Origin of the sequence: Granulosicoccus antarcticus IMCC3135 (assembly GCF_002215215.1) — a bacterium.
In the GTDB taxonomy this organism is placed as follows: domain Bacteria; phylum Pseudomonadota; class Gammaproteobacteria; order Granulosicoccales; family Granulosicoccaceae; genus Granulosicoccus; species Granulosicoccus antarcticus.
Genome location: NZ_CP018632.1, coordinates 5,111,582 through 5,342,267 on the forward strand (window position 1 = coordinate 5,111,582; position 230,686 = coordinate 5,342,267).

General features: G+C 51.7%; 185 protein-coding genes, 4 pseudogenes and 1 riboswitch (2 of these 190 cut by a window edge). Of the genes and pseudogenes, 68 read left to right on the forward strand and 121 right to left on the reverse strand.

Annotated features, from left to right (window positions below):
* On the reverse strand, window positions 1–1,986 hold the 5' portion of the coding sequence (locus tag IMCC3135_RS22185) for a glycoside hydrolase family 16 protein (RefSeq protein WP_088919585.1). The gene continues 429 nt to the left of window position 1, outside the view; the window shows 1,986 of its 2,415 coding nt (coding positions 1–1,986); it begins with the start codon at window positions 1,984–1,986; its stop codon lies off the left edge, out of view.
* Window positions 1,987–2,381: 395 nt separating this feature from the next.
* Here IMCC3135_RS22185 and IMCC3135_RS22190 point away from each other — a divergent pair, with 395 nt between their 5' ends.
* The gene (locus tag IMCC3135_RS22190; protein WP_088919586.1) at window positions 2,382–3,587 is read left to right on the forward strand and encodes a nucleotidyltransferase family protein; all 1,206 of its coding nucleotides are present in this window, start codon (window positions 2,382–2,384) and stop codon (window positions 3,585–3,587) included.
* A gap of 525 nt (window positions 3,588–4,112) precedes the next feature.
* On the opposite strand, the gene IMCC3135_RS22195 is transcribed toward IMCC3135_RS22190, so the two are convergent.
* From IMCC3135_RS22195 to IMCC3135_RS22245, 11 genes are all read right to left on the reverse strand, one after another.
* Window positions 4,113–5,264, reverse strand: coding sequence for a PqqD family peptide modification chaperone (locus tag IMCC3135_RS22195; RefSeq protein WP_088919587.1), 1,152 nt, complete (start codon window positions 5,262–5,264; stop codon window positions 4,113–4,115).
* Window positions 5,265–5,611: 347 nt separating this feature from the next.
* Window positions 5,612–6,868, reverse strand: a complete 1,257-nt coding sequence (locus tag IMCC3135_RS22200; RefSeq protein ID WP_088919588.1) for an oligosaccharide flippase family protein — start codon at window positions 6,866–6,868, stop codon at window positions 5,612–5,614.
* Window positions 6,869–7,328: 460 nt separating this feature from the next.
* Complete coding sequence (locus tag IMCC3135_RS22205) at window positions 7,329–8,675, reverse strand: O-antigen ligase family protein (protein WP_088919589.1); 1,347 nt, start codon at window positions 8,673–8,675, stop codon at window positions 7,329–7,331.
* 124 nt (window positions 8,676–8,799) lie between these two features.
* Entirely contained in the window at window positions 8,800–9,990 is a 1,191-nt protein-coding gene (locus IMCC3135_RS22210; RefSeq protein WP_088919590.1) for a glycosyltransferase family 4 protein, read from the reverse strand.
* Between the two features lie 7 nt (window positions 9,991–9,997).
* Window positions 9,998–11,074, reverse strand: coding sequence for a non-hydrolyzing UDP-N-acetylglucosamine 2-epimerase (wecB, locus tag IMCC3135_RS22215; RefSeq protein WP_236994635.1), 1,077 nt, complete (start codon window positions 11,072–11,074; stop codon window positions 9,998–10,000).
* Window positions 11,075–11,114: 40 nt separating this feature from the next.
* Complete coding sequence (locus IMCC3135_RS22220) at window positions 11,115–12,125, reverse strand: polysaccharide biosynthesis protein (RefSeq protein ID WP_088919592.1); 1,011 nt, start codon at window positions 12,123–12,125, stop codon at window positions 11,115–11,117.
* Window positions 12,126–12,163: 38 nt separating this feature from the next.
* Window positions 12,164–13,033, reverse strand: a complete 870-nt coding sequence (locus IMCC3135_RS22225) for a dTDP-4-dehydrorhamnose reductase family protein (protein ID WP_236994636.1) — start codon at window positions 13,031–13,033, stop codon at window positions 12,164–12,166.
* A gap of 29 nt (window positions 13,034–13,062) precedes the next feature.
* On the reverse strand, window positions 13,063–14,127 hold the full coding sequence (locus IMCC3135_RS22230; protein ID WP_088919593.1) for a glycosyltransferase: 1,065 nt from the start codon (window positions 14,125–14,127) through the stop codon (window positions 13,063–13,065).
* A gap of 97 nt (window positions 14,128–14,224) precedes the next feature.
* A complete protein-coding gene (locus IMCC3135_RS22235; RefSeq protein WP_088919594.1) occupies window positions 14,225–15,316 on the reverse strand; it encodes a hypothetical protein in 1,092 nt (363 codons plus the stop codon).
* A gap of 119 nt (window positions 15,317–15,435) precedes the next feature.
* Window positions 15,436–15,693 (reverse strand): hypothetical protein, encoded by a 258-nt coding sequence (locus tag IMCC3135_RS22240; protein WP_088919595.1) that lies wholly within the window; start codon window positions 15,691–15,693, stop codon window positions 15,436–15,438.
* Window positions 15,694–15,784: 91 nt separating this feature from the next.
* Window positions 15,785–17,758, reverse strand: a complete 1,974-nt coding sequence (locus tag IMCC3135_RS22245; protein WP_157736192.1) for a polysaccharide biosynthesis protein — start codon at window positions 17,756–17,758, stop codon at window positions 15,785–15,787.
* A gap of 824 nt (window positions 17,759–18,582) precedes the next feature.
* Between IMCC3135_RS22245 and IMCC3135_RS22250 the strand changes: the two genes are divergently transcribed.
* Window positions 18,583–20,034: an IS1634 family transposase gene (locus IMCC3135_RS22250; protein WP_088919597.1), complete on the forward strand. Its 1,452-nt coding sequence runs from the start codon at window positions 18,583–18,585 to the stop codon at window positions 20,032–20,034.
* A gap of 41 nt (window positions 20,035–20,075) precedes the next feature.
* On the opposite strand, the gene IMCC3135_RS22255 is transcribed toward IMCC3135_RS22250, so the two are convergent.
* Both IMCC3135_RS22255 and tnpC (IMCC3135_RS22260) read right to left on the reverse strand, forming a co-directional pair.
* Window positions 20,076–21,113: an IS110 family RNA-guided transposase gene (locus tag IMCC3135_RS22255; protein ID WP_088921977.1), complete on the reverse strand. Its 1,038-nt coding sequence runs from the start codon at window positions 21,111–21,113 to the stop codon at window positions 20,076–20,078.
* 83 nt (window positions 21,114–21,196) lie between these two features.
* Entirely contained in the window at window positions 21,197–22,165 is a 969-nt protein-coding gene (gene tnpC / locus IMCC3135_RS22260) for an IS66 family transposase (RefSeq protein ID WP_088919598.1), read from the reverse strand.
* A 73-nt stretch (window positions 22,166–22,238) separates the two neighbouring features.
* On the opposite strand from tnpC (IMCC3135_RS22260), the gene tnpA (IMCC3135_RS22265) reads away from it, so the two are divergent.
* From tnpA (IMCC3135_RS22265) to IMCC3135_RS22295, 7 genes are all read left to right on the forward strand, one after another.
* Window positions 22,239–22,559 (forward strand): IS66 family insertion sequence element accessory protein TnpA, encoded by a 321-nt coding sequence (tnpA, locus tag IMCC3135_RS22265; RefSeq protein WP_088919599.1) that lies wholly within the window; start codon window positions 22,239–22,241, stop codon window positions 22,557–22,559.
* 2 nt (window positions 22,560–22,561) lie between these two features.
* Complete coding sequence (tnpB, locus tag IMCC3135_RS22270; RefSeq protein ID WP_088919600.1) at window positions 22,562–22,921, forward strand: IS66 family insertion sequence element accessory protein TnpB; 360 nt, start codon at window positions 22,562–22,564, stop codon at window positions 22,919–22,921.
* Between the two features lie 117 nt (window positions 22,922–23,038).
* A complete protein-coding gene (tnpC, locus tag IMCC3135_RS22275; protein WP_088919601.1) occupies window positions 23,039–24,595 on the forward strand; it encodes an IS66 family transposase in 1,557 nt (518 codons plus the stop codon).
* A gap of 83 nt (window positions 24,596–24,678) precedes the next feature.
* Window positions 24,679–25,119, forward strand: a complete 441-nt coding sequence (locus IMCC3135_RS22280) for a hypothetical protein (protein WP_088915919.1) — start codon at window positions 24,679–24,681, stop codon at window positions 25,117–25,119.
* Window positions 25,119–25,556: an IS66 family insertion sequence element accessory protein TnpB gene (gene tnpB, locus IMCC3135_RS22285; RefSeq protein ID WP_088915918.1), complete on the forward strand. Its 438-nt coding sequence runs from the start codon at window positions 25,119–25,121 to the stop codon at window positions 25,554–25,556. Before IMCC3135_RS22280 ends, tnpB (IMCC3135_RS22285) begins: the two co-directional genes overlap by 1 nt.
* On the forward strand, window positions 25,553–27,268 hold the full coding sequence (tnpC, locus tag IMCC3135_RS22290; RefSeq protein WP_088915917.1) for an IS66 family transposase: 1,716 nt from the start codon (window positions 25,553–25,555) through the stop codon (window positions 27,266–27,268). Before tnpB (IMCC3135_RS22285) ends, tnpC (IMCC3135_RS22290) begins: the two co-directional genes overlap by 4 nt.
* Window positions 27,269–27,582: 314 nt before the next feature.
* Window positions 27,583–28,074, forward strand: coding sequence for an IS66 family transposase (locus tag IMCC3135_RS22295; RefSeq protein WP_157736193.1), 492 nt, complete (start codon window positions 27,583–27,585; stop codon window positions 28,072–28,074).
* A gap of 463 nt (window positions 28,075–28,537) precedes the next feature.
* On the opposite strand, the gene IMCC3135_RS22300 is transcribed toward IMCC3135_RS22295, so the two are convergent.
* From IMCC3135_RS22300 to IMCC3135_RS22330, 7 genes are all read right to left on the reverse strand, one after another.
* The gene (locus IMCC3135_RS22300) at window positions 28,538–29,173 is read right to left on the reverse strand and encodes an acetyltransferase (RefSeq protein WP_088919603.1); all 636 of its coding nucleotides are present in this window, start codon (window positions 29,171–29,173) and stop codon (window positions 28,538–28,540) included.
* 177 nt (window positions 29,174–29,350) lie between these two features.
* Entirely contained in the window at window positions 29,351–30,631 is a 1,281-nt protein-coding gene (tviB, locus tag IMCC3135_RS22305; protein WP_088919604.1) for a Vi polysaccharide biosynthesis UDP-N-acetylglucosamine C-6 dehydrogenase TviB, read from the reverse strand.
* A gap of 460 nt (window positions 30,632–31,091) precedes the next feature.
* Window positions 31,092–31,466 (reverse strand): hypothetical protein, encoded by a 375-nt coding sequence (locus IMCC3135_RS22310; protein ID WP_157736194.1) that lies wholly within the window; start codon window positions 31,464–31,466, stop codon window positions 31,092–31,094.
* Window positions 31,467–31,490: 24 nt separating this feature from the next.
* Window positions 31,491–32,438 (reverse strand): hypothetical protein, encoded by a 948-nt coding sequence (locus IMCC3135_RS22315; RefSeq protein ID WP_088919606.1) that lies wholly within the window; start codon window positions 32,436–32,438, stop codon window positions 31,491–31,493.
* A gap of 70 nt (window positions 32,439–32,508) precedes the next feature.
* Window positions 32,509–34,173, reverse strand: coding sequence for a recombinase family protein (locus tag IMCC3135_RS22320; protein ID WP_088919607.1), 1,665 nt, complete (start codon window positions 34,171–34,173; stop codon window positions 32,509–32,511).
* Window positions 34,170–34,376 carry a hypothetical protein gene (locus IMCC3135_RS22325; protein ID WP_088919608.1) on the reverse strand — a complete coding sequence of 69 codons (207 nt, stop codon included), beginning with the start codon at window positions 34,374–34,376 and terminating at the stop codon, window positions 34,170–34,172. Before IMCC3135_RS22325 ends, IMCC3135_RS22320 begins: the two co-directional genes overlap by 4 nt.
* A gap of 40 nt (window positions 34,377–34,416) precedes the next feature.
* Window positions 34,417–35,202: a reverse transcriptase domain-containing protein gene (locus tag IMCC3135_RS22330; RefSeq protein ID WP_088919609.1), complete on the reverse strand. Its 786-nt coding sequence runs from the start codon at window positions 35,200–35,202 to the stop codon at window positions 34,417–34,419.
* A gap of 746 nt (window positions 35,203–35,948) precedes the next feature.
* Here IMCC3135_RS22330 and IMCC3135_RS22345 point away from each other — a divergent pair.
* Window positions 35,949–37,181 (forward strand): ISAzo13 family transposase, encoded by a 1,233-nt coding sequence (locus IMCC3135_RS22345; RefSeq protein ID WP_169727509.1) that lies wholly within the window; start codon window positions 35,949–35,951, stop codon window positions 37,179–37,181.
* A gap of 453 nt (window positions 37,182–37,634) precedes the next feature.
* Here IMCC3135_RS22345 and IMCC3135_RS22350 read toward each other — a convergent pair whose 3' ends face one another.
* Complete coding sequence (locus IMCC3135_RS22350) at window positions 37,635–37,982, reverse strand: hypothetical protein (RefSeq protein WP_157736195.1); 348 nt, start codon at window positions 37,980–37,982, stop codon at window positions 37,635–37,637.
* Between the two features lie 303 nt (window positions 37,983–38,285).
* Entirely contained in the window at window positions 38,286–39,647 is a 1,362-nt protein-coding gene (locus IMCC3135_RS22355) for a transposase (protein WP_088919612.1), read from the reverse strand.
* Between the two features lie 232 nt (window positions 39,648–39,879).
* Between IMCC3135_RS22355 and IMCC3135_RS22360 the strand changes: the two are divergent.
* Together IMCC3135_RS22360 and IMCC3135_RS22365 are read left to right on the forward strand one after the other, a co-directional pair.
* Window positions 39,880–40,143 (forward strand): annotated as a pseudogene (locus IMCC3135_RS22360) (transposase domain-containing protein); the annotation flags it as partial.
* A gap of 249 nt (window positions 40,144–40,392) precedes the next feature.
* Window positions 40,393–40,749: pseudogene (locus IMCC3135_RS22365) on the forward strand (integrase core domain-containing protein); the annotation flags it as partial.
* Between the two features lie 189 nt (window positions 40,750–40,938).
* Here IMCC3135_RS22365 and IMCC3135_RS22370 read toward each other — a convergent pair.
* From IMCC3135_RS22370 to IMCC3135_RS22440, 14 genes are all read right to left on the reverse strand, one after another.
* Window positions 40,939–41,874, reverse strand: coding sequence for an NAD-dependent epimerase/dehydratase family protein (locus tag IMCC3135_RS22370; protein WP_157736196.1), 936 nt, complete (start codon window positions 41,872–41,874; stop codon window positions 40,939–40,941).
* Between the two features lie 319 nt (window positions 41,875–42,193).
* Window positions 42,194–42,898 carry an acylneuraminate cytidylyltransferase family protein gene (locus IMCC3135_RS22375; protein ID WP_088919614.1) on the reverse strand — a complete coding sequence of 235 codons (705 nt, stop codon included), beginning with the start codon at window positions 42,896–42,898 and terminating at the stop codon, window positions 42,194–42,196.
* Between the two features lie 877 nt (window positions 42,899–43,775).
* Window positions 43,776–44,393, reverse strand: a complete 618-nt coding sequence (locus tag IMCC3135_RS22380; protein WP_157736197.1) for a phytanoyl-CoA dioxygenase family protein — start codon at window positions 44,391–44,393, stop codon at window positions 43,776–43,778.
* Window positions 44,394–44,429: 36 nt separating this feature from the next.
* On the reverse strand, window positions 44,430–45,665 hold the full coding sequence (locus IMCC3135_RS22385) for a hypothetical protein (protein WP_169727510.1): 1,236 nt from the start codon (window positions 45,663–45,665) through the stop codon (window positions 44,430–44,432).
* A gap of 1,702 nt (window positions 45,666–47,367) precedes the next feature.
* Window positions 47,368–48,471 carry an N-acetylneuraminate synthase gene (gene neuB, locus IMCC3135_RS22395; RefSeq protein WP_236994637.1) on the reverse strand — a complete coding sequence of 368 codons (1,104 nt, stop codon included), beginning with the start codon at window positions 48,469–48,471 and terminating at the stop codon, window positions 47,368–47,370.
* A gap of 117 nt (window positions 48,472–48,588) precedes the next feature.
* A complete protein-coding gene (gene neuC / locus IMCC3135_RS22400; protein WP_157736199.1) occupies window positions 48,589–49,737 on the reverse strand; it encodes a UDP-N-acetylglucosamine 2-epimerase in 1,149 nt (382 codons plus the stop codon).
* 11 nt (window positions 49,738–49,748) lie between these two features.
* Window positions 49,749–50,393 (reverse strand): sugar transferase, encoded by a 645-nt coding sequence (locus IMCC3135_RS22405; protein ID WP_236994638.1) that lies wholly within the window; start codon window positions 50,391–50,393, stop codon window positions 49,749–49,751.
* 11 nt (window positions 50,394–50,404) lie between these two features.
* Window positions 50,405–51,538: a hypothetical protein gene (locus IMCC3135_RS22410; RefSeq protein ID WP_088919619.1), complete on the reverse strand. Its 1,134-nt coding sequence runs from the start codon at window positions 51,536–51,538 to the stop codon at window positions 50,405–50,407.
* Between the two features lie 92 nt (window positions 51,539–51,630).
* On the reverse strand, window positions 51,631–52,809 hold the full coding sequence (locus IMCC3135_RS22415) for a DegT/DnrJ/EryC1/StrS family aminotransferase (RefSeq protein WP_088919620.1): 1,179 nt from the start codon (window positions 52,807–52,809) through the stop codon (window positions 51,631–51,633).
* A gap of 524 nt (window positions 52,810–53,333) precedes the next feature.
* A complete protein-coding gene (locus IMCC3135_RS22420; RefSeq protein WP_088919621.1) occupies window positions 53,334–54,611 on the reverse strand; it encodes a glycosyltransferase in 1,278 nt (425 codons plus the stop codon).
* The gene (locus IMCC3135_RS22425) at window positions 54,608–55,924 is read right to left on the reverse strand and encodes a hypothetical protein (RefSeq protein WP_088919622.1); all 1,317 of its coding nucleotides are present in this window, start codon (window positions 55,922–55,924) and stop codon (window positions 54,608–54,610) included. The genes IMCC3135_RS22420 and IMCC3135_RS22425 overlap by 4 nt, the downstream gene beginning before the upstream one ends.
* A gap of 1,853 nt (window positions 55,925–57,777) precedes the next feature.
* The gene (locus IMCC3135_RS22430; protein WP_088919623.1) at window positions 57,778–59,769 is read right to left on the reverse strand and encodes a polysaccharide biosynthesis protein; all 1,992 of its coding nucleotides are present in this window, start codon (window positions 59,767–59,769) and stop codon (window positions 57,778–57,780) included.
* A gap of 449 nt (window positions 59,770–60,218) precedes the next feature.
* Window positions 60,219–60,893, reverse strand: coding sequence for an IS630 family transposase (locus IMCC3135_RS22435; RefSeq protein WP_088916798.1), 675 nt, complete (start codon window positions 60,891–60,893; stop codon window positions 60,219–60,221).
* Complete coding sequence (locus IMCC3135_RS22440; protein WP_088916797.1) at window positions 60,874–61,356, reverse strand: helix-turn-helix domain-containing protein; 483 nt, start codon at window positions 61,354–61,356, stop codon at window positions 60,874–60,876. The genes IMCC3135_RS22435 and IMCC3135_RS22440 overlap by 20 nt, the downstream gene beginning before the upstream one ends.
* Before the next feature lie 341 nt (window positions 61,357–61,697).
* Between IMCC3135_RS22440 and IMCC3135_RS22445 the strand changes: the two genes are divergently transcribed.
* Complete coding sequence (locus IMCC3135_RS22445; protein WP_157736200.1) at window positions 61,698–62,255, forward strand: J domain-containing protein; 558 nt, start codon at window positions 61,698–61,700, stop codon at window positions 62,253–62,255.
* A 177-nt stretch (window positions 62,256–62,432) separates the two neighbouring features.
* Window positions 62,433–63,767, forward strand: a complete 1,335-nt coding sequence (locus tag IMCC3135_RS22450) for an IS4 family transposase (RefSeq protein ID WP_088919625.1) — start codon at window positions 62,433–62,435, stop codon at window positions 63,765–63,767.
* A gap of 359 nt (window positions 63,768–64,126) precedes the next feature.
* Here the strand turns inward: IMCC3135_RS22450 and IMCC3135_RS22455 are convergent.
* Window positions 64,127–64,887, reverse strand: a protein-coding gene (locus IMCC3135_RS22455) for an IS5 family transposase (RefSeq protein ID WP_418251404.1) whose coding sequence is annotated in 2 segments (ribosomal slippage) — window positions 64,127–64,560 and window positions 64,560–64,887 — 762 coding nt in all. Because the reading frame shifts where the segments join, the coding sequence is not laid out codon by codon here.
* Between the two features lie 902 nt (window positions 64,888–65,789).
* Here IMCC3135_RS22455 and tnpA (IMCC3135_RS22460) point away from each other — a divergent pair.
* The 4 genes from tnpA (IMCC3135_RS22460) to IMCC3135_RS22475 all read left to right on the forward strand — a co-directional run bounded on the left by tnpA (IMCC3135_RS22460) (window position 65,790) and on the right by IMCC3135_RS22475 (window position 68,922).
* Window positions 65,790–66,110: an IS66 family insertion sequence element accessory protein TnpA gene (gene tnpA, locus IMCC3135_RS22460; RefSeq protein WP_088919599.1), complete on the forward strand. Its 321-nt coding sequence runs from the start codon at window positions 65,790–65,792 to the stop codon at window positions 66,108–66,110.
* Window positions 66,111–66,112: 2 nt separating this feature from the next.
* A complete protein-coding gene (gene tnpB / locus IMCC3135_RS22465; protein WP_088919600.1) occupies window positions 66,113–66,472 on the forward strand; it encodes an IS66 family insertion sequence element accessory protein TnpB in 360 nt (119 codons plus the stop codon).
* A gap of 117 nt (window positions 66,473–66,589) precedes the next feature.
* Window positions 66,590–68,173 carry an IS66 family transposase gene (gene tnpC, locus IMCC3135_RS22470; protein WP_088919626.1) on the forward strand — a complete coding sequence of 528 codons (1,584 nt, stop codon included), beginning with the start codon at window positions 66,590–66,592 and terminating at the stop codon, window positions 68,171–68,173.
* 449 nt (window positions 68,174–68,622) lie between these two features.
* Entirely contained in the window at window positions 68,623–68,922 is a 300-nt protein-coding gene (locus IMCC3135_RS22475; protein WP_157736201.1) for a hypothetical protein, read from the forward strand.
* A gap of 158 nt (window positions 68,923–69,080) precedes the next feature.
* Here the strand turns inward: IMCC3135_RS22475 and IMCC3135_RS22480 are convergent, their stop codons facing one another.
* Entirely contained in the window at window positions 69,081–69,467 is a 387-nt protein-coding gene (locus tag IMCC3135_RS22480; RefSeq protein ID WP_088919628.1) for an H-NS histone family protein, read from the reverse strand.
* A 259-nt stretch (window positions 69,468–69,726) separates the two neighbouring features.
* On the opposite strand from IMCC3135_RS22480, the gene IMCC3135_RS22485 reads away from it, so the two are divergent.
* Window positions 69,727–70,008: a hypothetical protein gene (locus IMCC3135_RS22485; protein ID WP_088919629.1), complete on the forward strand. Its 282-nt coding sequence runs from the start codon at window positions 69,727–69,729 to the stop codon at window positions 70,006–70,008.
* Window positions 70,009–70,087: 79 nt separating this feature from the next.
* On the opposite strand, the gene rimO is transcribed toward IMCC3135_RS22485, so the two are convergent.
* The 4 genes from rimO to IMCC3135_RS22505 form a co-directional block, all read right to left on the reverse strand.
* The gene (rimO, locus tag IMCC3135_RS22490; RefSeq protein ID WP_088919630.1) at window positions 70,088–71,416 is read right to left on the reverse strand and encodes a 30S ribosomal protein S12 methylthiotransferase RimO; all 1,329 of its coding nucleotides are present in this window, start codon (window positions 71,414–71,416) and stop codon (window positions 70,088–70,090) included.
* An 87-nt stretch (window positions 71,417–71,503) separates the two neighbouring features.
* Window positions 71,504–72,358, reverse strand: coding sequence for a methylenetetrahydrofolate reductase (locus IMCC3135_RS22495; protein WP_157736202.1), 855 nt, complete (start codon window positions 72,356–72,358; stop codon window positions 71,504–71,506).
* A gap of 183 nt (window positions 72,359–72,541) precedes the next feature.
* Window positions 72,542–76,456: a right-handed parallel beta-helix repeat-containing protein gene (locus IMCC3135_RS22500; protein WP_169727511.1), complete on the reverse strand. Its 3,915-nt coding sequence runs from the start codon at window positions 76,454–76,456 to the stop codon at window positions 72,542–72,544.
* Window positions 76,457–77,026: 570 nt separating this feature from the next.
* Window positions 77,027–78,067 carry an IS110 family RNA-guided transposase gene (locus tag IMCC3135_RS22505; protein WP_088919633.1) on the reverse strand — a complete coding sequence of 347 codons (1,041 nt, stop codon included), beginning with the start codon at window positions 78,065–78,067 and terminating at the stop codon, window positions 77,027–77,029.
* 378 nt (window positions 78,068–78,445) lie between these two features.
* On the opposite strand from IMCC3135_RS22505, the gene tnpB (IMCC3135_RS22510) reads away from it, so the two are divergent.
* The 5 genes from tnpB (IMCC3135_RS22510) (at window position 78,446) to IMCC3135_RS22525 (ending at window position 82,345) form a co-directional block, all read left to right on the forward strand.
* A complete protein-coding gene (gene tnpB, locus IMCC3135_RS22510; protein WP_088919634.1) occupies window positions 78,446–78,775 on the forward strand; it encodes an IS66 family insertion sequence element accessory protein TnpB in 330 nt (109 codons plus the stop codon).
* Window positions 78,776–78,934: 159 nt separating this feature from the next.
* Window positions 78,935–79,372 (forward strand): hypothetical protein, encoded by a 438-nt coding sequence (locus tag IMCC3135_RS34280; RefSeq protein WP_157736203.1) that lies wholly within the window; start codon window positions 78,935–78,937, stop codon window positions 79,370–79,372.
* Entirely contained in the window at window positions 79,333–80,691 is a 1,359-nt protein-coding gene (gene tnpC / locus IMCC3135_RS22515) for an IS66 family transposase (protein ID WP_236994640.1), read from the forward strand. Before IMCC3135_RS34280 ends, tnpC (IMCC3135_RS22515) begins: the two co-directional genes overlap by 40 nt.
* Window positions 80,692–80,983: 292 nt before the next feature.
* Complete coding sequence (locus IMCC3135_RS22520) at window positions 80,984–81,946, forward strand: transposase family protein (protein WP_088919635.1); 963 nt, start codon at window positions 80,984–80,986, stop codon at window positions 81,944–81,946.
* Between the two features lie 30 nt (window positions 81,947–81,976).
* Complete coding sequence (locus IMCC3135_RS22525; RefSeq protein ID WP_088919636.1) at window positions 81,977–82,345, forward strand: hypothetical protein; 369 nt, start codon at window positions 81,977–81,979, stop codon at window positions 82,343–82,345.
* 231 nt (window positions 82,346–82,576) lie between these two features.
* Here IMCC3135_RS22525 and IMCC3135_RS22530 read toward each other — a convergent pair whose 3' ends face one another.
* From IMCC3135_RS22530 to IMCC3135_RS22570, 9 genes and pseudogenes are all read right to left on the reverse strand, one after another.
* Window positions 82,577–85,744: a thrombospondin type 3 repeat-containing protein gene (locus IMCC3135_RS22530; protein ID WP_157736205.1), complete on the reverse strand. Its 3,168-nt coding sequence runs from the start codon at window positions 85,742–85,744 to the stop codon at window positions 82,577–82,579.
* Window positions 85,745–86,252: 508 nt separating this feature from the next.
* A pseudogene (gene tnpA / locus IMCC3135_RS22535) lies at window positions 86,253–86,639 on the reverse strand (IS200/IS605 family transposase); the annotation flags it as partial.
* 22 nt (window positions 86,640–86,661) lie between these two features.
* Window positions 86,662–86,913 carry a group II intron maturase-specific domain-containing protein gene (locus tag IMCC3135_RS35640; protein WP_088919638.1) on the reverse strand — a complete coding sequence of 84 codons (252 nt, stop codon included), beginning with the start codon at window positions 86,911–86,913 and terminating at the stop codon, window positions 86,662–86,664.
* Window positions 86,910–87,578 (reverse strand): hypothetical protein, encoded by a 669-nt coding sequence (locus tag IMCC3135_RS22545; RefSeq protein ID WP_088919639.1) that lies wholly within the window; start codon window positions 87,576–87,578, stop codon window positions 86,910–86,912. The genes IMCC3135_RS35640 and IMCC3135_RS22545 overlap by 4 nt, the downstream gene beginning before the upstream one ends.
* Before the next feature lie 4 nt (window positions 87,579–87,582).
* Window positions 87,583–87,930, reverse strand: coding sequence for a transposase (locus tag IMCC3135_RS22550; RefSeq protein ID WP_088919640.1), 348 nt, complete (start codon window positions 87,928–87,930; stop codon window positions 87,583–87,585).
* A 189-nt stretch (window positions 87,931–88,119) separates the two neighbouring features.
* Window positions 88,120–89,586, reverse strand: coding sequence for an IS66 family transposase (gene tnpC, locus IMCC3135_RS22555; protein WP_205737671.1), 1,467 nt, complete (start codon window positions 89,584–89,586; stop codon window positions 88,120–88,122).
* 251 nt (window positions 89,587–89,837) lie between these two features.
* A complete protein-coding gene (gene tnpB / locus IMCC3135_RS22560) occupies window positions 89,838–90,206 on the reverse strand; it encodes an IS66 family insertion sequence element accessory protein TnpB (protein ID WP_088919642.1) in 369 nt (122 codons plus the stop codon).
* Window positions 90,203–90,457 (reverse strand): IS66 family insertion sequence element accessory protein TnpA, encoded by a 255-nt coding sequence (gene tnpA, locus IMCC3135_RS22565; RefSeq protein WP_088919643.1) that lies wholly within the window; start codon window positions 90,455–90,457, stop codon window positions 90,203–90,205. The genes tnpB (IMCC3135_RS22560) and tnpA (IMCC3135_RS22565) overlap by 4 nt, the downstream gene beginning before the upstream one ends.
* A gap of 170 nt (window positions 90,458–90,627) precedes the next feature.
* A complete protein-coding gene (locus IMCC3135_RS22570) occupies window positions 90,628–90,969 on the reverse strand; it encodes a hypothetical protein (RefSeq protein ID WP_169727513.1) in 342 nt (113 codons plus the stop codon).
* Between the two features lie 179 nt (window positions 90,970–91,148).
* Here IMCC3135_RS22570 and IMCC3135_RS22575 point away from each other — a divergent pair, with 179 nt between their 5' ends.
* Window positions 91,149–91,472, forward strand: coding sequence for a DUF6788 family protein (locus IMCC3135_RS22575; RefSeq protein WP_088919645.1), 324 nt, complete (start codon window positions 91,149–91,151; stop codon window positions 91,470–91,472).
* A 396-nt stretch (window positions 91,473–91,868) separates the two neighbouring features.
* Here IMCC3135_RS22575 and IMCC3135_RS22580 read toward each other — a convergent pair whose 3' ends face one another.
* The 15 genes from IMCC3135_RS22580 to IMCC3135_RS22650 form a co-directional block, all read right to left on the reverse strand.
* Window positions 91,869–92,795 carry a TadE/TadG family type IV pilus assembly protein gene (locus IMCC3135_RS22580; RefSeq protein ID WP_088919646.1) on the reverse strand — a complete coding sequence of 309 codons (927 nt, stop codon included), beginning with the start codon at window positions 92,793–92,795 and terminating at the stop codon, window positions 91,869–91,871.
* 66 nt (window positions 92,796–92,861) lie between these two features.
* Complete coding sequence (locus IMCC3135_RS22585; RefSeq protein WP_157736208.1) at window positions 92,862–93,314, reverse strand: tetratricopeptide repeat protein; 453 nt, start codon at window positions 93,312–93,314, stop codon at window positions 92,862–92,864.
* Window positions 93,315–93,376: 62 nt separating this feature from the next.
* Window positions 93,377–93,772 carry a DUF192 domain-containing protein gene (locus tag IMCC3135_RS22590; protein ID WP_088919648.1) on the reverse strand — a complete coding sequence of 132 codons (396 nt, stop codon included), beginning with the start codon at window positions 93,770–93,772 and terminating at the stop codon, window positions 93,377–93,379.
* A complete protein-coding gene (locus tag IMCC3135_RS22595) occupies window positions 93,769–94,395 on the reverse strand; it encodes a hypothetical protein (RefSeq protein WP_088919649.1) in 627 nt (208 codons plus the stop codon). Before IMCC3135_RS22595 ends, IMCC3135_RS22590 begins: the two co-directional genes overlap by 4 nt.
* A 74-nt stretch (window positions 94,396–94,469) precedes the next feature.
* Window positions 94,470–95,381: a type II secretion system F family protein gene (locus IMCC3135_RS22600; protein WP_088919650.1), complete on the reverse strand. Its 912-nt coding sequence runs from the start codon at window positions 95,379–95,381 to the stop codon at window positions 94,470–94,472.
* Window positions 95,378–96,226: a type II secretion system F family protein gene (locus IMCC3135_RS22605; RefSeq protein WP_088919651.1), complete on the reverse strand. Its 849-nt coding sequence runs from the start codon at window positions 96,224–96,226 to the stop codon at window positions 95,378–95,380. Before IMCC3135_RS22605 ends, IMCC3135_RS22600 begins: the two co-directional genes overlap by 4 nt.
* Entirely contained in the window at window positions 96,223–98,091 is a 1,869-nt protein-coding gene (locus IMCC3135_RS22610; RefSeq protein ID WP_088919652.1) for an ATPase, T2SS/T4P/T4SS family, read from the reverse strand. Before IMCC3135_RS22610 ends, IMCC3135_RS22605 begins: the two co-directional genes overlap by 4 nt.
* 51 nt (window positions 98,092–98,142) lie before the next feature.
* Window positions 98,143–99,585, reverse strand: coding sequence for a type II and III secretion system protein family protein (locus IMCC3135_RS22615; protein ID WP_088919653.1), 1,443 nt, complete (start codon window positions 99,583–99,585; stop codon window positions 98,143–98,145).
* Window positions 99,585–100,439 carry a Flp pilus assembly protein CpaB gene (gene cpaB / locus IMCC3135_RS22620; RefSeq protein WP_088919654.1) on the reverse strand — a complete coding sequence of 285 codons (855 nt, stop codon included), beginning with the start codon at window positions 100,437–100,439 and terminating at the stop codon, window positions 99,585–99,587. The genes IMCC3135_RS22615 and cpaB overlap by 1 nt, the downstream gene beginning before the upstream one ends.
* A 33-nt stretch (window positions 100,440–100,472) precedes the next feature.
* On the reverse strand, window positions 100,473–100,664 hold the full coding sequence (locus tag IMCC3135_RS22625) for a hypothetical protein (protein WP_157736209.1): 192 nt from the start codon (window positions 100,662–100,664) through the stop codon (window positions 100,473–100,475).
* The gene (locus IMCC3135_RS22630) at window positions 100,657–101,415 is read right to left on the reverse strand and encodes a hypothetical protein (protein ID WP_088919656.1); all 759 of its coding nucleotides are present in this window, start codon (window positions 101,413–101,415) and stop codon (window positions 100,657–100,659) included. Before IMCC3135_RS22630 ends, IMCC3135_RS22625 begins: the two co-directional genes overlap by 8 nt.
* On the reverse strand, window positions 101,412–102,224 hold the full coding sequence (locus tag IMCC3135_RS22635) for a TadE/TadG family type IV pilus assembly protein (protein ID WP_088919657.1): 813 nt from the start codon (window positions 102,222–102,224) through the stop codon (window positions 101,412–101,414). The genes IMCC3135_RS22630 and IMCC3135_RS22635 overlap by 4 nt, the downstream gene beginning before the upstream one ends.
* Window positions 102,217–104,451: a Tad domain-containing protein gene (locus tag IMCC3135_RS22640; RefSeq protein WP_088919658.1), complete on the reverse strand. Its 2,235-nt coding sequence runs from the start codon at window positions 104,449–104,451 to the stop codon at window positions 102,217–102,219. The genes IMCC3135_RS22635 and IMCC3135_RS22640 overlap by 8 nt, the downstream gene beginning before the upstream one ends.
* A gap of 89 nt (window positions 104,452–104,540) precedes the next feature.
* Window positions 104,541–104,828: a Flp family type IVb pilin gene (locus tag IMCC3135_RS22645; RefSeq protein WP_088919659.1), complete on the reverse strand. Its 288-nt coding sequence runs from the start codon at window positions 104,826–104,828 to the stop codon at window positions 104,541–104,543.
* Window positions 104,829–104,950: 122 nt separating this feature from the next.
* The gene (locus IMCC3135_RS22650) at window positions 104,951–105,712 is read right to left on the reverse strand and encodes a hypothetical protein (protein WP_088919660.1); all 762 of its coding nucleotides are present in this window, start codon (window positions 105,710–105,712) and stop codon (window positions 104,951–104,953) included.
* Between the two features lie 364 nt (window positions 105,713–106,076).
* Here IMCC3135_RS22650 and IMCC3135_RS22655 point away from each other — a divergent pair, with 364 nt between their 5' ends.
* The 5 genes from IMCC3135_RS22655 (at window position 106,077) to ribH (ending at window position 111,389) form a co-directional block, all read left to right on the forward strand.
* Window positions 106,077–107,288, forward strand: coding sequence for a hypothetical protein (locus IMCC3135_RS22655; RefSeq protein WP_157736210.1), 1,212 nt, complete (start codon window positions 106,077–106,079; stop codon window positions 107,286–107,288).
* Window positions 107,289–107,366: 78 nt separating this feature from the next.
* Window positions 107,367–107,538, forward strand: a riboswitch (FMN riboswitch).
* A gap of 136 nt (window positions 107,539–107,674) precedes the next feature.
* The gene (gene ribD / locus IMCC3135_RS22660; RefSeq protein ID WP_205737672.1) at window positions 107,675–108,925 is read left to right on the forward strand and encodes a bifunctional diaminohydroxyphosphoribosylaminopyrimidine deaminase/5-amino-6-(5-phosphoribosylamino)uracil reductase RibD; all 1,251 of its coding nucleotides are present in this window, start codon (window positions 107,675–107,677) and stop codon (window positions 108,923–108,925) included.
* A gap of 5 nt (window positions 108,926–108,930) precedes the next feature.
* Window positions 108,931–109,593, forward strand: a complete 663-nt coding sequence (gene ribE / locus IMCC3135_RS22665; protein ID WP_088919662.1) for a riboflavin synthase — start codon at window positions 108,931–108,933, stop codon at window positions 109,591–109,593.
* Window positions 109,586–110,857, forward strand: coding sequence for a GTP cyclohydrolase II (gene ribA / locus IMCC3135_RS35715; protein WP_088919663.1), 1,272 nt, complete (start codon window positions 109,586–109,588; stop codon window positions 110,855–110,857). The genes ribE and ribA overlap by 8 nt, the downstream gene beginning before the upstream one ends.
* 67 nt (window positions 110,858–110,924) lie before the next feature.
* A complete protein-coding gene (ribH, locus tag IMCC3135_RS22675; protein ID WP_088919664.1) occupies window positions 110,925–111,389 on the forward strand; it encodes a 6,7-dimethyl-8-ribityllumazine synthase in 465 nt (154 codons plus the stop codon).
* Between the two features lie 90 nt (window positions 111,390–111,479).
* Here the strand turns inward: ribH and IMCC3135_RS22680 are convergent, their stop codons facing one another.
* Window positions 111,480–111,884 carry a type II toxin-antitoxin system VapC family toxin gene (locus IMCC3135_RS22680; RefSeq protein ID WP_088919665.1) on the reverse strand — a complete coding sequence of 135 codons (405 nt, stop codon included), beginning with the start codon at window positions 111,882–111,884 and terminating at the stop codon, window positions 111,480–111,482.
* A gap of 3 nt (window positions 111,885–111,887) precedes the next feature.
* Window positions 111,888–112,127, reverse strand: coding sequence for an antitoxin (locus tag IMCC3135_RS22685; protein WP_088919666.1), 240 nt, complete (start codon window positions 112,125–112,127; stop codon window positions 111,888–111,890).
* A 101-nt stretch (window positions 112,128–112,228) separates the two neighbouring features.
* On the opposite strand from IMCC3135_RS22685, the gene IMCC3135_RS22690 reads away from it, so the two are divergent.
* A complete protein-coding gene (locus tag IMCC3135_RS22690) occupies window positions 112,229–112,330 on the forward strand; it encodes a 6,7-dimethyl-8-ribityllumazine synthase (protein WP_472343593.1) in 102 nt (33 codons plus the stop codon).
* 206 nt (window positions 112,331–112,536) lie between these two features.
* Window positions 112,537–113,580 (forward strand): hypothetical protein, encoded by a 1,044-nt coding sequence (locus tag IMCC3135_RS35035; RefSeq protein ID WP_236994862.1) that lies wholly within the window; start codon window positions 112,537–112,539, stop codon window positions 113,578–113,580.
* 245 nt (window positions 113,581–113,825) lie between these two features.
* Here IMCC3135_RS35035 and IMCC3135_RS35040 read toward each other — a convergent pair.
* The 4 genes and pseudogenes from IMCC3135_RS35040 to IMCC3135_RS22710 all read right to left on the reverse strand — a co-directional run.
* A pseudogene (locus IMCC3135_RS35040) lies at window positions 113,826–113,993 on the reverse strand (nucleotidyltransferase family protein); the annotation flags it as partial.
* A 118-nt stretch (window positions 113,994–114,111) separates the two neighbouring features.
* Window positions 114,112–115,023: a homocysteine S-methyltransferase family protein gene (locus IMCC3135_RS22700; protein WP_088919668.1), complete on the reverse strand. Its 912-nt coding sequence runs from the start codon at window positions 115,021–115,023 to the stop codon at window positions 114,112–114,114.
* 25 nt (window positions 115,024–115,048) lie between these two features.
* A complete protein-coding gene (locus IMCC3135_RS22705) occupies window positions 115,049–116,389 on the reverse strand; it encodes an IS4 family transposase (RefSeq protein ID WP_088919669.1) in 1,341 nt (446 codons plus the stop codon).
* A gap of 235 nt (window positions 116,390–116,624) precedes the next feature.
* Window positions 116,625–117,236 carry a peroxidase-related enzyme gene (locus tag IMCC3135_RS22710; protein ID WP_088919670.1) on the reverse strand — a complete coding sequence of 204 codons (612 nt, stop codon included), beginning with the start codon at window positions 117,234–117,236 and terminating at the stop codon, window positions 116,625–116,627.
* Between the two features lie 151 nt (window positions 117,237–117,387).
* Between IMCC3135_RS22710 and lexA the strand changes: the two genes are divergently transcribed.
* The 4 genes from lexA (at window position 117,388) to IMCC3135_RS22730 (ending at window position 122,351) form a co-directional block, all read left to right on the forward strand.
* Window positions 117,388–117,993 carry a transcriptional repressor LexA gene (gene lexA, locus IMCC3135_RS22715; protein ID WP_088919671.1) on the forward strand — a complete coding sequence of 202 codons (606 nt, stop codon included), beginning with the start codon at window positions 117,388–117,390 and terminating at the stop codon, window positions 117,991–117,993.
* Window positions 117,994–118,002: 9 nt separating this feature from the next.
* Window positions 118,003–118,686 carry a translesion DNA synthesis-associated protein ImuA gene (imuA, locus tag IMCC3135_RS22720; RefSeq protein ID WP_088919672.1) on the forward strand — a complete coding sequence of 228 codons (684 nt, stop codon included), beginning with the start codon at window positions 118,003–118,005 and terminating at the stop codon, window positions 118,684–118,686.
* Between the two features lie 3 nt (window positions 118,687–118,689).
* Window positions 118,690–120,108 (forward strand): Y-family DNA polymerase, encoded by a 1,419-nt coding sequence (locus IMCC3135_RS22725; protein ID WP_088919673.1) that lies wholly within the window; start codon window positions 118,690–118,692, stop codon window positions 120,106–120,108.
* A gap of 197 nt (window positions 120,109–120,305) precedes the next feature.
* Window positions 120,306–122,351: a putative bifunctional diguanylate cyclase/phosphodiesterase gene (locus tag IMCC3135_RS22730; RefSeq protein WP_088919674.1), complete on the forward strand. Its 2,046-nt coding sequence runs from the start codon at window positions 120,306–120,308 to the stop codon at window positions 122,349–122,351.
* Between the two features lie 42 nt (window positions 122,352–122,393).
* On the opposite strand, the gene IMCC3135_RS22735 is transcribed toward IMCC3135_RS22730, so the two are convergent.
* From IMCC3135_RS22735 to IMCC3135_RS22750, 4 genes are all read right to left on the reverse strand, one after another.
* Entirely contained in the window at window positions 122,394–122,915 is a 522-nt protein-coding gene (locus IMCC3135_RS22735) for an FKBP-type peptidyl-prolyl cis-trans isomerase (RefSeq protein ID WP_088919675.1), read from the reverse strand.
* Window positions 122,916–122,932: 17 nt separating this feature from the next.
* Entirely contained in the window at window positions 122,933–125,590 is a 2,658-nt protein-coding gene (locus tag IMCC3135_RS22740) for a TRAP transporter permease (RefSeq protein WP_088919676.1), read from the reverse strand.
* 175 nt (window positions 125,591–125,765) lie between these two features.
* Window positions 125,766–126,731 carry a TAXI family TRAP transporter solute-binding subunit gene (locus IMCC3135_RS22745; RefSeq protein ID WP_088919677.1) on the reverse strand — a complete coding sequence of 322 codons (966 nt, stop codon included), beginning with the start codon at window positions 126,729–126,731 and terminating at the stop codon, window positions 125,766–125,768.
* Between the two features lie 131 nt (window positions 126,732–126,862).
* The gene (locus IMCC3135_RS22750) at window positions 126,863–127,399 is read right to left on the reverse strand and encodes a YehS family protein (protein WP_088919678.1); all 537 of its coding nucleotides are present in this window, start codon (window positions 127,397–127,399) and stop codon (window positions 126,863–126,865) included.
* Window positions 127,400–127,666: 267 nt separating this feature from the next.
* Here IMCC3135_RS22750 and IMCC3135_RS22755 point away from each other — a divergent pair, with 267 nt between their 5' ends.
* The 6 genes from IMCC3135_RS22755 to IMCC3135_RS22780 all read left to right on the forward strand — a co-directional run bounded on the left by IMCC3135_RS22755 (window position 127,667) and on the right by IMCC3135_RS22780 (window position 134,320).
* Window positions 127,667–128,287, forward strand: coding sequence for a hypothetical protein (locus IMCC3135_RS22755; protein ID WP_157736212.1), 621 nt, complete (start codon window positions 127,667–127,669; stop codon window positions 128,285–128,287).
* Window positions 128,288–128,451: 164 nt separating this feature from the next.
* Complete coding sequence (locus IMCC3135_RS22760) at window positions 128,452–129,159, forward strand: OmpA family protein (RefSeq protein WP_088919680.1); 708 nt, start codon at window positions 128,452–128,454, stop codon at window positions 129,157–129,159.
* A 42-nt stretch (window positions 129,160–129,201) separates the two neighbouring features.
* A complete protein-coding gene (locus tag IMCC3135_RS22765) occupies window positions 129,202–130,680 on the forward strand; it encodes a hypothetical protein (RefSeq protein ID WP_157736213.1) in 1,479 nt (492 codons plus the stop codon).
* Window positions 130,681–130,791: 111 nt separating this feature from the next.
* The gene (locus tag IMCC3135_RS22770; protein WP_157736214.1) at window positions 130,792–132,342 is read left to right on the forward strand and encodes an alpha/beta hydrolase; all 1,551 of its coding nucleotides are present in this window, start codon (window positions 130,792–130,794) and stop codon (window positions 132,340–132,342) included.
* The gene (locus tag IMCC3135_RS22775) at window positions 132,339–133,157 is read left to right on the forward strand and encodes an ABC transporter ATP-binding protein (protein WP_088919683.1); all 819 of its coding nucleotides are present in this window, start codon (window positions 132,339–132,341) and stop codon (window positions 133,155–133,157) included. The genes IMCC3135_RS22770 and IMCC3135_RS22775 overlap by 4 nt, the downstream gene beginning before the upstream one ends.
* Entirely contained in the window at window positions 133,154–134,320 is a 1,167-nt protein-coding gene (locus tag IMCC3135_RS22780; protein ID WP_088919684.1) for an ABC transporter permease, read from the forward strand. The genes IMCC3135_RS22775 and IMCC3135_RS22780 overlap by 4 nt, the downstream gene beginning before the upstream one ends.
* Window positions 134,321–134,400: 80 nt before the next feature.
* Here the strand turns inward: IMCC3135_RS22780 and IMCC3135_RS22785 are convergent, their stop codons facing one another.
* From IMCC3135_RS22785 to IMCC3135_RS22805, 5 genes are all read right to left on the reverse strand, one after another.
* The gene (locus IMCC3135_RS22785) at window positions 134,401–135,996 is read right to left on the reverse strand and encodes an AMP-binding protein (protein ID WP_088919685.1); all 1,596 of its coding nucleotides are present in this window, start codon (window positions 135,994–135,996) and stop codon (window positions 134,401–134,403) included.
* A 57-nt stretch (window positions 135,997–136,053) separates the two neighbouring features.
* Window positions 136,054–137,490: an acylating sulfoacetaldehyde dehydrogenase gene (sauS, locus tag IMCC3135_RS22790; protein WP_088919686.1), complete on the reverse strand. Its 1,437-nt coding sequence runs from the start codon at window positions 137,488–137,490 to the stop codon at window positions 136,054–136,056.
* Between the two features lie 14 nt (window positions 137,491–137,504).
* Complete coding sequence (locus IMCC3135_RS22795) at window positions 137,505–138,479, reverse strand: Bug family tripartite tricarboxylate transporter substrate binding protein (protein ID WP_088919687.1); 975 nt, start codon at window positions 138,477–138,479, stop codon at window positions 137,505–137,507.
* A gap of 64 nt (window positions 138,480–138,543) precedes the next feature.
* Window positions 138,544–139,056 (reverse strand): tripartite tricarboxylate transporter TctB family protein, encoded by a 513-nt coding sequence (locus tag IMCC3135_RS22800; RefSeq protein WP_205737673.1) that lies wholly within the window; start codon window positions 139,054–139,056, stop codon window positions 138,544–138,546.
* The gene (locus IMCC3135_RS22805; RefSeq protein WP_088919688.1) at window positions 139,053–140,600 is read right to left on the reverse strand and encodes a tripartite tricarboxylate transporter permease; all 1,548 of its coding nucleotides are present in this window, start codon (window positions 140,598–140,600) and stop codon (window positions 139,053–139,055) included. The genes IMCC3135_RS22800 and IMCC3135_RS22805 overlap by 4 nt, the downstream gene beginning before the upstream one ends.
* A gap of 124 nt (window positions 140,601–140,724) precedes the next feature.
* Here IMCC3135_RS22805 and IMCC3135_RS22810 point away from each other — a divergent pair, with 124 nt between their 5' ends.
* Window positions 140,725–141,786, forward strand: a complete 1,062-nt coding sequence (locus IMCC3135_RS22810) for a LacI family DNA-binding transcriptional regulator (protein ID WP_088919689.1) — start codon at window positions 140,725–140,727, stop codon at window positions 141,784–141,786.
* Between the two features lie 98 nt (window positions 141,787–141,884).
* Here IMCC3135_RS22810 and IMCC3135_RS22815 read toward each other — a convergent pair whose 3' ends face one another.
* Window positions 141,885–142,601 (reverse strand): hypothetical protein, encoded by a 717-nt coding sequence (locus IMCC3135_RS22815; RefSeq protein WP_157736216.1) that lies wholly within the window; start codon window positions 142,599–142,601, stop codon window positions 141,885–141,887.
* Window positions 142,602–142,654: 53 nt separating this feature from the next.
* On the opposite strand from IMCC3135_RS22815, the gene IMCC3135_RS22820 reads away from it, so the two are divergent.
* Window positions 142,655–145,003: a DNA polymerase II gene (locus IMCC3135_RS22820; protein ID WP_205737674.1), complete on the forward strand. Its 2,349-nt coding sequence runs from the start codon at window positions 142,655–142,657 to the stop codon at window positions 145,001–145,003.
* A gap of 40 nt (window positions 145,004–145,043) precedes the next feature.
* On the opposite strand, the gene IMCC3135_RS22825 is transcribed toward IMCC3135_RS22820, so the two are convergent.
* Complete coding sequence (locus IMCC3135_RS22825) at window positions 145,044–145,562, reverse strand: cytochrome P460 family protein (RefSeq protein WP_157736217.1); 519 nt, start codon at window positions 145,560–145,562, stop codon at window positions 145,044–145,046.
* A gap of 190 nt (window positions 145,563–145,752) precedes the next feature.
* The gene (locus tag IMCC3135_RS22830; protein WP_088919693.1) at window positions 145,753–147,930 is read right to left on the reverse strand and encodes a malate synthase G; all 2,178 of its coding nucleotides are present in this window, start codon (window positions 147,928–147,930) and stop codon (window positions 145,753–145,755) included.
* A gap of 198 nt (window positions 147,931–148,128) precedes the next feature.
* Between IMCC3135_RS22830 and IMCC3135_RS22835 the strand changes: the two genes are divergently transcribed.
* Entirely contained in the window at window positions 148,129–149,751 is a 1,623-nt protein-coding gene (locus IMCC3135_RS22835) for a glycoside hydrolase family 16 protein (protein ID WP_088919694.1), read from the forward strand.
* A 177-nt stretch (window positions 149,752–149,928) separates the two neighbouring features.
* Here IMCC3135_RS22835 and IMCC3135_RS22840 read toward each other — a convergent pair whose 3' ends face one another.
* From IMCC3135_RS22840 to IMCC3135_RS22850, 3 genes are all read right to left on the reverse strand, one after another.
* The gene (locus IMCC3135_RS22840; protein WP_236994641.1) at window positions 149,929–150,717 is read right to left on the reverse strand and encodes a VWA domain-containing protein; all 789 of its coding nucleotides are present in this window, start codon (window positions 150,715–150,717) and stop codon (window positions 149,929–149,931) included.
* Between the two features lie 95 nt (window positions 150,718–150,812).
* Window positions 150,813–151,256: a peptidoglycan-binding protein LysM gene (lysM, locus tag IMCC3135_RS22845; protein WP_088919695.1), complete on the reverse strand. Its 444-nt coding sequence runs from the start codon at window positions 151,254–151,256 to the stop codon at window positions 150,813–150,815.
* Window positions 151,257–151,355: 99 nt separating this feature from the next.
* Entirely contained in the window at window positions 151,356–151,907 is a 552-nt protein-coding gene (locus IMCC3135_RS22850; RefSeq protein WP_205737675.1) for an NUDIX domain-containing protein, read from the reverse strand.
* A gap of 294 nt (window positions 151,908–152,201) precedes the next feature.
* Here IMCC3135_RS22850 and IMCC3135_RS22855 point away from each other — a divergent pair, with 294 nt between their 5' ends.
* The 6 genes from IMCC3135_RS22855 (at window position 152,202) to IMCC3135_RS22880 (ending at window position 161,497) form a co-directional block, all read left to right on the forward strand.
* Window positions 152,202–152,630, forward strand: a complete 429-nt coding sequence (locus IMCC3135_RS22855; protein ID WP_088919696.1) for a PACE efflux transporter — start codon at window positions 152,202–152,204, stop codon at window positions 152,628–152,630.
* A gap of 220 nt (window positions 152,631–152,850) precedes the next feature.
* Window positions 152,851–153,735, forward strand: a complete 885-nt coding sequence (locus tag IMCC3135_RS22860; protein ID WP_088919697.1) for an alpha/beta fold hydrolase — start codon at window positions 152,851–152,853, stop codon at window positions 153,733–153,735.
* A 96-nt stretch (window positions 153,736–153,831) separates the two neighbouring features.
* Entirely contained in the window at window positions 153,832–156,465 is a 2,634-nt protein-coding gene (gene mprF, locus IMCC3135_RS22865; RefSeq protein ID WP_088919698.1) for a bifunctional lysylphosphatidylglycerol flippase/synthetase MprF, read from the forward strand.
* A gap of 138 nt (window positions 156,466–156,603) precedes the next feature.
* On the forward strand, window positions 156,604–157,995 hold the full coding sequence (dbpA, locus tag IMCC3135_RS22870; protein ID WP_088919699.1) for an ATP-dependent RNA helicase DbpA: 1,392 nt from the start codon (window positions 156,604–156,606) through the stop codon (window positions 157,993–157,995).
* A gap of 190 nt (window positions 157,996–158,185) precedes the next feature.
* Window positions 158,186–159,796, forward strand: a complete 1,611-nt coding sequence (locus IMCC3135_RS22875) for an ABC-F family ATPase (RefSeq protein WP_088919700.1) — start codon at window positions 158,186–158,188, stop codon at window positions 159,794–159,796.
* A gap of 678 nt (window positions 159,797–160,474) precedes the next feature.
* Window positions 160,475–161,497, forward strand: coding sequence for a fatty acid desaturase (locus IMCC3135_RS22880; RefSeq protein WP_236994642.1), 1,023 nt, complete (start codon window positions 160,475–160,477; stop codon window positions 161,495–161,497).
* A 135-nt stretch (window positions 161,498–161,632) separates the two neighbouring features.
* Here the strand turns inward: IMCC3135_RS22880 and IMCC3135_RS22885 are convergent, their stop codons facing one another.
* From IMCC3135_RS22885 to IMCC3135_RS22905, 5 genes are all read right to left on the reverse strand, one after another.
* A complete protein-coding gene (locus IMCC3135_RS22885) occupies window positions 161,633–162,385 on the reverse strand; it encodes an SDR family NAD(P)-dependent oxidoreductase (RefSeq protein WP_088919702.1) in 753 nt (250 codons plus the stop codon).
* A 165-nt stretch (window positions 162,386–162,550) separates the two neighbouring features.
* Window positions 162,551–165,334, reverse strand: coding sequence for an EAL domain-containing protein (locus IMCC3135_RS22890; protein ID WP_088919703.1), 2,784 nt, complete (start codon window positions 165,332–165,334; stop codon window positions 162,551–162,553).
* A gap of 256 nt (window positions 165,335–165,590) precedes the next feature.
* Entirely contained in the window at window positions 165,591–167,162 is a 1,572-nt protein-coding gene (locus tag IMCC3135_RS22895) for a DHA2 family efflux MFS transporter permease subunit (RefSeq protein WP_088919704.1), read from the reverse strand.
* Window positions 167,163–167,225: 63 nt separating this feature from the next.
* Window positions 167,226–168,503: an HlyD/EmrA/EmrK family protein gene (locus IMCC3135_RS22900; protein WP_088919705.1), complete on the reverse strand. Its 1,278-nt coding sequence runs from the start codon at window positions 168,501–168,503 to the stop codon at window positions 167,226–167,228.
* 130 nt (window positions 168,504–168,633) lie between these two features.
* Window positions 168,634–169,137: a MarR family winged helix-turn-helix transcriptional regulator gene (locus IMCC3135_RS22905; RefSeq protein WP_088919706.1), complete on the reverse strand. Its 504-nt coding sequence runs from the start codon at window positions 169,135–169,137 to the stop codon at window positions 168,634–168,636.
* Window positions 169,138–169,641: 504 nt separating this feature from the next.
* Between IMCC3135_RS22905 and IMCC3135_RS22910 the strand changes: the two genes are divergently transcribed.
* Together IMCC3135_RS22910 and IMCC3135_RS22915 are read left to right on the forward strand one after the other, a co-directional pair.
* Window positions 169,642–171,084: a hypothetical protein gene (locus tag IMCC3135_RS22910; protein ID WP_157736218.1), complete on the forward strand. Its 1,443-nt coding sequence runs from the start codon at window positions 169,642–169,644 to the stop codon at window positions 171,082–171,084.
* 119 nt (window positions 171,085–171,203) lie between these two features.
* A complete protein-coding gene (locus IMCC3135_RS22915; protein WP_088919708.1) occupies window positions 171,204–171,830 on the forward strand; it encodes a hypothetical protein in 627 nt (208 codons plus the stop codon).
* 101 nt (window positions 171,831–171,931) lie between these two features.
* On the opposite strand, the gene IMCC3135_RS22920 is transcribed toward IMCC3135_RS22915, so the two are convergent.
* The 7 genes from IMCC3135_RS22920 to glyA form a co-directional block, all read right to left on the reverse strand.
* Window positions 171,932–173,617 carry a PhnE/PtxC family ABC transporter permease gene (locus IMCC3135_RS22920; RefSeq protein ID WP_088919709.1) on the reverse strand — a complete coding sequence of 562 codons (1,686 nt, stop codon included), beginning with the start codon at window positions 173,615–173,617 and terminating at the stop codon, window positions 171,932–171,934.
* On the reverse strand, window positions 173,595–174,359 hold the full coding sequence (locus IMCC3135_RS22925) for a phosphonate ABC transporter ATP-binding protein (RefSeq protein ID WP_088919710.1): 765 nt from the start codon (window positions 174,357–174,359) through the stop codon (window positions 173,595–173,597). Before IMCC3135_RS22925 ends, IMCC3135_RS22920 begins: the two co-directional genes overlap by 23 nt.
* Window positions 174,360–174,362: 3 nt before the next feature.
* A complete protein-coding gene (locus IMCC3135_RS22930) occupies window positions 174,363–175,298 on the reverse strand; it encodes a putative selenate ABC transporter substrate-binding protein (protein WP_088919711.1) in 936 nt (311 codons plus the stop codon).
* 161 nt (window positions 175,299–175,459) lie between these two features.
* Window positions 175,460–175,858, reverse strand: coding sequence for an MAPEG family protein (locus tag IMCC3135_RS22935; protein WP_088919712.1), 399 nt, complete (start codon window positions 175,856–175,858; stop codon window positions 175,460–175,462).
* A gap of 18 nt (window positions 175,859–175,876) precedes the next feature.
* Window positions 175,877–176,371: a GNAT family N-acetyltransferase gene (locus IMCC3135_RS22940; RefSeq protein ID WP_088919713.1), complete on the reverse strand. Its 495-nt coding sequence runs from the start codon at window positions 176,369–176,371 to the stop codon at window positions 175,877–175,879.
* 312 nt (window positions 176,372–176,683) lie between these two features.
* Entirely contained in the window at window positions 176,684–178,225 is a 1,542-nt protein-coding gene (gene nhaC / locus IMCC3135_RS22945; protein WP_088919714.1) for a Na+/H+ antiporter NhaC, read from the reverse strand.
* 16 nt (window positions 178,226–178,241) lie between these two features.
* Window positions 178,242–179,510, reverse strand: coding sequence for a serine hydroxymethyltransferase (gene glyA, locus IMCC3135_RS22950; RefSeq protein WP_088919715.1), 1,269 nt, complete (start codon window positions 179,508–179,510; stop codon window positions 178,242–178,244).
* A gap of 233 nt (window positions 179,511–179,743) precedes the next feature.
* On the opposite strand from glyA, the gene IMCC3135_RS22955 reads away from it, so the two are divergent.
* A complete protein-coding gene (locus IMCC3135_RS22955; RefSeq protein ID WP_088919716.1) occupies window positions 179,744–180,703 on the forward strand; it encodes a LysR family transcriptional regulator in 960 nt (319 codons plus the stop codon).
* 2 nt (window positions 180,704–180,705) lie between these two features.
* On the opposite strand, the gene IMCC3135_RS22960 is transcribed toward IMCC3135_RS22955, so the two are convergent.
* Entirely contained in the window at window positions 180,706–181,590 is an 885-nt protein-coding gene (locus tag IMCC3135_RS22960) for an adenylate/guanylate cyclase domain-containing protein (RefSeq protein WP_088919717.1), read from the reverse strand.
* A gap of 321 nt (window positions 181,591–181,911) precedes the next feature.
* Window positions 181,912–182,838 (reverse strand): LysR family transcriptional regulator, encoded by a 927-nt coding sequence (locus tag IMCC3135_RS22965; RefSeq protein WP_088919718.1) that lies wholly within the window; start codon window positions 182,836–182,838, stop codon window positions 181,912–181,914.
* Window positions 182,839–182,977: 139 nt separating this feature from the next.
* Here IMCC3135_RS22965 and speB point away from each other — a divergent pair, with 139 nt between their 5' ends.
* Both speB and IMCC3135_RS22975 read left to right on the forward strand, forming a co-directional pair.
* On the forward strand, window positions 182,978–183,949 hold the full coding sequence (speB, locus tag IMCC3135_RS22970) for an agmatinase (RefSeq protein ID WP_088919719.1): 972 nt from the start codon (window positions 182,978–182,980) through the stop codon (window positions 183,947–183,949).
* Window positions 183,950–184,028: 79 nt separating this feature from the next.
* Window positions 184,029–185,426 (forward strand): sodium:solute symporter family transporter, encoded by a 1,398-nt coding sequence (locus tag IMCC3135_RS22975; RefSeq protein WP_088919720.1) that lies wholly within the window; start codon window positions 184,029–184,031, stop codon window positions 185,424–185,426.
* Between the two features lie 165 nt (window positions 185,427–185,591).
* Here IMCC3135_RS22975 and IMCC3135_RS22980 read toward each other — a convergent pair whose 3' ends face one another.
* Window positions 185,592–186,212 (reverse strand): HAD family hydrolase, encoded by a 621-nt coding sequence (locus tag IMCC3135_RS22980; RefSeq protein ID WP_157736219.1) that lies wholly within the window; start codon window positions 186,210–186,212, stop codon window positions 185,592–185,594.
* 151 nt (window positions 186,213–186,363) lie between these two features.
* On the opposite strand from IMCC3135_RS22980, the gene IMCC3135_RS22985 reads away from it, so the two are divergent.
* The 3 genes from IMCC3135_RS22985 (at window position 186,364) to IMCC3135_RS22995 (ending at window position 192,303) form a co-directional block, all read left to right on the forward strand.
* Window positions 186,364–189,675, forward strand: coding sequence for an error-prone DNA polymerase (locus IMCC3135_RS22985; protein WP_088919722.1), 3,312 nt, complete (start codon window positions 186,364–186,366; stop codon window positions 189,673–189,675).
* A gap of 167 nt (window positions 189,676–189,842) precedes the next feature.
* On the forward strand, window positions 189,843–191,165 hold the full coding sequence (locus IMCC3135_RS22990) for a DUF2157 domain-containing protein (RefSeq protein ID WP_088919723.1): 1,323 nt from the start codon (window positions 189,843–189,845) through the stop codon (window positions 191,163–191,165).
* Entirely contained in the window at window positions 191,158–192,303 is a 1,146-nt protein-coding gene (locus tag IMCC3135_RS22995; RefSeq protein ID WP_088919724.1) for a GDYXXLXY domain-containing protein, read from the forward strand. Before IMCC3135_RS22990 ends, IMCC3135_RS22995 begins: the two co-directional genes overlap by 8 nt.
* A 76-nt stretch (window positions 192,304–192,379) precedes the next feature.
* Here IMCC3135_RS22995 and IMCC3135_RS23000 read toward each other — a convergent pair whose 3' ends face one another.
* Window positions 192,380–193,375, reverse strand: a complete 996-nt coding sequence (locus IMCC3135_RS23000) for an aldo/keto reductase (protein WP_088919725.1) — start codon at window positions 193,373–193,375, stop codon at window positions 192,380–192,382.
* 121 nt (window positions 193,376–193,496) lie between these two features.
* Here IMCC3135_RS23000 and IMCC3135_RS34785 point away from each other — a divergent pair, with 121 nt between their 5' ends.
* Together IMCC3135_RS34785 and IMCC3135_RS34790 are read left to right on the forward strand one after the other, a co-directional pair.
* On the forward strand, window positions 193,497–193,844 hold the full coding sequence (locus IMCC3135_RS34785) for a hypothetical protein (RefSeq protein WP_205737676.1): 348 nt from the start codon (window positions 193,497–193,499) through the stop codon (window positions 193,842–193,844).
* Window positions 193,792–194,016 (forward strand): zinc ribbon domain-containing protein, encoded by a 225-nt coding sequence (locus IMCC3135_RS34790; protein ID WP_205737677.1) that lies wholly within the window; start codon window positions 193,792–193,794, stop codon window positions 194,014–194,016. The genes IMCC3135_RS34785 and IMCC3135_RS34790 overlap by 53 nt, the downstream gene beginning before the upstream one ends.
* Before the next feature lie 33 nt (window positions 194,017–194,049).
* Here IMCC3135_RS34790 and IMCC3135_RS23010 read toward each other — a convergent pair whose 3' ends face one another.
* The 6 genes from IMCC3135_RS23010 to IMCC3135_RS23035 form a co-directional block, all read right to left on the reverse strand.
* Complete coding sequence (locus tag IMCC3135_RS23010) at window positions 194,050–195,066, reverse strand: succinylglutamate desuccinylase/aspartoacylase family protein (RefSeq protein WP_236994836.1); 1,017 nt, start codon at window positions 195,064–195,066, stop codon at window positions 194,050–194,052.
* Window positions 195,067–195,224: 158 nt separating this feature from the next.
* Window positions 195,225–196,133 (reverse strand): 30S ribosomal protein S6--L-glutamate ligase, encoded by a 909-nt coding sequence (gene rimK, locus IMCC3135_RS23015; protein WP_088919726.1) that lies wholly within the window; start codon window positions 196,131–196,133, stop codon window positions 195,225–195,227.
* A 4-nt stretch (window positions 196,134–196,137) separates the two neighbouring features.
* Window positions 196,138–196,659 carry an ATP-dependent zinc protease family protein gene (locus tag IMCC3135_RS23020; protein ID WP_088919727.1) on the reverse strand — a complete coding sequence of 174 codons (522 nt, stop codon included), beginning with the start codon at window positions 196,657–196,659 and terminating at the stop codon, window positions 196,138–196,140.
* 24 nt (window positions 196,660–196,683) lie between these two features.
* Window positions 196,684–197,352, reverse strand: a complete 669-nt coding sequence (locus tag IMCC3135_RS23025) for a nucleoside triphosphate hydrolase (protein WP_088919728.1) — start codon at window positions 197,350–197,352, stop codon at window positions 196,684–196,686.
* 173 nt (window positions 197,353–197,525) lie between these two features.
* Complete coding sequence (locus IMCC3135_RS23030; RefSeq protein WP_088919729.1) at window positions 197,526–198,713, reverse strand: glycosyltransferase; 1,188 nt, start codon at window positions 198,711–198,713, stop codon at window positions 197,526–197,528.
* On the reverse strand, window positions 198,713–199,960 hold the full coding sequence (locus tag IMCC3135_RS23035) for a glycosyltransferase family 4 protein (RefSeq protein WP_157736220.1): 1,248 nt from the start codon (window positions 199,958–199,960) through the stop codon (window positions 198,713–198,715). The genes IMCC3135_RS23030 and IMCC3135_RS23035 overlap by 1 nt, the downstream gene beginning before the upstream one ends.
* A gap of 293 nt (window positions 199,961–200,253) precedes the next feature.
* On the opposite strand from IMCC3135_RS23035, the gene eboE reads away from it, so the two are divergent.
* Window positions 200,254–201,549: a metabolite traffic protein EboE gene (gene eboE, locus IMCC3135_RS23040; protein WP_088919731.1), complete on the forward strand. Its 1,296-nt coding sequence runs from the start codon at window positions 200,254–200,256 to the stop codon at window positions 201,547–201,549.
* 104 nt (window positions 201,550–201,653) lie between these two features.
* Complete coding sequence (locus IMCC3135_RS23045; RefSeq protein WP_088919732.1) at window positions 201,654–203,711, forward strand: cation:proton antiporter; 2,058 nt, start codon at window positions 201,654–201,656, stop codon at window positions 203,709–203,711.
* Between the two features lie 292 nt (window positions 203,712–204,003).
* On the opposite strand, the gene IMCC3135_RS23050 is transcribed toward IMCC3135_RS23045, so the two are convergent.
* The 8 genes from IMCC3135_RS23050 to IMCC3135_RS23085 all read right to left on the reverse strand — a co-directional run bounded on the left by IMCC3135_RS23050 (window position 204,004) and on the right by IMCC3135_RS23085 (window position 217,984).
* On the reverse strand, window positions 204,004–204,444 hold the full coding sequence (locus IMCC3135_RS23050; protein ID WP_088919733.1) for a hypothetical protein: 441 nt from the start codon (window positions 204,442–204,444) through the stop codon (window positions 204,004–204,006).
* Window positions 204,445–204,548: 104 nt separating this feature from the next.
* Window positions 204,549–208,472, reverse strand: coding sequence for a hypothetical protein (locus IMCC3135_RS34795; RefSeq protein ID WP_157736221.1), 3,924 nt, complete (start codon window positions 208,470–208,472; stop codon window positions 204,549–204,551).
* Window positions 208,469–210,484 (reverse strand): BatA domain-containing protein, encoded by a 2,016-nt coding sequence (locus IMCC3135_RS23060; RefSeq protein WP_088919734.1) that lies wholly within the window; start codon window positions 210,482–210,484, stop codon window positions 208,469–208,471. Before IMCC3135_RS23060 ends, IMCC3135_RS34795 begins: the two co-directional genes overlap by 4 nt.
* Window positions 210,481–211,380, reverse strand: a complete 900-nt coding sequence (locus tag IMCC3135_RS23065) for a DUF58 domain-containing protein (protein WP_157736222.1) — start codon at window positions 211,378–211,380, stop codon at window positions 210,481–210,483. Before IMCC3135_RS23065 ends, IMCC3135_RS23060 begins: the two co-directional genes overlap by 4 nt.
* A 66-nt stretch (window positions 211,381–211,446) precedes the next feature.
* Window positions 211,447–212,454 (reverse strand): AAA family ATPase, encoded by a 1,008-nt coding sequence (locus IMCC3135_RS23070; protein ID WP_205737678.1) that lies wholly within the window; start codon window positions 212,452–212,454, stop codon window positions 211,447–211,449.
* 1 nt (window position 212,455) lies between these two features.
* Entirely contained in the window at window positions 212,456–214,735 is a 2,280-nt protein-coding gene (locus tag IMCC3135_RS23075) for a peptidase MA family metallohydrolase (RefSeq protein WP_169727514.1), read from the reverse strand.
* Window positions 214,722–215,663: a C13 family peptidase gene (locus IMCC3135_RS23080; protein WP_088919738.1), complete on the reverse strand. Its 942-nt coding sequence runs from the start codon at window positions 215,661–215,663 to the stop codon at window positions 214,722–214,724. Before IMCC3135_RS23080 ends, IMCC3135_RS23075 begins: the two co-directional genes overlap by 14 nt.
* A complete protein-coding gene (locus tag IMCC3135_RS23085; RefSeq protein WP_088919739.1) occupies window positions 215,663–217,984 on the reverse strand; it encodes a hypothetical protein in 2,322 nt (773 codons plus the stop codon). The genes IMCC3135_RS23080 and IMCC3135_RS23085 overlap by 1 nt, the downstream gene beginning before the upstream one ends.
* A gap of 606 nt (window positions 217,985–218,590) precedes the next feature.
* Here IMCC3135_RS23085 and IMCC3135_RS23090 point away from each other — a divergent pair.
* The 3 genes from IMCC3135_RS23090 to IMCC3135_RS23100 all read left to right on the forward strand — a co-directional run bounded on the left by IMCC3135_RS23090 (window position 218,591) and on the right by IMCC3135_RS23100 (window position 222,814).
* Window positions 218,591–220,027, forward strand: a complete 1,437-nt coding sequence (locus IMCC3135_RS23090) for an OmpP1/FadL family transporter (protein WP_088919740.1) — start codon at window positions 218,591–218,593, stop codon at window positions 220,025–220,027.
* 12 nt (window positions 220,028–220,039) lie between these two features.
* Window positions 220,040–222,139 carry an Ig-like domain-containing protein gene (locus IMCC3135_RS23095; protein ID WP_157736223.1) on the forward strand — a complete coding sequence of 700 codons (2,100 nt, stop codon included), beginning with the start codon at window positions 220,040–220,042 and terminating at the stop codon, window positions 222,137–222,139.
* A 75-nt stretch (window positions 222,140–222,214) separates the two neighbouring features.
* Window positions 222,215–222,814, forward strand: a complete 600-nt coding sequence (locus IMCC3135_RS23100) for a chalcone isomerase family protein (RefSeq protein ID WP_088919742.1) — start codon at window positions 222,215–222,217, stop codon at window positions 222,812–222,814.
* Between the two features lie 185 nt (window positions 222,815–222,999).
* On the opposite strand, the gene IMCC3135_RS23105 is transcribed toward IMCC3135_RS23100, so the two are convergent.
* Complete coding sequence (locus IMCC3135_RS23105) at window positions 223,000–225,420, reverse strand: acyl-CoA dehydrogenase (protein ID WP_088919743.1); 2,421 nt, start codon at window positions 225,418–225,420, stop codon at window positions 223,000–223,002.
* Between the two features lie 305 nt (window positions 225,421–225,725).
* On the opposite strand from IMCC3135_RS23105, the gene folE reads away from it, so the two are divergent.
* A complete protein-coding gene (folE, locus tag IMCC3135_RS23110) occupies window positions 225,726–226,277 on the forward strand; it encodes a GTP cyclohydrolase I FolE (protein WP_236994643.1) in 552 nt (183 codons plus the stop codon).
* Here the strand turns inward: folE and IMCC3135_RS23115 are convergent, their stop codons facing one another.
* Both IMCC3135_RS23115 and dusA read right to left on the reverse strand, forming a co-directional pair.
* Entirely contained in the window at window positions 226,278–228,110 is a 1,833-nt protein-coding gene (locus IMCC3135_RS23115) for an ABCB family ABC transporter ATP-binding protein/permease (protein WP_335589278.1), read from the reverse strand.
* On the reverse strand, window positions 228,107–229,129 hold the full coding sequence (gene dusA / locus IMCC3135_RS23120) for a tRNA dihydrouridine(20/20a) synthase DusA (RefSeq protein WP_088919744.1): 1,023 nt from the start codon (window positions 229,127–229,129) through the stop codon (window positions 228,107–228,109). Before dusA ends, IMCC3135_RS23115 begins: the two co-directional genes overlap by 4 nt.
* Before the next feature lie 311 nt (window positions 229,130–229,440).
* Between dusA and atpD the strand changes: the two genes are divergently transcribed.
* Window positions 229,441–230,686: the 5' portion of a F0F1 ATP synthase subunit beta gene (gene atpD / locus IMCC3135_RS23125; protein ID WP_088919745.1), read on the forward strand. Its footprint extends 218 nt past the window's final position; 1,246 of the gene's 1,464 nt are visible here — the first part of the coding sequence; the start codon lies at window positions 229,441–229,443; its stop codon lies beyond the right edge, outside the window.

Genomic DNA, 230,686 nt, shown 5'->3' on the forward strand with positions numbered 1-230,686 from the left:
AACTGGTATCTGTGCCTTGATTTCAGCGTAGCCGTGCGTAAATTTGAACGAATCCCATGAGGTGATGATTCCAGATGTGTATTGCTTCTGGAAGTACCCTTCCTGAAAATAACTTGCAGGTTTGTTCGCCCAATAAGGGTCATTTCTGGGATATGCCGGTGGAGCTGTGTTGAGCGGAGTCTCTTCTCCTGCAATAGCACCACGTATCGTCAGATTACCGTTGGCCACTGTAAAGGGCGAATAGCCAGAGTTTGCATCTATCCCTAGAGCGTCTACGTAGTACTGCTCTTCCTTGTTAATCGTCAGGAAAGGCCCCCAGATAAAACGTGTGTTCCACTTGGAAGCATCCAGACTTGCACCATTAAACTCATCGGAAAAAACCAATTCGTACTCATCCAGATCCAAAGGTACAGACATGTCTTTGGAATAAGCTCGAATGTAATCAATCTCGAATACTGCAGGAAATACCGTTGAACTATCCGGAGCCTGCGGCCATGAGCCACCCACGGCCAAATTAGCAATCAGGTACATTGCCTGATTGGCAATCTTGTATTCACTTCGATCGATGCGCCGGGTTTCCAATCCGTCTACATACCAGATTATCTGTGCCGGATCCCACGACATGGAATACACATGAAAATCACGAGAAAAATCTGGACCTATAGTCTGGAAACTGGGAGTTCTGATTGCCTTCCAACCCGCCGGCACATCAAAGTAGTGGTAGGTATGATAAACCTCGTTGACATTCTGACCCAGAAATTCCATCACATCGATTTCGGGGACGTCTTCCACGTAGTGAGATGGCAATAACCAGAATGCAGGCCACAGACCTTTACCCGCAGGTACTTTCGCTCGTGTCTCTACATAACCGTGCGTGAATTTAAATGACTCATAGGAATTCAACAAACCCGACAAATAGTTGACATTGCTTTCAACGTATGGAGGATCACCTGCTTGGGGTGCACGGTATTCCAGATGCCGATCCCACACAGGGTCATCAGGATCAGGCATTGCTGGGGCAGCCCCTACTTCACTGGTCGCCGACGCCGTTATTTTCAATGTCCCTTCAGGTGTGAAGGAAAAGGGGTCATAGTTACTTCCAGCATGCATCCCCAAGGAGTCTATATAAACCTGTTCTTCCTGGTTGATAATCAGATACGGCCCCCATAGAAGACCCGTATTCCATTTATTGCTATCCAGCACCGGTCCATCAAATTCATCACTGAATTCCAGCCGATACTGGGAAAGGTCTGGAATCTGACTTGGCGGCATCATCACTGGAACTTCCAATCGTGCGCCAATACCTTCAGCTCCCGGCAAAACAGCCACCCAAAATCCGGTCCAGGGCTGCGTCGTCATTCCTTCTGTTACAGTGTCGTAGCTGCCGGTTTCGTCAGTGTAGCTATATATACTGCTGAACATGATGTCGGCTGCATAGGCCTCAGTCAATGTGCATCCTGCATTGCAAGCACCAGAGTCCGAAATCACTCTTAAACCTGAGATGTCCAACTCTGTTTCTCGAGGAAAACCGATCATGTTCCAAGCAACAGGGAGCCCTGCGATGGGCTTGAGTCCAACGACACTACAGCCAACAATAGAACTGCACCCCCGAACCTGGCGCGAGACCGGCGAATCCAGAGTTGCAGGCAACGTCAAGTTGACTGGAGAGCCTGTTGCCTGTATGAACCAATAGCCCTTTCCAGGCTCGAGTATCGTCTGGCGAGTCAACTCTACGTAGCCAAAGTCTCCCGTAGCCGGCAGTATCTCCCATCCAAACAACACCCAGGTCTTTGAGTAATCGTCTATGGAAAGATCATCGCCGAACAGGGATGCAATCGAACCCTCACTACCAGGATCTAACGGCAAACTGATCAAAGTCCAGCTGTCATCCTCGACAGTGTAAGCCGGGCTAGCGCTAGCCAGGTTCGAATAGCTGGATACTATGAAAATTACTGATAAAAACAACCAGGCTGACAACTTTCTCATGATAAACAATACGTCTTTATAGAAGTAACTGCGGCATAGACCTCACCGCTATTTGATTTGTAACAAGTTGCAACTAATGACCAAGAAATACTCATCTATGAATGCTCTAAAGATGGGTTTGAAGCAGCTAGTGAAGCGCTCATCATCTGCAAAAGTATCAGCGATACCCGACAAATTGTACTTGTTCTGTGAAACTAAAATTCAGGCAATTTTACAGAAACAGCTGCATCTAACTAAAAATACAGGCGCCTGTCACAGGACAAAAATGCGATCCAACACGTGATGCCCTCAAAGAGGCTCGCAATGTGACTTGCAACACACAATTCCGGTCTGCAGAAATTATTGAACAAGCTTAATTGCCGTTGAAAAGCAACAATCACCTTTGAGTTGAAACAGTGCCTCAAGCAAGCAACCATTCCAACATCCTACTGAGCGAGATTCTCAGAACATCTGAGAAGCATCGACTTCAGCCGACGCTGTGCGACTCGCGCATTGATTGGTCAAGCTTCCTGCAGGCTTCCGGCGATCGCCTGTTAACGCCCATCATAGCTAGAAAGATATGCACCCCGGAACTATCGTCATTCATTCCTGATGACGTAGTCGGTGCCTTGCAAATGATCCGCGACTACAACCTGACGAGGAATCAACGCCTGATTGAAACATTCGTGCGGATAGCCAGCGTCTTGAATCAGGGAAATATCCGTCCACTACCCTTGAAAGGCACCAGCCTTCTACTGTACGGAATATACCCCGATCAGGCGGACCGCATAGTTAGCGATATCGATATCCTGATCCAGCCCAGCGAAGTGAAAAAAGCCTTACAGATACTTAAACAACATGATTTCGTTCAACGAAGCAATCCGTTTTTAGGCGATAAGGGACACTGGGACGATCGATTTGAAACAATCGACATAGATGATTTTCGGCACAAACCAAGCGAGCAAAACTATCACTTGCCGCCAATAAAGGAACATCAGGATGCTGAATTTTATATAGAAATCCACACCCGTCCTTGCAAGGGACACGGTTCAATGGAAATGGAACTGACTAGATTGGCCGCTAATTCGACTGCGCTGGATTCAAAAAACGGCAGCTTGTTTCGCCGACCCGGATTAAGTTTCACACTGATGCACACAGCCCATCATATGTTGATACAAGACCGCCTGATGTACCTGGGGCTGACAGATCACCGACATTTACTGGATATCCATCACCTGATGGGACACATTGTGGATAGCGGGGAAACCGCGGAACTCCAGGAGATGGCAGAATCAACGCATTTCAATGATTTATCCACTTTCGCGTTGTGGCAATGCCAACAAACACTGGATGTTGCTTATCAGTTTGACTTTAAAACCTCCCAAACAGGGAAGCAATGGATAGTCAACTTTACCGCAATTACAAAAAACAATGCCCTGCAACGGTTCAGGCGCGCGTGGTCAGCCATTAACACTACAATCACAAAATTTTTTAGCATAAAAGCGCTGCGGCACGCCTTCGGAGACATGCCAGTGACCAAGTCATTGCCACTTTACACGCGCTATCAATGTCAACGAGCTGTACATGCTGTAACGCTAGCCGTCAAAAGAAAACGCGGCTGAACAACTACCGCGACTTCGGAACCATCACCTGGCTACTAAAGAGTGAGCCTTCGTAGAAAGATTGAAATGTGACAGTCTAACTAGGGATTACAACCCTTTGGAGGACATGGTGGAGAGAATGCAAGCGACTTGTCACTGAACAAGATACCTGCGATGACTGGTGAAGCGTAAGCCAGCTTCGTAATTGCCTTTCGACGACTTTTTGACACTTCTGGCAAGCTAACACCAGACGGCTCGTCTTGATTGCCTTTCTTACCTTCTGCACTATCCATTTGTCAGAACTCCAACACTTAACACGGGGAATAAAAAGATAGGGAGATACTACCACCGAACAAACAGATGTCAATCATCTCACAGCCTGAAAATGCTCAAGAAATTGCGTTTTGGATAACTACATCAAGTACCGATTGACGGACCACTATTCTGGGCAATTCGTATTAGAGATCTACCACTAGACTCAAACAAAAAAACACCTCTCAAGCACCCTATCAAGCCAACTACAGCACTAAATTGAGTAGCCGTATTTTACCCACACCACTCCCAGGAAGAGACGGACTGAAGCAACAAATCATCAATCACTGCTTCAACTTGTGACAATGAGGAATATGTCAACTTGTAGCAAGGCACCATATTTACCCAGGACACCAGCGACTCCAGAATCTCAGGCTGCACAGGTTGCTCAACTGAACAACCACTTTTGATAATCCCTTCGAACACACTGACTTTTGATAAGCATTCAACCGCAACCGTTTTCTGTGCTTCACAGTACTCAGGGACAATCAAGAGCCTGCAGGAAACAGGACTTTTTTGAACCTGCCCATCTCTTGGCGACAAATACCGGAACTGTCTTTCCTCGTTACCATAACGAGTCAAATGGCTTAGCTGCGGAAAATAATTCGCCAAAACAGGCCATGATCCAGCTTTTACTGACAAACTGACCGGCACTGGCAGCAACTCCGCGGTTTTAGCCAGCATAGGCACTGCATCGTCATTCAAAAATGCATAGCCACGATGCATCAGGTAAGCAGCCAATGTTGTTTTACCGCTGCCCCCATGAGCAGGCATCAATATAGCGTCATTACCTCGTGCAACGGCCGAAGCGTGGAACATGATTGTTCCTGCATGACTGCGGGCCACTAAACCACTTATTTCCCGCAAGCATTTTATTGCCGTATCTGCAACTGTATACCCTGTATCCAAGGTCTCACCCTCACCCACGATAGGGAAATTACGACCAGAAGAGTAAACATCAAGTTTTACAGTCCGCACACATGAACCTTCTGAGGATTCCAGGGTGAACATCTCATTCAGCAAATCACATAAACCGCAAAGCTCTGAGGCCACCTCAATTCGAACTCCCGGCAAATACAGACAAGTTCGCTCCTGAGCATCAATCTCTCTGGATACTGTAAAGCCAACATCTGGCAAATAGGACTCCGTGGCCTTCACAATCAAGCTGTCTGCGGAAGGTAGCGCTGCCAAAAATTGCACACTGTCTATCATCGCCGTCTCAATATCAACGTCGAATTGATCAACGATCGAGCACGCGATCAGCTCAGCGCCAGCTCCGTCCAGCGCCAAGGACAGCATACTGGCAGCCACTTGATTCAAGACCCTGACCTGCCCCGTATCTTCGTCCAGACACACATAGTGATCTGCAAGTGAGAATTTTTTCACCGGCTATACCCGCACTGATTTCATATAAATATGCCACTACCAAAAATATAATAAAACAGCCAATAAATCCTGCAATGCATGGCTACATTTTTTAAAATATAACAATATTACCAACAAGTATGGCAGGAGCAATTCTATGAAAAAAATAGCCTGCGCACACTACCTTCGTACAAAAAAACATGAAAGATCAGTACAAAATATAAAAGTGTAATTATCCCACTTTGAAAACCTGTGTTCCATTACTGACAATTCATTGAAATGATAACGGGTCGGAAAACATCTTCCTGCTGTCTGCCCGGTTGCAAACGACTTTATTGATCAATCGATTGCCCTCCTTATCATGAAGATCAAGACATCGTCCAGCCATCCGCCTTTAGCCTACGATAGGCATGATAAACCACAACACACGACAACAACTCGCTCAAAAAGATCGACATCGCAGCTCCCGTCGACGATAGCCAATAAATCAATGGAATCCCAACAACAACTGACACCACAAAAGCAGCAAGTGCAGCATTTACCTGAGAACTATAATCACCAACACTTATCAAAGGTATAAGCATGGAATTTTTCAATGCAAATACAGGGATTATCAAGATAAGTAGATTAAGAACGTGTATCTCACCAGCATAAGCAGCGCCCAGAAAAGTAACCGTGAAATAGCCCCCGGATAACAACAGTATCACCGAGGACAAGGTCGCCATTAGCGCCACAGACCAAACGAGCACCCCGTGAATTACCTCGAACGATTGTTTATCTGTCTTATCATATTTCGACATCATTGGGAAAACAACCATAGGAATAAAATGCAACAAACCACAAAGTGATACAACTGGCCTGAAAAAAGCGTTGAAAATACCTGCATCATAGGACCCGTAGATCGAAACCAAGGCGATCGAAGGGACCAAAAGGTACCCCATTCCGAATATTCCTGAAAGAAGAAACTTGATTGATGAGCGATACACCAGCAAGGCCTGGTTGGTACTGCATGTCATTCTGAGCAGCGGCAACAACCTTCCTTTCAAGATAATAAAAAGCACAAACGAATTCAGAAGGTAAGCAACCACGATAGCAATTGCAGCACGGAGCACATCACTTGAATCAGAAACGAATAAAAAAGATGAAAATACAACAGCAATTAACAGAAAATTCCCGACAGCTATATAGGCATAGCGCTGCAGCCCTCTGAACACCCACTCCGTGGTAAGCGACATCGCCAAAATATAAAAACTGAAGATCATGAACACATGTTTATATTCGTCAGAGAACGTTCCGAAAAACATGAGTGTATTAATAGAAAAAAAGAGCAACAAACCTACGAAAAATCTTACCGTTATTATTGGATTTACAATATCTGATAACTGTTCACTCGTTGCACGCGACACCTCCCGAGTTCCATGCACCGACGAACCGACCTCCAGCAACAAGGCAATATATACGGTTAAGGAGAAGGCGACTGAAAACACACCATAAGATGCCGGAAGCAAAGTTTTCGCAAAATATATATTAGCAAATAAAACACTCGCCTTGCCCAAAGCCTCCGCTAGAAAGGCCCAGACAAAATTCGAAGCAAACAATCGATACACAGCAATATTATATTTCATTTTCCATTACAGCTATTCAAACACTCTTTCCAGATACCATAATCAAGGTCTATCTCCCCATACCGAGTGCCTTACTACACCTTGAATACCAGTCGAAGATACATATTTTTAGATATTCACAGCGCACGAATATATAGAATTCAACTTTAATAATACGTCTTATTCTACAACAATATCAATGATTTCACTTCGACACTGCTGCATAGCTTTCAGGATGTAGATCAACAGTAAAACTTGCCAGGCCATACTAAGCAATTGGAACAACACACCAACGAGAGTATTTACGAAATAAAAAATCATATTTTTGTTCAGTGCAAACATTTCCAATCAACAAAAAAGCCGCCAACTGCCATGTGAACCTGGTAGTTAAAGATGCAACTCAAGATGGGAAATTCAGAAAACAAGGGTGCTCATGCACTGGCAATTTATCAATTAATAAAATACTCACAGATATCCATTCCTATCTGTTTCTTATCCGCGGATCACTTCTCAAATATAGAAACACTATCAAGATCCACGCAAAGCCGCCAAAGCCATTTATCGAGAACATGAATGCTTCGCCCATACCTAGAATAAAAATTGTCAAAATAAGCGATAACGCCCCCAGAGAACCATGCCTTGCAACTCTTGATATAATAAACCAGGCTAACAACATAAACGCAGTAACCCCAGCAATTCCAGACTCCTCCAGCAGACCAATATAGATATTAGTCTTTTCAACTGGAGCGCTAATCGGAATATTGAAATACGGATCATGGTAAACATCCATAAATGCAGGAATACTAGCCAGGCCAAAACCAATCCCGCCAACGGGGTGATTAAAAAAGTTGTTCAAGGAAATTCTCAATGCATCCGAACGAGTCTCAACAGAATCTACAATTTGCATCGCACCTTCCCGCCCACCTTTGATCATGAAGTCGAACACGGCGGAACCGAGATCAACCCCGTATACGAGAGTAACTACTGATAGAAACACGATTAATCCCAACATGACTATGGGTATTTTCTTGAAAACGCCCAATCTTGTACTTGCCTGGGTAAAAAATTTGTAGAAAACTGCAAAGAAAAACCCCAGAGCACAGGCCATGACACCTGTTCTTGACTCTGATAAAAACAAAGTGATGATCGCGGCAAGCAACATGAAAACGAGGAAGGCGGATATTCGCTTTTTTTCGATCAACTCACCGAACATGAAGGCTCCATAAACCGCTACGAACAAACCATACAACTGAGGCTGATTCAAGATTCCTTGAAACCCCCTTCCGTTCAAATAATATCCGACGTACAGCAAAGTCAACGGCAAACTGGATACGATAATAACCACGAAAACGGCGTTGAACCAAGCCCACCAATACTCATACCGATAGAACGAATCGACAAAACACATTATGATAGCCAGCACTCCCAGTAGAAATGTAAATATTTTAAACATTGATACATCCAGGGCGTAGCTATTGAACAAGGAGGTCACTATCAAGCTCGACACAAAAAGAAGCAACGACCCTATTAACAATTTTATGCATCTACTGTACTTCCTGAATGCAAAAGTACGAATACCGGAGATCAAGGCTCCCATCACAATCAACCATTTCAAGAAAACGAATGAGCCTGCTCCTGCGTAGAGTCCTGTGTTCAATGAAGAAACAACAGATACCAATACTAGAGACTCTATCGCCATTTTGGTCCCACATAAAGACCAAACAAACAGTGACAAGTACACAACTGCAAAACCAGGACTTCCTGCCAATGGTAGTGTTAAGGCAACAATAATTTTCGGATAAATAGTCAGATAAATATTTTTTCTCACCGATGATTCAAACCTAAAAATTCAGCTACGGAAAATCCCAAGATGTATAACGCATCGATATTTTCTTGCGTCATTACAACCTTCATTTCTTCAAGTGACGAGTACTCTATATATTATTTATATATTATTTTTTAAATGAATCGACTATCTGACGCGCAGCCACACCAGGTGTAAACAATTTCATGAAAAGTGCACGACAACGCATTTGCGTTTCATTAGTTCCATCACTGCGACCTGCTAAATCGGTAGCCAAACACACCAGATTTTCAACAGAACCGTCCTCACTAACAAGGCCAACTTCCTCATGCCGAATCAACTCTGCAAGATCGTTTCCCGCGTTGATACTGGCCAACACCGGCAGACCACTCTGCAAATAGGTTAAAAATTTTCCGGGAATATTGTGGGACTTATGCCTGGGATCAAGTACGACCAATCCAAAATGACATTGCGCATATAGACCAGGTATCTCACTCGGGTGAATTTCGTCACGAAAAATAACGTTGTGCAATCCTCGCTCATGGGCATCAAGCTTCAACCGGCAGACTTCGCTACCTCGGCCGACAAATAGAAAACCTATATCCACACGTGATTTCAGACGCTCAGCCACATCCAGCAGTATATCCATACCTTGTGCAACTCCCATATTGCCGGTATAGACAAACACTCTGCGTCCCGCTATTGGCGTCTCTTCCAGTGATATTGAACATTTCTTGACGGGCCCGTCGGCTAGCCAATTCTGCAACACCTCCAATTTTCGCCCCTGCCTCCCAGCCCATTTGTGGAAATACCGAAGATTACCTTCTGACTGGACTCCTATCGAATCTGCAACGCTGTACTGATATCGTGCGACGGCATCAAAAAAATAAAATGGTGGGTTTCGTCCCATTAACTCCAAATCTACCGCCCAGTTGGGGAAAATATCTCGAATAATCAGATAGCTTTTGCACCCACTTGCTCGTTTAAGCCTACTTACTAATGGCCCATGAAATATGGAAGGCGAATACCACACTATTCCATCCCACTGCTGATGAGCAATGGGCGATTTACGCAAGTTCATCCACATGGAGAAAGGCATAAAAAATTCGTTGATTGAACGCTTCAAATAGCTGATATCCTTGGTCTTGGGCGCGTGTAATCGTACGACCTGTATACCCTCGTCGCATTCCACCTGCCAAGGGCTGCTTAAATCTGCAGATGGCAAGATAATCGTTAACGAATGCCCTTGCTTTACGATCTCTCGAGAGAGATCGTAAAGCTGTACGGCTCCCGACGTCCGTAATGGAGGAAAGGTATCGGCGATCAGCAATAGGCGCATGAACAGCTCACTTTGACCAAACTGTACGATTTACATAGTCAACATAACTCATGACTATTCGGACAATTTTCATGGATACTTGCCCAGCATCATAGTCTGGGACTGTTCTAGCAATACGGTTGGCTTTGTTGTGCTGCGCAATTGTGACGCGTACAGCCTCCAGTACCTGTTCTTTCTTCAGGCCGCTCATAATAAGAGTACCAACATCCATCCCCTCCGGTCGTTCATGTGCATTGCGCAGTGTGACTGCCGGTAAATTGAGCAATGAAGCCTCTTCTGTAATTGTTCCGCTATCAGATATCACGCACAACGCTTCTTGTTGTAGCCGCACATAATCACAGAATCCAAATGGCTTCAGGAATTGAATATTCGGATCTTGTAGTTCGAGTTTGAGATCCTCCAACCGGGCTTTCGTACGTGGATGCGTCGATATGATGACAGGACATTGGTAGGTCGATGAAAGTGCACCAATGGTTTCCACAAGATCTGTAAGGTTGCTGCGCGAGTCAACATTTTCCTCACGATGTGCACTGACAATAAAGAACTTACCCGATTCGAGCTGCATCCGTTGCAACACACTTGACTCCCGGATTTTGGGCATATAGTGATCCAGCACCTCTGGCATGTGAGAACCTGTCTTGATAATGGTCTCTGGCCTGATACCTTCTGCGATGAGATAACGACGGGCATGCTCCGTCAACACCAGATTTATATCACTCAGATGATCCAGAACCTTGCGGTTCAATTCCTCTGGGACGCGCTGGTCGAAACAGCGATTTCCGGCTTCCATGTGAAATACCGGTACTTTTCGTCGTTTGGCGGATATCACAGCCAGGCAGGAATTTGTATCACCGTAGAGCAATACCGCATCAGGCTGCTCACCACTTATAACTCCATCTGACTTCTCGATGACCCTGGCAATCGTCTGCGCGGCATTGCCACCTTGGGCTTCCAGAAAATAATCAGGCTTTCTGATACCCAAATCATCGAAGAAGACCTGATTCAGCTCATAGTCATAGTTCTGTCCGGTATGCACCAACACATGTTGGGTGTATTCATCCAGAGCTGCTATGACACGGCTCATTTTGATGAGCTCTGGTCGTGTCCCGACGATGGTCATTACCTTAAGCATGTAGCCGATCCTTGATGTAATCCAGGCTCAACAAAAGCTGTTTGGTTTTTTCGACATCTAATCGCACCGTGTTTTGTGATGTGTAATCCTCAGCTGTCGTTATTGTCTCCTCCCCATCACTGAAATACTTTGCGTAATTCAGATCACGATTATCAGCCGGTATCCGGTAATACTTGCCCAGATCAATGGCACGCGCCATCTCCTCTCGTGAGATAAGTGATTCGTGGAGTTTCTCACCATGTCGTGTGCCGATGATTTGTAGCGGATTTTCATGTCCAAACAATTCATTCAGCGCCTGTGCCAAGTCTGCGACAGTTGATGCTGGTGACTTTTGTACAAAAATGTCCCCCTGCAAGCCATGCTGGTAGGCGTACATGACCAGATCCACTGAATCTTCGAGTGACATCAGGAAGCGAGTCATATTCAAATCCGTGACGGTAATCGCCTTGCCTGATTCAATTTGCGAAACAAACAGGGGTATCACAGAACCGCGGGAAGCCATCACATTCCCGTAGCGAGTTGCACAAAAGATTGTCTCCCCATCTTGCTGCATTCGTGACTTGGCAATGACGAGCCGCTCAGCCATCGCCTTCGATATACCCATGGCGTTAATAGGATACACAGCCTTGTCAGTGCTCAATACCACGACCTTCTGGACTCCGTTGGCCGCTGCCGCAAGCATGACGTTTTCCGTCCCCATGATGTTGGTCTGTACGGCCTCCATCGGATAGAACTCGCACGATGGCACTTGCTTCAAAGCTGCCGCATGAAACACATAGTCAACTCCCTTCATTGCTTGATCAAGGCTATCTCGACTTCGAACATCACCGATATAGAACCGTATCTTGGGATTGTTCAATAGAATCCGCATCTCTTCTTGCTTCTTCTCGTCACGACTGAAAACTCGAATTTCTCGCACATCCGTTGACAAAAAGTGGCTCAGGACTGCATGGCCGAACGAGCCAGTCCCACCGGTAATCATCAAACACTTGTCTTCAAACACAATGCACCTCAAATAGCACAATTCATCAGGAATAATTGTCAACCGAACTGCTGCATGCTGCTCACAAGTTCCGGCCAAGATGATGGCGTATACCCCACCGACTTTCTGAACAAGGACGAGTCTAATGATCTATTGATCACTAACGTGTTGTCGGGGACGATATTTATTTCTTTCTGGTAGACGCGTGCCAATAACATCAACAAATCGAACTTGTTGATGGGCTCTGCTGATACGTGATAGAGACCCTGTAGTTGCGGATTAGGGATGACATAATCCCGAATAACACGTCCAACCTCCAGCGTTGGAAGACCGGAGAATATTGCACTTTGATAACCCTTGACCTCACCGTTTTGCGCCAGGAACCATGAGACAAGGCTTCGCGCCTCCTGAAGCTCTTGCCCAATAATAGAGGTTCTTAACGTAACCGCATGCGGGTAGTCGACCTCACCCAAAAACTTGGTCCGGCCGTACATATCTGTCGCATCGGGAAAATCGCCCTCAGTGTACATGCCTCGAGTACCCGAGAAAACGCAATCAGTGCTTATATGAATCAAACGCGCACCAGCTACTGCACACAGCCTGGCTAATCGGTGCGGCAGTATCGAATTGATTGGAAGTGCCAGTAGTGGGTCTGCAGCCTCTGCTTTTTGTTTCACGAGGCCGATACAATTGATCACTATTTGCGGATTAGTCTGACTGAACAAACCAGCCAGACTGTCGAAGTTCTCAACATCAATACAAGCAACGAGGCGCCTCTTGACTGATTGCGGTAGCAAGCCAGCAGCAGAGTGGGAGCGTACACTACCAAACACCAGGTAGCCCGAGCTTTGTTCGAACAATCGTAGCACCGCATTGCCCAACATGCCGCTCGCTCCGAGAACCAGAACCCTTATCCTTGTATCAATCACAATCCGTTTCTTCTGTATGAAAAATCAATTCATATCTTGGGCCTATTGTCAATAAGCAACATTTCCCAAAAATTTCCAGCCGTCCGCATCTGCGACACGGGCCTCATTATGCCAAGAAAACGCTCAACGGCACGCGCAATTGACATCGCAGAGGCAGGATCAAAGGTTTCTGCAGGAGTGCATACATCCCGGACATAATCCAATTCCGACGCGACAATCGGAAGACCAAGATTCGTAGCTTCAACGAGTGGCAGGCCCAAAGATTCGGACAATGAGGGATAGATCAATGCTCGGGCATCATTGTATAGGCTTATCAAATCAGATGGCTGTACGTAGCCAAGATCACGAACGTTGAGCCCTTCTTTTCGAGCTAGAGCTTCAATTTCACAACGCAGCGACTGGTCGCGATCGGAAAGGGTGAGCGCCAGAGTTGGCCTGACTCCAGAATCCGCCAGTATTTTCCAGGCACTCAGAAGCTTTCGATGGTTCTTGTGCGCTTCGCCATCAGCAACGTAGATGAAATCCCAGGCTGGACTCCGACTACTTATCGCAGAGGTGCTTTCCTGGTAACCAATGAACGGAAACACCACTACATCAGGAAGCTTCTGAGCTCCCCCATTACGTGAATACCATTTTTCTACCGCCCTTGACATGGAAGGGGTTTGTACGATAAACCTCTCAACCCTTGACTTCAACTTGTCCAGGATCAGTCGCTCCAAGGTCAGCCTGCAGCGAGTCCATGTTTTAAACTCTTTCAATCGCGACTGATCTATGTAGAGTCTGTTCTGTAGAAAAACATAGCTTTTGGCACTGTTGGGTAGTAATGGTGGTAATCCGTGAAAGCAAAATACAATCTTTGTATATTTTGCAACTTTGCGTAATTTGTACTCTGCATAAATGCGCGATACAGGGCTCGTTTTGACCCAGTGGACTGTGCAATTGGCGGGCATTGTCAATTCATTTCTTGCCCTGCAATCCAGAAATGCTGCGAAGCACCCATCTTCAGGAAAACTACCAATCAAGGCATTCAGCAAAACCAAGCCACCGCCTGAATGCACGTTTGGAGCAAATAACACAACATCAAACGTACTCATAACCAACTATTCCTGAACCATTACTAGTGCTGCACTTGTTTGAGCTGCATAATTTCACTGATAAAACTACCCACAAACTTTACAAGTCAATATGAACTTATTTCGCGAACGGCAACAACAACCCTGCTTGTGTGCTGTTCACCCCCTCCAGCGCCCCTACCCAAAAACCCTGCCAAGGGCTGAAACTGTCACCAACGCTTACTTCATCGTATAACTGAGTCTGAGAATTGTAGTTATAGAATACATCAAAAATCAACGACTTATCATAAGCCTCAGTCAATGAGCATCCAGAGTCATCTGCACAGATTCCACCCTCAGATTGTGCCCGCAACTCATCAAACTGGAGCTCCTCGCCATAGCTGAACGGGTTTCCCACCATATTCCAGGTGATTTCGGCATCAGCATTGCCGGAAAGCTCAATCTCATAACAGCCGTGTGAGTCAGCGCAAGCCGTGCTTGTCACCGGATGTAAATCATTGATTGAACGCGGCAGATCCAAAGTGACAACATTTCCAGAAATTTGCGTGATCCAGAAACCCTGTCCCGGCTCAAGTCGTCCGGATGCAGTTATATCGGTATAAGCATTGGGTACAAGAGGATCATGGGTGTATACGATCCAGCTGGCGCCGTATTCGCCGGGTATGTCGTCGCCAAAAACATCATCCACCGTAAGATCCGGGGGCATTGGACACGGCAGGCTCAACATCTCCCACACATTGTCTGCCAGAACGAACTCTGTCGGGGTGCTCATATAGTCAGGGATTGAGTCACGAGCATGCACGAACACATCCAATTGACTATTTGTGTCGTTAGCTACCAGGGAAGCACTGCCACTGGTAAAAACAATCTCGCCTCCGTCATCAGAGATATCTTCAACCCCCGTCCTCATGACTCTCCCTTCAGATTCGGTCCGCCCGAAGTCTAGCTGCCTGGTCTCGCCAGTCAGACGATCATGAACATACCCCATACTGCCAAACACCACAAAACGACCATCGCCACTGACTTCTGGGTCATTACCCGGGAAAGTCTGTCCATCACAGGTAGATGTATTAACAGGAGAACTCGACTGACCTAGTTCGGTCACAGTGCGTAACTCCTCACCTGCATAACTGCCTGTAAACGCAATGACGGAACCATTGGCACTAATATTAAAAGGATAACCACTCGCAGCACCAGCGCCTCCGCTCACGGGCTGTCCGTCTGTACCGACACTTGCAATTTGCGCCGTCAGCGTTGCAATATCATAGACAAATACATCGTAACCAGCAGCCCCTCCCTGCCCGCTGATGTTGTTGAAACCCGAATAAGCTATCTTGCGCTCCCATCACCACTGATTGTCGGCCAACGTGGATTGGTTCCACCACCGCCTAATGCAACCAATACCGGATTGGTGCTTATGGCCACAAGCTCACCAGAAGAGACAACAAACAGATACACAATTCCTGAGGACATAAAAACAATCTGATTGCCATCGTCTGACACATCAGGTGCATCACCAGACAGCTGACCTGAAGGCAAATCACCAGCAACCAATACTGACCCGTATTGTTTCGTCAGCCATGCCATGGCTGGCAAACATGGAGCCGCTCAGGATTAATCCGCCAATCAAGGTCTTTGGAAATGAATTCAATGATCTGGTTCTCGGTTTTTACCCAGATCAGGAATGCACCGCCGACAGTTGCTGCACCTCGGAGCCTTCAACCGATGATGATTCGTCAGTTGCCTTCAGTTGCTGATCAGTGTGATACACGATATCGAACAAACGCTCCCGTACAAGTTCTGGCTTTGCCCCTACCAGAACACTACGCAGTCGCACCAACTGCGGTTCCAGCTTGTCCCATGAAAGATGCTGCTCGTCGGCACTCATGACTTTTTCTACTGAGGTTCGCTGACACGAATCGTCAATGAATAGCTCTTCGTACATCTTTTCGCCCGGCCGCAAACCCGTAATTTTTATCGTGATATCGGGGCGCATGCCCCCTGCTTGCTCGACCCGCTGACAGTGCAGTTTGATCATGGTTTCTGCCAGTTGCGCGATCTTGATAGGCTCGCCCATATCAAGAACAAAGACATCGCCACCCTTTGAGATAGCACTGGCCTGTATCACCAGTTGTGATGCTTCGGGTATCGTCATGAAGTACCGTGTTATATCGGGGTGCGTCAGCGTGATGGGGCCTCCTGCAGCGATTTGCCGACGAAACTTGGGGACAACCGAGCCATTAGATGCCAGCACATTGCCGAATCGAACCATGGAAATGATGGTGCTTCCAGAATTTCGCGCCTTGGCTTGCAGCACCATCTCTGCTACACGCTTGGTGGCTCCCATGGCATTGGTTGGCCGTACGGCCTTATCTGTGGATATCAGAACAAACCGACCGACGCCTGCAGAAATGGCTGCATCGAGTACATTGAGCGTGCCAAACACATTGACTTCAGCGCCCTGCTCGGGGAAGCGTTCGATAATGGGCACGTGTTTGTAGGCTGCCGCATGATAGACAGTATCGAAATGCGTTTCGGTGAAGATTTGCTTGATGCGGGCACGATCAGCCACCGAGCACAGAATGGTATCGAATTCTATGGCTGCCAAGTCACTAGTGTTGGCAAGAAGCTGCAGCATTTCTTCACCAATGTGGTAAAGGTTCGCCTCGCTATTGTCCAGTACAACCAGGCGTCGAGGCATCTGCATGATGATCTGGCGGCAGATCTCAGAGCCGATTGAACCGCCCCCTCCTGTGACCAGTATTGATTTTCCAGCAATGGCTGATTGCAACAAGCGGGGATCTGGTAGCGCCTCATTTCGCCCAAGAATGTCAGTAACAGAGACCTCACGAATCTCACTGATGGCGGACCGACCGGACAGCAACTCCACAGAACTGGGAGATGTCTTGAAAGGAATACCCACGGCGTCCAGCCGATCGTAGATATTCGAATAGTGCTCTGAGTCCAGACTGGGAATGGCGATGATGACCTGACTGACCTCCAGCCTCAAGAGCTGGGACTGCAGATTCTTGACCCGTCCATTCAAAACCCGGCGGCCCATGATGGTTGAACCAACTACTGCGTTATCGTCGTCAATGAAACAAACGGGGCGATACTCCTCACCGTTTTTGAGAATACTGGCAAGCTTGATACCCGCAGCACCTGCACCGAAGATCGCCACCGTGGCTCCTTTGCGATGCGAGCTGAAAAAAGCCTTCCAAAGCATTCTATAGCCACAACACAGCATGCCCAGAACCAAGCCATATATGATGAAGATTGAGCGGGGATGGCTGCTTTCTGGTGGAATAAGGTAGAGGAGAAGCAACAGAATAAACGCAGAACAGACCGCGCCTTTCACCACTTGATAAAACAGACCCAATGTCGATGAGCGAACAATCCAGCGGTATATGCCAAGACCCATAAACACAAGCACTGTCAGCGGTAGTAGCAGTAAAAACTGATAGGAAAAGTGAACTACATTCAGCTCTCCAACACGCAAAGCATAAGCAGCCGACAAAGAGACTATGACCATGCACGCGTCAATAGACATGCCGATGATCTGCTTACGCCCTCTTCCGGTAGCCGACAGGTTTTTTGCCATACCCTTGACAAAGGACGGCACAAGGCTGAACTGACCAGACTGTTGCTGCATACCAAATTCTCTGTTTGCGTCCCGCACTACCAAGTGCGTTGAAAACTGAATACCATCGCCACAAGATCAGGAGCGACGAATACCATCTGCATTCAATGATAACGTTCATCAAGAACTATATGCGCTGCACCGGTCGACAATAAAGGTAAAAGTGCCACTTCTGCTCACAGAGAATGCCGCGAAAGCTTAACTGAAAAAAACGTGAAAACAAAAAGCCTACGCCTAAGTATAGGCTGCAAGCGGCTCTGCCATTGCTACTTGCCATTTCATTTTCTATTACAGAGGTAGCCCGCTGCAGCGAGCTTCGCTCAATCAATGCTGTTTGGTACAGGCAAACAGCAACAAATATTAATGAGCAAATGGCACGAATTACTACCGAATTTTTGTGAATACCCCTCCTCGTGCGAAAGATTACCAAATCTCCAACCTTGACAAGACACGGAATAGCCCAGCTCCTTAAATGAAGATAGTCTGACTACATCCACTTCATCAATCCGCTTCCTCGCTATTACTGCCTATCCAAATTCTCTAGCGGCAGATCGATTGGCGTGTCCTCATGAGTACGGATAGCACCAGTGATAGCTCCTCATTAATTGTTTCGACAAGAGCCATCCTTTGTGAATAAATTGTTTAACAGACTGTAAATCCACAAACCAAGTTAACTGAATTAATTGCACAAAACCGTATAACCGACATTCCGAAGCCATTTTCGACACTTTTTCGAGTTATTTCGTCGAAGTTAGCGACAAATTGGCTCGCTGCAAGTGATTTTTCAAAAAGTTTGACTAAACTTATGACTGTGCATCATATGTCGAGTGAGCCTCATGTCCATTGCCGAACCCTGCGTCCACAGTGACACTTCAATTCAAAGTGAAAACATTGACCACTTGGGGATAGTTGCCGCTGTTGCTCGGGATCTCAATATCGCCGGTCGTATTAACGATGCGCTAAAACCCGCCGACTCTCAGCGTGCGATCGATGCAGGTACTTGCGTGGTGGCTATGATTATTAATGGGCTCGGATTTACCCAAAGGCAACTTTATCTGACGCCTCAATATTTTGAAAACAAACCGGTGGGCAAACTACTGGGTAAAGGCGTGAAAGCCTCAATGTTGACCGATCATGCACTGGGACGTGCATTGGATGATATTGCCGAGTACGGTGCAACGGAGTTATTTGCCAAGGTGTCGTTTCAAATCGCCATGGAACATAATCTAATGGGACAGCTAAACCATCTGGATAGTACTTCACTGAGCGTCCACGGTCGCTTTGAGGAGGCAGAGGATGATGTACCGTTGCTAACCTACGGTTATTCAAAAGATCACCGTCCTGATCTGAAGCAAGTTGTCATGTCATTGATCGTGAATGGTCCTGCCCAAATGCCGCTGTGGATGGAAGCGCTGGATGGCAATAGTTCTGACAAAACCAGTTTTCATGAAACGATTGCGACAGTCAACGAATTTACCGCCCAATTAGAACTGGGAATACCTTGCAAATGGGTGGCGGATTCGGCTTTGTACAATAAGGATAATCTACTCGGTAGCGATTATTTGTGGCTAACGCGCGTACCGGAAACGATCAAGGAGGCCAAAGTGTTAGTCAGCGCAGAGGATCAAACAGTTGACTGGAAAACACAGGATAATGGCTATAAAACGTGCAGTTATCGATCCAGCTATGGTGATTGTGAACAACGGTGGATGTTGGTTTATTCCCCAAAAGCACATCATCGGGAATCGGCAACATTTGAAAGAAAATTAGCCAAGCAAGCAGGGGAATTGGATAAAGAATTACGACGCCTTCAAAAAAGGCGATTCAATTGCCAGGACGATGCCCAGAAGGCTCTGAGCGAGATCAGCAAACCACTACTTCGATATTTCACGGTTGATGTCACAATAGAGCCAATAAGACGCTATGTGTCCAAGGGACGACCTGGCGCAAACTCAGAAACCAAGCTGGTTGGGTATCAGGTCCAGGGGCATGCAAAGAGAAATGAGGCTGCCATTGAGAAGGCGCTCAATTCCAAGGGGCGATTTATTCTCGGCACCAATGATCTTGACGAAAAGGCCTATCCTGATGAACAATTGTTAAGAGGTAACTTATGTGGACTCCCCCTGTGTCAACAACAAAATTGCATAAATGAAGAAATAGATGCGTACTTATGTACGAGCTCTCGATTGAGTAGCGAACTCAGGCTCTGTGATATTTACGCGGGACGTGTTTTCAATTCTACTCAACGAGCTCAAGGCTCTTCGTTACTAACTGAGTTAACACGCTGATTTTTATCTTCGTTTTTGCATCTTCATCGTTGGAACGCTTTTTAGACGGCGACAGGATCCGCCTTATATTCGGTACCTTGTGTGAGCATGGCAAATGCCGTCCTCACGTTTTTGTTGGCCAGAGCAACCGCCGCGATTTTCTTGCCTCGTCGCGCGACCAGCTGCTGTATCCACACCTCTTTACTGGTGACCGCTGTTCTTTTGCACACCTGTGCAACGACTGCCATCGCTCCGGTAATAAGCTGGCTCCGCAACAAGCTGTTTTTCACATACCTGCCGATTGAGCCGAGCTTTACCTTGCCTCCCGATGTGTGCTGTATCGGAGTCAATCCGATGCATGCCGAGGCATCCTTACCTTTGCAAAACGAACCCAGGTCCGCGCAGCCCAGTGCTATATACAGGTTCACGGCATTGATTACTCCCACCCCTTCCAGCTTGAGCAGCCGCTTGCAATCTTCATGCTGCTCAACTAATTCCTCCAGGCACCCATCGTATATAGCTATGGATTTGATGATGCTCAGGTGGTGTTGCCAGGCGGTATGCAACGCCTCTCTAAAAGCTGCCGAGAATTCATTCTCCGCATCTTCAAGCACAGATTCTATTACCCCTCCCAATCCACCATTTCTCGCGCTAACACGAATATTAAACTCTAATAATAGTGCTTTTAGCTGATTGCCAGAAGCGGTCTTTTGTTTCACAGATAACTCCCTTAAGCGCAAAATGGTTTGCAACTGCTGTTGCTCAATAGTCTTTCCCTTGATGAAACTTATGTCCGGCAACATGGATGCCTGGACAATCGCCAATGCATCATTCTTATCTGTTTTCTGGTTCTGTCTGATCTTGGATACCAGATCTGCTGATATCAAATGTGCAGCATGGCCAGCCTCCGTGGCCTTCTGTTTCCAGTAATTTGATGTGCCGCAAGCTTCAAATACTACCGTCGTGCTGGAGCTCGTAAATAGCCATTCAAGAAATTCGTGGTGTGTCATTTCGGTGTTCGATTGCACTTTCTTGCTCGCGTAAACACACACTTGAATAACATCTTTTGCCAAATCAACACCAACAATAGTATTCTTCATGCTGGACTCCATTAATGTGAATTGTGTCGGAACGATTACATTAACCCACTTCCTAGAGGAGGTGGGGGAGTCCAATTATCTACTCAGCCCACTGATGCGATAGCTGGATTGAAGGCCTGACCTTGGAAGCTTTCACGCAGGGAATCAAGTACATTGCGGCCCTGTTTTTTCGCTGTAGAAATATAGCCACGAATCCGGCAAAAGATGTCAGCGCCTTGCTCGGAGCGAAAGCAGCCCGATCTCTTTAGTTTGGCCTTGATCATCCTCACATCACGCTCGGCCAAATTATTATCAAATGGCAGCGTCAGATCATAGAGAAACGCCAGCGTTTCAGCCTTGTATCTGAATAGTCGATCATGCAGGTTCTTCACCTTATGTTGTTTGGCTCGCCCCCGCTTCTTTGTCGTTGATATTGGCACCACCGGCAGTTCGGCGCGCCCCTCGCGCAGTATCCGACTGTAGCGTCGATCGTAGTGGTTGATGCGAGACTCATCGAGCATTAAGACTCCCTTGGCCCGGGCCTCATCGGCCTCTTTCTTGGCATCCAGCAGGCAGGTGATCAACTTCTCGGCCCAGCTCTGTTGATGCTGCTCATGAGCATGGATCAGCTCACGCAGAAAGTGGGCGCCACACAGCACATGAAGGATGGCGAAGCGGAAATAGCTGGCCCAGCAGTCATGTACCGCGTATCCCTTGAATCCGTCAAGTATGCCCATCTCCATCATCGCCTCATGCCCACGTTTGACGTGCCGACGGTAATAGGTTGCGTGCTCGGTGGCGGCCACATGCAGCCACTGCAGCTGCTTGCCCACGCGCAGACCGCTTTCGTCAAAGTGGGCCACCCTGCTGTCAATGACCATGTCTTTGACCCAGGAATCGAATTGCGCCAGATGATGGTAGGCACGGGTCAGAATATTATTCACAGTCCCTTCGCTAAGATGAATCTGGAACAGGTCCGCCATCGCCTCTTTGAGTCGTGCATAGGGCAGCATCTGATACTGACTCAGATAGATCACTACACCCTGAACCTCGGTGCCGTAGTAACCGGTCATCTAGAGGCGTCCTTCCGCACGGAGCATTGCCTCGCTACTCTGACAGCCTCACCAACACCAAGAGGCAATCGAGATGGCAACACGGCGCAACCAGGCTCAATGGCAGAAACTGATAGAGCAACAAGCTCGTAGTGGGCTAAGTGCGGCAGCCTTTTGTCGCCATGAGGATATCGGCTACCCCAGTTTTATGGCGTGGCGTAATCGACTTCGGGTGCCTGAGCGCGAGACGATTCCACAGCCTGTACCGGAGAGGTTTATTGAACTGACGCCGGCCTTGCACGAAAGCAATGAGAAGTTTCCAGGCATGCCTGCCAATGCCACGCCGACTAGCTCAACTTTCTGCGTCGAGCTATCACTCGGTGATGGTATCAATCTGCGTATCAGCCGGAGCTAACAATGCTCAACCCTCATGGCAATGTGCGCGTCTGGTTGTGCACCACTGCCACCGATATGCGAAAGTCCTACAATGGACTCTCTGCCATGGTCAAACGCGACCTGGGTGCCAACCCTTTGTCAGGCGAGATGTTCGTGTTCGTGAATCGCAAGAAAACGCAGATGAAAATCCTGTACTTCGATGGTGATGGTTACGCCGTGTGGTGCAAGCGGCTTGAACAAGGCACGTTTGTTACTCCCGATGCGACATCGATCAAGAAGCCTATGAGCTACGGCGAATTGCAGTGTCTGCTGTACGGTATTGATTGGCAGAATGCCAAACGCTTCAAGCGCTTTTCCCTGTCCGACTCAAAGGTTGCTTGAATATGTCAGAGGCCAGGCACTCAGTGGTATCAGTGAAGCTGTCAATACACTACTATACAAGGCATAAATGCATTCACGGAGATTCTCGCACTGCAACTGTAGGGTATAATCAATATCATGGTTGATACCAACACATCACAGACTCATTCCGATCCTTACCAGGATCAGTCTCGCGAAGAATTGTTGGTGACGGTCAACAAGCTTGCACAGGAGCTCAATCAATCCAATCATCAGCTGAACTGGTTCAAACGACAGCTGTTTGGCGAGAAGAGCGAAAAGCGCTTTATCGACAGCCCGAATCAGTTGAGCTTTGGTATCGGTATTTTGGGTGCATTGCCAGACGAGGATACTCGCCCCGAACAGACGATCAATTACACACGCAAGAAAGGTCCGAAGCAACGTCCGGAAGACTGTGTCACCGACAGCGGCCTTCGTTTCGATGCCTCAGTGCCGCTCAAGACCATCCGGCTCACACCGCATGAGATCGAAGGCCTGGATGAAGACCAGTACGAGATCATCGACATTGATAAAACCTACCGCCTGGCGCAACGTCCAGCCAGTAGCGTTGTGCTGTGTTATGAACGACCGGTGGTCAAGCTCAAACAGAACGGTTCATTGTGCCGGGCTCTGGTACCGGTCGGTGTTATCGAGCGCAGTGTAGTTGATGTCTCCTTTATTGGCGGCATGCTGGTGGACAAGTTCGAATACCATATTCCGCTGTACCGTCAGCACCAGAGGCTGGGCCATGCCGGTATCACACTGTCGCGCACAACATTAACCAATGTGGCCAAGAAATCTATCGAGCTGTTGCGTCCCATCGTGGCTGCGCAGCTTGTATCTGTACTGGAGAGTCAAACGTTGGCCATGGACGAGACGCCCGTTAAGGCGGGGCCCAGCAAGAAACGCCCGGGAAAGATGCAGCAAGGCTACTTCTGGCCAATGTACGGCGACAAGGACGAGCTATGTTTTCCCTTTGCCGCCAGCCGGGGCATGAAAGTCATCGAAGAGCTGCTCGGTGTGCATTTCTCGGGCACTCTGATTGCCGACGGTTACGCAGCCTACGCTGCCTGGGTGAAGGGCAATTCGCAGGTCACGTTGGCACAGTGCTGGACGCATTCAAGACGCCAGTTCGTTGAGGCGCGTGATGGAGAAGAACAGCCGGTGGATCAGGCACTAGAGATCATAGGCAGGCTTTATCGGATCGAGGCAGATGCTCGTGAGGCGGCATTGCAGGATGAGGCATTACGCACCCATCGTCTGACGCATGCCAAGCCGGTAGTCGACGAACTGTATGCGTGGCGTCGGTGGCAATGCACACGGCAGGATCTTCTGCCAAGCGATCCGTTCACCTTGGCGTTGAAATACATTGGTGAGCGTGAGCCCGCCTTGCGCGTATTCCTGGCAGATCCGCAAGTTCCACTGGATACGAATCACGTAGAGCGTGGTCTGCGATGTATTCCCATGGGAAAGAAAAATTGGCTCTTCTGTTGGACAGAGCTAGGGGCAGAACACGTTGGATTGATCCAGAGCCTGATTGCAACCTGTCGTCTACAAGGCATCAACCCGTACACCTATCTGGTAGACGTGCTGCAGCGAGTCAGTATTCATCCGGCAAGTCGGGTGGAAGAGCTCACGCCACGATTGTGGAAGGAGCACTTTGCAGATAATCCGTGAGCTTCCGGCAGCCCAGTAAAATTTCACCCTGATTGTCTGGTTCACTGTGTCTCCACCAGCAACCGATTCTTTGGAGACAGTCGATGAACGCAGCCGTAGTTGATTTCAAACCTTCACTGAGAAGCGCTCAGCACGCTTTCGAACAATGGCGCAGCAGCCGGACACGACGTGGACCGACACCGATGGCATTGCGCCACTGTGCGGTGGCGTTGCTTGAGCAACACTGTGCCTTCCATGTTTGTCGGGCATTGCGCATTAACGCCAATGCACTCAAACAATGGTCTGGTACGCAGCCTGCACCCCATAGTACTTCCCCGGAGTGTCCTGTTGATGCCGAGCATCCAGCTGGCTTCGTTCGGTTACCCCACGTTGAAAAGGCTTTGGTTGAGCCGGCTCCGCCAATCACTGAAAGTCTGATCATCGAGCTACCTAACAAGGCCGTGATTCATATCCATCGTGCATTCACGCTCGACGAGGTGTTCCAGGCGGCCGCCCGGGTTGGCGGCAACACGAGGGCCTGCTGATGATTCTGCTTACCCATCAAAGCCCGATACTGCTTGGGGTGGCTCCTTCGGATTTCAGGCGCGGAATTGACGGCTTCGTTGCTCAGTGCCGGAACACGCTGGAACAAGATCCAAGTGATGGAACGATTTTCGTGTTTATCAATCGCGCAAGGACCATGATTAGAGCCTTGAGTTATGACGGTACTGGCTATTGGCTGATGACGAAAAGACTCTCGCGTGGCAAGTTCACCGGCTGGCCTACTGGCCATGAAGCCCTGTCACCGGCCAGTGCCCGGCAACTGCGCTTGTTGCTCAGCGGCGAGTGGTTCTCAGCGGGTCAACCCACGTCAGAACCCGGTGATTGTCATGCAACGCCCCTTGCGTCTTCACAGGTATCCGCTATGCTTTGTCCCACTCCCGCAACAACACCCCGTGCTCCCCAATCCCCTCGACCATGAGCGTGCAAGCCCCCAAGTCCCCAGCCAAGGGTGAGAAAACCACCGGTTTCATCGACCTGAGCGAGGCCCAGCTCGATGAGCTGATGGCACGCATTACCGAGGCGCGCGAGCATGGCATGGCGCTTAGTGCCGATGACTATGACCTGCTTAGCAGTGCCATGTTGACACTGGCCAGCTTGCAAGAGCGCATCAGTCACAACGATCTCACCATTGTGAAGTTGCGAAAGCTGCTGGGCATGATTAATCCGTCCGAGCAGTTGAAAAACCATCCCGGTAAGAAGAAAAGCAACGGTGCCGATGGCAACACGAAAGCCGATGCTGACGGACAGCCCGACACAGCACGCCCGCGTACCGGCACCGACAAGAAGGACAGGCGCAAGAAGAAGGACAAGAAGCCTGCCATCAAACCCACGGTCCATCATCATGGCATCGAGGGCTTGAACAAGGGTGATGGTTGCCCCAGTTGTCAGGCTGGCAAGGTGTACAAGTACCATCCAGCCCAGTTGCTGCGCATTGTCGGGCACTCGCCCTTCAGTGCCGAGCAGCATGTGAGCGACCAATTAAGATGCTCGGCCTGTCATGAAATTTTTACTGCCGAACTGCCACCTGAGGTGCGTGCCGATGGACGGCCCGATCAGATGTATGGCTACTCGGCCTGCGCCCTGATGGCGATCTACCGGTACTTTGCCGCTACCCCGTTCTACCGCCAGGAGACACTGCAAGGGTTGCTCGGCTCACACCTGAGCGCCTCCACGATCTTCGATCAGTGCCAGAAGCTGGCCGATCACTTGACGCCGGTGTTTGTGGCCATGATATCGATGGCAGCCAACGCTGAGTTGTTCTATCTGGATGACACGACGCACCGAATTCTGATTAAACAGGCAGCACCCAAGGGGCGCGAACACCGCTCAGGGGTTTACAGCTCGGCCTGTCTGGCTATTTTGCCAAAAGAGGGAAATAGTGCAACCACGGATCCTCCGACACTAATGCCGGCACAACGATTGGTGCTGTATCAAACCAGCGTGGGTCACGCTGGCGAATGGTTCGATGAGATTCTGGGTAAACGAGAATCCGGATTGCCGGTGCCCATTCTGATGAGCGATGCCTTGAGCTCCAATCACGTGACTGACAAGGACTTTGTGGTCTCACTTTGTAACTCGCATGGTCGAAGGGGCTTTGCCGAGCTGGCCTTGCAATGCCCCGAGGAGAGCCTGTTTGCACTGGAGCTTTACGCCGGAATATGGGTCAACGACGATCATTGCAAAGAACAGGTGTTCGATCCCCAGCAGCGCCAGGCCTATCATCACGCGCATTCACTTCCATTGATGGCTCAGATCAGACAGTGGTGCCAGGCACAGACCGTAGAGGGTGGTCCGGTGGAGCCAAACAGCAATCTGGGCCGTGCCATGGCGTACTTTGATCGACACTACGACGGATTGTGTGCTTTCTGCCATACCCCCGGGGCGGCATTGGATAACAACGAGTGCGAAAGAATCATCAAGTTGATGGTCAGAGGCCGCAAGAATTCTCAATTCTTTAAGACAGAGAACGGCGCGCAAGTCTCAGACACCATCACCTCGATACTGGCCACCTGTATGGAGTCAAATGTCGATGCCTTAGCCTACTTGATAGCGGTACAGAGAAATCAGCTAGCCGTGCGTGCCGCCCCGCAGAACTGGATGCCCTGGAACTACCCCAGCCAGCAAAAGTGATTCTGACGTAGCACAGTTGAGCCTCGAATTTTACTGGGCTGCCGGAAGCTCACGATAATCCGCTGAGATCGGACATCTACGACTCCGGCTGAACCCCGCAGAAAGTCAAAAGCTACCCGCAATCGAATCCATGATGCTTATCCGGCAGAGTCGTCGTGCGCTGAATGATCGTATCTGGCGAGGCTCAATTGCGCTTGCCGTACCAGAATACTCGCAAGAAGGCTATACGCCCTCAAATGACCGCTTACCTTGGATGCACTCATGCCGTGGAATATGAAATAAGGGAAGGTTAAAACGCCCGATACCCTGGTTCTTTGGCGCTTACGATCAATACGCTGTACAGGCTCGAGCGCCAGATGAAGGAACAGGCGCTCAACGACGAACAGCGTAAAGTCTTTCGACAGCTGCATGCCGTGCCACAACTGGACGCCTTGCATGAGTGGTTGCAGGACAATGTCTCGACGGTGCCCCGCAAATCTCTGACCGGCAAGGCTATCCGCTACACGCTCAACCAGTGGGACAAGCTGATCGTCTACTGCGAGCATGGGCAACTGCACATCAGCAATGTGCTGGCAGAGAATGCCATACGACCCTACGTGATTGGGCGCAAGGCCTTCCTGTTCTGTAACACACCTGGAGGGGCAAATGCATGTGCCACCTTTTATACCCTGGTGGAGAGTGCCAAGGCCAACAGCTTGGACCCTTACGGCTACGTGCTGCATTTGTGCAGACACATTGCCACAGCGCAGACGGTCGAAGACATCGAAGCCTTGCTGCCCTGGAACGTCAAAGCGCAACTGCCGTAGCCAGCAGGTAGTCAGCAAGGCTTGTTGAGTCTGCTGCCGCAGTGCCTGCAACCGTCACACGCTATGAATCCCTTTTACCTGGTTGGCGCTGGAGGGCAATGAAATCGATAGTGAGCATCGGGTTCTGGCTCTTTCTGATAGTACGCACAGGGTCGCGCGCGCGAGACCGCTAGTCAATAACGCTGATTTAAGGACGCTTACGATAATTCCATGGCATCCATTTCTCGTGAGCTTCCGGCAGTAGCGCTCAAAATTTTGACATTTATCTGATTAACTTGTTCTCTAGGTCATGGCCAACCGCACCGGAGAAATTCATGGGTCATTCCCACCGTAACCGCTCGAAGTAAAACTATTGCTCCAGTATCCAGAGGGCGTGGCAAAGCGGTCTCAATGACTGAAATCGTTGGTCTCGATCAAGGAAATGCGCTATCGGAGCTACTTGCCAAGATAATTAACGTTCGGCCTACAAATTTTTAATAATCTGGGTGGGCGTTCCGACGGCAAGTACATTCTTTGGAATATTGCGAATAACTGTTGCTCCGGCACCGATCACGGTATTTTTTCCTATATGTATATTATTTATGACAGAAGACCCGACACCAATCCAGCAGCCATCTCCAACAGTAACTGTGCCTGCTAGTGTCGTCCCCGGGCTGAGGTGCACCGCATTGCCTAAAAGACAGTCATGATCTACGCTAGTGCAGGTGTTGATGATGCATGCGTTGCCAATATTGGTGCCCGAGTTTATGACTACTCCTGCCATTACAACCGTCCCCACTCCGATATGGGTGTGTTGGCTTATAGTGGCTGAAGGATGGATAACCTTGGTAATTTTCCAGCCAGCTTCGCTGAATCGTTCTTGTAAGGTATATCTACGCTGGTTACTTCCAATAGCAATTATGACTTGGCTGGTGTTCTCGGGTTTTTGTTCCAGTAAGTTGTGGATAGTTCCTGTAATGGACCAGGTTCCGCTCGTTTTCAGTTCTGGCCATGCGTCATCATATAGATTGATTAAGTCCCATTCTCCAGATTCTGTGGCCGAGTCGGCTATAACTCTTGCGTGGCCCCCTGCGCCAATAATCAACAAAGTTTTTTGCATCTAACTTGTAGCTCGGGTAAGAATATCGGGGATTTGTGTTGGTTAAAGTCTTTTTTCTGCTTTTTTAAAAGCACTGATTTGTGGGGAATAAATTCACTCCAAAAATGAGTGAGTTTATTGAATATTCATAAGTAGACATAATACGGTAGTGTTTTTATTGGTAATGCAAGGCTGTTCTTATAGTCGAGCGTCAACGGACTCTTTGGGAAGAATACTTTTTATGTCATAGAGTACATTTTCGGGCTTGCCAAGTTTACGAATTTCTTTGCTTCCTAGAGTGATGAATTGATGGTGTGCAACGGCTAGAATAATTGCGTCGTAGCTTGCTTTTGCGGGTGACTCTATCGGCGTGATGCCATACTCGCGTTGTGCTTCACTGGCATCCACCCATGGGTCATAAACATCAACATTTGCATGATAATGCTCAAGTTCTTCGACGATGTCAACGACTCGAGTATTGCGCAGGTCAGGGCAGTTTTCCTTAAACGCCAGTCCCAGAATCAGAATGTTGGCTCCAACTACGTGGATGCGTCGACGTGTTAGCATTTTCACAACACGTTCGGCTACGTATGCGCCCATGCCGTCGTTGATCTGCCTCCCAGAGAGGATAACCTGAGGGTGGTAGCCTATCTCCTGTGCCTTATGCGTTAGGTAATAAGGATCGACGCTAATGCAATGACCGCCTACGAGGCCTGGGCGAAAATTCAGAAAATTCCATTTGGTACCAGCAGCTTCAAGGACTTCTAGTGTATCTATGTCTAGGCGGTCGAAAATCAGGGCCAGTTCGTTAATAAGGGCAATATTGAGATCGCGCTGTGTATTTTCGATTACCTTGGCTGCTTCTGCGACCTTGATAGAGCCTGCCTTGTGTGTTCCTGCGGTAATGATGCGACGGTACAGGCCATCTACGGCATCGGCGACTTCAGGCGTTGAGCCAGAGGTGACTTTCATGATCGTGCTGACACGATGTTCTTTATCACCAGGGTTGATTCTCTCCGGGCTATAACCTGCAAAAAAATCGGTATTAAAAGTCATGCCAGATACGCGCTCCAGAATGGGAACACAAACTTCTTCCGTAGCGCCTGGGTAGACGGTGGATTCGTAAACAACCACGCTTCCCTTCTGCATGACTTTGCCAATGGATTCGCTGGCACGTATAAGCGGTGTGAGGTCAGGTTGCTTGTGCTTGTTGATAGGGGTCGGTACAGTGACGATAAAAACTTTACATTTGGCTAGATCGTCAAGAGAGCTGGTGTAAGAGAGTAGAGGAGAGCCCTGCATTTCTTCTGCAGAGACCTCTAAAGTGCGGTCATGCCCGTTCTGCAATTCTTCAATACGTGCAGTGTGTATGTCGAAGCCGATAGTTTTAGTGTTTTTACCAAACTCTACAGCCAGAGGAAGCCCTACATACCCCAAGCCAATTACTGCAATCGTATCTTTGTCACTGATTTGAAACATTTAGCGTTCCTGATTTGCTGCAGCTAATGCTGCTCGCAGTGGGTTTTAAAGCGCATTATACTGACTTGCGCGTTGAAGGTTTACAATCCGACAAGTAGATCACTGATGTGGTCAAGTAAAATTGGACACTTTTCTACATTGCACCGACATTCCGAAGCCATTTTCGACACTTTTTCGAGTTATTTCTCCGACGTTAGCGACAAATTGGCTCGCTGCAAGTGATTTTTCAAAAAGTTTGACTAAACTTATGACTGTGCATCATATGTCGAGTGAGCCTCATGTCCATTGCCGAACAGCAATTCCCGGTCTAACCCTCAATTCGTATAGGTATGGCTGACTCTTTGTTTACAGGCGCGCGGATCCTTTCCGCTGAATTGTCGGAATTAACTGTGCGCTTATGAGGTTGCTTTCTGAATGTCCAAGTTGAGTGTGCCGATGGTTTGGGGTGAATAGGATATATTCAACCAGACGTGGGGTCAGGCAGATCCATACGAAAGGCACTCGGATTAGCCAACGCTCTCATCAGCGATTCCCAGTTTTTAATATCGAATGTGAAAAACAGGGCTCGCAGCTTTTCCCATAGAACAATTCTCGCATGGTAGGTCCCACGGGCCGCCTGGAACAGGCGACAAGCCAACTCCTGAATCTCATCAATCAGAAAGGCCAGCAGCATCAATCCACCCAGTGTACTGCACAGATACTGCTTTCCATGACCGTAGGAATGTTCCAGGTTGTAGCCCTTGTTCTTTATGACGTTGAATAGCTCGTTTTCCACCTTCCAACGCGTACGTCCTGCGCGCGCAATCTCATAAGCGTTGTCGGCGCTGAGCGGCAAGTTCGTCACCCAGGCAAAGATGGTTTACTTGCCCTTCTTGTCAAACTCCCAATACTCGATGAAATTAACTCGTAAATCTGGGTGAGTACCATTCAACCCGATATCGTTGGTGAATCGAAATCCACAACTTAAACCTTTCTCATTCAGATCATCCGGTGCTGACTCTATGCACTCGGAGCGGTTGAGCCGCTCGGCTACCTCCTCGAACAACGCCGCACTGCTGCCCGGCTTCGCGCCGATGATAAAATCCATCTTGTGGCGTAGCAGTTCCTGGATATGCGGCCCATTGGCAGCCAGCGCGTCTTCGAGTACAACGAACTTGCGATCCGGGTATTGTTGCTTGATGCTATTCAGCAGACGTTTACCCGCGTTGCGTTCACAATCGTTCTTTGTGTTGCCGTCACGCAGCGTAATGGGTTCGAAGTCCAGTGGCAGTGCACGCTTGAGTTGCGGATGCACGATGGCGGCAGCCAGGAGCTGGTGATAGAACTCGTCGCCACTTTTGCGCTTTTTCACGCAGCAGTGTTTGCAGCGGATTTTGCTGGAAGCAAACAGGCCAGTGCCATCCATCGAGAGCAAAATTTTGTCATCGTTCCAGGCAAATTTCTTGAGCACATTGCCGCGCTGCAGGGCGCTATGCAAAGCGCGGAAAGCGGGTCGCAGTGCAGACGGATCGACTGGATCCAGAATGTCACGCATCTGACTATCACTCGGCGCCTGAGCGACGCCGAAGAGCGTTCTCAGATTGTGTTGCACGGTTCCTGCATCGGCTCGCACCTCGGTATCAAATTGCAATAGCGAGCTGTACTTGAGGCTGAACACGGCCAAGGCAGAGCTTAAGGTGTCACTCATGGTGAATTTCACACTCCCCGCTTGGCGAATGTCGGGAACGTTGTCGAAAGCCCCACGGACTTTGCTCAGCAGGCCCTCCATCGACAAATCCTTGCGTGGTTGTGGAGCGGGAGCAGCCATTGGGAGATTCCGGTAAGAAGCGATTGACCGGATAAGAATAGGCTACGAGGAGCTAAACACCAGTTGTGCGCTATCTTATTGATTCTATTGGAGTCTCAAATCGACCGGGAATTGCTGGGCCACTGCTGACACTGTGTGATGGTGTTGGATCAATACGGAATATCACCACCACTTCCTCCTTGTAGATCTCAACTCGTTTGACTAGTGCTCGGATGGTATCGCGTTTGGTGATGAAGTCCGTAGTCGATAGATTCACGTTGATGGTTTTAGCAAATTCCTCCAAGTGGTTGATAACCAGAAACAGCTCACGCTGTGCGGATTGGGACTGATCCCCTTGCTCGATTTGCTCTTCGATTTCCGTGATACGTGCCTTTATCTGTTTGATCTTGGGCTCAAAATCCTGTTGATCTATGACATCACTGGCATAGCTGTCAATCAGGCGTGACGCACCCTTTTTCAATTGTGCTTTCTGCTGTTTCAGCGCCGTGATGTCGTGCCTCTCATGCTCCTTTTTCTCCAGAACATTCAAGCGCCGTTCGTACTCTTTTTTCAGCCTCTCAGGGTTCTCCAGTGCATTGATCACCTCGGCCCACACCAACTCATCCAGCGTCTGAGTTCGCACCTGAGAATTGTCACAAATTCTTTGACCACCAAAGCGATAGGCATCCGTTCCGATACAACGATAGTAGGCATATTGAAACTTTCCTTTAGCGGTTGATGGGCTGACTCTTTTGCCGTAGTAGGCGTAGTGACAATGCCCACATACCGTCAATCCTTGCAATAAATGTTTAGCCCCACGCTCTCCAACTCGTGCTCGCTTTCGGTTCTCGTCCAGTTGAGCTTGTACCGCCTCGTACAACGGCTGACTTACGATCGGCGGAACAGGAATCTCGATCCAATCCTTACGTTGCACTCGGTGCGTTGAGTGCGGCTTCTTGGGTGTCTCGGCACTGTGCTTCTGGGGTCGTACCCTCGGCATTAATGCACCGGCCTTGGTCTTTCCAAAAGCGGCTTTGCCCATGTACGCCGGATTCTGCAGCATGCTCCAGACAACACTACGATCCCAGTGGCTTTTTCCTGTTTTTGTAGGGATATTCGCTTCACCAAGACGCCGGCATACCGCTCCAATACTGAGTCTGTCGACCCCTATCCAGTTGAATATCTGACGTACTGTTTTCGCCTGCTCAAGATCAATCACATACTGGGCAGGTTTACCGTCGAGTTGCTTGCGTGTATAGCGATAACCGTAGGGTGCTCCAGAGAGTACGTTAACGCTGCCCACACGAGCGCGGTGAAGCTTCCCTCGACGATGACGCTCGATGATCTTAGCTCTCTCGTACTCGGCAAACATCCCTTGCATCTGCAATAACATTTCCTCTTCGGGTGAGGTGCCAACCTTGTGGTTTAGAAAGTTGACGACAACCCCTGCGCTGGCAAACTCCTCCATGAGCAAAGCCTGGTGGGCATACTTGCGCGAGAGTCGATCCGGGGAATGAATATACAGGTGATCAACGGCTCCGATAGAAATCGCATCACGCAACCTCTCCAATTCCGGACGGATCAGCGTAGCGCCACTCACTCCCGCATCACTGAAAACCATGTCATCGATAAGCTGCCCGCCGTCGCTGACAATCCTCTCTTTCAGCGCCTGGATCTGGCTATCGATGGTGCAATCCTTGGCCTGCTTTGGCGATGAGACTCGTGCGTAGAGTGCGCAGATGTTTTGATGGCTCATTGCGGGCTCCTGGAAGGTCTCAGAATGTCAGGATCGGCTTGTTGGTCCGGCTCGGCCTCATCCGTGTTGAGTGGTGTAGAGAGGCTCACAGCCACTGTGGGGCTGAATCTCTGGTAGGCCTGCTGCAAACAATCGTGGGAGAAGCGGTTGGGTTCGAACTCGACCCTGACAGTCAGCACCTGGCGTCGTTTGCGCTTGGTCATGACGTTGCCCCTGTAGTCCTGGAGATCGACGGATCAATGGCTACAAACAGCTCAATGTGCGCTTCTGTATTGCCTTTGAAATGACCGCTGAGACACGCTCTGCCAATGCGGATACCCCAGTGTACGCCGGTTTTTGCTCTTTTGTTGGTAGCGTAAGGACGCCTCCCTGCGCGACTCCTTCGCTGGCCGCACAGAAAAGTCCGGCGTCTACGTGCCCCGCTTTGATGAACCTCCACAACAGGGACATGAAACGAGTGTCCCGAATACGTTTGCGGACAGATTTCATCAAGAGCCTATGATGCACTGTATCAAAGTAACTGGCGAGGTCTCCCTCTATAACCCACCGGCCACTTGTGTCAGCATTGTCCGTTAGCTGCAATTTCACAGTACGGATAGCATGGTGAACACTTCGTTCCGGTCGGAACCCGTATGAGAGACTGTGAAAATCATTCTCCCAGATAGGATCCATGGCCATTAGCATCGCCCGTTGCACAATCCGATCGCGCAACGTCGCGATGCCCAGTGGTCGTCGTTTGCCATTAGCCTTCGGGATATAGATCCTTCGTGCTGGGGCAGGTAGGTACTTCTCTGAGAGCAGATCCTCACGGATGTGCTCCAGAAAGTCAGGAAGTACATCTGGCCCCAGATGCTGCTTGGTCATGCCGTCCACGCCAGGCGTTTTAGAGCCAGATGATGACAGCGTGATTCTAGCCGCTTCTGTAAGCCAGTCGTGCTCTGCAATCAGGCGCAACAACCGATCAACTCGTCGAGTCGAATCCGTTGCTGTCCATGTAGCGAGTTTGCGTTGTAGGTCACCGATTATCAAAGGTCTTCACCTCACTGGGTCGATTAATGTAAAACACAAACATGCTTGAACTGCTTCCCTTTGCCATGTAGTGGGCTTTCCCCACCTCGGACTACTACGGAAGCTCCGCCACTCGGCAGGGCATCAGGGTCGTGCCCCCTTGGCATCCCATACCGAGCTTCCCTGGTTTGCTTGACTGGACTCAACATGTAGGGTCGGCTGTCCATCGCACTCTTTGTCCTTGCTTTCCGCAAGTCGGCAGGAAGCTGTGCTGCAATGTGTGTAGCAGACACAACACCGTGAGCGGCCAAATAACTTGGCCCCGTCATTCGCCTGAACTGAGGCTGGCTGTAGCAGTTCAGAATTCCTGCACGGCGTAACAGATCATTTTCACCGTGGCGACGTTTCAACCCGCAGAGACGAATTAATGGATTCATGTTCTTCAACCTTTCTACACTTAGTCTCGAAAGTCATCTTGGCGTCATGATCTTTGCCTCAACCCCCTTTGTCAGCGGACTACATCACCCGATGGGCACACCACCGGTCACTGCCGCTCAGACTCATCCTCGTTACACTCGAAGAGGCTGACATCGAGGGCTATCCTAGTTTTCAATGCCAACATTCCAGTCAAACTCGTGATCCTGTTTGAGCATCCTGCTCGCCTCGGATTCCAGGCGTACGCCAGCTGACATCCCAACACCAGCACTGGTTAGGGTCTGTGCAAATATTAATATTCAAATTATAAGAATATCTGCTACGCTCAGCACATGAGCAGAGAAGAATTGTCGCGCAAGCGTCTCGTAGATAAAATTGGTTTGAAATATTCGCAAATCCTTCTCTCACTCGACGAACGAGGCCGGCGCGAATGGGCTGCCACCGAGGCGATGGCATTGGGTCACGGCGGCATCACGATCGTTCACGAAGCAAGCGCCCTATCGATGCCTACTATACGTAGCGGCATCGCCGAGCTGATGGAGCGCAACGGCGGCGCGATTGAGTCTCCGCGTCGAGTTCGTCGTCCGGGTGCCGGACGCCCCTCGAAACTTGCCGAAGACCCCGAACTGCTCGGTGCTCTGGAGTCGCTTGTGGAGCCGGGCACACGCGGCGATCCACAGTCGCCGCTGCGTTGGACGACCAAGAGCGTGCGGGTGCTCGCAAACGAGCTTGGCGCGGCAGGGCATTCAGTGAGTTTCCGGAGCGTGTCGACGCTGCTCAAACAGTTGGGCTACTCTTTGCAAGGCAACGCAAAAACGATCGAAGGAGCTCAGCATCCAGACCGCAACGCGCAATTTCTATATATCGCCAAACAGAGCAAGCGACACATAAAGGCTGCACAGCCTGCGCTGTCGGTAGACACGAAAAAGAAGGAGCTTGTCGGAGCCTTCAAGAACGGCGGCCAAGAATATCGCCCCAAAGGTGAGCCGGAGAAGGTCAAGACCCACGATTTCAAGGGTGAGCTTGGCAGGGTGGCTCCGTACGGCGTTTACGACATCGCGGACAACGACGCCTGGGTGAACGTCGGGATCAGTGCGGACACGGCCGAGTTTGCGGTGCAAAGCATCCGCCGCTGGTGGCAGACATCCGGCAAGGCACGTTACGGATCGGCGCGCGAGATTTTTATCACCGCCGACTGCGGGGGCAGTAACGGTTACCGCAGCCGGCTCTGGAAGCTTGAACTTCAGGGGCTCAGTGACGAGCTGGGTCGATCAATCAGCGTCAGCCACTTTCCGCCGGGCACGAGCAAATGGAATCGAATCGAGCACCGACTCTTCAGCTTTATCACCATGAACTGGCGCGGCAAGCCGTTGTACGATTATCGCACGGTAATCGAGCTGATCGGAGCGACGAAGACAGAACAAGGACTAGAAGTACGCTGTGAGCTTGACACAAACACCTACGAGAAAGGGCGCAAGGTAACGGACGAAGAAATGGAGTCAATCAACCTGCACCCCCACAAATTCCATGGCGAGTGGAACTACACGATAAAACCACGGGAATAATGCAACTCTGTGTAATTGAATAGTTATTTATGCACAGGCCCTTAGGCCCGGTCGTACGATATTCCTCCGGCTTGGATCTCTTCTGACGAGGCTTTGCACGCCCGCGATCATGCTGACGGTTTGCATGACGCAGAAAGCGATAGAAGCTTGATTCACTGCCATAATACAACCCTTGATCTGCCAGTGTTGGTACGATCTGACTCGGTGGCAAACTCTGGAACTGGGGCAGGTCGCACGTCAGATAGATCCTTTCACGTTCGAACTCGCTGAACTTGTTGCTTGGCACGGGCCGCTCGGCCATTGCTCGGCGATCGCAAATCACTTGCCCATCGTGCTGCCATCGCCGGTAGGTGGCTGGGTGGATCTCCACTGTCTGACAAGACTCGTTCAAGCGAGCACCAGCGGCACGAGCCTCATCAATCAGGGTGATAGTCTTCTGACGTTGCTCGAGACTCACTTCCCGTCCTCGGGCTCCTCGAACAACGCATTGAACTTTTTTCGCAAAATCAGCAATGCCGCTGCCTCCGCCAGGGCTTTTTCCTTTCGGACAAGCTCCTTCTCTAGTTCTGCTACCTTCTTGCGATCCGCCTTAGTCGCGCTCTTGAGCTCCTTTTCACTGGCTTGACTCCAATCATTAGCCTGCTCACAAGCGGCGCGCCACTGCGTCAATTGCTCAACAAAGATGCCCTTCTCACGGCAGTAGCCAGCGATCTCAGCCTGGTTCATTGCAGCGGTTTCCATCACCACTGCAAACTTATCCCGCGATGTCCAACCGTTCGGTGTGTTATCCGAATCAGGCATCAGCCTTCCCTGTGCTCTGGCTTCCTTACGCCAGTTGTACAGTGTCGGCTCTGATATGCCTTCTTGCTTTGACAATGCTGTAATCGACATGTTGTCAGGTGGCAACATCTTCTTCAACACTGACTCTTTACCAGCAATTCCCGGCGAACAAGTACCGTAGTTGTATTGTAATGTAAAACTGGTTACCAATTTATTGCAGGCACCGATGGGCCTACCGCGAATTGGCATGAGTGATCAGATGTGGAGGAACGTGCGGTAGGCCTAAAGTTGGTGTGTGGAGTGTGGGCAGTAAGATGAGCCGACCTATGTTGGCCGATCAGAAGGTATCTCGAAGGCAAAGTCGCCTGGCTTATGCCAAAAACGCATGAACCCCTCCCATTCGGAGGCTTTGACGGTGGTAAAGGCGGCGCGCAGGCGTTCCCACAGGTTCCGGCGTGATTTGTGATGTATGCGGATTTCGCCGAAAACCCGGCAGAAGCTCTCCTGGACCTGATCGATCAGAAAAGCCAGGAACATCAATCCACCGAGCACACTGGAGAGGTACTGCTTTCCGTGGCCGTAGGAATGCCCCATGTGATAGCCCTGGTTCTTGGCTGCGTTGAATGTCTCATTCTCGATCTTCCATCGCGCGCGTCCGGCGCGCATGATCTGCTCGGCGTTCTCAGGGGTGATCTGCAGGCTGCTGATCCACTGCCAGTTATGCTCCTTGCCCTGTCGATCAATCTCGTAGTACTCCAGACAATTGACCAGCAGCTCAGTGTGAGTGTTGTTCAAGGGAACTTGCTCGCAGATGCGATAACCACGAAGCAGGCCCGTCTTCTCATCCACTGTTTCCCACGCCTGCAACTCCCCTTGCTTCATGCGCTGATCCAGCGTCTCGAAAAGTGCGGCGTTAGAGCCGGGTTTGGCAACGATGATAAAGTCCATCCGGTGTTCGATCAATGTCTTTAAGTGCGGCCCGTTAGCAGCCAGTGCATCTTCGATCACAATGAAACCACGCTTGGGGTACTGAGCGGCAAGACTGGCAATCAGGCGCTTACCCGCATTGCGTTCGCAGTCATTCTTGTTCGAGCCATCGGCACGAGTGATAGGCTCGAAATCCAGTGGCAGCACCGTGCTGCGTTCGGGATGAACGATCACGGCACCGAGCATCTGATGGTAGAACTCTGATCCTTCATCAGACTTCTGGTTGCGTTTGGGCTTTTTCACGCAGCAGTGCTTGCAGCTGATGCGAGTGGATGAGAAAGTGCCTGTGCCGTCTATCGAGAGCAACAATTTGCCGTTGAACAACTGGAAGTCCTTGAGCGAGTTGCTGCGCTGCAGGCCACTGTGAATGGCACGAAAGGCGCCTCGCAACTCGCTCGGATTGACCGGATCGAGAATCGCGCGCATCTGAGAATCACAGGGGACTTGGCTCAACCCGAACAAGGTGCGCAGATTGTGGTTCGAGACAGGCTCGCTGGAACGGGCATGCTGATCGAACATCAATAAGGAGGGGTACTTGAGTGAAAAGATCGCCAGTCCAGCCATCAGCGAATCGGACATCGAATACTGGACACTGGCCTGCCTGCGCTTATCATTGACTTTGTCAAAGGCGGTGCGAACAGTGGTCAACAAACCGGGCATTGAAACGTCCGGGCGGAAACGAGCAAACGGGGCTGCCATGGGCTACAACTCAACATCATCAACAAACAGATGTGAAAAGCGTAGTCGGCAGATTACGAAAAGCTAGTAGCCAAGGTCCGCTACAACGTTGATCTGGCGAGGTTTGTCAACTCGCCGGGAACTGCTGACTCTTTACGTTCTTGGGAGTATCCCATCATTGACCTCTGTCTCGCCCTCTCTATAGTATAAGAATTCTCTCAGTGAGAGGCTGCAACAATCCTGACAGAGGGGGGAGCGTGGTCTGCGATGTATTCCCATGGGAAAGAAAAATTGGCTCTTCTGTTGGACAGAGCTAGGGGCAGAACACGTTGGATTGATCCAGAGCCTGATTGCAACCTGTCGTCTACAAGGCATCAACCCGTACACCTATCTGGTAGACGTGCTGCAGCGAGTCAGTATTCATCCGGCAAGTCGGGTGGAAGAGCTCACGCCACGATTGTGGAAGGAGCACTTTGCAGATAATCCGCTGAGATCGGACATCTACGACTCCGGCTGAACCCCGCAGAAAGTCAAAAGCTACCCGCAATCGAATCCATGATGCTTATCCGGCAGAGTCGTCGTGCGCTGAATGATCGTATCTGGCGAGGCTCAATTGCGCTTGCCGTACCAGAATACTCGCAAGAAGGCTATACGCCCTCAAATGACCGCTTACGAATGATCGTATCTGGCGAGGCTCAATTGCGCTTGCCGTACCAGAATACTCGCAAGAAGGCTATACGCCCTCAAATGACCGCTTACCTACAGTCGGCCACGTGTAAGCAACGACAATGCTCTCTCCGAAGCGTTATTCAAGACCACGAAGTACCGTCCGGATTTTCCTTTTGATGGATTTGGAAGTCTGGAAGACGCACGGGAATGGTGTGCTCAATTCGTTCTTTGGTATAACGAGGAACACAAGCACAGCGCCATCAAGTTCGTCACGCCTGCCCAGCGACATCGTGGTGAAGATATCAAAATACTGGCAGAGCGTGATGAAGTCTATCGCCGAGCCAAGGCAGCGAATCCATCACGCTGGAGTGGTGACACAAGGAACTGGGAGAGACCGGAAACCATGGTTCTCAACCCGGATAAACCAGAGGATAAAATGAAAGAAGCAGCGTAGATAAATGCTGCAACTATCTTGACAAACTCCGCTAGGCATAGAGCGATCAAAGCTGTCCATAAAGCTTGAACGGGAACGGCAGAAGAGCGCGTCATGAGACGGTTGAATCACTCTGATTTCTGGCGGCTGTCTGGAACGGGAAACAGTGCTCAAACTTTCCACTCTTGAGAGACTATGTTTGGGCGCAAATTAAATTGTATTTGCTACTTCCACTATTTTTTTGTAAGTTTCTGTTGATGCGGTCCAGGAAAAATCTGCTTCTGCTTTCTTAACTGACATAATTAGCGAATCATCCAGTTTTTTCATAACGTCTGAGACACGAGAAAATGGTCCTCCGATGAAAAGTAATTTCTTGGAAATATTGAATATTTTCAAGGGACGTCCAACTCCTTTTGCAATACCTTCGCATGTACGTACGAGAGATAAAGTATCAGCGGACGCTACGTTGTAAATACCACTAGGCCCGACAGATTCTTGAAAGATACTTAAAAGTAAATTGTTTAAGTCATCTACATGCAAAAAAGTGCGCAGGCCATCTAAACCGGCAAATGGTAGAGGGAGGCCAAGCTTCACCAGTTTTACCAATCTCGGAAAATTTCCAGGGCAGTTGGTACCAAATATCATTGCCGGCCTAAGTATTACAATCTCCATAGACCCTGAATCCGCAAGTGTTGAGAGGGCGATTTCAGCCTTTCGCTTTGAAGCGCCATAGAAACCACTAGGACTTACTTCGGTTTCTTCATCAACAAGTCCGTGTCCGTTATTTGCACCATAGACACTAGCAGAGCTTAGGAAAATAAATTTACGAATACCTGATTTAGACGCGGCATGCGCCATTTTCATAGTCGTTTCGAAATTCACTTGATTGTAGAAATTTTCAGCGTCGCCAGATGCTACGTTTTGAGAATGAACCGCACCAGCCGCGTGAACGATTACATCAACATTTCGGAGCAAATGACCCCAATCTTGTATATCTACTAAATCACCAGTTTCAACATATAAAGGCGACATGGTAGTATCTTTTTGTTTCCTAACTGATCCTCTTGCTTCGTAACCAGCCTCAATAGCAGCCCTGAGAATACTCCCTCCAACAAACCCATCCGCGCCTGTAATTAGAATTCGCAATCGTTTAGCCTTTATTATTCCTAAATAATTTGATTTTGATAGCAGATATTTTTGCCGAATACCAGAACCTTCTGAAAAATATTACCGCAAGCTTTTCAAACAGGCATTGTAGTAACTACATTTCCCTGTCCCAAATCTAAGCATTCAGAATACAACACTCTTCTGATTTCAACGTTTTACTACATCTCGAGATCGAGAGCCCCTTCTTTTGAGTCAAGATTGTTGATTTCCGCACTTAGGAATATGAATTAAATTAAGACATTATAAGCCACACTCAAAATAGTTGAGAATCGATATAAATACTCTTCCATTTATTAGATCAGCAAATCTTACTCAACAAATCCTCTGCGTGTTTGAAATCGTCAAAAGTATCAATATCAACCGAATCGGATTTCAGCATTGGATACGCGAGAGTATTAGGGCCAAAAAATGATTCACGCTCACGCAATACAGATATTTTAGAAACGTATATAGCGCCATTAAGACTATATTCATTGTTCCGACCATCCTGATCACAACCATAAGATACTATTTCTGAAAATCGACCTGCATTCTTGAGCTCTACAAACCAGTGTGATCCAGGGTCACTCCTACATACAGAAACAATACTGTCTTTATTCGAATTTTTCAACATAGTGATAGCTTCATCAATATGCTCTGCACGCCTAAGTGGTGAGGTAGGCTGCAAAAGGCAACAATAGTCAAAATTGACACCAGATGAAGAAAGCTCGTCCAAGACACTCAGCACTACGCTCACACTAGAAGCACTATCTGTAGCTAAAGAAGTATCACGATTAATGAAAGGCATATTTCTATAATCGCAAATAGTTTTTACTTTTTCATCGTCAGATGAAATAATAGTCATACTCAAATATTTAGATTTCTGACTTTCATCAAAGGACCACTCAACCAGGGACTTTCCAAGTAGTTGCATCGTATTTTTCCCAGGCAGTCTTTTACTTCCTCCTCTAGCAGGAATGATTGCCAAAATTCTTATATTTCCAGAAAGTAACACATCAGACATTATATACAGAAGCCTTAATATTTTTTTCAAATATATTCAAATAATTGGCAAAAAAAATCAATTATCAACGAACATATAAAAATTCGGTTTGTAAAAATTAAAATGCAAATGACCACCAGTCAAAACCACTGGATTCCGGCTTTGGCCAAACGCCGCATTAATATGCCGTTCTGCAGATTTTAATTTACTATAAATAACAAAGCAATCGTTATTCGACCTGGCGGCACTAATGATTTTTCATGTATTCCATTTACAATTTAATTCCTACATTTCCACAACCCATTACGCTAAATCATTAGAATTCATAGGTACAGGCTCTGAACAACGCTTCTTCAAGCACTGAAAATTCACAAGCAACCTATGCGACGAATTTTTTCCCTTTAAAATATCGCCGCCCGTGATACTAAACGAGATCAGCGATATGGATCAGCGGTATAGAAATCACCATACAGTTATGACCACGACTAGCTGAACCCGCTTGTTACGGCTATACTTTACTAGCAATATTTATCGCAGAAGTTGCGAGCCTCGGAAAACAATACCACCTCCCTAGACCCAAGTATCTGGACCTCATCACCCATGTCAAATAGTATTTTAGCCCCCCCCCCCCGACTACACTACCTCCAAGGTTGAGTCTTTCTATATTCTAAACCAGCATCCTGATGATACGCCGCTTAAAAGCATGGCATTAGTCCCTCATTGGGGACTGCTCAACATTATTTCTATGATCAGCATATGACATTGGTGAATTCTATTACTTTCCATGCATATATCTTAACTACAAACCGTTGAATATGACATATCAATCAATCTGCATATACGCTAATCTAAAATACAACTACCACAATTCAATATATATCATGACATGCATTTAAGATTATAAATCAGCAAATTTCTGTTTGCATTTAACTAATCGCCTAGAATCCAAATTGAAGGCATACAGAGTTGCAGCGTACCTTACCCCTTCCAATATAGGCCTACCTCGATGAATAACAGTAGTATCCATGGAAAACCCCTGACCAGCTTTCAACAGCACAGGAACACCCTCAATATTAGCTCCCGCCGCAACCCTCAGACTTCTACGATATTTCAAAATATCACAGCCCTTTCTAAGCAAAGAATTAGATCCAGGTATGTATTCTAGCGGACCATTACTCTCTCCAACATCAGACAAAAAAGCAAAAACCTTACATTGATTAAACCAAGAGTCTCTATGCCACCCACCTCCAGAACCCAACCCACCTTGCTTTGGAACAACTCTATTTACTAACAAAAATGAATAGTCTGGTTCTGACCCAAAACTCTCAACGTATTCCGCCTTCAAGCTTTCATACAGTTTTTGAAATACGGGGATTTTTTTTTCTGCATGAAAAACTCTAACATCAGACTCCGACGTGTCGGTCCATATTTTGATATTACCAGAGCCTACATGGACGTCGAATTGTTCACGCAGACCTGCACACTCAATAGCAGATAAAAACTGCTTTTTATTCATAATTAATTCACTCGCCAAAACGTCTAATATAACGACCTAACGGATTGCATTCAATTTTTCCAAATGTCGAAAGTAAAAAGAAAATACAACAAACCGTAACAAAACAGCAACAAAGACTGAAATCACAATAGATAATATTTGAGTCGATAAATAATAACAGGATACCACTGGTACAACAACAACCAAACCGTCAATTACAACAAGATGCTCTCTTCTAATTCTCCAAAAAGCTAACTCTTTCGGCACAAATGAAATTGCATGAATATAATACAACATAACAAGCATAAAAACCACCTCATAATCAAATGTCACTATGCTCAATGAGAATAAATTCAATACCAAATAACCAAACAATACTAAAATAGATAATAACAACGGGATAATCAAATTACGGGCTGAATACTGTGCCCTATACACATCCACCTCAAGTACGATCAACTTTGGTTTCATGAAAGAGACGTAGCCCATATTATGAAATGTAGCAATGATATTTGCCAAATTGACTATCAACAGGTATTCTGCATACTTATCCGGCCAGGCATTACTCACCAAAAAACGGTCCACGTACATCACATTCGCAGTAATTACGATCCAAACCTGGGCCATAAAATACTCTTTCTGATATTTTTGCCAGTAACGCAAAATTGATAACCAAATACCACTTTTTCTAAAACAAACTATGCAAACCGTAAAAACGCGAACATATTGACGACGAAAAATGCCAATATAAACCAACAAGAACACCACGGAGACAATTGGATATATGTATACAGAATCAATATCAAACGTAACTATAAATATTATGAACAAAAGTGTCGGAAGGATTACTCTCGCTGAAAAATTGGCTATCCATTCATAATATTTTTTTTTATAAACAAGAATCCTTTGATCTTCGTCAAAGTATTTCTCAGTAATCATCAGGACCATTGAAGAAAGGAACAAATCCAACCTCTCCGTCCAAAAAAACAGAAATATACCGGCAACAGGTAAAAACACAACAATATGTATTATTGTTCCTTCAATATATTCCTGTAATAAATACCGCCCCCCTAACCCCCTACCACCCTTCGATCTATTTGAAACTATGAAATACTGATATATTTCCCTAAAATTTTGGTTATTCAGAATAACAAAACTTGAAGCAACAGATGTCACAATCAGAGCAAAATCAGTTGCAAGATCTTTATGATTGTACCTAAGAAGTAGGTAGATAATTACCGGCCTTATTAACAATCCCAAAATCTTACTAAACGCGAATAACACTCTTTCCATCTTGACGAATTTAACACGAGGAAAATTAAACACTATCACCCACTATTTATTAATAACCATTAAGTCGCTTGATCACAGACTTCATTACTAAAAACTAACAAGCGGTTGTAAAATGTGATCTCTATACTTACAAAAATCAAATTAGAAAAACGCTACGCGGAAGCACAGAGGCTTGAGTCAGAGTAGCTTGATTATGCCTAATCTTCTTAATCGTTCAATTAACCAACACTTCAGCATATGAACGAACACCGGCTAAAGCCTGTGGCTTCCTGTTAGGGTTGAAAGATGGGTTGATTCGCCCCTCAGCGGATGGTAGTTCTCTCCAGACAACATTGACATCGTCGTCCGACTCAGGGGGCTTCTGGCTCTAATGTACTCCATCCACATCTCGTCTATTTCATTTCCGATGCTGACGCCCCCTCCCCCCGAGCCCAAAGGTGCTGGCCCCCAACGCTTCTTCAAGTACCGGAACTCCGTGAGCAGCCTATGCTAACTCTTTCTCCTCAATAATTGCGCCATCTTTGAAACTGACACATTCGGTGGTATCGAGATCAACGTATGGACATTGTCACGATTAATTGGACCCCGCATGTATCTCCATACTCTAGTTTATAGCAATCTCTCATAGAAGCTCCCGGCATCGGACCTCAACGTCACCTCCCAAGACGAACTGATATCTCTGTCTCCATCATCCATACCAAGTTGTATTTCAGATCTCAAGCCGTAAGGTTTCCACGCTTACAGTTACCCATACTCAAAGGCTATTCTAACTCGCCAACCTGACAAACCGTCGCCTAAAAGGCGAGAGGGGGGGGGGGTAACGGATCACCCATTGGGAGCTTTAAACTAAATGTCTAAACCTTGACGAGCTATGCGCTACCCTACATTGTCGACGCATTAATTCTGATACCAAACAAATGCCAAAATCTTATAAAATTTCTAACCCACTTTGTGAACCCAGCAACCTTTCTCCAGATATCGCTTTCTCCGTGCGCCTTGAAACGTTAAAGCTCTCTTAATTGACGTACGGAAGCCCACCGCTATTCCAATACAGAAAGCTTCGGGCAGAATCGCCATCTAATTTGCGTGCTCATGCTTGATATGAGCTATCAACTTCAGTACTTCACACCTACTTCTCAAAAACACACTGGTAAATATGTATCTTGCACGCAAAATCGATAACAAACGAATATCTCGTCTGCCATTCCCTAGCTTAGCACCAGCCTCACCACATATATCTATTTCACACATCAATACAGGTTATAGCTATCATGCAGCGCACATAGGTTTTAAATATTTACGTATCATCAAATACTGTTATTTCATCACTATGAACAACTCATAACGAACGAACAATCCAACAAGTTACACAGAATATTTCGTATATGAGATATTACCAAAATATTATATATCGAACTATAAGCATATTCAATAATAATACTTTATACGTATAAAAACATGATACCTTAAAAATAACATTAGTTTATATTAGCTCTTTCAGAAAACAAACTCATCACCAAATATCAACATTACTTTATTTATTTATTATAAATAACGCACACACATTTAAAAATATAGTCACATATCACACAATATTATCCTTACTTTATTGAACACCAGAAAAACATTCAGCCATCTTCATGAGGTCAATTTATAATACTAATAGTTATATCGTGCGATGTTGTCATTTTTCATTCTTTCATTAATCACTTGGTAAAATCAAATCACCATCGGTGTATTCTTTATTCGAATTTTTACCTACAACATTCCAATATTCAAACGGACTTATACCATTCCCAGGACGCTTCAGCGCTATATTACCTCTAGAGTATTTTTCACCTAATTGTATTATTCCATTTGCAACAATACTTCTTCGAGCAGCCGTAATATTACCAATCTCGCTCTTGGTCGGACCTTTTATTGAATTCCCCAATGCTAATTCTATCATTCTTAAGGATTTTACAAATTGTTTCAGCTGTATCGCATCCAGCGATGCAGCATGATCTGGGCCTTCCATATTTCTATCTAAAGTAAAGTGTTTTTCTATTACTTTTGCCCCTCTTGCAATAGCGCCGATAGAAGCAATATCATCTTCAGTGTGATCTGAGAAACCGACCTGCAAATCAAATGCATCTTGCATGGTGTTCATAGCTCGCAAGTTCACTTCGTTAATCGGCGAAGGGTATTCTGTTGTGCAATGCAGCAAACAGACCTTATCTCTCAGATACGCCTGCCCTTCATCCGACCAATACGCCTCATAGAAGGCAGATTGCGAAGGCACCGTATTTTTGCCGGCAACAAACCCGAATGCTATAACACCCAAAGCTCTTTCGACATCAGCGAGAGTAGCCATACCAGTTGAGACATACATTTTTTCAATGGAATATTCCTCACACAGCAAAGCATGCTGAAGTAAAAGAGGTGCATTCGTTAAGTCTCCCGATGGTATTTTAAGGAATCTAACACCCAACTCCTTTACTAAAAACATCAGGTTATCTTCATCAAAGGCCGTAGATAAATAATCTATCCCAACCTCATCACAATAAGTTCTTAGCCTGCTATGCGACGCGGACGATAATTCTAGCTTTTTAAGCATTTCATATTGGCTAGGTTCTTCCGACCCTAAAGAGTTCTGATAGCGTGCTTTTGGAGCGCTGTACGTTACCAATTTAGTGGAAGAGAACAGCTGAAATTTGATTACATCCACATCGCACTGTTTTGCTGTATCAATCAACTCCATGGCTACGGATTCATCACCATTGTGATTAACACCAGCTTCACCAATAATTTTGACTTTATATTCCAATTTTCCAACCCTATGACGTTCAAATATATTTATTGCGGATCATCAAATATGATGATAAATATCAATGTTGTACAGTGTGCTTTATAGATACAATTAACAGCCATCCGCTACATGTCTTTAATATGTCAAGCTTTTATTTAACATCCAACTCGGCAAATCATGATTCATCAATATTTCACAAATTCGCTCATCTGCAAAACCATCCCCATATACATTAACGAAAGGTGGTTTTAAACACAATGCCTGATCGATAACAACAGAGAGCGTCTCGATATCGCACCCTTCATATGAAATAGTATTCTCACTGATATCGCGCAATTTTTGCCTTATACCTATATTTACAACGGGTGTACCCAAGGTCGCTGCTTCGATTATGCCTGAGGATGAATTGCCAATCAATAAATCACTATTGTAAAGAACTTCAAGATACTGCTCACGCTCTAAATGTCGAATAATGTATAGATTTTCTATATCAGAAACACTATTCAAGTATTCATCCATTAAGGCACCACCAGAATCTGAATTGGGCCTCAGTATTATTACATTAATATTTTTACTCGACAATGTAGTTAAAGTGACCTGCAACTCTAAAAGACTTTTTTCTGGAACCTGAAGAACAGGATGAAATACAAGAAGGGCGACGAGTCCAGTTTTACCTTCAAAGTATTGATCAGACAATATCGATCTACATTTAATATTATTTTTCACCAAATTAACCAAACCCGGCGCTCCTGCTACGAACACAGCTTCTTCCAACTCCCCCATTTTAATCAACCTCAATCGTGCCGCATCGTTTGAAGCTAAATGAATGTGACTCAGTTTCGATATTGCATGTCTTACACTTTCGTCAACAGTTCCAGAGCGCTCCCCTCCGTGAATATGACAAACGTGCAAATTCAAATGAACCGCAGCTATAGCTGCAGCAAGCATTTCACCTCGGTCCCCTAGCAAAACTACTACTTCAGGTCGATTTTTCTGCCAATACTCTGTCAAGCCCCTTATTTCAGTACCAATTGCTGAGGCCATCTCGGCTCCGCCGGATGAACCCGATAACCCGACATCAATAATGCACCCTACCTCAAGACCACTATCATATACTTCACTTAAAGTATTTCCGTATTCTGCACTAGTATGCTGACCCGTAACCAGCACACTTATCGATACACCAGATTTACTGTTTAGCAAAAGGAGAGTGCTTCTCATTAAACCAAAATCTGCCCGGCTCCCAGTTACGTAGTGTATTTTCCTATTCTTGACATTTGTCACGCCCTCTCCAATCAATGGCTTACGTTCTCCATAGCAACTGTTTTACGTATTGTAGCCAATATAATTTTAACATCGTTTAGCATTGATGCCGATTTTTGATAGTCACTATCTAATTCAACTTTAGCCTCGTCTGATAATGTATCTCTACCAGATATTTGCGCTAAGCCAGTCAAACCGGGAATCAGATGACTTACATTTTTATCGTCTCTGAGCTCTATAAGAGATATCTGATTATGCAAAGCAGGACGAGGTCCGACAAAACTCATATCGCCTTTTAGTATCGAATATAATTGAGGCAGTTCATCGATACTATATTTTCTCAAATAATGCCCACACCAAGTAACGTGAGCACTAGCGTCTTTTAATATATCAGTCGCAACCTCCGGAGTGCCGACATGCATTGTGCGAAACTTTGGCATGTAAAAAAACTTACCATTTTCACCAACGCGCTTCGACCAGTACAGCACGCTCCCTCGACTGGTTGCCTTAATTGCAACAGCAACAATTAACATCGGAAACAATAGGAACACCAGCACCAAAAATGCCACTACAAGATCAAAAAGTCTTTTAAATATTCTATACATTTCAATATTTAATGAATAATAAATAATAAATAATACAAATATATTATTAATACATTTGTTACGAATTAACAATTATATGTAAATTAAATCATTTCTGATAATTTACATGTATTTTTCATCGATTTACTAAAAATATAATTTCGATCTTTCAGAGATTCAAATAGCAATGGATTTGAAACATCATCGACAATTACTTCCCTACCAAGCAGCCATGCCTGCAACAACACTGTAGAGTACTGAGCTACGATATATTGATAATCGCCAAATACTTCCAAAATATCTCGTGACACAGGCACGACACTATACTGATTCACAAAATAAGAGTCAGTCTTGCGCCTTGGGTGCTCTTTTAGAAATATTGAATGCCCATTTTTTTTCATAGAATCTAAGACTATGCAAAGTTCTTCCAACTCTTCTTCCGATTCACCTCCTTTCAAGAAGTAACACACTGACATTTTAGTAAAATCACATCCTAAATCCAAACCTTCCCAGGGGTTTAGGACACTAATATTAGATTTACAATATAATTTCGACACTACATCAGCGTGATGATCTGTCCACACATAGTAATCATCAAATGAACAAAATGAATCTCGCGCTGTTAATACTTTTTCTCCATGCATAAAATTGACTATCTTTAGCCCTTCATTTTCTCCATATTTTTTTAGAATACCGCATGCTGCACTATACTCCATCGACACCCACAATTCTGATACGCCATACCTTGCCATGGCATACCTAGCCTGAGCGATTCTAAACGTAGCAATAGCAATCAAACTAAAATCCAGTCTAACCATTACCAAACAACGCATCAAAAACACAATATCGCGTAAATATAATGTGCCTTTGTCTAATTGCACATCCACCTTGCTCTTATTAGGCTCATAATCTTTATGGTATATTTCTTTAGAATAATAATAAGCAACATCATAATCCTTCAACTTCCTACCTGATGATATTGATAAGTACTTGGCAATTAGAAAAAATGTTGCCAAAAATGAAGTAAACCACAGAGCTATTTTCAACAACAAACTAGAGTTAAGCATCTGGGCCTTTTGTTGAAAAAAACTATCATAGACAGGATCAAGTGGATAGCGCGCCCTTAACATTGATAATTTTTCCAAACTATCAGACTCCTCCTTCCAACTTTTATTCCAATTAATTGAAACTAACTTATCTTTGATCTTCTTGTGGAGTTTCTGAATCGTCATACCCATATTATTTCTACGTCTCTATCTCAGCCTTGATAAAACTTACACATAACATTAAATATATGTGCATTTACATTAACTTGCTCTCCGCAGCGATATCATTCAAATATTATTTTGTCTATTTCTTTTATTGCATCACATGTAATGGCTACCTGCTTTTCAGTCAAGGTAGGGTGAACGAGAAACATTAGACTGGTTTTACCTAACTTATCGGCATTTACTAAAGGTGCTTTAGGAACTGACTGAGTATTTTCAAACAGTTTTTCTTTGTATATCTCCGGACATCCCCCACTGGAAACAGGGACTCGTCGCTTTACAAATTCATCAATTATTTGACTGCGATTCCATTCACTCGGCAACGCTTCAAAGTCGATAAAAGCATATGCTTTGTATGCCGCATGCTCAGCGTAATTTGGGACTTTAGGTATTTCTAACCAACGAGTTTCGGAACATGCACTCCATATTGCATTTGCATTATCTAATCTTTTTTTATGCCAACTCTGCATTCGACCTAATTGTATTATACCTATTGCGGCTTGCATCTCACTCATTCGATAGTTACTGCCAACAGATTCATGCAGCCAACGAAATTCATTTTCCTTTTTCCTAGGCTCCATTACTGCATCCAAGCTTTTTCCATGGTCTTTGTAAGCCCACATAGATTTCCAATATTGTTCGTTATCTGTAGTAACCATCCCACCTTCGCCGCCCGTAGTAATTATTTTATCTTGGCAGAATGACCAGGCGGCAATATCACCCGATTTCCCTACAGGTTTACCCTTATATTGAGCTCCGTGAGCTTGAGCACAATCTTCTATTATTCTAATATTATTTTTCTTAGCTAAAGTTACAATTTCATCCATCTCTGCAGGGTGACCCGCAAGATGCACTACGATTATAGCTTTTGTTTTATTTGATATTTTTTCGGCAATTGTGTCAGCAGATATGTTTTGGGAATTTAGATCAATATCTGCAAATATAGGGCTTGCGCCTACAGTGAATACTGGCGTCACCGACGCAACGTAAGAGCGGGGTGTCACTATCACCTCGTCACCTTCTCCAATATCGAGTGCACGCAATGCCAATTCGATGGCTACCGTGCCATTCGATAACGAAATCGCGTATTTGGATTGTGCGAACTCAGCATATTGCTCTTCGAACCGACGACATTTCTCACCAGTCCAGTAGTTCACGCGATTCGATTTGAGCACACTAACTACAGAATCACACTCCTCTTGTGTATACAGCGGCCAATCAGCAAAATCAGTGTTTAACATATTTCTCTATATTCCCTAACTTTTAATTTAAATTAGATTTCAATATTATTAATATTGCATCTTATGGATAGACACAGCCACCAATTAAGATATATTTATTTCGCTTGCCACATCCCTCCAAAAAATAATAAATATTTTGATAATCATAATAAATATAATTTTAATTTAAAAGTATAGAGGTATCGCTGTAGAATCGCTTAATAAACACCACGAACATTGTCACATCAATTTGCATCATTCAATTAGGAAGTTGTCGACAAAATTAGCTTCAATAAACGTGATTCTCAACTAGTATTTTTAATTGTAAATACTCTAAATACAACTTATAAACTTATAAACTTATAAACTTATAAACTTATAAACTTATAAACTTATAAACTTATAAACTTATAAACTTATAAACTTATAAACTTATAAACTTATAAACTTATAAACTTATAAACTTATAAACTTATAGCACAATGTCCGAACACACCATTAGCTTTTACAATTAAGTACCACTAACCGTATAAATTAGTAATAATTTACTTCGTAGATGTCATATCTTTATGCTTGATTAATAGATTGTCAATTGCTTTTAACATAATTCGTTCTTGAGTATCTGCATCGAAATTATTAACAAATATGGTTGCTGCTTTCTCTTTCATACTTATTAGCTTCGTTTTATCTTTTGAAAGCTGATGTAATTGAACAGCCAAAGATTTGGCATCGCTGTATACGATTCCGCCTCCATTATCAATTATAATATTTTTTACTTTCCCCCCCTGCAAGCTTGTCGCGACTATAATCCCACCACACAAATATTCAACTGGTTTATTTGGCATATTGTCAACATAATTAGATGCTTGAACATAAGGCGCCAATCCTACATCCGACCTCTCCATTCCAGCCTGCAACTCTTTAGCATTTAACCATCCCGTGTAATCGCAACTCTCAAGCCTCTTACACTCACTCACAACATAATCTGATTGCGTCCCAGTACCACAAAATACAAATTTTACGTCTGAGCCCCATGACTCCAATAATGATGCAGCTTCAAAGATGGTTTCAAAATTAAAACTGTCGGAAAGCGTACCAATAAAGATGCAATTCAAAGAAGTGGGTGTTAACAATGATTTATTCGCCCAGTATTCAGTAGCTTCCATTTTTTCAACTTCTTGGAATTTTCGGTATCTATACGCCATCGGAAGCGCCACATCAAAGCTTGTTTTCTGCCGACAAGCTATTTCAATTCCCCAGTCCACGAAATTCTCTGTGATCCCCCAAATGGCGCTACAACCTCTTAAGGCGCCTTTAACTTTTAGACGCATTGGAAGTGTTAATAATGGCATAAATGGCCGAGCAAACTTAGGCACAAGCCATGTGAATACATCTGGATGCTGGTCCCTTACGTCGATAACAACCGGAATACCTCTCTCTTTACCAAACTTTACCGATTCAAGCGCTAGATCAGCTGATGGCATAGAAGCAATAATTAAATCAGGCATGTCGCTATATGATTCAGCTAACCTACGGAAGCGTGCTCCCACATTCCTATCGTAACGAAGTCGAGTCAATGAAAACGATTTGGTGTAACCAGTCACATCAAGGTATTGAATAGAATAATTATCATTAACAATGATATTTTCATCTCCAAACTTTCTTTGATTTTGACCATAATGGTCATAATCGCCAGTCCACCAAATTATATTGTGGCCGCTTCGAGACAAAGATTCCGCCATCTGACCAGTCCGCATGTACCGCCGACTAGAACCCTCATCATGCGGTGTTGATTCTGCTCTTTGGGTTAGCCAAATATTCATTTATGTGCGTTTTTTCTATCGATGTTTCGTAAATTAGATGCTCTTTGTTGCATCACCAAATTACTAGTGTTACTAAATCGACGCATTATATAATTACCACCAAGTATAAGAAATAATATCCTCATAAAACCTACACTCAATGGGTTCAATGCATCCAACGAAGAGTCAACCGCTGCTGTCATTACTAAAATTGCTAGTATTGTGAACAACCAGGAATTTTGAAGCTCTCCCATAATACGCCAGAAAAGATAAATAATGAAGCGTATAAAATAGGTGTAATAGACAATTGCTATTCCAGCACCTGGGAAATAGAATATTGAACCTAACATTGATGGAGAAGTACCTATTCGGTCTACATAGAAGCCTGAAAATTGCATAAAATTCATCCTAGCAATAGTTCCAAGCTCAGGCCTTTCAACAGACATACCGACTAAGGACCCAAACCTAAATAGTAAGACAGAGAAAACCTCTCGAATCGCCTCAAAGGATAGTGTGAAATTGAACATATTTTCAGTGACATGAGTCGAGACGCTATAAAAATGATAACCAAGGCGAGTTACAAAATTTTCAGCTAATAAGTCAATATCCGTGACTATATACATAGTCTCTTCGAATCCAATTTTGTTTGACTTTCCTGCAATGAATACTGCTAACACGAGTATTGGAGCCAGAATTAAACTAGCCTTTTTGACTAATCTTCGACTGACAGGTAGTTTTCTTCGGAATGAATGAGTACAAGCAACGAAAGCACCGGCTGCGAGAATCACATCTATCGCTGCTTGTGTATTTACTGAGAAAGATAAAGCTATAAGTGCGAGTGCTAGCGAGCGGGGAAAAACTTCCGATCTCTCAATTACACATCTATAGTTGACTAAAATAGCGACACCACCATACATTTTACCTATAACAAGCAAATACCCTAATAGGCCGACTTCTGATAGAGCCTGTCCAACCTGCCTGAAGCTCGAACCAAGATATATTGCAGACCAACATGAGATCGCAAAAAATGCTCCTGCAAAAATTAGAGAACCATGTACACCAAAGAGTATACTTTTAGCCTTTTTATATTTGACCTTTAATTCTACCCTAGATATATTTCGGGTAATATAGAAAATCAATCCACAGAACAATACATAAGCGATTCCAGCCATATATGATGGTCTCGACCCAAAATACCTTTCTAGCGGGTTCCCCATCATTGAAAAAATGAGAAATGGCATAAAGTAAAATATTGTGCAATATCCGAAGAACAACTTCATCTCAAATATTTTTTGAGCTTGCTGAACTGAAGTATGTTTTATAATTAATTTCATTGTTTTAATTTTATCAACATGGTCGGACAAATTCGATTAGTCAGTTTTGACTATGTTTATACAACTGCCAACTGTTTTTCACTGTAAATTGTGACTGACAGTCCCTGGCCATCCATGTCAAATAAAATCGACCACACCATGCCAAAGTTTAACGTTCCCGCAAACAATAGCAATGCGAAAATTGCAATTAAAAATCTAAATTCACTCTGTCGTGCGACATAAGTGAAAATGCTAGTAGATAAAAAAAATGTCATAGATATTTTTAATAAATACCTATGTAATCTCACATTGGAAGAGCGCATAGAAAATCGATAAATACACAAACCACTAAATACATGAGCAGAGTGACTTGGCAGTGTGGTAAATAGACGCTGTGTGGATCGAAAGCATTTCAAAGACACTTAATCGCACAATTTATATGCCAACCATATCTAGGCGAGAACCATACTCATATCCACTTATGCAAACTGTCTGATTACGAACACCGCTGATGTTCGACATGTTCTAAACACAACATGTGTAAAGATTTGGAAAAAGAACGATTGGTTCATATGTTATTTTATCTTGATTTTCATGTGCTATACAATTGCCTTCAATCGTAAACACAGCACTAGCCCTCACTTAAATTGTTTGCAGCTTTTTCATTGAACCAAACTGCCAAGTGCGTGCATTATACGACCCGGACAGAATCAATTGATGAAACCAGACTAAATTTGACAATGCGAAAAACCTGTTGTTTACTACAGACCTCTGGGAGAGGTAAGTTCCTGGCACACTAATTGCTTCCCGTAGTCGTATTGCGAACATAGCTATCAAAATCTTGAGCTTCTTTCTTTTATGCTAGATAAGCACAACTCATATTCTTGCCAGGCCCGTCTAATTTATAGCTCCATGCGATAACACAACAAAGAACATGACCTCGTGTGCATATCACATAAGTAGGTATGAGAATCAGTCAAAAAAACTCCTAACTCTTGCTTAGATAATGATCTCTATATTTTGCGCAACTCAAAAAGTGCTTGAGCATTTTCTCCACTATCCTAGCGAGGAGCTCTAGGAAATTAGGATATCAGAATTGATTAGTGATAGACGAAGAGGGGACTAACTAAAACATCTCTCACACATCACATTAGACCTCGCTCTCAGAATACGAGAACTCCCAATCCTTCCACCATCTTTGCCTAGTGACTTGGTGCAGTTAGTATTACTTAACTGGCCACTCAGCGATTACCTCATCGGCCGTTCTCGTCCACTTGGAAGACATGGCAGCGTCTCTGCTGTTAGGCGTCTTGATTACCTTTCTTAATTAAATATTTAGTCAGTTACACTGATGCAAATGCTTCCACGCTGATTTAAGAATCGTTGTGCCCACAGTTAAGTGACACGGCGCTCCTGCTTAAGTTGAGGACCGGCTCCTATTATATACAAAGCCATCAAAAAATCCGGTTGCTCGTTACGCAACTGCGGCTAAATCTGGTGCCGAACCACACCTACCATAAATTTTACCCGACTACTACCGGGCCTGCACTCTCAGACGTCAAGTCTCGTCTGTTCGACCCCCTCCAGCCGGTTGGCTGTTCACTACTTAATACTGTCTCTGACTCATGCTTCCTCACGCCTATAAATTTCCAAAGGATTATAAATTGTTCCAGCGTCTATACTGGAACGACATCGTCTGTTAAATGTCAGTTACACCTTCAGCCCCCGCCCTCCGAACTCGGGCGGAAGAAGTGTCATAAATCTCTATCATTCGATTTATGTATGCCCCCCTTTTTTCCATTCTTTCATTAATCTACAACCACCTGACTCACCTTGCTGATCTTCTAGGTAAATACGAATTAGATTTCTTTAAGTTATACTGAGGTAGAGAATGAATTTTCAAAATCAGACTCTACAGACGTCTCGACAGGGATAGCAGAATAAGCGTCATCTAGAAATGCCAGAGACATGATCAAACTCTTGATTATCTTTGCATCTTGCTTAAGAGTTACGGCTGCCAACTCATCCAATACCGGCTTGAGCTTGTCCCAACTCAACCAGTCTTCATTAGCTGTGGATATTTTGGCTACCTCAGTTTCGCTGCAGCTGTCCGTAAGAAACAGCTCCTCATACATCTTCTCACCAGGCCTTAAGCCTTCAACTACAATTTCAATATCGGCTGGATCACCTGTATCTCGCTGCAACTTTCTGCCGTACAGGCGAACCATGGTAGTCGCCAACGCTTCAATTCGCACAGGCTCTCCCATATCCAGAACAAAAACATCGCCACCTTGAGCAATCGCACTGGCTTGCAATACTAATTGCGCAGCCTCAGGTATCGTCATGAAGTAGCGAGTGATATCGGTGTGTGTCAAGGTAATTGGTCCACCACCTTTTATCTGCTTCTTGAATTTAGGTACAACCGATCCAGATGAACCCAGAACATTGCCAAAACGCACCATGGAGATATTCGTACTACTCTGTAAGCGAGCCTTTGCTTGAAGTATAAGCTCTGCCACTCGCTTGGTGCCCCCCATGGCATTGGTGGGTCGCACTGCTTTATCTGTCGAGATTAGTACAAAACTTCCAGCACCCGATTCAATGGCGGCATTGAGCACCGTCAATGTGCCAAATACATTTACATCAACACCTTGATCTGGCTGGGCTTCTACAATAGGTACATGTTTATAGGCAGCCGCATGGTAAACAGTATCTATCTTAAATTTGGCAAACAGACGCTTGACGCGCTCGGCATCAGTTACCGATCCAATCAAAGGTACAAATGACACCACTTCGCCTGGCTCCGCCTTGGCTATTAATGCGTTGAACTCTTCAGTGATGTGGTAAAGGTTCGCCTCACAATTATCTAGAATCAAAAGTTGGGCCGGTGCTAATTTCATTATCTGGCGACACAACTCAGAGCCTATTGACCCACCCCCACCGGTCACTAATACAGTTTTGCCGGCTACCTTTCTTCCCATTAAACTAATATTAGGTGCAACCTCCAGCCGTCCGAGAATGTCGGTGATAGAGACATCACGTATCTCATCAGCCCGAATCTTGCCACTAATTAGCTCCCCTACACTAGGCATGGTTAATACACGAAATCCCAACTCATCTATCTGTGCCACCTTTTGCTGATAGCCCGAGCTTGAGATACTGGGCATCGCTAGAACAACGCTTTCAGTATCCAACCTTTTCAGAGCCGCTCGGAGCTGCGAATCATCTCCGGCGATAACAGGTAATCCAGACAATGTAGACCTTATGAAGTTAGGATTATCGTCAATGAACGCCACCGGTCGAAATTCCCCACCTTCTCGTAGCAATCCAGCCAACTGCCTACCGCCAGCACCTGCTCCATAGATCGCTACTGGCTCACCCTGATTGCCACTGTCAAAAATGCTTTTCCATAGCATACGCATGCCAATGGTTCCGCCAATGAGCAACAACGCATAAATGACGAACAAGGAACGTGGATTGGCTCTGTCGGGCGGAACCAGTGAAAATACGACAAGCAACGACAGCGCTGAAACGATACTTCCCTTAACCAACTGCTTGTATAAACGCTGGTTGGAAGAACGGATGACCCAACGATAAATGCCCAAACCGCTAAAGACCACGGCAGTCAAGATCGGCAACGCGACAAACAGATACCATGTGGATCTAAAGTCACTGAACGCCATTCCGTGCCTCAGCGTGTAAGCCAACCACAAACAGATGGCAGCCATCCCCATGTCCGCAGTGATACTAACTGCCTGTTTTCGTCCACGGCCCGTATCAGCCATATTCCTGATCAAGTTATCCAGAGACGTAGAAAACGAGTTATTACGCGTATTTTTCTTGTTGATATGGTGTCTTTCTGTCATGAAATACTCATCTGGTCTGAACGCATTGCGAAACTTCTTGGCACCGAAAGGTACATGCTCCGTGAAGAAGCAACATTATACGATCCTGAGTGGGCCAATAGTTTTAACTGGTTATCATTGTTTCCGAACTTACGGGTAGTAGTTGACCGCCTTTTCACAGTACAACTGTGATTTTCTGCACTTCGGTATACATCGGGCTATGTCAAGCTAGACTAGTGATTGGATAGGCACCATGGCGATCGGTTTCAATGAACTCCTACGTGATTGAAGAATCTTACACGCCCTTCTTCGCAGGAATAGAATGGCAATTGTGAACTTACTTTACTTCACTCTACCGACTCATCACATATACTGCCCCACCGGCCGATAAACACTGTTGTGTGGCAAATGCAAATTGAGACGTTGGCGACAAGCAGCTCACTACATCTGTGTAAAAAAGTACTAGTAGGTTAACTGCATGATACTTTCGGGTAAAGCCTTTTGAGTTTGATACGAGCATCGTCGGTTGTAAAGCGCCAGTCGGCAGGCTTGGCGTTCTCGTTGCGATGGGTCTGCCATGCGGCTATCTCCTTGGTCAGCGTAGGCACGTCGGCAATGCGTCGATCCAAACATTGCCTGGCCAGAACGCTGAACTCACATTCAGCCATATTCAACCAACTGCCATGCTTGGGTGTAAAGACAAACTCAAGCTTCTGCATAAGCGCATGTGCCACGGCGGGTTCGAACGTTCTGTATAGGGAGGCTCCGCTATGAGTGCTCAGGTTGTCCATAACCAGCGTGATCTTTTTCGCGTGGGGGTATTGATTCTCCACCAGGTCACGGACGCCTTCGGCCCATTCGCCCGACGCATGATTGTCGGCAATACGCACCGTGCGTCGACTCTCCAATGGCGTATAGAACACCATCAGGTGGGCAACTCCATTGCGCTCGTACTCTCCGTCGTAGCGCTCACTTTGGCCAGGCGATGCCGGGATCGGTTTTTGTACCTCACGCGTGCATTGTTTGGTTGTCTCGTCCATACAAACCACAGGATACTCTGCATCAAAAGGTCTTTTATACACATCCAGTACAGCCTCCATCTGGCAGACAAACCCCGCGTCCTCTTTAGGCGCTATGCACCACATGCGTTTCTGCCAAGGTTTTATGATGTTTTTTTAAAACTTGACGCACCGTTTCATAAGCCACGCTTTCGACAATTTCCAGCTCAATCAGACGCTCGCTCAACAGCTTCAACGTCCAACGCACCTGGCCTTCTGGCGCATCACTGCAAGCCAGGCTTACTAGCCTGGCCTCCGCATCGCCATCCAATCTTGCCGTTCGCTCTCGACTGCGTCTCTTACGCTGCAGCGCCAGTTCCAATCCTTCTTCCACACATCGCTGGCGTGTCTTTGCGATGCAACGGGTGGTCAGTTCCATTCGCTCAGCAACCTCGGCATCGGTCATCGAAGGACCATGCTCTCCTTGATCAACCAGTAACAAAATCTGTGCATGTCGTCGCTTCTGCGCCGCTATGCGTCCCGTTTTACAGATCTGCTCCAGAGCATGGCGCTCTTCTTCGGACAACTTAACCACATGACGCTTAGGCATTCTCAATCACTTCAACAGGTTGCAAAGTACTATTATGAAGTTAGACTATAACTGGAATTTATCAAGCGGTTACACCACTAGAAGCTGTGTCACTGGTTAACAAAGACAGGAGTGCTACTCTTGACTCTCCCCCATCCAGAGCAAATAACGAAGTGACCCCACTGTTCTTCATAGCCCTACTAACAGTAGGCTGGTTGCTATACCACCTATACCTAAAGAACCTCCTTCAACAAGGACAACCCGGCAAGATAAAGCTTGCGTTGATCGTTTTGGGCGTCATCTTTCTCTTCATGGCTGCGACAGGGCGGGCTCCCGCACTTTTTGCCATCCTTGGAGCCGCCATGACGCAAATTTTCAGGATTGCACCACTGCTCATCCGCTTCGCACCCTCTTTACGCCGCATTCTGGGCTCAGCAATGCCCGGCGCTGCGGCCTCTGGGCAGCAAGCAGGCGTATCCAGAGTTTCTACCGCAACAATAGACATGACTCTGGATCAAAGCTCAGGTGAAATAGACGGTCTCGTTAAAATGGGACCGTATGTGGGAAAGCAGCTCAGCCAGCTGAACTTGTCAGAATTGAAGTCGGTCTATACCTACTGCCAGCAGAATGACATGGAGGCACTCCGACTTATTCAGACCTACGCATCACGTGCGCGACCTGACGAATGGAGTGAACCTGACAACTCTGACAGCGGAAGCTCCAGACAGCCCACGTCCGATACGGTCATGACGGTTGACGAAGCTCGGCAAATCCTGGGATTAGAGACATCTGCCCGTAAACAAGACATTGTCCAGGCACACCGCTCTTTGATGAGTCGCCTGCACCCGGACAAGGGCGGCAGCAACTATCTGGCGGCTAAGATCAATGCAGCCAAACAATGCTTACTTGATGCGCTGTAGGCGGGATCGGATTGAAACTATCGCCGCAACGCGTATCCTATTTTCTTTGCTGAAAAGCACAAGGCCAGTGTCAAGGCTATAGCCCACCTCCTTATACATAAGTCCGCGCTAAGGATTGGCAACAGCTCGCATTTCTTCTATGTTTAATACCATCAAGGGCGATGTTGATGTGAGGATATGGGCTGGGCAAGCGAGGAATTGGGAGGCATCGACCTGGGAGATGCCCGGCTGAACAAGCGGGCTGCTTTATTGGCCGAGCGACTGGCTGAATCACCTGCAGATAGCATTCCCCACGCCTGTCAGGGTTGGGCTGAGATACAAGCTGCCTATCGACTGTTCAATCATGAGTGCGTGGATTTCTGGTCGATCATGAACCCACACATACAGTGCACGATGCAACGCATGTCCGCGAACCCCGTCGTGTTGTGTTTGCAGGACACCACAACACTGGATTTCCAGGGTCAGGATATAGATGGACTGGGCCCGCTTCAGTTCGAGTCGCAGAAAGGGATGTTGCTGCATCCGACCTATGTCGTGACCCCGGGGCGTGAACCACTAGGGCTGATTGATAGCTGGAACTGGGCGCGCGAACCCAAGCAGAAAAATGGAAAGCGTCCAGAGACGATCAACGAAAGCGAGCGTTGGGTAGAAGGATACGAGAGAATCTGCGAGAGCGCAGCTCAATTGCCGGATACGAGATGCATCTATGTGGGCGATCGTGAGTCTGACATGTTGGCACTGATGCGTCGCGCTGTGGCGCTTGATCATCCAGCGGATTGGTTGGTACGAGCTCGGCATGATAGAGCCTTACCCGATGGCAGAAAACTGTTTGCATCAGTCGCAGAGCAGAAGCCGTCCGGGACTGTGAATTTCCGTTTTCGCCCTCGCCGAGGCGTGAAAGAGCGTGATGTCGTGCAGCATGTCTATGTTCAGCGAGTCACGATATCCGACAAAAATGGCGATGCGGTAGAAGCAAGCTGTGTCATCGCCAGAGAGCAGAATCCGCCGGAGGGAATGAAGCCCGTTGAGTGGCGTTTGCTAAGCAATCGTGCCGTTGAGGATTTGGATCAAGCCGCAGAGTTAATCAATTGGTACCGTGCGCGCTGGGAGATCGAAATGTATTTCGACATTCTGAAAAATGGCTGCAAGGTTGAGTCATTGCAATTGAAAAGACTGGCCTCGCTGGAAGTTGCTTTGGCCATATTCATGATCGTGGCTTGGCGGATCAATCGACTGATGCGATTGGGTCGTCAGTGTCCAGGCATGGAGGCGTCACTGGTATTCGAAGCCGACGAAATCCGAGCAGCCTATGCCATGAATCGAAAAAAAGTGCCAAAAGACACAGTGCCGACGATAAACGAAGTCGTTCGGTTAGTTGCCATGGCGGGAGGCTTTATCGGGCGCAAGAGCGACGGAGAGCCTGGTGCAAAAACGTTGTGGCGTGGCCTCGAGAAAATAATGAGCTTCGCTGACGGGCTACGTTATGCACGTGCCAACCCTGAGACGGGATGACTTATGTATAACGAGGTGGCTATAGCCCCACCAACTGCAACGGCAGAGTGCAGCTCCGCAGAGCCAATTTCAAGCAAGAATATCGTACATACACCACCAATAAACACTGCCAATGCCATAAGGCGGCCATATCGCCACTGGGAACGATTCAATTGCAATTTTGGCTTCGCAAATGGGTTCATGCTTTCAGAAAAAAAAACGAAAGCCAGATAAGTCAAGATAACTAGCGTGACTATAGACAACATCCGATCAGTAACTCCAATATCGTGAACAATATCACACAATACTCTCTGCCGATGCTGCCTGTCAGGCACTCCTATCAAAGTAACTACTTCGCAAGGTTGTTCTAGGGCCTGTCATCAATTAAGCCATTCAATGGCGGCAACCAAGTGAATCGCTCCCTGAAAATTGCATGCTCGCTTGTCGTAGCGCGTCGCAATCGCACGGTACTGCTTGATTTTAGCGAAGAAATTTTCGATCAGATGTCGAGCTTTGTACAAATCACGGTCATGTTCGATCTTTACAAGGCGAGACTTCTTACTGGGAATAACGGCCTCAGTGTTCGCCTCTCGCAATCGCTTACGCACGCGTTCCTCGACATCATAAGCTCGATCGGCCAGCAGCGCACCGGCCGTGAGTCCTGGCAGCAGTGCGTCAGCGCCCTCTAGATCCGATGCTTGTCCGGGTGTGAGCTTGAAGCTGATCGGATTTCCCAATGCATCGCACAGTGCATGAATTTTGGTACTTATTCCCCCTCGCGACAACCCGAGGCACTCTATTTTTTTTCGCTCCCAGCCGCCCCAGCGCTGTGCTGATGTGCTCTTACAATCGTACTGTCAAGCATCACGTATTCATTGTCTACGTCTTCGCTTAATACCTTGAAAACAAGCTCCCATATCCCTTTTTTCGACCACCGACAATGGCGAGTATGGATGACACGAAAGTCACCAAAACGAGCTGGCAGATCCCGCCAGGGAATACCGGCACGGTAGCGATAAAGTACGGCATCGACAAATAGTCGGTTGTCCTTGGCAGTGACACCGACCGTGTCAGCACGACCAGGTAACAACGGGCCAAGTTGCTGCCATTGTCTGTCGGAAAGCCCGTATCGTCCAACCATGGTTTGGAGCCCCATCGACGCCTGTTCTCTGTAGGCGTCAACTATAACGGGTCGACAAGTCAAAATATCTATCTTTTAATTGATGACAAACCCTAGGAGACCTGCCTTTTACCTCTTGGCTAACCCACCGGCTTCGACGTTTGACCCACAGACATAGAGGTCGTCCCGCAAGCATCTGTGACGCGATTCAAATGATAGGTTCGGCGCATTTCAAGCGGATGAAATCTCGCCCTTGCATCTGTACTTGCCCGAATAAATGGCGAGCTGTTATTCCACGCAAGCATGGATAAAAGGTAAGTTTTAAACATGCGTCGCTGCATATTCACGCCTCACAGGCGGCTCGACGAATTCTGAGGTCTACCGACCCTGGGTGACGCAGCATCTAAACAGGCCGTCAGAATCAGAGCATCTCTACTGTTGATGACCCATTCTTGCAGTGACCTGTAGATGGACATTATTCGGAGAGAAGGTTGGGCGTTAATTGCACTACAGAGGCGGAGCAGTGCCTGTACGATGCTGGGCACTCTGAGAGCTCCTCAGCACGCCTGTTTCAATGTGCTCGATGCTACGCTCAGACTATGATTTGCAGATGCTGTGATAGAGGCAACAGGTACTGCTCGAATTGCACTATACCTGCACATAAAGAAGCCAGGCAACGTGCCGCAAACCGCTACCAACAAAGCCTGCAAGGACGCTCGAAGCATGCAGATCGGCAACGCCGATATAGAGCAAGACAAAGAGTGTTAGCGGTAAAAGTGACGCACCAGGGTAGCTCTGAAACGATTGACGTGGTAGCCGTGGCGAAGAAGCCTCTAGCGTAACCGGTCATCTAGAGGCGTCCTTCCGCATGGAGCATTGCCTCGCTACTCTGACAGCCTCACCAACACCAAGAGGCAATCGAGATGGCAACACGGCGCAACCAGGCTCAATGGCAGAAACTGATAGAGCAACAAGCTCGTAGTGGGCTAAGTGCGGCAGCCTTTTGTCGCCATGAGGATATCGGCTACCCCAGTTTTATGGCGTGGCGTAATCGACTTCGGGTGCCTGAGCGCGAGACGATTCCACAGCCTGTACCGGAGAGGTTTATTGAACTGACGCCGGCCTTGCACGAAAGCAATGAGAAGTTTCCAGGCATGCCTGCCAATGCCACGCCGACTAGCTCAACTTTCTGCGTCGAGCTATCACTCGGTGATGGTATCAATCTGCGTATCAGCCGGAGCTAACAATGCTCAACCCTCATGGCAATGTGCGCGTCTGGTTGTGCACCACTGCCACCGATATGCGAAAGTCCTACAATGGACTCTCTGCCATGGTCAAACGCGACCTGGGTGCCAACCCTTTGTCAGGCGAGATGTTCGTGTTCGTGAATCGCAAGAAAACGCAGATGAAAATCCTGTACTTCGATGGTGATGGTTACGCCGTGTGGTGCAAGCGGCTTGAACAAGGCACGTTTGTTACTCCCGATGCGACATCGATCAAGAAGCCTATGAGCTACGGCGAATTGCAGTGTCTGCTGTACGGTATTGATTGGCAGAATGCCAAACGCTTCAAGCGCTTTTCCCTGTCCGACTCAAAGGTTGCTTGAATATGTCAGAGGCCAGGCACTCAGTGGTATCAGTGAAGCTGTCAATACACTACTATACAAGGCATAAATGCATTCACGGAGATTCTCGCACTGCAACTGTAGGGTATAATCAATATCATGGTTGATACCAACACATCACAGACTCATTCCGATCCTTACCAGGATCAGTCTCGCGAAGAATTGTTGGTGACGGTCAACAAGCTTGCACAGGAGCTCAATCAATCCAATCATCAGCTGAACTGGTTCAAACGACAGCTGTTTGGCGAGAAGAGCGAAAAGCGCTTTATCGACAGCCCGAATCAGTTGAGCTTTGGTATCGGTATTTTGGGTGCATTGCCAGACGAGGATACTCGCCCCGAACAGACGATCAATTACACACGCAAGAAAGGTCCGAAGCAACGTCCGGAAGACTGTGTCACCGACAGCGGCCTTCGTTTCGATGCCTCAGTGCCGCTCAAGACCATCCGGCTCACACCGCATGAGATCGAAGGCCTGGATGAAGACCAGTACGAGATCATCGACATTGATAAAACCTACCGCCTGGCGCAACGTCCAGCCAGTAGCGTTGTGCTGTGTTATGAACGACCGGTGGTCAAGCTCAAACAGAACGGTTCATTGTGCCGGGCTCTGGTACCGGTCGGTGTTATCGAGCGCAGTGTAGTTGATGTCTCCTTTATTGGCGGCATGCTGGTGGACAAGTTCGAATACCATATTCCGCTGTACCGTCAGCACCAGAGGCTGGGCCATGCCGGTATCACACTGTCGCGCACAACATTAACCAATGTGGCCAAGAAATCTATCGAGCTGTTGCGTCCCATCGTGGCTGCGCAGCTTGTATCTGTACTGGAGAGTCAAACGTTGGCCATGGACGAGACGCCCGTTAAGGCGGGGCCCAGCAAGAAACGCCCGGGAAAGATGCAGCAAGGCTACTTCTGGCCAATGTACGGCGACAAGGACGAGCTATGTTTTCCCTTTGCCGCCAGCCGGGGCATGAAAGTCATCGAAGAGCTGCTCGGTGTGCATTTCTCGGGCACTCTGATTGCCGACGGTTACGCAGCCTACGCTGCCTGGGTGAAGGGCAATTCGCAGGTCACGTTGGCACAGTGCTGGACGCATTCAAGACGCCAGTTCGTTGAGGCGCGTGATGGAGAAGAACAGCCGGTGGATCAGGCACTAGAGATCATAGGCAGGCTTTATCGGATCGAGGCAGATGCTCGTGAGGCGGCATTGCAGGATGAGGCATTACGCACCCATCGTCTGACGCATGCCAAGCCGGTAGTCGACGAACTGTATGCGTGGCGTCGGTGGCAATGCACACGGCAGGATCTTCTGCCAAGCGATCCGTTCACCTTGGCGTTGAAATACATTGGTGAGCGTGAGCCCGCCTTGCGCGTATTCCTGGCAGATCCGCAAGTTCCACTGGATACGAATCACGTAGAGCGTGGTCTGCGATGTATTCCCATGGGAAAGAAAAATTGGCTCTTCTGTTGGACAGAGCTAGGGGCAGAACACGTTGGATTGATCCAGAGCCTGATTGCAACCTGTCGTCTACAAGGCATCAACCCGTACACCTATCTGGTAGACGTGCTGCAGCGAGTCAGTATTCATCCGGCAAGTCGGGTGGAAGAGCTCACGCCACGATTGTGGAAGGAGCACTTTGCAGATAATCCGCTGAGATCGGACATCTACGACTCCGGCTGAACCCCGCAGAAAGTCAAAAGCTACCCGCAATCGAATCCATGATGCTTATCCGGCAGAGTCGTCGTGCGCTGAATGATCGTATCTGGCGAGGCTCAATTGCGCTTGCCGTACCAGAATACTCGCAAGAAGGCTATACGCCCTCAAATGACCGCTTACCCTCTAGCGACTCCATTGCGCCAGAAAAGAACAGAGCACTACAGCAATTTCACCATCGTTTGCGACTACTGCGAAGGGATATGCTTGCAATTCTTGCGTAGTGATTTTCTTTCATTGACTGACCGTTCACGTCAACACTGAAACTTGAAACGCCAGAAACAATCTGTGCCCAGAAAGTGTGTTTCGAGCAATAAAGAGAATGATTCATTCAGCCCAGGCATGGGTCACCCTCAACTCCGCGGCAATTACCCGCGCTTTTACACCGGCACTAACACGCGGTGATGGTGCACCCAGTGAAGACGGTACTCCCCATCGCTTATGAACCGATTACCAAAAAAGACGGAGATAACAAGAACGATTGTGAACGTAATGCGGGCAAACGGCTGCTGGTGTACTTGGCCGACGCGTTCTCACAGCGCAACTTTCTCGTAATCGAAGATGCCCTGGCATCAAACGGACCGCATATCGAACTACTCAACGAGCTGGGAATGGCCTTCATACTAGGCGTAAAGCCTGAGGGTAACAAGAACTGTTCGAACAGGTATCCCGGCGCCAGTGCGACGGGACGCTCTTGGAGTGGCAGAGCCCGGTAGCCGCCGATGGCAGCTGTCATGGCTATCGTTTCGCTAACGATCTTTCACTAAACGATTCGCATCCCGATCTGATCGGTCAACTATATCGAGTACTGGCAGGTGGACAAATTGGAATAACTGTCGCTCTGCCAGACCACTAACAGAGCGACAAGTCAGTACTAGATAGTGATGGATTCCAATGTTCCACCAGCGGCCAGATAGTCCCTGACCCAGATCGGTTGCTTTCCCCGCCCAGTCCAGGTCATGTCTGAATCTTCAGGGTTGCGATATTTAGGAGCTACCTTGCCGCGCTTGGCAGCTACTTTTTTCTTCTTGCGGGCAGCAGGAGCGGCTTTTTCTGCAGGAGCAGAAATTGCTTTTTTGACAGCTCTCGTTGTATTTCCGACAAGCTCAGCCAGATCAAAGCCTGACTCTTTGGCAATTGCCACAACCTTGGCCATTGCTGCTTTCTTTTCTTTCGCCTCCATGGCTGTAATGGCCTTTTCGATCTTGGCCTTTTCTCGCTTCAGTTTATCGAGACTCATTGTTGAGTAATTTTCTGACATAATTTTTAAGGGTAAATCCAGGTTGAAACAATTCAAATAGGCTAGTGCGCAAAACTTGGACTAGCACGTTTTACATTATAGATAAAACGGCTGAATTTCAATACGTTTTAACTAATTTGCAATCATATTATTCAATAATAATGCGACTTGCAACGCAGCTAGAAAAATCGCATGGGCGTTTCACAGCTGTATATTTATCGAGTCAAAAATACTGCAGCCTCTATAACTCGCAGAACTTAACAAAAGCCCCCACCCGCTCATGCGTCTGATTCTATCGGTACCTTTATTCTTGTACATCGTTTTAGCTGCAAATCTGATCATGTGGTCTGGCACCGATGAGTCTTCCCTGCTCAACGTCATACTGATGGAGTTAACGCTACCATCTACCCGTACATTGATCCTGACGGTAAGCGATCTGCTTATTCTGACAAGCTTTTTAGCCTTGTATATAGAGACTTTCAAGGCAACCCGGACATCCAACCACGTCATTATCGATCACGCACTATCCTTGTGCGTTTTCATTATCAGTTTTGGTAACTAATTAAAAGCATCGACTGACTGAACAACCCGGTGCAATCTATCAGGTTACATTACGCACCGGGTTGTTCTGGACTGACTGTTTATTCGCCGACAATTTTTCCGAACAGATCATGCTCATCCGCACTGACAATATCCACTTCTATAAAGTCACCGGCTTCAATTTCATAATCGTCAACGGCAATATGCACAACACCATCTATCTCGGGAGCATCACTGTAACTACGAGCAATGGCCTGCTGTTCGCCCACTGAGTCCAACAGAACGATCTGTCGAGTGCCGACCTTGGACTGTAAACGCTGCGCACTGATAGCGGCCTGTTTTTCCATAAAACGCTGCAGGCGCTCCTGTTTCAATTCTTCAGGCACCTGGTTTTCCAGCTGATTGGCCTTGGCGCCATCCACGGGAGAATAAGCAAAGCAACCCACCCGGTCGAGTTGAGCTTCATCAAGAAAATCAAGCAACTGCTCGAAATCATCATCAGTCTCACCGGGGAAGCCTGCAATAAAGGTGCTTCTGATGGTGAGCTCTGGGCAGATTTCTCGCCACGCTTTAATACGTGTCAGATTGTTTTCAGACGCCGCCGGGCGCTTCATGCTTTTCAGTATTTTAGGGCTGGCATGCTGGAAGGGTATATCCAGGTAAGGCAGAATTTTGCCTTCCGCCATCAGGGGAATGATGTTATCGACATGCGGGTAAGGATAAACATAATGCAATCGTACCCAGATCCCCAACTCACCCAAAGCTTCGCACAGCTCCTTCATGCGTGTCTTGATGGGACGACCATTCCAGAATGCCGTGCGATACCGGATATCCACACCATAAGCACTGGTGTCCTGCGAGATAATCAGCAGCTCTCGGACGCCTGCTGCTTTCAAACGCTCGGCCTCGGCCATCACATCACCGATATCACGACTGACCAGATCCCCTCGCATGGACGGGATAATGCAGAAACTACAGCGATGGTTGCAGCCTTCGGATATCTTCAAATAAGCGTAATGCCGGGGCGTAAGCTTGATGCCTTGGGGTGGCACCAGATCGATAAATGGATCGTGCGTGTAGCTGTGCGGAAGATGCTGGTGAACAGCCCCAACCACTTCCTCGTAAGCCTGAGGTCCGGTCACTGCGAGCACTTTGGGGTATTTAGCCTGAATATCTTCAGCTTTGACACCCAAACAACCGGTGACGATAACGCGCCCATTTTCATCCAGAGCCTCGCCGATGGCTTCCATGGACTCAGCCACGGCACTATCAATAAAACCACAGGTATTAACAACAACAAGATCAGCCGACTGATAGTCAGGCACGACATCGTAGCCATCGGTGCGCAGTTGGGTAAGAATGCGTTCGGAGTCAACCAGTGCCTTGGGGCAACCTAGACTGACGAAGCCGACCTTCGGATTTGTGGACATAGCAAGGGAACAGCTGAAGGGAAGCAGCGCATTATACGGTGCTTACCAAATTTTGGAGTGCAATACCACTTGTTTTTTCCGATTTACTTACGCAGCGACAATCGACTCTACCGATTTACCCATCAACTCGGTGCTGACAGCACTCGATAATGTTGATTGATTCAAAGTATATAGGTGAAATTCATTCACACCTTCTTGACGTAATCGCTGGCAAAGGTTCACACATTGCTCCACAGCAGCGCTATAGCGTGATTCTTCTGTCGTTGCGCGTCCAAATCGTTCAATCAGATGATCAGGGACTGTTGCACCACAACGACTGCTGAAATCGGCCACTTTCTGAATATCATGAATCGGAAGAATGCCCGGCACCAGTGTTTGGGTAATGCCCGTGGCTACCGCTTTATCGCGAAAACGCAAAAAAGTATCAGCTTCAAAGAAAAACTGGGTAATCGCCCGCTTGGCACCCGCATCCAGCTTATGTTTCAGCCACTTCATATCCGACTCTGCAGACGCGGATTCAGGATGAACTTCCGGGTAGGCCGCCACACTGATGTCACGCCTCGGGTCTTGAGCCAGCAAAGAGACTAGATGTGAGGCATGCGACAGAGTCGCATCATGTCCACTGGCCTCAGCCGGCACATCACCGCGAAGTGCAAGAAAGCGCGTAATACCCAAGGCTTCCAGCTTCTCGATCATGGGTTTCATCTGCGCTTCTGTCTGTCCAGAGCAGCTGAGATGGGCAGTGACAGGTACTGTTGCATCCTTGACCAGGTGCTCCAGAATCTCAAGACTTGCCGCTGAGGTTGACCCTAAAGCTCCCCATGTCATTGATATATAAGCAGGATTCAGCGTCTGCAGGCAACCCAGCGTACACCAGAAACGGCGCTGCTGAGCCTCACTGCGAGGCGGGAAGAATTCGTAAGACAGAGAGAGCTGAGACATAGATTTCGACATATAAGCATATGTTTATATATCGGAATATTGCATCAAAAACCTGAGCAGCACAAGCAGTAATGAGTTTTTTCTTGCGCAAAGGTCTGCCAAGAGCCAGCGGGATGAAGATTCACGGCCCTGTTAATCACTAATGCGATGGAACCTGACTACCGGCAAGGCCTCAACTCCTAATCAGTTTCCAAGGGGAAGCAACAAGTCCATGTTGCCGGCATTAGCGGCAGGCAATGTGTTGAACCATACCCCCTGCCATGGCGACACTGAATCAGTTGGTGCCAAATCGGTATAGTCTGCGTTTTCAGAGACGTACGCCCATACAAACCCCGTGGTCAACTGATCGTTGACAGCATCAGCCACGGTGCAACCATCTATACAAACACTGCCATCGATATCTGACACGATGCGAAAGTCGGAAAACGGTACGTTGTAACGAGAAGGCGACCCTACCATTGCCCAGGTAACTATCTGATCGCTGGTTGGCAGACGCTTGTCTATGCACCCCACGCTACTGGCACACGCTACATTTCCATCCGGGAGAGCTGCAGGCACAAACGAGGGTAATTCAATCTCTACCGTATCAGCCACTATCTGAATAATCCACATACCCTCCCCTGTCGAAGGTATGTAGTCCAGATCAGGCGTTCGGTAGTCTTGCACATCGTTGTCAAAGGTATAAACGGTCCATGTGCTGTCGAACGTATCCATCGGTAGGGCATCTTCAAAAAGGTCTTGGATGCTGTAAGCGCCGGTTTCTCCAGGTACCACGATGAGTTCCCACACGTTATCTCTAAGCGTGAGCGGAATAATCGGATCACAAATAACAGCGGCATCGCCAACATCACGCCCATTGCCATAGGCCCCAATCTCTCCACCCTTGCTACCAGCGGTTTTCGACGGTGATCCACAGGCTATACGTCGATTACCTGTTGATAGATCCACATATACCGGATCGCTTGACAGATGGCTTTCGGGGATCGTGCCTGGACTTTGATAGTCCTCTGCGTTTCTCCACACGTTGTTATAACCGCTCGACACTTTGGCTCCGAAGTACCAACCTGTCAGTGCATTTCGGCTGATGATATTGTTCTCAACAATCGTTGAATCACTCAAACCTCCGTTAAAACGCAAACCATAGCCACCGTTGGCATCGATGGTATTGTAGGTGATAGAGGCGCCTGTCGCATCCAGTTGGATACCGGTACCCGGGTTATCCACGATACGATTGTTGGCTATCTCCGGCGCCCCGCCACCAATATAGACCCCGTAGTCAATACAGCCATTGAGCAGACTATCCTGGATTACCTGCTTGCCGCCACTAATGGCTATGCACGTATTCGCACCACTAAAGACGGCGTGACTGATGAAACTACCACCGCTTGAGCTGCCAAATTGCAAGCCGCTCCAGAGAGCTCCGCCCGCACCTTCGAAAACAATCGGTGAGTCTGCACTGCCTACGCTGCTCAAGCGACTATTGACAAGCAACGATTCATTGGCTGGCACCTGCACCACGGTACCGGGCGCTATCTCCAGCTGCCAGGGCCAGTCCACGCTGACACTTCCCGTCAACGTCACCGTACCGGACCAATGCTCATTTCTCGTCAACGCACCCGAAGTGGTGGCCTCGTTTGTAAACTCTGGCCTGTAATCTGACGATGTGCCACCGTCACCGTAAGCGCCAATCTCGCCACCTTCACTGCTGGCTGTTTTAGATGCAGAATCAGCTTGCAGACGTCGATTACCTGTTGATAAATCCAGATACAGCGGATCGCTGGACAGATGGCTTTCGGGGATCGTGCCTGGACTTTGATAGTCCTCTGTGTTTCCCCACACGTTGTTATAACCGCTCGACACTTTGGCTCCGAAGTACCAACCTGTCAGTGCATTTCGGCTGATGATATTGTTCTCAACAATCGTTGAATCACTCAAACCTCCGTTAAAACGCAAACCATAGCCACCGTTGGTATCGATGGTATTGTAGGTGATAGAGGCGCCTGTCGCATCCAGTTGGATACCGGTACCCGGGTTATCCACGATGCGATTGTTGGCTATCTCCGGCGCCCCGCCACCAATATTGATCCCGTAGTCAATACAGCCATTGAGCAGACTATCCTGGATTACCTGCACACCGCCACTAATGGCTATGCAAGTGCTCGCACCACTAAAGACGGCGTGACTGATGAAACTACTACCGCTCGAGCTGCCAAATTGCAAGCCGCTCCAGAGACCACCACCCGCGCCTTCGAAAACAATCGGTGAATCTGCACTGCCTATACTGTTCAAGCGGGCATTGATAAGCAACGATTCACTGGCTGGCACTTGTACCACCGTGCCGGGCGCGATCTCCAGCTGCCAGGGCCAGTCCACGCTGACACTTCCCGTCAACGTCACCGTACCGGACCAATGCTCATTTCTCGTCAACGCACCCGAAGTGGTGGCCTCGTTTGTAAACTCTGGCCTGTAATCTGGCGATGTGCCACCGTCACCGTAAGCGCCAATCTCGCCACCTTCACTGCTGGCTGTTTTAGATGCAGAATCAGCTTGCAGACGTCGATTACCTGTTGACAAATCCAGATACAGCGGATCGCTGGACAGATGGCTTTCGGGGATCGTGCCTGGACTTTGATAGTCCTCTGTGTTTCCCCACACGTTGTTATAACCGCTCGACACTTTGGCTCCGAAGTACCAACCTGTCAGTGCATTTCGGCTGATGATATTGTTCTCAACAATCGTTGAATCACTCAAACCTCCGTTAAAACGCAAACCATAGCCACCGTTGGCATCGATGGTATTGTAGGTGATAGAGGCGCCTGTCGCATCCAGTTGGATACCGGTACCCGGGTTATCCACGATGCGATTGTTGGCTATCTCCGGCGCCCCGCCACCAATATAGATCCCGTAGTCAATACAGCCATTGAGCAGACTATCCTGGATTACCTGCACACCGCCACTAATGGCTATGCAAGTGCTCGCACCACTAAAGACGGCGTGACTGATGAAACTACTACTGCTAGAGCTGCCAAATTGCAAGCCGCTCCAGAGACCACCACCCGCGCCTTCGAAAACAATCGGTGAATCTGCACTGCCTATACTGTTCAAGCGGGCATTGATAAGCAACGATTCACTGGCTGGCACTTGTACCACCGTGCCGGGCGCGATCTCCAGCTGCCAGGGCCAGTCCACGCTGACACTTCCCGTCAACGTCACCGTACCGGACCAACGCTCATTTCTCGTCAACGCACCCGAAGTGGTGGCCTCGTTTGTAAACTCTGGCCTGTAATCTGGCGATGTGCCACCGTCACCGTAAGCGCCAATCTCGCCACCTTCACTGCTGGCTGTTTTAGATGCAGAATCAGCTTGCAGACGTCGATTACCTGTTGATAAATCCAGATACAGCGGATCGCTTGACAGATGGCTTTCGGGGATCGTGCCTGGACTTTGATAGTCCTCTGTGTTTCCCCACACGTTGTTATAACCGCTCGACACTTTGGCTCCGAAGTACCAACCTGTCAGTGCATTTCGGCTGATGATATTGTTCTCAATAATCGTTGAATCACTCAAACCTCCGTTAAAACGCAAACCATAGCCACCGTTGGCATCGATGGTATTGTAGGTGATAGAGGCGCCTGTCGCATCCAGTTGGATACCGGTACCCGGGTTATCCACGATGCGATTGTTGGCTATCTCCGGCGCCCCGCCACCAATATAGATCCCGTAGTCAATACAGCCATTGAGCAGACTATCCTGGATTACCTGCACACCGCCACTAATGGCTATGCAAGTGCTCGCACCACTAAAGACGGCGTGACTGATGAAACTACTACTGCTAGAGCTGCCAAATTGCAAGCCGCTCCATGGGGCATTTCCTGAACCTTCAAATACAATCGGCAAATCTTCACTACCGATGATATTTGCCTGACTGTTGATGCTTAACGATTCATTTGGTGGCACTTGCACAATCGTGCCAGGGGCGATATCCAGCTGCCACGGCGGATCCACGGAAACGCTTCCTGTCAACACCACCGTGCCGGACCATTGTTCATCACTGGTAAGTGCCCCTGAAGTGGTGATCGTATTTTCGCTTTGGGCCACTGCAGTGTTTAGGGTCAGCAAGACACTAGCTACCACGAGTAATTTCAAAAAGATCGACACTGCGCGAATAATCAGCATAGCAATCACCTGTTTTCTCTGAATATAATTTTGGCAAGTACAGTCACAGCCCGATTATCAATGCCACAGGCTACAGAATGTTCTTTGAATGAATACCGATATTATTATCACTTATATTATTGTTAGGCAACTTAACAATTTCAATTAGCACCTATTCAAAAGTCTAGCATTTGAATATTCAGGCGATACTTCATCGAATCAGCAGTGAACGTATATGGACTCCTCCTCTTTTGCAAGCATCTCGCTTTTCGGCGTCAAAGTACGACTGCCTACGTATATCCGGTCTCATTGTTGATGCCGTTCTCGTAGGCATCGGACCCTGATGGGCTATTCGCGCGTCGGCTTCCAAACGCTTACACGAGCTTTTAAGCTCTTCGTTCACGAGGATTTCACCAACACCGGTTCGACCTGTACGCCATCAAGCGCTTTGCTTTGCAATCGTTGTGATAGGGTTTTCTTCTTTATATGCTTTGAACTACTAGTGTGGCTTTTTTAGCCTGCTGCCAGTGCAGGGTCATACTCAGTACCACCGTGGACGATAGCCCAGGCCATGCGTGCCGTCTTGTTTGCAAGCGCAACCGTTGCAACGTTTACGTGTTTACGCGCTGTCAAGTCATTGACCCAGCGACTCAAGCTATCGTCACGATTCTTAGCAAATCTAATCACTGCGCGTGCGCCGTGCACAAGTAGCTTCCTCAGGTACGAATCACCTCGTTTACTGATTCCCAGTAGTCGATCCTTGCCTCCCGTACTGTGTTGGCGCGGTGTTAATCCCAACGATGCTGCAAAATCGCGCCCCTTGCTGAACGCGCCCCCATCGCCAAGCGCACCAGCCAAGGCTGTGGCGGTCAGTGGCCCAACACCTCGAAGCTTGAGTAATCGTTTGGCAACAGGATTTTCTTTTGCCTGCTGCGCAATGCGTTTATCCAAGACGTCGACACGCTCGTCCTCGTCCAGTCGAACAAGATCCTCATGAAGCTCAGCAAGTTCAATTCGGAACTGGAAACTCAGTGCGTTCTCTGCGTCTTCGAGCCAACACGGTAGCGCTCGACGAAGCTGGGCAATTCCTACAGGTGCAATCACGCCATATTCGCCGACCAGACCACGAATCTGGTTTGCTAACGCAGTTCGTTGTTTGACCAATTCGGAGCGGATACGGTGGGTCGCCTGAGCATCTTGTTGTTTGATTGATTTTACGGCGACAAATCGCATGGAGGGTCGAACGGCCGCCTCGCAAATAGCTTCCGCGTCCACCCGGTCATTTTTATTACTCTTCACATAAGGTTTGACGAACTGAGCCGCGATGAGCTGAACATGATAGCCACGTCGTTGTAATTCACGCCCCCAATGGTGAGCCGATGCTGCGCAAGCTTCCATCACCACGGTTGTGCCCTCTGGCACCTGCTCACACAACTCATCCACCCATTCACGGCGTTTAAGTTTCTTCTGCCACTGGCACTGACCATGCCGGTCAACCGCATGGAGGTGAAAAACGGATTTAGCAATATCAACGCCGGTCAGAGTAATCTTCATAGGGATCTCCTCGTGTAGTTAACGAATAGCGGACCTGAGCTTGCTATTCTGCCGCCTCAGCGCCGAAATGTTAAGGCGAGGAGGAGTCCATCCCATTGGTTACCAGCAATGCAGAATTTTTCAGGTTGCTAAACTACCTGAGGACCCTGGAAGCAGGCGTTCTTGCCATATCGCCGACGGGATGCTTATGCGAAAACCTCAGCACTTCCCGGCCAGTACAACAATGCTAAATATATCAAGAGGTTGAAATAGTCTGACAACAGTGAGTGACCTGGTCGTTGACTTGCCCGATGGGACACGCCTTGTTGCCAGAGGTCGTGCTTGCGCCGAACAGCTCCTGACACACTTGTCGCTTGGTGCTGTGCCAGGAGCCGTCCGATGATTCGCCTGACTCACGAGTCCCGTATCCTTCTGGCTATTGCTCCTGCCGATTTTCGCTCTGGCATCGATGGCCTGAGCGCCCGTTGCCGGCAGGTGCTGGAGCACGATCCGAGTAGTGGAGCGATTGTCGTATTCATCAACCGGGCACACACCATGATTCGTGCTTTGAGCTATGACGGTAACGGATATTGGTTAATGACGAAGCGGTTGAGCCGCGGCACTTTTCAACATTGGCCACGTAGCGCTGGGGCATTGTCATGCGTCAGTGCACGCCAGTTGACTCAACATTATCCAATGTGGAGCTTCGCAACACGACAACAAGGCTGACGAGGTGGCGCAGACCATGCACATGACGCCCGCGACGAGCTCGTTCAAGGCGCAGCCGGTATCCGTTCAAAAACCGCTTGCATCGGCTCAGCGGGAAACATACGATTAATGCACACCTCAGCCAGTATTCCAGCCTCCTTTGATAATCATGACTGCCCAGTGAGTAGGACCCGCGCCAAAGCCTGTGATGGACGTCGATTCATCGATATTAGCGAGGCTGAACTGGGCGCACTGATCCAGCGCATCGAGGATGCCATCACGTTCAATCTGGCGCTCAATCCGGATGACTACCGCTTGCTGATCAGCGCCTTGGGGACACTGGCCACGATGCAAGATCAGCTTAGCCGTGATGATCTGACACTGCGCAAGCTGCGAAAGCTTCTGGGCCTGATCAATGCCTCTGAGAAGCTGAAGAACTTGAAAGGTGGCAATGCCAAGGACAAGGACAAGCCAGGCGCCGATGACAAGGGTGCAGCCGAAGAGGACAACGGTACTCCAAGTCCGCCCCGGCCCGGCCCAAGCCAAAACGCCCTCCTAAACCCCCACCAGCCCCACCGGTGGAACCAGAAAATGTACGTCACTCATTCGACTCGATGAGCAAGGGCGATCAATGCCCGGACTGCCCACGAGGCAAGGTCTATAAGTATGAGCCAGCGGTGATGGTACGTGTCACCGGCCAGGCCCCCTACAGCGCCAAACGTCACATCCGTGACAGGTTGAGATGTAGTGCCTGTGGAGCGGTATTCAGCGCCGATCTGCCTGCTGAGGTGTTGGCTGATGGAGAGCCGGGGCAGCTCTACGGCAACTCGGCCCGCTCGGTCATGGCCATTAGCAAGTGCCTGGCTGGAGAGCCCTACTATCGTCAACAAAGCGTGCAGAGTCTCTATGGCATCAAGCTCAGCGCCTCCACCATCTTTGATCAATGTGAATATGCGGCCAACGATCTACAGCCGGTATGGCGCGAGGTGTTGAAACTGGCTGCCAACGCGCAAGTGTTCTACATCGACGACACCACCAACCGCATCAGCGATCAGAATGGAATGTACAAGCCCAAGCGTGGCACAGACAAACTACAGTGGCGTACCGGGGTATATAGCTCGGCGATGCTGGCCGTGTATGATGATGTTGATGAGACAGGGATGGGCTGTAAACGACGCTTGGTGTTGTATCAAACCAGTATCGGTCATGCCGGCGAATGGGCCGATGAGGTGCTTGGCCCACGCGATAGCTCATTGCCGCCACCGACCGTTATTAGCGATGCACTGAGCAGCAACCGGGTCAGCGTTGTGGAGGTGCTGGACGCCAAATGCAATGTTCACTCAAGAAGGAATTTTGTAGAGGTCCGCTCGCACTTCCCCAGTGGCATGGACGCCATACTGGAGCTGTATCGCCAGATATGGGTCAATGACGCGCATTGTCGCAACGAACAGCACAGTGACGAGCAGCGTCAGCAATACCATCACACCCATTCTCTGCCGGTGATGCAAACACTGCAGGGCTGGTTTGAGTATGCCTTGAGTGAAAAGACCCAAGACGCCGTCTTGCCACCACTGGATAGCACCGTGCCTGAGAGTCTGCACCATATAGAACCCAACAGCAGTCTGGGAGCGGCAATGAGCTACTTGCTCAATCACTACGATAAATTGACCCAGTACTGCCATTATCCTGGAATTCCGATCGACAATAATGAGATCGAGCGCCTGATCAAATTGGTGGTGCGTAACCGGAAGAATGCCGGGTACTTCAGAACACAGGCCGGTGCCTGGGTGGGCGACATGCTGACGTCGATGATCGCCATCTGCCAGGAAAATGGAGTCAATGCCTTCGAATACCTCACCGCTATTCAATGCAACCGAGTAGCGGTAAGAGCGAATCCGGGGGCCTGGTTGCCGTGGAACTACACCCAAAGCGTTTGAGTCACGTCTCAGGAAAATAGTCACCAGTGTGGCTGAAGCTGCCTGCCTGATGACTTCCCACTATCGCTGATTGTCAGTGAAGCATCTTTGCACCGTCCTGTCACGCAGGCTGGCCGTAAACTCACTTTAGATCAGAGTCTTGGATCTAACCGAGTGCCATTGGCGTATGGGCAGCAGTTCCCGGCCAGTACAAGAAGTCGCCTAGAATCAGTAAGTTGATGTTGTGCAGCAAAGTAGCTCTTCGTACGCTACCTTTAACAGGCAAGCCCACCGACTTTTGTACCTGTTACTCATGGCTGCTCCCGCCGCACGATTTCGACAGACGCTCTCCGCTCCGGGTTTGATCCAGAAGCTGCGCGACACCTTCTCGCAGGTACAGGACAAACGCCGCGCAAAGAGTGTGCGTCATTCAATGCCTGACGCTCTGATGGCAGCTTTCGCCATGTTCAATCTGAAGTATCCTTCGATGCTGCGTTTTGATACCGAAGCCCATGCTGATCCGCGGCTGATACATAATCTGAAGAGCCTGTTCGGACTCGACGAGGTACCCGGCGATACACAGATGCGCGAAATTCTCGACCGGGTGAAACCCGAGGCTCTGCGTCCGTGTTTCGAAGCCCTACATCACGAGCTTCAGCGTGGCAAGGTGCTTGAGGATTTCATTGTGTTGGGTAAATATTATTTACTGGCTATTGACGGTACCGGACAATTTGCCTCTAACAAGGTCTCCTGCCCACACTGTTGCGTGAAGAACCGCTCGAACGGCACCAAGGAGTTCTACCATCAGGTTCTGGCTGCGGTGATGGTGCATCCCGAACTGAAGACAGTGCTGCCACTGGCAGTCGAGCCAATCACCAAACGCGACGGAGATAACAAGAACGACTGTGAGCGTAATGCTTCGAAAAGACTGTTGGCGTACCTGGACAGCGCATTCCCACACAGAAAGTTTCTCGTCGTCGAGGATGCTCTGGCATCAAACGGGCCACATGTCGAGCTGTTAGGAAAGCTCGGAATGGACTTCATACTCGGTGTAAAACCAGATGGCAACCAGAAACTGTTTGAGCAAGTGCTACGACGACAGTGCGATAAGACACTGGGGGAGTGGAACAGCGAAGTTGCTGCTAACGGCAGCTGTCACGGTTATCGATTTACTAACCGGCTGTCTTTAAATGACTCTCACCCCGATCTGATGGTCAATTACGTCGAGTATTGGGAGGTGGACAAGAGGGATAAGGAGGGCAACGATGGCAAGTAGCATATATTCTCATGGGCAACCAGCCTTGAGGTGAGCATCGAGAATGTTCAGGCTATCGGACGAGCGGGCCGGACTCGATGGCGTGTGGAGAATGAGACTTTTAATGTGCTCAAGAATCAGGGCTACGAGTTCGAACACAATTACGGACACGGCAAACAGAATCTATCCAGCACACTGGCTGTATTGATGATGCTAGCGTTCCTAGTTGATCAGATTCAGGAACACTCGTGTCGTGTATTCCAGCAAGCAAGAAAGAGTCGCGGAACCAAGAAGACACTATGGATGCAAATGCGGGTCATGATGACCACATTCCGAATACCGGACTGGCAAACCTATATGGCGCTGCTGATTGATCCGGATTCTGTGTCAATGCAGACCGGACAGGTTGATAGCGGATAATCAGCAAACGATGACGACGCAACCCTCGGCCCACTCTGCAGGAAACCCTTGAGCACTATTAAAAACCGAATTGGCTAAAGCGCACTAAACTGGCGAGGCTGTGCCATGGCCGCAGAATTTGTGAGAACTGCGGCGGTCAGATTGCCCAACTCAGCGGGAATTGCTGGCGTATGGGAGACTTTCACCCCACTGAAAAGAGGCGCCTATGCACGGCGCACTGATTCATTCAGGTTAGAACCTTGCACCAACATTTGTAACAGATGGATTAACTGTTGGCTTAAATCCCACCCAACCACCGACCCAAGGTGGCAAAGACTCGCCCGTACCATACTGACGATAATCACTAATTGATTCATCATAAGAAAAAACGACCTCTGACGTTAGTCCGTCTGTGCCACCATCCACCAACGATCGCTCTTGCCACTGCCCTTCCAATTCATACACGAAATCGATGTTATCCACTTTGATAAAATCAATGAAAGGATTTCCGATCATGGCCCACTGTGTTCCACTTGTTGGTTTGGAAGTGAACAAATTGTCTGTTAAAACACAATCATTCTGGTCGCCGCAAGCTGCACTTTCAATGACTTCTGGAACGCTCAAGGAAGGTGGCAGTTGCAGCTCGACATCTGAGCCTGTCAATTGAGTAAACCAGTAGCCCTTACCTTCAGAAAGAACACTACCGAGAGGTACAATAGTATATTTTTCAGCTTCAGTAAGGTAATCGAACAATACCCATGTGTTGTTGTATGTTGAGGTATCCAAAACAGAGCCAAATACTTCAGCAACTGTCGAGCCATACACATCAGCTGGCAGCGAAATCTGAACCCAACTATTAGATGGAACAATTAGGGAGGGTGCCAACGGTGCCGGATCGCAAACATCATTCAAACCATCCAGATCTAGATCAGCTTGTGCAGAGTCAGAAAAAGCTGCACAACTGTCGCAAGCGTCACCGAATCCATCACCATCACTATCCAGCTGCTCAGGGTTTGAATCAATGGCACAATTGTCCAGCTCGTATATGACACCATCGCCATCAACATCAGAACCCGCTATGGTCGAAAGTAACTCGTTGTGCTCTAACCCTCTTTCGAGAACATATTTGTTGCTGCTGTCGACATCTTGTGCCAATCTGTTTTTTATGAAACTCCAATCGTCATGATCCTTAAGAGTATCTTTACGCAAAATGTTTGATGGAGCGCATAAAGCACCTATCCAATAATTGTAATCCATTGGATACCCATCACGTGAAATTCCGTCACCATCCCAATCAACACCAAAATCTGGAGAATAATTTCTTTCTCCCATGAGGAAAGTACCCGCAATTTCAGAATATTTCAAGGGAATCACAGGAAAGCCACCGAAGCTAAAACCCATTGACTCAATAACATTTGATTCATCGAATACAGGGGCTAAACCGTTAGAATATCGAAGCGGTCGATCACCTGATAAGTAGGCTGTTTGGTACAGGTAGTTCATCACACTCGGGTAATTCGGCTTGCAATGAATACTATTGCTGCCTCCGTGCAGCAAACCTAATGTATGTCCTAACTCATGCATCAACGTACCTGCATCTGACGATACCAGTTGCCGTGCACTTAGCTGCGATCGTCGCAGTCTACTTATCGACCGTGGTCCTGTTATCAGGTTGAAAGCGAGGAAGGGCCCTCCAATTAAAGCTGCTCCAGTACGCCCGTTATCATCTATATTCTCGGCAAATAGTGCCAGTTTGTATACTTCGCCCTTGGCTCCCAGAAAAGCTTCGCAGTCAGCTCTAGCACGTTCAACAGCAGAACCGAAAGTACCTAAACAGTTGCCATTACCGTTATCTATATCCGAGTTATTCGCGAAACCAAAGAAAAGATTTGCAAATACCTGGCCAGCATCGGTGTCTACCGCGGCGTCATAACCGGACATACCTGATTCGATGATCTCCGCTGGAATCTCATCTGCTGCATCCCAATCTACAATAAGTTGTATGCCATTCTTTAAATATGCCAGTTTGACTGCCAGCAACATATCCCTTGGAAAATCCCGTGGAAAAACAACTGTGTTATCCCTAAGGCCTCTTTCCTCAAGAGCGCTCAGGCGATCTTCTAACTCGAGAAGTTTGATATCTTGCTGGAAATTATACTCAAGGAATACGGTTGGTATCGTAAGGCTGGCGCCTTCTGCTGCGGGCTCAAAGTCGTAAATACCGTCACTATTCCCATCTACACCTCGACCCGGCGACTCCATTTCATTAGTTAGCCCATCTAAATCACAATCGTCATTAGTTGCTTGTGAGTTCGAGCCCGTTGGACAGGTTGCACTGAAGTGCCCTCGGTGAAGCCAAAATTCATTACCGATTTCAATTCCCACCGTGAATATCCCTCCTGCAATTGGGTAGTTAGCCTGAACAACAGAGAGCTCCTGAGGCCCGACCCCTGAAATCGCGTAGTCGCTCGCCACATTTGTATTAAGAAATCGCAAAGTCCAAGGTTCTCCCGAGGGAATCTGCGGCTCAGTTCTAAAATCTATATCTTCTCCAACATCTAGTCTGTATACAGCCAATGTAGGGGCGGCGTCCGAAAACCGAGACAGAAGATCATATTGTGGAGTCTCGTTAGTAATTCGCATCCTCACATTGTCCAACGCGACTGGACCACCAGCTTCGCCGCCTCCTAAACTAAAGCTTGGTTGATGATAGTAAGTACCAGATGTTGGCAGAGATGCATTTACGTATTCATGAACCAGTACCCCCCCAACTTCCAGTGAGGTTCTACCGGTATTTAGATCAATACTAAATTTATAGTGAACAAATCCACTGGCTTTCACTCTCACAGGCTCCCTTGTTTCATATGTGCGACCCTCCATTCGTGAGTCAACCTCGATAAATGAACCAATTTTACTAACACTTACTAAGAGATCTAAGTCGCTGGTCTGTGCCTCTTCTCCTTCCAGAAAGTATCGGTCACTAAAAGTTATAACATAGCCCATAAAATCATAGAAGGGCGGCAGTAATTCCATGTCAAATGACAACTCAATCTTCGATATTTTTGCAAGATCAAAGGCCACTAGCCTGTCGCGCTTGAAATAAACATTCGCTCCCAAACCACTTTTAACGAGCGCTTTACCACCAGTTTTCTGATCGAGCACTAGAGTCTCCATGGCAAATGAATCCTTACTCCAGTCAGCACTGCTAGTAGTTACATCAGTTCCATTGTCGTAGCCTTCAAAATCATCACAAAAACTCGCGCCAAGACAAGGGTCCTGTTCTTGGGCATGTAAAACCGGAACGCAAATACAACTGACAAGAACAACCAGTAGCATACTTCGGAGATAGACAACTTTTACTAGAAATATTCGCACCACATGAGCTTTTGCAAAACTAGCGTGTGTAGGATCTCCAAACATATCAATCATCCTTTCAAGTTGTTGGACTTTCGCCCCATTAAACTGCTACGGATGAGTAGACCGGAGGAATCTCACCTCCAGACTCTCGCAGGTAGGGTCGAGGACTGGCGTGTAACCCAATGGCACGTTTCCAGCCCCCGCCACGTCCAACGCAGCAGGCGGTTTTCCCGCACTACGCTGTCCTAATGACTTCTTGTAAAAGCTTATGGGACTCATCGATTGGCAGCACTTTCGGAAACAGGATAGCGCACATGATAGTCAGAGAACAATCCCAGATCGCTGTACAACCAGCTCCTACTCCATCTGTCCCAACCGAAACCTCGGTAACCTCGGGCTTTCATCAAATGACTCCAAGCCTTCTTTTCAACCCAGTCCTTGATGTATCTCAACAACCACCGGCTAAAGCCGGTCGGTTGTGGTTACGGCTGAAGCCGGATCGATCGGCCATTCGGCCGATTCTTGCTCTCTCAAACAACAGTGAGGTCGTCGTCCGGCTCGGGGGCTTCTGATTTTTGATGTACTCCTTCCAAGCCTCATCTGTCACGTTTCCGCTACTCACAACCCAGTACCCCCGAGCCCAAAGATGCTGGCCCCAATAACGCTTCTTCAAGTGCCGGAACTCCGAGAGCAATCTATGCGAACTCTTTCCCTTCAAGAATTGAACTCCCCGCGATATCGACAAATTCGGTGGGATCGAGATCAGCATATGGACATGGTCACGATTAATTCAACCCGCATGTATCTCCATATCCTGACTCATCGCTATCTCCCGCAGTAGTTCCCGACATCGAACCCCGACGTCACCTCCCAAGACCTGATATCGATATTTCGTCGTCCATACCAGGTGGTATTTCAGATCCCAGACCGTATGGCTTCCACGTTTGTAGTTCTCCATACCCCAAGGCTGCACTAACCCGCTAACCTGATGATCCGTCGCCTAAAGGCGAGGGGTTTACGGATCCCCTACCGGGAACTCCAAAACACCGGCTCGACATACCCACACGAAAATAGTTGACCCAGCCACGCAGTATCGGGTTGATGATACCGATAATCCGACTGATTGGCTGAGGCTGGAAACGCCTGAAAATTCCTTTCAGCTTCTGTGTCAGCGACTTCCTAGACTTCATTGTTGGCATGAACTGCACACCAACCTTGCCATTGCGCGTCATAGCGCGACGGAAGTGAAAACCAAGAAAGCTGAACACACCGCCAGCAGACAAATCCACCACTTTCGTTTTTTCAGTATTGAGTTCAACACCCACTTTCTGAAATTCCTGACCTGACCGGAATGAGTGATGAATTTCGCCAAGGCATGCCTTTCACCACTGCCCAGCAGAAATTCAGGCAGCGCACATCGCAGCGCCATACCAACCACACGTTCGGAAGGTGCGACGTGTGTTCGTACTGTGCGCAGCCAAGAGCCAGAGCCTCGCCACACCCGCTGCTCCTCGGTGACTGACAGATACTGCATCAGGCCTTGAGCAATGAGACCGGCCTGCACTTGTACGTGATAAGCCTTGACTTTGCGATGCACATGATCTCGATAAACCTTCGGTTTTTTGTGTAAATACTGATCACCCTGGCGACGACGTAGGGGTTGCATGTCCTGCATCCAGAGGTGATAGCTGTAAGTGCCAACCACGCCTTTGGCTTGCTTGAAGCCATGCTCGATTTTGAAGCGCAGTCCATAGAGCTCAATAATCTCCAGTGCGTTCAAGCTCAGATCCGTGGACATCAGCAGGCAATGACCGCGCTTGGGATATTCCACAATGACGAAGCGGACTAATCGCCCCGCAGGCTTCCAGAGCAAATCGCGCGTACGGTACTTGATCATGACTTCATGGTCGCCATAAACGGGACTGGGTGCCCTTGTGGAATGGACCCGGTTTGTGACGTATCGAGGCCAATGGCATCCGCTCGCCGTACTTGGCTGGACGGCCACGTTTTCGACGCTGGCAGGGTTTGGGTATTTTGTAACCGACCGCGTTGTTCTTGATCCGAGTCACCAGATGATTGCCCTCGTTAACCAGACCTTTGATGATCTTCTGGTTGGCGTAAAAGGCATCGGCGACAAAGTAGAACGATGAGGCCATGTCGATGCTCTGCAGCAGGCTGATCATCTTGTCATGCTGGGTTCGGGTGTCTCGGTTGGAGGTCACGATACCTTCATGAATGCGACTGACCAAAGGGTAAGCGTCCTTAAATCAGCGTTATTGACTAGCGGTCTCGCGCGCGCGACCCTGTGCGCACTATCAGAAAGAGCCAGAACCCGATGCTCACTATCGATTTCATTGCCCTCCAGCGCCAACCAGGTAAAAGGGATTCATAGCGTGTGACGGCAGCAGACTCAACAAGCCTTGCTGACTACCTGCTGGCTACGGCAGTTGCGCTTTGACGTTCCAGGGCAGCAAGGCTTCGATGTCTTCGACCGTCTGCGCTGTGGCAATGTGTCTGCACAAATGCAGCACGTAGCCGTAAGGGTCCAAGCTGTTGGCCTTGGCACTCTCCACCAGGGTATAAAAGGTGGCACATGCATTTGCCCCTCCAGGTGTGTTACAGAACAGGAAGGCCTTGCGCCCAATCACGTAGGGTCGTATGGCATTCTCTGCCAGCACATTGCTGATGTGCAGTTGCCCATGCTCGCAGTAGACGATCAGCTTGTCCCACTGGTTGAGCGTGTAGCGGATAGCCTTGCCGGTCAGCGATTTGCGGGGCACCGTCGAGACATTGTCCTGCAACCACTCATGCAAGGCGTCCAGTTGTGGCACGGCATGCAGCTGTCGAAAGACTTTACGCTGTTCGTCGTTGAGCGCCTGTTCCTTCATCTGGCGCTCGAGCCTGTACAGCGTATTGATCATGCTGAGCGCCTCAGTACACTTGGGCACCTTGCCGGATTTTTTCGCCTTGTCGCTCAGCGCTTTCTCTGCCTCTTTGAACTTGCGCCGCGCATGGTCAAAGCAGCCCAGTAGCTTTACCTGGGTACCGCGCACAGCATACGGATAGGCAGAGTAGCCATCGCACTGCAAATAGCGACCTTCGAAGCCATCGAGCAACGACTTGGCGACCTCACCGTTTCGGGATTTGTCGTAGCGAAAAAGCACCACCGGTTTGTCCGGTGGTCCGCCTCGCAGCAACCACATCCATTTGTGGCCCTGCGGCTTCATACCAGGCTCTCTGAGCACCTGTAATCGCGTCTCATCGCATTGCAGATAGAAAGCGCTGAGCTGTGTCTCGTGCAACAGGTTGATCACGGGCTGGAGCTGCACGGCCAATCTGATAAGCCAGGCGGCCATAGTGGAGCGACCGATGCCGCCCCCATGGCGCCTGAGAATGCCTTCCAGACGATACAGCGGCAGGCCATCAGCGAACTTGGCAATGATGATATAGGCCAGCAAGCCGATACTGGTGATGCACTTGCCCAGCGGGTGGGGTACACGTTCTGCGGCAACGATTTGGCGCTTACCGTGATCGTCCAGGTAGACCGCCTTCTCTTGCAGGTATTCGATCACGCGCACCCTGGCAGGCGTGATGTCCAGCTCTTCCTTGACCGACTCGAAGAAGGTCGACACGGCCCCCTCGCGTTGCTCATCGCTCAGGTAGGTGCGATGTTGCTCGCGAGGGATGGCCGGGTTGAGCCCCTTTTTGCGATTGGACCGTTTCTTGGGTTTGATCGGGGCCGGGTCTTCTTCCGGAGCATCCGTCATCTCGTCAATCGAATCGGGATCGATGAATAAATCAGGTTGCAACGGATTAGTTTCGCTGCTGGGACCAAAACGCTGCACCCGGCTGAGCCGTAGCTGCTCTTCCAGAACAGCGATACGTGCCTGCTGCGAACTGATCACCTGCTGGTGCTTGTTGATCAGATCCTGTTGTTCAACAAGCGAGTCACTTTGCTGTGTCAGTTGGTTTTGCAGGGCAATGAAGCGCTCGACACGCAGCTCGCCGACGGGTAAAACCTCGTCACCGTGCTGTGCATTCTGCGCTGATTAAAAGCCCCATATCATGGCTTGTATTTTACCATAAGGAGTTATTAAAACGCTGTAAATACAGTATAAAACGGGAGTTCATCCGCCTATTTTTTCATTCGAAAGACTCATGCCACTGACTCGTATTGCAGGACGCTGTGTGGCTTCATCAGTGTCAGGTTATACCCACTGAGCAACCAGTTAAGCTGCTCACCGGTGAGCGTGATCAAGGTGTCCTCATCACTCGGCCAGTGAAACTTCTCACTCTCCAATGCCTTGTAATAGAGCACAAAGCCGTTGTCCTCCCAGAACAGGCATTTGATCTTGTCACACTGGCGGTTGCGGAATACAAATAAACTGCCACTGAAAGGGTTGATCCCCAGCTCGTGTTCGACCAGCACACTTAAGCCACGGTACCCGAGTCTGAAATCTACGGGATCACGATAGACATAGACGCATTCAAGCTGCACATCGGGCCGTAAGCTGTAACGCTTCATAGCTGCTTGAGCAACTGAAGTGCCACGGGCACATGCTGTTCGGTGATGCCGGTAATGACGACCCCGCTGGGCAATGTGATTTGAAGGCCGGTCGGCGTCTCCTGGTAATCACGGAGCACAACCGGCAACAATCGTGAGGTTCTGTTGCTGGGTATCGAGCGTGGCTCCGGGTCAGCACAGGCTGCGGGCTGTGAATCAAACTGGGAAAGCCAGTAGATCAACTGATGGTAGGTCAGTTGATGTTCGCGCAATAACGGGCCTTGCTTAACCCGCTATTGTTGCAGTCAATGACGTGCTGCTTCCAGAAAGATCGGCGTTCGGCAAGGGGCTTGAATGTAGACATGCTGTGGTGCTCCTGTTGTCGGTGCACACAGCTTCGCGCGTAGGGAAAGGGGAATCAATAACGCTGATTTGAAGTCGCTTACACCAAAGGGACCGCAAAGGCACTGGATCCGGCGTTAACCAGCAGTGATATCGCCTGATGCGAGTGGCCCATTATATAGTCAGCCTTGGTGTTCGAATCGCTGGATTGATGAAGCAATTTTACCGCTGGCATCCTGCGACCCTGCTTGGCAATCTTGATCCCATCGCCGAGCAGTACCAGCCGGTCATTGAAGCGAACCGGGTCAGGGAACAGCTCGCAGGCGCTGCGTGTCCATAACGAACTGAGCTGATCCAGGTCGATGGCTGTACTATGAATCGTGTGCAGCAGGTTAGAGTAAAGGGCGGGCTTCAACCCCAGTGCTCGTACAATACTGGTCACGCCCAGCAGGTCCCTGCGCACACACAGACCCGCTACGATCAGGGCGAACCAGAGGAACGGGCCTTGTAGGAGAAAGCAGGACGGAGCCGATAGAGGGCATCCCACCAGAGAGTCCAAAGTTCCATAGCACGCCTAAGCTTATATTGTCCTATAAGCGGCTATAGACCATAGTGAGCAGAATGCAAAGAATCAAACAGATTGACAAGCGAATTGAAAGAATCAAACGGGATCTGGAGCAGATCGATGAAATGCGCCCTGGTTCAATCTCAGTGCAGTATCGGTGCGCTGAGACCAAGAGCTACCCCTATCATCAGTTGAATTGGGTGATCGGTGCAAAAAAGCAATCCGAGTACGTGAGCAGAAAAAACCTGAAAACGTTAACGAGGCAAACCGAGAACTACAAAACCTTCAAAGCACTGTGTGCCGAATGGGTAGAGCTGGGCATCGAGCGATCAAAGCTGTCCATAAAGCTTGAACGGGAACGGCAGAAGAGCGCGTCATGAGAGGGTTGAATCACTCTGATTTCTGGCGGCTGTCTGGAACGGGAAACAGCGCTCAAACTTTCCACTCTTGAGATATCTTACTTACGTATTCTTTTCAGGGTCACTGAATCCGTTAGCGAACCCCACGACGCCGATGCTGCGCTCGCGCCGGCGATACGGGAAAAACATGGCCCTATCAGTACTTCTAGGTACGGTATTTGTGGTCGCGCTGCTGGTAGAAGGGCAAATGACAACACCGGGTGCAATCGCGTTTGGTGGCAGTATTGGTCTTGTTCCAGGGGCATACTTCTTCGGGCAACGAATCTTTAGTAAGTTGAGGCGCTGATTCGAATTGTTTGTCAGACAGTGTTTGATATAAGCAGCGGTACCCTTAGCCGAGCGCATCGTCATAGCTTATCAAGTACCACACCCGCCCTCCACATCCCCCACTCCATCAAATATCGAACTCCCTCCCGAACATTCATTCGGATCATAATCCGACGCATCAATCAGCACCGGACTCATACCCAACCCAGACTCCCCTTCCTCACATTCACCCAATACCGCCCCATCATCCTCAGATTCGCCCGGTACGCTCTGAGACCCATCAACCGGAACAGTAGTCGGGTCATCTTCTGTATCCGCCACCGGTGGCAAGTTAGCCATGACTATCTGCTCCTCCCACGCCTCTGACTGCATACGCACCGTGGCAACCGATTTGAGGGGAAATTGATTACGCAAGTAATAGCTGGCGTTATCAGGGTCTACCAACAGCATGGCTTTACTGATTAACGTATTGACAAAGGGCACCTTCAGATCAACGCCGTGGGTCACCTCGATTTTCAGCAGATTGGCGTCCCGCAGACTTAATCCGGATTCTGTGCCGACGGTGTGTTCTCGATGCCGCAAATGAGTATTGGGCAATACTCGCTGATTAAACTCCTGGCTGTCGATTCCCCAGTCTTCGAAGGCGGCACTGGTCGGGTTCAGCACTTTCATCCGCGTACTGCTTTTATCGAGCACCGCCAGTGATGATTTGGCCATCGCCACCATGGCACTCTGCGCACTGCCGTCACCGCCTTCAATGGGCGCAAGACGGATACCGAGCTCTTTTCGCATCAGCTCCAGTTGCGCATGGTTGGTGGCACCGGTACGTGCCGCTTCAAACGTTGCATAGTTCAACGTGGTTTTACCGTGATAGACCAGTGCGGCCTGCACCGTGGTCATGCCAATGAACATGACAATCGGCGCAATGATCACAAACTCTGCCAAGATCGCACCGTTCTGATGCTGCCGGAACCCTCTGGGGCTGTTAATGCTGGGTGAATGTGTGTGCAATTTCATATCGTATCCTTCCCTGGATTATTCAATTAGAGGCTGTGTACTTGTTGCTCCGCAAGCCTTTGCCGCCTACTGCAGCAGTTGTGTCAAAGTTTCAAGGCGATCCTCGACGGCCTGTCTGGACGGCTCGTTCCTGGCTAACGCTTCCAGTGCTTTCAAAGTGGCCAGCTGTGCACCCAGCAGATGTGCGGTGGATAAATTCAACCAGGGTTTGGACTGCCGAGCTTCATGCTGCAGGGAAGTTTCAAAAGCCTGTATGGCATGACTGTACTGTCCCTGCCGGGTCAGCGTATTCCCTAATCTGAACCAGGCATAGGCATCATTGGGCACTTGCTCGAGAACAACCCGATAGTGTGCCGATGCGCGCCCCCAGCGGCCAGCGGCATAAGCGGCATCGGCTTCATTCAACTCATTAACAAGCTGCTGAGACTGTGCATGGGTATTTGATTTGTTGTGCGCCGGAGTCAATACATCATCACTACCGAATGAAATAGCACAGGACTGCAGAGCCAAGATTGCCATCAGAGTGATCAAGCAGACAAACTGGCGATGCCAATAGAGGGCCTCAATACGGCTTATCCGGCTCACACCCACAGACCCTTGCTCGGAACAAATTTCTGCCCCACCTCCAGTCCGATTCGCACGGCAGTCCCGGCGGCCATCTCTACGGCAACCACGCCTTTCAAACATGACAGGCCACTGCGTGGACTGACGGTTGCCAGCTTGAGGATGATGCCGCTACTATCCATGAAAATCACATCAATGGGCTTGTTCAAGCCGAACGTATGAATGGCCTTGCAGGGACGAATAATCAAGGCATCAGTCGGACCCAGTGGCGGTACGCCATGCAGGCCCCGCAGGCGTCTGACAAAGGTATTGGCATCATAGGCATACAGCAAAGGGGCGCTGAGTCGTCGCAGTATGACTTTGTTTTCAAGAAACTGATTCTCCCATTTCGTCAGGTATCTACCTATCATCATGTTTTCTCATCCGTTGGTTCATCGATTGTCACTTCGGGCTGAATAATGTCATCGGCCACCACTTCAATACTTGAACGGGCACTGACGCCGCCGGTGAACGCAAAGACTTCACCTTGAAACGAGCACGACAGATTGACGCGCATCAATAACATGCGCGATCCGGTCCATTGATCTGTTTTCACTCGGGCAATATCCGCATCAAAACCACTGATATATTCGGACTCCTCATCGACGACACCATTGCTATTCAGGTCGTCATAAAGCTCAAGCGTTGACAGGCCCGTATAGGTATTTTCAGCAAAGTCGACATAGATGCTTAGTTCAGCATCACCGATGGGGGAACCATTACTGGTGCTCAATTGCAGGAGGATGGGAATATCCAGGTGATACTCTGAGTCGAACAGACACTGTCCTTCGGCATTACGCCGTTCGGTAATCTGGGTGGAATGTGTTTCCGGTGTCAGAGTGAGGTTGGCATCCACGGGAACCGTATCGTTGCTGCAACTGCTCAGCAATAAGGTTCCGCTCAGAAGCAAGGTAGTGCTCAGCCCCCGGAAACCCGACGCTCTCCAACCGCGCTTTGACGCTGTATTCTCTGACTTTTCACGGGGTTCGGTCTGCATGATTCCTGTCCTTGGAGTTGCGTCGGGTTTGAGGCTTGCGGTGCGGCCTGCTCAAATAGTGATGAATTGAAAATTCAATTAGGCCAAGAATAGGCCCATACCAGTGGTGCCCAGGTCACAATGCCTTCCTGCAAAGCCTTGCTGAGCAGGATGAAACCGATGACAAACCCGGTTGTCGGAAAGATGAACATGACCAAGGGCGCAAGCAACTTGACCGGGGCTTCCATGGCTTTCTTTTCAGCCAACTGAAAACGCTGGCTGCGTAGCTGCTGGGCTTGCGCTCTTAAAATGGGACCCAGACTGGAGCCGGTTTTCTCCGCCTGAATCAAGCCTGTCACTACATTGCCCACGGCAGAGTGCCCGGTTCGCTCCGCCAGATCACGCAAGGCATCCGCCCGTGTCTTGCCTGAGCGAATATCACGCAGCACTCGACTGAACTCGCGGCGCAGCGGTGTGTCGCTGGTTTTCTGTACAGCCTGAGTCAAGCCACCCGTCAGGTTGGTACCCGCCTCCACCGCCAGTGTGATGACATCCAGGTAGAACGGCAGGGTGCGCAAGATGGCGGTGGTCCGAGTGCGCGTCAATTCGCGTAGCCAGAGCTCGGGATAGAAGAACCCACCGATGCCCGCCATAAATCCCACGATATAGCTGGCGCCACCAATGTGCAGACCAGCAAAGGCGACCGTCAAACCAAAAAACAAGGCGGCCAGCAGTTTGGAGGCAAAGAACTGCTGTGCCGACAAGCTGTATTCCACGCCACCGCGCTTGAGTCTCGCCATGGTCAACTGGACTTGCGTCTCACTCATCCAATGTCCGGTGTAATGCACCAGTGCTTGAATCAATGGCCACATCAGCCGGAAACCCAATGCGGGTCGATCCAGAAAGTGACGATCTTCATCAGGTACATGATGAAAGAAGGAATAGGCCTGCCAAACAATGATGGCAACAAACCCGCCGAACAGCAGACTGATCAGAAGAACACTCATATATCTATATTCACGATTTTGCGAATGATCAAGCCACCAATACCCACCATGACAACGATGACCACCAGAAAGACCCACCCCAGTAGAGTGTTGAATATGGGTAGCGTGGCCTTGGGTTCGAAGTAGATCAGCGGCATGAGGATGGCGAATGGCAGTGCTGAGACCACCACGCCCTGCAGGCGACCTTGTGCGGTCAAGGCACCTACCTTGCCTTCCATTTCCAGTTTACGGCGGATCGTCTCCGATAAGCTCAACAGAATCTCAGCCAGATTGCCGCCAATATCATTGGCAATCAGAGCGGCGGATACCACCAGATCCATCTCTTCACTTTGTACGCGCTCTGCCAGGCTATCCAGGGCATCTTCCAGGCGGGCACCGACCCGTTGTTCTCGCAGCAGCAACGACAGCTCCTGCCCCAGAGGCCCTTTCTGCTCATCTACATAGGACTGCATTGCCATCGTGAAGGTAGAACCAGCACGCATGGCACCGGAGATCTGTGTCAGGGCATCCGGTAGTCCCTGGTTGATCTTGACTCGTCGCCGTTTGGCCAGTTGCGCAAACATCACTCGGGGCGCCATGAACAGGACAAGCATGGCAAGCGATGACAGAAACAGACCAAAACCTGCTACGAATAGAAACACCGGTATCAGAATAATGGCAGCGATATAGATAATCATCAGCTTGCGCGTATCAGTGAACAGGAACAGCTTGCGCATGTTCGATTCTGCCGAAACCGAGAGCCTTTCCGAATACTGATCAACCGCTTCGGTGGTGGTGCTCATGCAGAAGTAGGCCACGAACGAGATGCTGATGAACAATATCAACATGACCCCATAGAGCATCATCCCAAACCTCCTTCAGCACGTGACCTGAAGGCCGACAAATCCACTTCCATGCCTATACTGCGCAGCTCTTCGTAGAAAGTCGGGATAGCGCCGGTGGCCGAGAAATAACCACGTACCCGTCTTTGCTCATTGACGCCCTGTTGTTCAAAACGAAAGATGTCCTGAAGTTGTACGGTGCCGCTTTCCACCCCGACAACTTCGGTAATACGGGTAATTTTGCGCGAACCGCAGGGAAAACGTGTCTGCTGAATAATGAGATCGACCGCCGAGGCCACCTGCTCACGAATCGCTGTGACTGGCAGGTCCATACCCGCCATCAGAATCAGGACTTCCAGTCGCGACAACACATCACGAGGCGTATTTGCATGAATAGTGGTCAGAGACCCATCGTGTCCGGTGTTCATGGCCTGCAACATGTCAATGGCCTCGCCACCGCGGCACTCGCCCACCACAATTCGATCCGGGCGCATGCGCAGGGAATTTTTCACCAGATCGCGAATAGGCACAGCCCCCTTGCCCTCCAGATTGGAAGGTCTGGATTCTAGCGATACCAGGTTTGGCTGCACCAGCTTCAACTCCGCTGCATCCTCAATGGTGACGATACGATCCGTATCGGGAATGAAATTGGACAGCACGTTCAGCAAGGTGGTCTTGCCTGAACCGGTCCCGCCCGAAACAATGATGTTCTTGCGCATCTCCACACACACACGCAGAAAATCAACCATGGCCTGACTCACCGAATCGCAAGCCACCAGATCCGAGAATTGCAGGCGGTGCTTGGGAAATTTGCGAATAGTCAGACTCGGCCCCTTCAGAGCCAACGGTGGAATAATCGCATTGACTCGCGAGCCATCCTTGAGCCGTGCATCGACAATGGGACTGCTTTCATCGATACGCCTGCCCAGTGGGGTGATGATGCGTTCGATGACGGCAAACACGGTGGCATCGCTACTGAAGTGCGCGCTGGATCGCTCAAGTCGGCCTGCGCGTTCTACAAAAATCTCACGATAATTATTCACCATGATCTCAGTGACCGACTCATCACTCAAAAATTGCTCCAGTGGCCCAAGACCCACTGACTCATTCAGCACATTCTCACTCAGCTGCACCCGATCCAGCGAGTCGGGCAGTTGTGAGGACAGGCTGCGAATGATTTCACTGATTAATTGACTGGACTCGGTACGCAGCTGCTCATCGGACATGCGATTGACATCCTTGCGTCGCAGATCCATCTGGAACAGCAACTGCTCATGAATGATCCGGCCCCAATAGGCCAGGGCCTGATCAAATTTCTTGTCGTCTGCATCCTCAAGATTGGCTTGCGAAACTTCCTCGTTTTGTGCGCCGTTATCACTTGTAATACCAGCCCCTGCCTCTTCAAAGTCACCTACTGTCTGGCCTGCTGTTGAACTCTGCCCTGCAGAGGCGGGACTCATCTCCTGTCTGTCAAACCTTCTGGCAGCATTCGCTGAGGGTCCAGCGCTCTTGTCCTGAGAGGCATCGGCATCCTGGTGGGCATTGCCACCCTGAGAGGCATTCATTGAATTCAACTCGGCCTCATTACTACTCATCATTCGCACGCTGCGAAACGAGACACTGATATCACCCACTTCGATCTCATCCAGATCGGACAGCGGGCCATAGTCAACGATGCGCTCCCGGTTAATCCAGGTGCCACTCAGGCTGCCCAGATCGCGCAGATATACGCCATCCTGCTCAAGCCGCAGCTCGGCATGGCGTTTACTCATCAGGCGACTATCGATAATCAAATCATTGTTGCGGGCACTACCGACTGAGCAGTGGCTGCCCTTCGCCTGGAAGAGCTTGCGGCGGCTATTGCCCTGCTGATAATAGAAATCAAACATGGAGTGATCCTGTGCAAAATTAGGGGGCGTGAATTAATCAGGTATCCAATTTCAATCGAGAAGGGGTATCTGTTGACGTGCAAGCTCCACCCGCTCGTCAGAGGCATTCAGAATCTTTCGCTCACGAGGATTCATGAGCGTGCTGCTGGGTTCGACAATTTCTGGCGTGACGAATATCACCAGCTCACTGACGGCGTTCCTGGCATTCTGTGATCGAAACAGACCGCCAATAATGGGCAGATTGCCGATGCCCGGCAGCTTGTCGATATCCTTACTGCTCTCAGCGCTCATTAGTCCGGATATGACAATGGTCTCACCGGAGCGCACATTGACCTGTGTCTGAGCTTTGCGTGTCAGCAAGCCCGGAGCTCCCTGCACGCTGACGGCCGGGTCCAGCTGGCTGATTTCCGTTTCCACCAGGGTGCGAACATTGCCCTGTGCATCGATGCTGGGCGAGACGTTCAGCTTGATGCCGTATTCCTTGAACTGCACGACGGTCTGACCATTGGCCCCGACACTGGGGTAAGGCACTTCACCCCCAGCCAGAAACGAGGCCGTCCCACCACTGGTCGTGCTGAGCACCGGCTCTGCCAGGGTTGTGGCATCCCCTGTGGAAGCCATGAAATTGATACGCGATGTCAGGCTTGAGGCAATTCCGAAATAGGTGGAAAACGGTTGGACCGTGTTCGGTAAATCAGCGGCAAACCCTTCACTGGGCAAGCGGTACAGATTGTTGCCAATAGCATCTCCTGCAATGGCAAAGCCGGGCCCTGCCGTACTGTCGCTCCAGTCGATACCCAGCTTCCCCAGAGCACTCTTGCGAAACTCGATCATGCGCACATGCATCCGCACCATGGTCTCCATGCGAATACGGGTTTCCGGATCCGAGGTACTAACGCGAATGTTGAAATCGGATTGCGTCTGGTCGCTATGCCACAAACGTAGTGAAGTACTGCCTTCGCTTTGCGCAATGACAAGCAACTCGCCCGTTTTCAACACCTCGGCCCGGACGATATCGCCATTGCCCACAGCCACCCGAGTCACTTCAACCTGCCCCAGTACCTTGACTTCACCCGCGAACATATCAACGTTGATGGTGCTGACACTGGATGCGGCCAGTTGATTGCGACGTTGTTGCCGCGCCGCAGCCAACTGCGCCTCGGTTACTGGCAACACGCTCTCTTCACTATCATCCAGAGTGCGTGTTGGCGTTTCCATCAACACAGGCTCTGGTTTAAACGCCACTTTCTCCCTGATGGGCCGCTCTGTACGCACAAGCGGTAGTGTGAGTGGAGCGATTGCAGTGACCGCCTGCCAGGAGGAGTCCATTGGTTCCACTGGCAAGGAGTCGAGTGGTTCGACTGGTTGCGCCTTTGATCCACTGGTCACTTCAAACCAGCCATCGTTATCATCGGCATGCACGATCGGTCCGCTACTCAGCGCTAACACGGTTCCCATAAAAAACGACACCCACTGTCTGGCTGTTGTCCTCATCAGCTGCCTCCAATAATGTATTCAATACCGACTACTTTTTTGGCAACCTTTCGCTGCGGCTTGGAGCTGGGTTTGGCTGCCACCGGTTCTGGCCTGATGTTCAACAGTTCGGCAACCGTCATGGCAGCCTCACTCATCGGTGCTTCATCGTCGGGATTTCTCAACATGGCCGTCAGCTTCCCCACTTGTTGGGCCAGCGTGATTTTCTGACCATCCTTGGGCGTCACATGCACCGTAATGGTGGAGAAGCTGCGAGTGCTGCCTCCGGAGGATTTATCTACCATCGTCTGGATGCCGGTGGCGATCACATTCAAACGCTGAATCAGCGGGAATATCTGCTGATTAGCGCCAGAGCCAAAGCTGAGCAACAGATCGACCTTGTCCTGGGGTTGCAAAAAACCGGAGATGGAGTTGATTTCATCAACCTGCACGGTCATGGCTCGCAGCCCATCCTCAACCTTGCCACTGAAGGTCGGCGACAGGCCACCTTCCAGATGCGCCCAAAGCAGGGGGCGTCCTTCATCAATATCAAAATCGATCCGCTGACCAATGGCCACATCGTAGGTACTGCCATTAACGGCATTGGAGTCAGCGTACTTCTCTGGAATTTCACGCATGGAAAGATCATTAGCCAGCAATACCTCTCCGCGTACCATTTTGCGAACCGGCACAACCACTTGCACCATCGGTTCTGTCTTGTCCAGCTGCCCCTTGTAGTAGGACACCTGCTCTTCAATATATTGTTTGGAGTAGAAGACACCCCCACCGCCCAGTGCCAGCGCAAAACCGAACATCAGCAGCTGTTTTTTCGGACGTTTTCGCTCGCGCCCACCACGGGCTGGAATATCAATCATTGACTTTGTCTCGGCTAGGCCATTGTTTGAAGCTCATGGCAGGGAATACAGATAAGTGGTGTTCGCCTGGAACTGTCGAAGTGCACTCATCAGTGTCTCGACCAATGAACTACCCAGACCGGGCAATGGCAGAAACAACACGGTAACGACAACAAACGTCAGCACGGCATACTCAACACTGGTGGAACCGTTTTGCCGGTTGAAGGGCTGATGCAGCTCAGCCATGATCATCCACTTCATTCAAGACAACGAGGGTGCCGTCGCTGGCAGCATTACTGATGACGATTTCCATCTGTGCAGAATCCCGGTTCAGTAACAGGATTCTGCTGCCCTTATAGGTTTCACTGGACACCAGTGTCCAACCCTTCGCCTGCCAGTGTTTCTCAAACTGACGGGCCAGCGACTGCGCAGATTGCCGCGATGAATACACAGAAAGAACAGAGCTGCGTTTGCCATCTTGCGACTGTGTTGTCGACAGGCGTTCCAGGCCGGGCAAAGGTGTCTGTGATGACGGTGCCGAAGAGTCGGATTTGATTTGCATGGCGGACAGAAAACCACTGCTTTTGCCAGGATCTGAGAGCCTTAACTGCAAAACGATTTGAATATCACCCTGCAGGTGTCCGAGCATCAGCCATTCAGCCGTCCGATTCGCAAGCAGGCCGGGTCGCGGTCGATCGGGCCTCGTCAGGCCGGGCCTCGTCAGGCCTGGCGGCGACTTATCAGCTTCTGCCGGCCACAATTGATCGTAATAGGCAATAGTATCCTCGATGGATAATGAGGATTCATAAGTGGCCAGAGCCATCGCCTGCTGATTATGGACAACATCATCGCCGACGGATTGCACTTGCGCGCCAAAGGGTATGGAGACAGCTGCCAGTGTCTCGCCCACCGTACTTGCCAGTAGCGTCGATGAAAGACTCATCCATGCGACAAAGAATGACAGTGGCAGAATAATCTGGCTTGTTGCAGTTTTCATTGCGCATACTCCGGTAGAACGCTCATGTCGACATGCCCGAATGCTCCATCCAGTTGTTTGAGTTCCTTGAACATGGGCAACATGCCGACTTTGGAGACCATATCGCCTAGTGGCTGCAGCGCCGATGCCGGCACCAGGCTGCGCACACGTCGTCTGGCCTTGTCATCATTGGCTGCACTCCAGCCATCCACCAGAATCACAGATTTGCTGTGCAGACAGGCAAAGTTCCCTTCGTTGCCGCAGGCCTGATCGCTGGCCGCAAGCCAGTCATTTGCCTTGACCTGCACTCCGACACCGGCACGCAGCAGACCATTGGTACTCAAGCCCCAACTGTTGCCACTCAACCCATCCAGCAACTTCCCGGTATCGCCAACCGTCTGCCCGACTCGCATGGCGATGGAGGGGCTGCCCACACCTTTTTCGTCGGGCAGACCGCCTGCCGAACTCTCATCGATCACGATGTCGGTCTGGCCTTCCCAGCTTCGATCCGCTATTGACTCTGCATCGCCTGACTCTGCATCGCCCCAGAGACGGTTTGACGCAGGATCACTGGCAGCCGTCATGATGGGAGTATCGGCAGCACTGAAAAATCGCTCTTTGACAGCCCCGGTTCTGATCGCATTCTGACCTGACTGGGGATAGACCGTCGCCTCCCAGGCTGTATACCGCCCAGCCTGTTCACTGGTTTGTTTCAGATCAATCAGTTTGCCGATCATGACGATACCGAAGACAACCGGCAGCATGACCGTCATCAGAACCGCAGTCTCGATCAGAGCACTGCCTGCCTGCTTTGTGGCTAGCCTATTCATCGACATCATCCTCTTCTACCTCTTCCAGCCAGGGCACCGAGATTTCATCCTCATCAAGGCGCAGAAACTCCTCGACAAGGTAGTCCGCCTCCTTGCGCCTCATGACATAGATATCGCTGGATGAATTGACGATGTCCATGAGTTCGATGGCCAGTTGCTCTTTGAATTGAGCCCTGGCTTCGCGCTGTAGATCTCTTAGCGTCTGTTTTCGCCTGACATAGGTCTCATAGGTATCGCTAGCAGGATTCACGCTGGCCATCAGCAGTCCTGTCTCCCGAATCAGCTCTTCCAGTCGCTCCTCTTCGACACGCAGCTCTTCACCCAGCCGCTCGTAGATAATCTGGAACTCATCGATGATCGTCTGTCGAATGGCACGAAACTCTTCGGCTAATCTCTCGGCCATTTGTGTAGCCGTGGTGACCGCATCGATATAGGGCTGTGCAGCCTCTGTAGAGGCCAACTCCCCCAACTCATTTTCAGCCATCTGCGTCAGGTCATCTTCCAGCTCATCAACCGATTGAGCATGACCGCCCATCGAACTGGATATGGCCCCAGCCAGCATGTTCGCGACCTGATCGCGCAATGCCTCAATCAACTGTGCTTCGATCTCCTCTCTGAATTGATCCAGCCGGCTTGAGTCCAGAGCAGCTGCAATCGTCTCGAAATCAGACATGGCACCGGGATTGGAGATCAATGCCGTTGTCGCATCATCCAGCTCCCCGGTGCTCATGGGTAAATCCAACTCTGAGTAATCGACCAGCGTGCCGCTGTTATCAGGCAAACCATTACTGCTGCTGGTGGCATTGGGTGCACTGGCCGCACCGCCTCCGGGTCGTGCAGCCAGGGCCAGCAAACGATCAGCATTGGATATAGGGCTTAATCGGCTACCCCAATACGGGTTATAACCATTGGCTGGCTCCAGAGCTTGACCTGTCTTGCCAGCCAGGTCGGCATCTGCTCGCTTGTAGAAGACTTCAGCCACGCTGATGGAGCTGATGCGATCACCGGGCGTCTCGACGGGGGTAGTAAACTGGCGACGAAATCCGAGTGCATCCGAGTTCTGAACCTTGGCCGCCGGCAATGAGACCTCTACTTTGAGGTTCAATTGAGGCGTATCCTCAGCGATAGTATCCAGACTCAACGAGCGATACGCCTGCACGCCGGTGTAGTGACTCATGGCGGTACGAGACTCAGTGCCTTGTAGCGTGAGCTGACCAATATCTGCCAGATACTCGCCAGTACGATTGATCCCCAGGAATCTGGCGCAATCGCCCCGGTTCATTTCTCTTAATGTGTCACACGCACCTGGTTCCAGCGTGTCATCCGAATCTTCTGAATTGGCAAAAGCTTCCGCCCAGGCGATAGGCACCTCATAACGTTTAGTGCCCTTCCAGGTCCAGAAGCGGTTCTGCAGAGACATGGTGTCTTTAGCCTTCCATTCCCACTCTATGCCATCGGCGGTGTCCACGCGTATCAGCTTTGTCGCGCCTTCACGGCGCACCTGATGCCGCAACAAGGGTGAGGAATAGAACCAGAAATTGAAGAATTTCCAATTGCGTTCCCGGCTGAAATCATCACGGGACTCGTTGATCATCTGAGTGCGTTCATCCATGGCAGCCACATCGTCTTTTTCGAACCCGTCTGTGAATCCCTGCCACTGATTGAGATTGTTTGCCAGGCCCAGGCCACTGAAGGCGGTATTGATCGTAAAACGCGCATCCGTCTCTTTGACCACTGAACGGATAACATCTGGCGTTGCAACAAACGTACTGACAAACATGGCTTCCTGAGCCAGTGACAGTCCTCGATTGACGATATCAACGACACCCACCATGGCCTCGACAATGGGTGTCATGACAGCTTCAACCACTTCCAGGCCGCGCTGCAAACCTTCTGCGATGCCACTGGCAACCGGAACCGGTTTTAGAACGGTTGCAATATTTTCACTGGCGACAACCCCATAGGTAACCCAGGATTTGAGGCTGACCGCTTGCGCGATAGATACCTGATTGGCAACCATGGCACGGTTGGAATAGGACTGAAAATTGAGAGCTCGAGCTTGCCAGAGAGTCCCGCTGTAGGCTGCTGCATCAGCTGTATTGGCAAGCTTCATCTTGTCAGTCGCTACTTGCCCGGTATTGAACAAGACAAAAGCGCCCAACATCCCCACTGCCAGCATTGCCAATCCCAATGGCAGCACCTGTCCTTCCTGACGTTTGTACATCATTGCCTCCGATGCAATGAGATGAGAGTGGCTGAGGTGATTGACCCGCAACCGGGCCAATCACTTTCAGACAACGGGTACTAGCCGTAGACTCAGTTGTTGTAGTCTTTGAGCGTTACCTGCGCCTTGGCTTTCGTTTCAGCCGCCTTGAGGTTTGTATTGACAATCGCCTCTCTGTCAATTGCGGCTCCACCGACCAAGTCAGTGCCCAGGGACAGGAAACTCGCTTTGACGCTTGAACCGAATGCGCTCACAGCGACAATGGATGCCACGGCGATCAAGGCCACGATGATTATATATTCGGTCAGTCCTTGTCCCTTTATACGTCGTGCCGAAAATGACTGCGAAAGCGGGTTTGATGTATTTTTACTGGTTTTCATAAGTTTTCCTTTTGCATATGCAATATAAAAATTGTTGTGATGTTGTTTCCTACAGGTAGGTATCGGGTGTGTTTTTTCGTATCGCATGCTCCTTCATGTGGATATGATTCACGTCCAGGTGCTTATTCGATATAAACACCAATGGGAATTGCAGGATTCATCAGCTCTTCGATGCTGACACTGCGATAGTCTGAGGGTGGCTGGAAGTTGTGCGGACGGGTTTCACGTTCGCGCACGTCAGTCAATTCGCTCACATAGCCATCAAGGGTACTTGAGCGCACAACAACACCCAGAGTTGGTGAGAACCACTGTTCTTCGACGGCTTCGCCCTGGTAACTACATGTCCAGCGCTGAACGATGCGCCCTTGCCAAAGATCCCTTTCACCTTGCTTCCCTTCCATGCCATTACACGGTGAAAACTGCAGAAAACCAGCTGAATTTCCCATAACCGGCTGCGAGGATGAGGATTCAAATTCATCCTTGGAAATAGTGACAGGCAAGGTGTGAAGCAGTTGGCGATGCTGATCGACAAACCAGAACTTGTCCTCAGCAAAGTTTGCAATGAATATATTGCCTGAACCACCCTTGTCTTGTTCAACTCTCACACCATGGCCGCTATACAGCACCTGAGCCTCGCTCAGCAACGTCTGTGAGGGCTGGTGGTGATGACGATAGAGTGCCGAGAACGATGGATGTGTCGGTGACAGATTGATTTTCTCATTAGAAGATGATGATAAATCTGGCTTGATCAGCTCCGCAGACCGAAGATCGGTCAATGCAGACTTTGATGCATTATCGGTCACGCTTGATCCAGAAGCCTGACCTGCATGAGCCAGAAAAATGAAACTGGCGGATACAACAGCACTTATGTATTTCTTCACCATGACGATCCATGTCAGTGACAGTTCACAAAACGTTAACCGAGCGTCCTAGGTCAAGTCAACACTAATTTCAGTAGCTCTCATCACGCACTGTATGCCTGAACGGGTGTGATTAACAAAACGCTTGCTGAAATCTGACTATCAACCTAATCTTGCCTTGAATAAACAAAAGGCATGATGCCTTTTGCGATAGCCCTACTCGCTGCATCACATTCAGCATCACACATTCAAGGATCGAATGATGAGTCAAAGCCTGACAGGTATTAACGATAGTCGCACCCGACACGCGAACCCATTTACACAACAAGGGCCAGGTCGCTCTCGAATATCACACCGATATTTACTGCCTATTTTGTCCTCCGCCGTCTTGACAACATCCCTGTCGGCAACAAGTCACTCAGGGCAGGACGATAACGCAGAACCTCGCCTGTATTCTGCTATTCGTGCATCACCGGTGTTGCTCTATTCCAGTGCCACTCCTGCCACTTGTTCACCCGGCTGCATCACCGTCACCGATTACCAGAGCGAGAGCACGCCTCTGACGTTCTCCCGTTCGTATAATCCTTCTGTGTTGACACCAGAAAACAGCCCTCCACGCTGGCGACATCGCTATGAGATTCGTCTGACTCAAGCGGGCAATGACCGTATCGTCTTTGATCACCACGGCAATCGTCATCGCTTCACCCCAAACCCGGATGGAAGCTATAAACCAACCCGTAAAACTGACGGTGAACTACAGCTGAAAGACGGTCAATACCGTTGGACGGACGAACATGAAATACAACACCGGTTCTACGGATCATTACCAACTTCACTACATTTTCCTGACCAACAGACACTTACCTTGCACTACCAGCAAGGCCAGCTGGCCTTTGTCAGCGATGATAAAAACAGACACATGGAAATCGTCCATGACCGTGACGATGTCTCCTTCATCGTACCCTCCGGCGAACAGCTGTTCAGCAAGATCAGTGATCCTTGCCCCCCTCTCCCGCCACCCACTGACCCCACTGACCCCATCGAACGATGCGACACCGAAGCGAACCCCGTTCCCGGTTTTCTGGATATCCAGAGCGGAGCCGGCGTATCAACACTCGACGCCCGACCCGCCTCCTGTCAAAGCTACTTCGTCGAATTCTATGGCACCTTGCGGGGTGAGGAAATTGAATCAGGGCTAGAGGAGCATCCGCCTTATGCGGCCATGGTGCCGACCAACCGCTCCTTCCCCATCATTGATTTCATCAATGGTGATGAGCTGATTGTGGTTCGCAGTCGAGATCTTGGCAGTCCCAGCTACAACAATCCTGACTCACCCGATGCCTTGTACGATCGTCTGCTACGGGATGCTCAGCAGATCCAGACGCAATTTCTTGACCCGCTGGAAGCCGATGGTTCTGTGTCGGGCACGGAGAATGGTCGAACCACCCATATAAGCTACGGTGAGCAACAGCAAGTGACACTGCACCTGCTGGTTCGCCAGGATATGGCCAGTCCAGCTCACTGGCAACAGATAGAAAGTGCCCGCCTCGCTCTGGCTGAACGTTACGGGATCAGCCTGCAAGTAGTCATCATTCCTTGAGACGCGGCGCCCCTTCCTGGGCTTTCAATGAAAAAGCCCATTGCAAAGCGCTTGACAATAGAGTAATTTCCTCGCTGTACCAAACTTCGGGGCGGGGTGTAATTCCCCACCGACGGTAGGGCAACTTCATTTGTTTGAACGTTGTCAAGCCCGTGACCCGCGAGGCGGCCAGCAGTATCAAGGTTGTCAGACGGTGGATCTGGTCAGATTCCAGAGCCGACGGTTAGAGTCCGGATGAGAGAAGTTGGTCGCTGTTGTTGCGTACTTGTGACCGCGTTATGGCGTCCCGAGTCGTAACCCGTATGTTGTGGCGGTTGGCTTGTTCAGCCATGACCTCGATGTACCAGTGCCTGCTGCGCCCCTGTTTTCCAGTTTCGCCAAGGGGCATGATCGCAGTGCAGTCTCACGAACACTATATGCAGTATGCGCTGGAACTGGCTGCCCGAGGATCGGGTTGCACCAGTCCGAACCCGCTGGTGGGCAGCGTCATCGTGCGCGATGGCATCATTGTGGGGCAAGGCTGGCATGCTCGTTACGGGCACCAGCACGCCGAGGTCAACGCGCTGCTCAATGCCGCCCAGAACAACTCTCATCCTGATTGGAAAGCCGACAACCGGCATGCCCTGACCACCGGTGCCACCCTGTATGTGACGCTGGAGCCCTGTAATCATCACGGCCTGACACCGCCTTGCAGCCAGGCCATTCTGGATGCGGGTATTCGCCATGTCGTCTACGCACTGGCGGATCCGAACCCCAAGGCGGCAGGCGGTGCCCAGTGGCTGCAAAGCCAAGGCGTTCAGGTCACCCACGGCGTTCTCGAACAGGAAGCCATGCATCAGAACCGATTTTTTCTGACGTTTCTGCGTACGCGCCGACCGCATGTCATCGCCAAGTCTGCCACCAGTCTTGATGGCAGAATTGCTACCCGCACGGGTGACAGCCAATGGATTACCGGGCCAGAGGCGCGCGCCCGAGGCCATGAACTTCGACAGGCTGTGGATGCCATCATGGTGGGAGCCGACACCGTCATTGCCGATGACCCGGCGCTTACGGTCCGGCTGCCCGAGTCGGTGGTCGCAGCAGAAGCTGTGCGCCATCCGCGCCCTGTCATTCTGGATCGCACGGGTCGTGTGCCACTGAGCGCAGCCCTGCTGGACGAAAAACGCTCACCTCGGACACTGATCATTACCACCGATCAGATGGACAAGGATCATCGCCAGACACTCAAGGCTCGAGGCTTCGATGTCTTCAGTGTGCCGCCCCATACCGACGGTTGCGGCACCTCACCGCGTGCCGTGCTGGAAATACTGGCACAACAGGGCATTCAGAGTGTTCTCATCGAAGGCGGTGCGACGGTACAAGGGGTCTTCAGAGATGCCGGTCTGATCGACGAGATCTGGTGCTTTATCGCCCCGACACTGATCGGTGGGCGCAACGCCCCTGCCTCATTTGGCGATCTGGGCAGCGATTCTCTCGGCGATGCAACCACATTGTCCGATGTGCAACTGGAAGTGACCGGCAAAGACATTCTGGTGCGAGCCAAGGTGGTTCATCGCCAACACGAACAGCCCCCCAAAGCAGGCCTTGAGCAGGCAGCTGTGCCTGCTCCCCCTGTATTCATCAACACAAGAAACTGACTGACATGTTTACCGGCATAGTGGAAGAACTGGGCAAGGTACGAGATTGTCGCCGTGATGGCGATGGTTTCGCCCTGTCCATCGATTGCAGCACGGTCCTCGAAGGTACCATTCTGGGCGATAGCATCGCGGTGAATGGTGTCTGCCTGACCGTGACGCAACTGGACAGCCAGGGCTTTGTGACAGGCCTTGCACCTGAGACCCGCAAACGCACCAACCTTGATTCGCTGGTCAAAGGCTCGAAGGTCAACCTTGAGCGCTCTGTCACCCCCTCCACTCGTATGGGCGGACACTTCGTGCAGGGCCATGTCGATGCCACCGGCACCATCCGCACCTTTCGCCACGATGAAGACGCGCTGTGGGTCACGATCAGTGCGCCTGCTGAACTGATGCGCTATATCGTCACCAAAGGCTACATCACGCTTGACGGCACCAGCCTGACGGTCGTTGATGTGGGCCCTGACTGGTTCAGCGTCACCCTGGTGGCCTACACCCAGGCGCATATCGTCATGCCCGGCAAGAGCGTTGGCGAACAGATCAATATCGAGGTGGATGTGCTGGGCAAGTATGTAGAACGCCTGCTACAGCACGGCATTGCCGGTGTCGGCACCGCTGCTGCCGCCTCCCCTATTACCCCAGATTTTCTGAAAGAGAACGGCTATGACTGACTCCATCCTTTCATCGGTTGACGATGCACTGAGCGCCTATCGACAGGGCAAGATGGTCATTGTCGTTGACGATGAAGATCGTGAGAACGAAGGTGATCTGGTACTGGCGGCTGATTTTGCCACGCCAGAGGCCATCAATTTCATGGTGACCCATGCCAGAGGACTGGTTTGTCTGGCCATGCGCGGCGCCCTGCTCGATCGACTGCAGATCCCCATGATGGTGCCACAGGCCCAGAATCGCAGTGGTTTCGGAACCGGTTTTACGCTGTCTGTGGAAGCCATGCAGGGTGTCTCCACCGGCATCTCCGCAGAAGATCGCTCGCATACCATCAAGACCTTGATCGGCCCTGATACCAAGCCTGTGGACATTGCCATGCCGGGCCATATCTTTCCATTGCGTGCCCGCGATGGCGGCGTGCTGGAGCGACGTGGTCAGACAGAAGCAGCTGTTGATCTGTCCATGCTGACGGAGCTGACACCCGCCGGTGTTATTTGCGAGGTCATGCGTGAGGATGGCACCATGATGCGCCTGGACGAACTCAAGGCCTTTGCCACGACTCACGATATGCATGTCATATCAGTTGAACAGATTGCCCAGTACCGACGCTCTGCTGAAGGCCTGGATCAGGCATCGGCAACGGTTGAACCAACGGTTTCCGAAGACGAATCACAAGCACTGATCACCCTGATCGGCCGTAGCAAGCTACCCACGGCTCACGGTCTGTTTGAGATCGTGGTCTACCGTGACCAGCAAGGCCTGGAGCACAGTGCCCTGATCAAAGGCGAAATCAGCTCAACGACCCCACTGACACGTCTGCATTCAGAATGCCTGACGGGTGACACCTTCGGTTCTCTGCGTTGTGATTGTGGCTCGCAACTCCATGCTGCCATGCAGCGTATCGAAGAGGCCGGCGAAGGTGTGATTCTTTACTTGCGCCAGGAAGGTCGTGGTATCGGTCTTGGCAACAAGATCAGAGCCTACGAACTGCAGGACCAGGGACTGGACACCGTCGATGCCAATCATCAACTGGGCTTTCCGACCGATGCTCGCACCTATGATGTCGCCGCAGCCATGCTGCTTGAGCTTGGCGTGGATCAGGTTCGCCTGCTAACCAATAATCCGGAAAAGCACAGAGCGCTGGAATCACTGGGCATCAAGGTCACCGAACGCGTCGCTCTGGAAGTCGGCGCCCACGCCCATAATGAAGGCTATCTGAAAACCAAAGCCGACAGAATGGGACACCAGTTCACTCAGGGATCCTGAAAAAGGATATTTAATTGTTTCACGCTCCCTCAGCATTCAACTAGACAACATCAAGAGCAGTCATGACATGGCAAATGTAATCGAAGGAAAACTCATTGGTACCGGTCTGCGCATCGGTATCGTCTGTACCCGCTGGAACGACTTCATGGGCCATCGCATGCTCGAAGGCGCCAAGGATGCCTTGTTGCGTCACGATGTGGCAGACGATGACATCACCGTTGCTATCGTACCCGGCTGTTTCGAGATTCCTCTGGCGGCCAAGAAGATGGCTGAAAGCGGCAAGTACGATGCACTGGTCTGCCTGGGTGTACTGATTCGGGGCGGCACTATTCACTTTGACCTGATCGCCGGTGAAGCCACTAAAGGCGTGAGTAATACCGCCTGGCAGACAGGCATTCCAACCGCTTTTGGTGTCATCACCACAGAGACCATCGAGCAGGCGATTGAACGCTCTGGCTGCAAGGCTGGCAACAAGGGTGAAGAGGCCGCTCTGGCTGCGATTGAAATGGCTAATTTGTTGAAGAATCTTTAAATAATTCTGCATGACTGCGCGGCTGTCAATGCCGCGCAGAATCTGATTTTGAATAGAATCAGGCCAAAGACAGGTACTTGGGGAAACAGCCTATCTGCGCCAATTGACTACCGATAAACCGGTTGCTCGCTTGAACTCACGAACATTATCCGTAACCAATGTGAGACCTAGCGACAATGCGTGGGCTGCGATTAGCAGATCATTAGGCCCGATTGGTGTGCCCTTTGCCGCAAGCAGAGCTCGCAGCTTCCCATACTCACTGTCTGCGGGGATATCGAAAGGAAGTATTTCAATCGCAGACAACGCCGCATCCACTCTCACGGCCAGTTCTCTGGAGCCGCTTTTTGCAACACCATATCTAAGTTCTGACGCAACAATGATACTGCTACATACACTTGATTCACCTTCGAATTCAAGTTGTCTGGCCACCTTACCTGCCGGATCTCGAATCACATCAGAAATGACGTTGGTGTCGAGCATGAATCTGAAAGACATGATTTAAAGATCCGGCTCATCCAATGGCGGCATTGGATCGTCGATATCTGGAAACGGCTCAGTCATCGGACCAAGGGCTCTGAGAACAGATAGAAGTTTCCCGGTCCTGATAGGTTCCAGAATCAGTCGATCACCTTCCTTACGCAGAATTGCCTCATCTCCCTCAAACTCGAACTCTCGGGGAATTCTTACCGCTTGATTTCGCCCATTGCGAAATAACTTGACGTGCCGCCCCTCAGTCATCTGAAGCTCCTATCCAGCGCATGCATATGTCAAAGCATATGCCATGCCACACTATTGGTCAATGATCGGTATTCAGCTCGAAAGCTGGCATCACCAAATCCATCGAGCAGGCGATTGAACGCTCTGGCTGCAAGGCTGGCAACAAGGGTGAAGAGGCTGCCCTGGCTGCGATTGAAATGGCTAATTTGTTGAAGAATCTTTAAAGACGGATTTGTGCATGACTGCGCGGCCGTCGATGCCGCGCAATCATGTGCCGTTGATATGCATCAATTGGTGAGCTGCCATTTGCAATAGTATCGTGAGTGCACCGTTTTGAATATTCCGCAGGAAAGGCAAAGCATCTCATGGTTACTGATATTGCAAGGGTCTCCGGGCTAAGCTGGGCGAGGCGTATGCCGAGTTCGTCCGTATGAGAAATTCGACTATTCCATTGTATCTGCTCTGTACATTTGCGATTCTGGCAGTGATGTCAGGTTGTGACTCCACGGATGACAGTGTCGAGTCGCCGTCTCCAACTCCCGACCTGTCGATGATCACCCGTGAAAACTACGAAAGCCTTGTGACACAAGCTTTCGAAATTTTCGCGGGTAATAGCTTCAATGAACCACTACTCGCTCTGGCAACTGATGATCTGCTCGATGCAGAACTTGTTGAGCAATGGTTCACCTACGACTATCTGCCAGTTGAGCATAATCGTTACAGCTGTGACGAAGGCAGTGCTGAGGTCGTTCGAGAATATGGCGAAGGCAATGAGGTGGATAGTCTTGTCAATTTAACCTATCGCTTCGATGCTTGCCTTGATCAGGGTATTCAGCGCAACGGCGAAGCTGTTGTCTACAACGGTCGCTATGGTCAGACTATCAAGTCGGATGCGCTTGATCTCTACACAGTTCCAGAGCTTGCAACAAGCTTTTCGGGCTACGTCAGCAAGCAAACAGAAAGCCCGCACAGTGGACCACTTTTAGTCTGGGAAACGCGAGACGTTGAGTTCGTCACGCACACTGTCGATGGCCAGCTCAAACTTGAAGGAATGACAAGCCGCTTCGTTGCCTCAGACTTGACCGATTGGGCGATCGTCAGCGCCTCACTCGAAGGCAGCTTCACACTGCGCTCAGATGCTACCGATGGGCGTGCGATCACCGTCACCGTCACACTTCCCTTCAGTTATAGCTGGGATCAAGCCGAGACACCGGAGAGCTCTGAAGGACAGCTTGCGCGAGAAGATCCGGATGCACCATGGTCAATGGAGACCGACTGGACGTCTGAACGAGCAGACAGCTGGTACTTTTCGAGCGGGCAGCTGGAGCTTCGCGCAGAGGACGGCAGCGTGCTGCTACTCGATGCCAATACCGGCGTGCCCGACACGGTGTTTGTCGCTCTTGATAACGATTTCGAAAGCGAGCACTTCGAAACCTCTTGGGCGCCGTGGCAGCTGCTGCTGCGTCTGCCTTGAGCAAACCAGTTACTCGCTGCCCCGCCCTGACAATAGCCCGAGACAGTCTCGCCACAATATACACGTGTAGAGTCAGAGACAGTCTCACCACAATATACACGTGTAGAGTCATCGAGCCTCGATATAGAGTGTGCGACAAACTGCTTGTAACAAACGTTGTGCTCGCAGAAACTCTTTGGACGCTGTGCGGGAAAAGTATAATGCGACACAATCGAATTGCGTAGCTCAAAATACTGCTGCAGTGTGCGCACTGCAGTATTTTGCTCAAATTCAACTAGAAAATCGATGTCGCTGCTCTCTGGATTAAAGTCCTTTTGACGCGCAGCAGAACCAAACAAAACGAGCTGACGCACACCAAACCCTCGGCAGAGGACCGCTATTTCTGGTGACTTTTGTTCCAGTAACACAAGCATACTGGTACTCGTAGTTGGCTAAGCTACCTTGCACAGACACTATAATAGTCCTACCGTGTTAATAAATATTGAAATCCATTTCCGCATTGATGGGAACTTCTCGATCCGAAGCGGACAGCTACGAAACCACAGCCTTCGCTTGCTCAGCGATGTTTTTCATGTGCCGCATATCCGTTCCACAGCATCCGCCCAGGATAGAAACGTGTGGAAACATCCGCCGTAATGCTGCTAGTTGTGCGCCAAGCTCAACAGGATCACCGTCATCAAGGAATCCGGCTTCGTCAAGTTCGGCATGGCTACAACGTGAAGCATTGGCAACAAGGCCTTTGACCCTTTGGAACCAGGGTTCGTCGGCCAACACGCGTGTGAAGTGATCGGGATGGGCACAGTTAATCATGAAGTAGATGGCGTCGGAGTCTGTCGCCTCATCTACCGCTATGATCGCATCCTTTAACGACATCCCCGTTGGCAAACAGCCATCCCTCTCAACCGTAAAAGAAATAGCGACGGGTTTTCCAAATGTCTTCCCGCTACGGACAATACCAATGGCCTCTTCCGGATAGCATAACGTCGTCCCGCAGATAAAGTCAGCGTCTGTCCTGGACAGCGTTTCAATCTGTTCGTTGTGGTAGTTCTCCGCCGCATCCGCTGTCATTAAATCCTCAGGGGCGTATCCGTCGCCGCGCGGGCCGACCTGGGCACACAGGACAATAGAAACATTGTCGTACTCTTTGCGTATCTGATCAATTAATTCTATTGCCTCTACGTTTAGTCGTTCCAACGATTGTCGGCTTTGACCAATTTGTGCGCCTCGATCACGATTGGCAATCCACGTTGCGCTGTCAATGATTACGCCCACATTGAACTGTTGAGCTAACTCGATAAGGCTTGAATAGTACCCCCGCAGGATTTCCCTTCCATTTTCGGATTCAAGTAAGGGGTAAGACGCAAAACCTGGCAGATCAACCCCGTGATTAAATATCAGGTCGGTTTCCGCCCCCATATAACTAATGTACAGGTCGCGGCCCATATGCCAATGGCACTCGGATAAGCAATCACTGCTCGTACATATGACAGCAAGTTCGCGCGGCTGATCGCGGAATATCCAACAATTTGCGCGATTTGGGCCTTCGTTTAATGGCTCTTGGTTCTCGTCGTCCTGGGCGATTTGCGACCCGAGGTCCTGCAACCGCTCGTAGTAAATAAGTCCAACCTTGAGCATCAAGTTGCTGGCCACACTGGGACCAGGCGCTCCACAGTTGCACGGTATGTCGGAAGCTGATTGAGCGCGGCTCCCGATGTGTCAGAGTCGCGGCTTCACTCATCAATAACCGTGTCAAATTGTAAGCAAGCAGGTGCACCCAGAGTTCCTTCCTGATCATCTCGGCACTGAGACAACTCAGTATCCCTGCGTCCAGAGCGCATTTGAGCGAGCGAAAATCTGTCTCCACATTCCATCGACGTAGGTACAGTGCAACAATACCTTTAGCGCTGACCTCACGTTGGTCAGTGAATGAGGTAATGTAAAAGGTATCCTGATATCCACGACGACGGCTGATCACCTGACGAACTCTGATTTTCCTGGGGCACGATTCGTAAGTCTCGGCATCCATCCATTCAGGCCTGACCGGACGATTCAGCGTCAGGTAGGCGCGTCTTTTTTCGGGGCGAGAGCGACTGCCGTTGATTTCGAAAACCCCATCGCAGCCGATATTCTGCAGCATCACAAATGTCCAGTAGGTCTCGTAGATCGCGTCGCCGACCAGAACGTCCCCTTGCGTCAAACTGCGAGCCAGAGTCCTCATTTGCGACAGCTCCCCCGTGGTTTTACCCTTGGCTGGTGCTATCAACGCATCAATGATCGCACCCGTGGCCGCGCACGACAATGCAACCATGCGAGCTTCGGGAAAACCAACCCCTTTTTTCTGACTGGAGGGCTGCGGAAACTCTCGCTGGTTGTCGGGCGTGTCCGGCATCGAGAGCCCAGTGCCATCGATGAAATAGACAGAACGCCCACGCCAGAGCCACTCGGGCGAGGCGTTATCACTGACTTGTTGGCCAACTGCTTTGAAGAGCGTTTCGACCAGCACTACGGGCAAGCGGGCGCGCGCCTCACAATAAGCTGCTGTCGATGTTCCCGGCGGACGCAGTCCGTGGTTCAGACAACGGATGATGCGATCGTTGACCGCCCGTTGGCAGGAGCTATCGTCGTTTAGCACCTGTGCGACGAACATCGCCAGAGTCTCAGTCGGGGGATAGGTGCGCTCTCGATGCGCAGGAAGCTGAGCCTCGATGGTGGCCAGGAAGCGATCATCGGTAATCAAATTGAAGACACCGACAGAGTCGAGTCTGGCACGAAGGTGTTGCTCTGAGGGCAACTCACAGGTAGGCTGCATGGTGGCTGGTTCCGGTTACGTTGATTGTTTCGCAACCTGAAACGTACTCGCCGGAACCGGCCACTGCAACCTTCAAAAATCGCTTTTAGATTAGAGCTTTGGATCTAAACCGAGTGCCATTGGCCCATATGCGGCATTGCATGATTGTGTGCCATCCTCATCCTCCTGCGCTATACACCGTAATCTTACACTTTCGGGATGATGTCGCTTTCCAGACCGTGGGGTCGTGAAATGGCTACTTCACCAATCTTGGCTTGGGCTTATCGGGGGTCGATGGCGGATTGCGTCCCAATTGGTAGAACTCATCGTTGGGCAGCATATCGGTCAAACCCGCCATACGGTTGGATAGAGCAAAAAATGCAGCTATGGCCCCGATATCCCAGATATCTTCAGTGCTGAAACCATGCTCGCGCAGCTCATCCAGATCGTCATCGGAGACCTCGGCGGCCTGGTCTGAGACCAGACAGGCAAAGTCGAGCATGGCCATTTGCCGAAGCGTGATATCGGCGCGGGTATAATCGGTTGCCAGCTGATCGGCCAGGCGCAGATTCTTCTCGCGAATACGCACAATGGCGCCATGGGCCACCACGCAATACAGGCAGCTGTTCATGGCCGATGTGACCACCACAATCATCTCCCGCTCGCCTTTGCTCAAGCCGCTGGGCTTTTCCATCAGCGCATCGTGATAGGCAAAGAAGGCCCGGAACTCATCAGGCCGATGCGCCAGCACCAGAAAGACGTTGGGTATGAAACCGGATTTCTCCTGGACCGCCTCGATACGCTGCCGGATATCCTCAGGCAACTCAGCCAGCTTGGGAACCGGGAATCGGGATTTGGGAATGCTCATGGAAGGCTGCCAGCATCTGATGTATGTCTCACTATTGTGCCGCTCTTCAGGCTCGCTGTCAGCCTACTGTTTTTCCTAATAGATGGTTGCATTGCCTGACAACTGTAAATATACTCAGGTATCGACCATACTAAGCAAGGAATGATTGACCATGCAGGAGCTCACCAAGCGGCAGCAGGAAATTCTGCGAATGATCCAGTCGCATATCGATCGAACCGGCTTCCCACCAACGCGTACCGACATCTGTGAGCACTTCGGCTTCCGCTCGCCTACCGCTGCTGATGATCATCTGCGAGCACTGGAGCGCAAGGGCGCCATCGAACTGATCCCGGGAACCTCCCGTGGCATTCGTGTCCTCAGCGAACTGGAAGAGGACGGCATTCCCCTGGTTGGCCGTGTTGCTGCTGGCGAACCCATCATGTCCGAAGGCAATGTCGAAGAATACCTGCCGGTCGATCCAGACCTGTTCTACCCTCATGCGGATTACCTGCTGCGGGTCAGTGGTACCAGCATGCAGAATATCGGCATCCTCAATGGTGACCTGCTGGCGGTACATGCCACCGAGCACGTACAGAACAACCAGATTGTCGTGGCTCGCGTCAACAATGAAGTCACTGTGAAACGTTTCCGCAGACGCGGCAACATTGTGACCTTATTGCCGGAAAACGACGATTTTGACCCCATTCGCATCGATCTGCGCGAAGAAGAGTTCCAGATAGAAGGGGTTTATGTCGGCGTACTGCGTCGCGATTCCTGATATTTCCTGATGGATGCAGTTCCGATCCCAGACTCGCCCACCGCACTCGACGCCCTGTTGAAATCCCAGCCTGGCCTCTGGCGAGGCCGGGATCGGTACCATGACGACAAGGCGATGCCAACAGGCTTCGCCTCTCTGGACAAAGCCTTGCCAGCACGCGGCTGGTGCATGGCAGGGGTCACCGAAATGCTCAGCCATCATCAGGGCATCGGTGAAGTCAGCCTGTTGCTGCCAGCCTTGAGCCAAATCACCTCCGATGGCCAATGGGCGGCCTTTATCAATCCACCTTATATCCCCTACGCACCTGCCCTTGGCAATGCGGGTATTCACCTCGAACGTCTGCTGATCATCAACAGTGGTAACGATACCGACACGCTCTGGAGCGCCGAACAGCTATTGCGCTCGGGCCTGTTCGCCAGCGTGGTTGTCTGGGTCACACGCAGTAATGCACAAAAACAGCGCCGCCTGCAGATCGCCGCAGAATCTGGCAAGACGTGGGCCACCATCTACCGGCCCTGGCAGGCGCAGGATGAACACTCACCGGTGTCTGCCCGCATGCGCCTATCCATCGTGAACAAGCAGCTGCGGCTGGAGCTGTTCAAGGTGCGCGGTGGCAGCCCGCAGAGTGTCATCATCGAACCAAGCGAATTTGATGCCTCACAAGGGGTCGAATGGCCTATTCCTGCCGCCTGAATCATGCTTTGGCTGGCACTGCATTTCCCCCAACTACCGCTTGATCGACAGGACCCTGATGCGGCTGATGATCCACGTGCCGTGGTGCTGCAGGAGGGTGCCCGGCGGCGCATTCTGGCCTGTAATGCCAGCGCCACAGCCAATGGCATACGGCCAGGTCTGGCGCTGAAGAACGCCTATGCCCTGACGCCCAACCTGCTGACCAGTGACTATGATGAGCACCAGCAACTGGCTCACCTGGAACAGCTCACGCTGTGGGCCTTGCAATACTCATCCCTGGTCTCACCCGAACCGCCAGACACCATTCTGCTCGAAATTGCCGCCAGCCTGACCCTGTTCGGTGGCCTTGCCGCTTTATGCGAAAGCATCACCAGGGACATTGGACAACAGCACCTGAGCCTGTCCAGCGCCATCGCCCCAACACCTGCCGCCGCCCTGCTGTTTGCCCGCGCCGGCGTCCATCACCAGATCCTGGACAAGCCCACACTGGTTTCAACCCTGGCCGGTGCCCCGGTCGACTGGCTACCACTGAACGACTTCACGCTCAAGGGCCTGCGCCAATCCGGTATCCGCTCAGTGGGTGAGCTCACAGCCCTGCCGCCTGCCTCATTGACGCGTCGCTTTGGCAGCACCTGCACCCAGTTGCTCTACAAACTTGATGGTCGCCTGCCCGATCCCAGAACGGCCTATAAAGCGGCTGAAACGTTCTCCCAGTCGCTGGACCTGCCTCTGGAGGCGCCGGACACCAACGCTCTGGCTTTCCCGCTCAATCGCCTGATGAATGCCCTGGGTGGCTACCTCAAGGCGCGCGACCTGGGGGTGCGCCATGTGGAGCTGATTCTGTCGCATCACCGCAAACCGGCCACCCATCTGTCCCTGAAATTTCTGGATGCCACCGCCAACACCGATCACCTGTTTCGTGTGGCAACCGAGCGGCTGGGTAATCTACAGCTGGCAGCGCCCATCACCCGCCTGGGCCTGGAGTCCAGCGAACTGGCCTGCCTGCAGCGCGAAAGTGTCGACCTGTTCCAGCAAAGCAAGGCCCAGAGCACCACTCAAGGCAGCACGATCGAGCAGGTACTTGACAGACTCTCGGCTCGCCTGGGCAAGGATGCGTTCTATACCGCGGTCTCCGGTGATGATCACCGTCCGGAGAAAGCCTGGCTCTCAGCCCTGCTGGATAATCAGCCATTACCCGGGCTCTGGCCCGCCCGCCCTGTCTGGTTATTGGCCGAACCCAGCCCCTTGAATGAACCGGTCACACTGCACACCTTGCCAGAACGCATCGAAAACGGCTGGTGGGATGATACGGACGTGCGTCGCGACTATTTCATTGCCAGCACCCGTGATGGGGCTTACTACTGGGTCTACCGCCAGCGACACTCGCCCGACCAGCTCTGGCTGCATGGGCTTTTTGCGTGAACTGGTTGTGTGAAACAGTGATCAACTGCAGCGCAAAAGTGCCGATACCCTTTTGACAATGTCATAAACACTGCTTTCCCGGTTCCCAGCGACCGCCAGGATTACCTCTTAATCGCCATGCGAATGCACGTTCCTATGCACCAGACACAGAACGCGCGGCTCAAAACCAGCGCTGTTCACGGAAGAACCTTTCACTGATGATAATTCAACATGCAAACCGGGACCATACCAGGCTACTGATCGGTGCCGGCGTACTCCTTGTGTTCTCACTGATGATCTTTGCAACGTGGCAGTCCATGACCACTTTGCAGGCCGTCAATGAAGGCATGTCGAACCTGATCACCGATACGGAAGAGAAAACCAGCCGCGCTTATCATATGCGTAACGTGATACGCATGCGCTCAGGTGCCGTACGCTCGCTGGTACAAACCGAAGACACGGTCGAGCGGCAGCGCATATTCGACAAGATGATCGAATACAGCAGCGCCTACCAGAAGACCCGCGACGAACTGATAGAGCTTACGGCCAATGCACGTGAGCGAACCATTCTGGAAGAAATCAGCAAAGCCGATGATCGGGTTTCCAAAGCCTATGAACGCGCCAACTCCGAGATCTATTCTGCGGAAGATAATCTGGATGCCCAGAAAAGTGTGCTGCATGAAGTGCAATTGCACGAGCTGGTCCTGCTCAATCATCTGAATGAACTGGTGCAGCTGGAAAAAGTGCTGGCAGAAGAGGCGCTCAACGACAATCAGGTCTCCTACAAACAGACACAGCGGATCATGATCTATACCGTCATCGCCGCTTTTGCACTATCGATGATCATATCCCTGACCGTCATCGCCCGAGTCGCGCGTGCCAACAAGCGTATCGCCCATCTGGCCAATCATGATGATCTGACCGGTCTGCATAATCGTCGATCCTTCGAACAGCATCTGCAATACACCATCGATATTGCTGATCGCAGCGAAAATACCTACGGTCTGCTGTATCTGGATCTGGATCGCTTCAAGATCGTCAACGATACCTGCGGTCATCATGCCGGCGATCAGCTGCTGATTCAGCTGACACAAAGCATGCACGCAAGACTGCGCCGCGGCGATCTGTTCGCCCGGGTTGGTGGCGATGAATTTGCCATCATTGCCCAGGGCAAAAGCTTTGAGGACATTCAGAGCCTGGCCGAAGATTTACGCGTCATCGTCTGCGAATTCATCTTCCGCTACGAGGAACAAAGCTTCAAGGTCAGTCTGAGCATTGGTGTAACACCCATCGATGGGCAAATACAGAGCATGGAGAGGGTTCTGGCAGATGTCGACTCTGCTTGTTATGTCGCCAAGCAAACGGGTCGTAACCGGGTGCACGTCACTCAGGATGACGATGCCGAGGTGGTCAAGTATCGCAGCAATCTGGCCGGTATCCAGGCGATTCGCAAAGCCCTGACGGATGATCGTCTGGCGCTGTTCTACCAACCCATCTTCCAGATCGAAGAGCGATCCATGAAGATGACACACTGTGAGATTCTGCTGAGAATCCGCAATGAAAATGGTGAAATGTATTCACCGGCGCGCTTCATACCGATTGCCGAAAAATACAACATCATGACCGAAATCGACCAATGGGTATTTTCCCAGGTGATCGACTGGTTGGCAGCGCATCAGGACAAGCATGTCATTCCGCGATTGCTGGTCAATCTGTCCGGCCTCTCGTTTACCGACGAGGACTTCAGCAATTTTGTGGTGGAAAGACTCAGCCGCGGCGATGTCAATCCGGCACATATCGCCTTCGAGATATCAGAAGGTGCCACCTTCAGAAACTTCGACAAAGTCAGCCTGTTCATCGAGCGCATTCGTGGTATGGGTTGCGAGCTGGCACTGGACGATTTTGGCTCCGGACTGTCAAGCTTTTCCTATCTCAAGAAACTCTCTTTCGATTATCTGAAAATCGATGGCTCACTGGTACGCAACATTGCCAATAATCAGATCGACCATGACATGGTGAAAGCCATCAATCAGATTGGTCATACCGTCAACGCCAAAACCATTGCTGAATTTGTCGAAGATGATGCCGCCTTGAGCTGCCTGCGTGACATGAAGGTGGATTATGCCCAAGGCTATGGTCTGCGCATGCCAACACCGCTGACACAACTGGCCGACGAACTACCGCTGCTTGAAGAGGGCCAAACGAATATGATTGACGACCCGGATCAGGATATCCCCAGCATTCCGTTTCGCAAGGCTTCTTGAAGAACGTCCTGGCTGCCCTCTTCTGGGCAGCCAGGAACGGGATCAGGCCTGACTGCCGGTAGATCCCAGTCCGGCCGGGTTAGTGCTCACAGCATAACCTTGCTCCAGCTCTTCAGCGGAGGGCTCTCGCACATCAACGATGGCAATCGTAAAGCTCAGCACCTGACCTGCCAAAGGATGGTTGGCATCGAGCACGACTGTGTCTTCACGAATCTCCACAACAGTCACCAGCTGCGACTCACCATCCTTGCCCATTGCCTTGAAGCGCATGCCGACCACCAACTCCTGAGCCTTCTCGATCGGCTCTTTCGGCCACTCCGCAATCAGGGTCTCATCCGGATAGCCATAGGCGTCTTCCGGATAAATGGTGATTGCAACCGGCTCGCCAGCAAGCCTGCCGGTCAGCTCCCTTTCCAGCGCCGGCAACAAGGCGTTGGTGTTGTGCATATAGACCAGTGGCAAGTCGCCTTGCGAGCTGTCAATAAGCTCACCAAAACCATTGGTCAGCTGGTAATGCATGGAGACGACGCGATTCTCGTCAATGATCAGATCAGTATCAGACATGTCTATAAATAGTGAGATTAGAAGTTGCCGAAAAAGGCAGGTTTTGTCTGACGTCGACGTTGCAGCCAGACAACAAAAGCCAGTAACAACAAGGCCGGTATGTAGAACACTTCCTTGGCGATTCGCTCAGCCGGTATCTGCACCTTGTCGATACGTACCAGAGGATCTCCATAGAAATCGAACATCTGCAGTGTCTGGAAGAATGCGGTGCCCGGGAACGGCTCTTCAAGGGATGCACCCTCTTCATCCATGATCACAGCCAACCCTGCCTGTTCCAGTCGGGTCTCCCCATCACCGGCTTCACCCAGATCCGCCAGAATAGTCAGACTAGCCAGCTTGTCAGGATAATCAAAATCGGGGCCCACTATTCTCAGACGCAAAGGTTCACCCACCGGATAGTCGGCTGCCGCCTGCACCAGCTCGGTACCGGCCAGCTCATTATAAGGTGGTTGGACTCTGTCGAGCCAGAACCCGGGGCGGAACAAGGTGAAGGCTACCAGCAGCAGCAGGCCTGATTCCCAGATGCGGCTGCGTGCAATGAAATAGCCTTGAGTTGCCGCAGCAAACAGCATCATGGCAATCACACCCACCACAAAAACGAATATTGCTTTGCCCAGCGTGACATCGATCAGCAACAGCTCGGTGTTGAAGATAAACAGGAATGGCAGCAAGGCTGTACGAATATCGTAGGCAAAACCCTGCAGGCCGGTCTTGATCGGATCGCCTCCGGAAATAGCACTGGCGGCAAAGGCTGCCAGCCCCACCGGTGGGGTGTCATCGGCCAGAATACCGAAGTAGAAAACGAACATATGCACAGCCACCAGCGGTACCACCAGGCCCTGCTGGGCGCCCACTGAGACGATGACGGGAGCCATCAGGGATGAGACAACAATATAGTTAGCGGTCGTGGGCAGACCCATGCCCAACAGCAGGCTCATGACAGCCACCAGTAACAGCATGATGATCAGACTGCCACCGGACAGAAACTCGACAAACTCGCCCACGATCTGATGGGCACCGGTCAGTGACACAGTACCGATGATGATACCGGCCACGCCTGTGGCAACCCCGATGGGCACCATGCTGCGAGCGCCGCTGACCATGCCAGCGCCAAAATCGCTAAAGCCGCGTGCCACTGACGGTACAAAAGCTGTGTGTTCTGCATGGCTGCTGCCACGAATCAGGGATTTGATGGGGTGCTGGGTCAATACAATGAACACCATCGCCATGGAAGCCCAGAATGCCGACAAGGCCGGTGACAGGCGTTCGATGAGAATGCACCAGAGCAATACAATGATAGGCAGAAGGTAGTACAGACCGGTCAGTGCCACCTCACCCGTACGCGGCAAGGTAATCAGCGGCGCATCGGGATCATCCATGTGCAGATCATTGCGACGAGCACTGATGGTAATCAGCACCAGATAGCACACCAGGAATATGCCGGCCGCGCCATAGATCGTCATGCCAGGAAAGGCTGTACTGATCCAGCCCAGACCAAAATAGACCAGACCACCCAGAGCCACAAAGGCCAGGAAGCCGAACAGAAAACCGATCATTTTCTGCATCACTGTCAGGTGTGTGGGTGGTTTTTCCAGCCCCACCAGATCCAGTTTCAGAGCTTCAAGATGCACGATATAAACCAGTGCGATATAGGAAATCAAGGCTGGCAGCAAGGCGTGCTTGATGACTTCGGGATAGGAGATACCAGTAAATTCTGCAATCAAAAATGCTGCCGCGCCCATGACAGGCGGAGTCAGCTGACCGTTGGTGGACGAGGCCACCTCGATAGCACCCGCCTTCTCTGCCGAGAAGCCGGTGCGTTTCATCAAAGGAATGGTAAACGTACCCGTTGTCACCACGTTGGCAATCGATGAGCCCGAATAGATACCGCTCAATGCCGAGGCAACAACCGCGGCCTTCGCAGGCCCACCACGAAAGTGTCCCAGCGCGCCAAAGGCCAGCTGGATGAAGTAGTTACCGGCTCCAGCCTGTTCCAGCAAGGAACCAAACAGCACGAACAAGAAGATCATGGATGAGGCCACACCCAGTGCCACACCAAAAACACCCTCGCCCTGCATCCAGTAATGCCACATCGCCTTGCCGAAGGAGGCACCTTTCCAGCGCACTACGTCAGGCAGAAATTGTGCATCACCAAAAAACACGTACAGGACGAAAACCCCTGCCACGATCAGCATGGGCAAACCCAAGGACCGATAGACCGCCGTGGCCAGCAGCATCAGTCCAAAAGCGGACACGATCAGATCACTGGAGGTGGGCAGACCGGCACGCATGCCGATGGCATCCTTGTTTACAACCAGGTAGAGGCAGCAGACAACACTGCCAATCGCCAGCAACCAGTCGTAGAGCGGCACGCGCTTGAGCGAGCTGGACTTGAATAAGGGATAGGAGAGGCAGGCCAGCGCCATGGCGAAAGCCAGGTGAATGACTCGCACTTCACTACCGTTGAAAATCAGATTGATGCCCCACTCATCGGCCAGCCAGAAAGGCACAGCGGATGAGACGTACAGCTGGAACGCACTCCAGGTAAATGCCAGAGTGGCGATAAAGATACCGACTCCACCCATCGGCTTGCGCCCGCCTGAATCAATGGCGGTGAAGGAGTCGAGGTCCTGTGTGGTACTGGAAGAGTCCGCTGGGGAGTCTGTCGCATTCATCGGCGTAGGCGTAACTCTTGTATAGAGAGAAGATCAAGGAGCGGGAAACGCTTGTTTGTTTGCCGACCTTCAGACTGATCTGGCATCAGCCAGAAACAATCCGGCAAACCGACGCTGCTGCTCGGTTTGCCGGACAGAGACTACGATCTACCTTGTGACAAGGTAGAGGCAGATATTACAGCCAGCCTCGTTCTTTGTAGTACTTCACGGCACCATCATGCAAAGGTGCAGACAGGCCATCCTTGATCATTTCTGATTCTTTCAGGTTGGCAAAAGCAGGATGCAGTTTCTTGAAGTCTTCAAAGTTATCAAAAACCGCTTTCACGACGACATAAACCACCTCATCAGAGACGTCGGCAGAAGTGATGAAGGTTGCACCCACACCAAAAGTCTTGTTGTCCTCTTCCAGGCCTTTGTACATGCCAGCAGGAACAGACGCTGTTCGGTAGTAAGGGTTCTCTTCAACCAGCTTGTCGATAACCGGACCTGTTACATCAACAAAATCAACATCACAGGTATTGGTTACTTCAGTAATCGCTGCCGCAGGGTGACCAACGGTGTAGATCATCACATCGATCTTGTCGTCACACAGCGCCTGAGCCATTTCAGAACCTTTCAGTTCAGAAGCGACAGAGAAGTCATCCATGGTCATGCCGTAAGCTTCCATGACCACTTCAGCAGTAGCACGCAGTCCTGATCCGGCATTACCGACATTGACCCGCTTGCCTTTCAGATCTTCGAAAGAGGTGATGCCTTTGTCGCTACGTGCCAGAACTGAAAAGGGCTCGGGATGAACAGAGAAAACAGCACGTTCTTTTTCAAACTTGCCCTGATCTTCAAACTGCGAAGTTCCGTTATAAGCATGGAACTGCCAGTCAGACTGAGCAACACCAAATTCCAGCTCACCCGCACGAACCGTGTTGATGTTGTAGATGGATCCGCCGGTAGATTCAGCAGAACAACGAATTCCGTGATCCTTGCGGCCTTTGTTTACCAGACGGCAAATAGCGCCACCTGTGGGGTAATAGACGCCGGTGACGCCACCGGTACCAATCGAGATGAACTGCTGTTGCGCCTGGGCGGCACCGCCAAACAATCCGGTTGCCAACAGGCAAGCCGTCAGTGCTAAACGTTTTTTCATGGATGCTTCCTATTCTTTGTAGATAACGTCACAAATCGCTAACGAACGGCGACACAAGATGAGACGGTGAGAACAAACACTGATGCCAGATTCGAATGACACCCCTTGCCCCAATGTAACAAACGGTAGAGCTACTGTCCCCGTTGAGCGACAAGTCCGTTCAAAAACCAACGAACCGCCTGATCTCCACAACGTCGATAGTTACGTGCGTCCGGGCTTCTAAAGAAGGCACCCACTTCGGTTTTGCCAACTTTGCCACCACCCGCCACCATCAATGTATAGATGTCATCGGAGCGTAGTGCCAGGGCAATACGTAACTGTTTGAGCACCAGGTTGTTGCTGACTGCAGGCTCTTTGTCTGCCTTGTCAGTCACCTTGGCCGCAGCTTTGTCGCCAGCCGCCGGTGCCTTCTCGGCAGCAGCAGGCCCGCCTGTTGTGGTGTTTCGCTCAGGCGGTGGTCCGCGCCGATCGAGAATCAGGCCATCCAGCAAAGCCAGCAAGGCCTCATCCGGGCAGGCTACGTACTCCGGCTCCTCTTCCTTGCAGCGAAAACCGGCAACGTGCTCCGGGCTCACCCACTGGCCTCCCAGTTCGATCAGACGTACCGCATCGGCATCGTCGAGACGCAAGGCGTAACGGATGCGCCGGTTGAATTCATTGTTGTCCAATTTATCTCCCGAGCTGATTGCTCGCCATAAGTGAACCGAGTCGCGAACAAACGCCCCGGAATTGATACTAAAGTGTAAATCTGATTATCTAAGTCACTGTTTTCAATAGAACTGAAAGCGTGAACCGATCCTTGAGCTGCTCAACGCCCAGCGCAAAAAAGTGATAGACATCATGTTTTTCTACTGTATTTCGCACCTGACAACACAGGTTTTTGTATGATGTAACCTTACTCTTGCGGACCAGGGACGTTACTTCAGACAATGTCGATGAGTACTACTATGGAGTGGACAAGCCTGCTTCCCTACCTCTATTTTGCTGTACTTGGCATCTTTTGCCTGATATTCGGTTATGTATTGGGCGCCCGACGTTCAAGAGTGGTAAAGCTTCGAGTGCTTCGAGATCTGAATACGCAATCTCTGGAACTGCTCGATACCAAGTCCTCATTGAGTTCCCTGGAGCATTATGCCTCGCAGCAGGAACGAAAGGACAGGTTACTGAAACTGACATTGCAAAAGCTTCAGCAAGCCGAAGCACGTTGCCGCCAGATGAGCGATATTCAGGATCGGCAGCATCGCAAGAATTACGTGGAAATGTCACGCCTGCGACTCGATGCGGTGCAAGCTCATGAAGCGGCTGCCAAAGCGAAAGATATTGCGCAAAGAGCGACTGCCCATCTGCAGCGATTAGAACAAGCTTCCCCGAAAACACAGACAATCATCGCCCCGGAGCCTAAATCCTACGGTACCGGTGAACCGGTTACAGTGAGTGTGGTTGATCAGATCCACCCGAAAAGTGCGCGAGACAATATCGTGCCCGTCTCCAACCGGGACTCGGCACGCCTGACCAGGCTTAGCAGCAGCAACGAGGCCAGCGCACCATTTTCCTGAAGCCTGTCACTTTTTTAAAAACAGACTGATTGCAAAGCTCTACCCAGACTGACACTCAGCCAGCTCCCGGGCCAGACCATGCCTGTACTTTAAAGCGCGCTGACGATGCGATGAACGTGTTCAACACATTCAGTTAGCAGGCGCATAATGCTATTATCCGGATCATGTCGGCGCCCACATTACACTTCAACCTCCCAGACGCCGAGCGTCCCAGCATCTGGCCGTGGCTCATTGCCCTGCTTTGTGGCGTCTGCCTGCTTTTTCTCGTGGCTCAAAAGCTGCAATCCATACCAGCCTCCCTGCAGCAACAGGCTGAGCAACAGCTTGCAAGCTCGCAATTGGACAATCTGACCGTCGATGTGGATGGACGCGATCTGATCCTGCAAGGCACCATCGACAAGCAGCTTTCAATGGCCCCGTTGATCAAGCAGTTGTCAAACATCGACGGCGTACGCATTGTCAAAGACGATCTGAGGCGGTTCGACGCTGTCGAGGCAGAGATTCAGCAAACTCAACAGTTCTTGCAGGTCTTGTCCAGAATCAACCTGTCCGCCGTCTCCTTTCAAGCTGGCAGCAATTCCATTGCAGCTGGTAGTGAGACAGCTCTTGACCAGGTCGTGCAATTGCTGAGGAACAACCCGGATAAGCGCATCAGAATCGAAGGTCATACTGATGACACCGGGCCTGCCTCTGTGAATCTGAGGTTGAGCCAGGAACGTGCACAGGCAGTAGCGCGCTACCTGGAATCAGGCAATGTGTCTGCCAGCCAGATGATTGCCAAGGGCTATGGTTCCACGCAACCAATCGCTGACAACACAACCGATTCAGGCCGGGCAAAAAATCGGCGTATTGAAATCAGTTATGTGCATTAAGGGCTCGGTTTGTTGTAACACTCAACGAAAGCGGAAAACATCGTGATCTATCTACTGTCTCAAATGGTGTTTGCCCTGGTTCTGGCCGTGTTGCTGGGCGCCGCATTGGGCTGGATTCTGCACCGCAATACCAAGGACAAGGACACCAGCAAGTTCAAGAACGTCATCAATCGACAACGGCAGCAGTACAGTCAACTGCAATCGGAAATTGCCATGCTGACGGACGACTATGACGAACTGCAACGCCAGTCTCATGACGAATTGATCGAGCTTCGAGAAGCCAACCAGCAAATCCCCTCTCTCAGCACGAACCTGGAAAAATCCCAACTCCTGGTCAGTCAGATGCTGAAAAAGCATGACTCGCAGTTGCGCGAACTCAACACGCAAAACCAGTCATTGGCAACGCGGCTCAAAAACGCTGAAAGCCACGAGCAAGCCTATTACAAGCAGCAAGCGGATCTGGATAGCGAGCGTCGAAATCAGGACAGCTCATCCATCGAGATCATTGTCGCCACAGCCGCCATGCTGGTCGAAGATGACGACAATCTGGATGACACCGTACTATGGGAACAACCTGCCAGCGCCCCGACCGCCTCCGCATCGACTGCCCCCACACCAGACACCCGCACTCAGCCAGTTATCAGTAGTGCCCGCAACACGGGTAGCTGGGCGTCTGCACCTGTCACAATAAATGCTGACCGCGAAGATGAGCAGGAAGCAGCGGACGCAAACTCCTCAGCTTCTGACGACTCCCTGGATGCTTCTGAAGCCGTTGCCGTGCTTGATGAAACATCTTCGATTGATGAAGAAGACCTGGATGCCGTGCATGTCGTCATCGACGAGGACATCTGGGGCATTGACGACGACGAATCAGTGAGTGAAGATCTGGATCTGACGGCTGCTGTAGGTTATTTCTCGGATGACGAGTCGGATGAAGAATCCGGTGATCATGACAATAGTCTGGCCTTCACTCAAGTCATCGACAATTCACCGGTCATTTTCCTGAATGCAGATACGCCAGAATCTGACTCGAAGAGCGATTCTCGGAATGCTGCGGCTGCGTCGAATGGTGTAGCAGCCGCAGCACCCGCTGGCGAGACTCACAGAAGCACTTCAGCAGCGGACGCTTCTGAGACGGTCTCAACGGAACAGCAGCTTGAACTGCCTGAATTACCTGAACTGCCCGCTGATGTTTTTGACGTTGATCCCTTCGATCAGGTCATCGAGATCGGCGACGATCTGCAACTCGGGCTGGATGATACTTCTGATGAAGAGGAGTCGAACTCGTTCGATCCGGTCGAGCACCGTGATGATCTGCAACAGATATTCGGCATCGATCATTTGACCGAGATAGCTTTGAACGATCTGGGTATAACCAGCTTTGCGCAACTGGCAAAGCTGAAGCACCATGAGATCGAGACAATAGCCAATGCGCTGAAGATTGTGCCTGAGCGCATCGAACGCGATGACTGGGTAGGTAATGCCCGCAGTCAACTGGAAGACGTGCTCGAAGATCTGTAGCTGGCTCGTCCCTTGCACTTGTTTGATAGTCGCTCTGTACCCGCGTTCGCCTGAACCATGGTGTCTGGTGGTTGGCAGAGCATTCCCCTCGTTTCACAATCAAACAGCCTCTTGAACCGGATCAAAGATTACCTTCGACGCGACACCCCAGGCGTTGCGGCCAACTTGCGTACGGTGCCTCGATGCAAATCACTGGCGCACCTCGCCTTTTGTGTCTGCCTGCTGCTTCCTCTGCAGGCAATGGCTGCTGGCGAAAAAAGCCTCGACCCGAGCCTTGGTTTCAGTGATTGCTCGATCGGTACGGGGGCTGGCAAACTGCTTGCCCAGTGCACCACACTGATGGTGCCTCTGGATCCGGAAGCTGCCGACTCAGGCTCACTTGAACTTGCCATTGCCCGCATACCGGCACGTCGTCAATCTGCCAGCACAGAAGCCTTCACCCTATTGGCAGGTGGCCCCGGGCAATCAGCACTGGAGTCCTTCCCGGCTGTCTCATTTGCCTTTCGCCACATCATGAGAGATTACGATGTGATTCTGGTCGATCAGCGTGGCACCGGGGACTCTGCCCGCCTGAGCTGCCCTGACGCCCCGGATTCACTGGGCACGGAATTCGAACTGGATACAGAGCATCTCAGCGAGCTGGCACAAGAATGCCTCGACAGCCTGGAACACGACCCACGCCTGTTCACCACCAGCGTTGCGGTCAAGGATCTTGAGCAGGTTCGCCTGGCACTGGGTATCAGTCAATGGAATCTGTATGGCATTTCCTACGGCACACGAGTCGCCCAGCATTATCTGCGCCGCTACCCTGACAGGGTTCGAACCATGGTTCTGGATGCCGTGGTGCCACCGGAGGTTACATTAGGTCCGGATATCGCCCCATTGGCGCAGCGAACGCTGGACCTGATCTTTCAGCGCTGTGTTGATGACAGCGGCTGCTTTGAAGCCTTTGGTGACTTGAAAGAGCTCACCCGGACATTGCTCGAATCACTGGAAAAACAACCACGCACTCTGACTTTTGAGGACGTTGCCACCGGCAAGCTCACCACCTTGGAATTTACCCGTGAGCATCTGGCGATCACCTTGAGGCTGATGTCCTACAGTTCGCAAACGGCAGCCATTTTACCTTCGATGCTGCACGAAGCTCTGATCAACGATAACTTTGCACCTCTTGCCCGTCAGGCCAATCTGCAGAGCCAGTCACTCGGCGACTCCTTGTCCACCGGTATGCATCATTCAGTCATCTGTACCGAGGATGCCCCGTTCATGACGGCCGTCCCTGTGGATGAAGATCCAGAGTTCAGTTATATGGGCGATGCGGTGGTCGACTCCCTGCTCGCCAGTTGTAAACCCTGGCCAGTGGGGCGTATTGATGAGGACTTCAAAGAGCCACTGATCTCCGATAAACCGGTACTGATACTCTCCGGTGAGGCTGACCCTGTGACCCCGCCCCGCTATGGCGAACAAGTTGCCAAAACTCTGGTCAACTCTCGCCACCTGATCAATCCGCAACAAGGTCATATGCAGGCACCTTTTGGCTGCATGCCGGTGCTACTTGCCCAGTTCGTGGAAACCGCAGATGCCCTGTCACTGGATACTGATTGTCTGGAGAGGATGCGCGTCTTACCCTTTTTTATCGATGCTAACGGGCCGCTGCCATGATAATCGCAGAGCAGCTGCACAAGAGCTTCAAGCGTACCGGTTCAGGTTCCGGCCTGCTGTCGCTGGGCAAGCGCTTCGGATCAAGGAAAAAACCGACTACGCTGAATGCCAATCGAGTGGTCGCTGTCGAGTCGGTGAGCTTTGCCGCTGAAGATGGCAGAATCACCGGTTTGCTGGGGCCTAATGGCGCGGGCAAGTCAACGACTTTGCGTATGCTGGCCACCTTGATCAAACCGGATCACGGCAGTGCCCGTGTCGATGGTTTTGATGTGAGCACGGATGTTCTGAAGGTGCGGCAACATCTGGGCTTCATGCCGCACAACGCGGGCATTTATCCTAGGCTGAGTGCTCGTGAAAACATTATCTACTATGCACGCCTGTGTGGTTTGAACAAGGTACAGGCAGAGGCTCGTGTCGGCCAACTCATCGAGCAGCTGGATATGCACAGCTTTGCCGATCGTCGGGCAAACGGCTTTTCGCAAGGCCAGAAAACCAAAGTGGCACTGGCCAGAGCTCTGGCTCATCGTCCTCAGACTCTGATGCTGGATGAACCCACCAATGGACTGGATGTCATGGCAACCCGTGGGCTGCGGGAGATCATTCGCCAGCTGGCAGCTGATGGACACTGTGTGGTCTTCTCCAGTCACATCATGCAGGAAGTGGCTGCACTGTGTGATCACATCGCAATCATCTCCGATGGCAGCATTGCCATGCAGGACACGCTATCGGGCATTCTTGAACGTACCGGCGAACAGGATCTGGAAGATGCCTTCATCGCCGCGACCCGGATACTGGGCGACAGGAGCCCGACATGAATCTGTTCATCATCATGTTCAAGGAGATTCTGGACAATCTGCGTGATCGCCAGACGGTGTTCTATGCACTGCTATTCGGGCCCGTTCTGCTGCCTGTATTGCTTGGCGGCTCTCTGGTAGCCAGCTTCAAGCAGCTATCCATCAATTTTGATCAGGTGACCTCATTGAGCGTGGTCAATGCCGAGCAGGCGCCACAATTGATGGAGTTTCTGTACAGCAACAACATCGATATCACCGCCGCACCAGAGAACGTTCAGGAAAGCGTGCGGTACGGAGACAACCTTGTAGTACTGGAAATACCCGATGATTTTGGCGCACAACTACGCCAGGGCCAACCTGCCCCGCTGACTCTGCATGTGAACAGTGCGGACAAGGAATCCAGCAAGGCTGAGCGTCGTGTTACCGCAATTCTCAACGTCTACGAACGAACACTCAACAGCCTGCGGCTGCAGCACCGCGGCATAGATCCGTCCACCTTTGACAGTCTGGATATCATCCAGAACGATGTCTCCAGCGATGGTGCCAGTGGACAGCTACTGGCATCCATTCTGCCGTTTCTATTCATCATGTCGATGGTGATGGGAGGCTTTTATCTTGCCATTGATACCACTGCTGGCGAACGTGAACGGCATTCACTGGAGCCCTTGCTCAGTCTGCCACTGGAACGCAGTGCCGTGGTTTTTGGCAAATACGGTGCAACGCTCTGCTTTGTCACCCTGTCCAGCATTCTGACGGCATTGAGCATCTATACGCTGTTCCGACTGTTTCCGGTAGAGCTGATGGGCGGGCAGATTCGCTTTGATGGCCTGACAGTGACCCGTGCCTTTTTGCTGGCAAGCCCACTACTACCTTTTATCTCGGCCATGCTCATAACGGTCTCGGCCATCACCCGCAGTACCAAGGAGGCGCAAACCTACCTGGGACTGCTGATGCTGGTGCCCATGGCGCCGTTTTTTCTGCTCCAGTTCCTGACTTTGCGCTCAACCACGGCCTCCATGTCCATTCCCATGCTCAGCCAGTACCAGCTACTGGAAAGCGCGGTATTGGGAGATACCATACCGTGGCTGCACATCGGCCTGTCCGCAGCCGGGACTCTGGCCGCCACCGCACTGCTGCTCTACTGTGCTGGCCGGCTGTATCAGCGGGAACGACTGCTGGATTGATCACCACGCGGCGGCAACGCGGAAAGAAGAGATGCAGGGCATCTAAAAACGCAAAAAACTTGTGTCCCTGGCCCCTGGTGTCATGTCAGTAATTCCAGCAATTTCTTGCGCTGAATCTTGCCGGATGGCCCTTTGGGTAACTCAGCCATGAAATGGATTCTGTCGGGACATTTGAATGCCCCGACACGCTCGACACACAGTTCCAGCAACTGTGCTTCGGTGACTGTGGAGTTATCCTTGACACTGACAGCGGCCTCCACGCGTTGACCGAAATTATCGCAAGGCCTGGCAAACGCTGCCGCCTCGACAACATCGGCATGCTGATATAGAACATCGTCGATTTCACGCGGTGCGATATTCTCCCCGCCCTTGATGATCAGTTCTTTTAGCCGACCCGTGATGAAAAGATAGCCCTCATCATCCATGCATCCCAGATCGCCGGTCCTGAACCAATCGCCTGCCACCATGGCCTCACGCGTGGCAGTTTCATTCCTGAAATAGCGGGACATGACATTAGCACCCTTGATCAGCAACTCACCTTCCTGGCCTTGCGGCATGTCGTTCAGCTGGCTATCCACGATTCTGACCTCATCGCCTACTGGCAAACCGGGAGAACCTAGCTTGCGCACTGCGGGCGGCATGGGATTACTCAATATCTGCGCAGCCGTCTCCGTCAGCCCCATGGTTTCAATCATGGGAATACCAAAGCGCTTTTCGAAATTGGCATGCATGGCTGGCGACAAGGGGGCCGAGGCCGAACGCCCGAATCTCAGAAAAGTGCGTTCGACATTTTGCTCGGCATCTCGCAGCAGATACGAGATTTGTGTCGGCACCACACTGAACCAGCTGCATTGGTAGCGATCCACCCATTCCCAGAAACCAGAGGTGGAGAATTTGCCCGGCACCACCACGGAACCTGCACTGACCAGCGGGCCCATGATGGTCACACACAGCCCATTGATGTGATAAAGCGGTAATACGCACAAGGCTCGATCCTTATCACTGAGCTCATGCCCCTCGGCGATATTGATACCGCCGGCAATCAGGTTGCCATGGCTCAACACCACCCCTTTTGGCCGCCCGGTGGTACCACTGGTGTACATGAGCAAAGCATCAGAATCATTGCCTGTTTGCATTGACTCCGGCGATGTCCCCTCACGCTTTGACTCAGCCGCACCCTCGCTACTGCCTGCTGAAGACTTGGCAAGTAACGAGTCAATCCACACATCATCAACACTGAGCACCGAGGGTCTGATTCGCTCTGTTTCCTCTGCCAAGGGTTCACAGGCGCTCTCGAATGCCTCACTGTTCACAGCGTCCCTGATCAGGCTTTCATGCTCTGACTGAGTCAGAATGAGTATGGACTCGGAATGTGAAAGAACGTAGGCAATGACGTCCCGGCCTGCCACCAGGTTGATGGCAACGGCACGATAACCGCCATAAAGCAGCCCCAACACGGTTACGGCACAACAGCGCCCGTTATGCATGGCATACGCAACACTCTGTCCGCGCTTGATGCCCTGACTTGACACATAGTCTGCCACCGCTCGTACTTCTGTCAGTAAAGCGGCGTAATCGAGACTCTGCCCCGTATCAGCATCGATCAGAAACGGCCTGACAGCGTTATCTGAAGCACGGGCTTCGATCAAGTCTTGTAGTGTTCCACGATTATCCATGAGTAACAGAACCGGGGTTGTGAGTGGCGAGGGAAGTCATTTGATGGTCCGACAGGTTCAGCGACCCGCGGCGGCCCAGTAGTCCTTGAACACCTCGTCAACCGATGGCTCATTGGCCGGAATAGGCCGAACGATGCGCGTGATGTTCATGAAATGACGATAGTGAAGGTTGTCATCGATCGAATTGCCTCCCCAGCTGCCGCAGCCCATCGACAGAGAAAACGGTAATCCGTTCTCGAACGATCCGCCAGTGGCAAAACAGTGAGCCTGGTTGACGATCACCCGACAAGTGGGCATGGAAAGTCCCAGGCGAACTGCACGCGAGTCATCACGGCTATGCAAGCCTACCGAATGACCGGCCCCCTGAAAGGCCAGCACTTGCTGTGTCTTCTGCATGGCAGCCTCAAAATCATCGACCACATACAGCGTTAACGCCAGTGACAGCTTCTCCCCCGATTCGGGAGCATCTGCACCGACAGCATCGCCGGGCAAGATCACGAACTTTGCCGTGCTCTGATCAGCCACCTGAACACCTGCCACTTCCAGAAATACATCGATATCCTTGGCTATCATGTAGCGATTCAGATGCCCCTGATCGAACAAGGAGGACTTCACTGCCTGTGCAGCAGATTCATCCAGCCATCGTCCACCGTGTGCATGCAGGGCTTGCAGAAAATCATCCAGAACACTTCGCACCACAATCACACCGTTCTCCGAGCTACAGGATGTGGCATTGTCAAAGGTCTTTGAGGCGGTAATCTTCTTCGCAGCTTCGTCAAGATCTGCTGTCTCATCCACGATCACCGTTGCATTACCCGCACCGACACCCAAGGCGGGTGTGCCGGATTCATACGCTCGCCGGACATTATCCTGACTGCCCGTCACGATGATCAGGTCGACAGCTTCCATCAGACGTTGTGTCTTTATCTTGGATGAGGGCGACGGCACCATCTGTACCAGATCATGATCCAGCCCCAGCTTGTCGAACTCGGCGTGTATGTGTTTGAGCAGTACGGCACAGACATCAACGCCTTTGGGTGAGGGTGAAAGGATGATCGCATTGCCACATTTCAAGGCATTGATCACGTTGTTGGCTGGCGTGGCAGCAGGATTGGTAGAGGGGACCACCGCCCCTACTACACCAATAGGGCGAGCAATTTCGGTCAGGCCTTTGTCAGGCTCTTCCTTGATCACACCCACCGTTCTGACATCTTGTATATCGCGCAACAAACCCAGCGTTTTGCGATGATTCTTGATGGTCTTGTCGGCAACATTTCCCAGACCGGTCTGCTCCACCGCTTGAGTCGATAACGCTGCATTTCGAGCAGGTTCCATGATCGCCCAGGCTGCTGCCAGTGCCGCCATATCAAACCGGGACTGGTCTGCATCTCTGGCAAAGCTCTGCTGTGCCTTGCGCGCACGGGCGACCAGATCATCGACCAGTGCGGCCTCAGCAGCTGCGTTCTGCGCTGAGCTCAGTGATTGTTCTGCCATGTTGATATCCCCTTCTATTTCAAATCAGCCAGGAGACCAGTCAGAGTCTCCTTGCGTGCTGTCCACATCGCTTTGACTTCATCGCGACTCATGACCTTCACGGGTGAGCCGCCTGATGCCATCTGTGTACCAATGCGTTCATCGGCAAACATGGCTGCAAATTTTTCAGCCAGCAGCTCGATGATCTCGTCGGGTGTGCCAACCGGCACCATCACCCCACGAAAATTAACCGATGCATCATCCACCTCATAACCTGCCTCAGCCAGGGTCGGCACTTCGGGAAGCAGCTCCTCGGAGCGCGACAGATCGGCGATCGCCAGTATTTTCACGTTACCCGCTTCACGAGCACGATAGGCATCTGACAGATTATTGATACCCGCAACGACATCGCCGGCAATGACCGCTTTCATGGCAGCAGCCCCACCACCCGAGGTGGGGATATAGGCCAGCTTGCTGTCGATGGCTTTTTCAATTTGCAGAGCGGCTATATGATGGCCTACGTACAGGCCCGCACCCGATACCGTCACTTTGCCAGGGTTCGCTTTGGCAAAGTCCAGCAGCTCCTTGATTGTATTGTAGGGACTGTCGGCAGGCACCACGATGACAGCCGGATCAGCCCCCCAATTGGCAATGGGTTCAAACGAGTCAGCGTCATACCTAACGCCCCCCTCGATAGACTGTGCGATGAAATGCGGAATGTTGTAGACAGCCATTGAATAACCGTCATTATCGGCATCTGTCGCAAACCAGTTCCAACCGACACGACCACCGGCACCCGGCTTGTTGATGATGACAAGGGGCTGCCTCAGGTATTCATCGTTGCTAGCCAGCATGGTCACGGTACGCGCCTGAAAATCTGTCGCTCCACCCGCACCATACGACACCATCATGGATATCGGACGTTCAGGAAAAGTGTCTGCCAGGCTGACTGTCGAAGCCATGAACGAGGTCGCGGCCATCAGAGCCGTTGCCAGAATGCGTGTCTTCATGATGTTCTCCACAAGGTTAGGATCGAATCGAATTGAACTAATGCAAGCGCATTGATTATCGAAATCAGAAAAACAGACCACGAGGGGTCTGGACCTGCAACAGCATCGTGAACAGGGCATAGATAACGCTCATGAACCCTGCAGCCACCAGGCAACGCCTGAGCCAGGCCTTCGGCGAGCCATGCGAGGCGGGATCGTACAAACTGTAGATGGATACAAACGCTATATAAGAAGCTGCGTAGAACCCCAGGAATTTTGCCGCGAAGTAGACGAAAACGATCATCACGACGAGCCCTGGCGCAATGCGAGTGATGGTCAAACCTGATACCCCTTCCCCCACTTTGGCCAGCCCCGATGCCGCCCTGATGAAGTTCCACACCGCCAGAAGCAACATGATGCTGCCAATCATGCGTGGAAAAAGAAAGGCACTGGCTGGCTCACGAGTAAAACTGAGCCAGGCCACGGTCAGGGCAAGAACCAGAATGGCGGTACCCGGAATCATGTGCTGCAATCGTGAAGCAGTTGCCATGGTTTCCGCGTTTTCTGAAATTACCGCACTTGCATTATCACCGCTCATGATTTTACTCCGGTATCTGCATCAGGAACTGCTCCAGGAACTGCTCCGGGACTTGCTTGCGCCGAGGGCTCCCGCTTCGAGCTTAGGAAACTCCATGCTATTGAAGCCAGCACCAGGATCACCAGAAACAGATTCAGGGGGCCGGTCAAGAAATAGACGATAGGTCCATCCATGGCATTGGCGATCATGCTTCCCTGAATGAAGTTCGCCTCTGCTATCGGCCCCAGAATCAGTCCCAGTACCAGCGGTGCTGCAGAAAACCCCACTTTTTCCAACAGATACATACTCAGTCCCAGCGTCAGCATGATGTACACATCACCCATGGATTGTTGCACCGAGTAGCTGCCGAACAGAGCCAGCACCATGACGGATGCCGCCATGACAGGAGGAGGAATATGAGCCACGCGGGCCGCGTAGCTGGCCACCCAGATACCAAAGACAACCATCAGAATCTGACCAACGAGCATGGAGTTGATGAAGGTCCATGCCACTTCCGGATGATTATCAAACAGGTCCGAACCGGGAAAGATACCGTGAATCAACAAACCACCCAGCAGTACGGCCGCCGTGGGACTTCCCGGAATGGACAGCGTCAACAACGGGACCAACGAGGGTCCAACCATGGCGTTATTGGCCGATTCTGCAGCAATGACACCAGCAGGGTTACCCTGCCCGAACGAATCGGGATCCTTTGAGAACTTGCGTGTCTGATCGTAGGCAAGCAGCCCTGCAATCTGCCCACCGACGCCGGGAATCAGCCCGATGATCGAGCCTACAACCGTACCAATCGACAGGGCCTTGGTATTCTTGCCCAGTAATCTGAGGGAAGACATGAAGGATTGTTTGTGCACGCTGACGGTTGTTACGCAATGTTCCACCCGGCCCCTGGCCAGCATTTCGATTACCTGCGGAATGGCGAAGATGCCGATCAATGCGGTAATGATATTCACGCCACCTGTCAAAGAATCATGGAAGATGAAGCGTTGCGCACCCTGGATATCGTCATAGCCGATCATTGACAACCATAAGCCCAGACAACCCGACAACAGGCCCTTTACAAAGGAGCGCGAATCCAGCGAACCGATGACGGTAACCCCCAATATAGCCATCCAGAAAAGATGTGAAGGGCCGAAGGCCAAGGCCCATTTGGACAACACCGGGGTCAGGAATATCAGCAGCAAAACGCCGATGACGCCGCCGACCCCAGAGGCCAGAAAAGAGACGTGCAGGGCTTCCGTACCACGGCCCTTTTGCGCCATCGCATGCCCATCCAGCGCCGTGGCTATGTTGGCGGGTGCTCCGGGGATCTTCAGCAAGATGGCGCTCACCGCCCCACCTGCCACCGTTGCCGTATAGGCCGCACCCAGCAGTATCAGTCCTTGGGTGGCCTGCAGCTGAAACGTGAACGGTATGAGTAGCGCGACGGCCATGGTCGGCGACAGACCCGGCGTGGCCCCCAGAATCAGGCCCCCTATCGTACCGCCCAAAAGCAGCATGAACGACAGCGGTTCAAAGACCCCACCGAAATATTGCAAGAACTCCATAACTCTATTTCCTGAATGGCATGAATCCACTGTAAACAATGAAAATAAAAATGCAAACGTTTACATTCAGATAATCGTGCCGCATTATCAATGCGGGAAATGGTTACTGACATTCGGAGTACCTATGAATAAGACGCCAGAACACGCTGCCCGCAAACGCTCACGATCGCGCAAGGGGGCGCCCGGAATTCTCGATGTCGCTCTGCGAGCAGGCGTGTCCGGTGCAACCGTATCGCGCTACTTCAACAATCCTGATGTGGTGCGCCCTGACACCCGGGTGCGTATCGAAAAGGCGGCGCGTGAACTAGGCTATATTCGCGATCGGATCGCGGGGGCATTGCACGGCAAGATGAGCGGCAGCGTCGGTCTGATCGTCCCCACTATCGATCACGCGATCTTCTCCGAACTGATTGAAGCCTTCTCCGATCGCTTGCATCAGAATGACAGAACCATGCTGATTGCCAGCCACAACTATGATCTGGAACGCGAGGTCGATATCGTGCGCTCCCTGCTGGAACGACGCATTGATGCGGTCGCTCTGGTCGGTCGGGATCATTCAAGCGCGGCGGTGGAGATGCTGAAAGTGCGTGGCATTCCGGTCGTGACACTATGGAATGCCATCGGCGTTCAGGGTATTCCCAGTATCGGTACCGATAACCGTCAGGTGGCCATTGATATAACCGAACATCTGATCAGGCTCGGGCATCGGCAAATTGCCCTGTTGTTTCCCGATACACAATTCAATGACCGAGCGCGCGATCGCAAGACGGGAGCCCTGCAAGCGCTGAAAAGCGCAGGAATCAGCGTACCGGATCACTGGAATCTTCCCTGCCCCTACGACATGGCTACTGCCAAATCGGTGGCTATCCAACTACTGGAGAACAACCCGCCCACAGCCTTTGTCTGCGGCAATGACATTATTGCTCATGGTGTTATTCATGCAGCGACACGGCTCGGAATCAAGGTACCCGCACAAGTATCGGTTGTCGGCATTGGTGACTTTCGAGGCTCCTCTGCCATTGAGCCACCCTTGACGACGGTGCGCCTACCGGCATGCAGGATCGGACAACTAGCCGCAGAGGCGCTGATAGACAAACTCAGTTTTCGGGATGGTGCGATACGGCCCGATCATGTTCTGCCGACACAGCTGATGTTGCGAGAATCCACCGCCCGCGCCTGTCGCTGAGCAGTAATGGACTCGACTTTGCCAACCGTTACTGCTCTTTCAGCGCTTGAGTCAGCGGCACCCTCAGGAAAACACTCAGGAAAACAATTGATGGCCTGCTACTTACCAGACTTGGACTTGCCCGCTGCGGGTGAGCGGCGCTTCTTGGTTGTGCCAGAAGGGACACCCGAATTGCGCTTGCTGACGGCCAGCGACTTGTCACTGGGTTCCTCTCCCATCTCGATGACACTGGCATCGTTCACCACCTTGGAGCCTGGCAGAGTTCCTGACATCCGATCCAGTGCCAGGCGCGACTGACGCCAGCGCAGTAAATAGCCACCCAGTGCACCACCGGCGGTGGAGATGGTGAGTATGCCCAGTGTCAACATATTGGTGACCAGCATCAGCACACCCAGGCTGCTGACAGCCATGAAAGCCAAACCGACCTTGAGGTTGGCACTGCGGCTGATGCTGCGTTCACGTTGCAGCAATTGCTTGTGAGTCTGCTTGACCAGGCGCTCGCGCTCGACGTGTGCGCGCTCTTGTAACTGTGCCTTGTCGGCACTGGCCTGCTGCATCACCTCGGAGCGGGTCCGCTCGATCTCGCGGTTCAGCCGTTCCCGTTCAGTGGCATGCTCATCACGCAGCTGGGTAGTGCCTCGTTCGGCATCCATCCGTGCCAGAGTTGATAGCCACAAAGCCGTCACGCACGCAATGATGGCGGCCGGCAAACCGGCACGCAGCAGCAGATCCTCAGTGGTTGCGCCCAGATTGACCCAGAACAGAGCCAGCGTGACCACCTGGACCAGCACAATTCCTGGCAGATATCGAAACATGAGTAGTCTGACGACTCCATTGATGCGTGTTTCCTGCATGGTACACGAGCAACATGAGTACACTATCGCTCATGAGTCTGGATGCCTATCTCCTCACCCGCCATTGGCGTGATACTCCGCAAGGATTGGAACTTTCCCTGTGGGCCTGTTCCGATCAGGGACCGGTTCATCTGATCATTCGAGGCCAGCAAGCGGTCTGTTTCATCGAACGATCAGTGCCAGTTTCACTGCCCTCTGGCACCTTGCGAAAACCGCTGGAGCTGACGTTACTGCACGGTGAGGCGGTGGATGGACTGTATTTTCGTCAGCAGCGTGACTTGCAGCAGTTGCGCCAGAGTGATTTACCGCTTTGTGAGTCCGACATCAAACCGGTGGACCGCTATCTGATGGAACGCTTTATCCGGGCGCCAATCCGCATCGAAGGCACCGTGGAGGCAGTTGGAAACCATTACCGGGTCCGTCAGCCCAGGTTATTGCCCGGCAACTACCAGCCGCAGCTGCGAACGGTTGCCATCGACATCGAGACCCGGGGCCGTAGCCGCACACTGTACTCGGTTGCCGCAGCCATCATGCCCTCACAGGACATATCGAAAGACGCATCGCAGGATGTATCAGAAGACGCCCCTGCCGATGTGGTGTTCATGATCGGTCAGGCGCAGGATGAGATGCGAGATGGCTACAAGCTCATCTACAAGTCTGATGAAAAGACGTTACTGAACGCATTTTTCGACTGGATCATCGATATCGACCCCGATGCTCTGACCGGCTGGGCGGTGGTCAATTTCGACCTGAACTTCATGGATCAGAAATGTCAGGCACTGGGCATCCCTTTCCGACTCGGCCGCGGTGGTGAAACCGCTGCGGTGCTGCAACCGGGCAACCCCGGATCACCGCGCATTGCGCGAGTGCCGGGGCGAGCTGTTTTTGATGGCATCGACTTGCTCAAGGCAGGATTCTGGTCCTTCGACAGCTTTTCACTCGACAATGTGTCCCATGAACTGCTGGGCACCGGCAAGCTGATTACCGCAGAACAAGACAAGGTAGCCGAGATCAATCGTCTGTTTCGTGATGACAAGCCGCAACTGGCTGACTACAACATCCGCGACTGCACCCTGGTCAATGAGATCTTCATCAAGGCGGATCTGCTGGCCTTCGCCATTCAGCGTGCCAATCTGACCGGCCTGGCGCTGGATCGGCTCGGTGGTTCGGTGGCAGCCTTCGACAATCTGTACTTGCCACGGCTGCATCGGGCAGGTTTTGTAGCACCCGATGTCAATAATCGCAGCAACACTGCGGGCAGCCCCGGGGGCTATGTCATGGACTCGGTACCAGGCTTGTATAAAAACATTCTGGTGCTGGACTTCAAGAGTCTGTATCCCAGCATCATTCGTACTTTCTTTATTGACCCCATGGGGCTGGCGGTGCCCGGAGAGAATCCGGTGCCAGGTTTTGTCGAAGCCACCTTCTCCAGAGAACAGCATATCCTGCCAGGCCTGATTGAAGAGCTCTGGGCAGCCCGTGATGAGGCCAAGCAACATCGCAATGCGCCTTTATCACAGGCCATCAAGATCATCATGAATTCGTTTTATGGTGTTCTGGGTACCACGGGTTGCCGCTTCTACAGCCAGCAACTGGTCTCCAGCATTACCCGGCGCGGCCACGAGATCATCACCCGTTCACGCGACTGGATCGAGGAACAGGGCTACCCTGTCATCTATGGCGATACCGATTCATTGTTCGTACTGGTCGGCGAAGGCCGGGATGCGCAAGCCTGTGCAGAGGTGGGCAACAGTCTGATGCAGGCATTGAATCTGTGGTGGACTGAAGAACTGTCTCAGCGTTTCGGGATAGCCTCTCATCTGGAAGTGGAATATGAGACCCACTACTCGCGCTTCTTCATGCCCACGGTACGTGGCATGCCCACCGGTAGCAAGAAGCGCTATGCGGGACTGATAGAACCAGACTCGGTGCTGATCGTCAAAGGCCTGGAGGCGGCTCGCACAGACTGGACACCGCTGGCGCGAAATTTTCAGCGCGAGCTGTTTCGGCGGGTATTCCTGGACCTGCCATTTGACGAATTCGTGCGCACCACCGCCGAGCAGCTAAGGGCCGGTGAACTGGATGAGCAGCTTGTTTATCGTAAACGGATTCGGCGGGCACTGGATGATTACCAGCGCAATGTACCTCCGCATATTCAGGCGGCACGCAAACTACCGCACAGCGGCAGAACCATTAGTTATCTCATCACTCGTAATGGCCCGGAGCCGCTTGAGAAACAGGAATCGGCTCCAGACTACCAACATTATCTGGACAAGCAGCTGGCACCGGCTGCCGATGGCATTCTGCAGTTTCTGGACACCAGCTTTTCAGCAATTACCGATGCACAGTTGCAAATGTTCTGAGTATTCGGCTGCGCCAGCTTCTACTGCCCCGCCTGTCTTTTTATTCCTGAGTTTTCAGAAAATCGCCATGCGTGAAAACGAAGTCAGTCTTGGCAGCAATCGAATGACAGCCTGAACAGAAGGCGCTCTCTCCAGCATCCCCTTTGTAGCTATCTGCCCAGATCCAGTTGTCTTTGGAGAGCTCGTCAGTTTTAGCCACTTTGACACTGATGGTGTGGGCCGCCTTGCGGTTGGCTTCCCAGTCGGCCTGATCAGCGAATTGTTCTTTTACGATGACAGAACCTTCTGGCAGATTGTAAGGAGCGCTGCCCAACAAAGCCTCCTTGGCTATGTCGTTGACGTAGACATCACGATAGCCTTCATCACCCATGTGAACGCCACCCAGAAATCGGGTCGGGTTACCGGTGCTGGGCTCAAGCTCTGTGACCTTGGTCCACGACTTGTAGTCCGCCCATCGAGGATCAGCATCCCTGAACGGTGCAGACAAAGTACTGCAACCAGCCAGTAAAGCGCTGATAGCAACGACTGCATTGAGCTTCATGTATGCGGCTTTTCTCACGTTAATCCCCTCTTTCTATGTTCGGAATGATCGGACCACCTGCAAAATTCTGGCCCTTAACTATGGACTCCGGCTAACGTCAAAAATTCCGCACAAGGTGCAAAAACCGCAAATGAATAAACCAGAAAACAGTACCGCCTGACTGTCAATACCTACAGTCAAGCGGCGCTGTTAAATAATGTAAAACCTGTTAGATCGCGGCGGCAGCTTTGACCTGTCGACGACGCTCTGTCAGAACAAACTCGGTATAGCCATTCGCTTGTTCCCGCCCCAGCAGTACCAGATCCAGCGCAGCCTGAAAGGCGATGCTGTCCTGAAAGTTCGGAGCCATGGCCGTGTAGCCAGCATCATTGGCATTCTGTCCATCAACAACCAGCGCCATGCGTTCCATGGCATTACGAACCTGCTCGATGGTGATGATCTCGTGCTGTAACCAGTTAGCCAGAAACTGGCTGGATATACGCAATGTGGCACGATCTTCCATCAGGCCCACATCATTGATATCTGGCACCTTGGAACAGCCCACACCCTGATTTACCCAGCGAACCACATAACCCAGAATACTTTGTGAGTTGTTGTCCAGCTCATGCTGAATTTCTTCAGTTGAGAAGTTGCGTCCCTGCTCACTCAAAGGAATGGTGAGGATGGCATCAACGCTGGCCTTCTGGCGGCTCTTCAGAGTTTCCTGAACCGCATGCACATCTACCTTGTGATAATGCATTGCATGCAAGGTGGCGGCAGTTGGCGAAGGTACCCAGGCGGTATTGGCACCCGCTTCCGGATGAGCCTGCTTGGCTGCCAACATGGCTGCCATCTGATCCGGTATTGCCCACATGCCTTTACCGATCTGACCATTACCCTGCAGACCAGAAGCCAGGCCAACATCCACGTTGTTGTCTTCATAGGCAGCCAACCAGGTCGAGTTCTTCATCTCGCCCTTGGGCACCATGACACCGGCGTACATGCTGGTATGCATCTCATCACCGGTACGATCAAGGAAACCGGTATTGATGAAAATGACACGCTCGCGAGCCGCTGAAATACAGTTTTTCAGATTGACAGAGGTGCGGCGCTCTTCATCCATGATGCCCATCTTCACCGTGTTTGCCGCCAGACCCAGAGCTTCTTCAACCATGGAAAAGAGCTTGACTGACAGGGCTACTTCATCGGAACCATGCTGTTTTGGCTTGACGATATAGACACTTCCTGCGCGAGAATTACGCGCATCTGTCTCGCCCTTCTTGAGATCGTGCATGGCGATAAGACTGGTGAACATCGCATCCAGGTAGGATTCTGGAACCTGCTTGCCATCAGCATCGAGTACTGAATCTGTGAGCATATGGGTACCCACATTACGCACCAGCAGTACGCTACGACCTGGTAATGTCATGCCATTGCCCTGCATATCGATATAGCCTCGATCCGGGTTCAGCTTGCGAACCAGCTGCTTGCCGTTCTTCTCGACTTGCTCAGCCAGGTCACCTTTCATCAGGCCCAGCCAGTTGCGATAAACCAGTACCTTGTCATCCGCATCCACGGCTGTCACCGAGTCTTCACAATCCTGGATGGTCGTCAGAGCCGATTCCATGATGACATCGGAGACTCCTGCCGCGCTGGCACGGCCAACCGGGCTGGTTTTATCAAAGACGATTTCCATGTGCAGGCCGTTGTTCTGCAGCAGAACCGAGGCAGGCATGGCCGCATCACCCGTATAGCCAACACATTGCTGTGGGTTTTTCAAACCGACTTCACTGCCCGATGCCAGCGTCAGTTTCAACGCACCATCGACAATGGCATAGCTGGTTACATCGGCATATCCGTTCTGGACCAATGGAGCAGAGTCATTCAGCAGCTGGTTGGCCAGTGCCACGACCCGTTGACCGCGAATCGGGTTGTATTCCTTTTTACGTTCGGCACCATCAGCTTCGCTGATAGCATCAGTACCGTACAGAGCGTCATACAGACTGCCCCAACGTGCATTGGCGGCATTCAGTGCATACCGTGCGTTATTGACGGGTACAACCAGCTGCGGACCCGCAATGGTGGCGATCTCAGCATCCACTTTGGAAACCTGCACACTGAAATCTTCGACGATCGGCTCCAGATAGCCAATTTCGACCAGAAAAGCCTTGTAGGCAACCGCATCAACAGCACCAGGATGCGCTTTGTGCCACTCATCCAACTGTGCCTGAATCTGATCACGGCGCGCCAATGCCGCCTCATTACGAGGCCCCAGCTCAGCCAGAATGCCTGCCAGAGAGGTGAAAAGTGCATCGGCTTCGATGCCCGTGCCCGGCAGTGCTTCATTAACAATGAAATCGTGCAGGGATGAAGCGACTGTCAAACCGCCAGCAGTCTTAACGCTCATAATTTTTCCAGTAGGTTGAAGGCTAGATTGTCGGTAGCAAGTTGCCGCGACCTAACCCGTAATTCTACCAGAGCAGGACCCTATGAGCGATCTGTGTAGCACGTCACGGTCAATTTACGACGTAGTTCCGCAACACCTGCCAAAGAGCTGTTTATCCTTTGCACATCTTTTCAGAACCCGACAACGGCTGAATCTCGAATGAATCCACTGCTACGTCATAGTATCCTCTCCCTGGCCATTGCAAGCCTTGCGGCCTGCTCCTCTAGCGACAACACTTCAAGAATACTCACAGCCGAGGATGGCACCAGCACCGACGTCATCGATACCGATACGCCGATCGACAACAGTGACACTGATTCAGTCGATTCTGATCAGCCGGTTGACACAGTCCCTGACTTTGGCGATTTGCCAGATCCCACCATTCCGACAGTGGATCTGTTGGCAGCCCCCATTCCTGGCCCTTCACTAAGCGACCCGTTCGGCTCTTTGCTGGAAGTGGACAATGAGGCAGCCACCGCGGGCGGCCCACCCACCCAACCCAAGAACCTGCGCATCGATCTGGTTTCCAATGACTGGGCAGAATTCAGCTGGGCACCATCCAACGATGACAGCGCTGTTGTGGCTTACCGTATTCTTCGCAGCGACGGACATGTCTATACCATCCGTCAGGATCAGACTGATGCTGATGGCAATGCCCAGAGGGAAATCGACAAGTACTGGAATACGACCTCTTTCATGGACTGCAATTACACGCGCTTTGCAACACGACTGCACGAATGCGCCATCAATGGCCCCAAAGCGGGCGACATCTTCAGCTATGAAGTGATCGCTGTCGACGATGAGGGCCAGGAATCAGCACCTTCCGACCCTATCACTATCACTTATCACGCCACCAGCGGTGCTGCCGTGCCCTTGTACGCCGACCCCTTTCTGGACGAGAGTCGCTTTGCGCAAAACCACGATCTGAGCAATACGGCCTATTTCATGGACAAGTTCTCGGTCGTATTCGAAGATGAGTTCAATACCGATGTCATCGACAGCGCCCGCTGGAATACACAGCTGGTCTTTGGCGATGAGACCATCATCAACGGTGAGCAGCAATACTTCGTAAACTCTCAGGATGAGCCGGACTTTGGTTACAACCCGTTCAAGATTGCTGATTCAATCCTGACGATTGAAGCCATCCCCACACCTGAGGAACTGAAAAGCTCTCTGCCGGATGTGTGTAACGATGCCAACAGCTCTGGCAAGGACCAATGTCTGTTTCTCTCAGGCGCTTTATCCACTCATGACAAATTCAACATGACCTACGGGTATGTGGAATCACGCATGAAGACCAGCGATACCTTCGGTGCCTTGTCCAGCTTTTATCTGTACCACCGTTACCCCGGTGAAGGCGTCAACCTGCACGCACCGGAAATTGACATTGTCGAATACCTGGGTGAAAACCCCTTTGGTGACGAAGATGCTTTCCAGACATATCACTATGCGGATGTGAATACAGGAGAGCTTCGTTCTGCGCCGACCATGAATTTCAAGAACCCGGATGGCAGCCTGTATAGCGATGAGTTTCACACCTACGGTGTTCTGTGGGAACCGCAACTGGTTATCTGGTATATCGATGGCAAGGAGATCAAACGAATGAGCGGCCCTCAGGTGGCGCGTCAGGGCATGAACATCGTGACCTATCTGGTAACCGGCAGTGGCTGGGCACCGACGCCGGATATCGAGGCTGGCAACTTCCCGATCAGTCTTGAAATCGATTATATCCGTGCCTGGCAGCGTGATGCTTACAGCACCAATGGATTATATCCGCAGTAGCATTCTGCGCTGTTGCCAAGCCCGGACTCAAACAACGAGTTCGGGCTTGCATCAGTATATTTAGGGACTTGAATATCTTTAGCGACTTGCATTATCCTTTCCGACTAGAGCTACTCAGGCCAGCTAGTACTTTTCACGCTCGGGGCAGAATGCCCCCCCCCCCTCACAAGCCAAACCTCAGGATAATTGCTCCAGCAAGGCGGCAGCCTGATTGGAGCCCTGGCGCTCCAGAGCTTGCAAGGCTGCACGTCCACCAGCAGCATAGGCTGCCACCGCATTTAGCAGATCCCCCAACTGTCTGGCCGAAGAGGCATCAAAGCGACAATGGGCACCACCGGATAGTTTGGCGACCTGAGCCAGGGCGTAGCTGGCATTCGGATCATGGCCTTCCTGGAATACGAAGACCGGCATTCCCAGTAAGCGTGCCTGACCGGCCAGGTTGCCCAGCTCATCGATATTCTCTTCAACACAATCGCCGACGAATACCAGTGCCTGGACGGGTTTGGCACGACACTCGGCCAGCGCATGTTTGAGCACTCGCCCAATTTGAGTTCTGCCAGCCTGGCATGTGACCTTGCGCATCAGAGCGATGACCTTGTCCGCATTGTCCAGCCACTTCGAGGCACGACATTCATCGTAACCTCGGTAATACACCAACTGCACATCCAACGTACCGATACCGCGGGTATGGATGAACATGTCACTTTGCAATGACATCGCCTGGTCCCAGGTACGCTGGCGACTGGCCGTTGCATCCAGTGAGAAAATCAGGCGGCCACGGCCTTCTCCGTGGGTGGTTGCCGGGGTCACTTTGACCGCGTCCAGAAACGCATCGACCTCATTACGCGTACTCAGTGCCTCAGAGTTGCTGACACTGGCCTTCGATGCACCACTCGATGATTGAACAGGCGCATCGGCAGAAGCTGATGATGTTGTGCCTCGCCCTGTTTTTTTATTCCCTATCATCCAACCCTCTCCTGCTCTGAGGGCCTGGCGCCCTACTCTCCTGTTATTGTCAGTTCACAATCACAGTTTTTCAAGCGCACTACCTCGTTACAAGATCAGGCTGGAGCCTTGCCGCCTGGAATACGAATTTTCTGACCGGGGTAGATCAGGTCCGCATCTTTGATGACTTCGCGATTCGCCTCGAACAGAGCGGGATAAGCCATCGCATCGCCGAGATAGGATTTTGCAATCTTTGACAAAGAATCACCGGATTGCACCGTGTAATACACCACATCAGCCGCAGCGGCCGGAGATTCCAGACCGGAGACATCAACATCGGTGACGCCTTCAACATTGCCTGCTATCAACACGGCTTTTTCCATTGCCTCTGCAGAGGCGGCCTTACCCGTCAGAACAACCTTGCCACCTTCATAAGAGACATCCAGGCCTTCAATTCCGGGGTTATCACTCTCCAAAGCCTCTTTGATCTTGCCCGACGCATCATCTTCAGAGTCAAACAGCTTCTTGCCCATGTCTTTGGCAAAATCGAATAGTCCCATCGTGAAATACCCTTGTTTTATTGAAAGAATTTGATCAGCAATCATTGCTGTCGACGGTACGGTAACACAGTCAAATCACGTTCAAGAGCCTTGGGTAATTCAGGCCGAGGTCGACATATGGCGGTCAAACAATTGCAAGGCCGCCACCGAGGCAAGATCTGCCATCCGGCCATCTTTCAGCATTGCATCAAACTGAGCCCGGGTGAATGATTGCGTAATCAAGCCCTCTTCCTCGACCTCCGGACTGGCTTCACCTGGCGTCAGCTCTGTGGCCAGATACACATTGACGGCCTGATTTGAGTAGCCGTAGGCTTGAAACAATCTGCCCAGATGGACAATGCTGTTGGCCGTCAATCCGGTCTCTTCTGCCAGCTCTTCAGCGGCGACCTGCTCCGGAGCCGTATCGGGTTCCAGCTCTTTCGAACCTTGCGGAAATTCCCAATACCGACCGCCTACCGGATAGCGGTATTGCTGAACCAGATGAAATTTTTCACCATCAAACGGCACAATCAGTGAGAAATCGGGCTTTTCCACCACACCATAAAGACCGTCATCGCCATTGGCGCGCCTGACCCTGTCCTCGCGCACGGTCATCCATCGATTCTTGTAGACCGTTCTGGAATCGATTCGGCGTAATTCTGGTTCAGCCATGGCGAGCAAGCTCCGAGCAGGAAAGATCGAATGGGCATGTTACCAACATGTCGCAGGCATCATCGACTGCTGTACAAGGCATCGACTATTTATTCAACATTTCTGCAACGCAGAACTCTGCAATATTTCCCGATCGGCCCACCAGCACTCAGCTGAACAGCACTTCTGAGAAAATGGAATCAGCAAACCGCTTGTATCCTCTATTTCTTGCCACTATCATTGACTTGTCAGTGGACGACCTCTGGCTAAATTTTTTATACGGGACGACCCGGTTTCAGCAAACGGGAGCTCCCCATGCGTACAGTTACAGACCGCATTCGTCACGCCTTGTGTTTCGAACTGATCGGCTTTCTACTTGTGGTGCCTTTAGGCATTCTGATGTTTGGTCTCACACTTCAGGACGTGGGCGTCATCGGAGTGTTCGGTTCAGTGATTGCCACTCTGTGGGTCTACTGCTTCAACTATCTATTCGACCACGCCTTGCTGCGACGCTACGGAACGGTCAAGAAAACCTTTCGACAACGCCTGCTCAACTCCTTTATGTTTGAAATCGGGCTATTGATGGTGCTGCTGCCTTTTATCAGCTTTTACCTCAACATCAGCCTGTGGGAAGCGCTGAAAATGGATATTGCGCTGGCGGCCTTCTATCTGATTTATTCGTTTGCCTACAACTGCGTCTACGATTACCTGTTTCCATTACCGGTGATGGCTGAAGCTCACTAGAACGTCTGTCGCTTTCAAGAAGACGTCGCTCTCAGTACCATGTCCGCATTGACATCTCATTGCCACGTTAGTCCTGCCGGCAACTCAGCGAAACTTCAGTAGCGGCACGTATAATCATCGTCTGTTAACCGGACAGGGACTGTTATCAGCCCCTGCCCGGTGTCGCCCCACCCCTACCAGACTCTGATCGCTTGTTCGCGCAGGCGAATGATTTCAACGCATGATTGCCTTATTTCTGATTCTGCTTGGTATTGCGCTAACCTGGTTGTCGCGCCCGTATTCTGTTGATCTCTACAGATTCGTAAAATGGCGAATAGCCAATCGACGCTGGCTGAAACAGGACTGCGTCGAGTCCTCTGATGCGCAGATTACCTATCGGCTCATACGCAACCCGGCAGCAGACCCGGACAAGCCACCACTGGTACTGCTGCACGGCGGCTTCGGCTCCTACCTGGATTGGTATGCTCAGATTCCAACCCTTGCCGTGTCTCGTGTACTGATAATGATCGACACCCGCGGGCATGGACGTTCGACCCTGGGTGACAAGAGCTTGAAATACGATCTATTCGTCAAGGATGCCATCCGGGTGCTGGACCAGCTAGCTTATATGCAGGTCGATGTAGTGGGTTGGAGTGATGGAGGAATTACCGGCCTGTTGCTTGCCCGAGACCATCCTGAACGAATACGGCGCCTGGTTGCCATCAGTGTCAATGCGCATGCAGATGGGCTTACCGAACAGGCTCGCAGTGCGTTGACAGGCGATCAGCTTGCAGGCTCGCTGAAGTCCAGAATCCTGCACTCGTTATTATCGCCCGAACCGGGTCGCTGGGCCGACTTGACGCAAGCTATATCGGATCTGTGGCAGAACGACCCATGGCTGCTTGAGCATCAAATGCGTTCCATCGTGACACCGACCCTGATAATCGCAGGTTCCAATGATGATGTTCATCATCGTCATCTGGATAACATGGCCAGAATACTGCCCAATGCGACACTACAGATTCTGGCTGGCATTGGTCATGCAGTACCTCAATCAGCACCCGCCAAGGTATTGCAATTGATAAGCAAATTTCTGGACACATCTGCCCGCCAAGGCCCTGTCTGAAAGCAGAATCAAAAATTACACACGGGTAACCGTCGGGTTCATACCGCCCTGACCTGTCCATTTAACGTACAGAAGTTCAAGAAAAAAAATCATTGCATGAACGCTAACGGACCTATCGACTCGCTACCCGAGACTTCCGCCAAAACCAGGCTGGATCTACATGCGCATGCACCGGTGATAGCGGCACTGTTGCTGTTCTGTGCTGGAATGTTTGCCATCTATCGCTTGCTGCATGGCATTGATGTCCACGAGATCATTGCCAGCTTTGGCAATATTCCTGAAACTACCTTTGTGCTGGCCTTACTGACAACGCTGGGCAGTTATATCGCCTTGATCGGTTACGACCGCTCTGCATTGCAATACATCGGGCACAGCGCGCCTCTGCCCTTGCTCGTTGCCGGCTCCTTCACAGCCAATGCTCTGGGCAATACCATTGGACTCTCGGCATTGTCCGGAGGGGCCGTTCGCTGGCGAGTCTATCGAGGCCTGGGGCTTGATACGACAGAAGTGGCGATCGTCTCTGCATTCTGCGCCACCTCACTGGGACTGGGTCTGCTCATGATCGGTCTGGTTGGTCTGTCCATTGAACCCTCGGTCGCCACCAGCTGGCTTCCAATGGATGAGACCAGCGTGCGCATGATCGCACTGGCTATTATCCTCAGCATGCTGCTCACTGCTCTGTATCTGTCGATGACCGGCGACGGCATCAGGATTGGTCAGCGCATGCTTTCACTGCCCAAGCCCAGAGTGCTGGGCGAACAGATTCTATATTCGGTAGTGGACATGCTCCTCGCTTCAGCCACGCTCTATCTGTTACTACCCGATAGCGTGTTGATAGACTTTGCCCCCTTCGTCGCCATATTCGCTGTGGCCTCACTGATTGCGGTCATCAGCCATGTACCCGGCGGCATTGGAGTCTTTGAAAGTGTCGTGATTGCAGGTGTTGGCATACAACCCGACAATTCTGCAGCACTGGTTGCAGCGCTGTTTGCCTACCGCGCCATCTACTATCTGATACCGCTGCTACTGGCGCTGACCATCCTTGCGCTATTGGAAGCCATTCCGCGCAAGGGTTTCATCGCACGGCATTTGCCAAACCGGGCAGCACTGGGAAAACTGGCTGAAGAGAGTGGCCCTCTATTAGTACTGGCACTGTCGTCTATCGTCTTTCTGGTCGGTAGCGTACTGCTGCTCAACGGCCTGGTGCCGATCCCGCAAGAGCTGCTCAATGACATATTGCCGCTGATTCCAACAACTGTTCTGGAAGTCTCGAACGTGATTATCGGCATCGTCGGGGCTGGCCTTGTTCTGCTGTCCAACGGACTGCGGCAACGTATCCGTGCAGCATTCTGGCTGTGTTTTGCGCTACTGATTGCAGCCATCATCTCACTGCTGGTCCAGTCAATCGATTACGACATAGCCGCTGTGGTCATGGTGGTAACCGCTCTACTCTGGGCTGCTCGTAGGGAATTTTATCGAGCCTCGCGCCTCAGCTCCCGACTATTTTCCAGAGAATGGATTGCCCTGGTAGGCGGGCTGTTACTAGCGCTGATTCTGACTTTCTTCATCGCGCACCGCGAGACGCCTTACAGCAATGCGCTCTGGTGGCAGATGGCACAGGATGAGAATACGCCTCGTGCCCTGCGCCTGTTTGGCAGTGCCATCGCCGCAGCCCTGATCGCCGGTCTGTTTTTTGCCCTGCGCCCGGCCATTCGCCAGGAATCGCGTCCAGAATTGCCTAAAGACAAGCTTCTGCATACCATTATTCAATCCCAGTACGACCCTGATGCCGGTTTTGTGTACATGGGCGACAAGGAGGTGCTGATGAATGCCGCTGGCGATGCTTTCATCATGTATGCCCGCCAGGGCAGAACGCTGGTTGCACTGGGAGATCCGATTGGGCCGCGAACCTCTGCAGCCGAACTGATTGACGACTTTGTCTCTCTGGCAGATCGCGAGAATCGTCGCCCCGCTTTCTACCGTATCAGTCCTAAATTGCTGACCTACTATATTGATGTCGGCTTTTCGCTCAGCAAACTGGGAGAGGCTGCCGAGGTAAAACTGGCTAATTTTTCACTCGAAGGCCCACCTCGCTCAAAATTGCGTCAACGCTACAAGCGGGCCGAACGTGACGGACTGACGCTCGAATGGATTGAAACGCCACACGTGCCCGGATTCATCGAAAGCCTGCGCCCCATTTCGGATAACTGGCTGGCACACAAGAACACCCGAGAAAAGGAATTTTCCCTTGGCCGTTTCGATCCGGCCTATCTGGCACGCTTTCCTATCGTTGTGGTGCGTCAGGGAGAGGAGATCGTTGCCTTTGCCAATGTCCTGACGGCAGGCAGCAAAGAGGCAAGTATTGATCTGATGCGATTTACCGAACACGCGCCCTCTGGAACGATGGAGTTTCTGTTCATCGGCCTGATGCTCGAACTGAAAACACGAGAATATGATGGCTTCTCCCTGGGCACCGCACCGCTGATCGGACTCGACCGGGCACGCCACAAGCGATTGTGGGATCACCTGGGGGGCGCGGTTTCCACATTCGGTGGGCGTTTCTACAATTTTGAAGGGCTGCGGGACTACAAGAATAAATTCCTGCCCGAATGGGAACCCCGATATATGGCGACCTGGGGCGGTATGGACCCGTTACTGGTGGCCGCCGATGTCAATGCACTGGTCAGTGGTGGCTTTGCTGGTTCGATTCGCATGACCCGGAAACCGTAAGGGGGGGGAAATTAGAGACTCGTGAGGCAATTAACCAATTCACGACTCTAAACCCGAGATTGACTGCAGTACGTTACCCGGGCTCTGCGCACATGCAGGTACAATCCCCCCAACTTACTACTGCCAGGAGTTTTTCCCTTGACCCAGCCTACCGGAGAGCTTTTCTCCTCACTGCCTATCCGCGCAGAATTGCTTGAGGCTGTTGCATCACTCGAGTATGCAGAGATGACGCCCATTCAGGCGGCGACTTTGCCCCAGATCCTCGAGGGACGGGACGTGCTTGCGCAGGCTCGCACAGGCAGTGGCAAAACGGCGGCTTTTGCCATCGGTCTGTTGAACAAGCTGGATATTCAGACCTTTCTGACACAATCTCTGGTGCTTTGCCCGACGCGTGAGCTGGCTGACCAGGTCGCCAGTGAAATACGCCGCCTCGCCAGTGCTCTGCCGAACACCAAAGTGCTGACACTGTGTGGTGGCAAACCCATGCAGGCCCAACTTGCCTCACTCAAGCGCGAGGCACATGTCATCGTCGGCACACCGGGACGCATTCTCAAGCACCTTGAAAAGGGCTCGCTGCAGGTTGGCGGCATCAAGACTCTGGTGCTGGACGAGGCTGATCGCATGCTCGATATGGGCTTCCATGATGACATCATGCGCATTCTGGACAAGACCAACGACATCAAGCAATCACTGCTGTTTTCCGCCACCTACCCTGATGAAATCAAACATATCAGTGCTGCTGTGCAGAAAAACCCGGTCGAAGTTCGCATGGAAAACTCCGAATCAAGCGAACAGATCGACCAGGTTTTCTTCAGAACCACTGAAAACGGCAAAAAGCAGGCTTTGATCAGCGTGCTGGAAAACTATCATCCGGCATCGACTCTGGTTTTCTGCAATCGCAAGCTGCATTGTCAGGAGCTGACCCAGGCGCTACAGGGACAGGGTTTTTCTGCCAAAGCCCTGCACGGTGACCTTGATCAGTATGATCGCGACGAATCACTGATCCAGTTCGCCAACAACAGTATCTCGATTCTGGTGGCCACCGACGTTGCCGCTCGCGGCCTGGATATCACGGATCTGTCCGCGGTGATCAACTACGACTTGTCGCACGATACCGAATCACATGTTCATCGTATTGGCAGAACCGGACGCGCCGGCAGTGATGGCCTGGCAATCAGCCTGGTATTGCCCAACGAGGATTTCCGCGTACAGGCTATCGCAGAGCTCCAGAATCGACGCATTCATATTCAGGAGCTGCCAACCCGTGCTGGAAAATCTGACGGCAAACTGGTGCCACCAACAGTAACCTTGCATATCAATGCTGGCAGAAAGGACAAGATTCGTCCCGGAGACATTGTTGGCGCCCTGACGGCGAGCTCCGAACTGAACAAGGACGATATCGGCAAGATAACCGTACTGGACAAGATGGCCTATGTGGCTGTTGTACGAGCGCAAGCACACAAGGCGCTGGACCTGCTTGCCAATGGCAAGATCAAGGGTCGTAAATTCAGGGTCAGAACGTTGCGGTAACATCGTCTGGATCGTAGAAAGCGGTCATTTAGTCGAATAATCACGACAAAATGTCCAGTATCTGGTGATAAAGGCTAAAGGCTCACATATGCCATGCCGCCTGAAGGTCGGATAGTTCGAGCCGTGATGGTAGTATATTCGGCTAAATTCTTATCGGTGCGCGCGCGTACCCAACCGCAGGCCCCAATTTGTGATTTCTGCAGCAAACGTTACTATTCAGTTCGGCTCCAAACCCCTTTTCGAGAATATCTCCGTCAAATTCGGAGAAGGCAATCGCTACGGCTTGATTGGTGCCAATGGTTGTGGCAAGTCCACATTCATGAACATTCTCTCCGGCGAACTCGAACCCACCGCCGGCAATGTTTCTCTAACACCCAATGAGCGCATCGGCAAACTGAACCAGGATCAGTTCGCCTTCGAAGAATTCTCCGTTATCGACACCGTTATCATGGGTCATGCGGAACTGTGGAAGGTAAAGCAGGAGCGTGAGCGCCTGTATTCCCTACCCGATATGACTGAAGCCGATGGCATGCGTGTCGCTGAGCTGGAAGTGGAATTTGCCGAAATGGATGGCTATACCGCTGAGAGTCGTGCTGGTGAGTTCCTGAGTGGTGCCGGTATCGAGGAATCTCTGCATTTTGGCCCCATGAGCGACGTTGCTCCGGGTTGGAAACTGCGTGTCTTGCTGGCTCAGGCCCTGTTCGCATCTCCGGATATCCTGCTGCTGGATGAGCCAACCAACAACCTGGATATCAATGCGATTCGCTGGCTGGAAGGCATTCTGAGCAATCAGAAAAGCACCATCATCATCATCTCGCACGATCGTCACTTCCTGAATACGGTCTGCTCGCATATTGCCGATATCGACTACGGCGAGCTGCGCGTCTATCCGGGTAACTATGACGATTTCATGATCGCCTCAACGGCCGCTCGTGAACTACTCCAGAACCAGAATGCCAAGAAGAAAGCGCAGATCGCCGACTTGCAGCATTTCGTCAGTCGTTTCTCTGCCAACGCATCCAAAGCCAAGCAGGCCACTTCACGTGCGAAGCAGATCACCAAAATTGAACTGGCTGATATCAAGCGATCCAGCCGTATCAGTCCCTACATCCATTTTTCACAGGACAAGAAACTGTTCCGACAGGCCCTGACTCTCGAAAACCTGAGCATGGGTTTTGATGAAGGCAAGCTGTTCGAAAACGGCCACCTGATGCTCGAAGCGGGTTCACGCCTGGCTGTCATTGGTGAGAATGGTGTCGGCAAGTCGACCCTGCTGCGTTGCATTCTGAAGGAACTGGACCCGATAAAGGGCGAGGTCATGATGTCAGAAAACGCCACGATCGGTTATTGCCCGCAGGACAACACCCGCGAATTCAAAGGCAATCAGAGCCTGTTCGACTGGATGAGCCAATGGCGCAAGGCTTCACACAATGACCAGATCGTCAGAGCCACTCTGGGTCAGTTGCTGTTTTCGTCTGATGACTTCGAAAAGCCTGTTCAGGTCTGTTCCGGTGGTGAAAAGAACCGTCTGTTGTTCGGCAAGCTGATGATGTCATCCCCCAATGTCATGATTCTGGATGAGCCGACCAACCACATGGATATGGAAGCTATCGAGGCTCTCAATCTGGCACTGGTCCACTACGAAGGCACGATCATCTTTGTCAGCCATGACCGCGAATTCGTCTCTTCACTGGCCACTCAGATCATTGAAATCAAGGGTAAGAAACTGGTGAACTTCGCCGGCACTTACGATGAATACCTGGCAAGCCAGAAAGAAGTCAAGAAAGTCGCTAATTACTGATGACTTGAATCTGGAGCGCCTGGCTGACGAATATCAGCCTGGTGCTCCAGATTACGGCTCTTCTACTCCAGGCCCTTATCGTTCAGCAGTCCAACTGCTCCTCGCCTCGCTTGATACGGCGCAACTGATAACAGCCGCTCGTAACCGCGCCAAGCACCTTTTGATTCGCAGCAATGGCCTGACCGCGAAGCGCAGCTCTGACAGGCCAGCCTTTGATCTCCAAGCCTTTGTCAGGTGTTTAATCACAAGCGTGATTGAATTTTTCCAGGCGAGTTGTGTCCATACAGCGGCCCAGATCAACCGAGGCGCCTCCGTACATGGCTCATCCGGGGTCACACGCGCCCCTTCGGCGATCACATCGATGATGAAATTCAGATCATGAGAGTGTTGCGCGAATGGGTAACAAACTGTGTTTCCAGACCCCTGATTTACAACATTACCTCGCCGAAATATCCCACAAGAGGGACAAACGCGTTACGCTTCCTTGACGCATTACCCCCGAACACACGCTGGAACATCTATTCGTCAATATATTGGCGGCCAAGGTTTCACTTCACGATAAGACTCTCGCCATCGCTGATTTATCGTGTGCAACACCCCTGCACACGTTTCTGGATCAAATATTGTTAGCTCTACCCACATCACACGTACACGTTAAACAAACTAACAGGCACTACGTTGACTACTAATTCCAAAAACTGGACCACCCTGCTTGCTCCATTCAGAAGCGCAGACAACACCAGAGCCCTGATAGAGATCATGGCCACCGTGGTACCACTCGTCGTACTCTGGCTGGTGCTCTGGACACTACTTCAGGTTGGCACCGTATTGAGCTCTGTAGCCTTCGTACTGCTGCTTATACCGGCTGGTGGACTGATGGTCAGGTTGTTCATTTTGCAGCATGACTGTGGGCATGGCTCCATGTTCAAATCGAAAGTCGTGAATAACTGGGTTGGGCGCTTTCTGGGAGTCTTCACGCTAACACCCTATGATTACTGGAGAAAGCTACATGCTGGCCACCATGCTACCTCCGGCGATCTGGAAAGACGTGGTGTCGGTGACATAGATACCCTCACCGTTGCCGAGTACAAAGCAAAAAACAAGACTGGAAAACTGCTGTATCGCCTGTACCGCAACCCGCTGGTCATGTTCGGCCTGGGCCCTTCCTACATGTTTTTGCTTCGCCATCGCATACCTGTTGGCGCGATGAAAGAAGGACTGACAGGTTGGGGCAGCACATTGGCGACCAACGCTGGAATCCTGATAATGACACTGCTGATGATCAAGTTCGCAGGGCTTGATGCCTTTCTGCTGATCCAGCTGCCTATTGTGGTGCTTGGCGCATCAATCGGCGTATGGATGTTCTACGTACAGCATCAGTACGAAGAAACCTACTGGGATACACGTCCTGAATGGAGCCATGAAAACGGCGCACTGCAGGGTAGTTCTTATTACGATTTACCCAAGCCAATCATGTGGATTACTGGTTATATCGGTATACACAATGTTCACCATCTATCCAGCCGCATTCCGTTCTACAAGCTACCCAACGTGATCAAGGCATACCCGGAACTCAAGGAAATTGGCTATTTGAATTTCTGGGATAGCGTTAAATGCGTTCGTCTGGCCCTGTGGGACGAAAACGCGAAAAAACTGATCTCATTCAGAGATGCACGACGACTGCAGTTTGCATCAAGCTGACAGCAGGCGGGTTTCAACATCCATGTTGAGACCTTTCAGAGAGCCAGGCAATCTTTGTTTGCAAACTCGCTATCAATAACGGCACACGGTGGTGCTGAGCTGATCTAAGGGATCGTGAAACAATCCCTAAGTGGCTCAGCAGGTGTAGTTCATGCCCAGACGACCGCCATCGACATAGATGGTTTCGCCAGTAACATAGCTGGCCTTGCTACTGGCCAGAAACGCAACCACATCAGCAACCTCTTTTGCTTTACCAATACGCTGCAGAGGCGTACGTGACATCACCTTTGCCAAAGCTTCAGGGTTGGAGTTGACGCCAGCCAGCATCGCCGTATCAATCGAACCCGGTCCCACCGCATTGACGCGAATGTTATGCGGAGCCAAAGCCAGGGCAGATGCCTTGGTCAACTGCGCAACACCGCCCTTCGATGCGCAATAGGCAGCAATCGTGGGAATGCTGACTACCGCATTGATTGATGACATGTTGACGATGGAGCCTTCGATCTTGTGCTTGACCATGTTTCTGGCAGCTAGCTGCAGAGCCAGGAATGTACCGATCAGATTGATATCAATGACCTGCTTGAATTGCTCAATGGTAGTTTCAAGAAAATCAGCTGGTAGCGCAATACCCGCATTGTTGACCAGTACGGAAAGTGCTCCATGCTCTGAGCCAATCGTCTCGAACATCTTTTCGATCTCAGCCGTATCACCCATGTCGCAAACAAAGGCAACCGTACCGTCACCCAATGTCTCTGCGGCCTTCTTCACACCTTCTGCATCGATATCGCTGAGTATCAAGCGAAAGCCGTCTTCGGCCAGAGCTTCTGCGCAGGCGTAACCGATTCCTTGTGCTGCACCGGTAACCAGTGCCAATGGTTTATCAGACATTATTGTGACTCTCTATCCTGTGATTTGTTGACGTGAGGAGTTTTTGCAGCCTTTGACAGGCTGTCCTGGCATGGGACAACATCCAATCCCCTGCTCTGGACGCACCATGATAGCGCGGTAATCAGTCTACCGTGACCTTGAATACCAGAAATCCCATCATGTATCTCAGGCTGCTCGCTGGTGTGGCTCCGGAGCGACTAGTGCATTGATGGATTCAACAACACCGGGCAAGGCATCAGCGAGTACCGGCACCGAATAATAGAATCCCTGGATGCTACTGCACCCCAATGTGACCAGTTTTTCTTTCTGCTCCAACGTCTCTACGCCTTCGGCCACCGTTTCCAGCCCCAGACCCGATGCCAGCAGCAGTATCGTGTTTACCAGAGATTGCCGGCACTCCTCATGCTGCAGACGCAAGATGAAACTGCGGTCGATCTTGAGCACATCCAGTGGCAAGTCCTGCAAATACTTCAACGACGAATAACCGGTACCGAAGTCATCAATTGCAATACGCACACCTGCCGTCCGCAAGGTTTGCAGGCGCGTGATGACCGCATCAAGATTCTTCATGACGATACTCTCCGTCACCTCCAGCTCGAGCCTGTCAGGTGGCACTCCGTGATGCACCAGTACATCCAGAACCTCGCTACTGAAGTTCTCAAGCTGGAACTGCGAGGCTGCAATATTAACGGCAATACGCAGCTTGCCAAGAGCGGTGTCGCTCCATTGTGAGGCTTGCCAGACAGCTTCGTTCAATACCCAGCTACCGATGGCATTGATCAAACCTGCCTCCTCGGCAACCGAGATGAAATCAGCGGGTGCGATCAGACCTTTATCCGGGTGCCGCCAGCGTATCAGCGCCTCAATACCATCGACAATGCCCGTCTGGCAGTTGACCTTCGGCTGATAGAACAGTTCGAATTGCTCCTCGGCGATGGCCTGGCGCAACTGATATTCGATCTGGACTCTTTTTAACACCTTGGTCGCAAGCGTCTGATCAAAACACAGGATCTGCCCTTTGCCATTGTTCTTCGCCTGATACATGGCCACATCCGCCTTGCGCAACAAATCATCGACATTAGTACCATCTTCAGGAAACCGGCAGATACCCATACTGGTACCCACATTCAGGCTCGAACCGTCAATGAGAAAGGGTTTGGACAGAGAGTCTGACAAGCGAGTCGAGATCTCTACTGCATACTCTAGCGATTGACTACCCTTGATGATGACGGCAAATTCGTCGCCTCCCATGCGGGCGAGCAAATCCTCTGACCTCAGACAGCCGCTCAATCGGCATGCAACCAGCTTCAGCAGCTCGTCGCCTACGCCATGCCCTAACGTATCGTTGACCAGTTTGAAGCCATCCAGGTCCATGAACATCACAGCACCCACGGCATCATTGCCGCTCTTCGGCTCAAGGTATGAGCTCAGCTCCTCCTCGAACTGACGCCGGTTGGGCAGCTTGGTCAGACTGTCGTGATTGGCCTGGTGGTGCAAAGCCGAATGAAGATCATAACGCTCCAGTGCCGCCGACAACTGGTTGACCACGGTGCGGAATACATTGATCTCTCTTTCATTGAGATCGCACCTTTGGCGCTCTCTGACAATGGACAGAGCACCGAATACCTTGCCGGCAGACATGACAGGCATGCACGAGGTACTGCCATAATTCATCTCGTCGCGCATGGCATGTATTCTGGAGGACTCGCGAGCATCGAGCTGGTCTCGAGAGATAAAGGCCTCTTCGCCAGTCTGGCAACACCAGGCGCAGATTGTTTCGGCCACCATCTCGGCAGGCAGCAAAACAAGACGCTTTATCTCCTGACTCAACTTGCCCCAGGCAACATACGATTCCAGTGTTCCGTGTTCATTGACGACAACAAAAACCGCGCCATTGATATCAATCGTATCCAATAACTTACGACAAACAGCATCGGTATCCGCATAGGGATCTGAGATTGCAGACAAGGAACTGCCAAGCTCGCTCAGAGCACGTGATCGAGATAGTTCGGCTTGAGTCGATGCCATCAGTTGAGCATTCTTGATGGCAATTGCCGCTATATTGGCTATTTTTTCAGCCAACGCGATTTCAGGCCTGATACTGACGTCCCATGAAAAAGAGCCTAGCACCATCACGCCAATCACATCATCATCCACAATCAGTGGTACGCAACAAAGCTGCTGCTCATAAATATAATCGGGAAGCCAGTACCTGCCAACCGTGGTTTTATCCATGAACACACTCTTGCGATCTTCCCACACCTTGCCGGCAATTCCCTGCCCTCTGGGTCGTTGCAAACCAAGGCAAGCCCGCTTCTGTGGACCGACAGCCGCCACGGCTTCCATATAGCAACCCGCCTCGTTCAACATCCAGATGTACGCACTCTGAGCCCGGGTATGCACCACGATCGTTTCGGCAATATGATCAAACAAGGTGTCAAGATCCAGATTCTGCATCAAAGACGTGAGCACATCACCCAACACTGAAAGATGCCCATCCTGCAGCTCGACTGTCGCGCGATTCTCTGCCAGGTTCTGGTGCAAGCCGATCAGATCACTGACGTCGCGGGACTGAACCAGCAAGGCTGTGATATTCCCATCCTTGTCTCTCAGGGGTGTTCTCAGCGTATCCGCCGAATACATCGATTCAGAACCCTTTCGCAAGTCGCTATCGGCTTCATGCAGAGGGCAACCTGCCTTGACGGCTTCGTCATCGAGCGCCCAGAATCCCGGAAAACCCAGCTTTGAATCGCCGAGCACCATTCGCTCCGGTATGCCGACCTCCAGATCATGCCGACCGATCATCTTTTCCACCGACAGGCCCAACGAGTCAGCCAGAGCCTGATCAACCAGAAGAAACCGATGTTCGAGATCTTTGATGACAAATGTTGTTAACTGCGCATCTGCTATCTGTTGCAGCATTTGCTGCGTATCGAAGCATCGAAACACGGGAGGTAGCTCAAATCAGGGCTCGCACTTCTTGTCGGCTGCCTCATTGCCATCTTGCGGTTCAATAGTGACAATGAAACATGGCGATCAATGCAGACGTGACTCCAATCACAAGCCGACGTATCAAACGCCAGAAATAATAGCCATTGCCGCTAAGGGATCGTGAAGGCAACTAATTACTTCACGAGCCCCTGGCTTATTGCCTCTTCCACCGCGCTCCGGCTATCCGGGCTTTGTCAGTGTTCTGACATCCGTATCAATGTGCGGCACTAGCAGCGGCCCCGTCATCTGCGCCGTCCTCATCATCAGAACGCCGGATACGATGAGAGAGCCAGACAAGCGGTATCATCAATATGAACAGAACGGCGGTGGCCAGAAAAATATCGTCAATGCTCATCGTGAACGCCTGCTGACTGACAAGTCGATCTATCAGAGACAGACTCTGCACATCACTCAAGCCCTTGGCGCTCATTTGCCCAAGCGTCTCAGTCAATACCTGGTTACTCCCGCTCAGATGTTCAGTCAATTGGGCATGATGCAATGCCGCCCGATGCTCCCAGGCTGTGGTACTGACTGAGGTGCCAACGGCCCCCGCCGTGATTCGTACAAAATTCGATAGTCCCGATGCCGCCGGGAGTTTCTCCGGCGGCAAGCCTGACAAGGTGATGGTCACCAGCGGGATAAAGAAGGTTGCCAGCGCCAGCCCCTGAATCACGATGGGTATCAGAATGGTCTGCGGCGTGGTGTCTGTACTGAACTGTGAGCGCATCCACATGGACAGTGCAAAAACAAGAAAGGAGACCGTGACAACCTTGCGTGCATCCAGACGTGCAATGTTGGCCCCCACAAAAGGGGTAGCAACAATGGCCAGTATGCCCACGGGAGCCGTGACCATACCCGCCCAGGTTGCTGTATAGCCCATCCACTGCTGCAACCACAAAGGCAGAACGACGATCGATCCAAAGAATGCACCGTACCCCAAGGAGATAGCCACCGTACCTACCCAGAAATTACGCCCCGCAAACAGTCGCAGATCAACCACCGGATGCTCCTCCGTTAACTCCCAGATGACAAAAGCAATAAATCCGACCACAGCCACCAGTGCCAGCATCACTATCTGTGAGGAGGCAAACCAGTCCAGCTCCTTGCCCAGATCCAGCATCACCTGCATGGAACCGACCCAGATAACCAGCAAGGCAAGACCGATGGTGTCGATCGGTAATCGACGAGTAGGAGTCTCCCGGTGCCGATAGATTGCCCAGGTTATGCCCGCCGCCAGCAGACCGACAGGGATATTGATGTAGAAAATCCAGGGCCATGACATATTGTCTGTTATCCAGCCACCCAGCAGCGGACCACACACCGGAGCCACCAGCGTTGTGATAGCCCACATTCCCAATGCCATGCCAGCCTTGGCTTTCGGATAACTGGACAACAACAGAGTTTGGGACAAGGGAATCATCGGACCTGCAACAACCCCCTGCAGTATTCTAAACAAGATCAGCATTTCGATACTCGATGCCATGCCACACAGCGCTGAAGCCAGCGTGAATAACAGAATACTGGACACAAACAGGCGTACCTGACCAAAGCGTTGCGTCAGCCAGCCTGTCAGCGGTACCGAGATGGCATTAGCCACAGCGAACGAGGTAATGACCCAGGTCCCCTGAGTCGGGCTGACACCCAGATCTCCAGCTATTGCCGGTATCGACACATTGGCAATGGATGTGTCCAGTACGTTCATGAAGGTCGCCAGTGACAGGACGATGGTTCCAAGAACCAGCGTTCCGCCTGTCAGTGGTTTAATGCTGGCTTGTGGTGCTGCCATGATCAGATATCACCGTCTACGATGGGGAACAATTCTGAAAATCCGAAGCGCATTCAAATACGCTCAGTTCGTTGAATTTTCAGATACAGGAAGCGTCGGTATGTCTGAAATATTCTGTTCGATAATGCTCTGAATAAGCGCCTCATCCTTGTCACTTGCAGCCGCAACTTTCGCAGCCGTTGTCAGCATCTCAGGAGTGTCAGTGCTGGCAATACCTGAGAGCCGACTGCCACTGGTGTCGTCGGTATGAACCGTTGCCGTCAAAGACAGGCCAATACGCAAAGGATGCTCCTCAAGCTCGCCTCCATCCAGACTTATACGAACCGGCACCCGCTGAACCACCTTGATCCAGTTGCCTGTGGCGTTCTGCGCCGGCAGCAATGCAAATGCAGCTCCAGTACCCGCTCCCAGCCCCTGAACCGTTCCCTTGTAGACGACATCATCACCATAGATATCGGCTACCAGCTCGACACTTTGTCCGATACGCATATCAGCCAGTTGGCTTTCCTTGAAATTCGCATCAACCCAGACATCCTGCAAAGGGATGACTGACATGAGTGAGCTTCCCGTTAGCACTCGCTGCCCCAACTGAACCCGACGCTGTGCAACATAACCATCCACCGGCGCACGAATCTCGGTGCGTTCCAATGCCAGCATGGCGTTGCGCATCTGAGCCGCAGCGCGTTTGACTTTCGGATGCTTAGCAGGAGTTGTATTAGCCGTCAGCAGCAAACTGGTGGTCAGCTGTTCGCGGGCTGCCGCCAGGGCCGCTTTGGCTGCCTGGGTAGAGCTCTCAGCCACATCGAGTTGCGCCTGCGTATGCTTGAGCTCTTCGCTGGAGATAGCACCGGATTTAGCCAACCCCATTCGACGTGACAAATCACCACGATATTGATCAGCTTGTGATGTCGCCCGAGCAAGGTCTGCTTCTCGCGATTCGATCTGAGCGCTCAACATGGCATTGTTTCCATAGAGCGTACTGACTTCGCGAACGGTCTGTGCCAGGTCAGCCTCTGCCTGCTCCAGAGCCAGCTGTGCATCAACCGGATCAAGTCGTACCAGCACCTGATCGGCTGCCACAAAGTCGGTGTCCTGCGCAGCAATTTCCACCACAGTACCCGGGAGTTGCGGCGTCACCTGGACTATAGGCCCTTGCACATAGGCATTGTCGGTCTCTTCGGATGCGCTGGCTCCAAAGTGATGCCATACGCTATAGCCAGCGGCCCCCAGCACGACAACACCCAGCAAAATGCCGAGTCCATGCTTGCGTTTACGTTGACTGTCTGCTCTGGAGCTTGTGTCGTTTTCTGAATGATCAGGCGCTGATTCTGTCTGGTTCATGATTGCCTTGCTTTGGCCTTGTTCTTCGTAATGGAAGAGTGAGAGATGAGATTGAGCTTGTTGGTAGGGGCAGCTTGTCGCTTTATCGGAAAAACAGGGGAATACTCAGCCTGTTTTCCCAATTACCCCACTAGGAGCTGCCACCGCTTCCGGCTTCACCGTTCAGCAGAATACGATGCAGAAAACCGGTGAGCGTCACCACTTCTTCCGAAGTGAAGCCGCGGATATGATCGTTGAGCACAGTACACAGTGCTTCGGGAATAACACGGGCCGATTCACGCCCAGCCGCGGTGACCTCCAGATTCACCACACGCCGGTCCTCGACACTGCGAACTCGTCTGATCAGGCCTTTGTGCTCCATGCGATCCACCATTCGCGTCACGGCACCGGTATCCACCTGCATGCGCCGGGCAAGTTCTGCCGAGGTGCTGGCGGTGCCATTGTCAAGAATGAACAGAGGCAGCCACTGCATGGCCGTCAGGTCGTAAGGCTCCATGGATTGTTCAATCTGCGATTGTATGGAGTTGATGATTCGGCGCATCAGATACGCAATGGCCTCATCAGGCACAAAGTTCTCAGGCGTATAAAAGGGTGCTACCTGCTCTTCTGGCGTCTGATCCGTATCGTGTGACATTGCCCTCTTGCCGAGTGGTTGAGTACAGGCAGGAAATATGACTGCCTAGGCAGTCATTGTCAAGACAGCTAATTGGGAATAATAGTGCCTTTCTGATTTATCTATGTTGCTCGAAATTCATAAATAGATCCTGCAACAACCAACGCTGATATGGAGACATTTCTCAGTAGTGTCAGCATGAGAGACTAATGTAGAAAAATTCCCACGAAACTAGTAGTCCAACCGGAAGATATTTTCATGTTCTGAAAATATCTTCCGGTTGGACTACTAGGGTTTACCCTACTAGGCGGATGTCATGCAGTTCGGTACCCTCTGTTTGTTGCCAATGGACATGGATGCTAATAAGTGATATCGAATACAGCACTACGACCTCAGCGTCAGACACAGTCAATCGTGGGACTGTCTCCAAGGGACGAACAGGAAGCCACAAATACATCTAACCTCTCTTCATCATCACCTCACTCCTCACCTTCTAAAACGCATGGGTTTGGCGATACCTCCACGTTGCGAGATTCTGTGCTGGCGAGCGGCTCGGAAAAAAATACCAACCCCGGTACAGACGATGTCCAGAGTGTGTTCAAGGAACAGTTCTCGAGTCTTGCCTCAGACAAGGAAGCTTTTCATTCCACACTAAGGGACGCCTTTGGTGATAATTACGATGTAGGTGCCGCCGAGACCATACGACAGCAAACCTTAACGGGTGATTTCAGCTGGATGCCTAGTATCGAATATGTCAGCGCTGATGTGCTTGGTGATGGCATCGGTGCCTATGATTCGGCGAATGATCGAATTCTGCTGAACAATGATTTCAAGGGCAGCACTCAGCTTGCCAACATCTTTACTGAGGAAGTTGGTCACGCACTGGACGCCAGGTTGAATACCTCAGATACGGCTGGTGATGAGGGCGAGCTGTTTCAGATGCTGGTGGCTGGCAACAACCCCGATGCTACACGGCGACAGGAAATGCTGAACGATAATGATCACGGAAATGTCGTTGTCAATGGAGAGGCTGTCGAGGTCGAGTTCGGTTGGAATCCTTTCAAGGACGTTGCAGAATTTGTTCAGGACGAAATTATCGATCCTATCAAGGAGCATATCGTCGAACCTGTGGTGGAGCATGTCGTCAAGCCGATTCTTGATCTGGGGAGTAGCGTCATTGACATCGCTACGGATGTCATCAAGTTTCCATTTGAACTGGGACAGATATTTTTCAGCGGACTTGGAGATGCTGGCTCAGCGTTATTCAGTGGCGATTTTTCAGGGGCATGGAATGCGCTGACAACAACTGCTGGCGATATGTTTGAAGCAAGCGCTGCGCAGGTTGTGGACACTGGGGTGATGTCATTGCATGCGGCGGTCAATTTCATAGAGTCGGTGACTGGTCAGATTGAAGAGCGGTCATTGAGTCAGGCGGAGATCAACTATCTAAGACCTATCTACGGAGATTCAATTGACTACAGCGCGGTGACAGTTCAGAGCGGTGGTATCAAAGAATCACTCGATATGCGAGCCAATGTTGTGGGCAATGATATTTTCATGCCTGAGAGTGCATTCGAGGCAGACGGTGTGACACTAACAGAAGATGGTCTGGAAACCCTGGGCCACGAAATGGGTCATATTTGGCAGTTTCAGAACCGAGGTCCCGACTACATCAGTAGTGCGATACTTTCTCAACATTCACACGGTAGCGAGGGTGTAGGCACCGGTGAAGGCTATGACTGGCTTGCAGTGGCAGATGAGGGCGTACATTTCAATGACATGAATCCGGAGAGTCAGGCTGAGCTAGCTTCATTTATCGGGCAATCAATCGATCCCATCACCGGGGAGGTCAGTGAGGACTTATTGGAGAAAGCAATAGCTAAAGAACTCAAAATTGACAGTTACGACATATCATCCGAAGCGCTAGCCATTGTCATGGAAGCCCACGATATACTACGTGCTGGATAGCAAGATGCTGCTATCAACAAGCAGGAAGGTTGATCCGAATGAAATTGCACCAAACATACGTTCCATCCTTACTGCTATGCACAGTTGCTATAGCGGGCTGTCAGGAAACTACTTCCAGAATGTGCGACGGCTTTCACCATCCCTTAGCAGAAGTCTGGACCGAGAATAATGGTTTGGGAGAAGTACGAACCTTTACCGATTTGTCTGGCAACCGCAAAAGCTACGTTTTGCAATCAATCGAGAGAACATCTCCGAGAGAAAACATTGTAAACGGATCAGACCCTAACCGGGTCAGCTGTCTGGAGTCAGCGGAATACTTGTATGTCGAGTCCAGTTCGGATATGGCATTCGAGTTTGACATTTTACAAAGAGACGTTCGTGCCGATCAACCGACAGAAGATCAAACTGTACGGTTGACGTTCAATGTGCAAAATCCGGTTGGCACTGATACCGATATGGGTACATTGATAAGATTTGAATTGGATGACCTGGCCTTTAACAATCTGTTGGGGAGCACGGACGGCAGCACTAATCCACGCGAAATTGAATATATCCCCCAGGCCACCGTCAACAATGAAGTTTATGCTGACCTACTACAGCATACATTCATAGACAACAGCACTCGTTTTACCGATGGTGTTGTTGATGAGCAGGCTCAGTGGGTTCGTGTCCTGCTCGCCAAAGATATCGGCCTGCTGCAATATGAGCTGTTGAACGGGACGGTGTACACACTGACGCGCGATTAGTGGTTATTTGCGCAGCGACACACGACACGCATGGGAGTTGGATTTCGCTCTGAGCGCAGCGCTGAAGCCCGGTGTTGGGCAGGTACATCGACAAGCTGCTATCAAACAGTCGGTGCGTATCGATGTCGCAGAAAGTGGCTGATGCTGTCCGCCAGTGCCACCATCAGCACAATCACCAGAATGCACGCCGCCACCTTGTCAAACTGGAAAACACTGAGTCGCAGATACAATTCCTGCCCGACACCACCGGCACCGACAATGCCCATTAATGTGGCGGCGCGCAAGTTGTGCTCCCAGCGATAAAGAGAATAGCTGAGCAATTGACTGCGAGCTTGTATCAACGTACTCCACAGGGGGGCAATGATGGGTCGACTGCCATTGGCGAGCAGATTTTCCAGTGCCGCCGCATCCTGATTTTCAAGACACTCACTATAGAGCCGGGACAACACACCGACACTGGCCAGAAACAGGGCTAGCGTGCCGGTAAACGGACCGATACCTGCCACGATGATCAGCAGCATGGCCCAGACCAGCTCGGGAATCGAGCGCAGTACGATCTGTACACCGCGTATGAAGACGATCAAGAGGCTACGGCCAACGGCCTGTTTTCTCTGATCTGCCACGAACAAGGCATAGCTGATCAGTAGAGCCACAATACAAGCCAGTGCTGTACCTGCAAAGGCCATGCTCAGGGTTTCCAGGGCGCCTGTTGCCAGGCGTTGCCATAATCCCAGCGAGGTATCGGGTGGCAAAAAGCCAAAGACGAACTCCTTGGTTCGCGCAAAGCTGGATGGCTTCAACCATTGGCCGACCTGCCAGTCCACCGCATGAAAACTACTGAGCACCAGCAATACCAAGGCAGCCATGCTGATTCGCTGCAACAACAGGGAGCGCTTTCCAGATAGAAGGCTTATATGACTCTCTTGTCTGTTGTGCCGGTGCAGATAGCGACGCAAAGAGCCGCTGAGGGTGTCGGCCAGGTAAACCAGCACGACGAACACCAGAATGATGCTCAAAACCTCCGGGGAGGACAATTGGCGTATGGATATCAACAGCTCCTGCCCTAGCCCGCCGGCGCCCACAAATCCTAGCACCACCGAGGTTCTCAGCGTACATTCCCAGCGATAGATCGAATACGACAACAACTCGGGAAGACATTCGGGCACGGTTGCATAGAACAGCGTCTGGGTGCGCGAACTTCCGTTGTCCAGCAAGTTGCCGGTGATACTGGCCTCACCCGACTCCATGATCTCGGCATAGTTCTTCGCCAGGATGCCCACATTGGTTATCAGCAAGCCCATGATGCCTGCGGTTGCTCCCAGGCCGGTAATACCCACAAAGAGCAGTGCCCAGATAAGCTCCGGGACACTGCGCATGAATAGCAACAGCCCGCGCAGTGTGCCGCGACAAATACGCGAAACTGGACTCATGCTCCGACCCCGGCTTGAGATGGACAGGCGGCTTGTCACCATCACGGCTAGCGGGGCTGCCAGTACGATCGCCAGCACGGTGGCGACCGTGGCGATCGAGACTGTCACGATCGTTGCCCGCATCAATCGCTGCAGAAATTCGGTATCGGTTCTGGGTGGCCAGAAGGTTGCGAAAAAATCCGCACCTGACTGCAGTGACTGACTATTGAGCAGTGTTGCAGGATGAAACTCAGAGCCGACCAGCGAGGCTGCAAACAGCAAGATCAGCCCCACACCCAACAAGGCGCGAGTGCTTCGCTCAGGATCACTCAGCAACATGCTTCGCAGCCGACTATCAATCCCGGAGTTCAGACTCATAGCCTCGGTACAGGGACTCGATCATCGGCTCATCGACATCCTCTGCTGGCAGATCAAACAGCACTCGGCCCTGCCGTAAACCGATGATGCGAGACAAATGACTACGCGCCAGTTCGACCTGATGCAAAGAGCACACAATGGACTGGCTGTTTTGAGTCACATGATTCAGCAAAGTACTCAGACACAGCTCGGAGCTGGAAGGGTCCAGCGCTGACAGTGGTTCATCGACGAACAGATATTCGGCTTCACAAGCCATGGCCCGAGCAATGGCAACCCGTTGCTTTTGTCCACCGGACAAGGTCTCAACAGGTCGCCACAAGTGCTGCTCAACATCAAGGCTTGACAGAAAACCATGCGCCAGCTCGACATCTGCGCGGGCTGGGAACATCAGCGAGCGCAAAGCAAATGCCAACGAACGTGTTGGCAATAGTCCGGACAAGACCGCCAGTGCGACTCGTTGCCTAGCTGGTAGAGGCGCCGATTGCGGGCAGAGATGAATCTTGCCGCGCATCCGTTGCAAACGGGCGGTTTTCTGCTGCCAGGGATCCTGCTCGTCGAGCGCCACGCTACCGGTTGACGGTGCAAGCGCCATGCTCATGATCCGCAACAAGGAGCTCTTGCCAGAACCACTGGGGCCGATCAGAGCCACCTGCTCCTGGCGATCAATGGTCAGGCAGATGTCATCCAGTGCCGGTGTCCCGTCATTGTAGGTGACACCAACCTGACCCAGTCTGAGGCTCAAGAGCTAGTTGCTGCCCAGTAGCTCAGCCGCTATTGCGGCGCGCTTGATGCCGTCATAGAAACTTGCCTCGGTGGGCACGAAACGCGTGGCTCGTTGCAGATCCAGGATGATTCGGTCTGACTCGTTCTCAGGATCCAGCGCAATAAAGGCATCAATGAGCTTGCCACGAATATCAGAAGACAGAGCCGGCCTGATAGTCCAGTTGTAATCATGATATTCAGGCGTGGTGTAGAACACCCGAAGCTTGTCAGTATCGACTTTACCTTCCTCGACAAGCTTCTCCCACACCTTGATATTCAGGGCGCCTGCAGCAACCCGACCACCTGCAACCGAAAAGGCCGTTGCATCGTGAGCACCTGAAAATGCAATGGACAGATCATTGTCGACATCGATTCCCTCGCTGCTCAGATAATGTCTGGGCATCAGATGGCCTGATGTGGATGAAGGTGAACCAAACGAGAAGCTGACGCCTTTCAAATCGGCGATCGACTGGATGGCTGAATCAGTCTGTGTAATGAAAACCGACTGAAAACGCTCGTCTTCCGCTCGTTGGACAATAGGCTCTACTTTGCCATCGGATCGCTGCGCCGCTTGCACGTAAGTGAAACCACCCAGCCAGGCCATATCGATCTGTTCGCTGACCAGAGCTTCAACGGCTGCCGCGTAATCGGTTACAGGCACAAAAGAGACCGGCATTTCCAGAACCTGCGACAGATAGTCCGCCAACGGTTCGAACTTGCGTATCAGTTCTGTCGGGGCCTCATCCGGGATCGCGCTGATGCGGAATGTATTCTGTGTATCAGCGTGGGATTGCCCGCCAATAATGCTGAATGTCAGCAAAGTAGCGCAGGCCAGAAATCGGGTAAATCTCTGAGATCTGGCTCCAGGGCTTACTGCCGAGCACAGGCGCTGTACAACAACCGATGTAGATCGTGTCATGTTGATAATTCAATCACAATTGCGGCAAGATTAAATGGGCTTGCCAAGGCGGCTGGACTATAGCAAATATTCCGGCTCAATCGTGATTTCTGACAGACTAAGGGATCGTGATAAGACATCACAAAGAGGAGCAACCCTCCTCTTTGTAGTGATCAATCCGGCTACGGTGCGCTATCACCAAATGCTGCCATGAGTGCTCCGACCAGAGTCGACAGCAACAAGATAACAGTGGGCAGGAAAGTCAGTATGAAGCCCAATCCACGTTTGGCCGGGTCTGCCACATAGGCGTTCGAGTAGAGGAAACGCCCGATCAGATAGACGCACCCGATCAGTGATACCAGCGAAGGAGACCAATAGTATGACGCCATGAACAACGCCGGCAGAAAGCAGACCAGCTGTTCCAGCGTATTCATCTGAACACGGTAGACCCGTTCAAACTGCTCATTACCCGTGACAGCAGGCGCTTTGACGCCATGAGTCTCTCGAGCCTTACCTACCAATACAGAGAAAAGTATGAACTGCAGGATGGCAAGAACAGCCACGATATGAACAATACTCATGTACGATTTCCGGTTAAATTAGTTATCAGTTGAAAATTGGGCAAGCCGCTTCAAGGCATCACCGCTCAAACGATAGCCGACCCACTCATTCTGGCGCTCGGCATCCATGGAGTTATACACGTCTATTGCTTGCTGATTCCATTTGAGTACGCTCCACTCCATCCGGTGACAGCTATTCTGCATCGCGATAGCGGCCAGATGGCTCATGAGCATTTTGCCGACCCCAAGACCACGATATCCCTGTGAGACATAAAGATCTTCCAGATACAGTCCGTTGCGACCTAACCAGGTTGAGTAGTTGAAGAAGTACACAGCCATGCCAACGGCAGCCGTGCGCCTTTCGGCAATGAGCGCATAAGCCTTACAGTCATCTGAAAAAAGAGATTTTCTGACATCCCCTATCGTCGACTTTACTTCTGCCCTGGATTTTTCAAAACTGGCAAGATCGATGATGAATTCATGTATCTGCTCAGCATCTTCAAGCATCGCCGGTCGTATGATGATGTTGGCCATAAGTTATTTTACATTCGGTCAGCTCTCTTGATTACTCATTATAGCGACCGAGCTGCGCCAGCCTCAAAAGACTCGTGCAGCGTGATGAAAAAGCTTCAGGTGCTGAGCACGTTCAAATGCCTGGAAGATCTGCTTCGAAGTTGGCGTTTTTCGCTGTTTTCACGGGATACATCCTGTATCCCGTGAAGCACGGCCTCTGGCAGCTGGCGGCGTTCGTCCAGTCCAATGTAACAGGTTACCAGCACAATTCTGAACCACCGGTGACCCGTCACCGGTCACGATCCAGACTCGAAACTCACCCTCGACCAGCGTTTAGCTCACAGCTGCTGGCGGTGGCATTGTGGCCTCCAGATCATGCCCCTTCAGCGGGTCCGGGAAACCGATTTTACTCATATCCTTGATCGCCTCGCCACTGTCCACCCATTTCTGTATCTCGGCTTCGCTCGCCTTGGGGGAGAACAAACCGGTATACGCGTAGAGAATACCGAATACGGGGGACAACCAGCAGGCAAAAGAGAGTGGAATGTACAACAGGTTCTCGACCTGTCCATCTGAAATTCCAAGTCCCAGTGCGGTGATTACAAAAGCACCACCGGCATTCCACGGAATCAGTGGAGACATCAGCGTGCCACCTTCTTCAACCGCACGACTCAGGTTCAGTGTGGAATAACCCATTCCCCGGTACGCAGGAGCATACATACGCCCTGGCAATGCAATGGACAGGTAGGGGTCGCCGGCGACAAGATTGGTGGCGAATGAGGTGCCGATAGCGGCAGTCTGCACGCCTGCGAATGTACGCACACGAGTAAGAATGGCATTGATGATGGCTTCAAGACAACCTATACGCTCCAGTGCGCCACCAAAACCCAGTGCAATCAAGACCAGTGAGATAACCCACATCATCGATTGAATGCCACCGCGATTCAGCAAGGTATCGATTTCTGTCACACCCGTCTCGATCGAATAACCACTGTTTGCATAACTGAATACGTCATGCAAACCGACGCCCTGAAATATGATGGCCATCAAACCTCCCAACAGGACACCGGCAAACAGAGAAGGAATGGGGGGCTTCTTGGCGATCGCAAGACCGATGACCAGCAATGCCGGAAGCAGCAACCAGGGCGAAATCCAGAAACTTGCCTGCAGTGCTGTGGTGATCGTATCGATTTTTTCGAACGAGGTAGCACTGGGGTCAATCCAGGCATAGCCTGCGTAGGCGTAGATACCGAGGGCCACGAGCATAGCCGGTACGGTGGTTGGCATCATGTTACGAATATGGTCAAACAGATCGACTCCGGTGACCGCCGGTGCCAGATTTGTCGTATCCGATAGCGGTGAGATCTTGTCCCCAAAAAAGGCCCCCGAAACAACGGCACCTGCCGTCCAGTACATCGGAATACCGAAACCTGCACCGATGCCCATCAGGGCCAGGCCCACCGTACCCGACGTACCCCAGGAGGTTCCCAGCGAGACGGAGACAACGGCACACAGTGCCATCGCGGCTGCCAGAAATATTTCAGGGGTGAGAAGCTTCAAACCGTAGTAGATCAGTGTGGGCACTGTGCCACTGGAAATCCACACACCGATGATCATGCCCACGGCGATCAACACCGAGACTGAGGGCAGTGCTACATGGATAACATGGAAGATGCCCTGTTCAATGCTCGGCCATTTGTAACCGAGTTTCATGCCGACCAGACCCGTTATCGCAAGGCCGATAGCCAAAGGTATATGCGGGGTAAAATCGCCAAAATAGAATAACTGTACGCCGAGTACGATCAGCGTCAGCAAGATTGGCAGTAACGCAAGACCCAGTGAGGGTAGTGCGTGCTCCCGTTGTTCGCTCTGCATTGGATTAAAGCTCCTTTTATACGTACAGCGGATGTGCAGCACACAGGTGCTGAACCTGACTCAGCACTCGTGCTTCAATAGCGGCATCACCCTCACCCTCTGTCTGCGACAAGGCTTGAACCACTTCGAGCACCAACTCACCCACTTGTCGAAATTCGCTCTCACCAAAGCCTCGCGTGGTGCAGGCTGCTGTGCCCAGGCGCACCCCAGAGGTCACGAACGGCTTCTCCGGATCAAATGGGATTGAATTCTTGTTACACGTCAGACCCGCCCGCTCAAGCGCCTGTTCGGCATCACGTCCATTGACCCCTTTGGGCCGCAGATCAACCAGCACCAGGTGTGTATCCGTACCGCCGGAGACAATATCAAGACCACCCTGTTGCAAGACCTCGGACAATGCTCTGGCATTGGTCAACACCTGCTGGCTATACAGCTTGAACGCCGGTTGCAACGCCTCCCCCAATGCCACAGCCTTTGCCGCAATGACATGCATCAGTGGCCCACCCTGATTACCTGGAAACACAGCAGAATTGAATTTCTTTGCCAGCGCCTCGTCGTTACACAGAATCATGCCGCCGCGAGGACCGCGCAGCGTTTTGTGTACCGTGGTGGTCACTACATGCGCATGCGGTAGTGGGTCAGGATAAAGGCCTGAGGCAATCAGACCCGCATAGTGCGCCATATCCACCATCAGATAGGCACCCACTTCATCGGCTATTTCCCGGAAGCCTGCAAAATCAATCGCTCGAGGATAAGCTGAAGCACCCGCGATGATCAGCTTCGGACGGGTTTCCAGAGCCACTTTGCGAACCTGCTCCATGTCGATGAGCTGATCCGATTCGCGCACTTCATAGCTGACGACATCGAACCATTTGCCAGACATGGTGACAGGTGAACCATGAGTCAGATGTCCGCCATGTGCCAGAGACATACCCATGATGCGATCGCCAGGTGCCAGCAGTGCCAGAAAGACCGCCTGATTGGCCTGGGCTCCCGAGTGTGGCTGTACATTGGCAAACTTTGCACCGAAAAGCTCTTTGGCACGCTCGATGGCAATGGTTTCTACCGTATCGACATGCTCACACCCACCGTAGTAACGACGACCGGGATATCCCTCAGCATACTTGTTGGTCAGTACCGAGCCCTGTGCCAGCAACACATCTGTGGAGACGATATTCTCCGAGGCGATCAGTTCGATCGTATTGCGCTGTCGCTCCAGTTCCAGGGCAATAGCATCGGCGATGGCAGTATCGCTGATAGTTTGTGTATTAATCAGATCAGACATGTGTATCTCTAGGCGAAAAATCTAAAATTGTTCAACATCCGGCAAGCAGTTCCTGATTGGCCATGCTCAGAAATTCCCGGACGAAGGCAAGCCTCAAGCTGCTACGATACTTTCAGTGAGCATGCCGTGGCAGGCGTAGAGAATCGCGCTATCGCACGATCTAGTCAAATAACTAAATCTCATGCCCCCTTAAGTATTAGTTACACCTTTATGTGGTCTGGAAAAAACAGGTAATGACTCAACTACCGCTGAACGCGCTGCGAGTATTCGAAGCTGCCGCACGCAACAACAGTTTCAGAGCCGCAGCAGACGAGCTCTGCGTATCACAGCCGGCAGTCAGCCTGCAAATCAAGAATCTGGAGGACTGGCTCAATGCCCCACTGTACGATCGCACAGACAATCGTCCGCGCCTGCTCCCCCATGGCGAAGTACTAGCCCGAGCACTGACGGTTTCACTGGCCGACATCGAGGGATCCTGTCGTCGGGCACGCCGTCATTCGGAGTCGCAAACCCTGGTTATCGCAGCCATTCCCTCGGTGGCGATCTGCTGGCTGATTCCGCGCTTGTCCAGTTTTCGCGCACTGCACCCCGAGCTCAATGTCAGGATTATCTACGCCATTCACGGACAGGAAATTGATTTTGGCGATGTGGATCTTGCCTTTGTTTTCGACAACTCACTGCCTAGTCGAGCAGGTGCGCATACCCACACCTTTCTTCCCGGCATCAGTGCGCCGGTCTGCAGTCCTGCTGTGCGCGAGACCATGAGCGGAGAGCGGCTACCTGAAGGCATCGCACTTGCCGGCTTTTTGCATGAACACGATCACACCGGTTGGGCTCGATGGTTTGCACGTGCCGATTGCGGTTCAGCACCATCGCTGTCAGGGCCTGTATTCGAAGATTTCAACCTGTTGCGTGCGGCAGCGCTCGCCGGCCAGGGGGTTGCACTTTGTCCGTTAGCCATCATCCGGGAAGACCTGCAATCGGGAAATCTTGTCCAGTTATCAGACATCACAGTCAACAAAGACTACATCTACTACTTGCTTGAACATGCCTTCTGCGACGAGACCACGAGGCAGGCCACCCAAGCCTTCAGATCTTGGCTGTTCGACACACGCGACAAGGAATTTGCCGCAACCAGTTTCGGCCTTGCTTCAGAGGCGATTGACGGCACAAAAAACGCGGATCGAAGCTGACATCACGTGGCGACAGTGGTTATTCGATACTCGATAGCATGCAATGAGCCTCGCTCTGGACTGAAGCCCAATCCGATACTGCCAAAATTGTCCAACGATGCAGATTCACGACGAATGAATTCAGACGAGAGCCCGCCTCGAATAATATAGGTTCCATTGGTGCTTGAATCATGGATCAGACACCGCCCCCTGACAAGTTCGATCCTGGCATGATTACGTGATGCTGATTCGATATCGATGACGACATCATTGTCAACGGCGCGCCCAAATGTAAGCACCGAATTGCCCTCATCGATGCGGATGCGCCGCTCACCTATCAGTAGATCAAGTACCGGGTTGGTCTGATAATGCTGAGTGCGACCGACTGCCGTGATGATACCGGTCTCTGCACTGTCGTTATTCCAATGAATCCGATACACCGGCATGGGTGAACTCATTCCTTTGAAGTCCACACGATCAAGGAACAATGCACTTGAGCGATGCGGTAGTGACAATTGCGCCACGGCCTCTTCCGTTATGCAGATTTCATCCGCTTCAGCATATGCTGCTACGCGTGCCGCCAGGTTCACAGCATTGCCATAGATATCACCGGTATCGGGGATGACCTCACCGTGGTGAAACCCGACTCGGACTGACAGATCCAGATTCTGATGCTCCCTCTGGATATCGATGGATGCCAGGTACGCCAAATCCGGGTGCGAGAAGCTGGCCAGTATCGCATCGCCTATCGTTCGCAATAACGTTCCCTGATGACGCTCAACAATCGCGCGCATATACCTCAACGAATCACTCACCTGTTGGTGGGCTTCTACATCACCTTTTGTCTGGTACAAACGCGTGCTACCTGCAAGGTCTGCAAATAACACGGTCAGGGTCTGTGAGCTCATGACTGATACCAGCGTTGATGAAAATAGGTCGCAGTCATTATCCACCTTCACGACGCGAAGTTCGCAAAGTGGCCAAGACAGGTGCAATATCAGGTTCAGGCAACCGAGCTTTGCTCACGCTGCTGCACTTGATAACACATACTTCAGATACGTTCCATCGTCTGAATGGGTAGTTTCACCGAATTTCCAGACAATCTATCCGATTTTCGTAACAGTGAATTGTCATATGTTTTCTGTAGCAAGATTGCAAATGGAGTTATAACAGGATGGCTACTCGACCTTGTTCTCGCCGCCATCCTCATCAAAGTCACGACATGACGTTCAACCTTGCGAATGTGCTGCAAGCAGTTCCGCCAGAAACGTATCTCTAAGCAGGTTCGGTTCCGCACCCTCGCGGGTTATCGCCACAAATGGGGTATGAAAATTAAGCTGCTCGGGCAACAAGCGCCGCATTTCACCTGAGTTTATCCAACGCGTTGCCAAATGCTCCGGCAAGAAGCCTATGAATTTCCCACTGAGGATCAAGGTAGTCACACCTTCAATCTTGTTAGTACGGGCCGCCGGTGTCTGGTCAGGAAAAAACTCCCGAAATCTGGTGTTAAGCGTGTAACCCGGAACGACAAAATTCTGCTTCTTGATCAAATCAATTGTCAGACTCTCATCTTGAATCGGAAAGAGTTCGTGGTCAGTGCTGCAGTAAAGAAATAGTGACTCCTCGTAGAGATGAGAATAAATCAGTGCTGGCAGGCGGTGATGGAATGGGATAATGCCAATCAGAGCCTGTCCGTCAATAACAGCCCGTTCAATCTCATTCGGCGACCCGATACTGAGAACCATTTTGACGTCGGGGCCTTTTTCACAGAATTGCGCCAATGCAAAGCGGGTCCGCGCGCTTTTGTCTGTAATTACATCGTCGGGCAGGTACAACGTAAAAGTGCCGACAAGTCGACTGTGCGCAGCGTTGATGGTACTGCGGAACTTCTCCAGATCCGCAAGCAACTGCAGCACAGCGTCATACACGACGCGACCGTGATCGGTGAGCTTGAATCCGGAGCGTCCACGCAGGCAGAGCGTCAGATCCAGGCGTGATTCAAGATCTTTCATGTAACGACTGATGGCCGAACGCCCGATGTTGAGCTCCACTTCAGCCGCCGCAAATCCACCACAGTCCACCACTGTTCGGAACACTCTGAGAAGGTGAATATCCATATCACTGATATTCCCTTGCAGACTCGTCCGTTTTGTCATGATTGTTTCCTATTTTGTTACGCAAGAGTTCCAAACAAGTCGTTTATTGAATCATAGGTCAAGTGGATACTGATTTTGAAGCGGTATTTGGATTCCGTTAAAAACCATTCGTTACGACCTGAACTGCTTGAGGCGAACCATGACAGCAAAAGAAATTCTCTACACCCCGATACCGTCGGCAGAAATACCCCGCTATGCGGGTCTGTCCACATTCATGCGACTTCCGCATTTACCGCCGAACGAGGCGATGAATGTGGATATCGGCTTGATCGGCGTGCCCTGGGACGGCGGCACCACCAACCGCCCTGGGGCACGCCACGGTCCACGACAAGTCCGCGAGTTGTCCTCGCTCATGCGCAACTATCATCCTGCGCTGAAATTGAGTCCCTATAAACTGGCCAACTGCCTGGATCTGGGTGACACGCCGGTAAACCCACTCAGTATCGAAGAGACTCTGCACCTGATCGAGACCTTCTATCACGATGTAGTCGGTCGTCGAATTGCACCGCTATCTGTTGGCGGTGACCACCTCATCAGTCTACCTATCCTGCGCGCTCTGGCCCATCGTCACGGCTCGCTGGGCATGGTTCAATTCGATGCCCACACCGACACCTGGGATACCTATTTCGGCGATTACAAATACAGCCATGGAACACCATTTCGACGGGCCATAGAAGAAGGTGTACTCGATCCGAAGCGCACGGTGCAGATCGGAATCCGCGGTGGTGTATACGACGAGCACGATGGCGACTGGGGTCTCGAACAGGGTATTCGCGTCATCACCATCGAGGAATACAATGACTTGGGGCCAGATGCCGTGGCCGCTGAGGCGCGACGGATTGTGGGGCATCAGCCCACCTACGTGACGTTCGACGTGGATGCTCTCGATCCGGTCTATACACCCGGTACCGGGACGCCTGAAATCGGTGGGCTCAACACCTTCGATTGCCAGAAAATGCTACGTGCTCTGCGCGGTCTGAATCTGATTGGTGGTGACGTTGTGGAAGTGTCCCCACCCTTTGACCCCAGCGGCAACACCGCACTGGTCGGCGCAACGATGATGTTCGAGATTCTTTGCATTCTGGCCGAGGCTCTCAGCCAAAACCAATAATTCATTCGGGGAATGGGTCCATCAAGACCCATCCCTGCTCCCCGCTGTCGCAAACATCCAGATTTAAAAGGAAATTCTCATGAATATCGACGTCGTTATCGTTATCGGCTATTTCGCCATGATGTTGCTATGCGGATTTATAGCAATGCGTAAACTGACCACTACGGCAGACTATCTCGTTGCCGATCGAAACCTGCCCTTCTGGGTGTTTTTCCCCTGTCTTTCAACAGTTATTCTTGGAGGCGGATCAACCTTCGGCTCCGCCTCGCAAAGTTATCAGTTTGGAATGTCCGGTGCCTGGATCACGCTGATGTTCGGTTTGGGGGTCGTCACTGTGGGATTGGCATTCGCTGGAAAACTGGCGAAACTCAAGGTTTTTACTCTTAGCGAGATGCTGGAGCGTCGCTATGCACATGGAACCCGCTACGTCAGTGCCATTATCGCCTCAATCTATGCCACCTTGATATCAGTGGTGCAGATTATCGCTCTGGGCACGATCCTTAAAGCACTGCTGGGATGGGATTTGTCGACGGGCATCATCGTGGGCGGCATGGTCACCATGGTCTACACGCTGATCGGCGGCATGATCGCCATTACCATCACCGATTTCATCCAGTTCATCCTGATGACGCTGGGTGTCGCGTTGCTGATACCTGCCGGTATTGACGCTGCCGGTGGTATGGCGGCAGTGACAGCAGCAGTTCCTGAAGAATTCTTTTCGCTGACCAATATAAGTGCCACTCGCGTCCTGGGTCTGTTCCTGTCGCTCTATCTGGGCATCATGATCGGACAAGACATCTGGCAGCGTATATTCACTGCCAAGAATGAAAAAGTGGCCAGAAACGGCTCAATCTCAGCTGGTCTCTATTCCATCGGGTGGGGAGCTGCCATGGGCCTGTGCGGTATCCTCGCGTTTGTACTCTTACCTGATCTTGATTCACCACAGGATGCGCTTCCGGCACTCGTGATGAAGGTAATGCCCGCTGGCCTGAGCGGTCTCGTTCTTGCCGCATTGATGTCTGCACTCATGTCGACTGTGAGCTCTACCGTTCTGGCTTCAGCGACGCTGATCAGTAATGATCTGCTTAAGCCATTATTCGGATTCAATGAAAAGAAGGAATTGGCAGTATCTCGTTGCATTACCGCACTGGTAAGCGTGTTGGTCATTATCTTGTCGATATCCATTGGCGATGTTTTTATTGCCCTTGATACCGCTTATGCCTATCTCTCCGGCTGCCTGTTCGTTCCCATCATGGCAGCCCTGTTCTGGAAGAAGGCCACGTGGCAGGGAGCCATTAGTTCGATCATCATTAGTGCCATTATCGTAAGCGCAAGCTTGGTGAGCTACGGTGCGGCAGCTGCGGAAACGGTTATCTTTGGCCTATTGTCGAGTGCGGTGGTTATGGGAGTGGTCAGTCTTGTAATGGGTGGCCCGAAAGCAAGCGACTTGGTTGAATGGGAAAGAGATCGTTCTTGAAGCCAATCAGCCCATACGCCAAGTTGGGTAATCTGTTGATCGGGTAGTTGAATAACTTTCAAGTGATACAAGCCGCGCAGGATGATATCCGAAGCGGCCTGTATCATTTAGCGGCCGAAAGGGGTCGGGGCCGATCCCTATGGCATGCAGGTGAGAGAACCAGTATCAATTTCGCCCGGCAACAATTCTGGCAATCAGCTCATCAATCAGTTGTCCGCCTGCGTGTTTATCAGTCAACTGCACGCCTTGCATGCCAAAAGCTTTGGCAGCTTCAATATTCTCAGCCATGTCATCGACAAAAACACAGCTTTGTGGAGTGACGGCGAACTTCTCACACAGGTGCTGATAGATAGCGGGGTCCGGCTTGATAAGCCCCGCCTCGCAGGACACGACGACCCCTTCGCAAGCATCCCAGCAGTCGAACGTGGATTCCAGATATTTCCATGCATGGTCCTGCATGTTCGACAGTATATAAACAGGCACGCCCTGAGCCTTGGCGCGGTGCATGGCTTCCATCGTATTGGGCAGTGCCAGTAGCGAGGTGCACAGATTCGCATAGATTCTGGCGATGCCTTCCGGATTCAGAGAGGTCCTTGCCTGGGCTCGCTCGATGGCCTGCTCCACGCTAATGGTGCCACGATCCAGCGCCAGCCAGTCAGGGTTTCCGACGGTCACAGACAAGGCTTCTTGCTGTTCGGCAGGCACCTGGAAGGCACTGGCTACCAGTCCATCAGGATTCCAGTCGCAAATAACATTACCAATATCCAGTATCAGGTTGTTGAGCATAGGAGCGATTACGTCTTTATTTGTGGGACAAGAAGCGAAGCATAACGTCAGATGTGGCATAGGAAAAGGGAAAATATGAACGTGACCCCGTCGACCATCTATCCCCTGGCTGCTTGACGTTGACCATGATAGCTGTATTTAATACCAGTATATGGACATACAGTTAAATTCAGCCACTCCGTCGAACTATGCAGAACTGCATTGCGTCTCGAATTTCAGCTTTCTGCGCGGTGCATCACGCCCGGAGGAGCTGATAGACACTGCCCTGAGACTGGGCTACTCAGCACTGGCCATCACCGATGAGTGCTCCATGGCCGGCGTGGTACGGGCCTATGGGCGCATGAAGGAGTTGGCGAGTGATGTTCCCGTCGCCCCTGGCAAGATAAACGACAATGTCATGACGCAGGCGAGTTTCAAACTGATCGTCGGCAGCGAGTTCGCTCTGGATGATGGCTTTCGACTGGTCGTTCTGGTGCGCAACCTCGCCTCCTATGCGCGGCTCTGCCAACTGATTACCAACGCGCGCCGATCTGCGGCAAAAGGTAGTTACCAGATATCACCTGCCATGATCAATAATGCCGGTCTGGAGGATTGCTGCCTGATACTGGTGCCCCCTTACCTGCCTGCAAGACGCAAGAATCCGGACGCTATGTTCAGCTGGTTCGACAAGCTGGGGCCCTTCACTTTTCTGGCGCTCGAGCTGCACTATGGCAGTTATGATCAGAAACACAGCCACTGGTTGTTCGATGCGGCGGAACGCCACCAACTGGCCATCGTCGCCGCCGGCGATGTTCATATGCACGAACGCAAAAGGCGCGCGCTGCAGGACATCATCACCTGTATCCGGCATACCTGTACACTGGATACCGCGGGTCGGCGACTGTTTCAAAATGGCGAACACTACTTGCGGGACAGGCGTGCCCTGCAATCCATTTATCCTGCAAAAACACTGCAAAATGCCTGCGATGTGGCAGCCCTGTGTCACTTCGATCTGGCAGAACTGGACTATCAATACCCTCGGGAAGTAGTGCCTGCAGATCTGACATCAGCTCAATATCTGCGCAAGCTGACGCTGGAGGGTGCGCAATGGCGCTGGCCGAATGGACATAGCATCGATGTACAACAGCAACTGGAACACGAGCTATCGCTCATCAGCGAGATGCAATACGAGTCCTACTTTCTGACCGTGCACGATATCGTCAGGTTCGCCCGTTCTCAGAACATCCTGTGCCAGGGTCGCGGCTCGGCTGCCAACTCGGCCGTCTGCTATTGCCTTGGGGTCACTGAGGTAGATCCTTCACGAACGCGCATGCTGTTCGAACGCTTCATTTCAAAAGAACGTAATGAGCCCCCCGACATTGATATCGACTTCGAGCATGAACGGCGTGAAGAGGTCATTCAGTATATTTATGCCAAGTATGGCAGGCACCGGGCTGCCCTGGCGGCAACGGTAATCACCTACCGCAAGCGTAGTGCCATTCGTGACCTGGGCAAGGCCATGGGCCTGCTCGAGGACCAGATAGAAGCCCTGTCCAAATCAATGGCCTGGTGGGACGGTACCGATGTTGTCGGTGAGAGGCTCGAAGCCATGGGCTTTGATCCTGACAGCCCATTGATAAAGCGTTTCACCTGGCTCTTGCAGCAATTGCTGGGATTTCCACGTCATCTGTCACAGCATGTCGGCGGCTTTGTCATCTCCGATCGGGATCTGTCGACACTGGTACCGGTTGAAAATGCTGCCATGCCTGATCGCACCATCATCCAGTGGGACAAGGATGATCTTGAAGAACTGGGCCTGCTGAAGGTGGATGTGCTGGCTCTGGGCATGCTCACCGCCATTGCCAAGTGCTTCAAATTGATAGAATCACATCGGGGCATCAGTCACACCATGGCTGCCATCCCGGTCGACGACACCCCCACCTACGACATGATCTGCCGGGCCGACACCATTGGTGTTTTCCAGATCGAGTCACGGGCGCAGATGTCAATGCTGCCGCGCCTCAGACCGCGCAGTTACTACGATCTGGTGATCGAGATATCCATCGTCCGACCGGGCCCTATTCAGGGCGGCATGGTCAACCCCTACCTGCAACGTCGTCAGGGCATACAACCCATCAGCTATCCCAACAAGGATCTGGAGCGGGTGCTGGAACGCACGCTGGGCGTCCCCATTTTCCAGGAGCAAGTCATGGAGATTGCCATGGTGGCCGCAGGCTTCTCGGCAGGTCAGGCGGATGAACTGCGCCGTTCCATGGCGGCCTGGCGTCGCGGCGGGCAAGTTGCCCGATTTCATGACCGTGTGGTGAGCGGCATGTTGAAAAATGGTTATGATCCGGAGTTCGCCGAAGCCATTTTTCGTCAGATCGAGGGCTTTGGCGAGTATGGTTTCCCGGAATCGCATGCGGCCAGCTTTGCCTTGCTGGTCTATGTCTCCTGCTGGTTGAAATGCCACGAACCAGCCGCCTTTCTGTGCGCCATGCTCAACAGCCAGCCTCTGGGTTTCTATGACCCATCCGATCTGACGCAGGATGCCAGGCGTCATGGCGTCAACGTTCTACCGGTTGATGTCAATCAAAGTGACCGGGACCACAAGCTGGTCATTCCTGACAAGAGCGACAGAGAACAGCCTCACATAACTGACAATAACGCCCCCCACACCGCAACCTCGCCTGCTCACTCGAATCCTACTCAGCCAAACACTGCTCACTCGAATCCGGATCAGGCGGCTATCCACAACACAGCCACACCATTGCCTCAGGCAGCGGTACGGTTGGGATTCCGGCTGGTATCCAGACTCTCCTCTGCGGGTACTGAACGACTGTTGGCGGCGCGCGCCCATGGTCCGTTTACCAGTGCCGCCGATCTGGTGCGTCGCTCAGGCATCAACCAGACAGACCAACAGGCACTGGCCATCGCTGGCGCACTGGAAAATATCAGTGGTGACCGGCATCAGGCGCAGTGGGATCTGCTGGGCGTGGAGGCTTTGCCTGAACTGCTGGCTGATGCATCGGCCGCGGAACCTTGCCTGCATTTGCCTGAACCCACTGAAGGCCAGAACACGGCAGCCGATTACATGAGTATGGGTCTGACCCTTGATCGTCACCCCTTGTCGCTATTGCGGGAGCGGCTGACAAAAAGGCGTATTCTGGATTCGAGCCGCTGGGCAGCCATTCCCAACGGCCGCATGGCTCGTATCGCAGGTCTTGTCAAAGTGCGTCAGCGCCCAGGCACGGCCAACGGTGTGATCTTCCTGACCATCGAGGATGAGGGCGGGCCGATGAACGTCATTGTCTGGAGCCAGGTCGCGGAAATCTTCCGCAAGGAGGTGCTGGGCGCGCAGATGGTATCGGTACACGGTGTCACGCAGCGCGAACAAGGGGTATCGCATCTGGTTGCCCGCAAAATCGAAGACCTGTCCTGGATGCTGGGCGAACTCACTGTCAGTTCCCGTGATTTCCATTAAAGAGCGTCATTTTCACTTCAGCGACACGCCTTGTGTGCCGCTCTCTCTAGAGACTCGTCATATCCTGAATTGCACTATCATTCCACTCAGACCAGAAAATTGAAATGAACGGCAGACAGAATCGCCGAATCATCATTGCCCTTGACGAATAAACCCTACAAACAAGCATGAGCAAGCACGCGGCGTGGCTACACGCTGAACTATCCCAGTGGATGCGCGATGGCCTGGTTGACGAGACGACCGCCAAGGCCATTGCCAGTCGCTACCCGATCAACCATGGTTTGTCCTGGGGCCTGTTCATTCTTACCGCTATCGGCGCCATTATCTTCGGCCTGGGCATCATCCTGTTCTTGGCCAACAACTGGGCGGGCATGCCTAAATCAGCAAAGCTGTTTCTTGTCTTTGCAGCCCTTGCCCTGAGCCACGGTATCGCGCTGTGGTTACGCCGCAAGCGTCCCCATCAGCTCAATCTGATTGAAGGCTTTCACCTTGTTGGCACCATGATGTTTGGCAGTGGTATCTGGCTGATTGCTCAGATCTACAACCTCAGTGAGCATTACCCCACCGCCCTGCTCGTATGGGGACTGGGTGCATTGGCAATGGCGTGGGCACTGCCATCCGTCATCCAGGCACTGCTGGCCTGCATACTCATTAGCGTCTGGGGCTTGTCCGAAACGCTGGATTTCCAGAATGTGCACCTGGCCAGTATCGCACTGGTGGCCATCGGCATTGTGCCACTGGCCTGGAATCAGCGTTCCCGAACACTGCTGCTATTCGGCCTGGTTTCGCTTATGGGTCTGAGCTTCATCAACATCGGCAACTTTCTGAGCTACAGCATTATCTTCAATCTGCTGTTTGCCGTCAGTCTGATGCTGATCGCTGCCGCCTACCTGGCCCAACGCACACAGTTTCCCGGCAGTGACTCGGTACTGCGCGGCGTTGGCGTCATTATCTACGGCGTCAGTCTGTTCATGCTGACCTTCGTCAACGATTTTGTCTCGAATATACAGCGCCTGCCCTATAATCCGGATGCCTCGTGGCAGGGGATCATCACCGTACAATGGGCAGTGCTGGCACTCGCGGTCATTATCTGGTGTTTTATGGTCCTGCCACCCGTCATCAGAAAGCTCAGGCTTGATACCGCGACCACCAAGACCTTCCAACACTATCTCGTCCTGGCCTCCTTGCTGACATTAATTGCTCATGATCTTGGCTGGTTCGACGGACAACCCTATATACCTGCCATCCTCTACAACGTGATTCTTGCCTCTCACAGCGTGCTGCTTATCATTCGCGGCACTGATAATCTGCATGGCAAGCAAGTCTCGTTGGGTTGCCTGATGCTGGTGGGTCTGATCATGGCTCGCTTCAATGATATGTTCGATAGCTTGCTGCTGCGTGCTCTGGCATTCGTTCTGATCGGCACCTTGCTCTTCATTATCGGACACTATTATTCAAAGTCGAAAATGCGGGGACTGAACCATGCGTAGCTGGATCATCGCCCTGTGCATAGCCGCCCAGCTTGCGGTACTGGCCTATATGGTTTTCGGGCGCGAAATGTTGATTAAAAACGGGACAAGAATCAGCATTACAACGGCGCCCATCGATCCTCGAGATCCGTTTCGCGGCGACTTTGTCCGTCTACGCTATCCTCTGAATACCCTGAGTCATGCACCGGTTCGCTGGCAGCCTTCAGACTATCAGCCACGCAAGGGCGACAAGATGTACGCCATACTCGAACAACGACCCGGTGGTTTGTACGATGTTGCCTATTTCAGCAATCTGCCACCCGCCAGTGATTCCAAACCTCTGTACTTGCGCGGGCGAATTCAGGCCGCTGTCAACTGGGACGGACGTAATCAGGTCGATGTCAGCTATGGCATCGAGCAACTGTTCGTCGAGCAAGGCTCAGGCGTGGACATTGAAGACCGGCGCGGCATCAGAGGAGGTATGCAGAACGCCATGCAAGCCACAATTTCCGTTGGCGCTGACGGCTCAGCCGTACTCACCGGGCACACCTGGAGTGACATTGCGATTGGTCTCGAGATCAGCGATACATTTCAATTGATCGAGCCGACATCGGAAGACTCTGCGGTTTCCGAGGATAACGGCAGCGACACCGATAGCCCAGATCTCATCAAGCCGCCATCCCAGACTGCCTCCCCGGATCTGCCACCGATCAGACTCACCGTAACCAACGTATCGCAAGACAGCATTACCTTGAACAATCCGGGTGACAACTGCGGATTCAGGCTCGAGCCTCGAACCCGATCGCATTCGGAGTTCTTCCAACCTGCTGGCGTCTGCGCAGATTTACCATCAAAGCCGGTAATGATCGAGGCCGGAGAGTCAATCGTCCTGGACATTGAACTGGCCAGTCCACGCTGGCATATGAGTCTGAAGTCGGGTGATGTCATCAGCACCGCCGACATACGCTCGTTTCAGAATAGTGCCGAATGGTTTCGTCTGGTTTACCGATCAGAGCAACAGGTGAAGAAACTGCCCGGCGCTGAAGCTGACGACAGCAAGACGACAAGAAATACAGATATGACCAATGCAAGTGCGCCCCCTTTTTGGCAAGGAGATCTTGTCAGTCAGGCCTTCAGCCCCAGAGGGCAGATGGACTAAGGGTTCGTGGAATCACGAATATCGAACCAACTCTGGATGCAAGACACATCGCATCCAAAGTTGGTGTGCCTAGTGCCTAATCCTGATTGAAAGCGGCAAAACCCGGCCAGGCGTTGGCAGCCTGAGAAATCAACGCTAACTCGAAAGCATCCAGATCGATAGAACCGGCCTTGGCATTGGAAACCGCTTGTTCGACATCTCTTGTACCAACCAGCACATGGCTGACGCCGGGCTGTTGCAAAGTCCAGGCAAGTACCAGTTGTTCGGTACTGACACCACGGTCACGCGCCAGTGATTTCACCGGAGCAAGCACGGCTTGCAAGGCTTCCAGCACGGCGGGTTGGAAACGAGGATTGCCTGTGCGCAAGTCACCTTCAGCAAACTCACGCTTGCTGTCGATCTTGCCAGTCAACAAGCCCTGGGCGATGGGTGAATAGCACAGAAAACCCAGATCAAACTCTTCACAAACAGGCAGATTGGCACTGTCCTGCTCTCGGTCCAGTAGACTGTAGCGTTCCTGATCGGTGCTCAATGCGCCCAGTCGCGCCGCCTCGCTAATACGCTCTGGTGTCTCGTTGCACAAGCCCCATGCCCGTATCCGTCCTTCATCGCGCAAGGCATCCAGAGTCGCCACCACCTCGGCCAGTTCGGTCTCAGGGTCTGGCCAGTGTGTCTGGTACAGATCGATATAATCGGTTCCCAGACGCTTGCAGCTCTCATCCAGCTCCCAGCGGATGGATTGCTCGTCCAGCGTTCGAAAGATTCGTTTGCCTTCGCTCTCAGCGTGCAAGGTGGCGCTTTCAAGATCCCAGCGCAGACCGCATTTGCTTGCCAGTATGATGTCTTCACGCTTGCGGCCCTCAATGGCCTTGCCGACGATTTCTTCCGATAGGCCAAACCCATAGACAGCCGCGGTGTCTATCAGGTCAACACCGGCGTCCAGTGATGCCTGTACCGCCTTGATGGACGCATTGGCATCTGCACCGCCCCACTTCCAGCCGCCAATAGCCCAGGCCCCGAAGGCAACTGCAGAGGCTTGCATACCGTGCTTGCCGAGTAGACGAGTTTTCATCCCTTCAATTCCAAGGATACCCCGTCGTTCAGGGCGGGGAGGAATTGGAATGCTGTATTTATAGCCAGTAGTTGTTGGCCCTTCTGGGTGAATGGGGGCGGAACGGTTATACAATCGGGCTGTGAAATCAACATGCATCAAGGTTCTCAAAGTCAGGGTAAAAGATCGCCACGCGCCGCTTTTGCGCGGCATGGCGACTGAAGTCAATCAGGTATGGAACTACTGCAACGAGCTGTCTGATCGTATGATTCGGGAGCGTGGTCGGTGGATGTCCGGATTTGACTTCTCTGCTTACACGGTGGGTGCCTCGAAGCAGTTCGAGCACATTGGCAGCAGTACGATTCAGGAAACGGCCGAACACTACGCCAGCAAACGCTTCTCGGCAAAGCGTCGCAAGCTGGGCCAGCTTCAAGACAATGCTCGACTACAAGAGCCAGCAGGCCGGTATTGTCTATCGAGAAATCAATGAAGCCTATACCACGCGAGCGTGCTCCGAATGCGGAAGCCTGTGCGGGCCGCAGGGAATAAGAGCTCTTTCGGTAAGAGACTGGCAATGTGTTGAATGTGGTGTTCAGCATGATCGTGACGTTAACGCGGCTCGAAATATTCTCCGTCTCGGCGCAGGACATTGCGCTCCTTAGTGGGAATCCTCTTTCTTCAGGGAGAGGAGGATGTCAATACTTGAGTCGCTTCATAACAGGTTGTTCGTATTCGAGATGGAAGTCGTGAACCGCTCGTGCGGCAGACTTGGTCGATTCGGTCGTTGCCACGTGATAGAGAGCTTCGCCCTCATGCACCAATGGCAGCTTGGTAATACCAATAAGCACACCTGATGCATCGCTGATCACCGCTTGTTCGGACTCGCCGAACGGATCAGAGATATACCCGAGCACACCCCCTTCCTCAACAATCCCGCCCAGGCGGATTCGCGAGCGAAGAATGCCACTTTGAGGTGCCCGCATCCAGGCACTGTTATTGGCCAGCCACGGTTTGCCGCGGCGTTCTCCACTCTTGTTGGCAGGCAGCATTTTCAGATGGCGCATGACATTCAACACGCCTTTCAAACCGGCACGTATGGCCAGATCATCAAAGCGCAGTGCTTCACCGGCTTCATAAAGCAACAGCGGCAGATTACCAGCAGCACCACGAAGCGTACCGTCACGCGTAGTTGAATCCACCAGTATGGGCGGGGCAAACGCTTCAGCTAGTGGTAACAGTTCCGGATGACTATCCAGATCCACCCGGATCTGCGGAAAGTTGGCGCGGCCTTCGGCGGCGGTATGCAGATCAATACCGTGTGTGCATTTGGCAACGATTTCGCTCATCAGGGTATTGGCCAGACGCGCCGCCATGGAACCTGTCTCCGAACCCGGGAATGAGCGATTCAGATCTCGCCTGTCGGGCAGATAGCGCGACTGCGATACAAACCCATAGACATTGACCACTGGCACGGCAATAAGAGTACCGGCCAATCGACTCAAAGATTTTGTTGCCAGCAAACGCCGGATAATCTCAATGCCATTGATTTCATCACCGTGAATGGCAGCAGTTACAAACAGGACCGGACCGGGCTGCTTGCCATGAATGACATGGACCGGCATGGCCACCGAGGTATGTGTGTACAACGGCGGCAAAGGCAGATCTACATAACAACGCTGCCCTGGCTGAATGCTTTTACCACCAATGACAATGGCTTCGCGTCGAGCAGCAACTCGCTGGCCTGGCTTTCCTGTGCCTGAGCCAGGCGCGGTCCCGGACCCGGCTCCTGAAGTGGGTCCAGTTCCGGAATCCGCGCCGACGAGTGTCTCACCCTCGGATTCGCAGGCTGATTGCTCGTCACCTTCTTCACTCAACCGCGCGCACCTCGTGTCTTTGTATTACCGGGCCTGGCGTTCTTTTCCAGCTCTTCGATGATGATGCCGGCCACATCCTTGCCGCTGGCTGATTCGATGCCTTCCAGACCGGGCGAGGAATTCACTTCCATGACCAGCGGCCCACGTGCGGAGCGCAGCAAATCAACACCGGCCACCGATAAGCCCAGCACCTTGGCGGCACTGACGGCCGTGGCACGCTCTTCAGGCGTGATCTTGACCAGACTGGCAGCACCCCCTCTATGCAGGTTGGATCGGAACTCACCCTCGGCGGCCTGGCGTTTCATGGCAGCAACCACTTTTCCACCGACAACCAGACAACGAATATCGGCGCCCCCTGCCTCCTTGATGAATTCCTGTACAAGAATGTTGGCCTGCAGACCCATGAAGGCTTCGATAACCGACTCCGCCGCCTGGCTGGTCTCCGCCAACACCACGCCGATGCCTTGTGTACCTTCCAGTAGCTTGATGACCACCGGAGCACCTCCAACCATCTTGATGATGTCCTTGCTATCGCCCGGCTTGTTGGCAAAACCTGTCACCGGCAGGCCAATCCCCTTACGCGACAGCAACTGCAGTGAGCGCAACTTGTCACGCGAACGTGACAGAGCAACGGACTCTATCAAGGTATAGGTGCCCATCATTTCAAACTGTCGCAACACCGACGTACCGTAAGCTGTCACCGAGGCACCGATTCTGGGTATGACGGCATCAAAAGTGTCAAGCGTCTCGCCTTCCAGATGAATACTGGGTTTGCGCGACACGATATTCATGTAACAACGCAACACGTCGATGACTTGTACTTGATGTCCACGTTGCTCGGCCGCTTCGATCAGGCGACGGGTGGAGTACAGTCGGCGGTTGCGCGACAGAATGGCGATTTTCATTAAATTAAGCGGACCCTTTTATGTCTTCTGCGTAGAGAGCGCGGGCAGATACCCGTCCCAGTGAGAACGATGATGCTGGATTGACCTGAATATTGGGTACCAGGGCGGTTCGTCCCAGTAACATCCTGAACAGCATGTCGTCTCGTTGTGACAACGTCATTTCAATGGTCCGTGTTACCGGCCCCATGGTAAGAACTGTCGAGATGAAGTAGCGTTCAGCGGAGTGTCCACCCGAATCGGTGACTCGCCGGATGTCCACCAAAGGTGCTTCGCAGCGCCTGACGATGCTGGTATCTCGTTGTATCGGTTGCACAGTGAACAAGATCCAGTCTTGCCCATCACGTGTAACACGCTCGATATCACGTGCATGAATGGCGGAGGTTCGTGCTCCGGTATCCACCTTGGCCTTGATCGCTGGCAACCCGAGTTGCGGCAGGCCAACCCATTCGCGCCAACCGACGACAAGTGAGCTGCTATCGGCGTTATCCGCCGTGTTTGAATCTACTGAATTATTAGACGCGACCATGTCGTTCCCGACAAAAAAGATACGTTATTGTCTCACGCCTTTAAGAATTACGTGAGCCCCAGTTGACTCTTGCGTTACCACTTGGGCATTCGGTATGTCATTGGAGAATGCACGACTACGGGCCTGCTCAGGATCGTGCCCCAGATCCAGCCATCGTTGCACCAGACGCTCCTGTAGAGTCTCCATGGGGACATCCAGCATGACGCTGAGATGGAACATGGATGCCAACTTCTCCCAACCAGCTCTTGCCAGCAACAGATAATTACCCTCCACAATCACCACTTTGTGGCTCTCATCGACACATTGGCTGGCATTTCTGGACAAATCCATGCTTCGATCAAATACAGGGATGTAAACAGATGCACCGCCGGGCTCGACAAGACGAGCAATGAGGCTAACAAAACCGTCCACATCAAAGGTCTGGGGCGAGCCCTTGACAGCTATCTGGCCACGTTCCTGCAAAATGGCATTGTCCAGATGAAAACCATCCATGGGCACCACCACGGCCTGACCTGCAGAGCCGGGAACAGCAGCCTCATTGAGGCGCTGACAGAGTTGCGCCGCCAGGGTTGATTTGCCAGACCCGGGGGCTCCGGCAATCGCGATGATCAACCTCTGTCCCAGCAGTTGTTCTGCCTGAAGAATATACAGGCGCTGCAACAGCGCATCCACGGTATCGATAGTGTTACTCATGTATTCACTACTCCATCGGAAAACCGGACTCAAGGTAAGGCAGTATGACTCGGCACACCGTGCAATTGCCAGCGCTCTCCTGCATCCAGACGTATGCCCGATATGCCTGCGCAATCACGCATTGCAAGACAGCAACTGTGGCGCTCTGAACCCGTCATTATCAAGCTGGAGGACTACGAACCCATGGCAGCCAGGAAAATGTCCTCGTAGCGTTTGATCATCTGCTTCTGATCAAAATGCTGCAGAGCGAACTCTCGGGCAAATACTGCACGTTCTTGCCGCAATTCGGGATGCAGAATCATTTCACGGATGGCCGCTGCCATCGCGTTGGTCGACTTTTCCACCAACACGCCCCCACAATTGGCGGCATCGCGCGCAATTGCTTCACGAGCCCCACCGGCATCCGTAAGTACCACCGGTGTACCGGCAGCCTGTGCTTCCAGCGCCGTCAATGGATGGCCTTCTCTGTCAGATGACAGCGTGAAGAGATCAAATGCTGCCAGCACATCGGGTATATCCTGTCTGGAGCCTGTGAAAACCACCCACTCCTGCAGCCCCTTGTCACGGACATATTGTTCGATTCCAGGCCGGTCCTCACCATCACCCACCATCACCAATCGCAGGTCATGCTCAGCTAATGACGGGTCCGACTTGAGGATACTCATGACATCGATCAGTCGCCGATGGTTCTTCGCCTCGACAATTCTGCCCACCGTGCCAATGATGATCTGCTTGTCGGCCGGTATCTCTGTTGATTGATTGCCATAGGCGAGCCATTCCTTGCGCAAGGCACGGCCATCGCCTTGCGCATATCGCAAAGTGTCCACCCCATTATTGACCACGGTGATCAATGACGGCCTCAGACCGATCTCGTGCTGATAGAAATCGGCAGTATCACCCGATACGGTAATCAGCGCCGCTGTTCGCAAAGACAGAATTCGATCAATCCAGCGATAATAGGGCGGCTTCCACGAATCTCTGGAATGTTCAGTAACCACAATGGGCAGGCGTGCTGCAAACAGTGCAACTCGAGTCCAGGTATTGCCGACCCACAGATGACTGTTAACAACGTCTGGCCCGATCTTGCGAATGCATCGATTCAAACGTAACGCCAGGGCGATATCAAACCCAGGCTTCTTGTCGAGAATATGCACCTGAATCTGCTCATTCAGCTTGGCGGCCAGAACACCCGCATCTCGCAGACACACAACGTGCACCTGCCAGCCAAGATTCACGAACTCGTTGGCCATGGCGACCACCATGCTCTCTGCCCCACCCACCGTCAGCTCTTCGATGGCAAAGGCCACCACGGAACCTTTACCCGAAGGTAGAGACGATACAGGTGCGGAAGAAGATTTCATCAACTGTAAGGACGGCGCGCATCAGGTAGTTTCAGTCCGCCCGGAACATGCTGTTCAAAGAGAGCCAGCAAGTCATCAATATTCTGTTTCTGGTTGAACATCTCGGCAACCCGACCGGCAGCTTGCTCACTCAGTAATCTGGCCGCTTCCGGATCTGCCGCCAGCGATTCCACCGCCGCCGCAAAGCCTTGAACATCATCCACTTCGACCAGTTTGCCGGTTTCACCATCAACCACCAGCTCGGGAATGGCACTGACACGAGTAGTCACTACCGGCAGTCGCAAAGCCATGGCTTCGGCTATGACATTAGGGATGCCATCGGGCGGCTGCCCGGGGATCAGACGCGGTGCCAGACAAAACAGATCGGCAGCATCGAGCGCTTCCAGCACATCGGCAAAAGCCAGTGCACCACGAAAATCAACATGCTCCCGAATACCTTCCTGCTCTGCCAACGCCATCAGCTCTTCCTGTATGGGTCCCGAACCGATGAGCGTCAGACGTAGCTTCCGCCCCGATGCAATCAACACAGCACAGGCACGAATTACCACATCGTGCCCCTTGGTAGGCACCAGGCGTCCAATACTGATCAGGGACAATACTTCTTCAGCGGCACGTTCACGAAATCGTTTACCCGGCGCATGTTCCATGACGCGCGGATCGAGCCCGTGATAATTAAGATGCACGTTTTCCGGTGCACTCAGGCCCAGCTTTGTTTTCAGATGGTTACAGAAGTAACCACTGCAGACGACCGAAAACAGGGCTGCATCCAACTTGTGCCGCAAGAATGTGTTGGGCGAGAAGATATCTTCACCATGGATCGCTGCAGACCAGGGCTCACCCTCCACCTGATTCAGATACCAGCAAGCAGTCGTCGGTATATTCGCCCAGTGTCCATGCCAATGGGTGACCCCTCGGCTCCTGCCCAGCTCACCAAAATGCAGAGACAGCGGCAAAATGGCCAGGTTCTTCACGATATCCATCGGCCTGTCGTAACCATGTCGCAACAGCTGCCAGATAGCTGAACCCAGCTTCAAGGGATGGTGCAACATTGCTCGTCCCAGAGCACCCACGGTCGACAGAGTGAACAAAGGGGAGTAGTGCGTGCGCTCGGTTGACAACCGTATCGCATCTTCCATGGTGATTGGATCACGTGGGTATTGCAGCGAGTAGATATCGAACTCGACGCCCCGACGTTCCAGTGCAACCAGCTCGCGCAGGATGAACGTTTCATGAAGCTCGGGAAACATCGATATTATGATACCCAGCCGCGGCCGTCCCTTAGTCGCGCTCTCATCCATAGATCTGATGCCCTGACACTCGCCTGTTCCCGAAAAATAGGTTTGCATTATCCGCTATTGACCAGAGTTCTGCGCAGCAAAGTCGCGGTAATAAGTCCGTAGTTTTTATATGAATGTCTTGAAATGTCGGATAGGTCAGAGAAATCTCTCATATTCTTGTCTAGGTAGTACTCGCTAAAGTGCTGATCTGGCACGAAACTATCATTGTATGAAGGCCACTGAATACTGCCTTCAACATTTAAATGATTCTGGATTGTGCCGGCGTCCCAACGCATCTGAGCTATTGCACCAACATCCACCCGGGCGATGCCTGGAAAGATGTGCTGCCCCAGCTTCAACGCCAGCTGCCACTGATACGCAGCACGCTGGATCAAAAAACCGCCATGGGTATTGGCTTGCGACTGTCACGCAATAGTCTTGAGTCTTTGCAAGAGCCCGATGTGCTTGCTGACTTCAAGAGCTGGCTGAAAGCACAGAATCACTATGTCTTCACCATCAACGGTTTTCCTTATGGCGCCTTCCATGGTGAGCGGGTCAAGGAGGATGTCTACAAACCAGACTGGACAGAAGCTGCTCGGCTCGACTACACCTGCCGCCTGGCCACCTTACTGTGCAAACTTGAGCCACCTGACAACTACGGCTCCATCAGCACACTGCCCGGCACCTACAAAGACTGGATGATGCCAGGCACTGAAGAGCGTATCAGTGCAAACCTGATTCGGGCCGTTGCCCATTGTGTAAAGCTGGCTCAGAACACTGGTGTCACCATCGCTTTGGCCATCGAGCCGGAACCCTGCTGCATGCTGGAGACCGTCGCTGAAACCGTCACCTTTTTCAAGACCTATCTGTTTTCAGATGCAGCCCTGGATTCTCTGATGGCACTGACCGGTCTGGATCGCAGTGCTGCCGATGCGGCCATGCATCTGCACATTGGCGTTTGTTACGATGTCTGCCACTCGGCTGTGGAATTCGAAAATCCGGGCCATGCTATCGCCCGCCTGCAATCCGCCGGCATTGATATCATCAAGATTCAGCTGAGTTCTGCACTGGAAATACCTCAGGTCAACGAGGCATCCCTGCGTCACCTCGAACGCTTCGACGAGCCGGTGTATCTGCATCAAGTCATTGAAAAGCGTGGTGAGACACTAACCCGATATAACGATGTGCGTGCCGCCGTTGCCGCCACCCGGCACCGCCTGGACGCACGCTCCACACTTGACCCCGCCTTGCAGATGGCTATCAATTCGAGCTTTGCCCCGCCCTCGCAAACACGCTTCGCTCCCATCAGCGAACCTGATGCGCAGTGGCGTGTGCACTATCACGTTCCCGTGTTCATGGAGAAGACGGAACATTTTTCAACCACGCAATCCACGTTGTCTCAAGTGCTGCAATTGCAGAAACTCAGCGGCTTCTGCCGTCACCTGGAAGTGGAAACCTACACCTGGGATGTATTACCGGAAAACTATCGGCAAGAACCCGTCAGCGATGCCATCGCCAGAGAGCTTTCCTGGGTACGCGAACGCCTTCAGACCGGGTAAGTTCCAGAAGTTAACTTATGGACAAGAACAGACAAGGTAAGATCGACGCGTCCACCGCACAGATGCACGGACAATTCCAGCAATAGCAAGAGCAAGCACGACTCATGGATAATCCGATGATCGCCATCGCCTCGGTTGGGGCACTGGGTGGACTGTGCCAATGGCTGGCATGGAAGTTCAAACTACCCTCAATCCTGTTTCTTCTGACAGCCGGTATCCTGGTCGGACCTGTTTTCGGGATATTCAATCCTGACGAATTTCTCGGTGACCTGCTGTTCCCGATCGTCTCCATTTTCGTCGCCATCATTCTATTCGAAGGCGGCTTGACGCTAAAGCTCAAGGACATACGTGGCCACGGCCGAGTGGTACGCCTGCTCATCAGCATCGGCGTCATACTGACCTGGCTGCTGATCGCCACCACAGTGCACTACCTGTTTGACATGTCCTGGTCGCTGGCATTGGTCTTTGGCTCGATCACGGTGGTCAGTGGGCCAACCGTCGTCAAGCCATTGCTACGAGCGGTTCGACCCTCTGACAAAGTGGCGCATATATTACACTGGGAAGGCATACTGATCGATCCTGTCGGCGTATTCCTCGCCTTGCTGGTATTCAGCTTTGTTGTGCTGGACGCCCCGGATGTGGGCTTTGCCCATATAAGCATCATCCTGATCAAACTGGTTGTCATCGGCGGCGGCATCGGTCTGGCAGCGGGAGCTGCAACGGCACTTGTTCTGCGCCGCTACCTGGTGCCCGATTATCTCGTCAACGTACTGACCCTGGTCACGGTCGTTTGCGCCTTTGTGCTGTCCGAAACTCTGCAACATGAGTCCGGCTTGCTGGCTGTGACCTTGATGGGCGTCTGGCTGGCCAATGCACGTGGCCTGCATATCGACGAAATACTGCACTTCAAAGAAGACCTCAGTGTTCTGTTGATCTCATCTCTATTCATCCTGCTAGCCTCTCGGGTCGATATCAGCGTCATTCCCCAATATGGCTGGCAGATTCTGGCGCTGTTGGTCATCATTCAGCTGGTCATCCGACCACTCAATGCCTGGATGTGCACAATAGGATCTGGCCTGAGCTACAGCGAGCGGGCTTTCATCGGCTGGCTGTCACCTCGCGGTATCGTGGCGGCAGCGGTGTCTTCGGTGTTTGTACTGCGATTGCAGGAACTCGAGATCCCTATGGCAGAACTACTGGTGCCACTGACCTTCAGCGTCATTATCGGTACTGTCGTTTTCCAGAGCCTGACGGCCAAACCCCTGGCTGACAAACTGGGCATCAGTAACCCTGAACCCAACGGTGTCTTGTTCATTGGTGCCAATGAGATTGCCGTCAAACTGGCCACAGCACTTAGTGAACACTCCATAACAGTCATGCTCTCCGACAGCTCCTGGCGTAATGTTCGCGAGGCGCGCCAGGCTGGCTTGCCCGCCTACCATGGCAACGCCACCTCAGGTCATGCTTCGGAAAATCTGGAGTTGCAAGGCATCGGCAAAATGGTGGCCGTTTCTGCCAATCGCGATTCCAATGCTCTGGCAAGCATGCACTTCCGTTCGGAGTTTGGATCCAGTTTGGTCTTCACTCTGGAAGGGACTTCAGAAGATGAAGCCTATGAACGCTTTGATACCGCCAATCGCAACCGCGCCAATCCTCTGTTCGATGCATCGTTGTCCTATGGCGGACTTTCCAAGCGTCTGCGCAATGGCGAAATCAAGCATCTGACCATTCCTGAAAACGTTGACAAGGTCGTAACACCAGCCGTCACAGAAGATGCCGAGCCCGAGGAAGAAAACAGGACAGACGCATCACCGGAAGATAACGAGAAGAATCTCGGTACCGCCGAACCAGAAACCGAAAAAGGCAAAATTGCCACTGATCCTTACAACACTGATCATGAAGATCCGGCTATCGGTTCAAAAATCATCGATACCGTCGATGAGACCCTTTCTGCAGCGGTAGATGGCGTCGCCGGTGAAGAGGACGAGGACGAGGATGTACCCGCAGAACCCGAGACCATGAGCGAGCCTCTGTACAATGACGACGACCTGAAGCTGTTCGCAATCGACAAGGACGGCCAGTTATACATCTATGGAGCCGGTGAGCGCATCACGCTCAAGGCTGGCTGGACACTGATCGTCCTGTCACCGAACAAGAACTAAGGGGTTCGTGTTCGCGAATCAACTTGACTTATTGAAGACTGAAACCAAAAAGGCTGATAACGCGATATGCGTTACCAGCCTTTACAGAACAAACAACGTTTTAAAAAACGGCTGCTTCAGAGTCTTCCTTGCCCGACTTTACTGGCAAATGGCCGAACTACCCCACGAAACGGTCGTGAGAACAAATGCGTTTGCACAACATTCGTATTACGTCCTGTGCCTTCCGCGACCTGTTGTTTGGCTTTGGTGGCAACAACCCAGCTCAGTAATAATCACTGGGTTCGCTATTGTCTCAGCTAAGCCCGGAAGCTAGCTCTTCGGCCTGGACGTCAGTCAATTTCTTCGCCAAAGCACCCTGCTTGAAACCGCTGCCACGCGAATTGATAATTTCTGGCAACTCAATTCCATTATCTTTCATACGCTTGCAGGCAGCAGCAACCGATCTGCCACCTCTGGCAGTCAGTGAACCCTTCAGAATCCGAACCGGATCTCCGACTTCGCCTTCCTCGTCCTGACTGGTCGCATCAACAACTTCGTCGATCGTGGCTTGCCAGCGAATTCCATCACCATTGCAACCAATGATTTCATCTCCGGCTTCAATAGTAAGGTAGTCGCGTGCCAAGGCTCTGGTTTCGCAGGTGGCAGGATTGGCCATAACCAGTCCGCGCACCATCCCATGCTCGACGGTATCGACCTTCTGTGCTGTATTGAGATAAATCAGAAAAACACTCACAAAGGCAGTACCCGTAGTATTTCAAAACACCAGTCTAAAGCAAACAGACCTCACAGTCCAACCACAACTCCCATTGTCGAGTAATACGCTCGACTGGAAAACGATCAGCGTTGCAGGCGAGCAGGCTGCTCGCTCAGCCGCCTATAGTACTCGGCGGCTGCATCTGATACCTCTCCTTGTGGTAACGGGCTTTTTGTACCTGTAACAGTCGGGCTTGCATTGTTACTGACCTGAATTTCCAGCTTCTCGATCTGACGCAAAATCTGGCGATACTCGGCCTCCACAAGTGCCGCGTTAAGCTGTCCACCGGTGTCACGCAGAAGATCGGCACTTTGCCGCAAAGACTCAAGATCCGTCTCGGATACGCCCAGAGAGTCAAGCCCTGGCAACAAACTGTCTAGTGCTGCAGCTGTCTCGGATGGCTGGCTGGCGGATGCTTCACGCACGCTGACAGCACCTGTCTGGCTGCTGTTACCGCTGCTACCACCCCCTGCCCCCACACCCGCATCGCCCTCGCTCTGACCTTGCTGACCTTGCTGACCTTGCTGACCTTGCTGACCTTGCTGACCTTGCTGACCTTGCTGACCTTGCTGACCTTGCTGACCTTGCTGACCTTGCTGACCTTGCTGACCTTGCTGACCTTGCTGACCTTGCTGACCTTGCTGACCTTGCTGACCTTGCTGACCTTGCTGACCTTGCTGACCTTGCTGACCTTGCTGACCTTGCTGACCTTGCTGACCTTGCTGACCTTGCTGACCTTGCTGACCTTGCGAGGCGTCGCTCAGTTGTTCGCGCAGATCCTGCATCTGCTGCAAGGCTTCGGCTACCTGCAGACCCTCCTCACCGTTACTTTGCAGCTGCTCGCCTGCTGCCAGCTCGCGCGCTTCGGCCAGACGATCACGCCATTCACGCATGCCATTGGTCACCAGACTCTCACCTGGCAAAGCCGTGGCCAACGAACCGTTACTGATCGCATCGCTGGCACCGCCAAGCATGTCCAGAACCCGGCTTTCCTGCAACCTGTTCAGAGCATCCCGCAGAGCTTCACCGGTTTGCGGAGCTTGTTCGCCATAGCGCTGCTCGAGTGCATCCACATCATTACGGATCGCGTCCAGATCTGATTGCAAGTCGCGCTTCTTCTGCGACAGCTCTTTCATCTGCTCTTCTGTCAAGCCGAGGGTGAATACGCCACTCTCACGTGAGCGCATGGCTCGCTCAACAGCGTTACGTAATTGTTCTTCAAGTTCGCGTTGTTCATCCAGTAATTCATCAGCCGAAGCAAATGCCTCGTTGATACCCTGCTGTAGTTCGCGTGAACGCGCCTCTTCGAGTCGCTGCAGCGCCTCCTGCAGAGCCTGACTTGCAGTTTGAGCTGAGGAACTTTCGCTACCAGAACCACTGGAGTCCTCCTCTTGTTCCGCACCTTCAGCAGTCGCGCTCTGTGTGCCACCCTCACTGTTTCCATCAGACGACTGATTTCCTGACTGAGTTCCTGACTGACTATCTGATGGACTACCACTGTCGGCACTTGAAGAGCTATTGTCACCTTGTTCGCCCGACTGCTGCCCTGAGGCAGACTGCGATTCGCTTTGCTCGCCTTCCTGTGATTGCCCATTTTGCGATTCCTCCAGGGCATCCTGGGCGCGCTTTAATTGTTCAGACAAGGCGCTGGCAGCTTCAGCCAGACTCTGAGCCTCAGCCCCTTCTGCATTTGCCGCATCCTGTTCCAGCTTTTCCAGCTCGCGTTGCATCTGTTCCAGCTCACGCGTCAGTTGCTGTTGCTGCCACTGCTCCTCTCGAGTCAGCTCCCTGTTCTGACGCTCAGCTTCGGCCAGTGCTTGCTGCCGACGCGCCAGCTCGGCGAGCCTGTCGAAAACATCATCCAGTTGATCGGCATCGGCACTATTGCCGCCACGATCTGGTTGTTCATACTGGTTACGCTCCAGATCCATTTCCAGCTCGAACATTTCCGCCATGTCCTGACCTGCCTGCTGACCACCTCCACCGCCTTGTCCCTGCTGTTGTGTCATGCGAATATCGGCAAACAGGGCTTCAGCCCGCTGTAACAACTGCAGGGCTTTTTGCTGTGGTTGAATGGCATCCTTGAATGCAAGCTCTTGCAATGCCTTGGATGAAGGCTCCATCTGCACAGCGGCGGCACGCAGGTAATCAACGAACTGGCGGATTTTCTCGCCCTGTTCTACCAGCTCACGTGCCTCCGAACGATCCGCCAATGTGCGTGCCTGCTCGGCAAGCGTCATTTGCAACTCAGATAACAACCGTGCGTTATCCTCCTGTCCAGCAGTCTCACCATCGATGGCCTTCACCGTACGCTGCAGGTTCCAGGTCGCCAGCAGAATCTCTTTCTGACGTCGTGATATCTCACTGCCCTCATTCGCAGCTCCACCACCGGCGCCACCACTGCCACCACCCTGATCTTCAGAAAAACGACGATCGAACGGACGTACATCCACCAGCATCATATCGGTCTCGCTGACACTGTCATGATCCCGTACACGTACGTAGTAGCTGATCAGATCACCCGGCTGCATGGGGATTTCAGCCAGGCCTGCAGGACTGTCATTTTCCGTCTCCTGCTCCAGCCCATCCGGCGATGGTCCCTGCTCAAGCGAGCTACCAACACTACCCGGCACATCATGACTACCCATCGACTCCAGGTAGAAAACATGCTCAGCCAGCGCCTCGGTCGGCAACTGTATGCTTTGCCATTCCCCGGCATTCACCGAGTACATCAATTCAATGGACTCGACGGAGAAATCATCGCTGGCCTCGACACCAATCATCACCTCCTCGATCGGCGAGGCTGAAATATCGCGTCCGGGTCTGACAAGCTTGACCACCGGTGCTTCATCACCACGAACGATAACGGCATGCTCAGGGCTGATAGGTACTTCTCGGTCCAGCATTCGATCCAGCAGCTGATACTGGGTATCGGTATCGATGGCAAAACGCGCCTGATAGTGAACAGGATTGCCTTCATCAATCAGTTGCAAGGCGATGGTCCTGTCACCCAGCCGCATGGCACCATCCTGCAAGGGCCGATCAAGCAGAAAATTCAGGGTGACCTGCGTATTCTTGACACCGCTGATATCACCGATATCCAGACGACTGGCAGGCGTCAGACGAGTCCACGCCGGATAGGAAAATTCAGCATCGATTCTTTGCAGACGCGCAGGCTGCAGAACAGAGACGGCAAATGTATCGCTCTGCGTATACGCAGCAGAAACGTAGTATTCCATGGGTTCGCTGACACGAAACAGCGTAAACCGGAAAGTCTGATCCGGTGACTGAGTAATGGAGGTTGTCTGCCATTCCCCCTCACCGCTACGGGCATGCAGAGTCACGGTATCCTGGCGGAAACCGTTCAAGGTCATGGTCAGATCCAGATCCTCACCCGCCAGCAATTCGATACTGCCCGGCTTCACATCAATAGCACGGGGTTCGACCAGGTTCTTGTTGTTCCATCCCCACCAGACGTGGGCAGCGGCATACTGCCAGTTCTGCGGCGCGTATTGTCGAAATCCGAAAAGAGCCCCTGCCAGCAGAACCAATAACACCAATGGCCAGACCAGATCCACGGATGGCACGATGCGTTTGAGCGGGACACGACGAGCGATAGAGAGAGCATCCTGTGCCAACAGGGACAGGAAAGGCTGACCCGGATTACTGGCGCGGGTATCCAGAAACGTATGCACACGCCCGTTGAAAGCGGCGTCCGAATTTTCGACAAGCGAGGCACCGCGATCGGCTCGCAACCGGGCCAGTGGCCGCCACAACAAGGCCAGCATCAGCACGACGGCCACCAGCAGCAAAGCCAGCCGGATCGAATTCGTCAACCACGGGGTAAAGCCCCGGAACAGCCCGGCCCAGACACCCAGAGCGGTAACCAGCAGCAAGCCCACCACCAGCAAGGCGGTGAAACGCAGAATATGCCGCCAGCGCTCGCGACGTGTTGCCAGTCGCAAATATTCTGTAAAGCGCTCGATGGAGGGTGTCGACACACTCATGATCCATCTCTCCTGACGTCAAGACGTCGATTCGCAAAGCCACTTTCCAGCATTAATGCCAGCACCAGCAAGGGCAACAGAATCTGCCACGCCGCCCATCGCGATGCATCGCCTCCCTGGGCCAGCAGCAGCTTGTCGGCCGCTTGACGCGAGCTGGAATTCAGCGCGGTGTCCGCGACGGAAAGATCATCACCTGCCTCCAGATAACGTGCCTGCCAGGCCTCCAGTGCAGAATCGTTAACGGTTGTCAGATCCGTTTCACGTGCATCCAGCACCACCTGCAAGGCATGCTCTCCTCTGGCCCCGATGATCTTGTACAAACCCGGCTGAGTCAGTTCGATAGCACCGGAGTGGGCGCTGGCTTCAAGTGTCAGTAACGGTTCGTCATCCGGGTCCAGTACTTGTACCTGAGCAGGCAGAGCCAGGCGATTGCCGATGGTTATCTGATCCGGCAAAGCGGTGCTGGCATCAAAATAGTTCAGTATCGATTGCATCAGAGCAACAAAGACCGGCTGCAGCGGCAGGTTGCTGCCGACCCCGTCCAGTCTATCATTCAGAATCAGCAATCGCCCCCGAGCCGTCGGCCGTTCGATCAGAATGGGCTGGCTATCACGGGTCTGCAACAGCACACGATCCTGCTCGCCCAGCGTGATGTTCGGCACATCGAAGAAGCGGGTTCCATACCATGACAATTGGCCCAGTGATAAAGGATGCGCCTCATCCACCAGCCCTATTTCACTACCCTGCACTGAAGCTTCTTCAGCTTGCATCGGCACGTCACTGCGAAACACCAATGCGTTGGCATCCGTATCTACGTACTGCAATAGCTCCACCGCTATGGGTGCAGCCAGATTGCGGGCAGTAATAATAGTCCGGGTATCAGCAGGCACGTTTTCAGCATTACCCGAGATACCCTGCACCTCTGCCAGAGAGTCGGTCTCCAGAGCGGTGCTGAGAAACACAGAGGCATTGTCGGAGACATCCGCTTCGCTCTGTAACAGGACAACGGGCATCGGACGAGCCATTTTCACGACTACATCAACGCTGTTATCCTCTGGCAATGAGTCCGGTTCGATGATGGACACCGTGAAAACCGGATTGCTACTGGCGGGCAGAACCAGTCTGTCGAATACCAGTGTTTCCAACGCTCCGGCACTCACCACGGTACGCTGCTCGGCCAGCACCTGATCGTCGAATATCACTTGCACCGTAACCGGCTCAGCCAGCTCTGACTTTGCGCCATTCACCGGCTTCGATAGCTGCGTCTCGCTGGACATCAACTGCACGTTTATCTGTACATTTGCCCCATCACTGGACAGGGCTGTTGCGCTCAAGTGTACGTTTCGCTGATCTTGGGTAATCACCGATTGCACCTCTAGCTCACTGATCTGAGGCGCGTAGAGAGCATTGAGTTGAACAGGCAAGGCGCTTTGCTGTATGTCGGTAATCATCCATACTTTGACGGGCATATCCTGCTCTGTTGCCAGAGAGTTGAGTGCCTGCATGGAAAGGCCATAATCCGAGGCGAGGTACCCGGGTTGCAGATTGGCCAGTGATTGCCTGATGGAGGTAACAGACTCATCTCGATTGCTTCCCAGACGACGTACTTTGGTATCGAATCCAACCAACTCCACACTGTCATTTGCCGGCAACTCATCCAGCACAGAGCGCACTTGCTGGACGGCCGTCTCCCAACGAGCCTCAGCACGCATCGAAAGCGATTGATCGATGGCAACGATATGATGTCTGCTCGCCATGGCCTGCCCACTTTGTCGCGCGATCCAGGGTTGCGCGAACAAAAAACACAGCAACAACAGACTCAGGATGCGCAAGGCCAGCAAAACACGGTACTTCAGCTGCCGGGTCCGAGAAACCGGCGGTGTGGTTGGCTCGAGAAAACGGCTGGATGGAAAACGCTGCTCGTCGGCTTGCTGATCGCTGAAACGATGCAGCAACCAGGGCAGACCCAGGGCCAGCAAACCAGCCAGATAGGCAGGAAACAGAAGACTCATCGACCGCGACGCTCCCGAAAACGCAAATAGCCCTGCAAGGCTGCATCCAATGGCTCTGTTGTCAGAACCTGGGTGTAATCAGCGCCGATCCGGCGACAAGCCTGCGCAACAGACTCGCAGTGCGCATTGAATCGAGTGCGGTAATCGGTTTTGAGAAAGGCGGGATCCACAATAACCGTCTCATCCGACTCCAGATCCCGCAGCGCACTGATACGACTCAGCGAAGGTTGAACCTCCTCCTTGTCCAGTACATGAAACACGGCCACATCCTGACCATGATGTGCCAGAGGGCGCAGAGCTTCCAGTAATTGATCCGCATCGGCGTAAAGATCAGACACCACGATAACCAGACCTCGCCGTGTCATGCTGGCTTGCAGACTACCCAGCGCTTCAATGATGTTGGTGCCGGCCCCGGCTACGGTATGTTCCAGTTGCGAGATGACCTGCATCAACGAATCCGGGCGTGCCGACGGTGCCAGATAATGACGTACGGTCTCGTCGAATATCGCCAGCCCCAGAGCATCGTGTTGCTTGCGCGTCAGATAAGCCAGCGAGGCGATCAGATACTGAGCCTGTTGCAACTTGCTGACAGGCGTCCCAAAATCCATCGACGCACTGGCATCCAGCAACAAGGTGACGGCAGTATTTGTCTCACCCTGAAAACGCTTGATGTAGGTGCGATCGGTGCGGGCGTAGACATTCCAGTCAACATAGCGCAAGTCATCGCCTTCGTTGTAGGCACGATATTCGGCAAATTCCTGACTGAAGCCAAAATGCGGTGATCGGTGCAAACCTGTAGTAACACCATCCACGACAGTTCTTGCGATCAGCTCCAGCGACCCCAGACGCGCCAGCACGTCGGGCTTGAGTAATCGATTAGCGGTTTTGCCGGCCATTACCTGGCCCTGCCCGTTCGCCACAGCATCGTATTCGTCAGCCTGAGTGATCTGGCAGTCATGTGATCAGGCCGCAATCCGCTGCTCGACCAGGTCGCGCAGCACATCATCAATGTCCACACCATCGGCTTCTGCAAAATAATTGAGCATGACGCGATGGCGTAAAACGGGCGCTGCCAGGGCGTCGATATCCTCGGTGGTCACATGATAGCGACCCGCCATCAAAGCCCGGGCCTTGGCAGCCAGCGTGATGAACAAGGCTGCTCGCACCGAGGCGCCGAACTTGACGTACTGACGTACCTTGGCCGTTGCGGAAGGATCCTCCGGACGTGTCGCACGCACCAGTTCGACAGCATATCGACCGACTTGCTTGCTTACTGGTACTTGGCGCGTCAGGGTCTGAAACGCCAGAATCTGTGCAGGATTGGTACAGGCTCTGACCGGTTTGGGCAGTACATCGCTGGTAAAGCGCTCCACCACCGTCAATTCATCCTCCAGCGGCAGATAACCCAGCATGATGTTGAACAAGAACCGGTCAAGCTGCGCTTCGGGCAAGGGATAGGTGCCTTCCAGTTCCAACGGATTCTGGGTGGCCAGTACAAAGAATGGCTTGTCTATGATGTGCTGTGTGCCGCGTACGGTAGCGGAATACTCCTGCATCGCCTCCAGCAGAGCCGCCTGAGTTTTAGGCGGGGTACGGTTGATTTCATCAGCCAGCAAGACGTTGGTAAAGATGGGGCCGGGTATGAAACGCCAGCTTCGCTGACCGTTGTCATCCTCGATGATATCGGTGCCGGTAATATCGGTAGGCATGAGATCGGGGGTGAACTGGATACGATCGAACTGCAAGCCCAGTGCATCTGCCAGGGTGCGCACCAGCAAGGTCTTGGCAGTACCGGGCATGCCAGTTACCAGGCAATGGCCGCCTACCAGCAGGGTAATGAGCAGGTGCTCCACCACCTCCTCCTGGCCGACGATGATACGTCCAACCTCACTTTTCAACCGTGCAGTCACGTCGCGAAACTCTGCAACCAGCTGTGTGGTTTCCGTGTTGTTGAAATCAGATTCGGTCACATCATTCTCCGGCAGAAAGTGACAGCAGCAATTGCTGTGCGGGTCGATAAAAAGGTGCGGTTTCCAGTGCATACAGCACTTGCCGGCGGGCAGTCATGGGATCATCTTGCTGCAATGCAGCCTGCGCTTTGCCCAGATAGGCACTGGCCAGATCATCGACCTGCATGCCAACGAGCGCGTTGAATTCACGCAGAGCCAGCTCTGGCTCCTGCTGTTGCAGATAATGCTCTCCCAGCCACCGGTGTACATCGGTACCGTAGGGCATCACCCAGTTAAGCGATTCCATGACGGGCACCGCCTCGTCCAGGCGACCAGCCTCTCGCAGATCAACGATCAGCTGCAATAGAGCATCCGGATCATGCCCACCCAGAGCATGCCAATCCAGAAGCACCTCGATAGCCGCATCAACATTGCCCTGCTCCTGCAGAGCGGCTGCCAGGACCTGGTAGGGATTACCTGCACCTATACGTTCCGGGTAGCGTCGTATCAGATCGCGGGCCAGCGCCTCGGCACTGACCCAGTCATCGAACTGCAGAGAGCGTTCCAGCTGCCGCACTTCAGCCAGATAATCGTCCAGCGTGTCCAGCAAATCGCCAAATCGTACCATCAGGTATTCTTCAAACAGCGCATCAAAAGCCTTGCTATCCAGCCCAATGGCTTCACTCAGAGCTTCTCCGGTGTCCTGCCCCTGGGCAAATCCCTTGAGCATGCTGACCAGCGAGGCATGGCCCCATCGCTGCGCGATGAAATCGCATACCAACCCTGCCTGCATATAGGACACCTGTACTTGTCCGTTGTAGCTGGGCCTGACAAAGCCCTGATCCAGCGCATCCACAGGCAGCAACTGCTTGTCCCGAATGGCAGTCAGCACTTCGATCGACAACTCGCGATCACTCAATGGTCCGCTATTCCATTCCTCATAGACTGACAGTCCTTCACTGAACCATCGAGGCAGTTTGTGGTTGGTGGCTTCGAGCGTGAACACATGTGCCATCTCGTGCCACAGCGTGCTCCCCCAGTGGAAGCTCCCGGCAGCTCGGGCCTTGGGACTATCCATGGCGGTCAGATAGCCGAAGGTAACCCCCAACAGTCCGATGCCCGGCGTGCTCACAGTGCGGACGCCGAAGTCGTCGTGATCGTGATACAACTCGACCACCATGGGGCGAAGCAAGGCAAAGTCGTAGCGTTTGGTAAACAGCTGCACAGCCTGGATGGCAAGGTCAATGACATAGGGCTCCAACGCATCGGCATCTTCGCTATCCAGCCTGATCAGCACGCGTCCGATGATGGTTTCCGGATCATCAGGGCTCGGCACATCCACATAACTGACGCGCATCTTGTCCAGATCATCCAGCAGCCGCAAGGTATTGATCGTTTGAGCATCAAAGGGATCAAGGTCGTAGGCTTTCTGCAAGTGATAACGGGCAGCAAAGATATTATTGACACGTAGCTGGTTGATGCCAAGATCGCGGTGCGCTGTTGCCAGGTCGGGATCTATGGCAACGGCTTTCTGATAAAGATCCACCGCTTCGCGGTAGCGGTAGGTGATGATGTAGAAATGCGCGGGTATGGCATAGATATCCCCGTATTGTGGATTGTATTGCAAGGCACGCTCAATCCATGGTTTAAGCGATTTACCTTCCAGCAGGTCTGCCCCTGCATGCAGTGCATAGATTTCCAACGGCGGCAGGTTCTGCGCTTTGACTTCTGCCAACGCCCGATTGAGAAGTCCACGAGCATCCGTCAGATTCTGTAGTTCCAGCTCGATTCTGGCCAGTAATATCAGAGCATGAACGTTGTCCGGATACTCAACCGTCAGCTCGCGCAGGGTTTCACGTGCCTGTCCTTCAAATCCTTCAGATAACGCTTCTGCAAGCCCGATACGCGCCGGCAACCAGGATCGATCATAAAGTAGCGCTTCTCGAAACAGTGCTTCGGCGTCACTGGTCTGGTGCGTTTGCAGGTACAGGCTGGCCCAGTGCGTCTTGATGGCCGGATCGGTGCTGTTGGCAGAGGCCTCTCGATAGAATTTGTTAGCCTGGCGGATATCACCCAGAGCGGCGGCGGCATCCGCGCGCTCAAGCAGATCACCTGATTGCAATTGTTGCCGGTAACACTCATTGGCCTCATCATCCTTGCCCCGGTATACAAAGCGATCACACTCACGCAGCGACTCTGAGCGATCCAGATCGTAGTGAATGGTAAAAGCCTGGGCTGCGCCACTGGACAGCGCCAACACCAGCATCAACAACAGACATGATCCGTGTTCAGCTCTCCGCATCGGTCTCACTCCAGCCAGTAACGGCATCAATCGATTGCTGCATTCTGGCAATGTCCAGCAACAGAACTTCCAGCTGCGCATAATAGTCAACCGTCGGCAAATCCTGCTTGCGTGCCTTCAATGCCTTGAATGCCTCTTCCAGTAGCAGTCGCTCAGCGAGTAGGCTGGCAACAACCGGATCATCCTGCGCCTCCTTCAAAGACCCCAGCAAGGCAACCGGTATATCGGCAGCCAGATCACCCACCAGACGCGAATGCTCGGATGCCAGCAGTTTCTGCTGTTCATAGAATGTTTGTGTACGAGCGTTGGCGTAACGAAAAGCCTCGGCCATGGTCAGTATCTCGTTACGATCATAGTCGGCCTCGCTGGTTTCCATGGCAGCCGCCAGATACTCGGGAAAACGCACGGCATTGAGCTCGCCACCGCTTTTGGTCGCCGTCACGACCACACGCTGGGATTGTGTCAGCGCTTCAAGCGTTGCACCGCTGGCACTGGCGGCCAGCACCACCAGTTGCCGTCCTGAAGACATGGGATTGAGGGCTGCGACAATGTCTTCGGTTGTCAGGTCCGGACCTGTAATATTGAAGCGCCAGGTGGAACCATCGGTCGTGCCATGCCCCACCAGTATCAACACCAGAGTTGCCGAAGGGCTGCTATTCGCAGCCTCGACTCGCTCCTGGATGGCCGTCAGAATCTGGTCACGGCCAGCCGTTTCATCCAGCAGTACAATTCGCTCCTCGCCGTTGTCCAGCGTTTGCAAGGCCGTGGCATAGGACTGGGCCGCCGCACTAAAGCTATCCGAGTAGTTTTTCTCGCCCCCCAGGCCACTGACGACAACCGCATGAGTTTCGCTGTGTGCCGCATTTGCACAAGCCAACAAAAGCACAAGCCACACTGCGCGCCGCCGCATATTCCAAACGAAACCCATTACAGACGCTTCCATTGCAGACGCAGTCCCCATTCAAGCAGCTTGCACAGGATCAGACACAGAAAGAAAAATGGCATATTCCATAACGGCAGATGATTCTCGCGCTTCAAGGCCGCGTTCTCGGATGCCAGTATGCCGGACAGCTGGTCTATCTGACTCAATGGCAGGTAGCTGCCACCGGTAGTCTCGCTGATTCGCTGTAGAAATCCGGCCTGCAAACCGGCATCAAAATCTTCGGCGTTACCCGATTCACGCACCCACCAGCGTTCCACACTCACGGGCGCTGTCGCCGGGGATTCGCCATCCAGCGGTGTACTTGCCTGAACCGAATAAGGCCCATCCGATAGCATCGGTACCTCTCCCACATAACGTCCCGGGCGTTCGGGATCGGGGTACAGGGTCAATGACAGTTTCTGTCCCTGCGGATCGCTCAGAGAAATCGGTAAAGTGGAGGCCTGCAGCTGTGAATAATCGGCGTTATAGGCAATTACTGACAACCGTGCCGTATCGGCATCACGATAGATTGGCTTGTCTGAGCTGAGCGTCAATCTTGGAATACCCTGATCCACCAGCATACCCAGCAACTGCCGCCAGAAACGCTCGTGGCGTTGATCCCCGGAAGGCAGCCCCATTTGCCAACGCCAGGTACCGCTGGTGCCCAGCACCATACTCAGGCCTCGACCATAGCGCTGCATGACCAGCAAAGGCTCTGCTCGCAAGATACCGGCACGGGTAGAATTGCGCTCCAGTAGAGTCAAGGCCCCAGGCTTGATGGTACCGACGGTTTGCACATCTGCCAGAGCTGGCAGCCCCTGCCATGCTTCAATATTGTCTTGTACATCATCGGCCAGCTGCAACCAGGGGGCGCGCAGCCCCGTCAGAGTTGGCGTGACCTGACTCCTCTGCCGCTCGAAGCTCTGGGTGCTGATCTGGCTACCCAACTGTACCGGCAAGGCTGCTGCGACAACCGAGCGCCCCCAGCCACCATCAGCAAGCCCTTGTCGGCCGGCCAGCATCAATAGAGAACCACCACGCACACTGACAAAATCTCGCAGCGCACTTTGCTGTGCCGTGCTCAGTTCGGCAGCCTCGAAACTGCCGATAATCACGGTGTCATAACTGAACAGTTGCTCACGAGTCGTTGGAAAACCATTGGCAAGCTCGTCCCCATCCTGTACACCCTGACGATAGAACTTGTTGGGTGAAGTACGTAACAGAGAGACGATACTGACTCCGGGATGAGCCTCCATGGCCCGCCGCAAGAACTTGTACTCCCAGCGTGGCTCGCCTTCTACATACAAAATTCGTTTGGGTGAATCCAGTACCTGCAGAATGCGCGCCTGTCGATTGTTCGCCGGTGTCGAATCTGGTGCCGCTTTGCTGCCATCTTCTGCCAACGGCAGTTCAACACTGAATTCAAGCTGTCTGATACCTCTCTTGCCACTGGCCAGGGTCACCTCATGCACACTTTGCTGCACACCTTCGGGCAGCAGAACATCCTCTGCAGCGAGTAGTTCACCGGCGTCGCTCACACGGATTCTGGCCATGCCGCCGCGACCATGTGTGATGCGAATACGGGCTACAACATCGGTATTGGACTGGCTACTTGCAGGCAAACTGACATCACTGAGCTCCAGATCAGCCCGATTACCCGACTGCCCGACACCCACCGTGTGAATCGGCACACCCGCTGCCGCCAGTGACTGCCACCAGCGAGCATCAATGGCATCACTATTGTCAGCCCCATCAGAGATCAGCACCACAGCCGCCAACGCCGACTCATTGATGGTGCCCAACAACTCATCCAGCCCCGGACCCAGCCTGGAGCGTGCCGCCAGAGGTTGCTCTGCCAGAGCCGCAGGGTCTGCTACGCGCATCAATTGCTCGCCCAAGGCGTACACGCTGGCTGAAAAACCGTTCTTGTCGCTGGCGATCATGCGATCCAGTGACTCACTACCTGCCTTGAGGCGCTGCGTATTGACACCATCGCCGGTCTCGCCAGTGGCCTGAACATCCTCCAGAGCCATGCTGCGGGAGGTGTCCAGCACCCAGGCGACCGTATTTTCACCCTGCTCGGACACAGAGACTCGCAAGGCTGGCTGCCACAGCATGATCAGCGCAACCACCGCCACAAGGCTCTGCAACAACGCAATGACACCGCGTCGTGCCGCACTCAGCTGGCGGCGCCATAGCGTCACCAGAATCAGCAGCAATACCAGTGATATGGACACTGGCAACGCCCAGACAGGCAAGCTGGCATCAAAGACTAATGCGGCTTGCTGCCAGATTCCTGACGGGTAGTTGAACAACAGCTCAAACATCAGACAATTTCTTGTTGGACATCAGACGGAAAATTCATGGCTCGCTTCCTCAGTCATTATTATCACTTGCAGAGCGCTCTGCGGCAAACCCTAGCCACGTAATCTCGTCTGCCCGTCGTCACTCTTAAGCAGCAGGCCTGCCATCCGGACATGAAACCGGTCCCACTTACATAGCTGAAGCTGAGACTGTTTGCGTGACAATGACACTCATTCAGCTGCCCAGCCAACTATTTTTGAGTGTAAATAACGTTGTTTGGTTCCACAATCCAAGCCAGACAAAGGCTGGCGGTGGTCGCCGATCAAGGTGACGACAAGCTGCTTCACGAAACACTCTGGCTTGTGCAATGCCTTGATTTTAACTTGCACTAAGTTACATAGTACTCAGGGGTTTGCCCAACAGGAGCTTCTCGACTGCGAGTGTTTCTACCGCGCAGGGCACTAACTGCCCTCAAGAAGCACCATGAGAGAAAACATACAACGATGGATACTGCCAGCACTAAAGCCTATACTAAATATTGGGAAACTGGTACTTCTATACCCTGAGCCGTGACAACAACACCACATATAAGAGTGTCACGACAATATTCACGATTTTAAGGAGAGAACATGCACCGATATTCTGCGCGGATCCGACCGCTCGGTTCCCTGATTGGTATCGTCAGTCTGGCCAGCCTGACGGGCGTGGTGAATGCTGGAGGTTTTGCTCTTATCGAGCACGGCGCCTCCGGTATGGGTAACGCCTACGCAGGTGCGGCCGCAGTGAGTAATGACCCATCAACAGTCTGGTTCAATCCAGCTGGCATGAGCGAACTGGATGGACGACAAGTCTCAGTCGGGATTCATCTTCTCAAAACCGACACCACCTGGACTGACGAAGGCACCACATTGGGAGCTCTGTTGGGACGCGGCGAAGCCTCAGGCCCGGATACCTCCGAGCCAGGTACTCTTTCGACATTGCCCAATTTTTATTACGTTGCACCGATCAACCAGCAATGGAGCTACGGACTGAGTATTGGTGTGCCGTTTGGCTCATCCACCGAATACGACAGAGACTGGAAGGGTCGCTACTCTACGGTCAAGAGCGGCATCGAAGTCATCGACATCAATCCGGCGATCTCCTACAAGATGTCTGAGAAAGTCAGCCTGGGCTTCGGCATCAGTGTGCAACAGCTGAGCGCCGAACTGGCCAGCGCCGTTGACTCTGGCGCAGCCTGTCTGCGCCTGGCAGCCGACCGCTTCGACACCAGTTTTACCACGGCTGACTGCATCAATGCCGGTCTGACTCCCGGCAACGTCGAGAATGACGGCTACGCGGAAGTCACCGGGGACTCTATCGCCATGAGTTTCAACATGGGCGCATTGTTCAAGCCTCGCAACGATCTGAAAATCGGCGTTGCCTATCGTCATTCCATCGATCATGAAATCGATGGTGATGGTGATTTCACCACGCCTGAGAATCTGCAGGCCATTTATGCCAGCAACACAACAGCCGCCAGCCAGCCATTGACCAACTCCTTCCTGACCGACACCGGAGCCAAGGCTGAAGTCGATCTGCCCGCCACTTTTTCAATCTCTACGGCCTGGCAAACTACCGACAAAGTACAGTTGCTCGGCGATATTACCTGGACCGGCTGGAGCTCTTTCGAAGAGCTGCGAATCCGCTACGAGAACGAGGATCAAGGTGAGACCCTTTCGACCCAGAGTTGGGAGGACGTCTTTCGCTACTCTGTCGGTATCAACTACGCATACAGCGACAAACTGGTACTCAGAACCGGCGTCGCTTATGACGAAGAGGCTATCCCCAACGCACAACTACGCACCGCCCGCATTCCGGGCAATGACAGAACCTGGTTTTCTGTCGGCGCCGGCTACCAGCTCAGCAAGCGAGTCTCTTTCGATTTGGGCTATGCCCACCTCTTTCTTGACGAGACACCAATCGATCATTCCTCCCCGGAATCAGGCGGTACTGCTCAGGAAGTCCGTGGAACCTATGACTCCACTGTTGACATCCTCAGTGCTCAAATCAACTGGGAATTCAACTAAAAGCCTATGAACATGTACCGTAAATCCCCACTGATCGCTGCGCCTCTGCTGATAACACTAGCCGCCTGTAGCAGCGACTCCAATTATGATTTTGAAGGCAGTAAAGATATTCTGGATGCCCAGATTGCTGCGACCAGTGCCCCGCAAGCACTCTTCAGCCCTGATCCCGATGCACCGGTCCTGCCTTTCCCCAACAGCTTGTTCTTTGTTGGCTCCACCGATGGCACACTGAGCCTGCCGGTTGCCGAGACCGATGTTCAGACGCTGGCCAATCCGCGTGTCGCCCTGAACCAGGCCGACGGTTTCTCAACCATTGCTCCCATCGTCACTACCGTCAGTGAACCTCTGGATCCAGAGACACTGATACTGGGTGATACGGTGCGAGTCTATGAGGTCACCACCACTCAAGCCATTGCCGTCACCAGCATTGTCGCAGAAATCGATAATCCGCTATTAATGGCGGTTCGCTCAATAGGCAATCAGCTGGTCCTGATACCCACGGTACCGTTGAAACCCAAAACTGACTATATGGTAGTGCTGACCAATGGCATTACGGACGTCGATGGACAACCATTGACTGCCAGCCTGGTTTACGGCTTGCTCAAAGGTGATCAGGAACTGACCAACCCCGCGACTCTGGAGGCTTTGCGAGGTGCCACCGCCACTCAAGTCGGCCAGGCTCAAGCCGTCTCAGGTATTGAACCTGACGATATTGCACTCAGCTGGGTGTTCAAGACACAGTCCATTCGCGAAGTGCTGCAAGCTGCCAAGGATCAGACCGTTGCATCGCCTCTGGTATTGGCCAGCTCTGGCCTGAACACAGCCGCTGAGGCCATTGGCCTGCAAGGCAAGGCGGACGTCTACATCGGTACCCTCGATGTTCCCTACTATCTGACTGGCCTGACGGAAAATCTTGACTCAGAGGAAGCTGGAACTGATGCGGAGGAGGAGGAACGCTCTTCCGACGCCGTACTCAATAGCTTCTGGCACAACAGCGGCGGCAATGTAGTCGGTGCAGTCAATGAGTCCGGAGCGCCGGATTATGCCCCGGTAACAACGGGCACCGAAACCATTCCGGTCCTGATGAGTGTTCCCAATGAGGGTGAGATGCCTGCCGATGGTTGGCCTGTCACGATCTACCAGCATGGTATTACACGCAGCCGAACTGACATGCTGGCCATTGCCGATGCCATGGCTGATGCAGGTCGGGTTGTCATCGCCATCGACATGCCCATGCACGGTCTTATTGATACGACCAGCCCTCTGCACGCCGATAACACACCCTTCGGCGAGCGCGAGCGCACCTTCGGTATCGATCTGATGGTCAATCCACTGGCAGAGGATGAGACAGCCGATGCTGATGCACCGACTGAAGGCCCTGATGGCAAGGCTGACCCTTCAGGTCAGTACTATATCAACCTGCAGAACCTGGCTAACTCTCGTGACAACCTGCGCCAATCCGTTGCCGACCTGTTCGCATTGCGGGCCAGCCTGGGCGGCGCCTCGATTGAGGGCTTGCAACTGGATCCGAACAATCTGAACTTTGTCGGTCATTCACTGGGAGGCATTGTCGGTACGACCATGCTCTCTTATGACGATAGCTTCCATAGCGCAAGTCTTGCCATGCCCGGTGGTGGTATCGCCCAACTGCTGGCCAATTCTGAATCTTTGAGTGGCAGAATCAACGATGGCCTGGCAGCAGCAGGAATCCCTACAGGTTCTGATGAATACAACAGCTTCCTGACAGTTGCGCAGACACTGCTGGATTCGGCCGATCCGGTCAATCACGCGACCACACTGGCTCAAGCCGGCAGACCTCAAGTGCATCTGATGGAAGTGATCGGAGATCTGGTGATTCCCAACAATGTAGCAACAGCTCCTCTGTCCGGTACTGATCCGTTGGCGCGACTGCTGGGACTGACGCAGGTTGCAGAGACCTCCAGCACCGGTGGTCTGGTGAAATTCTCAGCTGGCGACCATGGTTCGATTATCAGCCCCGAAGCAAGTCTGGCAACCACCATCGAGATGCAGACACAGGTAGCAACCTTTGCCGCCTCGCAGGGTACGGTTCTCCCCATCACGAATAGTGACGTGATTGCACCTCTGCCCTAGTCAGCAGTTGCCACTCACCGGCGCCAGGGAAGGCGCCATTTCAACTTTCCACCATCCTATCAAGGGAGATAACTCATGCGCATCGCCAAGCGCTCAGTTTATAGCTGGACCAACTCCATTGCCCTACCCAGCCTGGTCATGACTCTGGCCCTGTTGGCAGGTCCGCTGCACGCCGCTAAAGTAGGTGGCCTCACTCTGGACGAGACCATCCCGGTGGGTTCCACACAAACCCACTACAACGGCGCGGGTCTGCGCAAGAAACTGTTTATCAAACTCTATGTGGGCAGCCTTTATCTGGAGACAGCAAGCTCCGATGCCAGCACTATCATCGACGCCGACGAAGCCATGGCTATCAGGCTGAATATCCTGTCGGGCATGCTGACCCGCGACAAGTTATTGAAGGCTCTCAAGGAAGGCTTTGATAACGCCACTGGCGGTAATACAGCACCTATCCAGCCGCAGATCGATCAGATGATCGGCCTGATGCAGGACAAGATAAGCCCTGGAGATTCATTGACACTGGCTTATGAGCCGGGTGTCGGAACTCATGTTCTGAAGAACGGAACTGAATTGAGCGTGATTGAAGGACTGCCCTTCAAGTCGGCCTTGTTTGGTATCTGGTTGTCGAGCAAGCCAGCACAGGGATCCCTGAAATCCGCCATGTTGGGCAGCTAGTCGTCTCTCAGCTTGAAGCTTGCGAGTTCAGCAAGTCGGTTTATCCCCCGGCTCAAACGTACTTTCACTGGCTGCGATTCTGCCTGATCCCCTCAAAACGATAGAACAACTGCCGGATTGATCCGGCAGCTGCTTGTCGAAGGATCACTGCTCAAGGGATAGTGAACCCATTATTTCACGATCCCTTATCCGGCAACTCCCGGAAAGTCGTCCACTCTGACCACAACCTCGATTGCCTCAGCCGCTTGCAACAGCAAGTCTGCCTCGGCCGACTCGATAACTTTTTCCTGCACCAGTTGCTGCAACCAGTCGGCATAGTCGACGGCATAGGGCTTCAAGCGCAGACTTTCCTTGAGCTTATGCTCGGCATCTGTCGCCGCCAGCACACGCTTCAGAGCGTGCTCGATGCAACCGGTCACATCCTTCGGGTCATCACTGACAAACACACCCTCAGTCAGTCTGTCACGTGCAGGTGAGTCATCCAGAAGAATACGTGCACAGGCCTGCGTCAGCGCATCATTCGGGGTGCGATAGCGACGTCCCAACGGAAACACAATGCCCCGCAACACCAAACCGATAAAGGTATTGGGGAAGTTTCGCAGTATCTGATCCAGTGCCACCTGGACCTGGAACAGTGAGTGACGAACCGACCATTCCAGTAACGGCCTGTCATCTTCGGGCCGACCCGTATCCTCGAATCGTTTGAGAACAGCTGAGGCCATATACATATGCATCAGACCATCGGCGAACCGGCCAGAGAGCATCTCCTTGCGCTTGAGACCGCCTCCCAGGAACAGCATGGCAAAGTCTGCCAGGAAAGAATAGGCAGCACTCATGCGAGCCAGACGACGATAGTATTTAGCGTTGTAGCCAACATCCGGCGCGGATGCAAAGTAACCCTTGGTCAAGCCATGGAACAATGATCGCGCCCCGTTCTGGATGGCGTAGCCAACATGCCCCATCAGTGCTTCATCAAAACTTTCCAGTGCCTCCTGCTGATTAGGCAATGAGGCAGCCGTGATCTCATCCATCAACCACGGATGACATCGGATAGCCCCTTGTCCGAAGATGATCAGGCTGCGAGTCAGAATGTTCGCACCTTCAACCGTGATACCCACCGGAATGGCCTGATAAGCCCTGCCCAGAAAGTTGCCGGGCCCCATGCAAATACCCTTACCGCCAATGATATCCATGCCATCGTTCAGAACGACACGCATACCCTCAGTGTTGTAATACTTGAGAATGGCCGATACGACGGACGGTTTTTCACCCTGATCCAGCGCAGAGCAGGTCAGGCGCCGACCCGCATCCATGGTGTAGGTCAAGCCGGCGATTCGGCCCAACGCTTCTTCGATACCTTCGAATTTACCAATAGGCAGATTGAACTGCTTGCGAACCCGGGCGTAAGCACCCACGTAGCGCGATGTCGCTTTGCCAGAAGCCACGCCATTGGAAGGCAGCGATATACCTCGCCCCACCGACAGAGACTCCATCAGCATGCGCCAGCCCTGACCTACCATGGGCTGTCCACCGATGATCCAGTCCATCGGAATAAAGACCTCATCACCGCTGTTGGGACCGTTCATGAAAGACTGATCAAGAGGGTAATGTCGACGACCGATCTTGACACCAGCCGTATCAGTCGGAATCAGAGCACAGGTAATACCCAGGTTCTCCTCATCACCCAGTAGATGATCCGGATCGTAGGCCTTGAAAGCCAGACCCAGCAGGGTGGCAACCGGGCCCAGTGTGATGTAACGCTTCTCCCAGGTGACTCGCATACCCAGCACCTCAGCACCTTCATGCTGGCCCATGCAGATGATGCCAAAGTCGGGCATGGCGCCCGCATCCGAACCGGCTGAAGGACCTGTCAGGGCAAAACAGGGGATTTCCTGACCAATGGCCAAGCGTGGCAAATAATAATCTTTCTGAGTCTCGGTACCGTAGTGCAACAACAATTCTGCAGGACCGAGTGAATTGGGCACCATGACAGTGACCGCGCCCGTTACGCTACGAGTCGCCAGTTTGGTTACCACTTCTGAATGCGCCATGGCTGAAAAGCCCAGGCCGCCGTAGGATTCGGGGATGACCATACCCAGAAAACGCTGATCCTTGATGAACTGCCAGACTTCAGGGGGCAAATCGTTCAGCTCATGGGTTATCTGCCAGTCATCCATCATGGCGCACAGCTCATTCACCGGGCCATCTACAAAAGCCTGTTCCGCCGGGCTCAAAGTGGCTTCGGGATAGGATTGAAGCGTGCTCCAATTGGGCGATCCGCGGAAAAGTTCGGCCTCCCACCAGACTGTTCCGGCATCAATGGCTGCCCGTTCTGTCTCTGACATGGGGGGTAACACCGCACGTACGTATTTCAGAATTGGGAAACTGAAAAAACGATGTCGCAGACTGCGAACATTGAACAGCACGCCGACAGCCACCAGCAGAAGCACCAGAATGGTACCTGCTACACCGGACAGAAAGCCCAGCCAGGAGGCCAACAGCAACACAAGAACAGTGGCGACACTCGCCACCGGTAAACTCAGTCGGTGCCGCGACAGCACGAAAAGTGTCAGCGCCAGCACTGCCAGCCAGAATATGATGCCCATATTAATGTAATCCGTTAAACGAAATTTGGTATGAAAAGTTGATGCCCATACCGTGATATCGACCAGAACCGGCGCCTACTCAGCCCCAGTCTGGCAACAAATACTTCTAAAGGTTACGTCTTTGCCATTCTGACCGGTTTCAGACAACCGCCCTCGCCTGTTACCAGATTACAAAACAGGGCAACTCTGCACGCCACAATTCTGTGACTACCCAGACATGTTACGCCCTGAATAAATCCGTTATAGTCTGCACAAATTCATGGCCTCTCCAGCGTGGCCAACAGCACAGACGGCACTCTCTGATCATGGACACAATGAAAACAGCCTATCTCAACATTCTGGAATCTGTTGGCGAGGATCCGGAACGGGACGGTCTGCGCGATACTCCAGAGCGTGCGGCGAAGGCCATGGCATTTCTGACCCATGGCTATCAACAGACACTCGAAGAAGTCGTCAACGGGGCTATTTTCGAATCTGAAAGTGATGAGATGGTGATAGTCAAGAACATCGAACTCTACTCACTGTGTGAACATCATCTGCTGCCCTTCATTGGCAAATGCCATGTCGCCTACCTGCCCAGAGGCAAGGTCATCGGTTTGTCAAAAATAGCCCGTATCGTCGATATGTACGCACGTCGGCTGCAGATCCAGGAATCGCTGACTCACCAGATTGCCACGGCCGTACTGGAAGTCACCGGTGGACGGGGTGTCGGCGTGATCATCGAATCTCAGCATATGTGCATGATGATGCGCGGTGTCCAGAAGCAGAACTCCTCCATGACCACCTCCTCCATGTTGGGCCTGTTTCGCAAGGACATCAATACCCGTAACGAATTTTTGCAATTGGTCAAAGACTGATCATTCTTCTGCAGCTGCCTGCATGTTCCACAAATCAGCATACAAACCGCCGCCGGTGAGGAGCTGCTCATGGGTGCCGCGTTCCACGATACGTCCGGCATCGAGCACGATGATCTGATCCGCATCGACCACGGTTGACAAGCGGTGGGCAATGACCAGTGAAGTGGCTCGTCTTGCCACCGCATTCATGCCTTCCAGAATGGCCTGTTCGCTGCGCGTGTCGAGACTGGATGTCGCCTCATCAAAAATGATGATGGGCGGATCCTTGACCACAACCCGGGCAATCGCCATACGCTGCTTTTCACCGCCGGAGAGTTTCAGTCCGCGTTCGCCGACCACGGTCTCGTAGCCCTGTGGCAGTTCGCTGATGAAGGTATCCAGATTGGCACGTCGCGCCGCCTCGGCAACCCGCTCATCATCGGCTTCCGGATGGGCATAGGCCAGGTTATAACGAATGGTGTCGTTGAACATGACGGTATCCTGCGGTACCACACCCAGCGCGTCGCGCAAGCTGGTCTGGGTGCAATCACGTACATCCACCCCATCGATCAGCACCTGCCCCTGGTCCACGTCATAGAAACGGAACAACAAGCGCGACAGGGTGGATTTGCCCGCACCCGATGGCCCGACCACAGCCACCTTGCTACCAGGCTCCACCGTGAAGCTGATGCCTCGCAAGATAGGCCGCTCTGGCAGATAGGCAAATTCGACATCACGAAACTCGATACGAGCCTGTTTGACAACCAGCGCCTGGGCGTCTGGCTTATCCTGAATCTCCGGCGTGCGCTCCAGCAACCGGAGCACCAGATCCATATCAGCCAGTGCGTACTGCAATCCACGATAGACCACACCCAGCACATTCAGTGGCACGAACAATTGCAGCATCATGGCATTGATCAGCACGATGTCGCCCAGCGAGATCACATTATTGCTGACATCGCGCACCGCCAGCATCATGATCAGTGTGACACCCAGCGAGACAATGGCTGCCTGTCCGAAATTGAGCGTCGACATGGTGACCTGACTGCGAACACCCGCATTGGCCCAGTCAGTCATGTGCTCATCGTAGGCGGCAATCTCGCGCTTTTCGTTGTTGAAGTACTTGACCGTCTCGTAGTTCAACAGACTGTCCACGGCCCGGCCACTGGCCAGTGAATCCAGACGGTTCATCTCATGGCGAAACTGCATGCGCCAGCCGGAAAAGAACAATGTGAATCCGACATAGACTGCTACCGTGCCAAACACCACGGCCGTGTACTGCCAGCCATAACCGCCCAGCAGTATGGCGGCAACCAACAGAAACTCGGCAGCCGTCGGCACGATATTGAACACCAGCAGGTTGACGATGGAACTCAGGCTGGAAGTACCGCGAGACAGATCCTTGGCAATACTGCCGGTGCGTCGTTCCAGATGGAAGGACAGCGACAGATCATGTAACTTTGTCAGCACGCGGCTGGATAGCTGCTGCATGGCGCGATAACGCACCCGTGAAAACAGGGCATCTCGCAATTCGGTGAACAGGGAGCTGCTCATACGTAGCAGCCCATAGGCGGCCACCAGGCCCAGGCCAACCAGCAACACATTATCGCTGGCAGCCGCAGCGGCGTCATTCAAGGGCGCTGCCGCAGCGCTATTCTTGTCCAGCGTATCAATGATGCGCTTGAGCACCAACGGCACAGCCACGATCGCAAGCTTGCTGAGCATCAGAAAACCCAGCGCAACCAGCACCCGCCCGCGGTATTCCCACAGGTAGGTTGACAGCTTCTTCAGGTTCTCGATATCACGCCGGTTGCTGTGAGGCGCTTGTTCGCGGCCTCCCCCCATGCCCATCATGCCGTACGCCTCGCATCACTGGTCACATACTCCAGCGCCTGCTCCACCAGCGCTACCGCATCGGTGGTCTTGCTGGCATGCTCACTCAAGTGACGACGCCACAGACGGGAACCAGGCACTTCCTGAAACAGGGGAATCAGATGTCGACTCAGGGAGCTCATGCGGACACCTTGATCCAGCCACTCCTGCATGTAGCGGGCATAGGCAAGGGCAACTGCGCTGAGTGTTTCCAGATCAGCAAGATGTTCATAGCCGCCAGCCAGTTCGGGAAAAATCCGCTGATCTGATTCGGCCAGCATCGCCGGACTGTAATAGGCCGCACGTCCCACCATCACACCATCGACCTGCTGCAGATGCTCCAGACTCGCATCGAGACTGTCGATACCGCCGTTGATACTGATGTGCAACTGCGGAAAGGCCTGCTTCAGGCGATAGACATATTCGTAGCGAAGCGGTGGAATGGTGCGATTCTCTTTCGGGCTGAGACCATCCAGCCAGGCCTTGCGCGCATGGACAGTGAAATATTCACAGCCACTGGCCGCCACCTGATCGACGAAGGACTCCAGCGCTTCGTAACTATCATCCCGATCAATACCCAATCGACACTTGACGGTCACCGGCACATCCACGGCGGCAGCCATGCCGGCCACCACATCACGCACCAATTGCGGCTCTGCCATCAGACAGGCGCCAAAACGCCCGGCCTTGACCCGATCACTGGGGCAGCCAACGTTCATGTTGATTTCGTCGTAGCCCCATTCAGCGCCGATGGCTGCCGCCTGCGCCATCTCGGCCACATCCGATCCACCAAGCTGCAGCACCACAGGCCCTTCAGCCGCGTGCTTGCCCAGCAAATAGCTGCGATCACCGTGAATCACCGCCTTGCATGTCAGCATTTCGGTGTACAGGAGTGTGTGCCGCGTCAGCAGACGGGCAAGATACCGGTAGTGACGGTCTGTCAGCTCCATCATCGGAGCAACGACCAGTTTCCGGTGGGCTTTATCAAAGGGTTCAGGCATGCGTGCGGAGTCTATCGGCTGGAGGGCAGTATCGCCAGTGTGATATGCCCTGTTACGTCTGTCTTTCCCAAACGGAACATCTGTAAAGGGGTTTTTCTTAACTTTTGTCAAAGCATGCAGTATTTGGCCCGCAGTACTCTGTCCCGACAGCTGGACTCCTCATTACAAGGGTATTCGTCTGCCAGACAACAACTATTAAAAGAGTCCTGAATTTATCAGGTTCAGCTAACAGCGATTAGCGTGATGTTCCATTCACAAGCGCAAGCTGACAGCGTCACCCGCAATTATCTCGACTGACAGGCCTAGCACGCATGCAAGAGCACGACGCCTTTCCTGATTCTCCCACTTTTCCCGATGGCGTTGTACATGCCGTCAGAGGGGCTGTCGTGGATGTCGTCTTCGCAGGTTCGGAGTTGCCGCCCATCAACTCGGCACTGGTCGTGAAATGGGATAAGCCAACGCCCTTGATTCTTGAGGTTCACAGTCATCTGGATCTTCAGACTCTGCGCGCAGTGGCCTTTCAGACGACGACGGGACTGGCACGTGGGGTTGCGGTTCAGGCAACAGGTGCGCCGATCACAGTGCCAGTGGGAGACGCCGTTCTCGGGCGGTTACTGGATGTCGTCGGCAACCCCCATGACAACGGGCCAGCCCTGCCCCCTGATACGCCGCGCCGCCCCATTCACGCGCTCCCCCCGCTGCTGAGCTCGCAAAGCCGTACCACGGATGTATTCGAGACCGGCATCAAGATAATTGATCTGCTAACGCCGATGGCACAAGGTGGCAAGGCTGCCATGTTCGGCGGAGCCGGGGTGGGAAAGACGGTTCTGGTGATGGAACTCATCCGTGCCATGGTTGAAAAGTACGCAGGCATCTCGGTTTTTGCCGGTATCGGTGAGCGTTCACGCGAAGGTCACGAACTGCTGACCGAAATGCAGGATTCCGGCGTACTGGAACGCACCGTACTGGTCTACAGTCAGATGAATGAGCCGCCCGGAGCACGCTGGCGAGCACCATTGACAGCACTGAGCGTGTCGGAATACTTTCGCGATCAGAAACACCAGAACGTATTGCTACTGATGGACAACGTGTTTCGTTTTGTGCAGGCAGGCGCTGAAGTGTCAAGCCTGCTGGGACGCCTGCCCTCGCGTGTTGGTTATCAGCCGACGCTAGCCACCGAAGTGGCTGGATTGCAGGAACGCATCGCATCGGTAACAGGATCGGCCGTCACGGCCATTCAGGCCGTTTATGTGCCTGCTGATGACTTCACCGATCCGGCTGTGACAACCATCTCCAGCCATATGGATTGCGTCATCATGCTGTCCAGAGCCCAGGCGGCAGAGGGTTTTTACCCGGCCATCGATCCGCTGGGTTCCTCATCCATGCTGCTCGACCCATTGGTTGTCGGCGATGAGCACTACCAGATTGCCGAGTCTGTCCGTCAGGCGCTGGCACGGTTCAGGGAACTGACCGACATCATATCCTTACTGGGGATCGAGGAACTGAGCACCGCCGACCGGCAAATAGTGAAGCGCGCACGCCGGCTACAGCGTTTTC

Excerpts from the sequence above, each read along its gene's own strand:
- IMCC3135_RS22200 (WP_088919588.1), bottom strand. The coding sequence starts at position 6,868 with ATGAAATATAATATTGCTGTGTATCGATTGTTTGCTTCGAATTTTGTC.
- IMCC3135_RS22210 (WP_088919590.1), bottom strand. The coding sequence starts at position 9,990 with ATGCGCCTATTGCTGATCGCCGATACCTTTCCTCCATTACGGACGTCG.
- wecB (WP_236994635.1), bottom strand. The coding sequence starts at position 11,074 with ATGAGCCGTGTCATAGCAGCTCTGGATGAATACACCCAACATGTGTTG.
- IMCC3135_RS22230 (WP_088919593.1), bottom strand. The coding sequence starts at position 14,127 with ATGAGTACGTTTGATGTTGTGTTATTTGCTCCAAACGTGCATTCAGGC.
- IMCC3135_RS22240 (WP_088919595.1), bottom strand. The coding sequence starts at position 15,693 with ATGGCATGGCTGACGAAACAATACGGGTCAGTATTGGTTGCTGGTGAT.
- IMCC3135_RS22245 (WP_157736192.1), bottom strand. The coding sequence starts at position 17,758 with ATGCAGCAACAGTCTGGTCAGTTCAGCCTTGTGCCGTCCTTTGTCAAG.
- IMCC3135_RS22250 (WP_088919597.1), top strand. The coding sequence starts at position 18,583 with ATGTCCATTGCCGAACCCTGCGTCCACAGTGACACTTCAATTCAAAGT.
- IMCC3135_RS22255 (WP_088921977.1), bottom strand. The coding sequence starts at position 21,113 with ATGAAGAATACTATTGTTGGTGTTGATTTGGCAAAAGATGTTATTCAA.
- tnpC (WP_088919598.1), bottom strand. The coding sequence starts at position 22,165 with ATGACCGGTTACTACGGCACCGAGGTTCAGGGTGTAGTGATCTATCTG.
- tnpA (WP_088919599.1), top strand. The coding sequence starts at position 22,239 with ATGGCAACACGGCGCAACCAGGCTCAATGGCAGAAACTGATAGAGCAA.
- tnpB (WP_088919600.1), top strand. The coding sequence starts at position 22,562 with ATGCTCAACCCTCATGGCAATGTGCGCGTCTGGTTGTGCACCACTGCC.
- tnpC (WP_088919601.1), top strand. The coding sequence starts at position 23,039 with ATGGTTGATACCAACACATCACAGACTCATTCCGATCCTTACCAGGAT.
- IMCC3135_RS22280 (WP_088915919.1), top strand. The coding sequence starts at position 24,679 with ATGAACGCAGCCGTAGTTGATTTCAAACCTTCACTGAGAAGCGCTCAG.
- tnpB (WP_088915918.1), top strand. The coding sequence starts at position 25,119 with ATGATTCTGCTTACCCATCAAAGCCCGATACTGCTTGGGGTGGCTCCT.
- tnpC (WP_088915917.1), top strand. The coding sequence starts at position 25,553 with ATGAGCGTGCAAGCCCCCAAGTCCCCAGCCAAGGGTGAGAAAACCACC.
- IMCC3135_RS22300 (WP_088919603.1), bottom strand. The coding sequence starts at position 29,173 with ATGCAAAAAACTTTGTTGATTATTGGCGCAGGGGGCCACGCAAGAGTT.
- tviB (WP_088919604.1), bottom strand. The coding sequence starts at position 30,631 with ATGTTTCAAATCAGTGACAAAGATACGATTGCAGTAATTGGCTTGGGG.
- IMCC3135_RS22315 (WP_088919606.1), bottom strand. The coding sequence starts at position 32,438 with ATGGCTGCTCCCGCTCCACAACCACGCAAGGATTTGTCGATGGAGGGC.
- IMCC3135_RS22320 (WP_088919607.1), bottom strand. The coding sequence starts at position 34,173 with ATGAGCCATCAAAACATCTGCGCACTCTACGCACGAGTCTCATCGCCA.
- IMCC3135_RS22325 (WP_088919608.1), bottom strand. The coding sequence starts at position 34,376 with ATGACCAAGCGCAAACGACGCCAGGTGCTGACTGTCAGGGTCGAGTTC.
- IMCC3135_RS22345 (WP_169727509.1), top strand. The coding sequence starts at position 35,949 with ATGAGCAGAGAAGAATTGTCGCGCAAGCGTCTCGTAGATAAAATTGGT.
- IMCC3135_RS22350 (WP_157736195.1), bottom strand. The coding sequence starts at position 37,982 with ATGCCTGATTCGGATAACACACCGAACGGTTGGACATCGCGGGATAAG.
- IMCC3135_RS22355 (WP_088919612.1), bottom strand. The coding sequence starts at position 39,647 with ATGGCAGCCCCGTTTGCTCGTTTCCGCCCGGACGTTTCAATGCCCGGT.
- IMCC3135_RS22375 (WP_088919614.1), bottom strand. The coding sequence starts at position 42,898 with ATGTCTGATGTGTTACTTTCTGGAAATATAAGAATTTTGGCAATCATT.
- IMCC3135_RS22380 (WP_157736197.1), bottom strand. The coding sequence starts at position 44,393 with ATGAATAAAAAGCAGTTTTTATCTGCTATTGAGTGTGCAGGTCTGCGT.
- IMCC3135_RS22385 (WP_169727510.1), bottom strand. The coding sequence starts at position 45,665 with ATGGAAAGAGTGTTATTCGCGTTTAGTAAGATTTTGGGATTGTTAATA.
- IMCC3135_RS22410 (WP_088919619.1), bottom strand. The coding sequence starts at position 51,538 with ATGGGTATGACGATTCAGAAACTCCACAAGAAGATCAAAGATAAGTTA.
- IMCC3135_RS22415 (WP_088919620.1), bottom strand. The coding sequence starts at position 52,809 with ATGTTAAACACTGATTTTGCTGATTGGCCGCTGTATACACAAGAGGAG.
- IMCC3135_RS22420 (WP_088919621.1), bottom strand. The coding sequence starts at position 54,611 with ATGAATATTTGGCTAACCCAAAGAGCAGAATCAACACCGCATGATGAG.
- IMCC3135_RS22425 (WP_088919622.1), bottom strand. The coding sequence starts at position 55,924 with ATGAAATTAATTATAAAACATACTTCAGTTCAGCAAGCTCAAAAAATA.
- IMCC3135_RS22430 (WP_088919623.1), bottom strand. The coding sequence starts at position 59,769 with ATGACAGAAAGACACCATATCAACAAGAAAAATACGCGTAATAACTCG.
- IMCC3135_RS22435 (WP_088916798.1), bottom strand. The coding sequence starts at position 60,893 with ATGTGGTGCATAGCGCCTAAAGAGGACGCGGGGTTTGTCTGCCAGATG.
- IMCC3135_RS22440 (WP_088916797.1), bottom strand. The coding sequence starts at position 61,356 with ATGCCTAAGCGTCATGTGGTTAAGTTGTCCGAAGAAGAGCGCCATGCT.
- IMCC3135_RS22445 (WP_157736200.1), top strand. The coding sequence starts at position 61,698 with ATGACGCAAATTTTCAGGATTGCACCACTGCTCATCCGCTTCGCACCC.
- IMCC3135_RS22450 (WP_088919625.1), top strand. The coding sequence starts at position 62,433 with ATGGGCTGGGCAAGCGAGGAATTGGGAGGCATCGACCTGGGAGATGCC.
- tnpA (WP_088919599.1), top strand. The coding sequence starts at position 65,790 with ATGGCAACACGGCGCAACCAGGCTCAATGGCAGAAACTGATAGAGCAA.
- tnpB (WP_088919600.1), top strand. The coding sequence starts at position 66,113 with ATGCTCAACCCTCATGGCAATGTGCGCGTCTGGTTGTGCACCACTGCC.
- tnpC (WP_088919626.1), top strand. The coding sequence starts at position 66,590 with ATGGTTGATACCAACACATCACAGACTCATTCCGATCCTTACCAGGAT.
- IMCC3135_RS22480 (WP_088919628.1), bottom strand. The coding sequence starts at position 69,467 with ATGTCAGAAAATTACTCAACAATGAGTCTCGATAAACTGAAGCGAGAA.
- IMCC3135_RS22485 (WP_088919629.1), top strand. The coding sequence starts at position 69,727 with ATGCGTCTGATTCTATCGGTACCTTTATTCTTGTACATCGTTTTAGCT.
- rimO (WP_088919630.1), bottom strand. The coding sequence starts at position 71,416 with ATGTCCACAAATCCGAAGGTCGGCTTCGTCAGTCTAGGTTGCCCCAAG.
- IMCC3135_RS22495 (WP_157736202.1), bottom strand. The coding sequence starts at position 72,358 with ATGTCTCAGCTCTCTCTGTCTTACGAATTCTTCCCGCCTCGCAGTGAG.
- IMCC3135_RS22505 (WP_088919633.1), bottom strand. The coding sequence starts at position 78,067 with ATGAAGATTACTCTGACCGGCGTTGATATTGCTAAATCCGTTTTTCAC.
- tnpB (WP_088919634.1), top strand. The coding sequence starts at position 78,446 with ATGATTCGCCTGACTCACGAGTCCCGTATCCTTCTGGCTATTGCTCCT.
- IMCC3135_RS22520 (WP_088919635.1), top strand. The coding sequence starts at position 80,984 with ATGGCTGCTCCCGCCGCACGATTTCGACAGACGCTCTCCGCTCCGGGT.
- IMCC3135_RS22530 (WP_157736205.1), bottom strand. The coding sequence starts at position 85,744 with ATGTTTGGAGATCCTACACACGCTAGTTTTGCAAAAGCTCATGTGGTG.
- IMCC3135_RS35640 (WP_088919638.1), bottom strand. The coding sequence starts at position 86,913 with ATGACGCGCAATGGCAAGGTTGGTGTGCAGTTCATGCCAACAATGAAG.
- IMCC3135_RS22545 (WP_088919639.1), bottom strand. The coding sequence starts at position 87,578 with ATGATCAAGTACCGTACGCGCGATTTGCTCTGGAAGCCTGCGGGGCGA.
- tnpB (WP_088919642.1), bottom strand. The coding sequence starts at position 90,206 with ATGAAGCGTTACAGCTTACGGCCCGATGTGCAGCTTGAATGCGTCTAT.
- IMCC3135_RS22575 (WP_088919645.1), top strand. The coding sequence starts at position 91,149 with ATGCAAAGAATCAAACAGATTGACAAGCGAATTGAAAGAATCAAACGG.
- IMCC3135_RS22580 (WP_088919646.1), bottom strand. The coding sequence starts at position 92,795 with ATGAAATTGCACACACATTCACCCAGCATTAACAGCCCCAGAGGGTTC.
- IMCC3135_RS22585 (WP_157736208.1), bottom strand. The coding sequence starts at position 93,314 with ATGGCAATCTTGGCTCTGCAGTCCTGTGCTATTTCATTCGGTAGTGAT.
- IMCC3135_RS22590 (WP_088919648.1), bottom strand. The coding sequence starts at position 93,772 with ATGATGATAGGTAGATACCTGACGAAATGGGAGAATCAGTTTCTTGAA.
- IMCC3135_RS22595 (WP_088919649.1), bottom strand. The coding sequence starts at position 94,395 with ATGCAGACCGAACCCCGTGAAAAGTCAGAGAATACAGCGTCAAAGCGC.
- IMCC3135_RS22600 (WP_088919650.1), bottom strand. The coding sequence starts at position 95,381 with ATGAGTGTTCTTCTGATCAGTCTGCTGTTCGGCGGGTTTGTTGCCATC.
- IMCC3135_RS22605 (WP_088919651.1), bottom strand. The coding sequence starts at position 96,226 with ATGATGCTCTATGGGGTCATGTTGATATTGTTCATCAGCATCTCGTTC.
- IMCC3135_RS22610 (WP_088919652.1), bottom strand. The coding sequence starts at position 98,091 with ATGTTTGATTTCTATTATCAGCAGGGCAATAGCCGCCGCAAGCTCTTC.
- IMCC3135_RS22615 (WP_088919653.1), bottom strand. The coding sequence starts at position 99,585 with ATGAGGACAACAGCCAGACAGTGGGTGTCGTTTTTTATGGGAACCGTG.
- cpaB (WP_088919654.1), bottom strand. The coding sequence starts at position 100,439 with ATGATTGATATTCCAGCCCGTGGTGGGCGCGAGCGAAAACGTCCGAAA.
- IMCC3135_RS22625 (WP_157736209.1), bottom strand. The coding sequence starts at position 100,664 with ATGGCTGAGCTGCATCAGCCCTTCAACCGGCAAAACGGTTCCACCAGT.
- IMCC3135_RS22630 (WP_088919656.1), bottom strand. The coding sequence starts at position 101,415 with ATGAAAACTGCAACAAGCCAGATTATTCTGCCACTGTCATTCTTTGTC.
- IMCC3135_RS22635 (WP_088919657.1), bottom strand. The coding sequence starts at position 102,224 with ATGAATAGGCTAGCCACAAAGCAGGCAGGCAGTGCTCTGATCGAGACT.
- IMCC3135_RS22640 (WP_088919658.1), bottom strand. The coding sequence starts at position 104,451 with ATGATGTACAAACGTCAGGAAGGACAGGTGCTGCCATTGGGATTGGCA.
- IMCC3135_RS22645 (WP_088919659.1), bottom strand. The coding sequence starts at position 104,828 with ATGAAAACCAGTAAAAATACATCAAACCCGCTTTCGCAGTCATTTTCG.
- IMCC3135_RS22650 (WP_088919660.1), bottom strand. The coding sequence starts at position 105,712 with ATGGTGAAGAAATACATAAGTGCTGTTGTATCCGCCAGTTTCATTTTT.
- ribD (WP_205737672.1), top strand. The coding sequence starts at position 107,675 with ATGATCGCAGTGCAGTCTCACGAACACTATATGCAGTATGCGCTGGAA.
- ribE (WP_088919662.1), top strand. The coding sequence starts at position 108,931 with ATGTTTACCGGCATAGTGGAAGAACTGGGCAAGGTACGAGATTGTCGC.
- ribA (WP_088919663.1), top strand. The coding sequence starts at position 109,586 with ATGACTGACTCCATCCTTTCATCGGTTGACGATGCACTGAGCGCCTAT.
- ribH (WP_088919664.1), top strand. The coding sequence starts at position 110,925 with ATGGCAAATGTAATCGAAGGAAAACTCATTGGTACCGGTCTGCGCATC.
- IMCC3135_RS22680 (WP_088919665.1), bottom strand. The coding sequence starts at position 111,884 with ATGTCTTTCAGATTCATGCTCGACACCAACGTCATTTCTGATGTGATT.
- IMCC3135_RS22685 (WP_088919666.1), bottom strand. The coding sequence starts at position 112,127 with ATGACTGAGGGGCGGCACGTCAAGTTATTTCGCAATGGGCGAAATCAA.
- IMCC3135_RS35035 (WP_236994862.1), top strand. The coding sequence starts at position 112,537 with ATGAGAAATTCGACTATTCCATTGTATCTGCTCTGTACATTTGCGATT.
- IMCC3135_RS22700 (WP_088919668.1), bottom strand. The coding sequence starts at position 115,023 with ATGGGCCGCGACCTGTACATTAGTTATATGGGGGCGGAAACCGACCTG.
- IMCC3135_RS22705 (WP_088919669.1), bottom strand. The coding sequence starts at position 116,389 with ATGCAGCCTACCTGTGAGTTGCCCTCAGAGCAACACCTTCGTGCCAGA.
- IMCC3135_RS22710 (WP_088919670.1), bottom strand. The coding sequence starts at position 117,236 with ATGAGCATTCCCAAATCCCGATTCCCGGTTCCCAAGCTGGCTGAGTTG.
- lexA (WP_088919671.1), top strand. The coding sequence starts at position 117,388 with ATGCAGGAGCTCACCAAGCGGCAGCAGGAAATTCTGCGAATGATCCAG.
- imuA (WP_088919672.1), top strand. The coding sequence starts at position 118,003 with ATGGATGCAGTTCCGATCCCAGACTCGCCCACCGCACTCGACGCCCTG.
- IMCC3135_RS22725 (WP_088919673.1), top strand. The coding sequence starts at position 118,690 with ATGCTTTGGCTGGCACTGCATTTCCCCCAACTACCGCTTGATCGACAG.
- IMCC3135_RS22730 (WP_088919674.1), top strand. The coding sequence starts at position 120,306 with ATGATAATTCAACATGCAAACCGGGACCATACCAGGCTACTGATCGGT.
- IMCC3135_RS22735 (WP_088919675.1), bottom strand. The coding sequence starts at position 122,915 with ATGTCTGATACTGATCTGATCATTGACGAGAATCGCGTCGTCTCCATG.
- IMCC3135_RS22740 (WP_088919676.1), bottom strand. The coding sequence starts at position 125,590 with ATGAATGCGACAGACTCCCCAGCGGACTCTTCCAGTACCACACAGGAC.
- IMCC3135_RS22745 (WP_088919677.1), bottom strand. The coding sequence starts at position 126,731 with ATGAAAAAACGTTTAGCACTGACGGCTTGCCTGTTGGCAACCGGATTG.
- IMCC3135_RS22755 (WP_157736212.1), top strand. The coding sequence starts at position 127,667 with ATGAGTACTACTATGGAGTGGACAAGCCTGCTTCCCTACCTCTATTTT.
- IMCC3135_RS22760 (WP_088919680.1), top strand. The coding sequence starts at position 128,452 with ATGTCGGCGCCCACATTACACTTCAACCTCCCAGACGCCGAGCGTCCC.
- IMCC3135_RS22775 (WP_088919683.1), top strand. The coding sequence starts at position 132,339 with ATGATAATCGCAGAGCAGCTGCACAAGAGCTTCAAGCGTACCGGTTCA.
- IMCC3135_RS22780 (WP_088919684.1), top strand. The coding sequence starts at position 133,154 with ATGAATCTGTTCATCATCATGTTCAAGGAGATTCTGGACAATCTGCGT.
- IMCC3135_RS22785 (WP_088919685.1), bottom strand. The coding sequence starts at position 135,996 with ATGGATAATCGTGGAACACTACAAGACTTGATCGAAGCCCGTGCTTCA.
- sauS (WP_088919686.1), bottom strand. The coding sequence starts at position 137,490 with ATGGCAGAACAATCACTGAGCTCAGCGCAGAACGCAGCTGCTGAGGCC.
- IMCC3135_RS22795 (WP_088919687.1), bottom strand. The coding sequence starts at position 138,479 with ATGAAGACACGCATTCTGGCAACGGCTCTGATGGCCGCGACCTCGTTC.
- IMCC3135_RS22800 (WP_205737673.1), bottom strand. The coding sequence starts at position 139,056 with ATGAGCGGTGATAATGCAAGTGCGGTAATTTCAGAAAACGCGGAAACC.
- IMCC3135_RS22805 (WP_088919688.1), bottom strand. The coding sequence starts at position 140,600 with ATGGAGTTCTTGCAATATTTCGGTGGGGTCTTTGAACCGCTGTCGTTC.
- IMCC3135_RS22810 (WP_088919689.1), top strand. The coding sequence starts at position 140,725 with ATGAATAAGACGCCAGAACACGCTGCCCGCAAACGCTCACGATCGCGC.
- IMCC3135_RS22815 (WP_157736216.1), bottom strand. The coding sequence starts at position 142,601 with ATGTTTCGATATCTGCCAGGAATTGTGCTGGTCCAGGTGGTCACGCTG.
- IMCC3135_RS22820 (WP_205737674.1), top strand. The coding sequence starts at position 142,655 with ATGAGTACACTATCGCTCATGAGTCTGGATGCCTATCTCCTCACCCGC.
- IMCC3135_RS22830 (WP_088919693.1), bottom strand. The coding sequence starts at position 147,930 with ATGAGCGTTAAGACTGCTGGCGGTTTGACAGTCGCTTCATCCCTGCAC.
- IMCC3135_RS22835 (WP_088919694.1), top strand. The coding sequence starts at position 148,129 with ATGAATCCACTGCTACGTCATAGTATCCTCTCCCTGGCCATTGCAAGC.
- IMCC3135_RS22840 (WP_236994641.1), bottom strand. The coding sequence starts at position 150,717 with ATGATAGGGAATAAAAAAACAGGGCGAGGCACAACATCATCAGCTTCT.
- lysM (WP_088919695.1), bottom strand. The coding sequence starts at position 151,256 with ATGGGACTATTCGATTTTGCCAAAGACATGGGCAAGAAGCTGTTTGAC.
- IMCC3135_RS22850 (WP_205737675.1), bottom strand. The coding sequence starts at position 151,907 with ATGGCTGAACCAGAATTACGCCGAATCGATTCCAGAACGGTCTACAAG.
- IMCC3135_RS22855 (WP_088919696.1), top strand. The coding sequence starts at position 152,202 with ATGCGTACAGTTACAGACCGCATTCGTCACGCCTTGTGTTTCGAACTG.
- IMCC3135_RS22860 (WP_088919697.1), top strand. The coding sequence starts at position 152,851 with ATGATTGCCTTATTTCTGATTCTGCTTGGTATTGCGCTAACCTGGTTG.
- mprF (WP_088919698.1), top strand. The coding sequence starts at position 153,832 with ATGAACGCTAACGGACCTATCGACTCGCTACCCGAGACTTCCGCCAAA.
- IMCC3135_RS22885 (WP_088919702.1), bottom strand. The coding sequence starts at position 162,385 with ATGTCTGATAAACCATTGGCACTGGTTACCGGTGCAGCACAAGGAATC.
- IMCC3135_RS22895 (WP_088919704.1), bottom strand. The coding sequence starts at position 167,162 with ATGGCAGCACCACAAGCCAGCATTAAACCACTGACAGGCGGAACGCTG.
- IMCC3135_RS22900 (WP_088919705.1), bottom strand. The coding sequence starts at position 168,503 with ATGAACCAGACAGAATCAGCGCCTGATCATTCAGAAAACGACACAAGC.
- IMCC3135_RS22905 (WP_088919706.1), bottom strand. The coding sequence starts at position 169,137 with ATGTCACACGATACGGATCAGACGCCAGAAGAGCAGGTAGCACCCTTT.
- IMCC3135_RS22915 (WP_088919708.1), top strand. The coding sequence starts at position 171,204 with ATGTGCGACGGCTTTCACCATCCCTTAGCAGAAGTCTGGACCGAGAAT.
- IMCC3135_RS22920 (WP_088919709.1), bottom strand. The coding sequence starts at position 173,617 with ATGAGTCTGAACTCCGGGATTGATAGTCGGCTGCGAAGCATGTTGCTG.
- IMCC3135_RS22930 (WP_088919711.1), bottom strand. The coding sequence starts at position 175,298 with ATGACACGATCTACATCGGTTGTTGTACAGCGCCTGTGCTCGGCAGTA.
- IMCC3135_RS22935 (WP_088919712.1), bottom strand. The coding sequence starts at position 175,858 with ATGAGTATTGTTCATATCGTGGCTGTTCTTGCCATCCTGCAGTTCATA.
- IMCC3135_RS22940 (WP_088919713.1), bottom strand. The coding sequence starts at position 176,371 with ATGGCCAACATCATCATACGACCGGCGATGCTTGAAGATGCTGAGCAG.
- nhaC (WP_088919714.1), bottom strand. The coding sequence starts at position 178,225 with ATGCAGAGCGAACAACGGGAGCACGCACTACCCTCACTGGGTCTTGCG.
- glyA (WP_088919715.1), bottom strand. The coding sequence starts at position 179,510 with ATGTCTGATCTGATTAATACACAAACTATCAGCGATACTGCCATCGCC.
- IMCC3135_RS22955 (WP_088919716.1), top strand. The coding sequence starts at position 179,744 with ATGACTCAACTACCGCTGAACGCGCTGCGAGTATTCGAAGCTGCCGCA.
- IMCC3135_RS22960 (WP_088919717.1), bottom strand. The coding sequence starts at position 181,590 with ATGAGCTCACAGACCCTGACCGTGTTATTTGCAGACCTTGCAGGTAGC.
- IMCC3135_RS22965 (WP_088919718.1), bottom strand. The coding sequence starts at position 182,838 with ATGACAAAACGGACGAGTCTGCAAGGGAATATCAGTGATATGGATATT.
- speB (WP_088919719.1), top strand. The coding sequence starts at position 182,978 with ATGACAGCAAAAGAAATTCTCTACACCCCGATACCGTCGGCAGAAATA.
- IMCC3135_RS22975 (WP_088919720.1), top strand. The coding sequence starts at position 184,029 with ATGAATATCGACGTCGTTATCGTTATCGGCTATTTCGCCATGATGTTG.
- IMCC3135_RS22980 (WP_157736219.1), bottom strand. The coding sequence starts at position 186,212 with ATGCTCAACAACCTGATACTGGATATTGGTAATGTTATTTGCGACTGG.
- IMCC3135_RS22985 (WP_088919722.1), top strand. The coding sequence starts at position 186,364 with ATGGACATACAGTTAAATTCAGCCACTCCGTCGAACTATGCAGAACTG.
- IMCC3135_RS22990 (WP_088919723.1), top strand. The coding sequence starts at position 189,843 with ATGAGCAAGCACGCGGCGTGGCTACACGCTGAACTATCCCAGTGGATG.
- IMCC3135_RS22995 (WP_088919724.1), top strand. The coding sequence starts at position 191,158 with ATGCGTAGCTGGATCATCGCCCTGTGCATAGCCGCCCAGCTTGCGGTA.
- IMCC3135_RS23000 (WP_088919725.1), bottom strand. The coding sequence starts at position 193,375 with ATGAAAACTCGTCTACTCGGCAAGCACGGTATGCAAGCCTCTGCAGTT.
- IMCC3135_RS34790 (WP_205737677.1), top strand. The coding sequence starts at position 193,792 with ATGCTCGACTACAAGAGCCAGCAGGCCGGTATTGTCTATCGAGAAATC.
- rimK (WP_088919726.1), bottom strand. The coding sequence starts at position 196,133 with ATGAAAATCGCCATTCTGTCGCGCAACCGCCGACTGTACTCCACCCGT.
- IMCC3135_RS23020 (WP_088919727.1), bottom strand. The coding sequence starts at position 196,659 with ATGGTCGCGTCTAATAATTCAGTAGATTCAAACACGGCGGATAACGCC.
- IMCC3135_RS23025 (WP_088919728.1), bottom strand. The coding sequence starts at position 197,352 with ATGAGTAACACTATCGATACCGTGGATGCGCTGTTGCAGCGCCTGTAT.
- IMCC3135_RS23030 (WP_088919729.1), bottom strand. The coding sequence starts at position 198,713 with ATGAAATCTTCTTCCGCACCTGTATCGTCTCTACCTTCGGGTAAAGGT.
- IMCC3135_RS23035 (WP_157736220.1), bottom strand. The coding sequence starts at position 199,960 with ATGTTTCCCGAGCTTCATGAAACGTTCATCCTGCGCGAGCTGGTTGCA.
- eboE (WP_088919731.1), top strand. The coding sequence starts at position 200,254 with ATGATTCTGGATTGTGCCGGCGTCCCAACGCATCTGAGCTATTGCACC.
- IMCC3135_RS23045 (WP_088919732.1), top strand. The coding sequence starts at position 201,654 with ATGGATAATCCGATGATCGCCATCGCCTCGGTTGGGGCACTGGGTGGA.
- IMCC3135_RS34795 (WP_157736221.1), bottom strand. The coding sequence starts at position 208,472 with ATGAGTGTGTCGACACCCTCCATCGAGCGCTTTACAGAATATTTGCGA.
- IMCC3135_RS23060 (WP_088919734.1), bottom strand. The coding sequence starts at position 210,484 with ATGAGTCTTCTGTTTCCTGCCTATCTGGCTGGTTTGCTGGCCCTGGGT.
- IMCC3135_RS23065 (WP_157736222.1), bottom strand. The coding sequence starts at position 211,380 with ATGGCCGGCAAAACCGCTAATCGATTACTCAAGCCCGACGTGCTGGCG.
- IMCC3135_RS23075 (WP_169727514.1), bottom strand. The coding sequence starts at position 214,735 with ATGCGGAGAGCTGAACACGGATCATGTCTGTTGTTGATGCTGGTGTTG.
- IMCC3135_RS23080 (WP_088919738.1), bottom strand. The coding sequence starts at position 215,663 with ATGGGTTTCGTTTGGAATATGCGGCGGCGCGCAGTGTGGCTTGTGCTT.
- IMCC3135_RS23085 (WP_088919739.1), bottom strand. The coding sequence starts at position 217,984 with ATGTTTGAGCTGTTGTTCAACTACCCGTCAGGAATCTGGCAGCAAGCC.
- IMCC3135_RS23090 (WP_088919740.1), top strand. The coding sequence starts at position 218,591 with ATGCACCGATATTCTGCGCGGATCCGACCGCTCGGTTCCCTGATTGGT.
- IMCC3135_RS23095 (WP_157736223.1), top strand. The coding sequence starts at position 220,040 with ATGTACCGTAAATCCCCACTGATCGCTGCGCCTCTGCTGATAACACTA.
- IMCC3135_RS23100 (WP_088919742.1), top strand. The coding sequence starts at position 222,215 with ATGCGCATCGCCAAGCGCTCAGTTTATAGCTGGACCAACTCCATTGCC.
- IMCC3135_RS23105 (WP_088919743.1), bottom strand. The coding sequence starts at position 225,420 with ATGGGCATCATATTCTGGCTGGCAGTGCTGGCGCTGACACTTTTCGTG.
- folE (WP_236994643.1), top strand. The coding sequence starts at position 225,726 with ATGGACACAATGAAAACAGCCTATCTCAACATTCTGGAATCTGTTGGC.
- IMCC3135_RS23115 (WP_335589278.1), bottom strand. The coding sequence starts at position 228,110 with ATGATGGGCATGGGGGGAGGCCGCGAACAAGCGCCTCACAGCAACCGG.
- dusA (WP_088919744.1), bottom strand. The coding sequence starts at position 229,129 with ATGCCTGAACCCTTTGATAAAGCCCACCGGAAACTGGTCGTTGCTCCG.